The 230,686-nt window shown below is 52.0% G+C and carries 203 protein-coding genes, 4 tRNA genes and 1 other RNA gene (2 of these 208 cut by a window edge); 82 read left to right on the forward strand and 126 right to left on the reverse strand.

The genetic code is table 11. The features are described from left to right. The 26 genes from H6F94_RS09595 to H6F94_RS09720 all read right to left on the reverse strand — a co-directional run. Nucleotides 1-688: the 5' portion of a glycosyltransferase family 4 protein gene (locus tag H6F94_RS09595; RefSeq protein ID WP_313949257.1), read on the reverse strand. Its footprint begins 461 nt before the window's first position; only the first 688 of its 1,149 coding nucleotides appear in the window; the start codon lies at nt 686-688; its stop codon lies off the left edge, out of view. Nucleotides 689-717: 29 nt separating this feature from the next. Then, nucleotides 718-2,100, reverse strand: a complete 1,383-nt coding sequence (locus tag H6F94_RS09600; protein ID WP_190802019.1) for an O-antigen ligase family protein — start codon at nt 2,098-2,100, stop codon at nt 718-720. Nucleotides 2,101-2,115: 15 nt separating this feature from the next. After that, a complete protein-coding gene (locus H6F94_RS09605) occupies nt 2,116-2,934 on the reverse strand; it encodes a glycosyltransferase family 2 protein (RefSeq protein ID WP_190802020.1) in 819 nt (272 codons plus the stop codon). Further along, nucleotides 2,931-3,866, reverse strand: a complete 936-nt coding sequence (locus H6F94_RS09610) for a glycosyltransferase family 2 protein (protein ID WP_242041085.1) — start codon at nt 3,864-3,866, stop codon at nt 2,931-2,933. The genes H6F94_RS09605 and H6F94_RS09610 overlap by 4 nt, the downstream gene beginning before the upstream one ends. 125 nt (nt 3,867-3,991) lie before the next feature. Then, entirely contained in the window at nt 3,992-5,284 is a 1,293-nt protein-coding gene (locus tag H6F94_RS09615; RefSeq protein WP_190802021.1) for a hypothetical protein, read from the reverse strand. After that, on the reverse strand, nt 5,281-6,249 hold the full coding sequence (locus H6F94_RS09620) for a glycosyltransferase family 2 protein (protein WP_190802022.1): 969 nt from the start codon (nt 6,247-6,249) through the stop codon (nt 5,281-5,283). The genes H6F94_RS09615 and H6F94_RS09620 overlap by 4 nt, the downstream gene beginning before the upstream one ends. A 67-nt stretch (nt 6,250-6,316) precedes the next feature. Beyond that, a complete protein-coding gene (locus tag H6F94_RS09625; protein ID WP_190802023.1) occupies nt 6,317-7,471 on the reverse strand; it encodes a glycosyltransferase family 4 protein in 1,155 nt (384 codons plus the stop codon). Between the two features lie 42 nt (nt 7,472-7,513). Next, nucleotides 7,514-8,494, reverse strand: coding sequence for a GDP-mannose 4,6-dehydratase (locus H6F94_RS09630; protein WP_190802024.1), 981 nt, complete (start codon nt 8,492-8,494; stop codon nt 7,514-7,516). Nucleotides 8,495-9,133: 639 nt separating this feature from the next. After that, complete coding sequence (gmd, locus tag H6F94_RS09635) at nt 9,134-10,213, reverse strand: GDP-mannose 4,6-dehydratase (RefSeq protein ID WP_190802025.1); 1,080 nt, start codon at nt 10,211-10,213, stop codon at nt 9,134-9,136. Nucleotides 10,214-10,242: 29 nt separating this feature from the next. Then, the gene (locus H6F94_RS09640) at nt 10,243-11,547 is read right to left on the reverse strand and encodes a glycosyltransferase (protein ID WP_190802026.1); all 1,305 of its coding nucleotides are present in this window, start codon (nt 11,545-11,547) and stop codon (nt 10,243-10,245) included. A 53-nt stretch (nt 11,548-11,600) separates the two neighbouring features. Continuing rightward, nucleotides 11,601-12,587: a glycosyltransferase family 2 protein gene (locus tag H6F94_RS09645; RefSeq protein ID WP_190802027.1), complete on the reverse strand. Its 987-nt coding sequence runs from the start codon at nt 12,585-12,587 to the stop codon at nt 11,601-11,603. 56 nt (nt 12,588-12,643) lie between these two features. Further along, the gene (locus H6F94_RS09650; protein ID WP_190802028.1) at nt 12,644-13,918 is read right to left on the reverse strand and encodes a glycosyltransferase family 4 protein; all 1,275 of its coding nucleotides are present in this window, start codon (nt 13,916-13,918) and stop codon (nt 12,644-12,646) included. 83 nt (nt 13,919-14,001) lie between these two features. After that, nucleotides 14,002-15,243, reverse strand: a complete 1,242-nt coding sequence (locus H6F94_RS09655; RefSeq protein WP_190802029.1) for a glycosyltransferase — start codon at nt 15,241-15,243, stop codon at nt 14,002-14,004. Nucleotides 15,244-15,265: 22 nt separating this feature from the next. Then, nucleotides 15,266-16,435, reverse strand: a complete 1,170-nt coding sequence (locus H6F94_RS09660; protein WP_190802030.1) for a glycosyltransferase family 4 protein — start codon at nt 16,433-16,435, stop codon at nt 15,266-15,268. Nucleotides 16,436-16,521: 86 nt separating this feature from the next. Continuing rightward, nucleotides 16,522-17,700 carry a glycosyltransferase family 4 protein gene (locus H6F94_RS09665; protein WP_190802031.1) on the reverse strand — a complete coding sequence of 393 codons (1,179 nt, stop codon included), beginning with the start codon at nt 17,698-17,700 and terminating at the stop codon, nt 16,522-16,524. A gap of 2 nt (nt 17,701-17,702) precedes the next feature. Then, a complete protein-coding gene (locus tag H6F94_RS32235) occupies nt 17,703-18,461 on the reverse strand; it encodes an acyltransferase (RefSeq protein ID WP_190802032.1) in 759 nt (252 codons plus the stop codon). Between the two features lie 44 nt (nt 18,462-18,505). After that, complete coding sequence (locus tag H6F94_RS09675) at nt 18,506-19,432, reverse strand: glycosyltransferase family 2 protein (RefSeq protein ID WP_190802033.1); 927 nt, start codon at nt 19,430-19,432, stop codon at nt 18,506-18,508. A gap of 58 nt (nt 19,433-19,490) precedes the next feature. Continuing rightward, nucleotides 19,491-20,771 (reverse strand): polysaccharide pyruvyl transferase family protein, encoded by a 1,281-nt coding sequence (locus tag H6F94_RS09680; protein WP_190802034.1) that lies wholly within the window; start codon nt 20,769-20,771, stop codon nt 19,491-19,493. Between the two features lie 76 nt (nt 20,772-20,847). Next, nucleotides 20,848-22,131 carry an ABC transporter ATP-binding protein gene (locus H6F94_RS09685; RefSeq protein ID WP_199320319.1) on the reverse strand — a complete coding sequence of 428 codons (1,284 nt, stop codon included), beginning with the start codon at nt 22,129-22,131 and terminating at the stop codon, nt 20,848-20,850. Beyond that, nucleotides 22,131-23,003, reverse strand: a complete 873-nt coding sequence (locus H6F94_RS09690; RefSeq protein WP_242041086.1) for an ABC transporter permease — start codon at nt 23,001-23,003, stop codon at nt 22,131-22,133. Before H6F94_RS09690 ends, H6F94_RS09685 begins: the two co-directional genes overlap by 1 nt. 278 nt (nt 23,004-23,281) lie before the next feature. Beyond that, on the reverse strand, nt 23,282-25,132 hold the full coding sequence (gene hepA, locus H6F94_RS09695; protein WP_190802035.1) for a heterocyst formation ABC transporter subunit HepA: 1,851 nt from the start codon (nt 25,130-25,132) through the stop codon (nt 23,282-23,284). A gap of 25 nt (nt 25,133-25,157) precedes the next feature. Beyond that, a complete protein-coding gene (hepC, locus tag H6F94_RS09700) occupies nt 25,158-26,084 on the reverse strand; it encodes a heterocyst development glycosyltransferase HepC (protein ID WP_190802036.1) in 927 nt (308 codons plus the stop codon). 55 nt (nt 26,085-26,139) lie between these two features. Continuing rightward, complete coding sequence (locus tag H6F94_RS09705) at nt 26,140-28,341, reverse strand: GumC family protein (RefSeq protein ID WP_190802037.1); 2,202 nt, start codon at nt 28,339-28,341, stop codon at nt 26,140-26,142. Nucleotides 28,342-28,374: 33 nt separating this feature from the next. Continuing rightward, nucleotides 28,375-29,475, reverse strand: a complete 1,101-nt coding sequence (locus tag H6F94_RS09710; RefSeq protein ID WP_190802038.1) for a glycosyltransferase — start codon at nt 29,473-29,475, stop codon at nt 28,375-28,377. A 1,126-nt stretch (nt 29,476-30,601) separates the two neighbouring features. Continuing rightward, nucleotides 30,602-31,465, reverse strand: coding sequence for a hypothetical protein (locus H6F94_RS09715; protein WP_190802039.1), 864 nt, complete (start codon nt 31,463-31,465; stop codon nt 30,602-30,604). Between the two features lie 56 nt (nt 31,466-31,521). Continuing rightward, complete coding sequence (locus H6F94_RS09720; protein ID WP_190802040.1) at nt 31,522-32,112, reverse strand: phycobiliprotein lyase; 591 nt, start codon at nt 32,110-32,112, stop codon at nt 31,522-31,524. Between the two features lie 269 nt (nt 32,113-32,381). On the opposite strand from H6F94_RS09720, the gene H6F94_RS09725 reads away from it, so the two are divergent. From H6F94_RS09725 to H6F94_RS09745, 5 genes are all read left to right on the forward strand, one after another. Beyond that, entirely contained in the window at nt 32,382-32,768 is a 387-nt protein-coding gene (locus tag H6F94_RS09725) for a hypothetical protein (protein WP_190802041.1), read from the forward strand. Nucleotides 32,769-32,930: 162 nt separating this feature from the next. Then, complete coding sequence (locus H6F94_RS09730; RefSeq protein ID WP_190802042.1) at nt 32,931-33,239, forward strand: hypothetical protein; 309 nt, start codon at nt 32,931-32,933, stop codon at nt 33,237-33,239. Between the two features lie 96 nt (nt 33,240-33,335). Continuing rightward, nucleotides 33,336-34,172 carry a Tab2 family RNA-binding protein gene (locus tag H6F94_RS09735; protein ID WP_190802043.1) on the forward strand — a complete coding sequence of 279 codons (837 nt, stop codon included), beginning with the start codon at nt 33,336-33,338 and terminating at the stop codon, nt 34,170-34,172. 79 nt (nt 34,173-34,251) lie between these two features. Next, nucleotides 34,252-35,511, forward strand: a complete 1,260-nt coding sequence (locus tag H6F94_RS09740) for an urease accessory protein UreH domain-containing protein (protein WP_190802044.1) — start codon at nt 34,252-34,254, stop codon at nt 35,509-35,511. Further along, nucleotides 35,480-36,154 carry a hypothetical protein gene (locus H6F94_RS09745; protein WP_190802045.1) on the forward strand — a complete coding sequence of 225 codons (675 nt, stop codon included), beginning with the start codon at nt 35,480-35,482 and terminating at the stop codon, nt 36,152-36,154. The genes H6F94_RS09740 and H6F94_RS09745 overlap by 32 nt, the downstream gene beginning before the upstream one ends. On the opposite strand, the gene H6F94_RS09750 is transcribed toward H6F94_RS09745, so the two are convergent. Then, the gene (locus H6F94_RS09750) at nt 36,105-36,803 is read right to left on the reverse strand and encodes a sirohydrochlorin chelatase (protein WP_190802046.1); all 699 of its coding nucleotides are present in this window, start codon (nt 36,801-36,803) and stop codon (nt 36,105-36,107) included. The two genes, H6F94_RS09745 and H6F94_RS09750, sit on opposite strands and share 50 nt — an antisense overlap. Nucleotides 36,804-37,246: 443 nt before the next feature. On the opposite strand from H6F94_RS09750, the gene rpaA reads away from it, so the two are divergent. Then, on the forward strand, nt 37,247-37,972 hold the full coding sequence (gene rpaA, locus H6F94_RS09755) for a two component system response regulator RpaA (RefSeq protein ID WP_190802422.1): 726 nt from the start codon (nt 37,247-37,249) through the stop codon (nt 37,970-37,972). Nucleotides 37,973-38,071: 99 nt separating this feature from the next. Next, nucleotides 38,072-39,094, forward strand: coding sequence for an adenosine deaminase (locus H6F94_RS09760; RefSeq protein ID WP_190802047.1), 1,023 nt, complete (start codon nt 38,072-38,074; stop codon nt 39,092-39,094). 425 nt (nt 39,095-39,519) lie between these two features. Here H6F94_RS09760 and H6F94_RS09765 read toward each other — a convergent pair whose 3' ends face one another. Next, nucleotides 39,520-39,843 carry a DUF1825 family protein gene (locus H6F94_RS09765; protein ID WP_190802048.1) on the reverse strand — a complete coding sequence of 108 codons (324 nt, stop codon included), beginning with the start codon at nt 39,841-39,843 and terminating at the stop codon, nt 39,520-39,522. A gap of 39 nt (nt 39,844-39,882) precedes the next feature. On the opposite strand from H6F94_RS09765, the gene H6F94_RS09770 reads away from it, so the two are divergent. Both H6F94_RS09770 and sppA read left to right on the forward strand, forming a co-directional pair. Continuing rightward, on the forward strand, nt 39,883-41,211 hold the full coding sequence (locus H6F94_RS09770; protein ID WP_190802049.1) for an FGGY-family carbohydrate kinase: 1,329 nt from the start codon (nt 39,883-39,885) through the stop codon (nt 41,209-41,211). Nucleotides 41,212-41,245: 34 nt separating this feature from the next. After that, nucleotides 41,246-42,253, forward strand: coding sequence for a signal peptide peptidase SppA (sppA, locus tag H6F94_RS09775; protein ID WP_242041087.1), 1,008 nt, complete (start codon nt 41,246-41,248; stop codon nt 42,251-42,253). Nucleotides 42,254-42,402: 149 nt separating this feature from the next. On the opposite strand, the gene ndhD1 is transcribed toward sppA, so the two are convergent. The 12 genes from ndhD1 to H6F94_RS09835 form a co-directional block, all read right to left on the reverse strand. Then, complete coding sequence (gene ndhD1 / locus H6F94_RS09780; RefSeq protein ID WP_190802050.1) at nt 42,403-44,028, reverse strand: photosynthetic/respiratory NAD(P)H-quinone oxidoreductase subunit D1; 1,626 nt, start codon at nt 44,026-44,028, stop codon at nt 42,403-42,405. Nucleotides 44,029-44,042: 14 nt separating this feature from the next. Beyond that, nucleotides 44,043-46,097, reverse strand: coding sequence for an NAD(P)H-quinone oxidoreductase subunit 5 (locus H6F94_RS09785; RefSeq protein ID WP_190802051.1), 2,055 nt, complete (start codon nt 46,095-46,097; stop codon nt 44,043-44,045). A gap of 321 nt (nt 46,098-46,418) precedes the next feature. Beyond that, complete coding sequence (locus H6F94_RS09790; RefSeq protein WP_190802052.1) at nt 46,419-46,766, reverse strand: thioredoxin family protein; 348 nt, start codon at nt 46,764-46,766, stop codon at nt 46,419-46,421. Between the two features lie 45 nt (nt 46,767-46,811). Then, nucleotides 46,812-47,525, reverse strand: coding sequence for an NnrU family protein (locus tag H6F94_RS09795; RefSeq protein ID WP_190802053.1), 714 nt, complete (start codon nt 47,523-47,525; stop codon nt 46,812-46,814). A gap of 54 nt (nt 47,526-47,579) precedes the next feature. Then, a complete protein-coding gene (locus H6F94_RS09800) occupies nt 47,580-49,469 on the reverse strand; it encodes a serine/threonine-protein kinase (RefSeq protein ID WP_313949258.1) in 1,890 nt (629 codons plus the stop codon). 83 nt (nt 49,470-49,552) lie between these two features. After that, nucleotides 49,553-50,209, reverse strand: coding sequence for a V4R domain-containing protein (locus tag H6F94_RS09805; protein WP_190802054.1), 657 nt, complete (start codon nt 50,207-50,209; stop codon nt 49,553-49,555). A gap of 11 nt (nt 50,210-50,220) precedes the next feature. Further along, on the reverse strand, nt 50,221-50,688 hold the full coding sequence (locus tag H6F94_RS09810) for a bilin-binding protein (protein WP_190802055.1): 468 nt from the start codon (nt 50,686-50,688) through the stop codon (nt 50,221-50,223). Between the two features lie 14 nt (nt 50,689-50,702). After that, the gene (locus H6F94_RS09815) at nt 50,703-51,188 is read right to left on the reverse strand and encodes a bilin-binding protein (protein WP_190802056.1); all 486 of its coding nucleotides are present in this window, start codon (nt 51,186-51,188) and stop codon (nt 50,703-50,705) included. Between the two features lie 8 nt (nt 51,189-51,196). Then, on the reverse strand, nt 51,197-51,547 hold the full coding sequence (locus H6F94_RS09820) for a hypothetical protein (RefSeq protein ID WP_190802057.1): 351 nt from the start codon (nt 51,545-51,547) through the stop codon (nt 51,197-51,199). Further along, on the reverse strand, nt 51,544-52,242 hold the full coding sequence (locus H6F94_RS09825; protein ID WP_396426425.1) for a V4R domain-containing protein: 699 nt from the start codon (nt 52,240-52,242) through the stop codon (nt 51,544-51,546). The genes H6F94_RS09820 and H6F94_RS09825 overlap by 4 nt, the downstream gene beginning before the upstream one ends. Before the next feature lie 267 nt (nt 52,243-52,509). Next, a complete protein-coding gene (locus H6F94_RS09830) occupies nt 52,510-52,992 on the reverse strand; it encodes a 2Fe-2S iron-sulfur cluster-binding protein (protein ID WP_190802058.1) in 483 nt (160 codons plus the stop codon). A 102-nt stretch (nt 52,993-53,094) separates the two neighbouring features. Then, a complete protein-coding gene (locus H6F94_RS09835) occupies nt 53,095-54,075 on the reverse strand; it encodes a roadblock/LC7 domain-containing protein (RefSeq protein ID WP_190802059.1) in 981 nt (326 codons plus the stop codon). A gap of 346 nt (nt 54,076-54,421) precedes the next feature. Between H6F94_RS09835 and H6F94_RS09840 the strand changes: the two genes are divergently transcribed. The 11 genes from H6F94_RS09840 (at nt 54,422) to H6F94_RS09890 (ending at nt 65,295) form a co-directional block, all read left to right on the forward strand. Then, entirely contained in the window at nt 54,422-55,456 is a 1,035-nt protein-coding gene (locus H6F94_RS09840) for a LysR family transcriptional regulator (protein ID WP_190802060.1), read from the forward strand. A 103-nt stretch (nt 55,457-55,559) separates the two neighbouring features. Next, nucleotides 55,560-56,291 (forward strand): phosphoribosylaminoimidazolesuccinocarboxamide synthase, encoded by a 732-nt coding sequence (gene purC / locus H6F94_RS09845; RefSeq protein ID WP_190802061.1) that lies wholly within the window; start codon nt 55,560-55,562, stop codon nt 56,289-56,291. A 249-nt stretch (nt 56,292-56,540) separates the two neighbouring features. Then, nucleotides 56,541-58,934, forward strand: coding sequence for a BamA/TamA family outer membrane protein (locus H6F94_RS09850; protein WP_190802062.1), 2,394 nt, complete (start codon nt 56,541-56,543; stop codon nt 58,932-58,934). 1 nt (nt 58,935) lies between these two features. Further along, nucleotides 58,936-59,880, forward strand: a complete 945-nt coding sequence (lpxC, locus tag H6F94_RS09855; protein ID WP_190802063.1) for a UDP-3-O-acyl-N-acetylglucosamine deacetylase — start codon at nt 58,936-58,938, stop codon at nt 59,878-59,880. Then, entirely contained in the window at nt 59,864-60,388 is a 525-nt protein-coding gene (gene fabZ / locus H6F94_RS09860) for a 3-hydroxyacyl-ACP dehydratase FabZ (protein WP_190802064.1), read from the forward strand. Before lpxC ends, fabZ begins: the two co-directional genes overlap by 17 nt. A 15-nt stretch (nt 60,389-60,403) precedes the next feature. Beyond that, complete coding sequence (lpxA, locus tag H6F94_RS09865; protein ID WP_190802065.1) at nt 60,404-61,282, forward strand: acyl-ACP--UDP-N-acetylglucosamine O-acyltransferase; 879 nt, start codon at nt 60,404-60,406, stop codon at nt 61,280-61,282. 16 nt (nt 61,283-61,298) lie between these two features. Continuing rightward, a complete protein-coding gene (gene lpxB, locus H6F94_RS09870; RefSeq protein WP_190802066.1) occupies nt 61,299-62,471 on the forward strand; it encodes a lipid-A-disaccharide synthase in 1,173 nt (390 codons plus the stop codon). 346 nt (nt 62,472-62,817) lie between these two features. Further along, nucleotides 62,818-63,789: a sigma-70 family RNA polymerase sigma factor gene (locus H6F94_RS09875; RefSeq protein WP_190802067.1), complete on the forward strand. Its 972-nt coding sequence runs from the start codon at nt 62,818-62,820 to the stop codon at nt 63,787-63,789. 138 nt (nt 63,790-63,927) lie between these two features. Beyond that, nucleotides 63,928-64,329 carry a response regulator gene (locus tag H6F94_RS09880; protein ID WP_190802068.1) on the forward strand — a complete coding sequence of 134 codons (402 nt, stop codon included), beginning with the start codon at nt 63,928-63,930 and terminating at the stop codon, nt 64,327-64,329. Nucleotides 64,330-64,568: 239 nt separating this feature from the next. Next, nucleotides 64,569-64,766 (forward strand): DUF8624 family small hydrophobic protein, encoded by a 198-nt coding sequence (locus H6F94_RS09885; protein ID WP_190802069.1) that lies wholly within the window; start codon nt 64,569-64,571, stop codon nt 64,764-64,766. 1 nt (nt 64,767) lies between these two features. Then, on the forward strand, nt 64,768-65,295 hold the full coding sequence (locus tag H6F94_RS09890) for a GNAT family N-acetyltransferase (protein ID WP_190802070.1): 528 nt from the start codon (nt 64,768-64,770) through the stop codon (nt 65,293-65,295). A gap of 9 nt (nt 65,296-65,304) precedes the next feature. Here the strand turns inward: H6F94_RS09890 and H6F94_RS09895 are convergent, their stop codons facing one another. After that, nucleotides 65,305-65,892, reverse strand: a complete 588-nt coding sequence (locus H6F94_RS09895) for a DUF3177 family protein (protein WP_190802071.1) — start codon at nt 65,890-65,892, stop codon at nt 65,305-65,307. Between the two features lie 114 nt (nt 65,893-66,006). On the opposite strand from H6F94_RS09895, the gene trmFO reads away from it, so the two are divergent. The 3 genes from trmFO (at nt 66,007) to H6F94_RS09910 (ending at nt 69,181) form a co-directional block, all read left to right on the forward strand. Next, nucleotides 66,007-67,353 (forward strand): FADH(2)-oxidizing methylenetetrahydrofolate--tRNA-(uracil(54)-C(5))-methyltransferase TrmFO, encoded by a 1,347-nt coding sequence (gene trmFO / locus H6F94_RS09900; protein ID WP_190802072.1) that lies wholly within the window; start codon nt 66,007-66,009, stop codon nt 67,351-67,353. Between the two features lie 111 nt (nt 67,354-67,464). Beyond that, entirely contained in the window at nt 67,465-68,565 is a 1,101-nt protein-coding gene (locus H6F94_RS09905; protein WP_190802073.1) for an NAD(P)/FAD-dependent oxidoreductase, read from the forward strand. A 202-nt stretch (nt 68,566-68,767) separates the two neighbouring features. Further along, nucleotides 68,768-69,181 (forward strand): hypothetical protein, encoded by a 414-nt coding sequence (locus H6F94_RS09910; RefSeq protein WP_190802074.1) that lies wholly within the window; start codon nt 68,768-68,770, stop codon nt 69,179-69,181. A gap of 170 nt (nt 69,182-69,351) precedes the next feature. Here H6F94_RS09910 and H6F94_RS09915 read toward each other — a convergent pair whose 3' ends face one another. Together H6F94_RS09915 and H6F94_RS09920 are read right to left on the reverse strand one after the other, a co-directional pair. After that, nucleotides 69,352-70,101 (reverse strand): hypothetical protein, encoded by a 750-nt coding sequence (locus H6F94_RS09915; protein ID WP_190802075.1) that lies wholly within the window; start codon nt 70,099-70,101, stop codon nt 69,352-69,354. Nucleotides 70,102-70,156: 55 nt separating this feature from the next. Beyond that, a complete protein-coding gene (locus H6F94_RS09920) occupies nt 70,157-72,244 on the reverse strand; it encodes a prolyl oligopeptidase family serine peptidase (RefSeq protein WP_190802076.1) in 2,088 nt (695 codons plus the stop codon). 153 nt (nt 72,245-72,397) lie between these two features. On the opposite strand from H6F94_RS09920, the gene H6F94_RS09925 reads away from it, so the two are divergent. Then, on the forward strand, nt 72,398-73,192 hold the full coding sequence (locus H6F94_RS09925; protein ID WP_190802077.1) for a YebC/PmpR family DNA-binding transcriptional regulator: 795 nt from the start codon (nt 72,398-72,400) through the stop codon (nt 73,190-73,192). A gap of 152 nt (nt 73,193-73,344) precedes the next feature. Next, a tRNA-Glu gene (locus H6F94_RS09930) sits at nt 73,345-73,417 on the forward strand. Nucleotides 73,418-73,543: 126 nt separating this feature from the next. Here H6F94_RS09930 and H6F94_RS09935 read toward each other — a convergent pair. Beyond that, nucleotides 73,544-74,137 carry a hypothetical protein gene (locus H6F94_RS09935; RefSeq protein WP_190802078.1) on the reverse strand — a complete coding sequence of 198 codons (594 nt, stop codon included), beginning with the start codon at nt 74,135-74,137 and terminating at the stop codon, nt 73,544-73,546. 612 nt (nt 74,138-74,749) lie between these two features. Between H6F94_RS09935 and H6F94_RS09940 the strand changes: the two genes are divergently transcribed. Both H6F94_RS09940 and H6F94_RS09945 read left to right on the forward strand, forming a co-directional pair. Then, nucleotides 74,750-74,822: transfer RNA gene (locus H6F94_RS09940), tRNA-Glu, on the forward strand. A 410-nt stretch (nt 74,823-75,232) separates the two neighbouring features. Further along, entirely contained in the window at nt 75,233-75,667 is a 435-nt protein-coding gene (locus H6F94_RS09945; RefSeq protein WP_190802079.1) for a response regulator, read from the forward strand. Between the two features lie 65 nt (nt 75,668-75,732). Here the strand turns inward: H6F94_RS09945 and H6F94_RS09950 are convergent, their stop codons facing one another. The 8 genes from H6F94_RS09950 to H6F94_RS09985 form a co-directional block, all read right to left on the reverse strand. Then, a complete protein-coding gene (locus H6F94_RS09950) occupies nt 75,733-76,062 on the reverse strand; it encodes a histidine kinase dimerization/phospho-acceptor domain-containing protein (protein WP_190802080.1) in 330 nt (109 codons plus the stop codon). Nucleotides 76,063-76,493: 431 nt separating this feature from the next. Next, nucleotides 76,494-77,699, reverse strand: coding sequence for a glycosyltransferase family 4 protein (locus H6F94_RS09955; protein WP_190802081.1), 1,206 nt, complete (start codon nt 77,697-77,699; stop codon nt 76,494-76,496). Nucleotides 77,700-77,711: 12 nt separating this feature from the next. Next, on the reverse strand, nt 77,712-79,298 hold the full coding sequence (locus H6F94_RS09960) for an MFS transporter (protein ID WP_190802082.1): 1,587 nt from the start codon (nt 79,296-79,298) through the stop codon (nt 77,712-77,714). 32 nt (nt 79,299-79,330) lie between these two features. Then, a complete protein-coding gene (gene recO / locus H6F94_RS09965; RefSeq protein ID WP_190802083.1) occupies nt 79,331-80,131 on the reverse strand; it encodes a DNA repair protein RecO in 801 nt (266 codons plus the stop codon). After that, on the reverse strand, nt 80,128-80,853 hold the full coding sequence (gene deoC / locus H6F94_RS09970; protein WP_190802084.1) for a deoxyribose-phosphate aldolase: 726 nt from the start codon (nt 80,851-80,853) through the stop codon (nt 80,128-80,130). Before deoC ends, recO begins: the two co-directional genes overlap by 4 nt. 143 nt (nt 80,854-80,996) lie before the next feature. After that, nucleotides 80,997-81,221: a hypothetical protein gene (locus tag H6F94_RS09975; protein WP_190802085.1), complete on the reverse strand. Its 225-nt coding sequence runs from the start codon at nt 81,219-81,221 to the stop codon at nt 80,997-80,999. Between the two features lie 176 nt (nt 81,222-81,397). After that, a complete protein-coding gene (locus H6F94_RS09980; RefSeq protein WP_190802086.1) occupies nt 81,398-81,694 on the reverse strand; it encodes a TIGR03792 family protein in 297 nt (98 codons plus the stop codon). Nucleotides 81,695-81,811: 117 nt separating this feature from the next. Continuing rightward, on the reverse strand, nt 81,812-82,798 hold the full coding sequence (locus H6F94_RS09985) for an energy transducer TonB (RefSeq protein WP_190802087.1): 987 nt from the start codon (nt 82,796-82,798) through the stop codon (nt 81,812-81,814). A 170-nt stretch (nt 82,799-82,968) separates the two neighbouring features. Here H6F94_RS09985 and H6F94_RS09990 point away from each other — a divergent pair, with 170 nt between their 5' ends. The 4 genes from H6F94_RS09990 to H6F94_RS10005 all read left to right on the forward strand — a co-directional run bounded on the left by H6F94_RS09990 (nt 82,969) and on the right by H6F94_RS10005 (nt 87,208). Beyond that, nucleotides 82,969-83,373: a hypothetical protein gene (locus H6F94_RS09990; RefSeq protein WP_190802088.1), complete on the forward strand. Its 405-nt coding sequence runs from the start codon at nt 82,969-82,971 to the stop codon at nt 83,371-83,373. 82 nt (nt 83,374-83,455) lie between these two features. Beyond that, nucleotides 83,456-85,393 (forward strand): coiled-coil domain-containing protein, encoded by a 1,938-nt coding sequence (locus tag H6F94_RS09995; protein WP_190802089.1) that lies wholly within the window; start codon nt 83,456-83,458, stop codon nt 85,391-85,393. Nucleotides 85,394-85,727: 334 nt separating this feature from the next. Further along, nucleotides 85,728-86,015, forward strand: a complete 288-nt coding sequence (gene rbp / locus H6F94_RS10000; RefSeq protein WP_190802090.1) for an RNA-binding regulator — start codon at nt 85,728-85,730, stop codon at nt 86,013-86,015. A 122-nt stretch (nt 86,016-86,137) separates the two neighbouring features. After that, nucleotides 86,138-87,208 carry an AI-2E family transporter gene (locus tag H6F94_RS10005; protein ID WP_190802091.1) on the forward strand — a complete coding sequence of 357 codons (1,071 nt, stop codon included), beginning with the start codon at nt 86,138-86,140 and terminating at the stop codon, nt 87,206-87,208. Nucleotides 87,209-87,283: 75 nt separating this feature from the next. Here the strand turns inward: H6F94_RS10005 and H6F94_RS10010 are convergent, their stop codons facing one another. Both H6F94_RS10010 and H6F94_RS10015 read right to left on the reverse strand, forming a co-directional pair. Next, a complete protein-coding gene (locus H6F94_RS10010) occupies nt 87,284-88,012 on the reverse strand; it encodes a cytochrome c biogenesis protein CcdA (RefSeq protein WP_190802092.1) in 729 nt (242 codons plus the stop codon). Nucleotides 88,013-88,098: 86 nt separating this feature from the next. Next, on the reverse strand, nt 88,099-89,430 hold the full coding sequence (locus H6F94_RS10015) for an FtsW/RodA/SpoVE family cell cycle protein (RefSeq protein ID WP_199320323.1): 1,332 nt from the start codon (nt 89,428-89,430) through the stop codon (nt 88,099-88,101). Nucleotides 89,431-89,666: 236 nt separating this feature from the next. Here H6F94_RS10015 and H6F94_RS10020 point away from each other — a divergent pair, with 236 nt between their 5' ends. After that, a complete protein-coding gene (locus H6F94_RS10020) occupies nt 89,667-90,026 on the forward strand; it encodes an STAS domain-containing protein (RefSeq protein ID WP_190802093.1) in 360 nt (119 codons plus the stop codon). Nucleotides 90,027-90,052: 26 nt separating this feature from the next. Here H6F94_RS10020 and H6F94_RS10025 read toward each other — a convergent pair whose 3' ends face one another. The 4 genes from H6F94_RS10025 to H6F94_RS10040 form a co-directional block, all read right to left on the reverse strand. Next, on the reverse strand, nt 90,053-91,048 hold the full coding sequence (locus tag H6F94_RS10025; protein WP_190802094.1) for an SPFH domain-containing protein: 996 nt from the start codon (nt 91,046-91,048) through the stop codon (nt 90,053-90,055). 118 nt (nt 91,049-91,166) lie between these two features. Next, nucleotides 91,167-91,586, reverse strand: a complete 420-nt coding sequence (locus H6F94_RS10030) for an NfeD family protein (protein ID WP_190802095.1) — start codon at nt 91,584-91,586, stop codon at nt 91,167-91,169. A gap of 119 nt (nt 91,587-91,705) precedes the next feature. Next, nucleotides 91,706-92,377 carry a phosphatase PAP2 family protein gene (locus H6F94_RS10035; RefSeq protein WP_190802096.1) on the reverse strand — a complete coding sequence of 224 codons (672 nt, stop codon included), beginning with the start codon at nt 92,375-92,377 and terminating at the stop codon, nt 91,706-91,708. Between the two features lie 75 nt (nt 92,378-92,452). Next, entirely contained in the window at nt 92,453-92,734 is a 282-nt protein-coding gene (locus H6F94_RS10040) for a hypothetical protein (protein WP_199320324.1), read from the reverse strand. Nucleotides 92,735-92,853: 119 nt separating this feature from the next. Here H6F94_RS10040 and rlmD point away from each other — a divergent pair, with 119 nt between their 5' ends. Then, complete coding sequence (gene rlmD / locus H6F94_RS10045; protein ID WP_190802098.1) at nt 92,854-94,266, forward strand: 23S rRNA (uracil(1939)-C(5))-methyltransferase RlmD; 1,413 nt, start codon at nt 92,854-92,856, stop codon at nt 94,264-94,266. 177 nt (nt 94,267-94,443) lie between these two features. Here rlmD and H6F94_RS10050 read toward each other — a convergent pair whose 3' ends face one another. The 5 genes from H6F94_RS10050 to H6F94_RS10070 all read right to left on the reverse strand — a co-directional run bounded on the left by H6F94_RS10050 (nt 94,444) and on the right by H6F94_RS10070 (nt 99,007). Further along, nucleotides 94,444-95,457 (reverse strand): type I glyceraldehyde-3-phosphate dehydrogenase, encoded by a 1,014-nt coding sequence (locus H6F94_RS10050; protein WP_190802099.1) that lies wholly within the window; start codon nt 95,455-95,457, stop codon nt 94,444-94,446. 67 nt (nt 95,458-95,524) lie between these two features. After that, nucleotides 95,525-96,307: an urease accessory protein UreD gene (locus H6F94_RS10055; RefSeq protein WP_190802100.1), complete on the reverse strand. Its 783-nt coding sequence runs from the start codon at nt 96,305-96,307 to the stop codon at nt 95,525-95,527. Further along, nucleotides 96,307-96,777: an HmpF-related protein gene (locus H6F94_RS10060; RefSeq protein WP_190802101.1), complete on the reverse strand. Its 471-nt coding sequence runs from the start codon at nt 96,775-96,777 to the stop codon at nt 96,307-96,309. The genes H6F94_RS10055 and H6F94_RS10060 overlap by 1 nt, the downstream gene beginning before the upstream one ends. 51 nt (nt 96,778-96,828) lie before the next feature. After that, entirely contained in the window at nt 96,829-98,739 is a 1,911-nt protein-coding gene (locus H6F94_RS10065; RefSeq protein ID WP_190802102.1) for a DUF1565 domain-containing protein, read from the reverse strand. A 194-nt stretch (nt 98,740-98,933) separates the two neighbouring features. Continuing rightward, nucleotides 98,934-99,007: transfer RNA gene (locus H6F94_RS10070), tRNA-Arg, on the reverse strand. A gap of 41 nt (nt 99,008-99,048) precedes the next feature. Between H6F94_RS10070 and moaC the strand changes: the two genes are divergently transcribed. The 4 genes from moaC to H6F94_RS10090 all read left to right on the forward strand — a co-directional run bounded on the left by moaC (nt 99,049) and on the right by H6F94_RS10090 (nt 102,677). Continuing rightward, nucleotides 99,049-99,591, forward strand: coding sequence for a cyclic pyranopterin monophosphate synthase MoaC (gene moaC, locus H6F94_RS10075; protein WP_190802103.1), 543 nt, complete (start codon nt 99,049-99,051; stop codon nt 99,589-99,591). 110 nt (nt 99,592-99,701) lie between these two features. Then, a complete protein-coding gene (locus H6F94_RS10080) occupies nt 99,702-100,478 on the forward strand; it encodes a ferritin-like domain-containing protein (protein WP_190802104.1) in 777 nt (258 codons plus the stop codon). Between the two features lie 15 nt (nt 100,479-100,493). Next, entirely contained in the window at nt 100,494-101,858 is a 1,365-nt protein-coding gene (locus tag H6F94_RS10085) for a recombinase family protein (protein WP_313949259.1), read from the forward strand. A 21-nt stretch (nt 101,859-101,879) separates the two neighbouring features. Continuing rightward, complete coding sequence (locus H6F94_RS10090) at nt 101,880-102,677, forward strand: YdcF family protein (protein WP_190802105.1); 798 nt, start codon at nt 101,880-101,882, stop codon at nt 102,675-102,677. Between the two features lie 38 nt (nt 102,678-102,715). Here H6F94_RS10090 and H6F94_RS10095 read toward each other — a convergent pair whose 3' ends face one another. Next, nucleotides 102,716-103,771 (reverse strand): CHAD domain-containing protein, encoded by a 1,056-nt coding sequence (locus tag H6F94_RS10095; protein ID WP_190802106.1) that lies wholly within the window; start codon nt 103,769-103,771, stop codon nt 102,716-102,718. Between the two features lie 330 nt (nt 103,772-104,101). Here H6F94_RS10095 and H6F94_RS10100 point away from each other — a divergent pair, with 330 nt between their 5' ends. From H6F94_RS10100 to H6F94_RS10115, 4 genes are all read left to right on the forward strand, one after another. Further along, nucleotides 104,102-107,356: a glycerophosphodiester phosphodiesterase family protein gene (locus tag H6F94_RS10100; RefSeq protein ID WP_190802107.1), complete on the forward strand. Its 3,255-nt coding sequence runs from the start codon at nt 104,102-104,104 to the stop codon at nt 107,354-107,356. Between the two features lie 163 nt (nt 107,357-107,519). Continuing rightward, nucleotides 107,520-108,017, forward strand: a complete 498-nt coding sequence (locus H6F94_RS10105) for a GNAT family N-acetyltransferase (RefSeq protein WP_190802108.1) — start codon at nt 107,520-107,522, stop codon at nt 108,015-108,017. Between the two features lie 107 nt (nt 108,018-108,124). Next, entirely contained in the window at nt 108,125-109,054 is a 930-nt protein-coding gene (locus tag H6F94_RS10110) for a hypothetical protein (protein ID WP_190802109.1), read from the forward strand. A 134-nt stretch (nt 109,055-109,188) separates the two neighbouring features. After that, on the forward strand, nt 109,189-110,640 hold the full coding sequence (locus H6F94_RS10115) for an ATP-binding protein (RefSeq protein ID WP_190802110.1): 1,452 nt from the start codon (nt 109,189-109,191) through the stop codon (nt 110,638-110,640). Nucleotides 110,641-110,785: 145 nt separating this feature from the next. On the opposite strand, the gene H6F94_RS10120 is transcribed toward H6F94_RS10115, so the two are convergent. Continuing rightward, nucleotides 110,786-112,081 (reverse strand): S41 family peptidase, encoded by a 1,296-nt coding sequence (locus H6F94_RS10120; RefSeq protein ID WP_190802111.1) that lies wholly within the window; start codon nt 112,079-112,081, stop codon nt 110,786-110,788. Between the two features lie 400 nt (nt 112,082-112,481). Here H6F94_RS10120 and H6F94_RS10125 point away from each other — a divergent pair, with 400 nt between their 5' ends. Together H6F94_RS10125 and H6F94_RS10130 are read left to right on the forward strand one after the other, a co-directional pair. Then, on the forward strand, nt 112,482-113,948 hold the full coding sequence (locus H6F94_RS10125; RefSeq protein ID WP_190802112.1) for an efflux RND transporter periplasmic adaptor subunit: 1,467 nt from the start codon (nt 112,482-112,484) through the stop codon (nt 113,946-113,948). Then, nucleotides 113,948-117,256 carry an efflux RND transporter permease subunit gene (locus H6F94_RS10130; protein ID WP_190802113.1) on the forward strand — a complete coding sequence of 1,103 codons (3,309 nt, stop codon included), beginning with the start codon at nt 113,948-113,950 and terminating at the stop codon, nt 117,254-117,256. The genes H6F94_RS10125 and H6F94_RS10130 overlap by 1 nt, the downstream gene beginning before the upstream one ends. Before the next feature lie 112 nt (nt 117,257-117,368). Here H6F94_RS10130 and H6F94_RS10135 read toward each other — a convergent pair whose 3' ends face one another. From H6F94_RS10135 to H6F94_RS32905, 5 genes are all read right to left on the reverse strand, one after another. Beyond that, entirely contained in the window at nt 117,369-117,800 is a 432-nt protein-coding gene (locus H6F94_RS10135) for a response regulator (protein ID WP_199320325.1), read from the reverse strand. Between the two features lie 571 nt (nt 117,801-118,371). Beyond that, on the reverse strand, nt 118,372-119,523 hold the full coding sequence (locus H6F94_RS10140) for a PAS domain-containing protein (protein ID WP_199320326.1): 1,152 nt from the start codon (nt 119,521-119,523) through the stop codon (nt 118,372-118,374). Between the two features lie 779 nt (nt 119,524-120,302). After that, nucleotides 120,303-120,938: a YfgM family protein gene (locus tag H6F94_RS10145; protein ID WP_190802115.1), complete on the reverse strand. Its 636-nt coding sequence runs from the start codon at nt 120,936-120,938 to the stop codon at nt 120,303-120,305. 236 nt (nt 120,939-121,174) lie between these two features. Continuing rightward, nucleotides 121,175-122,983 (reverse strand): biosynthetic-type acetolactate synthase large subunit, encoded by a 1,809-nt coding sequence (ilvB, locus tag H6F94_RS10150; RefSeq protein ID WP_190802116.1) that lies wholly within the window; start codon nt 122,981-122,983, stop codon nt 121,175-121,177. 211 nt (nt 122,984-123,194) lie between these two features. Then, nucleotides 123,195-123,326, reverse strand: coding sequence for a hypothetical protein (locus H6F94_RS32905; protein WP_277878036.1), 132 nt, complete (start codon nt 123,324-123,326; stop codon nt 123,195-123,197). Nucleotides 123,327-123,485: 159 nt separating this feature from the next. Here H6F94_RS32905 and H6F94_RS10160 point away from each other — a divergent pair, with 159 nt between their 5' ends. Next, entirely contained in the window at nt 123,486-124,199 is a 714-nt protein-coding gene (locus tag H6F94_RS10160) for a DUF1995 family protein (protein ID WP_190802117.1), read from the forward strand. On the opposite strand, the gene H6F94_RS10165 is transcribed toward H6F94_RS10160, so the two are convergent. Beyond that, nucleotides 124,155-126,518, reverse strand: a complete 2,364-nt coding sequence (locus H6F94_RS10165; protein ID WP_190802118.1) for a PAS domain S-box protein — start codon at nt 126,516-126,518, stop codon at nt 124,155-124,157. The genes H6F94_RS10160 and H6F94_RS10165 overlap by 45 nt on opposite strands. A gap of 553 nt (nt 126,519-127,071) precedes the next feature. Here H6F94_RS10165 and H6F94_RS10170 point away from each other — a divergent pair. Next, the gene (locus tag H6F94_RS10170; RefSeq protein ID WP_190802119.1) at nt 127,072-129,603 is read left to right on the forward strand and encodes a sensor histidine kinase; all 2,532 of its coding nucleotides are present in this window, start codon (nt 127,072-127,074) and stop codon (nt 129,601-129,603) included. Between the two features lie 234 nt (nt 129,604-129,837). Here the strand turns inward: H6F94_RS10170 and H6F94_RS10175 are convergent, their stop codons facing one another. The 6 genes from H6F94_RS10175 to H6F94_RS10200 form a co-directional block, all read right to left on the reverse strand. Further along, on the reverse strand, nt 129,838-130,641 hold the full coding sequence (locus H6F94_RS10175; protein ID WP_242041089.1) for a dienelactone hydrolase family protein: 804 nt from the start codon (nt 130,639-130,641) through the stop codon (nt 129,838-129,840). 149 nt (nt 130,642-130,790) lie between these two features. Next, entirely contained in the window at nt 130,791-131,852 is a 1,062-nt protein-coding gene (locus H6F94_RS10180; RefSeq protein WP_190802121.1) for an NADH:flavin oxidoreductase/NADH oxidase, read from the reverse strand. Between the two features lie 41 nt (nt 131,853-131,893). Then, on the reverse strand, nt 131,894-132,661 hold the full coding sequence (locus H6F94_RS10185) for an SDR family oxidoreductase (RefSeq protein WP_190802122.1): 768 nt from the start codon (nt 132,659-132,661) through the stop codon (nt 131,894-131,896). Nucleotides 132,662-132,777: 116 nt separating this feature from the next. After that, complete coding sequence (locus H6F94_RS10190) at nt 132,778-133,437, reverse strand: Uma2 family endonuclease (RefSeq protein ID WP_190802123.1); 660 nt, start codon at nt 133,435-133,437, stop codon at nt 132,778-132,780. A gap of 165 nt (nt 133,438-133,602) precedes the next feature. Continuing rightward, nucleotides 133,603-133,797 carry a DUF2949 domain-containing protein gene (locus H6F94_RS10195; protein WP_190802124.1) on the reverse strand — a complete coding sequence of 65 codons (195 nt, stop codon included), beginning with the start codon at nt 133,795-133,797 and terminating at the stop codon, nt 133,603-133,605. A gap of 440 nt (nt 133,798-134,237) precedes the next feature. Continuing rightward, on the reverse strand, nt 134,238-134,801 hold the full coding sequence (locus tag H6F94_RS10200) for a calcium-binding protein (protein WP_190802125.1): 564 nt from the start codon (nt 134,799-134,801) through the stop codon (nt 134,238-134,240). A 228-nt stretch (nt 134,802-135,029) separates the two neighbouring features. Between H6F94_RS10200 and H6F94_RS10205 the strand changes: the two genes are divergently transcribed. From H6F94_RS10205 to H6F94_RS10225, 5 genes are all read left to right on the forward strand, one after another. Next, nucleotides 135,030-135,527, forward strand: a complete 498-nt coding sequence (locus tag H6F94_RS10205; RefSeq protein ID WP_190802126.1) for a TIGR00725 family protein — start codon at nt 135,030-135,032, stop codon at nt 135,525-135,527. Between the two features lie 128 nt (nt 135,528-135,655). Beyond that, nucleotides 135,656-135,970, forward strand: coding sequence for a 2Fe-2S iron-sulfur cluster-binding protein (locus H6F94_RS10210; RefSeq protein ID WP_190802127.1), 315 nt, complete (start codon nt 135,656-135,658; stop codon nt 135,968-135,970). Nucleotides 135,971-136,004: 34 nt separating this feature from the next. Further along, nucleotides 136,005-136,204: non-coding RNA, 6S RNA (ssrS, locus tag H6F94_RS10215), on the forward strand. A 61-nt stretch (nt 136,205-136,265) separates the two neighbouring features. Beyond that, complete coding sequence (locus H6F94_RS10220; RefSeq protein WP_190802128.1) at nt 136,266-136,625, forward strand: ArsR/SmtB family transcription factor; 360 nt, start codon at nt 136,266-136,268, stop codon at nt 136,623-136,625. Between the two features lie 396 nt (nt 136,626-137,021). Continuing rightward, the gene (locus tag H6F94_RS10225) at nt 137,022-138,089 is read left to right on the forward strand and encodes a hypothetical protein (protein ID WP_190802129.1); all 1,068 of its coding nucleotides are present in this window, start codon (nt 137,022-137,024) and stop codon (nt 138,087-138,089) included. A gap of 7 nt (nt 138,090-138,096) precedes the next feature. On the opposite strand, the gene H6F94_RS10230 is transcribed toward H6F94_RS10225, so the two are convergent. From H6F94_RS10230 to H6F94_RS10240, 3 genes are all read right to left on the reverse strand, one after another. Continuing rightward, on the reverse strand, nt 138,097-138,366 hold the full coding sequence (locus tag H6F94_RS10230; RefSeq protein WP_190802130.1) for a hypothetical protein: 270 nt from the start codon (nt 138,364-138,366) through the stop codon (nt 138,097-138,099). 269 nt (nt 138,367-138,635) lie between these two features. Continuing rightward, on the reverse strand, nt 138,636-139,370 hold the full coding sequence (locus H6F94_RS10235; protein WP_199320327.1) for a DUF6816 family protein: 735 nt from the start codon (nt 139,368-139,370) through the stop codon (nt 138,636-138,638). After that, on the reverse strand, nt 139,370-139,777 hold the full coding sequence (locus tag H6F94_RS10240) for a ChuX/HutX family heme-like substrate-binding protein (protein WP_190802131.1): 408 nt from the start codon (nt 139,775-139,777) through the stop codon (nt 139,370-139,372). The genes H6F94_RS10235 and H6F94_RS10240 overlap by 1 nt, the downstream gene beginning before the upstream one ends. 166 nt (nt 139,778-139,943) lie before the next feature. Here H6F94_RS10240 and H6F94_RS10245 point away from each other — a divergent pair. Further along, nucleotides 139,944-140,016, forward strand: a tRNA-Arg gene (locus H6F94_RS10245). A gap of 213 nt (nt 140,017-140,229) precedes the next feature. Here the strand turns inward: H6F94_RS10245 and H6F94_RS10250 are convergent. Beyond that, complete coding sequence (locus H6F94_RS10250; RefSeq protein WP_190802132.1) at nt 140,230-140,547, reverse strand: hypothetical protein; 318 nt, start codon at nt 140,545-140,547, stop codon at nt 140,230-140,232. Nucleotides 140,548-140,725: 178 nt separating this feature from the next. Here H6F94_RS10250 and H6F94_RS10255 point away from each other — a divergent pair, with 178 nt between their 5' ends. Further along, nucleotides 140,726-141,247, forward strand: a complete 522-nt coding sequence (locus tag H6F94_RS10255) for an ureidoglycolate lyase (protein ID WP_190802133.1) — start codon at nt 140,726-140,728, stop codon at nt 141,245-141,247. A 24-nt stretch (nt 141,248-141,271) separates the two neighbouring features. On the opposite strand, the gene H6F94_RS10260 is transcribed toward H6F94_RS10255, so the two are convergent. Next, nucleotides 141,272-141,931, reverse strand: coding sequence for an SDR family oxidoreductase (locus tag H6F94_RS10260; RefSeq protein ID WP_190802134.1), 660 nt, complete (start codon nt 141,929-141,931; stop codon nt 141,272-141,274). Between the two features lie 39 nt (nt 141,932-141,970). Here H6F94_RS10260 and H6F94_RS10265 point away from each other — a divergent pair, with 39 nt between their 5' ends. The 4 genes from H6F94_RS10265 (at nt 141,971) to cobO (ending at nt 144,529) form a co-directional block, all read left to right on the forward strand. Further along, nucleotides 141,971-142,633: a cytochrome b/b6 domain-containing protein gene (locus H6F94_RS10265; RefSeq protein WP_190802135.1), complete on the forward strand. Its 663-nt coding sequence runs from the start codon at nt 141,971-141,973 to the stop codon at nt 142,631-142,633. Beyond that, nucleotides 142,626-143,327 (forward strand): molybdopterin-dependent oxidoreductase, encoded by a 702-nt coding sequence (locus tag H6F94_RS10270; protein ID WP_190802136.1) that lies wholly within the window; start codon nt 142,626-142,628, stop codon nt 143,325-143,327. The genes H6F94_RS10265 and H6F94_RS10270 overlap by 8 nt, the downstream gene beginning before the upstream one ends. A 243-nt stretch (nt 143,328-143,570) precedes the next feature. Continuing rightward, nucleotides 143,571-143,771, forward strand: coding sequence for a hypothetical protein (locus H6F94_RS10275; protein WP_190802137.1), 201 nt, complete (start codon nt 143,571-143,573; stop codon nt 143,769-143,771). 134 nt (nt 143,772-143,905) lie between these two features. After that, nucleotides 143,906-144,529 (forward strand): cob(I)yrinic acid a,c-diamide adenosyltransferase, encoded by a 624-nt coding sequence (gene cobO, locus H6F94_RS10280; protein WP_190802138.1) that lies wholly within the window; start codon nt 143,906-143,908, stop codon nt 144,527-144,529. 64 nt (nt 144,530-144,593) lie between these two features. On the opposite strand, the gene H6F94_RS10285 is transcribed toward cobO, so the two are convergent. From H6F94_RS10285 to H6F94_RS10295, 3 genes are all read right to left on the reverse strand, one after another. After that, nucleotides 144,594-144,839 carry a hypothetical protein gene (locus H6F94_RS10285; protein ID WP_190802139.1) on the reverse strand — a complete coding sequence of 82 codons (246 nt, stop codon included), beginning with the start codon at nt 144,837-144,839 and terminating at the stop codon, nt 144,594-144,596. 405 nt (nt 144,840-145,244) lie between these two features. Continuing rightward, complete coding sequence (locus H6F94_RS10290) at nt 145,245-145,859, reverse strand: hypothetical protein (RefSeq protein ID WP_199320328.1); 615 nt, start codon at nt 145,857-145,859, stop codon at nt 145,245-145,247. A 38-nt stretch (nt 145,860-145,897) separates the two neighbouring features. Further along, entirely contained in the window at nt 145,898-146,125 is a 228-nt protein-coding gene (locus tag H6F94_RS10295) for a DNA-directed RNA polymerase subunit omega (RefSeq protein ID WP_190802140.1), read from the reverse strand. Nucleotides 146,126-146,356: 231 nt separating this feature from the next. On the opposite strand from H6F94_RS10295, the gene H6F94_RS10300 reads away from it, so the two are divergent. From H6F94_RS10300 to H6F94_RS10315, 4 genes are all read left to right on the forward strand, one after another. Continuing rightward, a complete protein-coding gene (locus H6F94_RS10300) occupies nt 146,357-147,055 on the forward strand; it encodes a GDSL-type esterase/lipase family protein (RefSeq protein ID WP_190802141.1) in 699 nt (232 codons plus the stop codon). 262 nt (nt 147,056-147,317) lie between these two features. Next, complete coding sequence (locus H6F94_RS10305; RefSeq protein ID WP_190802142.1) at nt 147,318-148,103, forward strand: DUF2232 domain-containing protein; 786 nt, start codon at nt 147,318-147,320, stop codon at nt 148,101-148,103. A gap of 52 nt (nt 148,104-148,155) precedes the next feature. Beyond that, entirely contained in the window at nt 148,156-149,265 is a 1,110-nt protein-coding gene (cobT, locus tag H6F94_RS10310) for a nicotinate mononucleotide-dependent phosphoribosyltransferase CobT (RefSeq protein WP_190802143.1), read from the forward strand. A gap of 158 nt (nt 149,266-149,423) precedes the next feature. Continuing rightward, the gene (locus H6F94_RS10315; RefSeq protein WP_190802144.1) at nt 149,424-152,555 is read left to right on the forward strand and encodes an MFS transporter; all 3,132 of its coding nucleotides are present in this window, start codon (nt 149,424-149,426) and stop codon (nt 152,553-152,555) included. 106 nt (nt 152,556-152,661) lie between these two features. Here the strand turns inward: H6F94_RS10315 and H6F94_RS10320 are convergent, their stop codons facing one another. From H6F94_RS10320 to H6F94_RS10345, 6 genes are all read right to left on the reverse strand, one after another. Beyond that, nucleotides 152,662-153,264 carry a PEP-CTERM sorting domain-containing protein gene (locus H6F94_RS10320; protein ID WP_190802145.1) on the reverse strand — a complete coding sequence of 201 codons (603 nt, stop codon included), beginning with the start codon at nt 153,262-153,264 and terminating at the stop codon, nt 152,662-152,664. Nucleotides 153,265-153,524: 260 nt separating this feature from the next. Beyond that, nucleotides 153,525-155,699: an ATP-binding protein gene (locus H6F94_RS10325; protein WP_190802146.1), complete on the reverse strand. Its 2,175-nt coding sequence runs from the start codon at nt 155,697-155,699 to the stop codon at nt 153,525-153,527. A 303-nt stretch (nt 155,700-156,002) separates the two neighbouring features. Then, nucleotides 156,003-156,752 (reverse strand): lysozyme inhibitor LprI family protein, encoded by a 750-nt coding sequence (locus H6F94_RS33555; RefSeq protein WP_190802147.1) that lies wholly within the window; start codon nt 156,750-156,752, stop codon nt 156,003-156,005. 117 nt (nt 156,753-156,869) lie between these two features. Beyond that, nucleotides 156,870-157,283, reverse strand: a complete 414-nt coding sequence (locus H6F94_RS10335) for a lysozyme inhibitor LprI family protein (RefSeq protein ID WP_190802148.1) — start codon at nt 157,281-157,283, stop codon at nt 156,870-156,872. A 178-nt stretch (nt 157,284-157,461) separates the two neighbouring features. Next, the gene (locus H6F94_RS10340; protein WP_190802149.1) at nt 157,462-160,653 is read right to left on the reverse strand and encodes an ATP-binding protein; all 3,192 of its coding nucleotides are present in this window, start codon (nt 160,651-160,653) and stop codon (nt 157,462-157,464) included. A 752-nt stretch (nt 160,654-161,405) separates the two neighbouring features. Further along, entirely contained in the window at nt 161,406-162,137 is a 732-nt protein-coding gene (locus H6F94_RS10345) for a Uma2 family endonuclease (protein ID WP_190802150.1), read from the reverse strand. 146 nt (nt 162,138-162,283) lie between these two features. On the opposite strand from H6F94_RS10345, the gene ureC reads away from it, so the two are divergent. Continuing rightward, entirely contained in the window at nt 162,284-164,005 is a 1,722-nt protein-coding gene (ureC, locus tag H6F94_RS10350; RefSeq protein WP_190802431.1) for an urease subunit alpha, read from the forward strand. 158 nt (nt 164,006-164,163) lie between these two features. On the opposite strand, the gene H6F94_RS10355 is transcribed toward ureC, so the two are convergent. The 3 genes from H6F94_RS10355 to H6F94_RS10365 form a co-directional block, all read right to left on the reverse strand. Continuing rightward, on the reverse strand, nt 164,164-165,126 hold the full coding sequence (locus H6F94_RS10355; RefSeq protein WP_190802151.1) for a glycoside hydrolase family 19 protein: 963 nt from the start codon (nt 165,124-165,126) through the stop codon (nt 164,164-164,166). 900 nt (nt 165,127-166,026) lie between these two features. Continuing rightward, nucleotides 166,027-168,399, reverse strand: a complete 2,373-nt coding sequence (glgB, locus tag H6F94_RS10360; RefSeq protein ID WP_190802152.1) for a 1,4-alpha-glucan branching protein GlgB — start codon at nt 168,397-168,399, stop codon at nt 166,027-166,029. A gap of 137 nt (nt 168,400-168,536) precedes the next feature. Then, a complete protein-coding gene (locus tag H6F94_RS10365) occupies nt 168,537-169,040 on the reverse strand; it encodes a pentapeptide repeat-containing protein (RefSeq protein WP_190802153.1) in 504 nt (167 codons plus the stop codon). Nucleotides 169,041-169,611: 571 nt separating this feature from the next. Here H6F94_RS10365 and H6F94_RS10370 point away from each other — a divergent pair. Beyond that, nucleotides 169,612-169,782, forward strand: a complete 171-nt coding sequence (locus H6F94_RS10370; RefSeq protein ID WP_190802463.1) for a hypothetical protein — start codon at nt 169,612-169,614, stop codon at nt 169,780-169,782. Between the two features lie 26 nt (nt 169,783-169,808). On the opposite strand, the gene H6F94_RS10375 is transcribed toward H6F94_RS10370, so the two are convergent. The 3 genes from H6F94_RS10375 to H6F94_RS10385 form a co-directional block, all read right to left on the reverse strand. Further along, a complete protein-coding gene (locus H6F94_RS10375) occupies nt 169,809-170,714 on the reverse strand; it encodes a carbohydrate ABC transporter permease (RefSeq protein ID WP_242041124.1) in 906 nt (301 codons plus the stop codon). 14 nt (nt 170,715-170,728) lie between these two features. Continuing rightward, on the reverse strand, nt 170,729-172,765 hold the full coding sequence (gene nblS / locus H6F94_RS10380; protein WP_242041090.1) for a two-component system sensor histidine kinase NblS: 2,037 nt from the start codon (nt 172,763-172,765) through the stop codon (nt 170,729-170,731). A gap of 141 nt (nt 172,766-172,906) precedes the next feature. Beyond that, complete coding sequence (locus tag H6F94_RS10385; RefSeq protein ID WP_242041091.1) at nt 172,907-175,726, reverse strand: GAF domain-containing protein; 2,820 nt, start codon at nt 175,724-175,726, stop codon at nt 172,907-172,909. A 262-nt stretch (nt 175,727-175,988) separates the two neighbouring features. On the opposite strand from H6F94_RS10385, the gene H6F94_RS10390 reads away from it, so the two are divergent. Next, nucleotides 175,989-177,110 carry a quinone-dependent dihydroorotate dehydrogenase gene (locus H6F94_RS10390; protein WP_190802154.1) on the forward strand — a complete coding sequence of 374 codons (1,122 nt, stop codon included), beginning with the start codon at nt 175,989-175,991 and terminating at the stop codon, nt 177,108-177,110. A 69-nt stretch (nt 177,111-177,179) separates the two neighbouring features. Here the strand turns inward: H6F94_RS10390 and psbA are convergent, their stop codons facing one another. The 5 genes from psbA to H6F94_RS10415 form a co-directional block, all read right to left on the reverse strand. After that, nucleotides 177,180-178,262, reverse strand: coding sequence for a photosystem II reaction center subunit D1 (gene psbA / locus H6F94_RS10395; protein WP_190802155.1), 1,083 nt, complete (start codon nt 178,260-178,262; stop codon nt 177,180-177,182). Between the two features lie 404 nt (nt 178,263-178,666). Then, entirely contained in the window at nt 178,667-179,758 is a 1,092-nt protein-coding gene (locus tag H6F94_RS10400) for a hypothetical protein (protein ID WP_190802156.1), read from the reverse strand. Between the two features lie 114 nt (nt 179,759-179,872). Continuing rightward, the gene (locus H6F94_RS10405; protein WP_190802157.1) at nt 179,873-180,307 is read right to left on the reverse strand and encodes a hypothetical protein; all 435 of its coding nucleotides are present in this window, start codon (nt 180,305-180,307) and stop codon (nt 179,873-179,875) included. Further along, nucleotides 180,300-181,718, reverse strand: a complete 1,419-nt coding sequence (locus H6F94_RS10410) for a TldD/PmbA family protein (RefSeq protein ID WP_190802158.1) — start codon at nt 181,716-181,718, stop codon at nt 180,300-180,302. Before H6F94_RS10410 ends, H6F94_RS10405 begins: the two co-directional genes overlap by 8 nt. 131 nt (nt 181,719-181,849) lie before the next feature. Continuing rightward, on the reverse strand, nt 181,850-182,317 hold the full coding sequence (locus tag H6F94_RS10415) for a hypothetical protein (protein WP_242041092.1): 468 nt from the start codon (nt 182,315-182,317) through the stop codon (nt 181,850-181,852). Nucleotides 182,318-182,434: 117 nt separating this feature from the next. Here H6F94_RS10415 and aroA point away from each other — a divergent pair, with 117 nt between their 5' ends. Then, nucleotides 182,435-183,763: a 3-phosphoshikimate 1-carboxyvinyltransferase gene (gene aroA, locus H6F94_RS10420; protein WP_190802159.1), complete on the forward strand. Its 1,329-nt coding sequence runs from the start codon at nt 182,435-182,437 to the stop codon at nt 183,761-183,763. Between the two features lie 47 nt (nt 183,764-183,810). On the opposite strand, the gene H6F94_RS10425 is transcribed toward aroA, so the two are convergent. The 12 genes from H6F94_RS10425 to H6F94_RS10480 form a co-directional block, all read right to left on the reverse strand. Further along, on the reverse strand, nt 183,811-184,500 hold the full coding sequence (locus tag H6F94_RS10425) for a Crp/Fnr family transcriptional regulator (RefSeq protein WP_396426426.1): 690 nt from the start codon (nt 184,498-184,500) through the stop codon (nt 183,811-183,813). 592 nt (nt 184,501-185,092) lie between these two features. Further along, entirely contained in the window at nt 185,093-186,049 is a 957-nt protein-coding gene (locus H6F94_RS10430) for an alpha/beta fold hydrolase (RefSeq protein WP_313949260.1), read from the reverse strand. A 168-nt stretch (nt 186,050-186,217) separates the two neighbouring features. Continuing rightward, a complete protein-coding gene (locus tag H6F94_RS10435) occupies nt 186,218-186,739 on the reverse strand; it encodes a DUF2996 domain-containing protein (RefSeq protein ID WP_190802161.1) in 522 nt (173 codons plus the stop codon). A gap of 44 nt (nt 186,740-186,783) precedes the next feature. Further along, nucleotides 186,784-187,134, reverse strand: coding sequence for an NAD(P)H-quinone oxidoreductase subunit M (locus tag H6F94_RS10440; protein ID WP_190802162.1), 351 nt, complete (start codon nt 187,132-187,134; stop codon nt 186,784-186,786). 251 nt (nt 187,135-187,385) lie between these two features. Then, nucleotides 187,386-188,195, reverse strand: coding sequence for a phosphate ABC transporter ATP-binding protein PstB (gene pstB / locus H6F94_RS10445; RefSeq protein ID WP_190802163.1), 810 nt, complete (start codon nt 188,193-188,195; stop codon nt 187,386-187,388). A gap of 57 nt (nt 188,196-188,252) precedes the next feature. Beyond that, entirely contained in the window at nt 188,253-189,155 is a 903-nt protein-coding gene (pstA, locus tag H6F94_RS10450; RefSeq protein WP_190802164.1) for a phosphate ABC transporter permease PstA, read from the reverse strand. Nucleotides 189,156-189,161: 6 nt separating this feature from the next. After that, on the reverse strand, nt 189,162-190,103 hold the full coding sequence (gene pstC / locus H6F94_RS10455) for a phosphate ABC transporter permease subunit PstC (protein WP_190802165.1): 942 nt from the start codon (nt 190,101-190,103) through the stop codon (nt 189,162-189,164). Nucleotides 190,104-190,265: 162 nt separating this feature from the next. Next, nucleotides 190,266-191,357 carry a PstS family phosphate ABC transporter substrate-binding protein gene (locus H6F94_RS10460; protein WP_190802166.1) on the reverse strand — a complete coding sequence of 364 codons (1,092 nt, stop codon included), beginning with the start codon at nt 191,355-191,357 and terminating at the stop codon, nt 190,266-190,268. 214 nt (nt 191,358-191,571) lie between these two features. After that, on the reverse strand, nt 191,572-192,477 hold the full coding sequence (locus H6F94_RS10465; RefSeq protein WP_190802167.1) for a substrate-binding domain-containing protein: 906 nt from the start codon (nt 192,475-192,477) through the stop codon (nt 191,572-191,574). Between the two features lie 229 nt (nt 192,478-192,706). Further along, on the reverse strand, nt 192,707-193,354 hold the full coding sequence (locus H6F94_RS10470) for a hypothetical protein (RefSeq protein ID WP_190802168.1): 648 nt from the start codon (nt 193,352-193,354) through the stop codon (nt 192,707-192,709). A gap of 49 nt (nt 193,355-193,403) precedes the next feature. Beyond that, nucleotides 193,404-195,812 (reverse strand): HD family phosphohydrolase, encoded by a 2,409-nt coding sequence (locus tag H6F94_RS10475; protein ID WP_199320329.1) that lies wholly within the window; start codon nt 195,810-195,812, stop codon nt 193,404-193,406. Nucleotides 195,813-196,139: 327 nt separating this feature from the next. Then, complete coding sequence (locus H6F94_RS10480) at nt 196,140-196,943, reverse strand: HAD-IA family hydrolase (protein WP_190802170.1); 804 nt, start codon at nt 196,941-196,943, stop codon at nt 196,140-196,142. Nucleotides 196,944-196,991: 48 nt separating this feature from the next. Here H6F94_RS10480 and H6F94_RS10485 point away from each other — a divergent pair, with 48 nt between their 5' ends. After that, the gene (locus tag H6F94_RS10485) at nt 196,992-199,451 is read left to right on the forward strand and encodes a cation transporting ATPase C-terminal domain-containing protein (RefSeq protein WP_190802171.1); all 2,460 of its coding nucleotides are present in this window, start codon (nt 196,992-196,994) and stop codon (nt 199,449-199,451) included. 19 nt (nt 199,452-199,470) lie between these two features. Here the strand turns inward: H6F94_RS10485 and H6F94_RS10490 are convergent, their stop codons facing one another. Continuing rightward, nucleotides 199,471-200,109, reverse strand: a complete 639-nt coding sequence (locus tag H6F94_RS10490) for a DUF3318 domain-containing protein (protein WP_190802172.1) — start codon at nt 200,107-200,109, stop codon at nt 199,471-199,473. A gap of 359 nt (nt 200,110-200,468) precedes the next feature. Here H6F94_RS10490 and H6F94_RS10495 point away from each other — a divergent pair, with 359 nt between their 5' ends. Continuing rightward, nucleotides 200,469-201,035, forward strand: a complete 567-nt coding sequence (locus tag H6F94_RS10495) for an SRPBCC family protein (protein ID WP_190802173.1) — start codon at nt 200,469-200,471, stop codon at nt 201,033-201,035. A 115-nt stretch (nt 201,036-201,150) separates the two neighbouring features. Here H6F94_RS10495 and clpX read toward each other — a convergent pair whose 3' ends face one another. From clpX to tig, 3 genes are all read right to left on the reverse strand, one after another. Beyond that, entirely contained in the window at nt 201,151-202,497 is a 1,347-nt protein-coding gene (gene clpX / locus H6F94_RS10500) for an ATP-dependent protease ATP-binding subunit ClpX (RefSeq protein ID WP_190802174.1), read from the reverse strand. A 10-nt stretch (nt 202,498-202,507) separates the two neighbouring features. Then, nucleotides 202,508-203,221: an ATP-dependent Clp endopeptidase proteolytic subunit ClpP gene (gene clpP, locus H6F94_RS10505; RefSeq protein WP_242041093.1), complete on the reverse strand. Its 714-nt coding sequence runs from the start codon at nt 203,219-203,221 to the stop codon at nt 202,508-202,510. A 163-nt stretch (nt 203,222-203,384) separates the two neighbouring features. Next, complete coding sequence (gene tig / locus H6F94_RS10510; RefSeq protein ID WP_190802175.1) at nt 203,385-204,815, reverse strand: trigger factor; 1,431 nt, start codon at nt 204,813-204,815, stop codon at nt 203,385-203,387. A gap of 415 nt (nt 204,816-205,230) precedes the next feature. On the opposite strand from tig, the gene H6F94_RS10515 reads away from it, so the two are divergent. From H6F94_RS10515 to H6F94_RS10525, 3 genes are all read left to right on the forward strand, one after another. Beyond that, nucleotides 205,231-206,268, forward strand: coding sequence for an aspartate-semialdehyde dehydrogenase (locus H6F94_RS10515; protein WP_190802176.1), 1,038 nt, complete (start codon nt 205,231-205,233; stop codon nt 206,266-206,268). A 70-nt stretch (nt 206,269-206,338) separates the two neighbouring features. Continuing rightward, entirely contained in the window at nt 206,339-207,217 is an 879-nt protein-coding gene (dapA, locus tag H6F94_RS10520; RefSeq protein ID WP_190802177.1) for a 4-hydroxy-tetrahydrodipicolinate synthase, read from the forward strand. A gap of 169 nt (nt 207,218-207,386) precedes the next feature. Continuing rightward, complete coding sequence (locus H6F94_RS10525) at nt 207,387-209,210, forward strand: ribonuclease J (protein ID WP_396426427.1); 1,824 nt, start codon at nt 207,387-207,389, stop codon at nt 209,208-209,210. A 72-nt stretch (nt 209,211-209,282) separates the two neighbouring features. Here H6F94_RS10525 and H6F94_RS10530 read toward each other — a convergent pair whose 3' ends face one another. Next, nucleotides 209,283-209,966, reverse strand: coding sequence for a Crp/Fnr family transcriptional regulator (locus H6F94_RS10530; RefSeq protein WP_190802179.1), 684 nt, complete (start codon nt 209,964-209,966; stop codon nt 209,283-209,285). 87 nt (nt 209,967-210,053) lie between these two features. On the opposite strand from H6F94_RS10530, the gene H6F94_RS10535 reads away from it, so the two are divergent. Continuing rightward, nucleotides 210,054-210,839, forward strand: a complete 786-nt coding sequence (locus H6F94_RS10535) for an HAD family hydrolase (protein WP_199320330.1) — start codon at nt 210,054-210,056, stop codon at nt 210,837-210,839. Here the strand turns inward: H6F94_RS10535 and H6F94_RS10540 are convergent. Beyond that, nucleotides 210,836-212,497 carry an acetolactate synthase large subunit gene (locus H6F94_RS10540; protein ID WP_190802180.1) on the reverse strand — a complete coding sequence of 554 codons (1,662 nt, stop codon included), beginning with the start codon at nt 212,495-212,497 and terminating at the stop codon, nt 210,836-210,838. The genes H6F94_RS10535 and H6F94_RS10540 overlap by 4 nt on opposite strands. A gap of 209 nt (nt 212,498-212,706) precedes the next feature. On the opposite strand from H6F94_RS10540, the gene H6F94_RS10545 reads away from it, so the two are divergent. From H6F94_RS10545 to H6F94_RS10565, 5 genes are all read left to right on the forward strand, one after another. Beyond that, nucleotides 212,707-212,940: a hypothetical protein gene (locus tag H6F94_RS10545; protein WP_190802181.1), complete on the forward strand. Its 234-nt coding sequence runs from the start codon at nt 212,707-212,709 to the stop codon at nt 212,938-212,940. After that, nucleotides 212,941-213,219 (forward strand): hypothetical protein, encoded by a 279-nt coding sequence (locus H6F94_RS10550; protein WP_190802182.1) that lies wholly within the window; start codon nt 212,941-212,943, stop codon nt 213,217-213,219. It abuts the gene before it with no gap. A 310-nt stretch (nt 213,220-213,529) separates the two neighbouring features. After that, nucleotides 213,530-214,417 (forward strand): cell division protein FtsQ/DivIB, encoded by an 888-nt coding sequence (locus tag H6F94_RS10555; RefSeq protein ID WP_190802183.1) that lies wholly within the window; start codon nt 213,530-213,532, stop codon nt 214,415-214,417. 285 nt (nt 214,418-214,702) lie between these two features. Further along, nucleotides 214,703-215,920 (forward strand): cell division protein FtsZ, encoded by a 1,218-nt coding sequence (gene ftsZ, locus H6F94_RS10560; RefSeq protein ID WP_199320331.1) that lies wholly within the window; start codon nt 214,703-214,705, stop codon nt 215,918-215,920. A 243-nt stretch (nt 215,921-216,163) separates the two neighbouring features. After that, complete coding sequence (locus H6F94_RS10565) at nt 216,164-217,156, forward strand: ribose-phosphate pyrophosphokinase (RefSeq protein ID WP_313949261.1); 993 nt, start codon at nt 216,164-216,166, stop codon at nt 217,154-217,156. 69 nt (nt 217,157-217,225) lie between these two features. Here H6F94_RS10565 and H6F94_RS10570 read toward each other — a convergent pair whose 3' ends face one another. The 3 genes from H6F94_RS10570 to H6F94_RS10580 are packed head-to-tail and all read right to left on the reverse strand — an operon-like array spanning nt 217,226 to nt 219,081. Further along, nucleotides 217,226-217,654: an NUDIX hydrolase gene (locus H6F94_RS10570; RefSeq protein ID WP_190802186.1), complete on the reverse strand. Its 429-nt coding sequence runs from the start codon at nt 217,652-217,654 to the stop codon at nt 217,226-217,228. Between the two features lie 3 nt (nt 217,655-217,657). Further along, nucleotides 217,658-218,113, reverse strand: a complete 456-nt coding sequence (locus H6F94_RS10575) for a DUF3531 family protein (RefSeq protein ID WP_190802187.1) — start codon at nt 218,111-218,113, stop codon at nt 217,658-217,660. A 5-nt stretch (nt 218,114-218,118) separates the two neighbouring features. Then, the gene (locus tag H6F94_RS10580) at nt 218,119-219,081 is read right to left on the reverse strand and encodes a Sll0314/Alr1548 family TPR repeat-containing protein (RefSeq protein WP_190802188.1); all 963 of its coding nucleotides are present in this window, start codon (nt 219,079-219,081) and stop codon (nt 218,119-218,121) included. A gap of 244 nt (nt 219,082-219,325) precedes the next feature. On the opposite strand from H6F94_RS10580, the gene H6F94_RS10585 reads away from it, so the two are divergent. Together H6F94_RS10585 and H6F94_RS10590 are read left to right on the forward strand one after the other, a co-directional pair. Next, entirely contained in the window at nt 219,326-219,982 is a 657-nt protein-coding gene (locus H6F94_RS10585; protein WP_190802189.1) for an ABC transporter ATP-binding protein, read from the forward strand. Next, on the forward strand, nt 219,982-221,103 hold the full coding sequence (locus tag H6F94_RS10590; protein ID WP_190802190.1) for a tRNA (guanine-N1)-methyltransferase: 1,122 nt from the start codon (nt 219,982-219,984) through the stop codon (nt 221,101-221,103). Before H6F94_RS10585 ends, H6F94_RS10590 begins: the two co-directional genes overlap by 1 nt. On the opposite strand, the gene H6F94_RS10595 is transcribed toward H6F94_RS10590, so the two are convergent. From H6F94_RS10595 to H6F94_RS10605, 3 genes are all read right to left on the reverse strand, one after another. Next, complete coding sequence (locus H6F94_RS10595; protein ID WP_190802191.1) at nt 221,085-224,315, reverse strand: glycoside hydrolase family 15 protein; 3,231 nt, start codon at nt 224,313-224,315, stop codon at nt 221,085-221,087. The two genes, H6F94_RS10590 and H6F94_RS10595, sit on opposite strands and share 19 nt — an antisense overlap. 75 nt (nt 224,316-224,390) lie before the next feature. After that, nucleotides 224,391-225,935 (reverse strand): mercuric reductase, encoded by a 1,545-nt coding sequence (locus tag H6F94_RS10600; RefSeq protein ID WP_190802192.1) that lies wholly within the window; start codon nt 225,933-225,935, stop codon nt 224,391-224,393. A gap of 13 nt (nt 225,936-225,948) precedes the next feature. Further along, nucleotides 225,949-226,677: a TVP38/TMEM64 family protein gene (locus H6F94_RS10605; protein ID WP_190802193.1), complete on the reverse strand. Its 729-nt coding sequence runs from the start codon at nt 226,675-226,677 to the stop codon at nt 225,949-225,951. A 288-nt stretch (nt 226,678-226,965) separates the two neighbouring features. Between H6F94_RS10605 and H6F94_RS10610 the strand changes: the two genes are divergently transcribed. The 5 genes from H6F94_RS10610 to H6F94_RS10630 form a co-directional block, all read left to right on the forward strand. Then, nucleotides 226,966-227,499, forward strand: coding sequence for a phosphoribosyltransferase (locus tag H6F94_RS10610; RefSeq protein ID WP_190802194.1), 534 nt, complete (start codon nt 226,966-226,968; stop codon nt 227,497-227,499). A gap of 91 nt (nt 227,500-227,590) precedes the next feature. Continuing rightward, nucleotides 227,591-227,974 (forward strand): cyclic di-GMP-binding domain-containing protein, MshE-related, encoded by a 384-nt coding sequence (locus H6F94_RS32240; RefSeq protein ID WP_242041094.1) that lies wholly within the window; start codon nt 227,591-227,593, stop codon nt 227,972-227,974. 108 nt (nt 227,975-228,082) lie between these two features. Next, a complete protein-coding gene (locus tag H6F94_RS10620) occupies nt 228,083-228,406 on the forward strand; it encodes a phasin family protein (RefSeq protein WP_190802195.1) in 324 nt (107 codons plus the stop codon). Nucleotides 228,407-228,456: 50 nt separating this feature from the next. Then, a complete protein-coding gene (locus tag H6F94_RS10625; RefSeq protein WP_190802196.1) occupies nt 228,457-229,017 on the forward strand; it encodes an FKBP-type peptidyl-prolyl cis-trans isomerase in 561 nt (186 codons plus the stop codon). A 192-nt stretch (nt 229,018-229,209) separates the two neighbouring features. Next, nucleotides 229,210-230,686: the start of a DNA polymerase III subunit alpha gene (locus tag H6F94_RS10630; protein WP_190802197.1), read on the forward strand. Its footprint extends 2,075 nt past the window's final position; 1,477 of the gene's 3,552 nt are visible here — the first part of the coding sequence; the start codon lies at nt 229,210-229,212; its stop codon lies off the right edge, out of view.

The following is a 230,686-nucleotide window of genomic DNA, read 5'->3' on the forward strand; positions in this document are numbered from 1 at the left end:
CCGGATGCTCGCGCCGGACTTGAGCCATAGCTGCGATCAGGTTCTCCAAGCCCATGCGCTTCGCTAACCGGCGTACAGCTAGCAAGATGGGGCGATCTTGAGGCCAACCCAATTGCGTCCGGGCCACGCTGCGGGGCAACGTGGGGTCAAAGCGCTCAACGGCCACGCCGGGGGGTACAACGTGAATGCGCTCCAAGGGCACACCATACTCTCGGTTCAGGATGTTGCGGAACGCCTCAGACAGCACAATGAACTGGGTCATGCGTCGATAGGCTGTTTGCTCCAGCTGCCGCTTAAACCAGGTGGAAAGGGTTTTACCCCCTTCTACCCGACCTTCAAGCGCCCAGGGTCCCTGAAAATGCATTACCAAAGGCCGCCTACCTAAGCGGTCGAGAACTGGAAAGGTGTACAGCGCAAAGTGCGAGACCACCAGAGGGTAATTTTCTTCTGCCAAAGCTTTCCCCACCGCTTGACGAACCCCTCGCCACCGTTGCAGCAGAGAAGCTTCGCGAGGCGCAAAGGCTTGCACCTGTCCGCCTGAGGTTTGGGCGACCGCAGGTGAACCCGCAACTAAGCCACGCATCTGCACCCCTGCCGCTGGCAGGTATTGCATGCAGTCGTAATAAACCCGATTGAGCCCCCCGGCCTGCTCCGGGAACCAGCCCATACCAAGTTGTAATGTTTTCACAGCAAATGCTCCTCAACCAGGTTGCAGTTTCACGAAAGGGAACGAGGCAAAACCGAGGGCGAGTAAAGCCGACCGTCTGATAGTATTCGCGCTGAATCCATAGCAACACCTCGCTGTTTTTTTTGCCATTGGTAGTATTTACCAGCCGATAAACTCATGGCCAGGAAAGCCCAGGAAGTCATTCCCGCCACACCAATAAATGTATTACTGAAGATCAACTGGATAACCCCAGTGATGGCAATACTACGAGCAGCATCTGCAAACAGATCTACACTTCTGGGTAGGTAGCTCAAAGAACGAATAAGTAGCCAGACGAGACCGATGAGATAAGGAAGCCCTCCTAACCAGCCAAGGGAGAACAACACATCGAGAACGCCACTATCCAGAATGCCTAACTCACCCAGTTCCCCTCCTGAAGCCAGCTTCGTTGCCAAACCTGTTTTGCCCAAACCGGCTCCCATTGGGTTTACCAATGCGTTCGAGAGGAAGTCTGCATAAAGGGTTGAGCGAGCATTAAAGCTAGAGTCACTCTGAACATTGGAAAGGCTATTAACTCGGGAATTGATTGTGCTAGAGAATGGGCCCATACTAGCTAGCGGTACAACCAAGATTCCCAGCAACAGTAGCGTCAAGATGAGGCGGAACTGGAAGCGTACCTTCATAAACGTGGCAAAGGTGAGCAAGCTGAGCATCCAACCAGCCCAACTTGCTCTGACCATCGATAGCAGGAACGATAGATAGCCAGGTCCGGCTGCTGCCAAAACTAGCGTGCCCTTAGCACTAAATAGGAGCAGTAGCCCTGTTGCCATAACCCCAGCAAAGGGACCTGGGGAATTCATAGTACTAAATACTCGAATTTGCAGCGGGGCAGGGGAGCCAATTGAGCCCATTTTGGAACTGGTCATCCAGTAGGTATCCCAGGGAGGCGCAATCATAAATTGCACAACACCATAGGCCCCTAAGATGAGAACGCTCCAGAGAAAAGTATTAAGCATTACTTTTCGATAGGGCAGATAAGAGCGCCAGTTAACAAACAGGTGAACGCCAAAAACAATGGGGAACAGCCAGTTAAACAAAGCAAAGGTTGCTGAGGGAAGTGACCCAGTCACTGCGCCTACCAAAAAGCTATAAACAACCCCCAGTAAGCACAGGCCAAAAGGCACCATATCTGACAATGTTACGGTTGGGGGTAGCCGCCGCAGGCTCAGGCAGGCCAGCCCCGTTACTAGGTGGGGAGCCAGGATAATCGGGCTGGTGGTTTGATAGCCTACTTTGTAGTCAACTAGACGACGCAGCTCAGGCGCAAGAAACCATAGCCACCAGGTGTAGCTGATGTAGGAAAGTGGATGCTTTTGGTAAAGGTAAAAACCAACAAAAAAGAGCAGTAGAGCACACAAAACACTGACAATCATAAAAATACCGGCAACTCATTTGCCGGATAGGGGTTTTTGATTCTTCCAATGAAGCTCATAGACCTTCATTTCCTGAAGAAATTCGTAGTAGCTCCAAAAACCTGCTACTGCAAAGCCTGCCGCCCCTTTGCGATAGAGACCCTGCACAATATACTTCTGCAAAAAGCGGGCTGGTGGCCGTAGAAGCAAGCGGGCCCAGCTGAACTTTCTGCCCGCAAGATACGCCTTTTGTGCCTCTAGATCTGTGTATTTGTTGAAGCGCCTGACATGGTCTTCAATGCTGCGAAAGCCATGATGCCAAAGGGTGCCAGGTAGCTTGCCCACAGTGGCATTACCAACGTCTGGTTCTTCATGCACCAAAACTTCTTTGATACTGAAGACTTCTTTGTTGTAGAGCCGGATGAGGTAACCGCCTTTGGGGAGCCAGGTTCCTAGAAAATCGCCGATTCTGTACACAGAAAAAGCATCGACTCCAGGGACAGGTTGCTTTTTCCAATTTCTGAGCGAAGCGGCTAGCTCCTCACTCACAACTTCGTCGGAGTCAATAAAAAAGATCCAGGCATGGGTAGCTTTCTGCGCCCCAAAGTTACGCTGCCTCGCGTAACCTGGCCAGGGATTGACATAGACGGTGCAGCCCAAAGTCTCTGCTGTCTGAACGGTAGTATCCTGGCTGCCGCCATCGATCACTACAATTTCATCAGCGAAGCCTTGGCAGGAGCGAATTGCTTGAGCAATTCGCTCTTCTTCGTCCTGGGCAATAATCACCACTGAAATGCAAGGACTGGCAGTCGCAGCAGTCGGGGCTAGACCTGAACGGGTTTCAGAGCGAGTCATTGAAAGCTCCTTAGAGCGAGCAGTGCCGAGAATTTGCCGCGCTGTACCGTAAAGCAGCGCAACCAGGCCAGCGCCCCAAAGGGAACAGTAAACCGCATCGCCTGGAGAATCCCGGGTGATTTGCGCGTACCAATGAGCAATGACCAGGATAAGTACAGGGCCCGTCGGCTGGCCGGTAGATAATCCAACAGCACGAGCGCCTCGTTGAAGCTGGAATCGTAAACAGCAGGCAGAGCACTGTCGAAGTGGCCCACCCGGTCATCGCCCCAACGCGAGCCCTCGTAGTGGTCTACCGCTACAGCTGGGTCGTAGATCAGTTTGTAGCCCGCTCGTTTGACAGCCAAGCTAAAGGCAAGGTCGTTATTAACTTGGGCACCTGTGCCGCGTAGACGCTCATCAAAACGCAAGCCTGCGATGGCCGTACGTCGGTAGCTCATATTGGCTCCTTTGAGGATGTCCACCTCACGAGCGGAGCCAGTGCCTAAATGGTGGTTTCCAATCACACGGCCAAACCACTGCACTTGGCCTACGGTCTCGCGGGTGCCGCTTTCGATCCGATCTTCGTGGCGAATCCAATCTCGTCCGCCCACACCACCAACCTGGCTGTCGGCTAAAAAGTGGGCTTCTATGCGAGACAGCCAGTCAGTTCGAGGAGCAGCATCATCATCGGTGATAGCGATAATTTCGCCCTGGGCAGCGTCCAAGCCAGCATTGAGCGCAGCAACCTGTCCAGGGACAGTAACCTTAACAGTACGCAGGTTCAATGACTGAGGGTCATAATCTTGGAGAAAGGCCCAAGTCTCGGCATCCGTGTCCCGAGCGATAACCAGAACCTCATCAGCAGGCCGGTTTTGCTGCTGCAGCATGCTTAGACAACGGGCCAGATCCTGCGGACGACGGTATGTAGGAACGAGAACGGTGATAGTCAGCATAGGCGTAAGTCTGTGCCGGGTAGCAAAGGTGAGTTCCGCTCCCTGTTCAACTGTTCTCCAACCTGAGAGCTAATCAGGACATTCCTTACGGCGATTTCAGCTAAGCAGATGTGCAAACCCAGACACTAAGCGGGCGTTAGCTTGACTACTAGGGGATAATCAGGCACATTGAGTCTGAGCTGTTGAGGCATTCTATATTGTTGCCCTGGATTAGTTGTATCAATATCTGAATAGATCACTACGTCTTTGATTTTTTGATTCAGAGTTAGCGTAATCGGTTCGCTCCGAACCGTAAAAGCTCTGTTTCTGATACGGTCAAAACTGGGAGCTTCCAGCCACAGAAGCAGATAGAAAGTACCGTCTCGCTTCTGTAAAAGGGTATGATGAATCTTCCTAAGGTTGCCTCTCAAGGTGTAGTCTAAATTATCCAGAGAGAATTGAGGCCCTGGGTCTTTTAAGAGGGAGATTAACTTCTTCAAATTTGTAAAGGCAGGTTTTGGTGAACCATCATTATGCAAAATTCCAAAATTGGCCTCTCGATCTCTGGGTCTAACGCGTTGATCAATAAATTCGTAGGAAAAGGTTCTAACAACACCAGCGTTGAAGCACTCTAAAAAAAGTCTGGGTATATATTTCCCTTGAACATTTTCAGGAATGGGCCGATCAGAACCAGCTCCGCCGGTATGGTAACCGGTTTCAGTCGCGATAATCGGCTTGCCTACCGTCGGTTTTGAGCGATTTGCAATCTCATTCTTAATATTGCCGTTGCCTGGATGGTGAGGATAACTATAGGGATGCATGTTGCCATGAGTTACCCAGGGTCGAAGATCACCAATCCGGGTACTAGAGTCCCCTTTAATAAAAGAAGGACCTAAGATAGGTAGGCGGCTGGTTGCTCGATTCTGGCTAAACTCAGCCTTGAGTTGTTGCATGTAATCCCGCAACGCTGGCACCCATTGCTTAGGGTCTCGGTTGCGGGCATCATACTCGTTGGGCCCTTCAACCGCCTCCATAGCATCGCCTAGTCGCTGCGCGAGTTCTACGGCTTGCTTAGGCGTCACCCAACCGATTCCTGCAATTAGCGTGCTACGGATGTTAACAGAGGCAAGTTCCTTGAGCCGATTGTAATATCTCTCACGGTTTAGGACCATGCCATCGCGGATATGCCGGATGCCTAGCTCTTGCAGCTGTGGCTTAATAATCGTCTCGTATCCCCGACCATAGGGAGTCTGATCATAAGTTAAGTGGACATTGACGCCAATAGAGTCAACAAAGGCATCTGCACTGCGAGCCCGCTCCGACTGGTTCTGTACTTTGGGCAGAAATAGACTAGCGCAGATCAGCAAGCTGGCTAGCAAGAAACCTGCTGTCAATTGAGCCAGCCGTAGATTACGACGCCTACCCCCGAAGACTCTCATTGCGGTATCCCTGTGATTTGACGCGTCAGGGCTTGGGATGTCAGGCTTAATGCCATCGCAGCACAGGAACGCAGGCTGAAATCGCCTCTCATTGCTCGCCATAAATAAAAACGTGCCCGTTCAATCTCTCCAGTTCGCAATAAGGCGATGCCTAGAGTTGTGTTGGCATGAGCCCATTTTTTCTGGAAATAGGGCCTAAACTCTCTTAAGCGGGTATCCTCCATAAACCGTTCGTAGCAGAAGATGCCAGAGTTCGCCTTGCGGATCTTGGCTTGGGCATTGCGACTGCCACTAGTCATCGTTTCAGACTGTGGGTGAATGCGATAGAGGGTTAGCCGTTCGGGGCAGTAATAAGCACCACGGCCTGAACGACAGGCTAAGTAGGTTAGATAGTAGTCCCAATAAACGCCTACCTCCCGCAGTTCTAGCAAATTAATCATTTCACGGCGAATGACAGCCGAGGAAGCTGGTGATACAGCCTGATGCACTAGCCCTAGGTCATAAAAGGGTTGATAGATGCCTTCTTTGAGCTGGTTCCGATACCACCGTTTGCTGTTTTGCTCAGTCTCTTGCTGATCAACATTGCCGTTCGCGTCAATAATATAGTGATCGCAAAAAGCCAGAGCCAATTCTGGCTGCTGGACAAGAGGAAGCACTAGCTTCTCTAAGAAATTCTCATTCCATAAATCGTCATCATTTAAGCAGGCGATATACTCGCCTTGTGCCTGCTCAAAAGCATGAGCGACATTCAAAGCCACCCCGAGATTCTTTGAGTTGCGCCGCAAGCGAATGCGAGGATCATTCAAATCCTCAATCAAAGCCTGAGGACTTTCAGGGCTACAGTCATCAGAGACGATGACTTCAAAATTTTGATATGTCTGCCGAAGGACGCTCTTGAGCGCTTCTTTTAAATAAGCCAGACGATTGTAGGTTGGGATGATGACACTAATTAAAGGCTGCTGCAATTTAGTACCTTAAGGTATTGTCTCAGTGCTTTACAGACTGTGCTCTACCTGGATGAGAAAATCCTGGTTAGGTAGTGCTCAGCAGTACTTTTTCAATTCCATCTACAGTCCCACTAAGGCTGAAATTGCGTAAGACATGATCACGGCTTCTCTCGCCTAGTTGAGGATCTGTGTTTTTCCAATCTATAGTTCGACTCAAAATTCTAAACAGGTCTTCTTCATCCCCAGGTAGAGAAAGAAAATGCTGAAATTCACTGGTCAAAATTTCAGGAATTCCTCCAACTTTACTAGCTACAACAGGTGTGCCACAAGCCATTGATTCAATAATCGTTCTCCCGAAGGGTTCCGACCAGAGGCTAGGCAAAACTGTAACGTCACTGACCCGATAAAGAGAACTTGGATTTTGAACGTGACCAAGGAAAGTTACTTTTCGATCTATTCCTAACTCGATCGACAGCCGTTTTAATTCGCCTTCATATTCTCCGTCCTGGAGTAAAGGTTTTCCAGCGATCAGCAAATGCTTGTCGCTCTGGCCTTCTTTCAGAAGCAATGAGAATGCTCTCATTAGAGTTTCAATTCCCTTGACTCTATCGAGTCTTCCCACATATAAAATGACCTTGGTATTTCTCAAGATACCAAGGTCATCTCTGCGAGCAGTCAGATTATCTGAGGGCTTGAAAGCTTCTAGATTAATTCCATTATGAACAATCTCAATTCTCTCCCTTTCAATACCGACATTACTCCAGTCGAGTTTTGTTTGATTAGAGACAGCAATAAATTTTTTTACTTTCGTAAGCGCAATAGCTTGTTTAGCGCCTTTCAAGCCAGCTTGGCGTAACGGATAAATTTTCTCTTCAGGTGGTGGCAAGCGAAGATGGACAACAAACGGAATATTTTTATATGAGGCGGCAGTGGAGCCGAAGAACACCTCATTGTAACCGTTGCTGTAAATGACACTATTCTGACTAGTTGGAACCTTAGATATGTCGGACAGAAAATTTAGAACAGATGAGGCGAGTGATTTGCGATTAAATCTATAGCCATGAATCCTAATAACCTGATCACAAAAGCTATAGTAGTCTTTAAGCAAGTCTCCCTCGTTGACGTAAAGCAGACTAATACGGTGCCCCCGCTTAGACAAGCTGTGACAAACATCGAACAGACTTAACTCAGACCCACCACGGGTTGAAGACAGTTCGTTTCCTGTAACAATGATGTGCATGAATTATTTAACCTACCTGATTTCTGCAATCTCTATAGACTGTTACAGCCTGTCGCCTGAGAGAAGCCTAAGATCATTCTCAACCATCTCTTTAATGATGTCTTCTAACTTTCTCTCGCTTTTCCAGTTTAGTTCTTCTCGAATCTTATAGCTATTTCCGCATAGTGGCACTGTTTCACCCTCACGATAAAATCGCTGATCAAGTTCGACAAAGTCACGAAAATCAAGTCCTACACACCTAAAAGCACAGTCAACGAACTCTTGTACTGAATGATTAGTACCAGAAGCAATTACATAATCTTCGGGCGCTGAGCGTTGTAACATCAACCACATTGCATCAACGTAGTCTGGGGCATAACCCCAATCGCGCAGAGCTTCTAGATTGCCCAAATAAAGTTTGTTTTCAAGCCCAAGTTTGATTTTAGCTGCAGTAGAAGTTACTTTGCGTGTCACAAACTTGAAGTCTCGTCGAGGCGACTCATGATTGTAAAGAATTCCTGTACAGGCAAAGATTCCATATTGATTACGATAATTACGTACAAGATGATAACTCGCCAGCTTGGAAATGCCATAGACTGAGCGAGGATTAAAAGGAGTTAGTTCATTTTGAGGAGCGCTTAAAACTCGCCCGAACATTTCGCTAGAACCAGCAAAAAAGAAACGGCACTCGGGAATTATTTCCTTAATGGAAGCTAGCAGATAGTGTGTACCATTAAAGTTACTCGTTAAAATTGAGGATTCATCGTCGAATGAGTAACTCACAAAGCTAGAAGCAGCTAGATGGTAGCATTCATCTGGCTGTACCTCACGAATTACTTTGTATAAGGATAAGTGGTTATCCAAAGAAGCAGTGTGCAGAACTACTCGATCTTTAATGGTTTCAAGGTTGAATAGTTGACGGGATGGATCCTCAACAGCCTGCCGCCTGACAACGCCATGCACTTCATAGCCTTTAGTAAGCAACAGCTCTGCCAAATAAGAGCCATCCTGCCCAGAGATACCAGTAATCAGTGCTTTCTTCATGTGTTTTTAGGAACTTCTGGACTTACCTATGTTACTAGACATTATGTAACAATCTCAGCTAGGTTCCAAGATTATCAGCGGTAGCTGGTTTAGAAACCAAAGGTCCCGTAGGTTCTATCCATTATGCTTGTGTCATACTCACCTGATCTGGCTATACCAGTAGACAGATAGCTCAAATGGCAGCAGAGGATGTAGAGCCAATTACTTACCAATTTGACCTTGAGCTGCTACTAAAGGATATTCTAGTAACTCTTGGACGACAATATCGAGTTTGGAGGCATCATCAACCGTGGGTAAATATTTCCTAGGTTGCCACCACCATTTAGAATAATAGGGCAAGGTTTCAAATTGTCGATTGCTGCTTCCGAGAAGCTGTGTCTCCCTCCAGCATAGCTAATTCTAGCCTTGAAGGTATCCGTTAGGAACAATACTGCTCCGAGCCAGATCAAGTGATCTCCGATATTGTGATGACCAGGATAGTCAAGCAAAACACACTGATCAAACCTCTCTAGTTGTCTTAGAAATTCATGCAAAACCTCTTTGAGTTTTCTCGTTGTTGAAATTTTCGCGGAGTTAGTTTTTATGCCCATCAGTTTCATACCTTGCGATATTAGCTCTTATGGGATGTTCTAGCTCTACTTATTCCTGAACACGGTTGCTAGAGGCAGTCTGACGAATGAAGGCTACATCACAGCCTCCGTTTCCATTTGAGCCCTCTAAACCTCCTAAAGCCTGAAGATCAGCGTTGACCATGATCTCGACTAACTCTTTGAAGGTTACTGACGGCTGCCAGCCTAGTTTCGTTCTGGCCTTGCTAGCATCACCTAACAGCAGTTCAACTTCTGCTGGTCTAAAGTAGCGCGGATCAATCTCAACATACTTCTGCCAATCCAGGTTAGCTATCCCAAAAGCAACATCGAGAAACTCCCGAATTGAATGGGTTTCGCCTGTGGCAATCACATAGTCATCGGGTTCCTCTTGCTGCAGCATTAACCACATAGCTTGGACGTAGTCTTTGGCATAGCCCCAGTCTCGTTTGGCATCCAAGTTGCCCAAGTAGAGCTTTTTCTGTTGCCCAGCAACAATGCGTGCCAAGGCGCGAGTAATCTTACGAGTTACAAAGGTCTCACCACGACGCGGACCTTCGTGGTTGAACAAAATGCCATTGCAGGCGAACAAGCTATAGGACTCGCGGTAATTGACGGTTTGCCAGTGTGCGTAAACTTTAGCGCAGGCATAGGGACTGCGGGGGTAGAAAGGTGTTGTCTCCTTTTGAGGAACAGCTTGTACCAGACCAAACATTTCTGAGGAACCAGCTTGATAAAAACGCACCTCACTGCCGGTCCGTTGTTGATAATCTCGGACTGCTTCAAGTAACCGCAGAGTGCCCATACCAGTCGCGTCTACTGTATACTCCGGCGTATCAAAGCTGACGCGTACGTGGGACTGAGCGCCAAGATTATAGATTTCAATAGGCTGAACCTCTTCTATAATGCGTCGCAGTGTAGTACCGTCAGTTAAATCGCCATAGTGTAGAAATAGACGAGCATCTGAGGTATGAGGATCTTGGTAGATTCGGTCAATGCGATCAGTATTGAATGTAGAGGTCCGTCGAATAACACCATGAACTTGGTAACCTTTCTCCAGCAGTAGTTCTGCTAAATAAGAACCATCTTGGCCTGTAATGCCGGTAATCAGTGCTCGCTTAGGTTGAGTCATGGTTCCTAATAATTGAGTGAACGAATGGCTTAAAGGATTCTTGAAGATGGACTCGGGTCTAACACTTTAGAAACGCTGTTCTGAGTGGTCATGCCCACCGTTTCGGCTAGTAGTTGCTCATAAGTTTCTGCTAACTGATTATTAAGTTTGTGAATATCATAGTACTGTTCTACGTATTCTCGTCCAGACTTACCCATGCTCGCCCAAGCATCTGCATTGGCAATTAGTAGCTCTAGCTTATCAACCAAAGCATCCACGTCCCGTTCGGGAACCAAGAAGCCGGAATGTCCATGTTTAACCAATTCAGGGATACCGCTATGCTCAGTGCTGAGAACTGGTAGACCAAGAGCCATTGCCTCCATCAAAACAACAGGAATACCTTCTTGATCACCATCTCCACTTGTTACACTTGGTGCAAGCAAAATATCAGAGCCAGTGAGAATCTCGATAATTTCTGGCTGTTGTTTCCAACCAGGCAATTTGACAATGTGACTGACATCTAGTTTCTGGCTCAATTGCTCTAAATCTTGTCGCAGGTCGCCGTCGCCCACAACAGTGTACTCAACAGAGTGTCCTCTTTTAGCAAGCTGAGCAACAGCACGAATACCATACTCAACACCTTTTTTCTCGACGAGCCGAGCAATTGTGACTAAACGTAGACAACCGTCGTCATGCATCTGTCGAGGTTTAAAGCTGAACCTACTGCAATCGATCCCCATATGATGTACGCCGATTTTCTTTTCGTTGCAGCCTAGCTCCACTAGCCGACGTCTCCAGTGTTCGCTAATAGGCAGGAAAAAGTCTCCTTTATCGAATAGTTGATCATAAATATGGTTGCCGAATTTACGGAGGTTACCGCTGATGTCTACTCCGTGGAACGTTGTTACTAACTTACCTTGGATAGCTCCAATGTCCCTTAGCAGCATAGCTTTGACACCACATAAACCAAAGTGACACTGAATGATGTCGTACGATGGTCGTCTCTTAAAAAATGGCAATGATGCGTATAACAGTTTTAAAGATGCAGCTTTTTTTCCATATTTGAAGACATTCAGTGCTTTTGATGCAACCACCGGATCTAGAAAATAGTTAGAAAGCAGAAGTTTAAGACTGTATAAAATTCGTAGAGCGCCGTTGTCCGGAACATCAGGTAAGTAATAAGTTCGCTCCAGCAATCTATATTTCTCTACGTCAGGGTGCATTTTAACTGTATTGCCTGCTGCATCCGCGTAAATATCAACTTCATGTCCCCGATCAATAAGTCCTGTGATTTGACTCAGGACAAAAGTTTGTGATAGCGAGGGAAATTCCCCGACAAAGAACGCGATTTTCATGGGAGCGTTTTGCCTCGTCACTGATGTTTATATTCATCTCATCCACTCAACTATCAGGAAGGAACAAGGGATGCGACTCTGCGGATCAGTCCCCGTAATCCAGGCCAAGATGTTAGCAGAATATCTAATTGAGCACCTAGATAATCCCGCCGTAGGCTACGCACTAGAGGATACTGCTTTAGTAATTGATGGGCGGTTTTAGAATCATCAGAGTTAATGCAACGCAACGCTGCAACTAGGGCGAGATACGCTAAGAATTGCTCTAGCAAAGTCCGGTACTCAGCGGGGCAATCTTTTCGCAGAGGCTCTGGGTCACTTAGCATAGGCCAAGGGGGCAAAATCTTGCGGCTGCTGTGGGCCGAAATCTCTGAGGCTTCTGTGTGCCACCAGAACAGCGGAGCAGGATCGCGGTAAATCTTGTAATTAAGGATGATCTGCACCCATAGATATACATCTTCACCGTAGTTGCAGCGATCCTTGGCATAGAAGCCTCCAAAGCGTTCAAGAACCTCGCGGCGACACACCACTGCTCCTGGATGAAAGAAGTCAATGGCTCGTTTCATCAGGCGGGCGTCCATTCGGGTTGGTAATCTCCAAGGCCCTCGTGTGATGCCAAAGCGTTGAGCCTCTAGCTCCCAGCTAGTACGCTCAGCTCCTAGATAACGACCTAAGACAGTTAGAGCACAATCCGGATGGTCTTGCAGATGCTGGATCGACCTTTCCAGAAGTTCTGGTGCCCATTCATCATCCGCATCTAAAAATGAAAGCAAAGGAGCAGTGCTTTCTGCAATCCCTCGATTACGCGCTGCTCCAGGACCAGCATTGGCTTGGTAGATTAATTTTACTCGGGGATCTGTATAGGAACTGACGATGCTTGGCCCTTGATCAGTAGAACCATCATCAACAACAATGATCTCGAAGTTTTTATAGGTTTGAGCCAAAATGGAGTTCAAGCCCCGAGCAATATATTTACCTTTGTTGTACAGAGGTATCACGATAGAAACAGCAGGGCTATTCTGCTCGTTTGGAGATGAGTCCATAGTTTGCTCTCTAATCAAGGTGGAGTTTTGTTGTTTGCACTGCAATAGTTAGAGTCCTAAAGCAGTTTTCCTATTGCTTGCTCTATGTGGCACTTGACCATTTCCCAAGAATACTCAGCTTTCACAAGCTGGTAGGCAGAACTAGCTAGCAGTTTTCCTAGCTCTGGATTTGACCAAATCTTACAAATTTCAGAGGCAAGTTCTTCAGGGCTATCGCTAATAAGTAAGTGTTCTCCATTCTGTGCATTTAAACCCTCTGCCCCTTTTGAGGTGCTGACAACCACACGACCTGCAGCAAAAGCTTCTAGGATCTTTAGGCGGGTACCTCCACCCTGCAATAAAGGGACGACTACGATACTTGATGCTGCCAGATAAGGCAGCATATCTGGAACTTTACCCGTGACTATAATGTCTGAATCCTGTTGCGCAGCTTCTAACATAACTGGGGTTGGATTTACACCTACTAACAGGAGCCTGCTCTCTGGATACGTTTTTTTGACGAGAGGAAAAACTTTCTCGAGCAGTAATTGTGCCCCCATTGCGTTAGGTTTGTACTGAAAAGAAGCAGGAAAAATGAGCGTCAAGGGTTGTGGCTTCAGACCATCTGGAAGATTAAATTTGCCCAATTGCAAGCTCTCGTAAGCTTCCAAGTTAATTCCGTTAGGAACAACATGAACCGTTTTAGTTAAGCCAGCAAGTTCACGAAGGAGAGTTGCATCTTGAGCACTACAAGCCCATACTTGGTCAACTTGTCGAGCAAAATCACGTTCTATGGACTCAAGCTTGGCAAGCTGCTTTTTCTGTTTCAGTCTTACCTGCGAATCTTGATTTGCTTCTGCTCTGATTGATTCGTGGAGCATGGCAGTTTCTGCGTTATGAGCATCAAGAATAATTTGGCATTTATGCCGCTTAATTACTGGGAGATAAGCGTAAAGCCACAGCTCTTCAAACACGACAAGGTGAGGCTGAAATTCTGCCAGTATCTTATCCAGCTCTTGAGCAACACTTTCTATGTAGAAGTAGTGTTTAATATCTGTATAGGGATGGTCACGAGTGATCAGCCACTGTAGTTGCCTAAGCCGACGCCCTAACTTCTCACGAAAGGAGAGTAGACTATGGTTGACATAGTGTCTGCTTAAGAAAGAAACACCAGGAGGAGATTCTGCTGGAGAGTTTGCCTCCTCTACATTAGTAGAGATAAAAACAATGCCTACAGGACCAAACTTCATCATGGCATTAATGTTTTGCCAATCCCGAAGTGGAGCACCGCCTACAGGCGGATACTGGAAGCTTCTAGTGATAAAGAGTGTGCGCATTTCTCTTGTGGTCATAGCTACCAGCCTCTTGTTTTTAGCCCTTTTGTTATGAGGCGTATGTTTCTTCTGGGCGTTGCGAATTCTACCAATCGAGCTGTCTATTGACTCATCGACTGCATTTGCATTGGAACTGAAGCGGAGCCGTTAAGGGCATCTTCGTAACATTTCAAATGTTTGTCAAAAATGACTGATATCGATAGCTTTTGCCGTAGCCTTGCGACTGCTGGAGCTTCACCTTCTTGGCAAGAAGACAAACAATGCTTGATGGCTTGAGCTAAAGCTTCCGACGTATAAGGTTCGAAGGTTTTGATAGCCCCAGGCTCCAACCTGTTGTATTCCTCAACTTGAGGAAGGTTAGAAGCCAGGATTGGACGGGCAATAGAGATCCAGGTAGCCAGGGAGCCTGAGGCTGAAGTGGTTGCAAAGGGACAAATCGCCAAGTCGGTTGCAATCAGATAACGTTCTAGATCTGCCTCAGACAAGTATCCAGTGACTCGGAGTCGATGGCCTAATCCTTGAGCTTCTGCATGAGTAATTAATTCCTCGACCAGTTTCTCAGAATTGGGGCTAGGACCTCCTGCAAAAATGACTTGGACATCCTCTGGTAGTTGTGGAAGAGCCTCAATCAACAGTCGATGTCCCTTTCTACTATAGATAAATCCTTGGACTGCAACTGTTTTGCAACTCTCCAGTCCCAGAGCTTTTCGAGCCTCCGCCGGTGTAATTTGAATGGCTCGATTTTCAACAAAGTGAGGTACTATCTTTAATTTGGAATCATAGATCAGATTGTCAAGCCGTTGTGCCTCTTGTTCTGTACAAACAAACATCAGCTTCACCCGGCTAAATAGCAGAAGAAAGGCCAAAGTTTCAGGCAGATGTTTACGGCCTTGTCGAATAACACTTCTAAAACTCAACGTTTCAGGTGAGGAATAGTTTAGGTTGGATGCTATTTCCGTGTCTACTTGTGAAACTTTAGGCCGTCGATAAAGACAAATGAGTTTAGCTGCTAGTGCGTAATCGACAAAAACGTCATGAAGGGTAACAGTTAAGGGACGTGAGCAATGGCGAATAAAATTCCATAGATTAACGACTTGCGACCATCTATGGCCCCAAGTTCGATTGTTATACTGAATATGTATGATGTCCGCGTCTGAAAGCTGTTGAGCAGCATTAGCTAACAACTTGTGGTTGTGTTTTAAATTCTCAGTTAGGGTGACTTCCACCTCGATAACCGTCAGTTCAGGCCGCCCATGTGCTTCAGCAGCTAGAAAACGTCCATAGCGACGCACCCCGCTTTCGTGGCTCTGCGGTACACCAATATGCAAGTAGCCAACTTTCATTACATTCACCAAGTAGTTTGGGTTAGTCGAGACTAGAGCTTACCTTCTGCCAGAGATCTAGTGTTTCTCGAATCATTCTTGCCTCGGAGAACTCTTGAGATCGTAATTTGGCTTTCCAGCCCATTTCCTGCATCTGTTCTAAATGGCTGAGTGCCCAACGCAGGTTTTCCATCAAATCACAGCTGTCAGCTACGCGGAACAGTAAACCATGAACTCCATGCTCAATCACTTCTGGAATGCCGCTAGCCTTCGAGGTTACGATTGGCAGGGCATATGCCATAGCCTCTGCTAGTGCAAAGGATTGACCACCTTCAAAGCGTGTTGGGAAGACAAAGAGATCGGCAGTTGTCAGCAAACGACCTATGTCAGAACGGTAGCCCAGAAAACAAACGTGTTCTGTGATTCCATATTCTTGGACTGAGTCAACCAACCTCTCTCGCAACTCACCCTCACCAACCCAGATAAACTTCAAATCTGGAAATTCTTTGACAACATGAGGAATTACTGGGATTAAATCTTGATACCCCTTCTGAAAATCGAGACGTCCAACTGTGAGAGCAATCTTGCTATCAGTGGCTATTCCTAGTTCTTGGCACATCTCCGCCCGTAGGGTTTGCCGATCCGTCTCTAGCTTTTCAGAGTCAAGAGATATTCTTGAGCCGTTATAAATTCGAGATACCGTATCTTCAGAGGCATCAAAAGATTTGCAGACTAGTTGCCGATTGTTCTCCGAGATAGCAAGCCACCGCTGATTTCGAGCTCTTGCCCAGGCGTAAGCTTTGAGCTTAACATTGCTAAATGATATTTGACGATGAACAAGACCGAAGCGAACGACGGTTGGTATTTTTAGAAAACCACAAGCTAGAATACTTCCTAGGCAATGCTCAGGATTAGGGAGAACGATTTGCACAACATTAGGCTTGAGTTTCTGGAGCAGAAAAACAGTCCGCACAAAGTACGGTAGGTATTTTCTGACTGTCGCTAGTTTACCAGCGGTGTATTCTGGAATTTCTAGCTGATGGTACTGCACACCGTTAGCAAGTAAATCCTTAACTAGAGACACAGTCCCCTCTGCTTTAGGAAATGCTACATGAACTTCTAGTCCCTCACGGACAGCAGCAGAAGTCATGGTCAAAGTGTATTCTTCCACACCACCGCGAGCTGTTGAGGGGATGATAAATAGTAGCCTCATAGGTTCAGCCTCATAAGCTAAAGAGTCCAACTTGCTGACGCCTATTGTGGAAACAGGGTTGTTCATCAGTTACAGGAGTAAGACCTCTAAGCTGATTGACGATAAGCTTCTAAGCAGCGTTTAGCCACGCTGTCCCAGGTAAACTTCTCAATGACTCGTTCTCGTGCCCTTTGGCCCATCTGTAGGGCAGCCTCAGGATTATTAACTAGCCAGTTAATCCGCTCTCTCAGTGCTGTTGGGTCGTTAGGTGGTACGACAAAGCCAGTGACTCCATCCTCTACAATCTCTGGCATACCGCCAACATCTGTACAAATCACAGGGGTTCCACAGGCCATGCTCTCTAGAAGAACTAAACCTAGTAATTCTGGGGCAACATGTTGGTTTGAGTTAACATCTACGTATACTGATGGCAATATTGTTACAAGCGCGCCTTGATAAGTCTCTACAATTTCACTGTCATTTGCGCTAGTGACAAACTTAACTTTCTTCCCTTTAGATAGTTCCTGTAGTAAAGCAAAGTATTGTTCATCATAAGCTCTGCCAACGATGTCCAACTGGACGTTCTCATCAATTGCCTCAATCAGGTAGTTGACGCCTTTGTGTGGGAGTAACCGTCCGACAAACAGTATTCTTTTATCTTTTTCTCGATATGTCTCTTCGGCAATGAATTTGTTGCTAACTCCTCCATAAATAACTTTGGATGTTTTTGTAGAAGGTAAGGATTTTGCAGAGAAATCAGAGACCAGAAGAAAACCATTGAGCAGCTTAGACAAAGGTATTGCATCCGAGATTTTGCTACCCCCACCCCCATGATCAGTCACGAAGACAGGCTTTCTTAACGCTGCACTAGTAGCAATAGCTAGATTTGTGACACTCTTTCTATACTGGTGGCAATGAACCAGATCAACATTGATTAGTTCTTGAAGAAACCCGTATGAGGTGGGATTAGTCACTGCTCCAGAAGCAGGATAAACTTCAAGCCTGAGCTTTCCTTGCTTGAGACTTTTTCGCGTTGGTCCAAAGCTAATTAGGACAGTGTCAACATAATTGGCCATCGCCTCTGCAAGGCTCGTAACATATCTTTCACCACCACCAATTTGAGAATAGTCGCTGAAGTAGGTAGAAGATATATGTGCAACAGAATGAAGAGAACGACTGCTGCTAACAGAGCCAAGCTTTTGAGAGATTTTTGCTAGTTGATACAGAGAGAAAACTGCACCCTTCAAAAATCGTTGACTAGACAATTGGTGACGCATCGTATTCATCTCTAGTTGATAGGGAGACTGATAGCCGTCTCAGGCTCATCGTGTGAGGTAACAGCCTCCCTGTATATTTTCTCTCTGGCCCAAGTTACTCCAGTTCTCAAAACACGAGCAGGTACACCTGCTACGATACTGTTTGGAGGAACGTCCTTCGTGACGACTGAGCCAGTACCAATCACACTATTCTCTCCAATGGTGACACCCTTTAAAACCTGCGCATTTCTTGCAATCCATACGTGGCTTCCGATATGCACGTCCTTAGGAAAATTGATCCGTTGATTAGAGCTCAGATCAATAATCGAATGAGAATCTCCACATCTAATATCAATCCCGTGAGCAAACATACAGTCATTACCAATAGTGACTTTTGAATATGGCTCAGAGACTCCGATAGTTGCTCCTCCGATAGTCGTTCCCTTACCAATGAACATCTGACAATCATGATCCTCTATCCACAGAGAACTAGTGCTCAGATGGCCGATATTACACCCTTCTCCGATAACTAGCTTGTTACGAGAGCCAGAGATAGTAATCCTTGTGTTGGAAATACGTGCCCCTTTTTCTATGACTACAGTGTTTTCATTACCTGTTATTTTGAAAGATACGTTCTTTAAGGTAAGAGAGAGAGCTTGCTGATCTACTAGGAGCAGGTTATTGCTACCACGTACGTTTCGACGACTTCCATTAAACAAGTAGTACCAAAACAGAGCTAACTCGTTCAAATGTGAAAACGCTCTACGATAGTTAGATGAGCAGATCTTCATAGCTACAACATCCTGGCCTTAGCCTGACTTTCAGACGACGAGCATTACTTAACTACCCCGAGCATGCCAGCAATATAGCCAACCTCCTGAAGAGCCATACACTTTAAGGCAAAACGCTCCGAGTTGTCAGCTGGAAGCGACATACGAGCCAATTTCTTAGGTGATTTCAGCAGATTTCGGGTCGCACGTACCCCCAGCTTCAACCGTATAGTATTTGAGAGAGACTCCCGCTGAGTTTTAGCAATTGCAGCAGAAATTCCCTCCCAATAGAGCCTACGAGACATCCATTCTTGAGTTAATCGTGAGGCTGGTATGTGATGATTGACAGCAATTTCAGGATGATAGTAGCAATGGTATCCTCGCTTCCTAATTTCTTCCTGAAGTAAGTTCTCCTCCATTGACAACAGCTTTTTGCCAGTTCTGCCAAGACCAGTCTGGAATTCACCGATAGCTTCTAGAAGATGCCTAGGGAAAGAGATGTTAGCTCCAGCAATCCATTGATTAGAGTTTAAAGTAATGGGTTTCTCAGAATAATCGACGATAGTGAAAAACTTTAATAGGCTGTCAGGCATCCAAGCTGGCCTCGGAGCCTCCCAGATAGGCGAGACCTTACCCCCCACACAGCCGGGCTGAGGCTTGACTGTGTCAAAAGCCTCGACAATTTTCTCCAACCATTGAGGGTAAGCAACTGCATCATCATCCAAGTAGGCAATGTACTCGCCCGAGGCGTTGCGCCATCCGGTATTCCTAGCTCGAGATAGCCCTTTTATTGGCTCATAGAGGTACCGTAAATTTGTAAGAGATTGGAATTCTTGAACCACAGCCTTCGTATTATCTGTTGAGCCATTGTCAACGACAATGATCTCGTACTTCTCCTGTGGCAGGGTTTGCTGCGATAGGCTATGAATCGCCTTACGCAAGTATTCAGCGCGATTGAGAGTGCAGATGACAGCAGAGATCCGTGAGGTCATTGTTGGAAATTAATAGCTCTACACAGACAACTTGAAGTAACGGGTCTCACGCGAGAGCCTATGAGCGACGGGATTCAATCAACTCATGAACTCGCTTATAAGCAGAGTGACCTAAGTTAATTTGTCGTTTTGCAGCTGCTAAAAGTTGAGGTCTAACTTCATCGGCAGTACACCATGCCCTATTGATGCTAGCTGTCAATTTCTGTTGCAGTTGCTCATCGTCCAGTAGAACCACTTCGCAACCAATCCCAAATTGATCTGCTAAGCCCAAGAATTTGTCCTTGTAATAAGCAGATTTAGCTAAACCAATAATAGGAATTCCCTGAGATAGTGAGAAAACTCCAGCGTGATAACTTCCTGTAACTACGACGCGGCACCGGCCAGCTTGCTGGATCACCTTAAGGGGAGTATTGAGGCTTTGCCCTCCGTCAGAGGCATTATCGTAGCCGGCTAAAAGCTTCTGAATAGTTTCGACATCAGAGTCAGGAGGGCGTAGCTCTATAGGCACTGGAAGCAGAGGAACGTTCTTCTGAATTGCAAACTCTTGCAACGCCAAACGAATAGCCTCGACAACCCCTGTGTTCACTCCTGAATATTCAGCAACTCTTAAATTAATCCCAATTCCGCCGCCTATTTCTTCGGATCGAGCCTCATAAGCCATCTCAATGGCATCGTCTCCTGTAACAACAACATGAGATTGTGGAACATTGAGTGAATTAAGAAGTTGAATTCCTGCCCGCTTCTCTCGAAGGGAAATTAGATCCACAGAGGAAAGCACTGCTTTGGCCTTGTGACGTAACTCCGGCTTCTGCAACGGACCTAAGCCATGTCCCAACATTACAGTTGGCTTACCCAAGCGCTTTGCCAATCCCAAAATGCTTAAGGTTATTCTAGTCTTCTGCTCAAAAGTGTCTGTGATATATCCTCCTCCAGCGGCAACAACCAAGTCAGCTTTTTCAACGGCTTCTAAGAACAATTCAAAATCTTTTAAGTCATCTTGGCTAGAGTTTTTCTTAAGCCTCTTCTGGATTAGAAGCTTAGTTACAGAGGGCCAGTTGCAACGAAACCACCACTCCAATTCTGATAAATGTACCCCAAGGAATTTAGGCGACCTCTTGTAGAGGCCCTTTGAAATCGGAGCAAGCCAGATTTTTTGACCTTTTGTTAAAACTGGGTTCGCCTGTGGACAAGATCGGGTGAGTAGTTCGGGTGAGATTGTCAACACTTCGATTAAGGCATTAGGCCATAAGCTCTTCAGCCTTGACACAGCAACTTGAAGCATTGCTAGATCCCCCATGTTTAGTAGAGGATAACCGCTCTGTTCAACAAAAATTCTCATCGAGATAATTCAACTCGGCAGTTTACGTCAGCTTGGCAGAACTGAGAGAAGATTAAATTCAGGTTTCAGGAAGAATTTATTCAGCAACTACTTTCCACTCTCGTGGCTGATAGAACAGCCCCCTACCTACACTCTCCTCACCTTCAACCGTAAATACAAAGGCTTCAACTTCGTCAAGAGCATATAGCCCGTTCTCTTTGAGAAATATATCTAGGGTATAGGCCCCTAGCTTTAAGCCGAGATAAGGCATCTGAACCTGAATTTCGTGATCTCCAGGCAAAAAATTCATCACTTGCTTATCGCCAAGGCTATTCATGAGCAGAACTGCTTCACCGCCTTCACCAAGTCCCTTAATTACAAGCGAAGCCCCGACATTCTCAAGCTTACGTCGGGCTTTGCAGCTGATACCGATATAGGCAGGCTCTCCACTGACTGGCGCTTCAACGATTTCACCTTGTCCGTTTCGGAAGACAACACCGGTGATATCTAAACCAGTACTCTCACTCTCAGGTTTCTCAGCGAAGAATTTGGGGCCAACACCTTTCTCTACACCATCGAAGAAAAGGTCCTTCTCGTACTGGTTCACCACGGCTGGCGTTTCGCCAGCAGTTATCATTGCGCCTTTCTTCAAGTAGATGGCGGACTCACATACCGTTAGGATGGTATGAGCGTTGTGACTAACCAGGATAAAAGCAGTCTGTTTCTGTCTTAGCTCGTGGAGCTTGCGCAGACACTTAGCCCGGAACCGGCTGTCACCGACTGCCAAAACTTCGTCAATTAGCAGAATATCGGGCTCGGTATGGATAGCGCAGGAGAAGCCGAGACGAGCAGCCATCCCAGAGCTATAACTTTGCACAGGTGCATCGATAGCATGACCAATCTCAGCAAACTCCACAACTGCATCAAATCTTTCGTTGATTTCGCGGTTAGCTAAGCCCAAGATTGACATGTTGGCGTAGATATTCTCCCGCCCTGTTAGAACAGGGTTAAACCCGGCCCCCAGAGCAATTAGAGGTGCTAATCGACCATTCACCTCTACTAGTCCTACATCCGGTCGGATCAAACCACTGAGGACGCGCAGAAGCGTTGATTTACCTGCACCGTTTGAACCAACCAGTCCTAGAGTTTCACCTCGACGAAGTTGAAAACTGACATTACTCAGCGACCAAAACTCTCCTTTACGCAGGGTATCGCTCTTTCTACGTCCGCCTACTAACTCAGTAAGCATGTCTTTGGTTCCGTAGAACAAGGACTTACTTAAATCTCGACAGAACTTTTTGGAGATGTTCTGCACCGAGAGAACGACTTCCTGGTCTTGAGTCTTGGTAACCGTTTCTGTAGCAATCATTCCGCTAGACATTAGGAACTAATCCGTTCAATGACAAAGGGCATCGATAGACGGTAGACAAGCCATGCCAGCAACAAGCCGAAGAAGGCAAGAGCACTCGAAATCCAGAATCCTTGGGGATTAGAGATTATTCCAGTAGTTGCTAACTCGCGAGTCGTAATCAGTAGGGGCGTCACAGGATTGTATTTCACAACCTCAGCAAACGTCCCAGTAAAAGGTTTAGCGTAAAGCACTGGAGTTGCAAACATCCAGACCGTCGAAGCTAGGGTGATCCCTTTGTTGAAATCCTGGTACAAACCACCCATTGGAGCGATCAACAAGCCTACAGCAGTCCCCAGCATAACCATATGGATTAAACCCACTGGAGCCAGCAAGGCTGACCAACCAACAGGAATCCGAAACACCAGAAAGATCAGGACGATCAGGATCAACTTGATCGAGAAGTTAAACAACACCTCACCCAGCTTCGCTAAGATGATCGCTTCTCTCGGAAAGTTAATCTTAGCCATCATGCCCTTTGAGGAGGCAACAGCCATTGATGGCCCCTGTAGCGCCTCGACAAAGGTCTGCCATAGCGTCATACTGAAGGCCACGTAAGCTGGATAGGGCAAATCTGTTGTGCCCAAATTCACGACTTTGGCACTGCTTGCCGCTGTAAAAATCGCTGCGGTCAAAACGGCTGGTAGTACTGCCCAGGCTACGCCTAGAATTGACTGTCGGTACTGAGCACTGATGTTACGTACCATCAAACGCCAAGCTAGTTCGCGGCTCGCTAGCAAGTCGCGTCCCATTTGCCTAAACAATCCGATGGGATCCTTCAACTGATTATCTGGCGTGTAGCGGACTCTGGGAGTCACTCGATTAGGACGATGAACTGGTTTCAACCCTGCATCCTCACAGAATGGCTGTCAAGAATCAACTAAAGGCTCAATTAGTATCGGTTTAGTAAAACTCGAACGAAGATAATTGCTTTAACTTTCTACTTCCCAATTCACAAAATTCTACATCTGAACCGGAAATAACTCGAAAACAGCATCGAAATGCAATTCCCAGCCGTTTGAATAAATTTTTTGTAAATTTAGGAAGCTGACAGAATAAAGCTTGTGCACTCAACGATCAATGAATCTCTAGGGTTTTTAGGAAGAAGCAATAGATTTTCGATTCAGCCTACAGGACCAATTCCATACTGCATCTGGTGATACTTCCAGAGCTCGCCACGCTTCGCTAATAACTCCTGATAACCTCCCTGCTCAACAATGCGGCCCTGCTCCATGACCACTACCCTATTAGCCTGAGAGATCGTGGATAAGCGATGGGCAATGGCAAGCACCGTACGACCAACAGAGAGCTTCTCTATCGATTCCTGAATTAGCCGCTCTGAAACAGAATCCAGTGCACTGGTTGCTTCGTCCAAAATCAGAATTTCAGGATTCCGTAGTAGGGCACGAGCTATCGCAATGCGTTGGCGTTGCCCCCCTGATAGCCGGACCCCTCTGTCTCCCAGTTGTGTATCAAGGCCTTCTGACATCTCCTGGATAAACTCCAGAGCATTGGCCTGACGAGCCGCTTCCCAGATTGCAGCCTCATCCGCCCCTTCAATGCCGTAAGCAATATTGTTGCGAACTGACGTATTGAAGATAAAGGTATCTTGGCTAACAACTGCCAATTTACGGCGCATCGTGTTGATTTTGAAGTCACGCAGATCCACCCCGTCAATCAGAACCATGCCTAGAGCGGGATCGTAGAAGCGAGGAATTAGATCGGCCAAAGTTGTTTTACCCGCTCCTGAGGCACCAATCAGAGCTGTCATCTCCCCCCGATTGATAGTTAGTGTCACATTTTGAAGGACAAGCTGTTCTGGGCTGTAGCCAAAGTCCACTGACACTAATTCAATCGCTCGCCTCAAACCAGAAAAGGCAATATGTCCGTCAATCAGATAGGGTTTATCATCAGTTCTCAGTAGTTCCCTGACATTTGCTAGAGCCCCTTGAAAATTGCTGATTTGTGCTCGCGCACCATTCATCTGCCGCATGATTGGCATGATGCGAAACAGGACAAACAGAAAGGTCAGCAGCGAAGCTGTTCCTAGTTGTCCCTTTGGAATTAGAATTGTGAATGCCAAAACCAGCATGCCAATCAAAATGCTGGTTGCCGCTCCCTCAGAGAGGGGTTCTACTAGAGCATTAACAGAAACTGATTTTTCAACAGACTTAACAATATCTAGACTGGCATCATGAAACCGTTTACGCTCAAATTCATGGGTAGCAAAAGCCTGTACTGTGCGAATACCACTTACAAACTCCATTACTACACCAATAAACCGATTGCTAGCTCGGGTTCGTTCAAAACTGGCCTCGCGCACCTGCCCCAATAGGGTTGAAATGCCCGCAGTTAGTAGACTGAACAGTATGAGCGACAAAACTGTTAGCTGCCAGGAGAGTAGAGCCATCGACACTACATAGGCCAACAAAATCGAGCCTTTGTTGATGTAGAAAGAAACCACACCGAACGCTTGCTGAAGCTGATAGACCTCAGAGGTGATGCTGTTAATTAGCTCAGAGGAGCGCTTTTTAGCAAAAAAGCTCAGATTTAGAGACTGCAATTGCTCAAAGATTTGCTTTCGGATTCGGTCCGATAGATTAATCTGAGCTAGCTCACTGTAGACTCTACTCCAGTAGGTGAAGGCTGAGCGTAGCCAAGTGGTTAGTAGAATCAGCGCAGAAACACGATAGAGCCTTTCTGCAATAGGCGCATCAACTCCCAAAATCCAGATATCAACCCAATTAATTCCTGTTTGGATAGGCTGAGCTTCAGGGTTAGTTAGATTTTGCAAAAAAGACAAAATAAAGCCAACCCCAAAGCCCTCAAATGCCGCAGCCAAAAAGGAAAACACCAGCGCCAGAATCGCAATCCGAGGAAAGTGCCTAAATTCTCGTAGAATAAAGCCGTTTTTCTGCCAGAAGTCAGTGGCTATCAGCAGATTGCGAACGGGTAGAGGCAGCTTGAGGTGCATGGATGTATTGGATCCTCGTGATGGGCTAGTAAGCGCCAAAGCCTGAGAGAACTTTAGGAATCGTCAGCAGCAGAATTTTTAAGTCTCGCCACAATGACCAGTTGTAGAGATATTCCAAATCACAGCGGTTGACAGCGTCCAAATCTAGAAGGGTGGAACGGGCTCCCACTTGCCAGGCGCCAGTCATACCTGGTGTTGCGTTCAGCCGTTGTCTTCCTGGCAAGCTGATGCGAACTGCATCGTATAGAGCCCAAGGCCGAGGCCCTACTAAGCTCATTTCGCCACGCAATACATTGAACAGTTGAGGGAGTTCATCCAGGCTATATTTGCGCAACCATCGGCCCAGGGGTGTGATGCGGGGATCATCCTCCCGCTTGTGTAGACCGGTCTGACCGCCCATCACTTGATGGTGCAACCGATCTGCCCCAACAACCATCGTGCGAAACTTGAGAACTTGAAACAGCCGTCCCCGCTCTCCTACACGCCACTGTCGGAACAGAATTGGTCCTGGTGTCTGGCTGTAAATCAGCAGTGCCAAAGTCAGCATGAGTGGACTGAGCAGCAGCAACAGCACGGCCGCTCCAGTCCGATCCACCAACCGCTTGAGCTGCCAACCCAGAGGGCTGCTCTGGCTGGGTAACCCTACAGCAGGTGGCACTTGCAAAAACACTGTCTTCTGGGCTTGGGCACAGGCATCAGCCCATAGCTTTAGCTTGGCTTCCTCTAAATCTGGGTCCAACCGAACTAGCCGGACCGGTGAATGTTTTAGACACTCGACCAGCAAAACCTCACTTTCTAAAGCGGGCATATAGGGCTGTCGCAACTTCTCGGAGCGCCTTACCAACAGCTGCCCTTGTCGCCAAATGAGGATACAGCCCGGTGAACTGTAGTTTTTCGGTCTGGAGCTAAGAGGAGCATACTCACGCAGAGTTGGACTGGTGGAGATTGTCATGCGTATTCACCTGAATCAGTTGGCAGTGGTAGAGCCCTGATCAGGAACGCGGAATCTATCCGGCGACCGCTGTCGACTCGCGGTTCGTTCTTCCGTATGACGAGTAGCTGTTCGTGGAGTTGGTCGCGCCATTGGCAACCACACCAATCACGTTCAACTTATTCAGCATGGCGGTGGCTTCAGCAACCTCACTGCGGGTCACTCGGCCAATTCGCCCGACCATCACGACACCGCTACAGAAGGAGGCGGCCAGAATGGCATCAACCATGCCCAGCACCGGTGGTGCATCCAGCAACACCAGGTCATAGTTCTGCTCAAACATTGCCATCAATTCCGCCATCCGTCGTGAACTCAACAGCTTGGCTGGATCTGTCGGTGTTGGTCCAGAAGTCAGGATGTCAATGTAGGAGCCTGAAGGGTGAATTCCTCCCTGGCTGGGCATGGCTGTATCGCTTGCTAAGAGCGTTGATAGCCCCTGATGGTTGGGTAGATTCAGCAGCTTGTGCAGGCTGGGGCGACGCAGGTCAGCGTCGATGAGCAAGACCCTCTGATGCAAGCGCGCAGCACTGACAGCCAATCCTAAAGCCAGAGTTGACTTGCCTTCTCCAGCCAGAGCTGAAGTAATGACCAGGGAGTTGAAGGGAAAGGCTGAACTTAGCAGCTGAATGTTCTTGTAAATCAGGTCCAGCGATTCGCGGAAAGGCGGCCAGTAAACAACCTGAGTGGTTGAGGGGGCAAGGGCCTCCTGTCTACGGAACGGCAGATTAATGCCTGGTTCGCTGATCTCTTGGCCCACCAGTGCAGGAGTTATACCCAGCAGGGGCAGGGAGACTTGCTTCTTGAGGTCGTCCGAGCTATGGACTGCATCATCCATCAGCTCTCGTCCAAAGGCAGCTAGACCACCCAGCATCAGCCCAGCGATTGCCCCTAGCATCAGAGTCTGCCCTGTAGTTGATGCTGCTGATGCACCCAAACGCGGGCTCTCAACCACTTGCCAATCGAAACCGCCGCGGGCAATCTCTAAGCCCAGTTCCTGCTTGGCCTTAAGCAGTTGCTGTAAGGTCCCCCGGTTGAGGTCTACTTCCGGTTGTAGACGGTCATACTCTGCAAGTAAGCCAGGAAAACGGTTGAGTTCTGTCCGGAGTTGTTGTTGCACCTGCGCTAAGCTCTGATCTCGCGCCCGCATTGCAATCAGTGCTGTTTGCGTATCAATCAGTTGACTGGTCAGCCCCTGGTCACCACTGCCGTATTGCCCCTCGGTGAGCAGGCGATCGCCTACATCAGGCACTTGGCTGGAATCACTCTCGCCCAAGACCCGCGCTGCTTCAGCTTGTAAGAGTGCCAGTTGGCTTTTACGCTGGTCTAACAGCTTTTGCACTGGGGGCCAGCTATCTGCGAAACGTAACCGTTCTTGGGCCAGTGCGAGTTCGGTCTTTTGAATTTCATTGAGCAACGCCTGATAGCGAGGCGATTGGCTCAAGCGTGAAGCGAGGAGAGCGTCCTGGGGTGAACGGGAGAGCTGCTCTTGAAGGGTTTTATAACGAGCTTGAGACTCCTGATACTGAACACTAATCACTCGGCGCTCTTGCTCAATCGCGTTGAGAGCAGTGGCAATAGCAGCGGACTGTTGACCTGGGTCAATCAGGTTCTGGTTTTTACGGAATTTCTCAAGGTTGCTCTCAGCTTTAATCACACTTCTGCGTACTGTAGGCAGCTGATCGTTAATGAAGCTCAGACCTCTTTCTAAGCGCTGTTTTTGCTGCTCCTGATTGTAGTCCTTATAAACTTTCTGCATTGCTTGCAGAACTTTTTGGGCTTTAACAGGATCGCTATCGGTGTAGGTTGCCTGAAAAATATTAGTACTGGTTTTACCCTCTGACACCTGGTTCAGGAGCAAAGCGCTCTTGATTTCGGCAATACTAATCGTTGGGTATTCTGGTCGCAGTAGGTCCACCGCTCGTTGGATGAGCTGGGAGCTTCGCATGAGATTGAGTTGGGTTGCGTAGTCAATCTGAACTGTTGTGTCAGCAAATTGGCTCTCTGCACCTCCTCCCTCTTTCTTACCTTGGTAGTTAGGCTCAACCAGAAGCTGCATGTAGCTTTTATAGGAGGGTTCAGCGGTAAGAGCAATGAAAACGGCAATAGCGAGGACACTAAAGAATCCACCAATCAACCAAAATTTACGACGCAGTAGAACTGCAACGATCTGTCCATAGTCAATAGATGTTTCGGTACCCGCGTCCATGTTCATTGTCATCGCGCATCTCTCCAGGTTAAAATTTTCGCCACCTCAGATTCTTAACTGGTGCAGACCACAGGTTTCTTCAATGATTCTTTCAATCTTGCTGAAGAAAACATCCTCTGAGAACTGGTTAAGAGCATGATGACGAATTTGGTCGTAGTCCCATTGGATTTCGCTTGCATTTAGCAGAGCAACTTGCAAGGCATCAGGGGTTTGCCGATTGAAAAAGACGCCTGTCTTCCCAGGTATCTGGGTATCTAGAACACCGCCTGCCCCATATGCAATCACTGGTGTGCCGCTTACATTGGCTTCCACTGGGACCAATCCGTAGTCCTCTAGGGCGGCGACAATCACTGAGTGGGCACGCGCCAGCAAGTTCGCCCGTTCTGTATCACTGACGTGACCGAGAAAGCGAATGTTTCTCAATGCTTTAGCTTCTAGCCGTTCCCGCTCAGGCCCTTCGCCCATAATCACGAGCGGCCAGCCTAGCCAGTTAAAGGCTTCGACAATCACGTCGATGCGTTTGTAGCTGATCAAGCGGGCCGAAGCCAGATAAAAATCATCCTTCTCCTCTGAAAATACGAACCTCCTATCATTGATGGGATAGTGAACTAAGAGTGCTTTTTTATTGTATGTTTGGCGAATTCTTCTAACGACCGTGCTAGAGTTAGCCACATAGAGATCTGGCTCCTGGGAATAGGCCAAATCTGCTTTGCGCATCATTTGAAAAACCCTTTCAAGCAAAGGGTAGAAGTATCTGTAGTCTCCGTACTCGCGCAGATAGGTCTGCGTGTCCCAAAGAAAACGAGTAACGTTGTGGCAGAAACAAATATGTTTGGCCCCAGGTCTTTTGCGAACTGCTTTAGCAAAACTGGTGCTGCTGCTAACGATCAGATCATAGTCTTGCAAATCCAAAGATCGAAAGGCTGGGAAGTAGAAGGGAGCCATTAACCTAAAGTATTTGGCTGCGCCTGGAATATTCTGCAGGAAGGTTGTACGAACTAGACGTTCATTCAAGTCAATGGTCTGTTCTGGATCATACAAAGAGGTAAAGACATCTGCCTCGGGATAGCGCTTACAAAGCAGTTCGAAAACACGCTCTGCTCCACCTCGTTGGGTTAAGTAATCATGGACTAGCGCAATCTTCATAGTTCAACACAAGTGTACTAGGGCTACACGGACAGCCAATACAAGTTGAAGGCCAACAGTAATATCAGCTATCCAGATCTACCTAGTTCGCTCTAAGCGTCTGTCTAAGCAGATGGAAGGTATGCCTCAGCAATCCCCATCCAGCTCGGGATCGGGTAGCACAGGTTGTACCTAACTCTAGAGGTCCGGTTGGGAAGCTCCCCCGGTTTGCAATCGCTAGAGGAACAAGATTGAGTAACATCAATAGCTGCAGCGGCTACCCAGATCCACTCAGTTCGCTCTAGGCGTCTGTCTAAGCAGATGGGAAAATCTTTGGCAACTTCAACTGAACAGCGGCAACGGCTGCCTCTGAAAAATTAAGTTACGGTTGGCCTTGAATTTTATTCATTTCCGGGTAATATTTGATGGAGTTATGCTCTGAAAAGATAAAGTCAGAGTTACCATCGGCTAAAGCTAGACTCAGAGATAGTCGCTAGACCTAGGGAAAGCTGTTTGAGCATCATCAGGATATTCATCTAAGCGTCTGCGAGATTGCCTGGAAGAATGGTAGATAGCCCTAAACGGTTGACTGTGCGCCTTTTCAAGATTTGGAGAATCAGTTCAGAGGGAACTGATTAACCTATTGCGTCAACTTGGTAGATGGCTCGGCACGTCTCACCCTGACGTACTTTGCTTCCATGTATCGCATGGTACTTTACCCGTAGTTTTCCTGAGTCATTCTCAATCGCCTCCTACACAGTCTTCATAGAGCTGCGCGTTTTTCCGGATGGCCCCTTAGAAAATCTTCACAGATTTTTCCAATTTCTGTCAGTGATTTCGCATCCGGAATTGTACTTAGTTTTTTCTTCGTCTCCTTCCTAATCTTCATTAGACCTGCGCACATTTCCGGATGCATCTTTGGATAGCCTCTGGTGATTAATGCTTTATGAACTGTGGTTGCTACCCTGCTCTGATGTACTAGCAGTGCCCTGCTTACCATGCTTTCATGCGTCTATAAGAGCGGCTCTTATGCAAAACTATGTCTGAGTTACTTGACAAATTACTGCTGCTTTACCCCTTGTTAATCGTCTACCTCAGGGAGTGCCTTCAGTAACTGTTGAGGATGTCTGCTATTTAGGTAGAGCCTTTAGCGCTTGGCGCGACGCTTAAAAATTCTTTGGCAGAGACGCTTTATCCAGTTGGTTGGTTTAGAGCGCTGAGAACTGCTACGCGACCCGCCGGAAGGAGCACCCGTGTAATTAGGCCGAACTCTCGAAGCTGATCTAGCCACAGGAGCTGGTTCTACCGCCGGATCAACATCTACAGCTGCAATTGGAATTGGGGATAAGGTCACTGGCAGTGGCTCCGGTGAGCTGTCCCAGGGATCGGGAAGCACTTCTGGTTCTCCCAAAGCGGTTGGCTTGGGTAACACTGACGCTGGTGTAGTCGGATCTGATATGGCCGGACTTGATGCCACTGGTTCTAATCCAGCTAGATCCGGCTCAAGCGGCTCCAAGCCAGTTGCCTCACCACCAGAGGAAAGCAATGGGGCAGAAGTGGAGGTTATTGGGGCTAGAGTAAGCCTTTGAGTTCGAAAGCCATGGCTTCCAAAGGTCAAAAGCAGCAAGGTCCTAGCACCTTGCTGTCGAGCCTGAGCGCTCAGCGCTTGCACTGCCTGCCTAGAAGCGGGTTGGCCGAGGCAGTAGACCGAGAGCGCGACCGACTCTAGCCAAAAGCTACTTGGACTGCTCCGACGGACTTTTAGACCTCGACGGCTCAGGCTACTGCTCAAGATCTGACTGGCAGTAATTTCTCTGCGATCAGGTTGGTCTCGGTACTGAGGCTGACTCTCAAAGCGGCGAGTTTGGTGCTGAGGTCGTTGAGGGCGGCTGTAACCAGGACGGCTCCACCGACTCGAGGATGACTGTTTCACCAGACGGTGATGGATTTGCTGAGCTAGGGCTTGTACCTGCTCGAGGACGTGCTCAATAGCATCCAAGTCGGACTTCACGGGGTTCGATTCCTGCCTGAGACGAATAATCTACGTTTCCAGGCTATTATCCTCGCTTAAGCCGCCTGCTTACGCTCCACCCCAAAGCCTACTAGTTGAACAAGGGAGGGCAGCTGCCCCTCAGGCGGACGTTCATAAGTAATAATCGTGCGCAAGCGCAGATCAGGACGCACAAAACGCATTTGGTCTACTGATATCGAGCGGCTATAGGCCGTTGTCATCTCCAAGGCTTGGCGCTCTGGTCGATAGTAAAACTGGCCAATAATTGCACCTGTTTCGCTGTATCCTTTGTCCCGCAAGTATTCACCCCGGATTTCCTGACCTGGAATTGGGTCAGTAGCTGGCAAAAAAAGCGCTCGTAATTGCATAGATACCTCTTCTCCTTTCTCCGAACGCGTTTCGAAAGAAATGGCAAAGCCAGGGGCGTCATCAAACTTGTGTAGTGCTGAGCCTTGTGCAGCACTGGCTGATGGATCTGATGTGTGAGCTGTTGCCTGCAGAATTTGCTGTTTTTGCTCAAGAGCTAGGGGATCAGCGCGGAACTCAGTGTAGGAGCGCTCAACCTCACCTGTAGTCAGGTAGTGATAAGTACGCTCCGTAGTCCAAACACCGGAGCAGGCAACAAAAAACTCCTCAAAGCTCAGCATTTCCCGTCAAAGTGATGGTCAACGCAATTTTAACTCTCTCGTTCACTTTAATCTTTGGTAACCACAGAGCTTTTTTTAGAGGCTCTGCAACTTCAAAATTGGAATTAAACAAGTTCTTTGGCAAATCCACCCTCCTTAAGGGCAGCTGTTTTATGAGTGAAAATGATAATTTTCACAACCCACCGTTATCAAAAGTTAAATGATTCAGAAATGCACCATATTTTGAGGCAGGATTCACTAGGATAAAAAGCAAGGTTGAGTGGCTCTTAATGGATATTCTCAAGAAGCAAGTAGCAGCCCTGAGTAGCAAAATCGATGCGCTTCAGGCTGTCATTGATCGTCTGCCAGAGCGAATTGCAGAGGCAGTGCAAATCCAGCTCGAAGCTCAGTCCCCGGATGAGCCAGAAATTACAGATTCCCTGGAGAGTCAGGTGCTAGCTTTCCGTGCTCGGCAGCAGGCAGGCCCGATGCAAGCGGCCCTGGAGCATAAGGATGTGTTGGTAGATGACAGCCCGTCAGGGCGCTACAGCACGGGCGGCGAACGGGAATTGGCACCCGAGATTCAGTTGCAGCGCCTCACCGCTCAGCTTACCGCTGCCTACAATCGCATTGCTGCGCTTGAGGAACAGCTACTCTCCCATCGAATCCCCCAGTGAATTCCTTAATTGGGGGAATTCTTAGCGGGTATCTCTAAGGGCTGCATTATTTGAGGGTTGTTTGAAGGATTGTCACTAGCCTCAAAGCACCCGGACGTGCGAGGCGGAGCTGGAATAGTTAGCTAACCTCAGCTCTCACGACTCAGTCGCAGGACGATCCGTATGTTCAACCCTAAGTATGCTGTCGCCATTATCGTGCTGCCAGCCCTGAACAAGCTGCGCATTCATTTTGCTCGAATTCCCGATGTGGCGGCGCTACAGGCATTGCTCAAGCTCAACAGTGATCCGGCTGTTTCTCGTATTGAGCAGAGTGATGATGTCACCGTCAACCTTTCGTTCAACTTGACCTACGATGCCTCAGGTTGCGCGCCCATTTTCGCGGGTTGGCTGCTGCGTCAAGGTTTTGAGTCGGTGCTCGTGCGGGATCCTCGCAGTTCAGAACCCGAGCGCCTGTTCACCCGTAAAGCTTGAGAGTTAAGGCTCAGGGTCAGCACTGCCCTCGGGCTCTGAAACTTCGCTGCACACATCCTAGAATTGAGCGGTTCAGTCTCAGTTGGGAAGGGTGTGGTGAGCTTCTGGAGCGTTGACTTTTATCGCCGTCCCTGCCGTGATCCTAGGGGTCAACCTCAATGGGAACTCCTAATTTGGAGTGAATCATTGCGCTATGTGGCCTGGTGCAGTCAGTCAGAGGCAACAGCTGCTTGGCTGACACAGCAGTTAACCCAGGCCCTTGCAGAGTCGTCGAATCAGAAGCCTGAGTACTTAGGTGCATTTAGACCACAAACCTTAAACCTACTAGAAGCAGCGGCTCGCTCTCTGGACTTGCCAGTTCGGCCAGACCGGCGCAGTTCGGATCTGAAAGCCTGGCTCCAGGAGCGTGCTCGCACGGTGTATCCCCATATGGAGGGATATACTCAAGAGCCTTACGCTCCGCTAGAGCTACAAAAACCACCGCCTGAGCCCTTGCCCGAGAAGCTTTGGGGGGAGAGCTGGCAGTTCGCAGCCTTGAGCACTGCTGCGATTGAAGCTTTTCGGGAGAGACCGATTCCGTTTTTAAGTTTGCCTAACCCGCTGACTCTAAATCCTGCTGCGCAGATCCCGGGTGTCGTGATTTACGCAGGCCGGCAGTCCTTAAACCTGGCTCGCTGGCTTGCTGAAGCCTCTCCAGTCTCGCTGCAATACAAAACGGGTGAGCCGGATGGGCTGCTTCTAGAAGCCGGGTTAGTCGAGCGCTGGGTGCTGGCAACTTTTGAAGATTCAGAAGTGAGCACAGCAGGACAGCGATTTGAGGAGCGCAAGGCCTCTACGCAGGGACTGCATTTCCTCAGCATTCTGCCCGATGACTCAGGCATGACCTGCACCGGCTTTTGGCTGCTCCAAGCTGAGCTACCAGGTCAAGCCTAAAGGAGTCTCCACTAAGAGGAGAGTTCTGCTAGGATAGGACACTGGTTGTCTGGCAGAACTTCGCAGTGAGCAGAACACCGTGCTAGACCTGTTGCTGGTCACCGCCCTAGGCTTTTTGGGAAGCTTTGGACATTGTGCAGGCATGTGCGGTCCCCTAGCCGTAGCCTTTTCTCTGTCTCAAGATCAGCAGAACAGGCTAAACCAGACACCCAACCTTAGACCGAGCTGGCAACAGCAGCTCTACTTTCATGGTCTCCTCAACTTGGGGCGAATCCTAAGCTATGTCCTGATCGGTGCCGCAATTGGGGCGCTCAGTTCGGTATTGGTAGCCGGAGGCCAGGGTGCGGGTATTGATAGCAGCGTACGTCGGGCCATTGCAATTCTGACTGGAGGGATGCTGATCTGGTTTGGGCTGGGGCAGGTAGCACCTACGCTAATTCCTCGGCTTCCTCTGCTGCATCGATTAACCTACGGCGGCCTGCATACTCGGCTGAGTTCGCTCATGGCTAAGCTTTCTAGTCAACAATCCTGGTGGACGCCAGCATTGCTGGGTGTTGCCTGGGGATTGATGCCCTGTGGCTTTTTATACGCAGCTCAGATTAAGGCAGCTGAAACCAGTAGTATCTGGGCGGGCGGAGCAACCCTATTCGCGTTTGGGTTGGGGACGCTGCCGGTCATGTTAGGGGTCGGGGTTTCCAGTGCTCTTGTCAGTGCCAATCGGCGTAGCCAGTTATTTCGTCTGGGTGGCTGGGTCACGATCAGCATTGGTGTTTTAACCCTACTGCGCACAGGCGATCCCATGACCGACTACACCGGCCATGCTGCCCTGTTGTGCCTGTTAGCAGCACTGGTTGCCCGTCCTATTAGCAAGCTCTGGCCGCAGCCTCTACGGTATCGCCGGGCTTTAGGGGTGGGCGGGTTTGTGCTGGCGTTGGCTCACAGCGCTCACATGATAGATCACGTTCTGGGTTGGAATTTCAGAGCTCTATCTTTTATGCTGCCCTGGCATCGCTTGGGCATGGGGGCCGGTTTTTTGGCTCTGCTCCTGCTCATACCAGCGGCCTTGACTAGTTTTGACAGCTGGATGAAACGCCTCGGAGTGCAATGGCGACAAATCCATTTGTTGAGTTTGCCAGCACTAATTTTGGCTGTCCTGCATACCGGTTTGCTCGGCTCACACTATTTGGGCAGCTTCGAGGCAACCATTGCTACCCAAGTCCGCTTAGTGGTGCTGATCGGCGTCACTCTTTTAGCTTTACTGGTCCGCTGTTCCTGGTTTTGGTCACTCTTCTCTCTGGGCAAACTTTATGCGGCACCTTCGCCTCCCTCGATCAAGTAATCCTGTCTGGATCCAAAGGCTGATTGGCGCTTCGCTGCTCGTCTTGTTGGCAACCCCAAGCCAGGCTCACGAAGTCAAAACCTCTATAGACGTTGGTGGCACCCTGCACGTTGAGCCGAATGACAACCCTCAAGCGGGCAAGTCTACGCTGGCCTGGGTGGCGCTAACTCGATCGGGCGGTCAAATTCTGCCGTTGGCACAGTGCGATTGCAAGCTGAAGGTTTACGCTAAGTCTCAATCTGAGGGCAAACCCTTGCTGGAACCTAGCCTGCGCGCTGTGACCGTTGGTCAGTATCAGGGCATTCCAGGGGCAGACATTATATTTCCAGAGGCAGGAGCTTATGAGCTGGAGATTAGCGGTACCCCAGCAGCTGGAGCCTCGTTTGCTCCCTTTGAGCTGGACTTTGCAGTAACGGTCAGGGCTGGAGCAGCTACAGTACCCAGTTCTCAAGCTGGAGCCACGGCCCAAGCAGTTGAACCGGCGGCCACAGCAGCGCGAGAGACTAGGGCCAACTCTACTCTGCCAATTTGGATGGGTTTGGCAGTTGTATTGGGGCTAGGGATACTGGGCTTTGGTTTCAGTCGGGTTAGATCTAAACAACCAACTCCCGACTCGCCAGATTCCGAATCAGGGTCGCAGTAGGGTATAGGGGCTCAGTCATGACTACATCAGTAGGCAGCTGTGACTGAATTGTGTCGGTGATTGTGCCTGGGAACAGAAAATAAGTCAGCACACCCAAATGCTGTGATTGCGCTGATTGAGATAGATGTGCGAGAACGCTGCCGAAGAGCGGTGGCACAGACCAGTAGGCAGGAGTTGCACCCAACTGTTGAGCCAGAATCTCAACGGGCTGGTTAGCACTTGGCCGTCGGCTACCGTGAGAGAGCAAAATCCAACGGTCAACCGCTCGCGTTGCCGTCGCCTGCTGCATAGCTTGCTGAACCAGTGGCAGCATCTCGGGGCTACTGCCCAGATGGGGTGAGATTGAGAACTGCATCTCTGGTAACAGTTGTTGAGCTTCGGCTACCGCAGCTGGAATATCCTCCTGCACATGTACCCCAGGCAGCAGAAACAGCGGCAGAATTCGCACTTGCCGCAGCTCTAAAGTCAGTGCTCGTTGACCAAATATCACTAATTGCTCAGCAAGAGAGAGCGGCTGACATTCCAGCGCGCCGCCGCCACAAAAGGCAAAATCTGCCCTATGCCGTTCAATCAAAGTGTCTAGAGCTGCCTGTGGACGGGGATCAGGGCTTCCGTGAATCACTAGGAAGCAGGCAAACTCAGAAGCCATAGAAAAGTCATTAGAAAGAGACAGCTTGCCTTGCCCATTTTGCGACAAATTAGTGGGTCAGCTGAGGGTCAGTTGGTGTGAGACTGACCAGCGAGCAAGCAGTTCAAAGGGACCAGCCTGACCAAGGCAGTTAGGGTTGCCTGGGTAGAACTGGGGCTGTAGAGTCTGAAGGACTGAGTATTTACTACCCCCAATCTTTTGCCTCAATCTCCGCTGACCTGAGGTATTTGCCAAATGAGTCTTATATATTCCAGGCACGGTTTTAATAGCGAGGCGCTTCAGCAGCACCGTGACACCTGGGCTTTTAGGTCAGAGGCTTGAGGGAAGAGCAACGCTCCAACCGACACTGCGTGAACGAGTCGGTATAATCTTACTTAGAAACACCTGCAGTTTTCATACGTTTCTTTGCTTTACTGGTACCCACTTCTTAAACAAACTTGATGATGCCTCGGATCCTCGTCATTGATGACGACCCTTCGATTCTGGAACTAGTGGCTGTCAACCTGGAGATGGCCGGCTATGACGTTTCTCAGGCGGATGATGGCATCAAAGGACAAGCGCTTGCGCTGCAACTGGTGCCAGACTTGATCATCCTGGACCTGATGCTGCCTCGGGTTGATGGTTTTACAGTTTGTCAACGGTTACGTCGGGATGAGCGCACTGCTGATATCCCCGTGGTGATGCTGACGGCTCTGTCACAAACTCAGGACAAAGTCGAAGGCTTTAATGCAGGTGCCGATGACTACCTCACCAAACCCTTTGAGGTTGAGGAAATGTTGGCTCGGGTCCGGGCTCTGCTACGGCGCACCGACCGCATTCCGCAGGCAGCCAAGCATAGTGAGATTCTTAACTACGGGCCTCTAACTCTGGTGCCCGAACGCTTCGAGGCGGTTTGGTTTGATAAAACAGTCAAGCTGACCCATCTAGAGTTTGAGCTACTGCACTGTCTACTGCAACGCCACGGCCAGACAGTCTCACCCAGCGAAATCCTGAAGGAAGTTTGGGGCTACGATCCGGACGACGACATTGAAACCATTCGGGTCCATATCCGGCATTTGCGCACCAAACTGGAGCCGGATCCCCGCCACCCCCGCTACATCAAAACAGTCTATGGGGCTGGCTACTGTCTAGAACTGCCCAGTGTCTCAGCTGAGGTTGCTGCTCAGTAGGCATTCAGTAGCTGTTGAATAGAGAATTCTTAAGCAGGGTTCTAGCAGCAATTCGTTACATTAGAGGGAACCGGCGAACATGCACTCCGGGAGGTTCCCTTGACACTTTATGCCGATCTTCACCGCCACTTAGGGGGGTCTGTAGTTCCCCGGATTTTGTGGCGCTACTTCCACCGCAGCGGACATACCCTAGCCCAGCGGTTCCCGGAGTATGAGAGTTTTGAGGAGTTTTACACTCGGCCTCGCAACACTTTGGATGAGTATCTAGAGCTCCACACGGTTGTTGAGCAGGTGCAAACGGCTGAGGCCCTCCCCTATTTCATCTACCGGCTGATTCGGGGAGCTTACATTTTCGAGAACTTGGCCTATCTGGAATTACGCTACACGCCCTACTTGCGCACCGATGAGCGCCTGAGCCAGCACGAGCGTATTGATCAGATGGCACAAATTGTGGATATCGTTGGTGCGGCCAGCAGTCAGCACGAGTATCCGATTGTGACCAGTCAGATCCTCTGCATGCATTCCCGGCTGCCCTACGAAGTCAACCGAGCAATTGTTGATTTAGCTGCGGCAAAACGCGAGTATGTCTGCGCCGTTGATCTAGCGGGTGGTGATGCTCACTATGCAGAGCGGTTGGATGAGTTCGTGCAGCTATACCGCTACGCTCGTGAACTAGGCATCAAGACCACTGGGCATCTATACGAAACACCAGATGGCTGCTATCCTGAGCTACTGCCTTATCTGATGCGTATCGGTCATGGCATTCAGATTCCGCTACGTCATCCAGAACTGCTGCCTCAGGTTGCCCGAGCTGGCCAGTGCTTAGAGATTTGTCCGACCACCTACGTCAAAACAGGCACCCTCTCAAACCTTCAGGAACTCAAGAGCGTGTTCGATCGCTGCTTTGAAGCAGGGGTTGATATTGCCATTTGTACCGATAATGCCGGTCTGCACAATGTCCGGCTGCAATTTGAGTATGAAAATCTGCTGACCCTAGACGTGATTGGCTTCGAGGAGTTGAAGACCTGTCAGGATGCGGCTTTCCGCCATGCCTTTGCCTGGCCCCACACCCAAAGACCAGAGCGGCTGCTAACTGGCTTGCTGGATGTTGCTGCTCAGTAACTTAGCTAAGCTGTCTGATTTGCAGCAATATCGCACAGAGTAACGAAAAGTATAGAGCCCATAGGATCTCACCTACAGGTTCTTGGAAGTTGACCAGCAGTTGTAGTCATTTTGGGTTTCTTCAAACATGACAGCCCTCTACCTTCCTAGATCTAGCTCCAGATCTAGGAAGGTAGAGGGGTACACTTTAGCAGGTGGCAAGCCGCTGAGCTAAGTTTTGCAGCACAGCCTTACTTGTTGACTTCTTTTGCCAACTAGCAGTGGAGCGTCAGCAACTCAGACTAGTCAAATCAGAAGTTTTAATCGCGCAAAGCGGCTCTCTTCCAGGATTTTCTGACTTTTTTCATAAGTCCAAAGATCATGCTGTTCAATCTTCAGAGTGAGGCTCTACCTATCAAACCTTAGGGTCAAACCTCAGATCGGAGCTAAGCCTGAGCCTCAAGCTCAGACCTCATACGCTCTAACGTTGTGTGCATTTGGTCAAACATCTGCTGAGGCGTAATGCCAAAGCTGTTGAGCTGAGTTTGCAGCTGGTTGACCGTCATCTGAGCCATGAAATCATCGGAAAGCTCAAACCGCTTCATAAAGATGCGGTAGCGCTCCATCATGGTTTCCATTTGCTCGATGTAGAGCTTCTTGCCCTCACGGTCAAACTTGCCGTAGCTACCGCCAAGCTGCATCAACGACTGGTAGTCTTGAAACAACTGCTTGGCTTCCTGCTGAACGATTTCAGAATCAAAGAATCCCATCGTTTTGGCGGTATACGTTGATTTTCCTTGGGTTCTTTCATGCTAACCCAGTCCAATGCCTTCGTAGGGATTGACCTCGGAACTTCAGGCCTCAGAGGGGTGGTGCTCAACACGACCGGTGCTGTTGTGGCGCAAGCCCAACAGACCTGGACGAGCGACCAAAATCGTCCCGAAATTTGGAAGTCAGGCCTTGATCAAATCTTGCATGAGCTGAAGGTCTCATCTCAGGACTATGCAATTCGCGCCCTCTCGGTGTGCAGCACCTCTGGGAGCATCATCCCGGTTGACCAGAGTGGCCAAGCTTTGGGACCGGCTTTGTTGTATTGCGACCCAGCAGGCCGAGAGCAGGCTCAGCGCTTGGGCATTCCCACAAGTTGGGGCCTGGCCAAGTGGCTTTGGTGGCAAGAAACTTATCCCGACCTGTATCCTCAGAGCTTTCTAGCTCATCCCAGCGATTTCTTGCTGGTGCATTTGGGTGCAGAATCCGGTTTCACTGACCACAACTGTGCGCTTAAAAGTGGTTTTGACCCTGCCCAATATGACTGGTCAGCGACAGCTGCACACAATGCTGACATGGCTAAGTTCCCCAAAGTGATTGCTCCAGGGACAGTAATTGGACAACAGGGCAACCTGCTGCTAGTCGCAGGCACAACCGATGGTTGTGCTGGACAGCTGGCTACGGGAGCCGTTGCCCCAGGGCAGGTCTGCACTTCTCTAGGAACTACTTTGATTTTCAAAGGGGTCAGTCTTAACCAGATCAGCACTGCAGATGGCACTGTCTATTCACACTTACACCCAGACAGAAATAGCTGGCTACCCGGAGCGGCCTCATCCTGTGGGGGTGTTGTACTAGGACATTTTTTCCCTGACCAGAATTTTGCCCTTCTGGACGAGCAAGCTCAGATTCCCAGCGGCCAAGTCTGTTATCCGCTGGCTGAACCAGGAGAGCGATTTCCGATCTTGGACCCTGAATTCGCTGGCTTTCTGCCCAAACCACTGTCCTACGCCGCCCTGCTGGAAGGAGTCGCCTTCGTTGAACGGCTGGGGTTGGAGCGTTTAGCGGAGCTGGGGGTGCAGCAAACCGGACCCGTGTACACGACGGGAGGGGGTTGCCGGAGTCCTCGCTGGTTGAAGATTCGAGCCAGCGTCCTCAACCGTAGCCTGGTCCTACCCGCACGGCCCGAACCTGCCATGGGGGCAGCCGTGTTAGCTGCAGCGGGTTACTGGAAATGCTCTGTACAGAAGGCAACCGAGCGCTTGATTCAGCCCGGCCTCGAGGTCAAGCCGGAAAGCGATTGGGTAGCATGGTATGCCAAAGCTTACCAGAAGTTCAAACAGGCAGTTGGCCTTCCTGAGGTTGCAAGCTGAAGGTGAGATATTGAATGGAACCGCACCGAAATCAATGTTCAAAACCATGCAGTTGAATCGGCTTATTGCCCTAGCCTTACTCTTTGTCTGCTTCATCGCGGCAGCCTTGGGCATTCAACGCCGCCAGGCTCAAGAAGCCGCCATTGATTTGTCGGCCTTGCAGAATACCAATCGCGATCGGCTAGAGCTGCTGGAGCTAGAAGGACAGATTAGCGGTGGCAGCTTTGGCCCCAATAGCGCTTTAGGAATTCGGGACCGAGCCTTGAAACTGCTTGATGAGGAGCGGGTCAAAGGCGTCTTGCTAACGGTTAATTCGCCCGGTGGCACAGTAGCGGTTAGTCAGGAGCTGTATCATGCCCTGCTCAAGCTGCGGGAGAAAAAGCCAGTTGTGGTCAGCATGTTAGACACAGCAGCAAGCGGCGGCTACTACATAGCGAGTGCAGCTAATAAAATCTATGCCAATGCTGGCACGCTAACTGGCAGTATTGGCGTGATCCTCAGCAGCTACAACGTACAGGAATTGCTCAATCGGGTTGGCGTTCAGCCACAAACATTTAAAACTGGCCCCTACAAAGATATTCTCTCGCCCAATCGTTCGGTATCAGAAGCAGAGCGGACTCTCTTGCAGAATTTGCTTAGCGATACCTATGGGCAATTTGTGCGGGATGTTGCTCAGGCACGCAACTTACCAGAGGATAAGGTCCGGGCTCTGGCCGACGGGCGGATCTATACTGGCACTCAAGCTAAAGCTAACGGTCTGGTTGATGAAATCGGCACGCTTGACGACGCCACTGAAGCTCTACGAACATTGGCTAAGAACAAAGACTTGCCGCTTGTGAAGAGCCGACCCGGTTTTCAAGATCTCTTTGGCGGTCTGCTAAGTCAGAGTTCTAGCAATCTAGGTCTTGGGCCTTCAAAGGTGCTAGAGCAACTATTCGGGTTGTTCTTGAAGGGTCAGGGGTTGGTTTCCCAACCAGAGTTGCCCCTTTGGCAAAGTAATTTTCCGCAACCTCTTCTACTGCCAGCGCCCCTGTCGGAGTAGCCCTAGAGTACCCACTGTGTACTGCTAATTGTATTGACGCGATCAATTTGATGTTGTAAGCAGGCGTTGTGAAGACGTCAAAAGCCCCTTCCTATTCAGGAAGGGGCTTTTGTTAGCCGGATGAATTCAACCAAGCGACCGGCTTAGTCTCACTCCAGACTGCTAATTTGGGGAGCCGTTAATTTGTTAGTAGCGTAAGAGCTGCTGTAAGCTCCTCTTAAAGCAGGGGGTAGCTGTGCCGTTAGAGGGGCTGCTTCACGCAGTTGAGCGACCAATTTTTGAGTGGTTGCGTCGTAGACCTGGGTGATCATCTTGGGATAGAAGCCAATGCCAATAATGGGAATCAGCAGGCAGGCAATGATGAATACTTCACGGGGTTCTGCATCTACCAAGACCTCGTGTTCTACCAATGCCTTGTTCTCAGGCCCGTAGAAGATCTCTCGCAGCATGGCCAGCAGGTAGATCGGCGTCAGAATCACACCCACCGCAGCCAGTAGGATGATCACCAACTTGAAGGGGTTACTGTAGGCGTCACTGGTGGCAAAGCCTACAAAGACCATGACCTCGGCAACGAAGCCACTCATGCCCGGTAATGCTAGCGAAGCCATTGAGCAGGCGGTGAACATCGCGAAGACCTTAGGCATCTTCTTCGCAACACCACCCATCTCACTCAGGATCAGGGTATGCGTGCGGTCATAGGTAGCGCCCACTAGGAAGAACAGCGACGCCCCGATCAGCCCGTGAGAGATCATTTGCAGCATGGCACCGCTGGTCCCCAGATCGCTAAACGAGCCCATGCCAATCAGCACGAAGCCCATGTGCGAAATCGAGGAGTAGGCGATCTTTCGCTTCAAATTCCGCTGCGCCCAGGAAGTTAACGCCGCATAGATGATGTTCACTACCCCCAAAATCACCAGAACCGGAGCGAAATAAACATGAGCTTCTGGCAACATGCCAACGTTCATGCGCAGCAAGGCATAGCCACCCATCTTCAGCAGAATGCCTGCCAGTAGCATGTGCACTGGCGCCGTGGCTTCACCGTGAGCATCCGGCAGCCAGGTGTGTAGGGGAAAGATTGGCAGCTTTACAGCGTAGGCAATCAGAAAACCAGCATAGGCCAGCAACTGGAAGGTCATCGGGTAGTCTTTGCCCGCCAGTGTGGTCATATCAAAGCTGACGGTATCGCCATAAAAGGCCATAGCCAGAGCAGCGACCAGGATGAACAGCGAGCCGCCTGCGGTGTACAGGATGAACTTGGTTGCTGCGTAGAGGCGCTTCTTCCCTCCCCAAATTGACAGGAGAAGATACACCGGAATCAGCTCCAGTTCCCACATCAGGAAGAACAGGAGCATATCCTGCACGGCAAAGACGCCAATCTGGCCGCCGTACATTGCCAACATCAGAAAGTAGAACAGACGCGGCTTCAACGTAACCGGCCAGGATGCCAGGATCGCCAAGGTGGTGATGAAACCGGTCAGCAAGATCAACGGCATTGATAGGCCATCAGCGCCCACCGACCACTTCAAGCCCAGTTGAGGCACCCAGGAGTAACTCTCCCACAGTTGCAAACCTGGCTCTGAGAAGTCGTATTCCGTGTAGAAGGCATAGACCAGCAGGGCAAAGTCGATCAGACCAACCACTAGCGCATACCAGCGAATGGTTCGCCCATCCCCCTTATCTGGAACTAGAGGAATGAAAAGAGAGGCGACCACAGGCAACAAAATTGATGTGGTCAGCCAGGGAAAGTTTGAAAATTCAGGCAGGTTGAGATCCATACAAAACGTTGTTCCTAACCGGAAATTCCAGAGGCAATCACTAAACCCAACACCGCCACAAAAATGACTAAGGCATAGAACTGAGCACGGCCATTTTCGAAGTATTTAAGGGCTTCACCTGTTACCAGAGTCACGAACCCAGCCAGGTTCACAACGCCATCCACAATTTTCTGGTCCACTTCCAAGACTCCGCGCGCCGTGCGTCGCGAACCCTGAACGAACAGAAAATCGTAAACCTCATCGAAGTACCACTTGTGCTTCGAGAGCTGGTAGAGCGGCTCAATCGATTTGGCAATCTTGGCCGGGTCGATCTTGCCCTGTAGGTACATCAGAGTTGCCAGGGAGATCCCCAACAGAGAGATGCCTACCGAGCTGCCTGCTAGAACTGCAAACTCACTGAGCGATTCCCCATGTTCGGCTAGTTCCTCGCCAGGAGCATGAATAAACGCCTCGAAGTAGTTGCCAAAGGGAGTTCCCAGCAAACCGATGGCAATTGAGGGAACTGCCAGAATCGCCAGGGGCAAGGTCATTGTCCAGGGAGATTCATGAGGTTCACTGGCATGATGACCGTCGTGCGCATCATGCGCATCGTGCTCTAGCTCTTTGGGATCCATAGCACCCGGTCCAAAGGCAGGCGCCAAGACGCTAGAGTTCTGCAACTTGACATCGTGCACCAGGTTTGGCTCTGTCCCTCTGAACGGCCCCTCAAAGGTCATGAAGTACATGCGGAACATGTAGAACGCCGTGATCCCAGCAGTCAGATAAGCAATGCCCCAAAGAACAGGGTTAGCAGCAAAGGCTGCGCCCAAAACGGCATCCTTAGACCAGAAACCTGCAAATGGTGGGATACCAGAGATCGCCAGCGTACCGATCAAAAAGGTGGTTGCCGTAACCGGCATGTATTTGCGGAGGCCACCCATCACGCGCATGTCTTGGGCGACATCTGGATCGTGGCCAACTACCGACTCCATACCATGAATCACAGAGCCAGAGCCCAAAAACAGCATGGCTTTGAAGTAAGCATGGGTCATCAGGTGGAAGAGGCCGGCACCATAGGCACCTACACCCATCGCCATCACCATGTAACCCAGCTGCGAAACCGTGGAGTAAGCCAGTCCTTTCTTGATGTCGTTTTGGGTAATTGCAATGCTGGCGCCTAAAAAGGCAGTGGCTGCTCCCGTCCAAGCGATGACGTCCATTGCCCCTGGTACCACTTCAAACACAGGGAACATGCGGGCAATTAGAAACACGCCCGCAGCTACCATCGTGGCCGCGTGGATCAGCGCCGAGATCGGCGTCGGGCCTGCCATAGCGTCAGGCAACCACACATGTAGAGGGAATTGCGCTGACTTAGCAGCTGGACCCATAAACACCAGAATGGCAAACAGGGTAGCCAGTCCTAAGCTCAATGAGCCTGACTCAACCGCAGCCCGTAGCCCTTCACCCATCCCCTCAAATTCGAAGCTGCCAGTCGTCCAGTAAAGGCTCAGTAAGCCCAGCAGCAAACCAAAGTCGCCGACTCGGTTCACCACAAACGCCTTTTGGCAAGCATCCGCTGCTTCTGGACGGTCAAACCAGAAACCGATGAGCAGGTAGGAACACATGCCCACCAGTTCCCAGAAGATATAGACCTGAACCAGATTGGGACTAATCACCAGCCCCAGCATCGAAGAACTAAATAGGCTTAAGTAGGCATAAAAGCGGACATAGCTCGGGTCGTGAGCCATGTAGCCATCGGTGTAAAGCATCACCAGAAAAGCCACCGTGGTCACGATCACCAGCATTAAGCTGCTGAGATGGTCGATGATGAAACCCATCCGCAGGTGGAAATCTCCAGCCGATGCCCATTCGAATGTCCATTCGTAGGGGGGATGCCCAGAAAACTGGCTGTACAAGATGGCAAAGGACAGCCCCATGGCTGCCCCGATTGAGCTAATCGCTAACGTTGCGTTGGCTTGTCGCAGGCCATTGGTCACGCGGTTAAACGAGATCAGCCCAAGCCCAATTACAAAGGCACTCGCCAAGGGCAGGACCGGGACAAGCCAGGCGTACTGGTATATCAATTCCATTGCTCGCGCCTACAAACTTTCACTTGCACAATTTAGAAACTAAGCAGAAGGGGTTAGGGAGGAGATAGTAGCTACGCCACAATACCTAGGCAAAGCCCTCATCATTCTAAACTCAGTCTAGTAGTGCTCCTAGGAACCCTTTCTTCTTTCTTCCGGAAGAATACCTATCTGTACCGGAGACCACATTCATGATGAAAACGACAGCAAATTCATTGCTGTACGCTCATCCTGGCTGAGTTTGATGGGCACAATCCCCTGGGACTGGACTGAACTCAGGTCATCTAATCTGAACTCAAGCCAGCCAAACTTAGAGATTTGACATCAATAGATTTTAATTGGAACTGGCTTGGCTGCCACCAATTCCTCCAACGCAATCCGCAGATCTTCGCGGTCACTAAATCCCGACAGACGATGAACTAGCTTGCCTTCTGCAAATAGCATCAGCGCTGGAATCGTCTTCAGGCGGTATTCATTAGCCAGCCGGAAATTTTCATCAGCGTTGATACGAACCAGCTTGAGCTGATCCCCCCACTCGCTCTCAAATCGAGTCAATAGCGGATTGCTCATCCGACATAGACCACACCAGGGCGCCCAGAAGTAAACAAGGACCGGCAGGTCGGCTGCTAAAACTTCCTGTACAAACGTTTCATCGCTGACCGGCAGAAACATACCGCTCTATGCTAAACCCGCTTTAAATCCGTCTTTGGGATCATGCTACCAGTGAACTCCGGTTGCTGCACGGATTAGTAGCGGATGTAACCAATAAAGTCCTATGACAAAAATGAGAACGCCTAGATAAGCAGGCTTGAGAAACTCCTGCCACTGCAAAACTTGGTCTCCTCGCAACACTGCAGCCATCGGTACAACAGAAGTTCTGGCCTTCACTGCCATAAACGCTTCGCCATAACGCAGCTGTAAGCGACGATCCCCATGCCAAACCCCAAATAGATGGTGTGCAATCAACCCTACTGAGGTCAGCACCATGAAGGAAGACCCCACCCAGAGTGTATGAGCTAGGCACCAGATAACCTGTCCGACCATCTGAGGATGGCGGCTCACACGAATGATCCCAGTCTCATATAGGTGGACTTGCGGCTTCTCGATCGCGGCGATCTCCAAAAGATTAAAGGTCGCCGGATACAGAAACAGAAACGATATTGCTGACAGCGCCAGCACCAGCGCGTGCACACCAGGCACGCCCTGCACCTGCCAAAGTTGCAGGCCATCGTAGCGATGATTAAAGAAGTAGATCAGCAGCACCAATGCCAGACTTATACTCACTAAGGCAAACAGCACTCGGTATAACCTGGGCCCGGTGTGCTTCTCAACCCGTAGACGCAGCGCCGCTAGACCACTGTGCACCATCGCAAACGCTAGCAGCAGCCCTGCCATCACCAGGTGAGACCGCAGATCAGGGAAGTCGAGCATGAGAGTAACCAACGCACCGGCGAAAACCAGATCCAGCGTAGAGGATACCTAGGCTCAAAAAAGCAGCTCTAGCTCCAGTCGCGAGAGATCCAGGTAATACAGCCTACCCTGAGTGCCAGCCCAAGTCGCAACTAGCAGATGATGGGGTCCATGAGCAATGACTGCTGTAGGTTGTCCTGCTAGGGTCAGGTTGCCAACAATTTGTCCTACAGGGTCTAGCAAGGTCAGTGTCTGACGAGCTCCAGCAGCAATGTAACCCCAGGGTGTGCTCTGGAGCAAAGTGGGTAGGTAGCCTAAAAATAGACGGCGAACCTGAAATGCTTTTAAGTCAATCAGCAACAGAGTTTTGGGCTCTCGGGGACTCGCAGCTAGAAGATGGTACGGAACACGACCGGTCACAGCTTGAGTGATAGGCATGGGTAGGTCAAACTTCTCCATGCAATTACCCCGTCGGGAAAGCACTTGGATTTGCGACTGTTCCCCACCACAGACTATTGCTAAGTGGTGCCGATCCAGAACATTCAAGGAGGGCAAGTAGGTTGATTCTGGCAAACTCAACTGGCGAATCAGGCGACCGCTCAGGGGGGAAAGTAAGGTGAGCACCTGGCGCGAAGCGACTGCCAACCAGCGTCCATCTGGGTCAAGGGCGCCAACCAGGTCCTGCTGCTTTTCGATCAAAGGACGACAAGCAGCCCATGGCTGTACTTGATACACGCCTTCCTGGGTGGTGGCATAGCAGCCCTGGGAGCTCAAGTGGAGCGAGCGAACCTCAGCGTGAAGGTCCACCACCGGAATTCGTTCTAGACTGGATTCAGTTTTTGATGAATCCGGCTGCTCTGTAAGCTGAGAGCAACTGAATGCTGGTTCAAACTCAAATAAAGAAGTTAGAGATCGCCAGCCGACCTGAGTTTTAGCAGCCCAGCAGAGCAGCGGTGTATCGCTTGCTGGAGCTATCACTTGCAGGGCAGTCAACGGCAGGCGCAAGGGCTGCTGCTGCCATTGCTCAGCTCGACTAGACGTTAGGTCCAAAGGGGCCAACAATTGACGCGGCACCAAAGGTACGCCTGTCTCCAATTGAGGTAGGGCAGCTTGTTTAAGCCTGACAGTACACTCTCGCAATGCCACCAGCATTTGCTCTGCTGACTTGAAGCGACGAGCTGGTAGCTTTTGCAGAGCCGTGTGCAGAACTTCTCGCAACGGCTCATCCAAGCTCAGGGGCAGTTCCACTGGCTGGTTGAGATGCGCACTCATCAACTCAGCTGGCATCCCCGAAAAAGGTCGTCGTCCCAGTAGCATTTCGTAGAGCATAATCCCGACTGCATACAAATCGGAGCAGACGGAAAACTCGCCATAAAAACGCTCAGGAGCCATGTAGGCGGGAGAGCCCGTGTTGCCTTGACTGCTATCTTCAACCGTTCTGCTCCGGCCGACTCCCGACCGAGTTGCTGCCTCTAGTTCTTGTCCTAAACGAGCAATACCAAAATCCGAGATTCGAGCGGTCCAGCTAGTCGGACTCAGATTGAGCAGAATATTCTCAGGCTTAATATCACAGTGAATAATCCCCTGTTGGTGGGCCTGTTTCAAACCAACCAACACCTCACAGGTCAAGTTCAGAACAACGGGCAAAGAGAGCCGAACATCTTCTTGCACCAACGCCCGCAGTGTACCGCCTTCGCAGTAGTCCATCACTAGATAGCGGCCTGTTCGGGTGTGCTCCAGCGCCTCGCAAGCCACGATATTGGGATGGCGGAGTGACAACAGGAAGCGTAGTTCCCGCAAGAACTTATTGGTTGGAAAGCGGATTTGATCCAATTCCTTCAGCGCCACCAGACGTCCGCTCACACGATGCCGCGCTACATACACCCGACCAAATTGGCCCCGCCCAACCAAGCAGAGGATGCGGTAGCGAGAGGCCGGAAGCTGCATGTCAGAACGCTGGGCCACGGGAAATTAGCAGAGAGCGCTAGGGTAGATGATGAAGCATCAGAGGAGCTCAGCGTCCAATTCCAGCCTTGAAGATTGAGAAGTTATGGACAAAGCCGCGCCATGATACTAGCGTGGTCTAGCCCTTCTCCCAAGAACGCTTCTACTGGAGCTAGCCTTTCTTTGAGGCCCACTACAAAGTGGTTAGTGGGAGCGCCGATCGACTCACAACTCGTCTGTACACAGTGCAAGCTGCGACCTGTGAGCTGTGAGAAGAAGGAACTCAAAATACCTGCTTCCAGCGCACAGGACATTCGGGTACTGTTCTGCATCTGCTCAGCGAAGGGCGAGCCCGTAGTCGTCAGAACCAAGAAACCTCGCTGCTCGTAGCTGCGTTCGAAGTCCAGCTTGCCCCAGCCATGGGCCACCCAGCATTCCCGCAGACATTGCAAGAACAGAGCCATCTCCATTTCGTTGAGGCTCACGCCATAGTAGTCACTCACTTCCTCAGAAAAACGAGCGAAGAAGTTTTTGCCCCACCAGCGCCCACAATTAAAGAGCACTAGACGAGAAGCCTGCCCTGTTTCCCGCTCCAAGCCCACGTAAATCGAGCGGACCAGAGTTTCAGGTAGGGCTAGCAGCCGGTCTCCTCGGCGATTTTCGAGAATGCCCAGCTCCAAATCGCCTCGAATATAGCTAGCAGGAGCGAAATAGTTGCCCGGAGCCCGGTTGTCCTTTAGTAAATCAGCGACGGAAATCATAGTAGAAAACCTCAACAGGGTTGGGCAACAACAGCAGCTTGGGCAATCGCAATATAGGGACGGAGCAGCTCCCATTGGGGAACTGAGAGTTCCTGTTTCAAACCCTGGTTGAGCAAACGGTAAAGAGCTTCATTGATAGCTTGCAACTCAAAAGCTCGATTAATCTCTTCCAACCAGTGCAGCAGACGTTCCCTGAGAAAGGTTTCATCATTGAGCAGCATGGCCATCGCACAATACCGCAATGACACCAGTAAGTTTTTAATCCCTCGCTCCAAATCTTCAACCTCGGCGCTAGGCAGGCTTACCTGAATCTGATCCGCAACCTGCTGCACCATATCCAGCTCACGATCGCGCAAACGCTTGTAGGCTTCAATTCGCTCAGGCAAAGAGCCGACATAGCCCGCGAGGGACTTTAGTTCCTCAAGCTTGAGGTACCGCCCCTCAGCTTGATCAAAAATCACTTCCAGTTCTGAGTTCATACTTCTAACGACCTTTAGCTAGGGCTACCCAGCATCTCATGGGCAATCGATATGTATTGATTAGCTAGACGAGCTGAGTCCGCTGGCAGGGTTTCAGTAATCACTTCTTGCAGCAAACCATAGGCTAGGTTGCAGGTATCTTGCTTCTCCAAGGCCCGCATGATCGTCTGGAGCCAGAACAACAGATTCTCTCTTAGATACTCTTCGTCATTGCGCAGCAAAGCCACAGCGCTATAACGTAACACCTCGGTCATGTCCTGGATGCACTTCTCCCCGGCACCCGCACCGAAGCGAGCATCAAGTTTAGGATCCTGCCGCAAGTAGCGAGCCATGACGCGCTCGACAATCAGAGACTCCTGCTCTTGGAGCAACTGATGAGTTTGCATCCGCAAGGCAAAAGAGGACAGATAAGCTTCTAGAGACACTAACTCATCGGCATTGAGATAGCGACCATCTGCCCCTTGAATCGTGGTCTTAAATTCCTTAGTAAATACAGACATAAGTGCTCCTAAAAGCCGTCAGAGAAATCATCAAGTGTGAAGTCTTCTGCCGACCGGGCCACCGGCAGGTTGGGGGTAGCAGGAATCACCAGAGGCAGTTGAGCAGAAGGTCCTCCCTGCCAGGGAATTGCCTCAAAAAACTGACCGACTTTTAGGCGCAGGCTGAGAGGAAGGCCAGAGGTATTGGCCTCTTGAACCAATACCTGCACGGCTGGAGGTCGATCCTCCCAATTAACGCCCTGCAGGAATACGCCAACTTTCTGGCTTAACCAGGCTGTACTGTTCTGAGGTTTAGAAGAGTCAGAGGCCATGGAGACTTGACGGTGAAACCCGTTTTGAGACAAGGTTGCTGTGCTCATGAGAGCCGCTCTCCATCTCTGAGACGCTTCTCGACGTCACGGGCTGTCGCTCCCTCGTTTTGCCAAAAAGAAACTGCGTCAATCCGGTCCTGACGTCCAAGTAGAAACTTGCAATAGGTTTCACCCATTGAATAGCACTGAATCTCAATGCAGCTCAGTTGCTTACGAACTAAAGCAGTGAAGAAGCCAGAGAACAGACCCGCATAGAGATGGCATACAGGTTTGCCAACGTCCCCCAATGTTCGGGCTACGGCTGAGTCGAATAGGCTAATAAACATGAAGCCTTGCTTACGGTCGCTGACATCAACTTCCCAACGCCCCCAACCTTGGGATGTGAACGGCCACCACCAGGTTTCTAATAAAAACAATAGGTTTGTTTGCCGCATTGGTCGGTTGAATTCTCGTTCGAACCAAGATTCAAAAAACTCAGCGTCACTACGGCCCCACTCGCAGCCCATCGTGTACATGATGGCGGCAGAGGCATCTCCTACTTCTTCTTCAAGGCCCTCTAACAAACCGATAATAAAATCTTCACTGGTCAGTAAATTACGGCTACCGTTCCAGTCGGTGATTCGACCAGCTTCAGGGCTGAACTGGAAGAAGTCTTTGAAACTGTAATGGTTGTGTTTTTTGGGCTTGATGCCGTTAGGACGGTTGGTGGAGCCGCCGTCTAGGCTAGTGATAATTGCAGTCACGGGTTTCCTCTTGTATTACTCACTGGATACTTCGCCAACCGTTAGGTGCAGCAGAGGCAGATGACTGAGAAGCAAAGGCGGGGGCCAAGGTCGAAGGCTGAGCGAGCATCTGAATCGGTAGACGACTGCTGACTCCAGTTGCTGAGCTTCAATTTCCTGGATTTAATTTGCCACAGCAATCTATTTTCTTAACTATCCCTATAGGAACGCAAATCTAAAGGCTCCTTAAAAAATCTTAGACATTGGCTTTGGTCAACTAGCCGCTAGTTAAGCCTGATGGGTATGCTGCCAGTGCTCACCAACTCGAAAGTCGGTATTTGCGAGCTGGCTCATCATCGAACGTGTAATGAGCTTGCCAGCTTCCACTAGCACCTGACCTGTAATCGGGTGCAGTAGATCCTGGTCTGTCCGCCGACCAATCAGGGCTTCGATATCCTGTAAGGAGTTAACATACATGCCTGGCGGCAACTCCAGGATTACACCATTGCCAACCACCCGAGATTGGCAGGCCAGTCGAGAATTTTGTTTACAACTAGTAATGACCTCCAGAGTGCGCTGCTCACGACGAGACATTGGTGAGAGGGCGTCCATACCATTTCTGACGTAAACGTGGCAGGTTGCACAGAGGCCACGCCCCCCACATTCTTTAAGAACATCAAGGTCTTCAGAAATCAGGACCGAGAGTAGATTGCCATTCGTTGCAACTTCAGTTTCTTGAGCAATGGGCTCAAGCCTCACCAATTTAGACATGGACGGGTTCCTCTAATATGACGAAGGGTCAAACAAGAAAGCCTTAGGTTCCAATCTCGAATATTCGTATATAAGCCAGCGTTCCCACTTTGAACCGGGCGATCAATCCCGCTCTTGCCCCAATTTGTCGAGTAGGATCTGCTTCTGCTGCTCGTTTAGTCCGTCTTGCTCTAGCATCTGGGGAAAGTCGCGTAACACTTGGGCACAACGGCGAATGAAGGATTTCACCCATTGCCGCACCTGTTGGTGATGAGCAGGCAAAAATCGAGAGGCGTCTCCAGTAAAGGTCATACGGCCTGTGCGGTCGATGTTAAATTGCGTCAGCCAGTCTGAGTCCGGACGGCTGCTCTTCCAGTAGTTCACGATCACCGCTGTGCCCAAATAACGAGTGGTGAATTTGCTCAGATGGTTTAGAGCGGCAACAACATCCTCCAAGCTTACGGGCGGTTGATTAGCAGCAGGCACAGTTTTCTCAGGTTCCGGCACTGCCACTGGCGCAGACCAGGTTTGAGGAACGGTTCGGAGCCGGGATGGCGCTGGCCTAGCGGCTGGATTGGATGTTGGCTTGGGGGATGCCGTTGGGGCTGGCATGGCTATTGAGCTGCCATTTCGCTCCTCTAGCAGAATGGGCAGTGGCTCATCTAGAGCAGGTTCCGAAACCACTGGGGCTGAGCCCACAACGGGAACTTGATAGCTACGATTGGATTGGACTAAGCTGCCCGCCAAAAGTTTGAAAGTAGCAATGGCATTTTGGATATCTTCCTGAAAAGTTTTGCGTAGCAGACTAACTACCTGAAGGTAGCTGGGACGAGTCAGGCTATTGTCAGCTAAGACCAGGAGTACAATGCCGCGTGAGAGCTTGTAGATAAAAACTTGGTGGTTGGCGAATTGAAACTCAAAGGACTCAAATCCTTCTGGAGTTGTCTCCACCACTTGAAGAATGCCCTGAGCCAGCGCTTCCCGTTGGCGTGAGTTGAGAGCTTGATCCAAACCGTAGAAATAGGGGCGAGCATGGCCATCCATGAGGGCAACCCCTGCGATTCCTGGTAAATTCAGAAAATCCTGGACAACCTCCCGTTTCATCTCAAGCTATCTCACAACTAGCTGACAGCAATAAATTCTTAGGCCAAGGGGTCTTAAGCTGATAGGTTTTTGATAGGAGAGTCTCACCGCAGGGTGTGGATTCAACTACTCACCCAGTGCAAAGCCATCGAAACCCGCGCTAACCATAGACCAGCCGCACAGCAGGACCCTGTCAGGAGGCAGAATTGATACAAAAGTTAGCGACCTTTCTGTCATTTTTCTGGCCTCCTAAGAACCTTCGGTTACTCTGTGGTGCCCCCCTTGTGGCCTTTGCTGCAAACCCTTATCAAACGGGTGCTGACGTTTTCGACCGACTACCTGCTATCTTTCTGCCAGGTTGAGCTGTATGACCGACCTTCCTTTTACTTTGGACCAGCTTCGCATTCTCAAGGCCATTGCCAGTGAGGGAAGCTTTAAGCGTGCGGCAGACAGTCTGTATGTCTCCCAACCCGCCGTGAGCCTCCAGGTGCAGAACCTTGAGCGACAGTTGGACGTGCCGCTGTTCGACCGGGGTGGGCGAAGGGCACAACTGACGGAGGCTGGACATCTGCTGCTGAGCTACGGTGACCGCATTTTGAGCCTTTGTCAGGAGACTTGCAGAGCGATTGAGGATCTGCAGAACCTGCAAGGCGGCACACTGATCGTAGGGGCTAGTCAGACTACGGGCACCTATTTGATGCCTCGGCTGATTGGCCAATTTCGACAGAAGTATCCGGAAGTAGGTGTCCAACTCCACGTTCATTCTACCCGGAGGACCTCCTGGAGCGTAGCTAACGGCCAAGTGGACTTGGCGATCATTGGTGGCGAGGTTCCTCCTGAACTACACGACTCTTTAGAGATTGTTCCCTATGCGGAAGATGAGTTTGCGCTAATTGTGCCAACCTCTTACACCTTTACTCAAGGTGAGGTTATTTCCCGGGAGGACCTGTACCGGCTGCAGTTTATTGTGCTGGACTCTCAGTCGACGATTCGCAAAGTCATTGACCAAATCCTTACCCGTAATGGCATTGATACGCGCCGTCTCAGAGTAGAGATGGAACTCAATTCGATCGAGGCAATTAAGAACGCGGTCCAGTCGGGTCTGGGCGCTGCTTTTGTCTCTGTGACGGCAATTGAAAAAGAACTGCAGCTCGGAGCCCTTCAACAGATTCACCTCGATGACATCGTTATCCGGCGAACGCTCTCACTGATCACTAACCCCAATCGCTACCGTTCTAAGGCGGCAGAAGTATTTTCGCGAGAGATCTTGCCTCAGTTTGCGGGCTTAATCAGTCATCTGGAGACGGTGGCTCCATCCCTGAACGGCAGTCGGGACCATAACAGTAACCTTGGGACTATACCGAATGGTCAATCTGGCAATTTGGAGGTTCAACCTACTTAGTCAGCACACCCACCTCCTGAATTCCAAACAGTCCTGCTCAGTCCGGATCTCCTTGCAAGGTAAGATTTAGAGACTCAAACCGGTGTAGGGGAAGTCTGTCCAGGTGGACAAATTGTACGAAGGCAAAGCCAAGATTCTCTATACCACGGACAATCCGGGAGTTTTGCTATCTCACTTTAAGGACGATGCAACGGCCTTCAATGCGCGAAAGCGGGGCACGATTGTCGGTAAAGGCCAGATTAACTGCTCGGTATCAGCTCATCTATTCAGGCTTCTAGAAGGTGCAGGAGTCGCGACTCACTTTATTGACCAAACTGCACCAGATGAAATGCAAGTCAAAACTGCGCGGATTTTGCCTTTGGAAGTGGTAGTGCGCAATATCGCCGCAGGCAGTCTGACCCAAAGGACCGGTTTACAATCTGGCACTGTTCTGAAACATCCGCTCGTAGAATTCTTCTATAAAAATGACGAGCTAGGTGATCCGCTGGTTACTACAGACCATATTGAGCTGTTGGAGTTAGCGACGCCCAGCCAAATTCAGCAGCTCCGCGAGCTGTCTCTGCGAGTCAATTCGCTGCTACAGCGTTTTTTTGAGCAATGTGGCATTACGCTGGTGGATTTCAAATTGGAGTTTGGCATTGATCAAACTCCAGGTTCTAGTGGTGGAATTCTACTTGCGGATGAAATCAGCCCAGATACCTGTCGGCTTTGGGATAGCAACAGCTCTGACCCCCAAGCTCGGGTTCTGGATAAGGACCGCTTTCGTTTGGACCTTGGTGGTATTGAGGGAGCCTATCAAACGGTCATGGAGCGAATTTTGGCCCAGCCTGTTTAGATTCAGATTCTTCAGCCCAAGTCCAATGGCGGAGAGGGCCTGCCCCGTCAACAAGAGTCCAAAGGGGTGAACTAGAGCCGGCTATGCCCTCGTAAACCGACTCGTTAGTGAAGTCAGGGACTCGTTGAACACCAATCTTGGTGTAAGGCAATCATAATTGATGGCCTTTTATTTAAGCGGTGATTCTGTAAACTACAATGTGACCCGATCTGGGTTGCGTTTGATATGTGGTGTGTGGATGAGTAGTGTATGCGCGTATCTTCTGTCCTGCTGGCAACCCTGGCAGCTTCGACGTCCTTAGCGCCGATTTTATTGTGGCCGCAGACTGTTCGGGCTCAGAATATCTCAGCGCCAACTCTTGCGCAGCAACCATCTAGTTCTAGTGCTGCCCATCGCCTCCTATCGGGTCAGGCTTTAAGTCCAACATCTAGCTCGACGCAGATTGCTCAGGTTCCATCAGCTCCGGCAGGAGATTCTCAGGCCCAACCTGCGCCGACGCCTGCTCCACCTTCACCTGCCCCCACTGCCACTCCATCTGCAACACCGGCTGCAACCCCGGACGCAGCAACGCAAGAGGCTGCACCAAACCAGAGTGCACCTACCCCTAATCAAGACCAAACTGCTCCAGTGGAGCAAGCGCCTGCGTCTAATCAAGACCAGGCTGCCCCAGTAGATCAAACGCCGCCTGCGCCTGGACAAGACCAAGCTGCTCCTGAGCAGGGTTCACCCAGCGAGCAAGGCTCGCCCAGCCCAATACCAGGCCAGCCTGCGCCCAGCCCTGGTCCACCAGCTGCGCAGCAAGAGGAAGAGCCTCAAGTTTTGGTCGCTGAGGTTGTGGTTGTTGGAGCAACAGGTGCCCTGGAGGATGAGGTTTACCGGGTAATTCGAACCCAAGCTGGCAGAACTGCCACGCGTAGCCAGTTGCAGCAGGACATTAATTCGGTCTTTGCTACGGGCTACTTTGCTAACGTACAAGCGGTTCCCGAGGATACCCCGTTGGGGGTACGGGTAAGCTTTGTGGTCACCCCAAACCCTGTGCTGCAGGCAGTTCAGATTCAGGTACCAGGGCAAGAGGCCCGGGTGTTGCCCGAGCCTGTTGTCGACAACATCTTCCGACCTCAGTACGGCTCAACTCTGAACTTTCAGCAGCTCCAGCAGGGCGTGCGGGACCTGGAGCGCTGGTATCAGGACAACGGCTACGCTCTGGCTCAGGTTGTCAATGTGCAGTCTAGCCCTGAAGGGGTTGTGACGCTAACCGTAGCCGAGGGGCAAATCGAAGACATTCAAGTCCGTTTCCTCAACGACGAAGGTCAGGGAACTAACGCCGATGGACAGCCTGTAGGCGGGCGCACACGGAACTTTATTGTTACGCGTGAACTGAGCTTGAGGCCGGGAGATATTTTCAACGGCAATACAATTCGCACTGATCTACAGCGGGTATTTAACTTAGGGCTGTTTGACGACGTGCAGCTGTCGCTCAACCCTGGTCAGGATCCGCGCCGAGTCATTGTAACTATCAATGTCAACGAGCGTCGCTCCGGCACCCTAGCGGCAGGGGCTGGTTTAAGTTCGGCTAGTGGTCTGTTTGGAACGGTCAGCTACACCGAACAAAATTTTGGCGGTAATAACCAGAAGCTGTCTGCTGAAGTGCAGGCAGGCCAAAATAACTTGCTGCTGTTCGACCTTAGCTTCACCGACCCCTGGATTGCAGGGGATCCGTTCCGAACTTCCTACACGCTCAATCTGTTCAATCGCCGCTCCTTCAGCTTTGCTTTCTCTGAAGGTGAGGAGGACGTTAATCTACCACCTGACTTGAGCGACGATGAGGATGACGGCGACACACCTCGGGTGAACCGGTTGGGCGGAGGCATTAGCTTTAGCCGACCGCTAAACGGTAATCCTTTAGATCCTCGCCCTGAGTGGAGCGCTTCCCTAGGCCTCAACTATCAACGAGTCAGCATCCGGAACGCAGATAACGATGTCGTGCCCCGGGACGAGGCAGGCAACTTGCTTAGCGTCAGTGACAACGGCAGAGACGACCTGACGATTTTGCAGTTGGCGGCAGTACAGGATTTACGCAACGACGTGACTCGCCCAACGCGAGGCTCGCTACTGCGCTTCTCCACCGAGCAATCTATCCCCGTCGGGTCAGGTAGTATTTTCCTAAACCGGTTGCGGGCTAGCTACAGTTATTACCTGCCGATTCGCTTTATTAATTTCGCTACGGGCTGCCGTGAGCCGAACGCCACACCAGCCCAATGTCCTCAGGCATTGGCCTTCAATTTGCAGGCTGGCACGGTTTTGGGCGACTTGCCTCCCTATGAATCGTTTACGCTGGGCGGTAGCGCATCTATTCGGGGCTTCCGAGATGGACAGGTGACTACCAGCCGGAGTTTTGCCCTTGCCTCAGCTGAATATCGCTTCCCCATCTTTAACATTGTTGGTGGAGTGTTGTTCGCAGATTACGGTACCTCTCTCGGCAGTCAAACCAGAATCGGCGATGTTCGTGAGAAACCGGGCGACGGTTTTGGCTACGGCTTCGGTTTGCGCATTCAGTCGCCTTTAGGATCGATTCGGGTGGACTATGGCTTTGCTAATAATGGCGAGAGCCGCTTCCACTTCGGCATTGGGGAGAAGTTCTAACATGCACCCAGTTGCCTCTGCCCAACACACATTAGCAAGCAGCTTTGAGCTCAGCGGCATTGGCCTGCACAGTGGTGCTGAGGCGCGAGTGCGGGTGGGGCCAGCAGCACCTGGTGCAGGGCGATTTTTTGTGCGGCTAGACCAGCCTGAAGCTTCGGTCATTCCGGCCCAAGTTGATTCGGTTCACCAAACAGTTTTATCGACCGAGCTACGTTTAGGTGAGGCCAGTGTGCGCACAGTTGAGCATCTGTTAGCCGCTCTGGCTGGTCTAGGCGTCGATAATGCTCGGATCGAGCTGGATGGGCCAGAGTTACCGATTTTGGATGGGTCAGCCTTACCTTGGGCAGAAGCGATTGCCGCAGTGGGTTTAGCCACTCAGGACCAACCACGTCCAGCCTACGTGTTGACAGAGCCAATTTGGTGTCACTCAGGAGATGCTTTTGTAGCAGCGCTACCGGCTCCCCAGTTGCGTTTCAGCTATGGCATTGAGTTTGAACTACCGGCCATTGGACAGCAGTGGTGGACTTGGACACCTGATTCACAGTCCTTTCTACAAGAAGTCGCTCCCGCTCGTACCTTTGCCTTAGAACACCAGGTTGAAGCGTTGCGGGGAGCAGGCTTGATCAAGGGTGGGAGTCTAGAGAACGCCTTGGTGTGTGGAACTCAAGGCTGGCTGAACCCACCGCTGCGTTTTCCGAATGAACCAGTACGTCATAAGCTTTTAGACTTAGTAGGGGACTTCAGCCTGCTCGGTATCCGCCACGCTCTGGGGTTACAGGCTCACATCCTGGCCTACAAAGCAAGCCATGACCTACACACTCGCCTTGTCCGGCTCCTTGCGGAGCGCTGGCAGGCGGCGACACGAGGGTCGGCAGCCCCTGAGGCAGAGATGGCCGAAGTCCTTAATCCTGCCATTTCCTGGAGCTCCCATGCCCATTCTGACTGACGAGCCTCACGTTCCCCAATCTGCTGGGGGTGCGGGCGAAGCGCAAGTGACACCAACAGCCACGCGCTCAAACAACCCTGTTTTGACGATCGAGGACATCCAAAAACTCCTGCCCCATCGCTTTCCGTTCTTGCTGGTCGATCGGGTAATCGAATACGTTCCTGCTAAGCGGGCGGTGGGCATTAAGAATGTGACTGCTACAGAGCCCCATTTTCAGGGCCATTTTCCTGGAAGACCAATTATGCCAGGCGTGCTGATCGTTGAGGCCATGGCTCAAGTCTGTGGCATTGTGCTGATGCAGCTGCCAGAGGCGCAAAATCGTCTCTCGTTGTTTGCAGGTATCGACAAAGTGCGCTTTCGTCGCCAGGTGGTGCCCGGTGACCAACTGATCATTACAGCGGAACTGCTTTGTGTGAAGCAGCGTCGCTTTGGCAAGATGTTCGCCCGCGCTGAAGTGGATGGACAACTCGCCTCTGAAGGTGAGCTGATGTTTTCCTTAGTTGATTAAGGTTAAGTGAGGGGTATGGATCACGGGACGCTCGCCACAACGGATACGCACTCATTCCCAAATGGTAAAAGCGCGCTTGCTCAGGAGCCAAGCAACCGCGTTCCCTCGGCTCCCCTGATCCATCCCACTGCTGTGGTGCATCCGGCCGCCCAGATTCACTCAACAGTGAAGATTGGCCCTTATGCCGTGATTGGGGAGCGAGTGAGTATTGGAGCCCACACGCAGATTGGCCCGCATGTCATCATCGACGGTTGGACCGAGATCGGGGAGCGCAATCAGATTTTTGCAGGCGCTGCGATCGGGATGGAACCCCAGGATCTCAAGTACAACGGTGCTGAGAGCCTAGTTTCGATTGGCAATGACAATCGCATCCGTGAGTACGTCACAATCAACCGCGCCACTCATGTAGGAGAAGCGACTCGGCTAGGCAATGGCAATCTCCTGATGGCCTATGTGCACATTGCCCACAATTGCCTGTTAGAGGACCAAATTATCATTACTAACAGCGTCTCCTTGGCTGGCCATGTCCAGATTGAGGCGCAGGCTAGGATTGGTGGCCTTTTAGGAATTCACCAGTTCGTGCGCATTGGACGGCTGGCGATGGTGGGCGGCATGAGCCGGATCGATCGGGATGTCCCTCCCTACACGCTGGTGGAGGGCAACCCCTCGCGGGTGCGATCGTTGAACCGGGTGGGATTGGAGCGCTCTGGTGTCGATTCAACCAGCCTGAAAAAGGCGTTTCGCACCCTCTATCGCTCTGGGTTAAACCTGGTCGAAGCGCTCGATCAGTTAGAAGCCTGGATCGATGACCCTCAAGTTCAGCATCTGACTCAATTTTTGCGAGCGTCTCAGCAAACAGGCCGACGAGGACCGATCCCAGGTCGCCGTGCCTAACGGTATGGTTTAGGACATGGCACGTATTCTCATCAGTACGGGTGAGGTTTCGGGCGATTTGCACGGAGCCGCACTAATTTATGCATTGCAGCGGCTGGCACCGGAGTTTGGCTTGGATGTGGAGATCCAAGCAGTAGGTGGCAACCGCATGGCAGCGACGGGGGTGAAGTTCCTCGGCAACACTGGCGGTATCGGCTCAGTGGGCTTGCTGGAAGCCCTGCCCTTTATCGTGCCAGCCTTGCGTCTACAGTTCAGGGTGCGAGAGCAGTTGCGGCGCACTCCACCGGACGTGGTGGTGTTGATTGACTACGTGGGCTTCAATTTCAGCCTGGGGCAGTTTGCTAAACAGCACCTGCATTCCCGCATTGTCTATTACATTGCTCCTCAGTCCTGGGTCTGGGCTGGCACTGCTAAAACTGAACAGATCGCCAAGCTGTGCGATCGTATCCTGGCAATTTTTGCAGATGAGGCCCGTCACTACACTGCCTATGGTGCGCAAGCTCGCTGGGTCGGTCACCCGTTGATCGATCTGCTGCGTGATGTGCCTGGACGTACAGCGGCCCGCGCTCAATTGGGCATCCCTCCTCACGAGAAGGCTGTGGTTTTGCTGCCAGCCTCCCGCCATCAAGAAATTCGAGCTTTGATGCCCGTGATGTTTGCCGCAGCGCGCCGAGTTCAGGCGCGAATGCCAGATGTCCGCTTCTGGGTGCCTTTATCCCTGAGCCAATTTCGGCCTCAAATTGAACAAGCTATTGCTAAACACCGGTTGCGGGCCAGTGTGATCAATGGTCAGGCACATGTAGCTATTGCCGCTGCGGATCTAGTCATTGCCAAATCTGGGACTGTCAATCTGGAAACTGCATTACTGAACGTGCCGCAGGTAGTGATGTATCGGGTTAACCCTGTGACTGCCTGGATCGCACGGCGCCTGCTGGGCTTTAAGATTCCGTTTATGTCACCACCAAATTTGGTGCAGATGCAGCCTATTGTGCCTGAGTTTTTGCAGGAACAAGCGACTCCTGAAAAAATTTCCCGAGCAGCACTCGATTTATTAATCGATCCCGAACTTCGACAGCAGATGCAAGATGGCTATGCTCAAGTAAGAGCTGCTTTGCTTCCTAATCATTTGGGACAAGAGAAGGTTCTGGATCGGGTTGCGCGGGAAATTTTAAGTTTACTAACTCAGTAATTGCTTGTGAGATTAGCTGCGGCGTGCAGTGATTTTAACTACACCTTAATGTACTTTTTTTAGTTCCTTCAACACTGTTAACAGGAATACAAATTTTTTTAGCCGCTAAGGGCTACTCTGTCTCTATTCACTGGTCGGGCGGACATCCGCACATCTTTGTCATCGTTACCTGACAGTTTGCCTGCTAGGCAGAGATAGGCTGAGTAATGGCAAACTTACCTATTGATTTTTGAGGAACTTTGTTAGAGTTGGAGGCAAGTTTTTTTGCCTTTGAATTGCTCAGGTGGTTTAACCCCTGAGCTAACCTTTGTTCTTTGAATAGAAGAAACCAGTCGGGCCCCTCAACATGAACTCCGAATTCAATGCCTCCGCTGAGATCGAACGCGATTCAGAGGACCTTGAGGATTCTCTGCTTCGAATCAATTTTTCTGAAACTTTGCTAAATGATGGGCACCAGCGAAAGACCTTCTCCCGCAGTAGCAGTTCTGATGATTCTGTGGGAGTTTTCTTACGGGAAATGTCACGCTATCCGCTCCTAACGCAAGAACAGGAAATTGAGTTGGCGCGTGAGATTGTAAAGGGGGGCGTTCGAGCTGAACGAGCTAAGCGTCGCTTAGTCCGCTCGAACCTCAGGTTAGTGGTCTCGATTGCTAAAAAATACTTAAACCGTGGTGTGCCTTTTCTTGATCTAATTCAAGAAGGCTCAATCGGGTTAATGCGGGCTGCAGAGAAATTCGACTATGAGCGGGGCTATAAATTCTCGACCTACGCGTACTGGTGGATTCGTCAGGGCATCACCCGCGCCATCGCCTCTCAGTCGCGAACGGTGCGATTGCCTGTGCATATGGTCGAAAAGCTTAACCAAGTGAAGAAAACCCGCCGAGTGTTGGCGCAGGAACTCAGCCGTAAGCCGACCAAGGCCGAAGTTGCAGCGGCTCTGGAGCTAGACGAAGACAAGCTAGACCAGATTCTCGATGCCGGTCGTCACACGCTATCGCTGCACATCCGAGTAGGTCGAGAAGAAGATACCGAACTGTTGCAGCTGATTGAGGATGCTGACAATGTCGCACCGGCAGAACGGATGGATCAGCGCCTACTCTCTGACCAAGTTGACACCGTGCTTGACTACCTAACCGAGCGGGAGCGAGAGGTCATTAAGCTTCGTTACGGCCTCGCCGATGGTCATAACTACACTCTGGCTGAGATTGGCGACCTCTATCACCTCTCCCGTGAGCGAGTACGACAGATCCAGGCTAAAGCGATGCGTAAACTACGCCATCCTCGCCGTCAGGCACTGCTACGCGATTGGATGAACTAGTCCAGGTCATGGGTTCACATTGACTCAGCGTTTGCTCTTAAATGCCTGAGAGAGCGAGCGGTCAGACCCCAGGCAGATGGCTAAGGGGCAGGGTTTGCTTAGGCTGGAAGCTAAGAAGTATCTGAAGTTAGACCTTCCATGCCTTCGTCCCGTCCTTCCGCTCTCCGTGTCCTGGTGGTGGATGACCATGAGCTAATCCGCCTGGGCTTAACCCTAGCTCTTAATAATCAAGAAGACCTGGAGCTAGTGGGTACTGCCAGCAATGGCGCTGAAGCCCTGACGCTGGTAGAAGACCACCATCCAGATGTCGTGGTTTTGGACTTGCAGATGCCGGTCATGGACGGCTTAAGTGCGGCTCAGCAGATCAAGGCCCGACATCCCAACACGCAAATCATTGCCTATTCCTCGCTTGAGGATCCTCAAGCAGAAGTCATGGCTCAAGCCGCCAAGGTTGATGTTTTCTGCGAAAAAGGCACTGGTACTGGCAATCTGATCAATTTGATCCGTCAGCTTGGCAACCAGCAACCCAAGCAAGTTTAGGGGGCAAATCTAGCGGCAAGTGAGCTTAAAGGGTTCAGCTCCATAACTGTGCAGGAGCTGTATAAACCTGTCTCCCGGCCTAGTTGCTAGCCAGTTTCCCCACAGATGTAATGCTGTATCTTTGGGGGTAGGTCTTCTGTGCTGTTCTTGCGTCAGGCTTTATAGGCTATGTCCTTACGGTTCGGTGAACCTAGCGCGCTAGGCTAGAGGCATCACCCTTACTTAGAAGTTGCATAGCCGTGGCCTTTATCCGTCAATATGTGATGCCGCTGTTAGTGGTCCTGACCTTTGTCTTTGCCCTAGTGGTGGTTAGTGCTCGGATCTTCCTGCCCAGTGATTTGGCAGCCCCAGCTCCAGTTACGGAAGTAGCGCCCAGCCCACCCCAGGCTGTTTTGCCTCCTGCCCTCGACCAGTTGGTCTCTGGACCAACTTCCTGAATTGCTTCCGGGTTACCGCTTACGGCTGGGGACGGGCCTTGACCGCGCCCTCTTGCTGAAGTTTCTGCAACGCAGCTATCAGGAGTTGCTACAGCAGCGGGGTATCTCTGAATTTAATTTGGGCCACCTGGCTAAGACTGTAGACACTCACTTTGCCAAAGACACTCCCCTTTGGCTTGTAGAGCAGCTAGAGCCGCAGCGTGCAATCGGTTGCCTGTGGCTGGGCACTGGTATTGACCAAGTCTATGGCGACCGCGTTGCCTACGTTTTTCTGATCTACGTCGAACCTGAACACCGCCGTCAGGGCATTGCTACAGCCCTGATCAAGACTGGGGAGGCCTGGGCGCAAACCCAAGCCTACCGGCAAGTGTCGCTGCAAGTGTTTGCTGATAATCCTGCGGCGTTGAGCCTCTATGAGCGGCTGGGCTATCAGCCTCTCTCCCTGATGCTGCAAAAACCCTTGCGGCAAGAACCCTTAAAGGGAGAGGCTGACCAAGTTCAGGATTTGGGGCAGGATTTAGGGATCTAGGCAGAGGGCTTAAGGGTTTAGAGCCTGACGACCACGACGGCCAAGCTTGACAGTGGTGAAGTAAACCAGGCAGGCCACATAAAACACTAGACCAACGATGCCCCAGAAACCTAAAGTGCCAGGATCAGTACCAGCATGGAAAATCCCTTTGAACGCTAGGGGCGGCTCAAACCAGACACGGCAGCGGTCAGAAACGGGAGAACCAAAGGCGCAATCGAGAAATAGCAAACCCAACAGAGTGCCGAGGACGCAGTAGCCTGTGAGTGCCCAGCGCCAAGCGCTGACTGCAAACTTCAGAGCGCCCATTTCCTCGTTTAGCTCATCGTTAATGTCCTGCCAGTACCAAAGAGAAATCGGAATCAGCACTCGAGCAGCCAGTCCGGTTAGAAAGCTGATCGGGAAACCAGCAATCGTCAGGTACACGGTAATCGCCAGCAGACTGGAGACACGCCAGTAGATCGTGAGCAGCTTGATAATTGCCGTTGAGTTTTGAATCAATGCCCAAACTAATAACACCAACGGCAAAATGACGGTGAACAGCACTGCCAATCGGTAATCAGTCCACACGAGCGGACGAAACCAGAAGTCATTATTCATCAGATTAAGTGGCCTCCCCTATGCGCCCTTGTTGTGCCAGTCTGTTGCCCCGTCGCTTGCGCTACTGTGGACAATGCAACAGAGCAGCCCGCCAGTATGACGCAAGTGGTGACTATGAGCAACCCAAATTATCCCATTCAAGTTATTGGCGGTGGACTGGCTGGTACTGAAGCAGCATGGCAGATTGCGCAGGCAGGGGTTCCCGTGGTTCTGCACGAGATGCGGCCCACCCGGCTGAGCCCAGCTCACCACAGCGAACATCTGGCGGAACTCGTTTGCAGCAATTCATTTGGTGCCAAAGCCACTGATCGGGCTACTGGGCTCTTGCATGAGGAACTGCGGCGCTTGGGTTCGGTGGTGATTGCCAAAGCGGACGAGCACGAAGTCCCAGCAGGTGGTGCCTTGGCGGTAGATCGGGCCTTATTTAGCCGTGACTTAACCGAAACCCTCGAACGACATCCGCTGATTGAACTGCGGCGAGACGAACTGCCAGAAATTCCTCGCGATGGCATTACGGTCTTGGCAACGGGACCGCTCACTAGCCCAGCCCTAGCGGCGGACTTGCAACGCCTAACGGGGATGGAGTACCTGAGCTTCTTCGATGCGGCTAGTCCGATTGTGACCGGGGAGTCATTAAACCAGGAGATTGTGTTTCTGGCCTCGCGTTACGACAAAGGGGAAGCGGCTTACCTGAACTGCCCCATGAATCGGGAACAGTATCTGCAGTTCTGGAAGGAACTGACCCAAGCCGAGCAAGCCGAATTAAAAGACTTTGAGCGGGAAGAGGCAAAATTTTTCGAGGGCTGCCTCCCGATTGAGGAAATGGCTCGCCGAGGCGAAGACACCATGCGCTACGGCCCGCTCAAACCGGTGGGTCTAACCGATGAGCGGACCGGTCAGCGCCCCTACGCCGTGGTGCAATTGCGCCAGGAAGATCGGGCTGGACAGCTTTGGAATATGGTTGGTTTTCAAACCAATTTGCGTTGGGGTGAGCAGCAGCGGGTCTTCCGGCTGATTCCAGGCCTGGCAGATGCCGAGTTTGTGCGTATGGGCGTGATGCACCGCAATACCTTTATTAATTCGCCCCAGCTACTCAAGCCCAGCCTGCAATTTCATCAACAGCCGACGTTGTTAGCAGCAGGCCAACTGATTGGCACTGAGGGCTACACGGCGGCGGCGGCAGGGGGCTGGCTGGCTGGCACGAACGCGGTCAGAGTGCTGCGGGGTCTAGAACTGCTCACGTTGCCTGAAGTCACCATGATGGGTGCGTTATTTGCATTTATTAGCTCGGCTTCTCCCAAGCACTTTCAGCCAATGCCCCCCAATTTTGCCATCCTGCCGGAAATTCAACCCAAGATCCGCAACAAGCGTGATCGCTACGGGGCCTATCGGGATAGGGCATTAGCGGCATTAGCAACAGTGCTAACAGCGGCAGATCTGGAGCCTTCGCTTTCGAGCTAAAGCTTCAGCCATCAAGCTAGACAGCTTAGACCAGACAAGCCAGCCAATTTTTCAAAAGCACTAGCAAAAGCACTAGGTAATTCCTGACGAGGCCAACCGCAAAGACTAACGATGAGCCAAATTGTGATTGTCGGCTGTGGTGTCGTAGGCGCAATGATCGCTTATGAACTCAGCCGAATTTCGGGATTAGCGATTACAGTGGTAGACCGTCAACCGCCAGCACAGGCTGCTACAGGCGCAGCTCTAGGGGTGTTGATGGGTGTGATCAGCCAGAAGATAAAAGGTCGTGCCTGGCAGATGCGCTTAGATAGCATTCAGCGCTACAACACGCTTATTCCAGAATTGCAAAAGTTGACCAGTCGAGAAGTTCCCTTTAACCAACAGGGAATTCTGCTGCTTTGCGATGCTGATGAAAACCTAGACCAGTGGAAAACCCTCGCAAATGTTAGAGCTGCTCAGGACTTGCAGCTAGAAATTTTAGATCTAGAGCAAGTACGAGCTAGCTACCCACAAATTTGCACGGACCCATTCTCTGCTGCCATTTATTCCCCCCAAGACCGACAAGTCGAACCCACTGCTCTGACCCTCGCTCTCGTTGACGCAGCTAGTCGTAATGGGGTTGCTTTTGAATTTGGTGTTGAAGCAGAGGTTATTCCTGCTTCAAATTCAGATGGCAACAATCTGCACTCAGTTTCTCAAGTTCAAACCAATTTTGGCACCTTAGATTGTGACTGGCTGATTATTGCTGCTGGACTAGGCTCCACGCCTCTAACTACTGCCCTCGCTCAGCCGCTTGAGATTAAGCCTGTCTTAGGACAAGCCTTAGAGGTTCAACTAGAACAACCCCTGGGATTAGTGCAACCTGTCATTACGGCACACGATGTTCATGTTGTACCTGTAGGCCAGAGCAATTACTGGATAGGAGCTACGGTTGAATTTCTAGGGGATGCGCCTGAGCCGATCGCTGATGCAACTAGGCTGCAAGCGGTGATGCGACAAGCTGTAGCGTTTTGTCCAGGGCTAGTTAAGGCTGAGATCTTGCGGAGTTGGTCAGGTTTACGTCCTCGCCCCGAAGGTCGACCAGCCCCCGTGATTGGTAGCTTACCGGGCTACTCTAATGTGCTTTTAGCAACTGGGCATTATCGCAATGGTGTCTTGCTTGCTCCGGCAACAGCTCAAGCGATTTGCAGCACGATTGTTCAAGATTATTAATATCTTCAATCATTACCGAACGGAGCAACCTATATTAAGAAACATTGCCTAGCGCATAAGAGACACTCTCTTGTCCGCTAGCTCGGCTTAGTTCTAAAGACAGAGCATCATAAATTTTATATAGGACTAAAGGCAGTAGCTATTAGGCAACAAGAAAGCTTAGTCTAAGTCATCTTAAATTTGCTGTTTGGAGATTCCGCACATGAATGATAAGACAGTTGACGCTAAAGATACAAGCCGCAATCAAGGCGATGCCAGCACAGGCCAGTACGATCGAGGTATTGTTCCTGCTGAAGTCGCAGCACGCCAAGAAAGAGAAGGGGCTTCGTTTAAGCAGACTCCTAGTTTGAAGAGCGAGGAAAATGCAAGAACGAATGATCAGACCGAGGATGACAGCATTGATACAACAGACGGCTATACCGTAGACCAAGAGGGCCTGCTCAACAACTACGCTATTGAGCCGGAGATGTACGTTAACGAGCCAGGAGACCTGAGAGAGGAAGAGGCAGAACTGGCTAAAGAACGGGTCGGGGAATTAGAAGACGCGAATGAAGGTAGTGAGGGAGAACTCACTGCCAAGCGTGACCTGCGCGGCAAAGGCCCAGGCTTGGTATAGCTTCAGTAGTCTTGAGGACTACCTTAAGCTCAGCTCAGGGATATTGTCTTCAACATTGCATAAGGTAACGTGAGACATCCCTAAAAGAAGCAGCGCTCTCATGAGAGCGCTGCTTTTGATGTAGCTATTTAATTGAGCTATATAAACTGGCAGAGAAACTACGCGGCCATTTAGCTCCAGCGCAGATGAACACGAGCCCATTCAATAAATTGATTCGCTTTGGTTGCAGTGGATAGATTTAGCATGGGAACGTTGTAAGGCCGAGGTCCCACGCTGCCAGTGTTGAGCGTGACTGACTGTGCTGGTCTCTCCCCGTAGGTCGTGAACAGTTGTTTGGCTTCGTCACAGCTCAAGCGTAGACGGCCAAGATTGGCGCCATTGGTAGATTGGTAGAGCCAGTCAACCCCACGGCCCTGGGGCAGTGGCGCAGCACCACCGGCAGTCAAACCGCCACCAGTACACAGAAACTGAGTAACGGCAACCATTCTGGCAGCATGGTCCTCATAACGTCGCAATGACGAACCACTGCCCGCAGGCGTGATGATATTTGAGGTGGAAGCACTGAGTTGAGCGGTTGAGAAGCCATTGCTCAGTGTGAAAGGCGCGTAGACGACACTGACTGCTGGAGGGCTAGCTGCAGGGCTACTCGTAGGGCTAGGCCTAGGAGTAGCCTGAGCCAATTGTCGGGCAGCAGGATTCGCTGTTAATCGCCACTGAGCAGCATCTGCCATAGAAGCAATCGCTGATTGCGAGCTGCACATTGAGCCTAGGACAGCTAGCATCGCCAACCCTCTGGCACATTTCTTCCAACCGGAAATCACTGCCTGCTCCTGGAACTTAGGGGAGCTTTTGGACTTGCCTTTATCCAGTTGGTCTTGGTTGAGCTTGCCTCGGTTGAGCTGCACCATGGTCACATTCATCCTCCTCATCAACCCAACACCTTAAATCAGACTTTCAGTGTCATTGCGTCTTAGCTTATACAGGCTGAGGCACATTGACATTCATATCTAGAGTCCGCACCAAAAAAGCCCAACGATCAGCGCTTTCTTCAATCACTTTAGCGGTGGGCTTCCCTGCTCCATGTCCAGCCTTCGTTTCAATGCGAATGAGAACAGGTGCAGACCCAGCATGGGCAGCTTGCAGAGCAGCAGCAAACTTAAAGCTATGAGCTGGAACTACGCGGTCATCATGATCGGCTGTAGTAATCAAGGTGGCAGGATAAGCAGTGCCCGATTTGAGATTGTGCAAGGGCGAGTAGGTGTAGAGTGCTTTGAATTCTTCAGGATTTTCCGACGAGCCGTAGTCAGACATCCAAGCCCAGCCAATCGTGAATTTCTGGAAACGCAGCATGTCCAGCACCCCAACTGCGGGTAGGGCCGCACCGAATAAATCGGGGCGTTGAGTCATGCAAGCACCCACCAACAAGCCACCGTTGCTACCGCCGCCAATGGCCAATTTGCGCGGTGAGGTGTACTGGTTATCAATCAACCATTCAGCCGCGGCAATGAAATCGTCAAAAACATTTTGCTTGTTGAGCTTAGTTCCTGACTGGTGCCAAGCTTCACCGTACTCGCCCCCACCCCGTAGATTAGACACAGCATAAACACCGCCCAGTTCCATCCACACCAAATTGCTAACTGAAAAGCTGGGGGTCAGCGATATATTGAAGCCGCCATAGCCATAGAGATACGTTGGGTTGCTGCCGTCCAGCTTGAGCCCTTTTTTGTAGGTGATAAACATTGGCACTTGAGTGCCATCTTTGCTTTGGTAAAAGACCTGCTTGGTTTCAAAATCCTCTGGATTGAAATCTACTTGCGGTTGGCGAAAAACTGTGCTTTGGTCCTTGAGCAAATCGTAGCGATAGATTGTGGTCGGTGTGGTAAAGCCGGTGAAACTGTAAAAGGTTTCAGTATCGTGTCGCTTACCACCAAAACCGCCCGCAGAGCCAACTCCAGGCAGTTCAACTTCGCGAACAAGAGAGCCATCCAGGTCAAAGATTTTGATCTGAGTATGGGCATCCTTCAGGTAGGACGCTATAAATTGGTTGTTGAGCAAGCCAATGCCGCCCAAAGTCTCTGCTGCTTCGGGAATGATTTCACGCCAATGGCTACGGTCGGGGTTGGTAATATCAATGGCAATTACCCGGCCCTTTGGCGCATCGAGATCGGTACGCAACCAAAAAACTGAGCCCTCATTGTCAATCAAGCCATAGCTAGCTTCAAACTGATTGATCAATTCCACAACCGGCGCATTGGCCTGTGACAAATCCTTGTAAAACAACAAATTCTTACGTTCAGTTCCCATCCAGACTGAAACAATCAGATAGCGACCGTCCTCAGTCACATCACCACCGAAGCCCCATTCTTTTTGGTCCGGACGTTCGTAGACCAACACATCTTCAGCCTGAGACGTACCGAGCTGGTGATAGAACAGCTTCTGGAAATAGTTGACGGCTTCTAATTGGGTTTTTGCATCAGGTTCGTCATAGCGGCTGTAGAAAAAACCCTGGCCATCATGAGTCCAGGAGGCTCCTGAAAATTTGACCCATTTGAGATGGTCGTTTGAATCTTGGGCTGTTTCTACTTCACGGACCTTCCACTCTTGCCAATCTGAACCCGAAGAGGAAAGACCATAGGCCAAGAATTTGCCATCTTCGCTAATTGCCAAGCCGGAAAGGGCAACCGTGCCATCTTCAGACAAGGTATTAGGATCTAGCAAAACTGTTGGTTCAGCCTCAAGGGCTGTCAGGGTATAGAGCACACTCTGGTTTTGCAGGCCGTCATTCTTAAAATAGAAATAACGCTCTCCCTGCTTAAAGGGAATGCCGTATTTTTCGTAATCCCAAAGCTGAGTTAGGCGCTGCTTAATTGCCTCCCGAGCTGGAATTTGTTCTAGGTAAGCAAAGGTAATTTCGTTCTCGGCTTCTACCCAGGCTTTGGTTTCCTCGGAGTCTGGATCTTCTAACCAGCGATAGGGATCTGTAACCAAAGTGCCATGGTAGTCATCAACCTGCTCGACCGTATGAGGCTGGGGGTAGACCAGAGAGGCTTTGGCGTCGTTCATAGCTTGCAGAAGGTTTAAGGTCAGCAGTTCTAAGGCTATCGCCTTCTTCAACCTAGGCCCAACCAAGCAAGCTCCAACCTGACAGCTCAGAATCTGCTCAGGTAAAATGACCTGACAAGCTTGAGGGATTTCCCACCTTTTAATTTTGCGATCATGGCCGGACATAGTAAGTGGGCGAATATTAAGCGCCAGAAGGCGCGGGTCGATGCCGTTAAGGGCAAAGTCTTTACCAAAATCTCGCGCGAGATCATCGTTGCAGCTCGCAGTGGCGGTGGGGATCCTGCGGCCAATTTTCAACTGCGCACTGCCATCGACAAGGCTAAAGCAGCAGGCATTCCCAACGACAACATCGACCGGGCGGTTGCTAAGGGCAGTGGCACCTTCAACAGTGGCGATAGCCTAGAGTCCATTCGTTATGAGGGCTACGGTCCTGGTGGCATTGCAGTCTTGATCGAAGCCCTCACTGACAACCGCAATCGCACTGCTGCCGATCTACGTTCTGCCTTCAGCAAAAATGGCGGCAACCTGGGCGAAACGGGCTGCGTCGGCTGGATGTTTGAGAAGAAAGGCGTCGCCGTTGTTTATGCCCCGCGCGATGCCAAAGGTCGCAGTACAGAGCTGGATGAAGAAGCTCTGCTAGAGATTGCCCTAGAAGGTGGAGCTGAATCCTATGAGCTGTTTGAAGACGATGAGGCCGATGAGACGGGGGCAGAGGTATTCACTGATGTCAGCAATTTAGAGGCGCTCACGCAGGCTCTGCAAACTCAGGGTTACCGCGTGACCAGTGAGGAGCGCTGGATTCCTAACAATCAGGTGAGTGTGGCTGAACCCGATCAAGCACGCGCCCTTCTGAAGCTGATGGATGCTCTAGAGGACTTGGACGACATCCAAACTGTCACGGCGAATTTCGAGATGTCGGATGATTTGATGGCGGTTAGCATGCTCTGAACCTGCCTCAGCAGACTCCTCCAGGACCCGCTCGGACAATGTTAGAACACAATCCAAAACAGCCTATGCCAAAACAATCTAGGCCAAAACAACCCAGGAACATCTTGACAAAGCAGTTCCATATCCCTTAGCCTAGCCAAGGTGATGGATACGCCCCCATCGTCTAGAGGCCTAGGACACCTCCCTTTCACGGAGGCGACGGGGATTCGAATTCCCCTGGGGGTATCTTCAAAATTTGAACTCTTGCGGAAGCCGTGTACACTGAGCCCGCAAGTCTTCTTTCAACCTCTACCTGGGTTGATCTAAGCTTACCTGCGGCCTACAAAGTTGGCCAGGAAACCGAGCAACGGCTCAGACGAAATTGCGCTTCCAGACTATGTTACGAAACGAGGCCATCAAGTTGATGCGTTCGGTCTGCCCCAAGACGCCAGAATCACACAGCCCGGATAAAAGCTTTTTCAAGGCGACATTGGTCGAACAGTAGTCAATAAAGTTGCAGGCTACGAAAAGAGCTTCTGCTGCCGTCTCTCGCTTAGGAAGCAACAACTGATTAATCTGGGACTGCCAGCCTTCCAAGGTGTTTTCTACGCGGACTGAATAACCCCGATACTCAAACTCAATCTGCTCGGCCTGGTGCGTTTGTTCTTGAGTCGCAGTTTGTTGGGCATCAACTGCCTGAGCCAGAAGCGTTGCTGGCTCTTTGAGCAGTACTATACGAGCCACTACTGTCGGCTTACGTTCTCTAGCCCAGTCTTGGGAAAGAGCGGCCAGCCTTCTGCGATTTTCGGCTAACTCTTTACGCAGCAGTTTCGATACCTGGCTATTTTCCGCTAGCCTCTCCCGTAGTGCTTCTGTTTTCCTGCAACCCTGCTGAAGGCGTTCATGCTTTTCATGCCACTCTTGCGAAACAGCCAACCACTGAGTTTGGATGGGATTGCAGGCCACAAAAGCTCTCTGATTATGGGCTGTCCCTCATTGTAGCGCTCAAAAAGCTTTTACTAGCTCATCATGCGCATCTGCGTTGGGTTTGATGAAGCCTGAAGCAATTTGGCGTGGCAATCAATAACAAGGAAAGATTCGTTTCTAGACAAAGATTAAAGCACTAAGTCCATTTTTATCAAACTCGAAAAAGCGTTTCTAAATGGGCCAGAAATAAGGATATTCGCTGAGTAATTTTAGATTCACCCTCGCTATTTTGCGAAACTTATGATATTCGAAGCGATGCCTTTTGTGAACCAGGAAGGAACTGAATTTTCTCTCAGATTTTTCAGCAGTGATCTACTTTGTAGTGAATAAAGAAATTCTGGCAGCAAAGCTTAGGACGAGAGGAAATTCTGGCTGGGAATGACTGTGTGTGACTTCTTCGCGTCTTGCCACTTCTCCTTGGATTTAGAGACAGTCTAGAGAATGTGGAGGGTCAGCCAGAATCATGGTCGAGGAGGAGAGGGGAGGCAAGCAGTGGGGATTTGAGTGGTGTTTTCAATTTTCTGGCAATTTCCTGGGCTGCTTTTGAGACAAAAGAGACCTAAATCTGGCAAGATATTAGAACGAGGACAGGCCCCCATCGTCTAGAGGCCTAGGACACCTCCCTTTCACGGAGGCGACGGGGATTCGAATTCCCCTGGGGGTATGCAAAAGAGAGGGCGCAGGTCGTACGACCTGCGCCCTTTCTCATTGGGTAGCCAGATGTTCTTCGGCTGCACTCCTTCTCAGGTACTCAGGCAGGCTAGGTTCTCGGTAGTGCTGCTGCCAGATAACCCCACTATGGATGAGGTTTGGGTACCAGGGCTCAACTAGGCTTGGTGCTTGTTTAGGGCTCTTGGACGGACTGCTGAGACAAGACTTTACTCTGGCACCGGGAGTTGCCCAGCTGTTGTTTGAGGCAATGTCTTTACTCTCTGCTACAGGATAGAAGCTAGCGTAGCTGACTTATGGCTTACTGGAGAAACAGGGCAGGACGAAATACTATTCATTGCAGACCTTAGGCAGACCTTACTATCACAGCTTTGATTTATAGGCTATTAGCACTGGACTACAGTAATGAGTTTTGAGAGAAAAACTGTCCTAGTCGTGGAAGACAGATCAGATTTTTCTGGTCTAATTCAGTATGCTTTCCAGGAGATTGACTTAGAAGTCTCTCTGCAGATAGTTCATGACGGTAAGGAGGCAGTGTATTACCTTCGCGGTCAGCAACCCTATGAGAGTAGGCAGGAATACCCTCTGCCAGCGATGATCTTAACGAACAAAGACATGCCTGGCATGACAGGGCTTCAGTTAGTAGCTTGGGTAAAGAAGCAGCCTACCCTAAGTCATATCCCTGTGGTTATGATGACGGCGGCTAGTGAACCAGAGGAGAGGCGCAAAGCTAAAGATTTAGGCATTAGCTTCTACTTCGTTAAACCGGCTGACTTCGATGATCTGGTCAATACCGTAAGAATGCTGACTTCGGAACTCATCCCAGGAGACCAGCAGTAGTTTAGCCTCTGGTCGCCCCTGGGAGAGAACCGTAGAATCGTTGTGAGGTAAGCGCATTAGGCTAGCTACGGCTGCTCTCTAGAACGCAACTCCTCAACTAATTCCTCGATCGCCAGTGCCTGCAATTTGGCACTGCGCTCGATATTTTCTGCTGCCCGAATTGTGCTCCGCTCATCTAAGCGGCGGCTCCGTAGCAGCTGTGCCCAACCTAACATTACGGTTAGTGGCGTCCTGAGTTTGTGGGAAAGCTCAGCTAGAAATTCGGCCTGGTTATGAGCTTCCTGCTGCACTTCACAGTTAGTCTGTTCTTCTGGATTAGCTGGACTAGTAGATGTCTTAGAGCTGGCATCAACATCTGGTGGAGTATTTTCGTTGAGCGGACGCAGCGGTTTCATGGCACAGGTTTCTCACAAATTGCTGAAGCTAAAAAAGTATTGATATAGAGACTTTCAGGAAATCATAGAAAACCAATTTTTTCCCCTCCCCTAGGCATACCTAACAAAGCACCTAAAGTTAGAGCTATTGACTGAGCTTGATCAATAGTCTCGCAAAGCAACCTCGGCTGGGCGAGAGCAGTAGGTAGCGTTGCATTACAAGTCCAATAGTAAGTTCAACGCAGTGATAATAGACAGGAGAAGCTGTCAACGCAATAAGACGCAATAGAGAAGATGGCAGCGCAAGCTTCTCCTACCCTAAGATTGAAGCCCCTACTTGCCTCTCTCCTAACCCTTATGCCTGGAGAGGCAGACTGACCCAAGGACAAGAGCCAAACCAAGTTCTGGCTTTTGGACTCTTTTAGACTAGGTTCAAGCCTGCACGGACGGCACTACAGTGCTTGCAAGCCCAGCCGGTGGTGCTGCTGCAGCACCGCATCATAGAGCTTCTCCAGTTGACTGATGTTGCGGCTGAGGGTGTAGCGCTCTAGTACACGATCTCGGGCTTTTTGACCCAGCAAACTGCTCAGCTCTGGTTGATCTCGGAACAGCGGTAGCAGGGTAGCCAACTGGCTGGTGACTTGGTTGGCCTGCAGGACGACCCCAGCGCCATTGGCTAGTACCTCCCCATCTGCCCCAACATCAGTGGCAAGACAGGCAGTGCCACAGGCCATTGCTTCTAAAAGCGATAGCGAGAGACCTTCGACCAGCGACGGCAGAATAAAGGCATCTGCTCCTCGCAAAATCTCAATGCGCCGTTGTTCGTCGGCAATAAAGCCTAACCAGAGAACACCTTGTTCTGGCCCGTAGAAGGGCTTCAGAGTCGCCACTAGCGGGCCATCCCCCACCATTGCCAACTTGCAGCCATGACCTAGCTTGGCCTGCTTCCAGGCCTTTAGCAGCGCCTCTACATTCTTCTCAGCGGCAATGCGTCCCTGATAGACAAACAAGCGTTCTGCCTTAAGTTCCTCTTTAATCGATGAGGGACCGGGGGAGTAGCGCTCAGCATCGACGCCGTTGGGAATAACTGCAAGGCGGCGCCGGGCAACTCCCAACCTCACCAGCAGCAAGCGCTGCACATCCGAGAAAACAATCGTGCGGTCGTAGTTTGCCAAGAATGGTGCGTACAGCTGGTACATCAGCTGTTGCGTGCCCGAGGCTAAGTTGCGCCGTTTGGCATCAAAAGCTGGGTGAAAGGTCGCCACCAATGGCAACCCCAGCTCTTCACAGAGCTCAGGCAACAAAAAATCTAGCGGCGATAGAGTCAGTGAGGCATGGATTAGATCAGGCTTGAGTTGCCGCAGCAACTGAGCCAAAACCTTACTCGCCCGCAGGGAAGGAATGGTGTAAACCTGAGAGCGATACAAAAAAGGCAGCGGAAATTCTGGGCAGTCCGGCCAATCGCCATGCTCATCGTCGGGTGCTGCCCCCAAACCAAAGGGGCGTAGTAACGGTTCGCCCTCCCGGGCCGCTTGATCCGGGGCAAAGTGTAGAAAGCTAACTCGGTAGCCCCGGTCCAGTAATGCGTTGGTTACTTCCCGGCTATAGGTGACGTTGCCGCAGAAGGGCGATTTCTTTCCAAGCCAGGCAATATGCATTCAAAAACGGCACTAATCCGTCACGAAAGTTCCTGTCCCGGAAATATACCAGGTCAAGATACCACTCGTGACGACAATCGCCCCTAAGCCCAGAATCACCAAGCGCAGACCAAAGAAGGTTTCAGCAACCCCAGCCAGGGCCAGAGGCAGCGACAGAGCAATGTTAATTGCATTATTCTGCAGGCCAAACACCTTGCCACGCATAGCTTCAGGCGTTTCTTCCTGGATCAGCGTCTGCATAGGAACACCCACGATTGCCGCACACAAGCCCAGCATTGCAATTAAGCCAAGGGCTGGCCACAGACGTTGGGTCATCAAGGCTAGGCCTCCCAAGGCTGTTGCCATGCCCAGCGAACCGTAAAGGCTGAGCTGACGCCGGGTGAAGCGTTGACCGAACTGTCCTACAAGAGCAGCACCAATCGCCATACCAACGCCGCCTGCTGCCAGGAGGAAACCAAACTGGGAAGATTTGATGTTGGGCATGACCTCCGCCATACGCACCGAGATCACAGCGAGAGCAGCGAAAATCGAGAACAAAATCACCAACTGAATCAGAGCAGCCCGCACTCCGCTCTGTGCTCTCAAATAACTCAGACCTTCACGAATATCAGCCCAGATGTGGGGAGTTGAGGATTGAGAATCAGAATTTTCAGAATTTGCGGATTCATCACCAGGGATGTGTTCTGGAGCATACCCCGCAGCCTGCTCAATCAGAGCCTGTTCCGGTGTCACAGCCGGGCGCCTAGCCCGTCCCTCCCGTACTTGCATCAAGAGCAAGAGCAGACCGGCCAGGATATAGCTGCCACCAACAACTATTTCTTTACCGGCTCCCCAGCCACCAAAGAGGGCATCTGCTAGAGCTAGCACCGGCTCACCCACTGCGAAACCAATGATCACCGAAGCCATCATCGTCGTGGTGTAAAGCGAGTTGGCCGACAGCAGATGACGACGCTCGACAATTAAGGGGATCACTGCCTGCTCGGCAGGGGAAAAAAACTGCGTTAAGGTCGACACGAAAAATGTGATCGCCAACAGCCCCCAGAAACCCATTGGTAAGCCCCACAGTGGGCTCCAATCCTTACAGAGCCAAAGAAGGGGCGGGACAGCCAGGACCAGGACTCCGCGCAAAACATTTGAGGCTACCAGGACTGGCTTCTTGGGCCAGCGATCCACAAATACCCCGGCAATAGAGCCAAATAGAATCGCTGGGATCGTGAAGGAAATCATTACCGAGGACACCCAGCCACTAATAGTTTGCCCCGCCGTCTGAAACCGGGTAGAGACTAGGGCAATCATTAGAACCAGGTAGACCTTGTCTGCCAGCTGTGAGAAGACCTGACCGCTCCACAGGGCTAAAAAATCGCGGTTCTTTAGAACAGGTGTAAAGCCCGTCGCCGACACCTCAGGCTCTTGCGATGGGCTGGCTTGTAGCTCAGCTTCAGCCTCAGCACCAGGCTCCTCCTCATCAAGGACCTCTAGCGCCTGCTCATTCAGGGGACGGGCACCTCCGTGGCGAGGCCATGAAAACTCTGAGGGCGGCTCAGCCGTCGCTCTTAGCGCTTCCAGATGGTCGAGGGCGGAGTCAGACAATCGGGTCATGGCGTGGCACAGCAGAAAACGACAGACCAACCTCAGGCGCTTAGAGGAAAACAGCTCTCAATCAGAGCCGCCGAACGGATGGGTTGATCTAGGTGGTATTGGGCGTAGCGACGCAGCAACCGCTCTAACATAGCCCAAGAGGCGGGTTGCCTTTCTCTAGCTAGAGGAACCTCTAGCCCCTGATCGCAAGCTAGATGATCCCCAGCTAAGTGCTGAAAGGCAGCTAGCTCAGCAGCTCCCAGGTAGGTTTCTACCGCAACTTCCGACAAACGGGCAGGGCTGACAATACCACCCGCGCCCAAACTGAAGCCAACTCGCCAGTCTGGCTCACTGAAATTTGGCAACAGAGCTTGCTGAGAGACTGCACAAGCGTGCACTTGAGGCGCAAGACCCGCTAGGGCCAGGAGGTGAAAACTACCTTGGACCAGGTTAGCCAAAACAGCCTGGGAGTCTGATACCTCTAACCGGCTCAAGTGAGCCGTGAGCAGCATGAACAGTTCTTCTTGGGGCTGATCGGTCAAGGCTTGCAACAGTGCTAGCTCTGCCAAGTATTGAGCAGCAGTCAGCTTACCCAAGTCTTGACTGAGCCCCGTATAGGACTCTAAAGTCTCAGCCTGACTAATTTTGTCTAGAGTGCGGCCTCGGCTTAACAGTAGGTCATTAACAATGAACAAGCCCGAGCGCCCACCAAGTTTGGAGCCGTGCTTACGGGCGCCCGGAGCTACAACCCGAATTAGCCCCACTTCACGGGTCAGAACCGTCAACAGGCGATCAGCTTCGCCCAGTGCCATGCCTCGAAGGTTAATGCCAACGGCTCGATAGGTACGACTCATGAGGGCTCTTCTGAAAGGGCGCGTGCAGAGGCGCTGCGGCTAAGGGCTTCCCTCTGGTTCAATAACTCCAGGCTACGGGAGGTGCCTAAGCGAGTTGCCCCTGCGCCAATTAAGGCTAATGCCTGCTCAGCGGTCTTAATGCCACCTGAGGCTTTGATCCCGATCCGTCCTCGGGTAACCTCTCGTAGCAGTCTGACATCTTCGACTGTAGCGCCCCCGGCCCAGCCCGTATTGGTTTTGAGGAAAGCGACGCCAGCATCCAGACAGATTTCCGCAGCCACCCGTTTTTCTTCAGGCTCTAACAGGTTGGTTTCCAGAATCGCCTTGACTGTCTGGCCGGTCGCTTCACAAATTGACGCTAGCTCTCGGTGTACGGCATCAGTCTGGCCTTGTTTCAGCCAGCTTAGGTTGATCACGACATCCAGTTCAGTAGCCCCGTTTTCAACTGCTTCCTGGGCCTCATAAAGCTTGACTGCCGAAGTGCTGGCACCACTAGGGAAACCAATGACAGTGCACACTTTTGGCCGCTTTTGATTGAGCAATTCAGCACAAAGCCGCACGTAGCTAGGAAACACACAAACCGCTGCAAACCGGTAACGATCGGCCTGTTCACACCAAGCCCGCACCTGATCTGGTGTGGCAGTTGCACTCAGCAGTGTGTGGTCGATAAAAGGAGCCAGATCGACGTCTGGGTTAGTGCCTGATTCGAAGGTCGGTGGCACGAGCAATCCCCACTCTCACTAGCAAAAGGTCGGCTTCTCCCTTTTTACCAGAACTGACCAAGGGTTTCCCGTCCTCTATAAGGGAGAAACTAAGACCTGGCGCCTTAACTTATAGATCTTTAGAGCAAGGCAGATAGAAAAGCTTATGAGAGTTTGCGCAACTCGCGACAGCTAGCTGCGATTGGACGAGCTTCACCGTCGATCTGCACAATCACGCCACCAAAGCGCACGAGTTCCAGCACCGTTGCCATTTTGCCCACGAGATGACGCCCAAACTTGCGGTCAGGTTCGCCAGGCGGTGGAGGGCTAGGGTCGATGAACTGTACACGGTCGCCAACCGCGATAGTCATCCGAAACCGAGTGGGCATTGGTTTGGCCTATTGGTGTCTCTTAGGTCTGTCTTGGTGGGTTATCGAGGGCACGCCTGATACAGGCCCTTACAGGGGCAAGTATGCATCAACTAACGGGAAATAACGGGCAGAAAAAATACACTTTCAAGGTCATTCAAGACTCAATGAAGGACATAGCTCCAGGGAAGGTGGCTCTAATGAGCAAACTTGCGAATTTGATACTCCCGGCTCTCTGCAATTGGAATTAGCAAATCTCCCATGCGTCGGTCTAGAGCGTCGAGTTCGCTCTGAGGAATTGTCTTCCACTGTTCTCGGGTCTCCCAACGAGTGACGGCGACTACATCTGTGGATTGATTCGGGTCAATCCAGATCTCTTTGCCCAGAAACCCAGGGAACTTTTGCAGGCCTGCCGTCCACACTTCTGCATCCCGTTGAATAAATGCTTCCCGCTGTTCGGGACGCATCCTGAACCTTAACCACTCAATGACCATGCCCAACGACCATACAAATCAGAACTACAACGAATGACAACTTCTTCAGAATGTACAGCCTGGGGCAGTTAAACCTTGCCTTTAGCCTAATTGCTTGGTCGCCTGGTAGCGTCTACCTCAAGAGCCACCCCCGGGCTCAAAGCGCACCGCTAGCATCACTCGGCAGTCCCGCGCGATCCCACCACTCAAGGCAGGACTGAACTGCCAAGTTGCGATGGTGCTTCGGGCAGCCTCATCGAGTTCGGCATAGCCACTGCTTTGAAGCACGCTGACGTTGACCACGCGACCGGTTTGATCAAGCTCTACCATCAATTCAGTGCGTCCTCTCTGACCCAAGCGCAAAGCCTCGGCGGGGTAGGGTGGCAGAGGCTGATTCGGCTGAACGGTAGGGGGCACCTCAGGCACATCCCGCAGTTCTGGAGACACAAACTCCAAGGTGCCGGTCAGGGATTGGTTAGGGTCGGAGGCCACCGGCTCCGTCGTAGCTCCTGCCTCCGGTAGCGGTTGAGCTTCGGGGTTCTGAGCTGGATCAGGCTGAGTGGGAAGCGGTTCAGCCGCAACCGGCAAATCAGCAGGTGATTCGCTGGTTGACGCAGCAGGCGGGGCCGGAGCTGAAGCAGCAGGGCTGGAGGGAGCTCCACTCACTTCTGCGGCAGTTGCAGCAGGCCTACCTGCTTGGGATGCAACGGGACTAGACAGGGCTGGCTGAGGCTGCGTTGTCACTTGAGGTTGGGTCAGGGGGTCAGGAGGGCGAGTGGGAGTTGTGGCCCCTTGCAGGGGCTCTGAGCCAGAGGCCGCTGAGTTAAGCGGAGCAGAGCTAGCTCCCGAACTGTCAGCGGTGCCTGTACTGCCTGTGTCGGGCGAATCTGAGCCTGAGCTGGCACTAGCCCCTGAGTTGGCCTCAGCACTAGCCCCCGTACTGCTGAACGCTGCTGTTGGTCCCACATCAACCAGCTCTATAGCTATCGGTTCTGAGGGGGCTGGCTGAGCAACTGAAACTAAGGTTTGAGGGAAGCTCAAAGCCAGAGTTGCATGGGCTGCTAAGGAACCGGTTAGTACCAGTCCCCATAGTTCCGGCGGATCAGTGTGCCGTCTGAGAGTCATGTCCAACACAAATCTGTGAACAGGTAATGCACCAGTTGAGCATTGCTACTTTTGTGGTACTCCGTTGTGAATGACTTGGCATCCGTTTAAATTTCTAAATTAACTTTGTTGATCTTTAAGCAGCTTGCAGTGGTTAACGATGACAGCGCACCCTAACAGGCAGGATTCCCGTGCGCAAAGCTAAAGGCAGGGGAATACTGAACGACATGCAGGTTCATGACGGAATTTCTCAAGCTGTGGCAGAAGAGTTTCCTGGCACAGCGCCAGTGCTGAGTTTTTTTAACCGGCACTACGAATGTCACGTGCGGCAGACTATCAATGGCCTGCCCCAAGTTGCAGTCTGCCTAGAAAGTCAAGAACTGCCTTTACTGCTTATACAGCTCCTAAAGCGCCAAGGCTTGCCTCGCCTGCCGCTCGAGGTCGAAGTTTTAATGCAGCCCAGCGATTACGGTGGCTGGCAGCTCTTGGTTTCTACGGCACGACGTTATAACCTGCTTTATCAGGTGGATGTACCAGGAGATCTCCTGGTACTAGAGGCACCAGAGCCGCAAATGTTGCTGACCTATCTGAACTAGAGCCAATCTAGGGGACGTACAAACCCAGGCTTAGGCCAGCCGGATGCAAAGCAACGGCACGGGCTGCTCTAACATGACATCTATGCCGAATGGACCTGCCCAGCCCCATCGCCGCCCTAAAGCCGTACCCGGAGCAGTGCCCGCCGATGGGCGTCGCTCACCTGAAGACCGGCGAGCTAAGACACCGCTTCTATCTGGTCAAGAAGCAGGACGTGCCCCATCCAAGCCTCCAGCCCAAGGCCTGCTAAGACTACCGGCAATGCCACAGCTCTCCTGGTTTCAGTGGGGCTTGGTGGGCCTATTGGTCACCAGCACTATGGGAGTGGCTTCGGTGATCCTGCTCCTGCAAATGCCAGCCTTGCCAGACTGTCTAACCGCTCGCTGGCCCCTAGCATCCGGTGGCCAAAAGCTTTACTGTGCGGGTGCTCTAGCCCGCCAAGATACACTTGATGCCTTGAAGCAGGCGATTGCCTTGGCCGACAGCTTGCCCAAGGATCATCCACTGCGTAACGAAGCGGAGCGGTCGATCAACAACTGGTCCCGACAGGTGCTCAAGCTAGCCGATGACCTGTATCAGAGTGGCGAACTCGACCAGGCGATTGAAGCGACCACCATGATCCCTCGCAGCAGTCAAGCCTACGGGCAGGTAGGGGTTGCCGTGGCCCGTTGGCAGAGCGAATGGCGGCGAGCGGAAGGGATTTACCAGGAGGCACAATCATCGCTGCGCCAGCAGCAGTGGCGTGAGGCAGCTTTGTCAGCTAACCGATTGCTTGGCGTAGACAACGAGTATTGGCGAGTTACCCGATTTGATGCCCTGAGAGCCGAGATCGACTTAGAACGACAAGCTAGTGTGGCTCTTGATGCAGCTGAAGCCAAAGCGAGTTCTGGCAGATTGGACGACCTGCTAGCCGCAATTGAGCTCGCTCGCAAGGTGCCGATGGAGCGTTACGCTCGCAGTCGTGCTCAGTCACAAATTAGCCTTTGGACCCGAGCAATTTTGGATATTGCTCAGGCCCGTTTGGACAAGCGCGATCTCGATGGCGCTCTGGCAGCAGCTAGTAAGGTGCCAGCCGATAGCTCTTTACGCGAAGAAGCGGCAGATTTCATGGTGCTGGCTCGGGCCTACGAGCCCACTTGGTCCGACACGGCGGAAGGTTTGCGGGAAGCAATCGCTCAGGTTCGCAAAATGGCAACTGACCGACCGCTGTTTTATAAGGCCCAGGACTTGGCAACCCGTTGGCAGGACGAAATTGCTGATCTAGAGATTTTGGACAAGGCTCGGGAAACGGCCCGTCCGGGCACCGTTACTGCGCTGCAAAGCGCCATTGCCCAAGCCGGAAACCTCTCTGCTGCCCGTCCCCGCTGGGAGCAAGCCCAGAACTTGATGCGCGGCTGGCAGCAACGTATTGAGAAGATTGAGGACAGCCCCTACCTAGACCAGGCAAGGACGATTGCCCGACAGGGAACTGTAGAAGCGTATTATGCGGCGATGAGCACAGCGGCTCAGATTCCACCAGGACGAGCCCTGTATGACGAAGCGCAAAAGCAGATTGAGGCTTGGCGAGACCAGATCGAAACCATTCAGGATCAGCCCTTCCTGGACCGAGCTGAACAATACGCGGACCAAGGCAATCTGCGGGAGGCGATTGCTGAGGCATCTCGCATTAGCTCTGATCGCTCCCTGCACCGTCAAGCTCGTCGACGGGTGCGAGTTTGGCAAGCAGAACTCGATGGTTTCGCTGACCTGCAACAGGCCATTGAGGTCTCAGCCCCAGGCACTGCGGATGCCCTCAGCCAAGCCATCCAACTGGCTAGCCCCTTGACTAACAGTGGTACTTACGGGTCACAGGCCAAGTCCCAAATTGATGTCTGGAGTGCTCGGTTACTAGCCATTGCCCGCTCCCAAGCTAACTATGATCTTCCATTGGCCGTAGCGACTGCTCAGAAGATCCCTGCCAACAGTGATGTTTATACTGAGGCCCAAGACCAGCTGCGTCGCTGGCAACAGGGAAGCCAATAACCCTGAAACGCCAGTCTCACGGGTCGTGGGTTAGCCTAGGCCCGAGATGCTGGTGCTACTTGTTAGCACGTCAGTACTTGTCTCAAGTTTTACCAGCTAACTCCTAGCTAACTCACTCACTAGCACTCACTCTTAGTATTAGGTTTGCGCTTGCTGAAACAGATGGTAGTCTATGGTTGTTATGGCTGTGGGACTGTTTTTGGGACATAAGCCGGGATAGATTTTTTCAAATTCGTCCTGACTTTGCTACTGTTCTTAGACATTCACTGTCCCCCCGTAATGCTCTCCCTAGGGAGAGTTGATCCGTTCGGAGAGCGTTCGGAGCCCAAGTTAGATGACGATTTACGTTGGCAACTTATCCTTCAGTGCAACAGAGCAAGACCTTCGAGAAGTTTTTGCGGAGTATGGCACAGTTAGCCGAGTTAGTTTGCCCACTGACCGGGAAACAAACCGAGTCCGTGGCTTCGCCTTTGTAGACATGTCTACCGAAGCAGAGGAGGATGCAGCAATCGCAGACCTAGATGGAGCCGAGTGGATGGGACGACAGATTCGGGTTAATAAAGCTAAGCCACGGGAAGGCGGAGGCCGCGATAGCGGTCAGATTCCTAACCGGCGTAGCTAAAAGACTCAAGCCAGCCATTAATCGTTATTCCAACGGGCATGCCAACGGACAGCGATTGCAGGGTCGATCTAGCCTAGTTCCTAGCCTAATTTCTTGGGGCAACACGAGATAAGGACCATCAGATGCGACGGCTTGACCAACTTCAGCGTCTGGTGCTTCTTGGTCTGTTGGGGCCGGTTTTGGCACTCAACGCCTGGTTGCTGCTGCAAGTTTTTCACTACTTCCAAACAACCCTGACCATTCTAGTAGCAGCAGGGCTGTTAGCCTTTCTGTTGCACTATCCTCTGCATATCTTCCGGCGCTTAGGACTACGGCAGGGGGAGGCAGTAGCGGTCGTCTTTCTAGTTGCGCTGCTAGGTTTGGTGTTGCTCTGGCTCACGCTAGTTCCTATCGTTGCCGACCAAACCGTTCAGTTTCTTGAACGCCTACCTGCCCTAATCCAGTCGGGAGAGCAGCAGATTAGCGGCTTAGATGCCTGGGCAAACCGCTCGCGATTGCCTGTAGATTTAGGTCGGCTCAATACGCTGATTAGCAATCGACTAGAAAGCCAGCTACAACTCTTAGCAGCAGGAGTTTTGGGATTTGCCTTGGGTACGATTAGCAGCGTGCTCAACGCCGTGTTGGTAATTGTTCTGACTTTTTACATGCTGCTAACGGGGAACCAGCTTTGGCACGGCTTACTGAGCTTTCTACCCCCCCGCATCAAGACTGTAGTGCAGGAAGAACTGCATCGCAATTTCCAGCAGTTCTTTATCAGTCAGATCTTGCTGGGGCTGTTTATGCTGGGCAGCTTGGCTCCGATCTTCCTAGTTCTTGAAGTTCCCTTTGGTCTGTTGTTCGCTCTGCTAATTGGCTCATCTGAGCTGATTCCATTCATTGGTGCAACGATTGGCATTAGCCTAGTTACGCTGTTGGTGGCCCTACAGGATCTATGGCTAGCGTTGCGGGTTGTGTTGGTTGCAGTTGCTCTACAGCAGATTAAAGACAATTTAATAGCCCCTCGCTTGCTAGGCAGCTTTACTGGCCTCAATCCGGTGTGGATCTTTGTAGCGCTGCTGGTAGGGGCTCAAGTTGGGGGGCTACTGGGGGTGATTTTGGCAGTTCCAGTCGCGGGCACGCTGCGCGGTCTTTGGGAAGCCCTATTAAAGCCATTAGCTCAGCCACCGGAGCCCCCCATCCTGCCCAAGGGCTAAGCCAAAGAGGGGTAAGCCAAAGATTTAGGCCAGGTTCCGAAGCCAAACGCTGACCAGCCTAAACACTGACCAGAGCTAAGCCAGCCGCGACAGGATTGACAAAGTTCCAAAACTGATCAAGACAAGGCCACTGGCCCAAGTTAGCCAACCTGACCAGCGGCGAACCTCCAAAAACTTTTTGATCGCAGCAGTAAAAGTTCCAGCTACAACCAGAGGAGACACGTAACCGACGGCATAAGCTAACAGCAGTCCTGCACCCACCACGGGGTTACCGGTACTGGATACCCAAGCCAGCAGCGTGATCAGAACTGGCGTGCTACATGGAGAAGCAACGGTACCAAAGGTTAAGCCTACTAAGTAGGAGCGCAGGCCCCGGGGTAACTTTTCAGAGATCTCAATCTCTTGTCCCAGCGAGGGCAACCGCAGTGGCAGGACCTCCAGCAGGTTTAATCCCATCAAAATCGCGACTGTCCCTACCAGAAAGCCCCAGCCTGCACCCACCTGACCGTAGATGCCGCCTAACCAGGCCACAGCAAGACCCAGGGCAGTTAGGGTTGTCGCTAGCCCTAGAGCAAACCACAACGATTGCAGTGCCGCTTGCCAACGATTTGGCGTCTCGTAGCCACCGATATAACTCACTGCAATTGGCAGCATGGAAAGCATGCAGGGAGTCAAGCTCGTTAGAAGACCTGCGCCAAAGACAATGCCCAGCGAGAGCAGACTGAGGTGGGTGAGTTGATCAGCCACCAAACGATCGGAGAACTCGCTTAGCCGGTAGAGCCAGAGGTCTAGCGTGTCCAACATAAATCCATTTGGAGGGGTAGCCCCTTCATCTTACTGGAGCGCTATGACTGGTTTCTGGATGGGGACACTAGCAGACATTGCAGATGTTAACGGAGCACCCGGCGTTGTGGGCGAGTTGGACCGCGGCGAGAGCGAGGGCGCAGCGGTTGGACCGACGGGCTAGGACGATCTGCTCGCTGGGGCAGTCCTACTAAATTCTCCGGCTGCTGTCCTAGGTTGATCACTTGAGCCCCACTAGACTCACGTGCTACGCGCACTAATAAGCCTGCGGAAAACAAACTAGAGAGCAGGGAGTTGCCACCGTAACTAAACATAGGTAGGGGCAAGCCTGTGGTGGGTAAGGCGCCAGTAGCAACCCCAATATTCAGCAATGACTGACCGACCAGCAGAACCCCGATGCCAATTGCCACTAACCGATGCACCGGATCCTTACACTTCAAGGCAACCCGTAGCGCCAGAGTGGCATAGGTTGCCAGGAGCAGGAGCAAGACTAGGCCCCCGATGAGACCAAACTCCTCGGCATAGACCGCAAAGATAAAGTCGGTGTACTGGATGGGCAAATAGAAATGCTTTTGCTGAGATAGACCAAAGCCGGTGCCCCAAAGACCACCGGAACCTACTGCCAGCAAACTTTGAATCAGCTGATAACCATCTCCCTGCGGATCAGCCCAGGGGTTCATAAAAGATAAGACACGACGTCGCTGGTATTCCCGAGCGCCAATGCTGATACAGGCCACGAGCACCCCTAAGGCAGCGGTTCCACCCAGGTAAGTCGCAGGCAGATCGGCAGCTAGGGCTACCAGCCACAGCAAAATTCCACACAAAGCGGTAGTACTGAGGTTGGGCTGCAACAAAATGCCCAGCAGCACGGCGGCAAAGGTGCCAATCCAAAGCAGGCGTCTTAACCAGCTCAGCCGCTCCCAACGGCCAAAGACTAGGGCACTCTGAAGTACCAAAAAGGGCTTGATCAGCTCGGAGGGTTGAATTGGCACGGGTCCCAGAGACAACCAGCGCGAGGCTCCATTGATCGACTGCCCTAACCCTGGAATGTTGGTCGCAACCAGTAGCCCTAGGCAGATGACAACGCAAAAGCCGCTGGCACGCAGAACATAGCGTAGCGGCAAATGCACGATCAGATTAAAGCCAGCCAGCCCCAGAACAGCCCACAGCAGTTGACGCTTGAGGTAGTAAAGCCCATCGCCCTCGGTTGCATAGGCTACAGGGTAGGAAGCCGAGAACAGCATTGCCAGTCCAAGGCACAACCATAGCAACGTTAGCCAGCGCAGCACTCGGGCTTCGGTGGCCCAGCGCTCTACAGAGCTGTCTGTAAAGAGGATTAGGCGGTGCAGGTTCACTCTAGGGATGGTGGCCTCGCTGAAACTGCCCGCTAGTATAGCGGACCTGTTTACCTGCTCCATAAAGGTCAAGCCTCTTTCGGCTACCTGGGCCGAGAAGCCACAGCGCTCAGTAGATCTGGACCTCAATAAATCTAGACCTGCGTTATTGCTGCTGATTAACTTAAATCTGATTAACTTAAATTAAGAAACAGGCCTAGAAGGCCAGCCCACAAGCTTACTAAGTAGCGTAGTAGGTAGCAGCTCGTAAGGGCAGGGAACATTAGGGGTAATTACAGAAAGCAACCGGTGCAGGCACCATGATTGATCTCCGCCGGATCGGTGATTTGAACTTTGCAGTCGTGACCTTGCCTACCAAGCTGGACACGACCAATGCAGTCGAGGTGCGCTCAATGCTGAGCAAGGTCATTGACTGGGGCCACTACCACCTATTTCTGGACAGTCGCTCGGTCACTTTCCTTGATAGCTCTGGCTTAGGGACACTGGTGGCAATTTTTAAGGTCTGCCGGCAGAAATACGGTAGCCTAACGCTCTTTGGCCTCAGCGGCAATCCAGCCCTGGCTTTACAGCTCAGCGGGCTGGATAGTTTATTACTAAACTTTGCGACTGAGGAAGAGGCGATCACAAACCTGCAAGTCAAGCTGTCGTGCTCACCCTAGAGCCCTTAGGGAATTAACACTTTTTCCTAGCTTGACCAACTGCCTGTATTGGATGAGCTGCTAATTTCTTCACTGCTTGTGCGGGGCACCTCGCCAATCATCGCCTTCATTCCTTCTAAGGTTGAGGGAATGCTGCGTGGGTCCATAAACATCACTTTGCTGCTGCCACTGGTGCCAATGGTTGCGCCCATATCGATATAGCTCTGGGCTAACAGGAATTTCAGAGCTTCTTGGGCTTCTGGGTCTGATTTCAAGCTCCGCATTAGTACCTGAATCGCTTCTGCTGTGCCTTGAGAGCGCAGAATTTTCTCTTGCCGCTCGGCCTGCGCTCTCAGAATACGAGCTTTTTGTTGGCCTTCTGCTTCCAGAATGGCAGCCTTCTGAGACGCTTCTGCCCCCAATAGCTGAGCATCTGCCTGCCCTCTGGCCTTGTTGATTGCGGCCTCTCGCTCGCCCTCTGAGGTCAAAATGGAGGCCCGCTTACGCCGCTCTGCAGTCATTTGCATTTCCATTGCCTCCTGCACAGCTCTGGCAGGCACAATGTCACGCAGTTCTACTCGGGTTACTTTCACACCCCAGGGATCCGTGGCCTCGTCCAGTTCGTGCAGCAACACCTCGTTGATCTGGGTTCTAGCTGTGAAAGTTTCATCCAATTCCAATTGGCCCAGCTCAGCTCGAATTTGGGTAAGCACCAAATTGGTCATGGCTTGACGCAGATTTTCAACTCGGTAAAAGGCTTTTTCCATGTCCACAATCCGCCAATAAACCACAGCATCAGCGGTGATTGAAACATTGTCTCGGGTAATACACTGTTGAGGTGGAATGTCGAGAACACGCTCCCGAATTGTATCTTTGTAGGCGATTGTATCGACAATTGGAATAACAAAATTCAGGCCCGGCGAGAGCTTGCGTTTGTATTTGCCATAAGTTGCAACTAGCGCCTCATCACCTTGATTAATAACTTTGACGGAACCAAAAAGCGTGATGCCAAGTGCACCTAATAAAACCAGCACTGCTTCCATATCACTTTTATGCTCTAAAGTTCTTTGAACGTTGCTTCAGTTGCAGTCTAGAAAAGATTGGACTGGCTTGCAAAAAACTCCTACGAAATTTCAAGAACTAGATTTCAGAATTGAAGTTTCACAACTCGACTAGTTGGCTGGGTAAAACAACTAAAGTAGTACCCCTGCGGGCAATGACATAAACCTTTTGGTCAGGGGCAATGGCTAACCCAGGATCGTCACAGCGGGCACTCCAAGAGCTTCCTTCGTAGCGAACCCGCCCGGCGCGACCCGCTGGAATTTCAGTCAGGGTGACTGCTTCAGTTGCATCTTTCAGGAGCGCAGATTCTTTAGGAATTAGCAGCCGAGACAACCAAACGAATAGAACTGAAAGTAATAGCCAGACTACAACTTGAACAGCAACATTCGCCATTACCAATGTGAGCAGTGCCACAAGCAAAGCGCTGAGCCCTGCAGCAAAGGCAATAAAGGCAGTGGGAATCGGAATCGCTAGCTCAACAAACAAAAGAACAACGCCAAGCGCTAACCAGGCTTGCATGATAATGAGGGTCGTAAAATTGAGGTGTTATTGGCTCTCAGCTTAACTCAGCGCAGAAGCCGAGAGCAACTGTTCTAGCCTGGCTTGCCTAAGCAGTGCCAGCCAGGCTTCAAATTAATTCAAAAAGCACCAATTTCAACCAAACCGTAAAGGCAAGCCGCCAACCAAATACCACCTGCAGCCCAGCCGCTCAACACATCCGTCGGCCAATGCACACCAAGATACATCCGGCTAAAGCCTACAGCAATGCTCAAAACGGCCCCCAGCGGAAATGTGAGCCACGGCGTAATGTTTAAAAAGCGAGTTCCATAAACCGCCAGCAACCCATAAAAGGAGATAGCACTCATGGAGTGACCACTGGGATAACTGTAATCAAGAGGGCGTTTGGGAGAGGCCCATAACTCCGGTCGTTTGCGCCGAAAAAACCCTTTGAAAATCCAGTTTAGTAGCCAGGAACCTGCCAAATTGATGCCTAAAACTAGGGCGGAAGCCGATTGGTGATAATAGATTAAGAGGCTGCCAACCAGTCCTAACAGAGGGCCTGCAACTTCCCGTTGCCCTAGTAGGGTCACTGCAAACATCCATCGATCCAAGATAGCCGTTGATCGAGCATTGATGGCTAGCAGCAAAGATTTTTCGAAGGCCAGCAACCATTCCCACAACCAATAGCGAGCCAGCAGCACGCTAAGGGCTAGAACTACAGCCCCGGCCACGAGGCCACCAATCAGGTAGGGAATAAAGGCAATCAGAGCTTGGGCCAACCAGTAGAGGCGGTCGCTAACCTCTGTCATTGCTCACGTCCAAATCCACTTTTTCCACCCTACTCAGGTTTCTGACTGAGATCGACCGCTTCCGGCTGCAAGATTCTAGTTTTGGGCCAGAAAGCTCACCTGGGGCACCAAAGGATCGCGAACCACCCCAATGCCTGCAAAGCCCCAGCGATTGAGTAGCGTCGGTAACTGAGATTGGGGCAAAGTCTCCACCGCAAAGCGGTCCCGCAGTTCTGGGGCATGGGCATTCAGGTAGCTGAGCGCATCAGCATATTCAGCAAACAGCAATAGATAACCCGAGTCGGCAGCCCCGTGAGGTCGGGCAATGAGGTAGTTACCATCTGTGCGAGACCGCAGCAAGTAGTGGGTCTGAATCATCACGGTCAGAAGAAAGTGCGTTTAGTGTAATGGACAAGGTAGTTGGTAGGTCCAAGTCTGCTCTATCCCTCCTTCAATCTAGAGTTAGACTAGATCTCTGGTGATTTTTTAACGAATTGATGCAGAACTCTGCGCTCCCAAACCTTTGGCAGCAGGGAGCCGTTATCCCTCTGACGATTACAGACCTTTCAGATAACGGGGATGGCGTCGGGCGCTTCGAGGGACGCGTGGTCTTCGTGCCCGATACAGTGCCAGGGGATGAATTGGAAGTGCGCCTGGTCCGAGTCAAGCCAGGTTATGCCCATGCCCAGCTCCTGCTGATCATGACGCCATCGCCGCATCGAGTACGGCCCAGTTGCATGGTGGCCGACAAGTGTGGGGGCTGTCAGTGGCAGCCAGTGAGCTATGACTATCAGCTTCAGGCCAAGCAAAATCAAGTCGTGCAGGCTTTAGAGCGCATCGGTGGCTTTGACTTGAGCAGCGCTGAGCTGAGTGGCTGCTTGTCGCCAATTCTGGCTGCGCCTGAGCCCTTACGCTACCGCAACAAAGTAACCTACCCGCTCGACGAGCGCCACGGCAAAGTGCGGGCGGGCTACTACCGTAAGGGCACTCATCGCTTGGTGAACCTCAATCATTGCCCGGTGCAGGACCTACGGCTGGATCCCTTGCTGGCTCAAGTCAAGCAGGATATTCAGCAACGGGGCTGGACGATCTACAACGAGAAGACGCATCGCGGTTTGGTTCGCCACTTGAGCCTACGCGTCGGCCGTAGAACAGGCGAAATGCTCTTGACTCTGGTCGTGCGTAACTGGGATCTGGAGGGGTTGGAGGATCAGGCGCATCTGTGGCTACGCCGCTATCCCGGCTTGGTAGGTGTGACGCTCAACCGCAACCCGGAGCGGACCAACGCTATTTTCGGTAGCGAGACCCGGACTATAGCGGGACGGGATTACTTGGAGGAGAGCTTTGCAGACCTGCGCTTCCAGATCCGACCTGACACATTTTTCCAGGTCTACACGGAGCAGGCAGAAGCGTTAATGCGGGTGATCCAAGACCACCTCAAGCTTGAGGGGAATGAGACCTTAGTGGATGCCTATTGCGGCATCGGCACTATGACCCTGCCTCTAGCACGGCAGGTCCGTCAGGCTATTGGCATTGAAGTACAACCTGAGGCGGTTGCTCAGGCTCAAACCAACGCCAAGCTAAATAACATCACTAACGTCAGTTTCCAGACCGGCACTGTAGAATCGCTGCTACCCCAGCTTGGCTTTGTCCCTGATGTGGTCTTGATCGACCCACCACGCAAAGGCTGCGATGCCTCAGTGCTAGCTCAACTGCGTTTATCACCAGCGAAACACTTGGTTTATGTCAGTTGCAATCCCGCGACCTTAGCCCGTGATTTGCAACAGCTTTGCCGTACCGACGAGGAGCTGAATGGGGGACACTACAAGCTGCGCAAAGTTCAACCTGCAGATTTCTTTCCCCAAACAGCTCATGTGGAGTCTGTGGCCTTTCTGGAGCGAGCGGTTTAAGACCAGAGAAAGCGATTCAGCCGGTGGTGGAAGGGACGCACAGGATTAGACCCCATCCAAGAGGGCTTTTTCAACTCAAGAAACCCCACAAATCCATCACTGGCTCACAAAAAACCGGAGTGACGCAGCACTCCGGTTCCAACAGTGATCACTCCGTTCTAGAAGTAGCAGGAGTTATTAAGCCACCCAGCTACGGCCTACGAGTTCGGCCAAGTCAACTACCCGCTGGGAATAGCCCCATTCGTTGTCATACCAGGCGATGACTTTGACCATGTTGCCACCCATGACCAGGGTCAAAGCAGCATCCACGATTGAGGACTCGTCAGTACCGCGATAGTCGATTGAGACCAACGGCAGTTCGCTGTAGGCCAAAATGCCCTTCATTGAGCCTTCAGCGGCCTGCTTGAGAACTTCGTTGACCTGTTGAGCAATCGTCGGCTTCTCAACTTCAACCACCAAATCAACCACGGATACGTTCGGGGTAGGTACCCGCATGGCGAAGCCATCAAGCTTACCCTTGAGTTCTGGCAGCACCAGAGCTACAGCCTTAGCAGCCCCCGTGGTGGTCGGCACAATGCTTAGGGCTGCCCCTCTCGCCCGACGCAGATCGCGGTGGCTAGCATCTAGCAACCGCTGGTCGCCGGTGTAGCTGTGGGTCGTCGTCATTGTGCCCTTGACGATCTTGAAGTTCTCGTGGATTACCTTGGCGACGGGAGCTAGGCAATTGGTAGTGCAGGAAGCGTTGGAGATGATGTTGTGTTTGGCATGGTCGTAATCGCCGTCATTGACGCCCATGACGAAAGTGCCATCGTCTCCTTTAGCTGGAGCTGTAATCAGCACCTTTTTGGCCCCCGCTTCTAGGTGCTTAGTCGCACCCTCACGGTTAGTGAAGACACCAGTGGCCTCGATGATCAAGTCGATGTCCCAGGCCTTCCAGGGCAGGTTCAAAGGATTGCGGTCAGAAACGGTCTTGATCATGTTGCCGTTGACCGTGATCGAGTTGTCATCCGCACTGATGTCGGCTTCAAACGGCCCCAGGATCGAGTCGTACCTCAGCAGGTGGGCATTGGTCCGTGCGTCGGAGGTGTCGTTGATTGCTACAACTTGAAGCGGGCTGTCAGTACGGCCCAGCCAGCACCTGAGGAAGTTACGTCCAATGCGCCCGAAGCCGTTGATTGCTACCTTAATCACTGCGGGTGGCCCCCATGTAATAAATACTTACTGCTGCCCAAAATCATATCGCAAAGCCTCGCTTCTCTTAGATCAATTTTTGACGAAGAGAAAGCGACGGGGATCGCACCGGGATCTCCAAGCTCTGAAACAGCTGCCAGATCTGCTGGGCGCTGGCTCCTATGCAGCGAACTAGGCGATCACCTGCGTCATTGTCCAGGCTCCAAGTCTGAAGTCCAGACGACTTAGGCAGATCCGGTAGCGCTTTGCTCCAGGGGCCAAAGCAGCAGAGGGTACCCCAAGCTTGGGCCTCTCCCAGCGAGGGCAGACTTTGCACAAGGCTTAGGTCTGGCCCTAGGCACTGAGTTTCCCACAAAATAGGGCAACCATCGCGATAAATCCGCAAGCGGCTTTCTAAGCCTTGAAATTGCCAGCATTCGCCCATTGCCACCCGTCCACTGGCCCAGACTTCGCTGTAAAACAGGCAGGCAGTCGGAGCGAGATCAATGTGCGTGGTCTGACAATAGTGGGCTCCCTGGCCTGGAATTAAGGGGTGAGGACAATAGGTCAGGCTGGCCCCATCTTCAAGCCGGATCTGTTGGTGCTGTTCGCTGCTACCGGGATGCAGACGAGTCGCTGACTGGGTGCGAAGCTCAAGCTGAGCCCCTGCTTCCAGAACTACGGAGAGTTGATGGACATCGCCGCCTAACAAACCACCGTTAGGATTACGTAGGTAGAGCGTAGGCCGGTGCGGTTCTAAGTACAGAGGTGCACTGAGCTGGAGCGGCGCTTGTGAATATTGATGGGTCACAACGGTGCGACCGGCGCGGTCACAGGCGACGAGCTCAGAGCGGCCAAGGTTCTTCAACACTAGCGGCTTCGGTTCAGGCGTTCCTGCTCCGTGCGGAGTTTGTTCCAGCTCGCTTCTAGCTCTTTTTCGCGGCGGCTGAGCGTGTCTTCTAGCAATTGCAATTGCTCGCGCCGGGCTTCAATCTCTAGCTGACGCCGGCTAAACTCCTGACTTTGCAGGGTGAGAGACTGACGCCAGCCCTCCACAACTTTGAACTCTTCTTCCAAACTGGCCGAATTGACGCCAGGAGCCATATGGCGTTGCAGCAGGTCCAAAACCCATTTGCCGGCATCCCGGACGTTCTGGACCTGCCGATTGCTGTTGACCTCAACCAACACCAGCATGTTCTCAGGGAAATTAACATCGCTGGCGGTAACAAATTCCTCTTCGATGAGGACGACCCACGTGTGCTCGTTGCGCTCAAACGCCAACAGGCGCAGCTCCGTTTTGCCTAGAAATCCCTTCTTTTGGACCTGTGCAAGGTGGAGCATGGTGAGCTGTCTCTAACGCCAAAATCCTGGTTAACCAGCTGATCTTAGCCCTCAACGACGGTTGGCGACAGGTCCCAGAACTGGGGTACTGCTCCCAAAGCCGGTTGCAATGTAGGGCGAGTTAATTGGCTGTAGCCGTCCGGTGCTAACTAATGCCTGGTATACAAAGGCTGCAACATCCGCACGGGTAGCAGGACGATTCGGATTGAGCCGATTTAGATCAGGGTAAGTTACGACCAGACGCCGTTCAGTAGCGGCAGTAGCACCATTAACAGCATAACTAGGAACTTCTGCTGCATCCTGAAAACGACTGAGCACATCAGGATTGGTAGGCGTTAAGCCCAAGCCACTGGTTAGAGCAACGAGCACCTGAACACGCGGGATGTTTTGCTCTGGTTGAAACTGGCCGCCATAACCAGACATGAAACCGCTGCGATAGGCTCCCTGAATAGCAGCATTAGCCCAGTAGTTGGCTGGTACATCACTAAAGGTGGTGCCGGGGCGTTGTGCAGTAGGCTGAAAGGCCTTTTGTAAGATCGTGGCAAACTGCGCTCGGGTAACGGGGGCATCGGGCCGGAAGCTGCCATCCGGAAAGCCGCCAATGATGGCACTCTGAGCCAGAGCCTGAATGTAGTCAGCCGCCCAACTGGCTGCCACATCACTAAATTGCCCTGGTGGCAAGCTAGAGACGATATTGACCTGCCCACTGGTTTTGTTGGCTGGAATCAGGTTGCCATAGGATGTCAGGGTTATGGTGCGAGTGGCGTTTTTGATCGCCAGTCCGGCATTGTTGGCGAATACATTGGCGCCTGGTTCTGCCGCAGTACCCAGATCCGGTTGCGCATCAGCAATCAACACCAGACCATCACGGCGGTTGTCGGCAACGATGTTACGGCGCAGAACGGGCCGAGCCGTGTTTTGCACGACAATGCCATCCTCGTTAAGACGCACCTGATTGTTAACTAGCTGAGGTGCAGAAGTCTGTCCGACGTTGATGCCAAAGCCGGTTTGTTGAAACAGGCTATCGCGCACGATTGGCTGAGAACTGCCTGCAATCGAGATCCCGTTGCCCCTATTGCCTTGGAAGATGTTCAGCGTCAGCGTCGGCGTTGCCCTACCGGCCACAAACACCCCTTCGCGCCCGTTGCCGGTGAAGGTGCTGGAGCTAACGGTAGCGTTGGCATCCTCGATCCACAAGCCAGTGCCGCGCTGGTCAGTGTTAGTCAGAGTGACTCCACTAATGCGGGTATTATTGGCCGCTTGAATCGTGACACTCTGCCGCGCAAAGGTAGGGCTGATAATTTGCCCACCCCCATTGATGACCACGGTGGCCCCTCGGCTTGCGTCATCACCCTGGATACTAATGCCCGGTTTCAGCACCAGGGGAAACTGTTCACCGCTCTGAGTGGTGTAGCGACCGGGAGCCAGCTGGATCGTGGTCCCAGGCTGAGCTTGGGACAAAGCATAGCTAATCGTGCGGAATGGCGCATTTTGGCTACCCGCCCCAGGACTGTCGGCCCCCGCAGCAGGGTTGACATAGATAACGGTCTGCGACTGAGGCGAGGTCGAACTGGAACCTGGAAGGGTTGGGGCTGGGCTAGGGCTCGGCGTTGGTCGAGGAGTCGGAGTAACTGCTGGTGCTGGGGTCAGGGTGGGGCTAGGAGCGGACGTCGCACCTGGCGTCGGGCTAGGTGTCGGGCTAGGAGTTGGTGCAGTCGTGGGGCTTGGTGTAGCTGCAGGACTGGGTGTAGCCACCGGAGTCAGGCTGGGAGTTGGCGTACCTCCTGGCGTTGAACTAGGGCTGGGAGTTGGGCTGGGGGTTGAGCCTGGAATTGGGCTTGGGTTGGGGGTTGGCGTTTGTGCCAGCACTGGCACAACTAAGCTGCTAACCAACATGCCCAGACTGACAGAGCCACTGAGCCAGCAGCAAAATATAGCTCGACGATCCCGAACTTGATGCATAGGTTTCCTTGGCAGTAGTTTGACAAGATCCTGACGGCATCGTCAGCGCTGATTCAGTCAGACTTTACCGGCTGACGGGTACCGAGCGCGATCAGGTTCCCATGTCACTCACCCAACCGGCCCTGATTTTCTGCTTATAAGTGTTTGGGACCCCCTTATGGGAGGTCCCAAACGACGCACTTTTGTCTTTTAGACGGGCTAGGAGGGATTCGAACCCCCGACACCGTGGTCCGTAGCCACGTGCTCTAGTCCACTGAGCTACAAGCCCTTACCAAGGCGAATATAACCATAACATACATCCAGCAAATTATGAACTCTTTTCCCCTCACGCATTTAGATAGCAGCGGTCAGGCCCAGATGGTCGATGTCTCAGCCAAGGCTCAGACCCTGCGTCAGGCGGTCGCCGCAGCCCAGGTGCGCATGCAGCAGAGCACCTTTGAGGCGATCGAGAACGGCAATGCTCCCAAAGGCGACGTTTTAGGGACAGCTAAGCTTGCAGGCATCATGGCAGCCAAGCAAACCGCTAACCTGATTCCCCTCTGTCATCCGCTGCCCCTGACCAAGGTGCGGGTTGAGCTGAGCCCAGACCCAGAGCTACCGGGTTACCAGATTCGAGCGGAGGTAAAGACCCGCGCTGAGACTGGGGTAGAGATGGAGGCCCTAACCGCCGCCTCAGTAGCGGCTCTCACGCTATACGACATGGCGAAAGCTCTAGAGAAATCGATCCAAATCGAGCACATTCGCTTGGTGAGCAAAAGCGGCGGCAAGTCAGGTGATTATTTGGCATCCGAGCCAGTAGAGGACCCGGCCCCGATGCAGAACCAGGAGCCACCTGCTCCATCAGCTCAATAGCAAGGTCAATCGCTTAGCCGAGACCTGAAAACTGTGTGATCTAAGCACTTCAGCCTTGAGAACAGGGCTAGGATCGAGGTTGGTTACGGTTCTTCACACCCTGCCCCTTTATGAACCTTTTTACCCACGTCCTGCATATCCTGGGCTCAGGTGCGGTTGCGTTTGTGTCTGCTCGCAGTCTGCGCGATCCGCTAACCCGACCCAATACCTTAGCAGGGCTGCAACTGGCAGAGTCTGGCTCTGTCCCCTTTCTAGAGGCGCTGAGTGCGCGAGCTGCTGCCGAGGGCGATACTTGGTTGGCCGAGAAGCTGGCAAAGCATGCTTCTGATGAGAACCGTCACGGTCAAATCTTTGCCCATGCCCTCAAGCAGCTCAACAAGCAGGTTATTGATTTCAAGAGCTTGGCCCAAGCTCAGGAAGGCAAGCCAAAGGAAGCCAAGCCGGATGATCGCAGGCGCAGTCCCTTCTTTGAGGCTTACTTTGAGGGTTACTCCCAAGAGACCTTCAAGCCGCAAAACATCGACTGGACAGTATTCATGGCTAGCACCTACATTCTGGAATTAGATGCTAGCCGTGACTTTGTGCGCATGGCCCACGCTCTGCCCGATGATCCGGTCAGCGTCAATATCCGCAAGGGCATGCTCAGCGTGGCTCAAGATGAGACTGGCCATGCCGCCTACCTGCGCGAAGCTCTAGAGCGACGCCTGTCTCCCGCTGCGGTTACAGCCGTGATCGACGAGTGGCGCACGCGCAAAGTCAACGCCATGCTAGCCATGGTCAGCAACCTGCTCCAGAAGGGTGGCAAGATGCCCGAACTCGCTCGCGATGGCGTTCCCATTGAGATGACCGCTGAGCCTGACGCGGCTTCAACCCCAGTCGCAGCCTAAACAAGGTCCGATTCTGTGCCTGCAATTGTTGTTGCCTATCTCTACAGTGAGCCTGGCTTGGAGCCAGCCCCCGAGCTGTTTTCTGAGAACCGGCCCTCCGAAAAATGGCCCCTTAAGAACTGGCCCCTTGAGGACTGGTCCATTGACCGGGTCTACCAGGATTTGGGAGGGCGACAACAATTGCAGGCACTTCTCACTGACGCCCAAGCGGGACAGTTTTCTCACTTGCTGCTGCCCCGATTGGCCGATTTGGGTGACACAGTCGAAGAGGTCTGCCAGCGGTTGCAACAGCTGGAGGCACAAGGCATTTGTCTAATCGCAACTCACCAGAGCTACCGTTCGGATGCAGGCACAAGCAACGTGGCGGCACAACTCGACTTGCTGCGAGAAATTGAAGCCAACCAGCAACAGCGCCGTTTGCGTTTAGGACATGCGCGGAAGCGGCTGCAAGCCCTGCCTCCGCCTGGAAAGGCCCCCTACGGCTACCGTCGCGGCAAAGAGCACTACATCATTGACCGCAGTGCCGCGGTAGTGGTGAAAGACTTTTTCGAGCAGTTTTTGCTCTACGGCTCTCTGCGTGGTGCTGTCCGCTATCTGGCCAAGAAGCATGGCAAACGTATTTCTGTAGCGACAGGACGGCGTTGGTTGACCAGTGCGGTTTATCGCGGCGACTTATCTCATCCAGCGCCAACCCCAGCAGGCAAGCCGCAGGTTCTACGGGATACCCACCCGGCCTTGCTATCGCGTCAAGACGCAGCTCAGGTTGACCGTTTGTTGCGGCGCAATGCCTCGTTACCTCGACGTACAGTGAGCGCGCCCCGGTCGTTAGCGGGGCTGGTGAGTTGTGCTGAATGTGCGCAACCATTAACCATTTCGCGGGTGACCACCCATGGCAAAAGCCGCGAGTATCTGTATTTGCGCAATCCCAAGTGTTCAAGAGCGCCTAAGTGTCCAGCGATAGCCTATCAGCAGGTGTTGGAACAAGTCATTGAGGCGATCTGCACCGATTTGCCGCGCACGGTTTCTGGACTGGATTTCTCACGACTGGGACAGGCGAGAGCCGGCATGATGGCGGTGATCGCGGATAAGGAGCGCATTCTGGAGCAGATTCCTAGCCTTGAGGCAACTGGGGTGCTGGATTCTGAAACCGCAACTTTACGCACCTACAACCTGCGCACAGAACTGGCAGACCTGCAAACTCAAATGGCACAACTGCCACCGATTAGTTTGAGTGCGATTGCGCAAACAGCTTCCTTGCCCCAGTTCTGGCAAGATTTATCAGAGACAGAACGACGGTTCTTCTTTCGGGAATTTATTCGTCAAATTGGCGTCCGGCAGTCTCCTGATGGTGTGACTGTAGAGCTGAAATTTGTCTTCTGACCGCCTTCGCCCAAGCACACCATGTTCCAATACCTATCTAAGCTCTTGCCCCCGTTTTTTTATCCGTTGGGGCTGAGCTGTTTGTTGCTGCTGATTGGGGTGTTTACTTTTTGGCGGCGCGACTGGGGACGACGGCTGAGTTTTGCCTGTGTGCTGACGGCCCTCCTGCTGCTGTTGCTGAGCAGTAACAAAGCGCTGTCGGACAGTGCCGTGCGTTCGCTGGAGTGGCGCTATCGAGCGGATCAGACCACGCTGCCTAAAGCAGATGCGATCGTGGTTCTGGGAGGCGGCATCCAGGCCCAACTGCCACCTCGAACTTGGCCCGAGGTAGCGGAGGAAGGAGATCGAGTGATTTATGGGGCGAGGCTCTACCGGGCAGGCTTAGCGCCCTGGCTAGTCATGTCTGGCGGTCGGGTGGACTGGCTCGGCGTCGGTGGTCCGCCTGAGTCGGGCGATATGGCAGCGCTAGCTGAGGCGATGGGGGTTCCCCGCCGAGCCATTTTGGAGGAGCCAAGCTCCTTCAACACCTACGAGAACGCCCGCAATGTCAAGGCAATTCTGCAGGAGCGAGGCTTGCGGCGGGTGCTGCTGGTGACTAGCGCACTGCATATGCCCCGTTCGCTGGCTATCTTTGCCAAGCAGGGCATTGAGGCCATACCCGCGACAACCGATTATCTGGCGGTGGAGAGCCAAGCGCGTAAGAATGCTTGGGAGGCTGGGATTGACTGGCTACCCAATGCAGATGCGCTGCGCAACACCAGTCGCGCTCTGCGGGAATATGTGGGCCTTGGTGTGTACAAGCTGCGGGGCTGGCTTTAATCGCTAAGCATTAAGCATTGGACATTAAGCATTGGGCCTTAAGCGTTAGTAGTCACCGGTTCACTGAGAGCTTTACTGGCTTTGGCCTCAGACTCACTGCTGCCATCTCTGACCCCAGAATCTTCTGGCCCAGAATCTTTTGGTGCGGAAGAGGGCTGGGGCGTCGCCTCCAGGTTGGCATCGAGAATGAGCTGCCGCAGGTGCCGGCGGAAAGCAGGGTCTAAATGCTGTTGCCGCACTGTTTCCCAATCGGTCATGGCTTGGGACTGTCGCTGCTGAACGAGTTCTTGTAGGCCAGGCAGCTTAGTGCCACGTGGCAGTTCTTCGAGCAGCAGTTCCAAGAGCACCTGGGTATCTTGCACAACGCCCAAGTTGTCTTGAAGCTTGCGCACATCCTCAACCCAGTTGGTGAATGCTTCACCATAAAAGGGAGTGAAGAACTCTGCTTCATAACGCACGTGCTTAAGCGTTTTGCGCAGCTCGTGTAGGGTTGGCGCAGAGCTACCCAAGGCTTCTTCCACAGGTAACAACCAACCAGGATGCAGAAGCAAGGTTGAGAGCAGAGGACTCAGCAGGTCGGGCACCAAAGGCAGCAAAGGGCTCTCAGCGAGTGCTTTCAAGCGGGGCTCAGCCAACCAGACACTATACGCTTCTTTGAGTTTCTGGTAGCGGGGCTGGCTCAGGACAAATTGCACCCCTGATAAAGTCTTGCGTCGCTGTTTAGTTAGAGCATCTAAAACCCGGTCCAAGCTCTGTTGCTCCCCAGACTCGAGATGAGGACGATACTCCGTTTTCAGCGTAGCTGTTTGTACATCTAAATCACGCAGTTCACCTAGCACTCGCGCCAGGTCGCGCACCCGATCTGCACCGGCAGCTTTCGGCAATTCCACAGCGACTGCAAACACCTGGAGCGCTGTTCGCAAACGACGACTGCTCACCCGCATCTGGTGCAGGGCTTCTGGATCTTTATCAGCTAAAACCTTCTTTTCGGGCTTGATCAAACGACGATACTGTTCGCCAATCACAACACGAGCATACTCACCCAGGGTCGGCCCTGAGCTGGCATTGGTTGACAAGTCAACCTTAGCTTTCAACTTTTCTTTACTCAAAATGGAGGTCCAACGCAGCAGCAAACTCTAAATTTAACCCTACCTTAATTTCGAGACAACTATATTGCGATAGATGCCGGTTTTGTTGTCCAACTTTCAAACCGAAGCCGTGTCAGCTACCCCAGCATTTCTGGGGCTAGTCCAAGCATAGCCAGACTATCGAGGCTAGTTTGAACTAACTTTTCAATGTCTCAAAAACTTCCCATATTTAGACATCTGAGTCTCTAATTCAAGCTTTTTCCAATTAATTTAACTAAGACGTTTCTTAAAGAGATGATAGCAATCTCTTAGCATTGCTGTGGGAACCTAGCGAGGGTGCAAAAACGAGTCCTAGAAATTGGGGAAAGCTTAATGGCTAATGTGATCGACGGGCAGACAAACGCTGCTGCTTACGTTGCTAATGTACCCGGCAACGGTGGTTATCAAGTGACTCCTTTGCTCACCGTGGGCGATGAGTTTCCGCTGCTCACTGGCGAAGGTTTAGACGACTTGAGCGTGGTTGAAGGTAAAACCTTTGCTTTTACTGGAGTACCAGATGGCATTGGCCTGTTTACCACGGAAGAGGCTTATTATGTCTTCGTCAATCATGAACTAAGTCCTTCTGCAACTTCTGATATTTCCAGTACCGTTCCTGGACAAATTAAGGGAGCGCAAGTCTCACTGCTGAAGTTCGATAAGGATTGGAACGTTATCGGCGGCAAGAGCCTGATCGAACAGGCAGTAGACAGCACTGGCACCTATGTTCTAGACACCACAACTGGCACCTATGTCAACGCCGCAACCGGCGCAAGCTTTAGCTTTAATCGCTTCTGTTCGGGCTATCTAGCTGAATATGGTTTCGAAGATGGCCCCATTTACTTCGCCCCGGAGGAATTTACCCCTAACGGTCGGGCTTGGGCTGTTTCTACCGATGGCACCGCTCAGGCGATTGATGGCTTAGGCCGCTATGCCAAAGAAAACATCCTCGCAGCTTCTCAATATCGAGCTGAAAACTCCGAGAAAACAGTTCTGATCAGCACCGAGGACTTCGCCGACGGTGAAGTCTACATGTTTGTTGGCGAGCAAACCGCAGAAGATCCCAATGGCTTTAAGCGGGGCGATCTGTATGTGCTGAAAGTTGAAGGTCACAGCAACGAAACCCTAAGCGAAGGCGTCAGAACTGGCGCAACCTGGACCCAGGTTGACAGCAATGTCGTCCTCAATCCAGACGGTAAGGTTTTGAGCGATTGGGTGAACACCGAGAGCCGCTCGACCAATTTCCGCCGCCCTGAAGATATTCACGAAGATCCCAATAATGCGGGGACCTTTTATTTCGTTACTACTGGGGCTGAGCAACGCCTAGATGGCTCAGCAACCGAGAATGCTAACGAAGCCGAAAACCCTTACGGCAAACTCTATCGCTTCAGCTTAAATGCTGACGATCCCACTGGAGCCATCAATGATTTTGAACTATTGCTGTCTGGTGGTCCTGGTAAAGGCGTCAGCTACGACAACATTGTGGTTGACAGCAATGGCAATGTCTTAATTCAAGAAGACGCAGCTGCTTTTGGTGATGACGTCATGGCGGCTGAGGGCCGCGACGCGCAGATTTGGTCATTCAACCCTGAATCCGGCGAGATTGTGCCACTGTTTGAAGCCATTGAAGGCGCAGCCGGTCCAAAGTTTAACGATCCGGAGCCTGGTAATTGGGAGACCTCGGGCATTATCGAGGTGCCTACTGACAGCCAAGGTCGCAGCGCCTATTTATTCGATGTCCAGGCCCATAGTATTCGTGATCCACAATATCTGGGCGGCAACTATGTTCAGGGTGGCCAGTTGCTGCTGGCAGTGCCGGTCGCTAACGACCCCACGATTGGCGGCGACAACGGTCGTGATCAGCTCAGCGGCAGCCGCCGGAGCGACACGATTTGGGGCGATAAAAGCCTCTATGGTCCTGGTGGCAATGATCGCATCAACGCCAATTCCGGCAATGATCTAGTGTTTGCAGGCGGCGGCAATGACTCTGTTAAAGGCGGTCGTGGCGACGACATCATTTACGGCGGCGCTGGCGACGATTCCATCGACGGCAATAGCGGCAACGACAAGATCTACGGCAATGACGGCAACGATTACCTGAAGGGCTCCGAAGGCAATGATGAGATCTTCGGAGAAGCAGGCAATGACAACATCGAAGGCGGCAGCGGCAACGACAAGCTATACGCGCAAGATGGCGACACCTTAACCGGCGGTGCTGGCAGTGACCAGTTCTGGATCGTTGACAGCGAAGTTCCCACCGCAGGCAGCCGGATCACTGATTTCCAGGCGGGCAAGGACATCCTCGGCTTGGGAGCTGGGCTAGCCTATGCCAATCTCAAAATCAATCAACTGGGCGACGATACCCTGATCAGCCTTAAAGATGGCAACAAAGCTCTGGCCATTCTTGAGGGCGTCGATGCTGGTAGCCTATCGATCACCAATTTCGTGAGCACCGCTGCTCGGCCTTTGGTCATCGGGCACCGGGGCGCTAGTGGTTTACGGCCTGAGCACACACTGGCTGCTTATGAGCTAGCAATTGAACAAGGCGCTGATTTCATCGAGCCTGACGTGGTTTCCACCAAAGATGGCATCCTGATTGCCCGCCACGAAAACGAGATCTCGGGCACCACCGATGTAGCTGATCGGCCTGAGTTTGCCAGCCGCCGCGCCACCAAAATTATTGACGGCAGCGAGGTGACCGGCTGGTTCACTGAAGACTTCACGCTGGCGGAGATCAAAACCCTGCGGGCCAACGAGCGGCTACCCTTCCGCGACCAGTCCTTCAATGGCCAGTTTGAGGTGCCGACCCTCCAAGAAGTGATCGATCTGGCCAAGAGCAAGAGCGCTGAACTTGGTCGCACAGTTGGCATCTATCCAGAAACCAAGCACCCCACCTATTTCGATTCGATTGGGCTGTCTCTGGAAGAACCTTTGGTAGCAGTGCTGGATGCCAATGGCTATACCAGCGCTGATTCGCCAGTGTTCATCCAGTCGTTTGAAGTGAGCAATCTACAACAGCTCAATGAGCTCACCAAGGTGCCGCTAGTCCAGCTCTTCGATGCAGCAGATGTGCAGCCCTACGACTTTGTTGCCACTGGTGACACGCGCACCTACGGCGATTTATTGGCTCCAACTGGTCTGGCAGAAATTGCCACCTATGCCGATGGCATTGGCCCTTGGAAGCGGTTGATTATTCCTGCTGAATCCGTAGATTTCGACGGTAATGGGCAGCCGGATGACCTCAACGGTGACGGCCAAATCAGTGATGCTGATCGGTTGCTGCAAGCACCAACGACCCTGATCGAAGATGCCCATGCCGCCGGTCTATTGGTGCATGCCTACACCTTCCGCAACGAGGACTTTTACCTGGCTCCGGATTACAACGGCGACCCAGCACTGGAGTATCAGCAGTTCTTTAGCCTTGGCCTGGACGGGCTGTTCAGCGACTTCCCTGGCACTGCAGCTCAAGTCGCCAATCAGCTCTATCCCTTCACCCAAGCCGATCCGCTCAATGGCGTTGGTCTACTCGCACCGAGCCCTGAAACTAGCGTGTAGAACTTAGCGCTCTCATAACGCGCTTAATCCGGCTCACAACACATACATCTCATAGGCACCTCTACTACGGAGGTGCTTTTTTTGTTCGTGAGATGCTTATAAGAAGACACCGTCACTAAGCAGCAGACAAACGACAAACTTGTAGTATCTAGGGCCACTAAAGATGCACTTACGACCAGCTCAGTCAGAGGATCTGGATTTTATTGTCGCGCAGGAAGCCCGGAACGAGGTTGCAGAGTTTATCCTGCCTTGGAGCTTAGCCGAACACCAAATCAACCTACAGCAGCTAGACAAACAGTACAAAATCTTTGAGAGCAACCAGGGCGAAAAGCAAGGCTACGCAATCTTAGCGGGCTTCCAGTTACCTCATCAATGCATTGAGTTAACTCGCATTGTGATTGCTCAGCCGGGTCGAGGCTATGGCAAAACTGCTCTGCGGCTATTGATGCAAGAAGTCTTTGTGCAGCATCAAGCCCATCGCCTTTGGCTGGATGTTTTTGAGCATAACCAGCGAGCTAGACAGGTCTATGAGTCGATTGGCTTTCAAACGGAAGGCAAGCTACGCGAAGCTGTGAAGCGAGGGGAGAAATACTATCCTTTAGTGATTATGTCCATTCTAAAGTATGAGTATTTTGAGCGCTTAAGCCATAAGTTAGTCTAAGTTAGTGATTCTGGCCCAGTTAGCCCGAACTATCAGTCAGCCGGAACTATCAGTTAGCCTAAGCCAATATTCTGAACTAAAAGCACCATTCGTAAAAGCAGCCACCTATGGGGTTACGGTATCCTCCCAAGCGCTCCTGGTTTGCCCTTAGACAAGGGATGCGGTCTGTGTTGCTGTTTGCCGTGGTGTCTCTATTGTTGACCTGGAGCTGCTCAGCAGGTTCGAGTAGCTTAGCCTACAGCGACAGTGCCTGGACTCTTGTTCAGGGTCAAGAGAAAGCGCACCTATTCACCTCTGGTGATTTGCTAGGGCTAAGCAATCCCAGAGTTTATACAGCTCCAGGCAATCAGGAAGAGATCTTTCTCACCGAGGTTTTACCCGACGGGACCTATGTACCTGGATTTACTTGGAACTCGGAGATCTTAGGCGCTAAGCCCAAGGTTTGGCAGGTCAATCTTCAGAGCTTTGCAACTGAATCGATTTCTTTTGAAGACTTTCAGACGCTAGCGTCCCAGGCTCAAGCAGACGCCTCAGAGCCAACCTCTCTCGACCAGTTTCCGACTTTGCAACTGGCAGGCAAAGACAAACTTGTATTTACTTTTGACTCAGAATCAAGAAATCAATCCGGTTACCAAATTGCGCCTGATGCCCCTCTGACCGAAGAGCTGCGCAGTCCGGAGCTGAGAGTTTACGCCAATCAGGCCCGCCGCTATGTCATTGCTCTTTCGCTCTCAGAGCTGAGTATTGTCAGACAGCGACAATATGATTCGCGCTTCCCGTCTTCTCCCCTTAGCGGGTTTAAAGGCTGGCGCACAGAGCCTTATTATTCAGGCACTATGCATCTTGAAGTCTTTGATGCTGCAGTTCCCCAGCAGGCGCTCATTCACCTGAGCAAGCAGTTTAAAAATTGGGGCTTATTGCCAAACTTGCTGGAGTTCATTGAGGTCGCGACTTTACCCAATGGCGGTCCCTGTCTTGTTCTTAACAACTCACTGTTTGTTACTCAGGTTAAAACCTCCGGCCTATTGATCCCCTAGTGGGTCCATATCAACAGCTTTGAGTTTCTGGAGCGACCTCATAAACTTAAAGCTAGGTAGAGAAGTGGGTCAGGTCCAGTGATCAAATAGGCCATCCCAATTAAGAGCAGTTAGCATCCTTGTAAGGTGGAACGATGATCGACATCCTGCGTCAGTTTCCGCTATTTGCGAAATTGTCCGACAGCAAGTTGCAATGGTGGGCAGAACACGGCGAAGAGAGCTGGCTAGAGCCAGGAGCAATCCTATTTAAGGAAGGCGACCCAGCCGAGACTATGTTCTTCTTCGTGCTGCTGGAAGGGGAATTACAACTCACCAAGCAGATCGGCGGCAGCGAGGTCATGATCACCTATCAGCCAGGTGAGTTTACAGGTGAGATCCCCATCCTGACTGGCAAGCCCTGTGGCTCTACAGTTCGAGCGGTTCATCCTTCTCGGGTCTTGCAAATTAGTGCAGAGTCATTTAAGAGCCTGATGCTTAATTGCTCGCCCATGCGGGACATTATTTTGCCCACGATGATGCAGCGCCTCCAGGACAAGGAAGCAATGCTGTGGCAGCGAGAGAAGATGGCCGCGCTAGGCAAACTTTCAGCGGGACTGGCCCATGAGCTCAACAATCCGGCAGCAGCAGGCCGTCGAGCCGCAGAGCAATTGTACGAAACAGTTCAAAGCTTGCAATCCCTAGCCCTCAATCTCAGCGCTCAAGCCGGGGCATCGGTCCCCCTCGATTTCTTCACCGAGTTGCAACAAGAGGCGTTGCAGCGGGCCAACACTTCTTTGCGTTTGGATCCGTTGGCGCAAAGCGACCAAGAGGAAGAGTGCAGTGACTGGCTCAGTTCCAGTGGCATCCAGAACGGTTGGCGACTGGCCCCCACTTTGGTCAGAGCGGGGCTGAATACCACCTGGCTCGACAGCTTGGCTGCCCGCATTGCTGCTCAGTCCAGTAACCCAGCACCCACGCTCCACTGCGTCTTGGCCTGGCTAGAGGCAACCCTATCTACAGTGTCACTGCTTCAAGAAATTGAGCAGAGCACCAGCCGCATCTCTAATCTGGTCAGCGCCGTCAAGTCTTACTCCTACATGGACCAGGCTTCGGTTCAGGAGATCGATGTGCATGACGGTCTGGAAAGCACAATGATCGTGCTGGGCCATCGGCTCAAGCAGGGCATCACCGTCATCCGTGAGTATGACCAGAGCTTGCCCCGCTTTGTTGCTTATGGCGACGAGCTCAATCAGGTCTGGACCAATCTGATTGACAATGCCATCGACGCGATGCAGGGACGCGGACAGCTCCGCATCCGCACAGCCCACGAGAACCATTGCGTTCTCGTCGAAATTGCAGATGATGGCCCTGGCGTGCCAGCCGAAATTCAGTCGCGCATCTTCGAGCCGTTCTTCACCACGAAGGGAGTTGGTGAGGGCAGTGGTTTGGGGCTGGACATCAGCTACCGCATCGTAGTGTCGAGACATCGGGGCGACATTAGAGTTGTTTCTTGCCCAGGTGACACCCGATTTCAGGTGCGTCTGCCTCTGATTGTGCAGCCTGAGCTGAACCGAGAGCCCATGCTCGTGTCTGTGCCCAGTGTTTAGAGTCGCTTAACGGCAATTCAGGTTCGCAATCACCTTGATCCCCTAAGGGTGATTGCGAACGCATGATCTAACGCATTGATCTGCTGATTTGCTTGTGCCTGATCTACTAACTCACTTCGCAGTTTTAGTTTTCAAGGCGCTAGAGCTATCGGGGCCGCTGAAGCGTTTCTAGGGCAACCTGGATAGCCCGCTCTTTTTGTGGATCTGCTCCCTGTGCGTAAGCCAGAGGTAGGGGCACCTCGACATCAGGAGTGACTCCGACCCCCTCCAAACGCTGGTCATCGTCAACGTAAACATCGGCAACAGCAACGTAAAGCACACTGCCATCTGACATTAGAAACGGACGACCGGCCACCACAGCACCCGCCGTTTTAGAACCTACGACAGGTCCGATTTTGTATTGCTGAAAGCTGTAGGCCAGAACCTCTTTGGCACTTCTGCTGCCTTCATTGACCAACATCACCACTGGCTTATTCCACTGCGTTCTATTGGTGTAGCGCTTGCGATCGCGTGGAATATTGGTCACGCTAGGTCCCCGCGCTGTATAGATATTAAGAACCGAGAGGGGTGCCCCACCCCATCCTTCGCGCAGGTCCAAAATCAATGCGTCCGCGTCTTTGAGATCACCATAAAATAAGTCCTCCTCTAATTGTTGCTGGTACTGGTCGCTGGCGTAGGACCAAATGTGAACATAGCCCAATTTCTTACCCGCTCGCTCAATCACTTGGGTACTGGCTTTCTGTGCATCCAAAAACATCGTGGTTGCGTCAAGCAGCTTGGGCGTAACGGCAATTTCTCGCTGCGAATTGAGATCAGGTGAACGCTGAATTAGAAGTTTGACTTTTTGACCGGCTTTACCAGCAAAAGATTGAATGGGTTCGAATGGGCGTCCTTCAGCATTCAAAATTTGATCGCCCAGGCGCAGCCCTGCCTCAGCCGCAGGACTGCCCTCCCAGACCCCACTGACAAAGGTTTTGCCATCAATATCTCGGGTAAAAATGCCAATGCCACTGTACTCAAGCTTGTCATTGGGAAAGAAGGGCTTGAGCTGCTGCTGCAACTCAGAACTCCTGGGTCGAAAGATGCCCAAAATCTGATAGTACGCAGGCTGATCGGAGGTGTAGAAATAGGTGTGGGAAGTCTTGAGTTCCGCCAACATTTGGTTGATTACAGCTGCTGTTGCTGGCTTAGAGCGGGCTTGTCTAACCTGAGGCTCGTACTTTCGTCTGATCGCTCTCCAATCAACCCCCTTCAAGTTAGGGTCGTAAAAGGAATCATTGACTGTTTGCCAGACCTGCTCAAAAACTTTTAAATCCGGTTCTGAAGCCCGTGAAAGCATGGGGGAAAAGCCGTAGCCCAGCAGGATTGAAAGACCTACCAAGGCAGTGATCAATAGCGTTGTTGCTAGGCTGGCATTGCGAGCGAGTCTCAATCTTTTCATGCCATCTTCCTTGGGCCAAACTGAATGCTGTCCTATGATTGGCGCACTGTGCGTACTACTGTAAGCCGTGGGTGTAAGTCTTGAGCGAGGTGTTAAACTTCGGCATCGTCACTAGCGCCAATTGCTCCTAAAACCTTCACCGGAGGCAATTCTGGTCACAGCGGGAAGCTGAAAGAGCAGGGCTGAGTTCTATTAACCGCACATTAAGGTAAATCTGCTACCTGCTATTAATTAGAGACTGGCAGGTTCCAAGGCCTTGCGACCTGTCCTCGCTCAATTTCTGCCACCCCAATCTGAACCTGTCTCAACTGACAGACGTCTAATAGGGGTGTGAGGTGTAGTTTTGTAAACAACCGAAGCCCGCCCGCCAACGCCCTTGGTGCCGAGGAAAGACCCTGCCATGCCACAGCCTGTTGTTCGATTGGCCGAAAGAGCCCCGAGCAGAACGTCCAAGCACTTCAAGCTGCCGCTTGTCGCCAGCCGTCTATTTCCCCTATTCATCGTTAGCCTGCTGTTGCCGCTGACTGGCTGCGGTCTGTTGCCCAAGCAAGAAGCCGAAGCGCAGGCTCAGCCACAGGGAGCCGAGCAAGGTGGTCCAACTCCTGTCGATGCTGCTATTGCGCGCACCGGTTCTCTAGGGAATCAGCTAGAGTACACCGGCACCACTCAGCCTGCCCGGGAGGTCTCTCTACGCGCTCAAGTTGAGGGACGCCTGATCAACCTCAACGTCGATGTGGGAGACCGGGTGCGACAGGGGCAAACCTTAGCTCAATTAGACGATGACCTGCTCCAGACTGCTGTGCTGGAAGCGCAGGCCGAATTGGCGGCGCAGCAGTCAGAGGTTGCCAGAGCCCAAACTGAGGTGAGCAATGCTCGGACTCAGCTGGAACAAGCGCGTCTCGAATTGCAACAGGCCCGTGCCGATGCCAGTCGCCTGCAACAGTTACTCCGAGAAGGAGCAATCGCAGAGCAAGAAGCAGAATCAGCCCTGACCGAAGCACGAACGGCTGAGCAAGCGGTGCGAGCTGCCGAATCTCAGATCCGCACCCAGCAAGCAGCAGTAGCCGCGACCCAGCGCCGAGTCACTGCTCAGCGGGCTGTAGTGGCGCAGTCACAGGAACGGCGTTCCTATACTCTGCTCACGTCCCCCTTGAATGGCTCGGTTTTGGAGCGGGTGACCGAGCCGGGGAATCTGGCCCAACCGGGCAGTGAAGTTTTAAGGCTCGGTGACTTCAGCCAGGTCAAGGTCATCGTTCAAGTTTCAGAACTGGAACTGAGAGCGATCCGGGTAGGACAACCCGTGCAAGTTCGCCTGGATGCGATGGGCGACCGGCGCTTGACAGGACGAGTCAGCCGCATTTCTCCGGCAGCTGACCCGACTGCCCGCCTGATTCCGGTTGAAGTGACAATGGCGAATCCCGGTAATCGCATTGGCAGTGGTTTACTAGCGCGCGTTAGTTTTACCCAGCAAACCGCTCAACGAGTTGTCGTGCCCCAAACTGCTCTGGTACAAAACGAGCAGCGAGGCGGACAGGATAACGCTAATCGCAATACTCAAAACGGCTCACAGAATAACTCGCAAAATAATTCACAAAATAACAACCAGGGCAATTCACAAAACAGCTCACAAAACAACGCTGATAACAATCAGTCCACGCTGTTTGTAGTCACAGGCGAGGGTGAGCAAGCCAAAGTCGCAGCCAGAACCGTCAAACTAGGCGAACGCAACGACGCTCAAGTCGAGATTCTATCGGGTTTGAAGCCTGGGGAACGTTTTGTTGCCCGCAGTGGCAGACCCCTTAAAGATGGGCAGCCGGTGCGTCTGAGCATTCTGTCAGAGACTAGCCAGCGGGAGAGCCAACTGTAATGCAACACGCCAAACCTACGGGATTTAGCTTTAGCGGCATTGCCATTCGCCAACACATTGGCACCCTCATGCTCACCCTGGCAGTGCTCGTGCTGGGCTTCTTTTTTGTGACTCGGTTACCAGTTGATTTATTACCTTCAATTACCTATCCCCGGATTGGTGTGCGCCTAGATGCACCAGGTGTATCACCCGAGGTGGCTGTAGACGAAGTAACTCGACCGCTGGAAGAGGCTTTCTCGGCAACTGAAGGCGTTGTTCAAATCTTTTCGCGAACCCGTGAGGGACAGGTCAGTTTGGACCTGTTTTTTGAAACGGGTGGCAACATCGACCAAGCCCTCAATGATGCGACCGCTGCCTTTAACCGAGCACGAGGAAACCTACCCGACACGATTGAAGAACCCCGCATCTTCAAATTTGACCCTTCGCAGTTGCCAGTCTATGAGTTCGCGCTCACCTCTGAGACACTGCAGGGCGTGGACTTACGCGTATTCGCCGATGAGGAATTATCGCGGGAGCTGAGTGTGGTGCCGGGGGTGGCAGCAGTAGACGTGGCCGGGGGTGTGCAAGAAGAAGTCCGGGTCATCGTCGATCTCAACCGGCTGCAAGCCTTAGGCGTTGGCTTAACCGATGTTCTAGATGCCCTAACCGAGCGCAACCAGGATATCTCTGGCGGTCGCATCTTGGGTGAAACCACAGAGCCACTGACCCGAACTGTGGGTCGATTCCGAGACGCTCGCGAAATCCGTGACCTCTCGTTTGAAGTCGGCAATAGCTCTTCTCAGAATTCAGGTTCATCGGGTTCATCCAGTTCATCAGGCGAACAGAGCGACAACTCAAGCCAACCTCAGACTGCTCAGCCCGGTCAACGCGTTTATCTGCGGGATTTCGCCGAAGTCAATGACGGCACGGAGGAGCAACGCATCTTCGCCTCCCTCAATGGTCAACCGGCAGTCAAGGTCAGTGTCCAGAAGCAGCCTGATGCCAACACCATCTCTGTCGTGGATGGCGTTAAGCAGCGCCTTGAGTCTCTGCGGCAGTCAGGCTTGATTCCGGAAGACATGGTGCTGACGGCAACTAGCGACGAGTCTCGCTTTATCCGCAACTCGATCTCGAACGTGACCAGTTCAGGTCTGGTGGGCATGGGGCTGGCTGCTCTAGCGGTGCTGCTGTTTTTGGGCTCGCTGCGCCAAACCTTGATCATCGTGTTCGCAATTCCGCTCGCGACGCTGGCCGCAATTATTTTGATGGGCTTGTTCGGCCTATCGATTAACGTATTCAGCTTGGGCGGTTTGGCCTTAGGTGTGGGCATTGTCGTGGACAACTCGATCGTGATGCTGGAGAGCATCGCCGAAGGCGCAGGCATGACCCCGGGACGGGATACCAAAAGTAATCTCGACCCCAAGCAATTGCTAGACCAGGCGGAGCAGAGCGGTCGGGAGGTAGAGTCAGCTCTAGTGGCCTCCACGGCGACCAACCTAGTGGCAGTTCTGCCCTTCTTGCTGATCGGCGGCTTTATCTCGCTGCTGTTCAATGAGTTGATTCTCACGATCAGCTTTGCCGTTGCCGCTTCGATTTTGATCGCGGTGACCGTGGTTCCGATGCTGACCTCGCGTTTGCTGGCCGTACGCTGGTCGAGCGGTGTCAGTCGCTTTTGGCTGCTGCAACAATTCAACCGCCGCTTTGAGGATTCCACGCGCGGTTATGGCTCGCTGCTCAATCGCGTTCTGCGGATGCGCTGGCTGATCACGGGCCTCACGGTGGCCATTTTGGGCGGAGGCAGTTGGTGGTTAGGTGGCCAGATTTCCCAAGAAATCCTGCCCCGGATCAACACAGGGCAAGCCGAGCTGAGGGCGCAATTCCCTCCCGGTACCCCCTTGAGCACCAGCCGCAAAGTCATGGCTGCCGTGGATGAGATTTTCCAAAAGCAGCCAGAAACCGACTATGCCTTCACCGTGGTTGGGGGTGCGCTATTTGGCAGTAACACCAGCGAGAATCCGCTGCGGGCTTCCAGCACGGTTACGCTCAAGCCCAATACGGATGTCGAAGCTTATGTGCAACGGGTGAATCAGGAGCTTAACCAGCTCAATCTGGCCGGGATCCGGCTGCGGCTGAACCCTGGTCAGGTGCGGGGTCTGGTCCTGACCAACTCGCCAACCCAAGGCTCAGAAGTCGATGTGATTCTCCAGGGCAATGACGAACAGCAGCTGCGTCGGGCGGGTCGTCAAGTGCTCAGTGCGCTGGATGAGGGTGCAGCCTTGGCTAGTTTCCGACCCGATGCCGACGACCGCCAGCCAGAAATTCAGATCCGTCCCGACTGGGAACGGGTTGCAGCAGTTGGACTGACCGCCCAGGAGATTGGCGAGACGATTCAGACCGCGATTGAAGGCTCAGTTCCCACTCAATTGCAGCGCAATAATCGGCTGGTCGATGTGCGGGTAGAGCTCAACCAGGAAGCCGTGCAACGGGCTTCACAGTTGGAGCGCCTGCCTCTGTTTGTCGAAAACAACCGGCCTATTCGCCTTAGTGATGTTGCCCGGATCGAAGAAGGCCAGGCCCCCGGCGAGGTGCAGCGCATCAACCAACGGCAGGTATTTCTGATTGCAGGCAACCTCGCTGAGGGAGCCAGCTTGGGAGAAGCTCTGGCTCAAGTCGATACGGTTATCAAAAACGTAGAGTTGCCTGAAGGTGTCACCCTATTGCCCAGTTCTGCGGCTGAGGCCAATCGCCAGCTTCAGAGTTCACTGCTGCTTCTAGGCGGCTTGGCTAGCTTCCTGGTGTTTGTAGTGATGGCGGTTCAGTACAACTCGCTGGTGGACCCGCTGATCATCATGTTCACCATTCCCTTGGCGCTGGCAGGGGGCATTTTCGGTCTCTACGTCACCAAAACGGCTGTTGGTGCAACGGTTATTGTCGGTGCCGTGTTGCTGGTGGGTATTGTGGTGAACAACGCGATCATCATGGTGGAGTTGGCCAACCAGTTGCGGGAGCGGGAGGGACTAGACCGTCGCACTGCCATTCTCAGGGCAGCTCCTCAACGGTTAAGGCCAGTGCTGATGACTACGATCACCACAGTGTTAGGCATGTTTCCCTTAGCCCTGGGCATTGGGCAGGGTGCAGAATTTCTACAACCGTTGGGGGTAGTGGTGTTCTCGGGTCTGTCGCTGGCAACGCTGTTGACCCTGTTCATCATTCCCTGCTTCTACGTCATCTTCCATGACTTCTTTGGTGGCTTCGGTCGCAAGCGTTTGGCAACCATTCCTGTGGCTCCTGTTGAACGCCCCTCCGACCCAATCTCTCGCAGAAAATAAGTAAGCTCGTAAAATTAGGCTCGTAAGCCCTCAATGCCCTAAACTGCTTCGACAGTTTAGGGCATTAGAGTTTGGGGCATTATTCATATCCGACAAACCTCAGGCCTATGGGCTACCGACGTTCAGTTAAGCTCAAAACGGCTGCTACCAACTGGTCTGGTGTGATTGGCTTACTCAAGCACATCTGAAACCCGGCTGCTAGGACAAGCTTATGGCTTACAGCCCCTGCATAACCCACCACGGCAAGCGCCGGGGTCTGACTGCCTTGCTCTAGCAAATTCGAGCGGAGTTTTCTTATGAGGGTGTAGACATCGGCATCGGGCAGCTCAATGCTACTGATTAAAAGATCTGGCTTGAAGGATCTTAAGGCAGTTAAGGCATCGCGGGCTAGCCCTACAGCTGTCACCTCTGCCCCATCGCACTCCAGAATCACAGTCATTAATTCTGCCGAATCAGGTTCATCCTCAATAACGAGTACCCTTAATCCTTCAAGGCCCATCTCTGCCTGATGTAAAATGGCCTCAGTCTTATTTGGTTTCAGCATTATTTATGGTAAATTGTTTATTATTAATTAATAAATTGATTTAGCTGGCTGCCAGCCCAGCCAAATCTGCTAGTTAGCTTCAAGAGTTACTGTGCAAAACGATGGCTATATTACAGTTACTCCTATTAGATCTAAACCCGAGATAAACTTAGCAACGGCCTAGATTCAACAGGAGTAACTGTCAAGCTGATTCTTTGATTTTAAGTTCTTAGTATCCACATTAGACCCCCGTAATAGACTATTGTAATTCTCAGCTGGGCAGCATCGTTCTATCGCCTGGCAGGTTGAATATTAAGGCCAACTGTGCTGAAGAACACAACGACTTTGTATGAACTATCTATATCCACTAAAACTTTTAGAATTTTTCGAACTCGCATGGGCAGCCTCAGGCTCGCACAGACTCCTTCGCTGAACTAAACGTCGCATCAACACTAGAGCAATCCCTCCAGAATTGTTAAGGCCAACTGTGCTGGTTGACACAGTGGTCTTCTACAACTTCAACATTGCAGTGATGAGCCTACTCAGTCGGGGGCTAAACGGTTGGCAAAACTAGGCTAATTTAGGTTCAGCCCTAACTAGCCAGAATCATATGGCGCTTGGGACAGAACGATAGTTTTCCTTGCCTCTGCAACTTGCTCAACAAACGGGTGATCGTCACCCGGCTCGTGCAACAAGCATTAGCCAGATCTTCATGAGTCAGACGAACACCCAGCCGAGTTCCCTCAGCCGTCGGTTCCCCAACCTCCCGTTTAAGCAACTGTAGAAGTTGATGCAGGCGGTCATTAACACGTAGCTCACCGGAAATCGCTAACAGAGCTTCGGTATGTTGCAGCCGTTGGTTAAAGCTCTGTAGCAGGGCTTGCGCAAGTTTGGGCGAGGCCGCAACTTCTACCAGCGGAATCGAGACCAGTTGCACTTGCTCTGAGAGCGCAGTCGCCTGAAAAACTGGCAGAGCAGTCAAGTCAGGTCCAAAGGGCATGGACGATCCTACTAGGCCAATCAACACTTCTTCGCCACGGGCTGAGACCGTCGTCAGCTTGACCAGACCCTGACGAATTTGCCATACGCTCTGCGGTACCAACGGAATCACTTCGCCCCGAACATAGCTCTGCACCATCCGATCTGAGTCGGCATTGTTAGGTTCAGCCAGAGCTGAGTTTGACCCCTTGCGCTCTGCCAACGCATGAAACCAGCACAGAATTACAGGGTCGCCTACTTGGTTATGGGAGCTAACTAGGCTCAAAGCCGCATCGAAGACTTGCCCATGATGCGGCTGCAAGCGCATGGTCCATTCCTGGCGCCGCCCAGACAGACTCAAAGCCGAGCGTTCTATGGCCTGCCGAAATTGCAGCAATTCTGTGTTGAAGGACTGACGTGCATCTTTTGCAACAAACAGACTCAAGGGCTTGCCCACTAAGAACTGGGTTTGAGCATTGAGTAGAATCGCAGCCGCTCGGTTTGCCTCTTGGATCGTGCCTTGCAAATCGATCACCACATAGCCATCCGGCGCAAACTCGAACAGATTGCGATAACGTTGGCGTTCGGTTTCTAGGCTATGCAAAGCCTCGGCCAATTTTTCGTTCTGCCGACACAATTCCTCAGCCGCAACCTGTAGCTCTTCTGAAGCTCTGCCAATTTCCAGAAAGGTTTGAGGTGGCAACATTGGATGAGGCTTGGCAACTTTTTCAGCTTGCTCATAAAGAGTAGCTAAGCGCCAATGCATTGCCCTCATCTTGGTCGAAAACAGATCTGCACTAACACTCATTGTTTGTTCTGGACCCTTGGACCTATTGTTCGCACCCTGCTCAATTGACCCAGCCATCTGTACGCCTTGGCACATAAGCAATCTCGGAATCAGAGGGCTTCTTAGTAATAATCACAAAACTTTTTGAGTTTGGCAAACAGCTACTCAAAACATTTTAGGTTAGCTCAATTTCTTCAATATAAAAGGCCTGAAAGTTTTTATAACCTTTGCCTGTTCAGCCTTCTGTACTGCTAGCAACATACTAGATTTTAGGGCTTTTTTAGGCCGACATCTACCCAAAGATAGATTTTGAGAAAAAAGTGCGATTTTGTTGCCCCAGATTCGCCTCCACTGCCCAAATTCCTGGACTTCTAAACGTCCCAGACCCCTAAATTCTCGGGCTCAAGGTTCAGTCAATACCAACCACAAAGCCAAGTTAATTACATTCGATGTGATAGCTACAGATAAGCACTAATTTAGACTTCTCTATCCTGCTGTAATCTACCCTGCTATAGTCTGTCGTTTTAGCTCTCCCCCCAGAGGGAAGCCAATAGGGAAACATTCTGTTTCAGCTTTCCCTTGAGAACAGCTCTCTTGCTTATTAGAAAGCCTTTTGCATATTGGAGCACCTATTAAATTCACTCCAGATCAATCCATATTAATATTAGATCTTATCTAATCTTCTCATATATTTCCAATTCACCTTTTTACCTTGCACTCACTTAAAATCACTGTCAATCTAACTGGCAATTTAACTGTCAATCCATCGGATAAAAACGTTGAGTTTCCGGAGAATACTGCCAAGCGATGTTCTCCGGATCTCTAGTTTTGGACCACTCCGAGAAATTGGGTCTACGTTTTTTGCTACTAATGCTACTTGGGCTTACTTCTAAGCGTCGTGCTAACTCGGCTTGGATTAGGGATGCGATAGGCTCACCTGAGCCCGTAGACCCTGAGACCGGAGTAGCCAAGGTTCGAGCAGTTGCAAAACGATAGATAATTTCGCCCTGCTCAGTGACATCAAAGTGAGCGGCAAAATCACAGGCTTGGCGCTTTAGATACCGTTGAGCAATGTCCCCAGATAAATTGGCCTGCATCGCCAAATCCAGAGCAGTAATCTGTCCTTGATTTTGCTGAACCAATTGATAAAAGGCCGCATTGAGCAACGCCTGTCGGTTCTTCTCCAACCCTTGGTAGTAGCCCCAACCGCGCCACGCTAATAACCCTGCGACTAGAGCCGCACTGCTGCCAATCAAAGTCGGAATCAGTGGTACAACCGCTTGGGTTACCGATTGGATGACGCCAACAACGAACAGAAGGGCGAAAAGGCGAGTCAGCCATTCGCCGAGCCGGGGCTCCGGTTCAGATTTCTGGGCAGATTTGTGGTTAGGCATACCTTTGCTTGCTTGATACAGCCTCCTCACTCAGGCTCTCTCCATTAGGTCTCGTTATCGGGCCTCGCATCAGGGACCAAACGGACCTGTCCAGCTTTGTTGTGAGGGAGCGGGAGAGGGTTAGGTTTCTGAGTCTATCAAGCCTCTAACCAGTTAGCCCCCCGCGTTGGTCCTTAAAGAGCCAACCCGAGGGGCTATGCAATCCCAATTGCAATCAAGCTCTCAGGCAGAGCCGCCTACAGCTTGGTGCCGCACTCTGGGCAGAAGTGGTTGGTTGTGACATTTTTTGTGCCGCAACTGGCGCAATAGATCAGTTCTGTCGCCCGCTCTAGTTTTTTCAACTCTGGCAAACCGAGCATTTGTGAATTGTTCTTGCCAGGAGCCACCATGGGGTAGCAGTTTTGGTTTCTCACCACCCGGAAGTCAGCCAGCATCGGGCCATTATGGGCCAGGATTTCGGCCACTGCATCCTTCAGTTCATCGCGGTAACGCACGACGATTCCTTTGATGCCATAGGCTTCTCCCAACTTGATCAAGTCAGGCATCCCCACTTCCATGTTGGACTGTGAGTAGCGCTCTTGGTAGAAGGTTTCCTGCCACTGGCGGACCATGCCCTGCCAGCCGTTGTTAATGACAGCTGTCTTCACGTGGATACCGTACTGCACTAGCGTTCCCAGCTCTTGCAGGTTCATCTGAAAGCTAGCGTCGCCGCTGATGCAAACGACCTGCTCATCTGGCAGAGCCACCTTCGCCCCCATAGCTGAGGGCAGGCCGAAGCCCATCGTGCCCAAGCCGGCACTCGAGATCCAATGACGCGGCCCGTTCTTAAGAAACTGAGCCGACCACATCTGGTGCTGACCCACATCAGTGGTGTAGTAGGCCTCAGGAGCCTGCCGGGCAAACTCGACAATGACCTCTTGAGGCGAGAGGGCGCCTTCGGGTTGGGGCACAACTAGGGGATAGTCCTGCTTCCAACGCTCAATTCGCTCTAACCAGGCACTGGTCTTGCCATCAGCTTCAATACCTTGAGATTGCAGATGGCGCAGCAATTCTGCGAGCACTTGCTTGACGTCGCCCACAATTGGCACCTGCGGTCCCCGATTCTTGCCCACCTCAGCCGGGTCAATATCGATATGGATCACCTTGGCGTGGGGGGCGAACTCATTGAGTTTGCCGGTCACCCGGTCGTCAAAGCGAGCCCCAACCGCAACGAGTAGATCACACTCTTGCACGGCAAAGTTGGCATAGGCGGTACCATGCATGCCCAACATGCCCACCGCTAAGGAATGGTTCTCGTCAAAGCAGCCTTTACCCATCAAGGTCGTAGTAACGGGCATCTGAAGACGCTCAGCAAGCTGCTTGACCTCGGCATGCGCACCTGCCATCACCGCACCGCCACCCGCATATAGCAGAGGTCGATGGCTCTCTTGCAGCAACTTCAGCGCTTGTGAGACCTGACGAGGATTGCCTTTAACTGTGGGACGATAGCCTGGGATGTTGATTTGACCCGGTTCCACGGGCTCATAATCAAATTCTTCGACCCCCACATCCTTAGGGATGTCGACTAAGACCGGACCCGGTCGCCCTGTGGCAGCAATGTGGAAAGCTTCGGCGATGATTCGGGCCATATCGCGAGGATCGCGCACCACATAAGAGTGCTTCACGATAGGCAGTGTGATGCCGTAGATGTCAGTTTCCTGAAAAGCGTCAGTGCCAATGGCATTACGCGGCACCTGACCTGTAATCACCACGATCGGAATTGAGTCCATCTGAGCCGTGGCAATGCCAGTCACCAAGTTGGTCGCCCCTGGACCAGAGGTAGCCACACAGACACCAACCTGCCCAGTGGCACGCGCATAGCCATCAGCGGCATGGGCCGCACCTTGTTCATGCCGCACTAGAAGGTGCTGCAAATCGCCCCGTGCTTCCGCTCGGTAAATTTCGTCGTAAATCGGCAGAATCGCGCCGCCGGGGTAGCCAAATACGTGTTTGACTCCATGTCGTTTGAGACTGTCTACCAGAGCGAAAGCGCCAGTTGCTCGCACAGAAACCTCTCAGGATTCAATTCAGAAAAGCCTTCGAATAGCTCTTAATCATATCCCCGACCCTGATCCCTGTCGAGAACTGGTATCTCAGGCTACTAACAACTAAACGGCCAGGATGCACAAGTGCCGCTTAGGCCAGGAAAAAGTAACAAAACTTTATTGAGCCAGGGCAATTCGACGACTTGATTAGCTGACGATTGGACAATTGATGTTAGTGAACAGCTGCTCCAGCCACTGCACGAGTCTTCTTGCAGAAAAGGATGGCAATGCCGCTCAGCAACAGCGCAATCGCAATGAAATAGAAGCAGTCATTGTAGGCCATCACATAAGCCTCGCGGCGCACCGTATTGCTAAGAGCTGCTGAGCTGTACTGAGATCGGCTCCCCGGCTGACAAAAGCCTGGGTGAGCTGCTCTAAGCGCTGCTGGGTTTCGAAACTAGAGCGCTTTACACCACCCAATGCCCAGCATAATAAAAGGAGCTTTACCCAGCGCTGCCTACCCATGACTGCCCTGCCCAACTCTCTAGATGAAGCGGTTGACCACGCCGTTGAGGCGACCCGTGCTGCTCTCGCTGCGGGCTACAGCCGACTTCAGATTGAGCTGCGCTTCCCTGAGCTGAATTCGATGCCTCTAGCGCGCAACTTCACCCGCGCCTTCAGTGACCTGACTCGCGAGGATGGGTCGCCTGGTCTAAAGGTGCTATTCGCTGATGCGGGTGCAGCGGCCCTAGCCCGACGCGATTGGGAAGGCGAAGGGTTTGAGATGCGCGGGATTAATGAAGGCCGAACCAAGATCGAGCCAGAGGATCGGGCGGTGCTAGTGGTTGCACCTACCTCTGTGGAGCTGAACACAGCAGAAAAACACGCAGTTGAGGCGGGTGAACGGCCCTTTGTGCTGTTTAATCCACAGCTAGAGGACATCGGTAGGATTGGCATTGGCTATGCAGGCCGCCAAGTTCGCGAGCGCTTTCTCAACACTTTCGAGCCCTGCTACTTTGTGCAACCTCTAGATGAGGATGTAGCCCTGCTGCGCTGTTATCCTGCCCCCTGGCAGGTGTGGCAACGTCAAGGCGAGGAGTTTCAACTGGTTGCAGAACAGCCCCTCAAACCCAACACCGACGATCTGAATCGCATTTTTCAGGCAGAAACTGGTGGCAGACGCAGTGAAGGCCTATTGGCGAGTATGAGCCGCTTCCTCAGAGCCTTGAGCCAATAAAGGCAACAGGGGCGGCTCAAGCAGAGGCAACCAGGCCGAGAAGGTACTGCCCACCCCGGGGGCCGAAGCTACCGACACGGTACCACCATGCAGCTCGGCTAGACGCCGAGTTAGCGCTAGCCCCAGACCTGTACCCTCGTAATGCCGGTCGATGGCTCCATTCACCTGTTGAAAACTCTGGAACAGCAGATGTTGCTTGTCTGGAGGAACGCCAATGCCGGTGTCGCTGACGGACAACACAAGAAAACGCTCCTCGCCACTGGGCTCAGCCACAATTTCTGAACTCAAGTTAGGTCTAGGTAGAGCCTGAGCAATGGACTCTGGGCAGGTGGACCAACCAGCACGCAAGACAATACGGCCGCCTTCAGGGGTGAACTTCACCGCGTTGGACAAGTAATTCAGCAAGATTTGCACCACTCGTTGCCGGTCTATTACCACCTGCTCCCTGCTCTCTGGCAGTTCTAAGTGGAGGTGCTGGCCCTTCTCAACAACCCGCACCTCGATCATCTGAATGACATCGTGGCAGAGGCTTTCTAAGTCCACGACTTCCAAGTTCAAGGCCATCTTGCCAGCTTCAATCTTGGCCAGATCTAAGAGGTCGTTAATCAAATCAAGCAGATGCTCACCGCTGAGGTGAACCAGAGACAGGTATTCCTGCTGCTTCAGACTTAGGGGACCGAAGATTTGCTGGAGCAATACACTGGAGAAACCCAAAATCGAGGTTAGGGGCGTGCGCAGCTCGTGGGACATGGTCGTCAGAAACTCTGACTTCAGCTGCGATACTTCTGCCAGTTGCTCATTCTGCTGTTGCAGTTGCTCCGTGAGGGCTTGCAGCCGTTCTTCATTCTGCTTGCGCTCTGTGATGTCCATGGCAATGCAACCAATCGCTCGAATTCCATTTGCTGCATCACGTAAGGGAAATTTGAGCTTCAAATAAGTGCGCAGTCCCTCAGGTGTGGCAATCTCTGCCTCAAAGGACATGGCTTTCCCCTGAGCTGCAACGGTCTGGTTCTCATGTAAAAAGACAGCAATCTGCTCAGGGCCAAAGACATCCTGCAGCACCTGCCCGACTGGAGCGGCGTAGTGGGAGCCAAACAAGCGTCGCCATTCGGCATTGGATAGCAACATTTGGCCCTCTAAGTCATCCAGGTGAACAAAAGCTGGAACGTGATCCAAAATCGCCTGCATTTGCGCTTGTGAGGCAATCAACTCAGCTGTTTGTCGTTCGACCTGTTGTGCTAGCTGAGCATTGGCCTGCAACAGCTCTTGTTCGGACCGCTTGCGCCAGCTAATATCCTCGATTTGGCCGAGCAGATAGAGGGGTTCGCCCTGCTCAGAACGCACCAGAGAAACCGTGAGGTTGGCCCAGAGAAGACTGCCATCTTTGCGACAGTAACGCTTTTCTAGCTGGTAACTGTTGAGCTCACCGTTGAGCAATTGCTGTACCAGAGTCAAGTCTGAACTCAGATCCTCAGGATGGCTAATGCTTTGGAAATCTCGGCTCAGCAGTTCTGTTTCTGTGTAGCCTAACAAGTTGCAAGACGACTGATTCACTTGCAGAAACTGGCCTTGCGGTGAGGCAACGGCAATCCCCAGGGCTGACTGCTCCACAATCTGGCGCAGGGCTTCCGAATCGCGTAGTTTCTGATGGAGCTGCACTTGCTGGATCGCCATCGCTAACTGTTTTGCCAGACTCAGCAGAAAGGCCTGTGGTCCAGGGGTCCAAGGCCAATTGGGTGTAACCAGGCCTAATACTCCCACCAGGGTTTGATCAAGGAGTAACGGGGCATGTAGCGTTCGAAAGCTTAGGGGGTTGAAGCGTTGACCAGCCTCACATCGGACAGGGAACTGCTGATCGCCCAGCACCTGACTGGCCAGCACCTGATTGGCCAGCACTGTCACAACCTGCCCCCGGCGTAACTGCTCAACTAGTAGAGGCACATCCCAGCTAGACTCCTTTGACGATCGGCTTAGTTTATCGGCCTTGCCAGCCGCTGCGTGGGGTTGAAAGTGGGAGCCATCCTCGCTCAGTAGATCAACCCAAACCCAATGGGCTCCAAGGCTCTCTTGCACAATATGGATGGCCTGCCGCAACAACATATCTAGGTCAGTAATGCCCTGCAGAGCTTGAGCCAAACGGTTTAAGGCTCTTTCTCGCTGAAGCTGCTGACACAAGTGATAGACCGTAGCTAGCCAAGCGAGCAGGAGGAGCCACAAGAGCAATTCAGGCCAGAGCCTACCGACTGTAGTCCAGGAGGACAAAACCACGGTCAAGAACAAGCTAGTTGTTGCTACTGTTGCTGCAAGCACAAGGCTCACAAATAAAGAGAAGGTGAGTGGCCAGAGGCTGACCAAGAGCTTAGATTGGAGCATGAAGAGGCTTGGATATCACGGGAACAGACAGATAAGGCTCCAACTTAGGTATCCCCAGCTCAGTGCTTAGCACTCGATGCCAAGTTCAAAGCCAAGTTCAAAGCCAAGTTCAAAGACTACTGGTGCATTGATTCGTCACGATAGTAGATTTGCAAAATCAATAGTCTGAGCAATAGTCTGAGAGGCCGCCACGCTAACCCTTACACCAGCACTTATGCCAACACCTGAAAGCAAACAAAGGCGTGAGCCTTCTAGCCTGAATCGAGAGATTCTAGGTTTCAGAAGCTGGAATTCAGTCATTAAGCTCAAGGCCACTCCTGAATCTGAAAAACGCACGGAAGCATCGCTAAGGTCGTGGCATAGAATTGCACGTATCTGTACCCACCTTTGACCAAAAGCTAAGGGCCGCCACAGACAAGTGTTATTTCAAATTCTCTTGCGTTCCCTTGCCAACCACCCGTTTAGAGTACCGTTACGCACTGCACTTGTGGTGCCCTTCGTGCTTCAAGTTGTTGCTGCGGTAGGGCTAACTGGCTATTTTTCCCTGCGAAATGGACAGAAGGCAGTTAACCAGGTTGCTATGCAGCTCAGAAATGAGGTCACAGCGCATATTCAGCAACAAATCTCTAATTACATCCAAACGCCTCAACTGGTGGCTCAAATGAATGCGAATGCCATTCATTTCGAGGAGATCAGTCTACAGGATGCCAGCAATTTAGAGCGCCGTTGTTGGCAGCAAATGGCCTTATTTCAGTCTCTACGCCCTATCGCTTTTAGTAATGTCCAAGGGGGTATTCATGCAGTTGATCGGCTCAATGACGGCACACTGGTTATCCGCGTCATTGATGCATCTACTGGCGGCAAGTATCACACCTATAGGACTGATGACCGAGGTAATCGGGCTAGCTTACTAGAGGTTAATCAAACCTTTGATCCTCGCACCCGTCCCTGGTATCGCGCGGCAGCAAGAGCTAGCAAACCAACTTGGAGTGAAGTTTATCCGTATTTTTCCACAGATGCTCTAGCAATCAGCGCCGTGCAACCTTTATATGAAACTAAGACAAAGAAACTGCTTGGCGTTACCAACGCAACGTTATCACTCTCCCAAATTAGCCAGTTTTTGCATACTTTAAAAATTGGTCGTTCTGGACAAACATTTATTGTAGAGCGCTCTGGAAATTTAGTAGCCAGTTCAACAACCGAAAAACTCTTTACATTGAGTTCAGGAAAAGCAAAGAAACAAAGACTGGCAGCAACCCGTAGCCGGGATCGCATCACTCGTCTCACCGCCCAGTATTTGCAAGAACATTTTAGTGATCTGCGCAGAGTTAAGCACAGCCAGCAGCTTGATTTTGAAATCGGCGGCGAACGGCAACTTCTACAGGTGACACCATTTGCAGATGCTTATGGGCTGGATTGGCTCATTGTGGTGATTGTGCCAGAAGCCGACTTCATGGAGCACATTGAGGCTAATACGCGGATCGCGATTTTGCTGTGCTTGGGCGCATTACTCGTGGCTACAGCAATTGGGATGGCCACATCCAACTGGATTGCCCAACCTATTCTACGTCTGAGCTTGGCGTCTAAATCTTTGGCAGAGAAGGCTTTAACAGCAAATTTAGCGAGTGGGCAGCTAGGTCAAAGTGTTGAAGCCAACAATATTATAGAACTTGAGGTTTTGGCTCAGGCTCACAGTCAAATGTCAACCCAACTGCAAGGATCTTTTGCAGCACTAGAAAAGGCCAATGAGGAACTAGAACTACGTGTCGAACAGCGAACTTCTGAGCTAGAGAAACGAACGTTTCAGTTACAACAAGCATTTGACTTTGAGGCGATGCTGAAGCGAATCACTGACAAAGTTCGTGACAGCCTGGATGAAGGTCAGATTTTGCAATCTGCTGTGCAGGAATTAGGGCTTATCCTAAAAGTGGATTCCTGTGACACTGGCAAGTATAACTTTGAGCAAAGCACTTCCACAATTTGCTACGAATACATTACGCCGGGGATGCCCTCGGCTCAGGGCTACGTCTTATTAATGACGAATCTTCCTGAGATCCATCATCAATTGCTAGAAGGTCAACCGGTCCAGTTTTGTAAATTACAATCTCAGGCGCGTTGGGGCCAAAAGACTTTGCTGGCCTGTCCAATTTTCGATGATCAAGGAGTATTGGGAGATCTCTGGTTAAGCCGCTCCAAAGATGCCATTTTTGAGGACTTGGAAATTCGGCTCGTACAGCAAGTCGCTAATCAGTGTGCTATTGCCATTCGTCAAGCGCGACTTTATCAATCTGCTCAAGCACAGGTAGAGGAATTGAGAGAGCTTCACCAGCTTAAAGACGACTTTTTAAGCACTGTATCCCATGAGCTACGCACCCCCATTTCTAATATGAAGCTGGCAATTCATATGCTGAAGTTAGGCCCTGAACCGGTGCGATTTCAGAAATATCTAGACATTCTACAAGCTGAGTGTAATAAAGAAGCTGCATTAATCAATGACTTGCTAGATTTGCAGAAATTGGAAGCAGAGCGTTACTCCATATTCGCGGGAACTATCGTTTTACAGGATTGGATACCCGCGTTGGTTGAGCCGTTTCTATCTCGGGCTCAGAGCCAACAACAAACGCTTCAAGTTGATCTATCGCCTGAGCTACCGCCAATCGTCTCAGACTGCAATAGTTTGAGTCGCCTTCTAGCAGAGCTGCTCAATAATGCTTGCAAATATACGGCTCCGGGCGGTGGCATTCGGTTACAAGTTCACTCGGCCTCGGCCTCAATTGATGCAGATTCAAACACCACGCCTCTTACTATCTTTGCCGTCAGTAATGAAGCTGAGATTTCTGACGCTGAGTTACCGCGTATTTTCGAGAAGTTTTATCGTGTTCCTCAGGGAGACCCGTGGCGACAAGGAGGCACAGGCTTAGGACTGGCATTGGTGCAGAAGCTAGTTGAACAGCTCGGAGGCACTCTTCATGTCAAAAGTCAGGCTGGTTGGACGACATTTACAGTCGCGCTAGCAAACCTGGCAGAATAGAGTGTGAATAGCAAGACCGCGAAGCGATTCGAGAATGGCGCGAGGATGCTAGCGTTTTGACCCAAGCAATGATTCACCTCAATTACTAGCGCAAGTCCCAATTGCTAAAAGGGTAAGCTTGCTAAAAGGGTGAGCAACTTCAGCTCACCCTTGCATCATTCCAATGTTAAGCGCTCAGTTCTCCAAACCAGTTCTCTAGAGATATCTAGATATCAGTTAAGCCCTAAGTGGTTTCTAGGCAGCTCCGTATTGTTTGAACCAAGCTTGCAGACGCCGCCAACCATCTTGAGCCGGTCCACGCCGGTAACTGGGGCGATAGTCAGCATGGAAGCCGTGGGGGGTATCAGGATAGACAATAATCTGTGAGGGATTATTAGTAGTGCGCAAGGCAGAGCGCATTTGCTCCACAGTGTTTAGCGGAATGCCTTCGTCGCTGCCGCCATAGAGACCTAGGACTGGAGCCTTGATTGAGGCAGCGAGATCTACTGGATACTGTGTCTGTAGCTCGTTGGCTTGACCGACCAAGCGTCCATACCAAGCGACTCCCGCCTTCAGCTTGGGGTTATGAGCTGCGTATAGCCAGACAACGCGTCCGCCCCAGCAAAAACCTGTGATGCCTAGCTTATCAGCATTGCCCTTGCCAGAGGCGGCAGCCCAAGCCACCGTCGCATCCAAATCTGACATCACCTGGGCATCTGGCACTTTGGAGACGACCTTGGCAACAATCTCCTGAGCATTGCTCAAGCGCGACACATCACCCTGACGGGCAAATAACTCTGGTGCCACTGCAAGATAACCGAGTTTGGCAAAGCGGCGGCAAACATCCTTGATGTGCTCATGCACGCCGAAGATTTCCTGCACTACCAACACGACCGGAAATGGTCCTCCGGTTGCAGGCATGGCTCGGTAGGCTGGCACTTCGCCATCGCTGACCGGAATTCTGACTTCACCGGCCACTAAGTCCCGCTCATCCGTTCTAACGGTCTGGCTGGAAATGGGTTGAACAGCCAGGGCAAAGCCTGTCGCCAGCCCCGCCATAATAAAGGCTCTGCGCCTGAAGGCAGGCTGCAACAATGGGTTCCTGTCTTTTTCCTGCATCTCGCTAGGGCAATCAGCGCCCAAATAACCAACTTTGCAATCCTACTGACTGCGGTCGGGTTTTGGCAGTGGTTCGGTTTTGGCCTTGTTCAAGGCTTGGCCCGTTCGTACTGCGACGGCCAGGACCCCGCTTGCTTTAGTTCTAGGGAAGCCCGCAACGGCCAGTAGGGATCGCGCAGCAACTCACGGGCGAGCATCACCAAGTCGGCCTGCCCAGTGCGAATAATGTGGTCAGCCTGCTGAGGCGAGGTAATCATGCCCACAGCAGCAGTCAAAATTCCTGTAGCTTTGAGCCGCTCCGCAAACGGAGTTTGGTAACCAGGACCAGCCGGGATTGAGGCTTTCGGGACCAGGCCACCGGAGGAGCAATCGATCAAATCAACACCGAGGGGTTGGAGCTGGCTGGCCAATTCGACGGATTGCTCAAGATCCCAGCCTCCCTCTACCCAATCTGTAACCGAGAAACGGACGAAGAGTGGGTAGCGCTCCGGCCAATGCTGCCGAACAGCTTGGACCACTTCTCGGAGCATGCGAGTGCGATTGGCAAAAGAGCCCCCGTACTCGTCCTGGCGCTGATTACTCAAGGGAGACAGAAATTCGTGGAGCAAATAGCCGTGGGCGGCATGGATTTCGATCACCTTAAAACCTGCGGCTAAAGACCGACGCGCCGCCTCAGCAAAGGCTTGAATCACTGCCTGAATTCCGGCTGCATCCAAGGCTTCAGGCACTGGATCACCTTCCGCAAAGGCCAAGGCAGAGGGGGCCACAAGCGGACGCCAGCCGCCCTCGCTTTCCGGTACAGCTCCTCGCCCCTGCCAAGGGCGGTATGTACTAGCCTTGCGACCAGCATGAGCCAATTGAATACCAGCGACAGCCCCGTATTCATGGATAAAGGTAACGGTCTGAGCCAACGCCTCAATGTGCTCATCTTGCCAAATGCCCAAATCCTGAGGGCTGATCCGACCGTGGGCCTGCACCGCAGCCGCCTCAGTAATCACTAAGCCAGCTCCACCGACAGCGCGGCTACCCAGATGCACCAAATGCCAGTTATTGGCATATCCATCCACGCTGGAATATTGACACATTGGCGAAACGGCAATGCGGTTTCGTAAGTTGACCTCACGAATTTGCAAAGGCTCAAACAGGTGCATGAAATCTTTAACTCCAAGGCAAAGAGATTAGAGGCTAAAAATCAGAAACCAAAACCAGTAAATCCGCCATCAACGGCAACACACTGCCCTGTAATAAATGCGGCTCCAGGCATGCACAAAAAGGCGACCAAGCTCGCAACTTCCTCGGGTTCACCAACTCGCCCCAAGGGAGTTCGCGCTAGCACTGAAGATAGAAACTCTGGATTCTTCAAGACAGTCTCGGCTAGCGGGGTTCGGATATACCAAGGAGCAACCGCGTTCACTCGAATTTGATCGGCTGCCCACTCAACCGATAAGTAACGAGTCAATTGGGTCAGGGCAGCTTTGGTCATCGCATAAGGAGCCCCTGTCCGTACAGCGGTTAATCCAGCAACTGAACCAATATTGACGATGCTGCCATTGCCACTACTTTTGAGAAAGGGATGGGCCAATCGACAGAATTCAAATGCAGAAACCAAATTGGTCTGCAATAGAAACTCGTATTCACTCTCGCTATATTCCAATGTTTTTTTACGGATATTAGTTCCTGCATTGTTGATCAAGATGTCCAGGGTTGAAAACGCCTCACTGACCTGGGCAAAAATTCTCTGACGATCTTCTGGTTGGGTAATGTCTGCAGAAACGCCCTGCGCTTGCCAGCCCTGCTGTTGCCAGGTGGTCAGGCATTGCTGAATGTTTTCTGCATTGCGCGCCACAATCATGACTTCTGCACCCAGGGCTAAAAGTTCTTCAGCTATCGCCAGACCAATGCCTTTCGTCGCTCCTGTAATCAGTGCCTTCTTGCCAGCCAATGTCCACCGCGCAGCCATTGCTTAGTCCCTCTATATCCAGTGTGTCCCGATTCAATGTTCCAGACTTAAGTGTGCCAGGCTTCCCATCACCGAAGCCCGATCAATAAATTCAAGCCTGAAATCAAATTTTCAGGCTAGAGGAACGTCCGCACTCGCATGCGAAACAGGCGCAATGTTTCTTTCTGTCCCAGGGTTTTGCTCTGCTCAATCAGCTCAAGAATTTCTGCAATAGGTAGAAAGGGAAAGGCAAGGCTCTGATTGCAGAGATCATACTCAGAACCCACCAGTTGATAAACCTGCAAACTCTGTTTTTCGTACCGCCAAAATTCAGGCACACGCAAAGCACTATAGATCTCAAACTTACCTAAAGCACGCCGTGTGTAATTGATTTCAATGGCTAAATCTGGTGGGGATACTGTTGCTAGATCAATAGCTTTATTGGCTCTATTTTTGATGCTGACTCTTCTTCCCAGATAGAAACAGGCATCGGGCTCAATCGCCAAGTTCAATTCCCGGTGCTTAAGTAAGGGCGAACCTAAGGCACTAACTTCTAACTGCGATTCATCCCCTAACACTTCAATGAATTTTTCGAGTAACCCTCTTGGCTCCTCGTGCTCCTCGTAGGGCACCATGAGTTCCAACATCTCTTGCTGATAGGCAATGCGGCTATCCCGGCTCTCCCCCATCTCACGCATCAGGGTCTCAAAGGTTTGCCAGCTCACTCCCTTCAAGATCACCCTCGACTCAGCCGAGTTTCGGTATTGCGTAGAAATGTCCACCGGCTGCCTATCCATCACTCAGTTCCTCAACTAGCTGGCTTAGACCCCATTATCTCTAGCTATGGTTTCGACCCATTGAGCTGTATCAAAGGTTTTTTACAAGTTTTTTTATTCACTGTTCCAAGTCGCGTTCCACTAGCCATAGCCAGTGAGATTAGCGCAAGCAAAGCATTAGTACCTCTAACTGTGCTCCAACCAGTCAAAAATCTGGTCAAGCTGCTCTATCGAGACCAAACCGTACTGCCAAAGAATCATTGGTAGAGGCCCGGAGTTCTGCGCCTGAAGACGTAGGGCCATATTGACATCTGGGGATGAAATCGCCAGATCTTCTTGCAAGAAGCTAACTAGACTGGTTGCGCTACGGTTTGAGCCCATATCTCCTCCAAGCCTTGATGAATGCAGTTTGAGCCAGCTGGTGGCACCCCAGACTGTTTTAGGTAAAACAATCTTACATTCAACAGTACCACAAGTTTGTTCGAATACAAATATTCCGCAACGAATCAGTCGCGTCCCGTTCCTCTAGGCGCTTGAGGACTCCCGTCAGCAGCATGAGTAAGCGGCACGAGTGACCGGTACCGGGAAGTGGCAGGGGATTCAGTGGCACGTTGGTTGCAGCCGACCCAGTATTCTCAGCTCAATTTTCTAGCCTTAAGCCTGAATGATGTTTGAGAAGCTAGTATGCAGTCAATAATTAGCCAGTAACAAGCCCAGTAACAAGGCCCTAGAAATCTAGAGCCTTGTGCAGTAGCTGTTCAAGGTTTATGTAACTCTAAGACCGTTGATTTCATTGTGCGTAAGCAAAAGCAACTTGAACTTTAGACAAAGATAAAATCGCGATTGAAGCTTACGTTAGTTGAGTCTTGAACCACACCAATCAAGTCATTACCGCAGTAAATAGCTGTATCTTGATTGCCATTGCCGAACCAATCGCCGTAACCAAAGGAGTAGCTATCAGAACTTCCCCAAGCTTGAATGTAATCCGAGGTGTAATCCCAGTCCGTAATTAGAGCGTAGGAATAATCATTGCCCCCGCTTAAACCACCGAGGTAACACACGCCTGTAGAATCGCCCAATACGAAGGTGTCAGAGCCCTCGCCACCGGTCAGTGTGTCCATTTCCCAGTTATAATCGTAGGAGTAGCCTCGAATAACATCGTTACCACTGCCACCATCCAAGCTATCATTGCCCAGATCGCCATTCAGGCTATCGTTGCCAGACCAACCATATAAGGTATCGTTGTCAGCGCCACCATATAGAGTGTCGTTACCTGCATCTCCCCAAATCGTATCGTTACCTCCATTAGCATAAGCGACCAAATCTTCAGAGCTCAGCCAGTTGTAGGAATCGCTGCCTTCGGTACCATAATAAAACTGAGTCATTTGCCTGCTCCTTTATTGTTTAAAGTTCGGGTCGCTTGTGCGATGACTTAAACATAAAGGAAGGCATTAAGAGAAGCACTAATACTTTATGCCAAACCCTTTGCAATATCCGGCTTGCTTAACTGTCAGATTGCGCTAGCTGGATTGCCGAAAACTGCACTTAAGGGGCAACAATAAGCCTCACAAGTAGCTAGCAGCACAACAATAGTAAAAGGCAGGCCTTCCGTTATGAGTGCTCTCAACCCTCCTCTGCGCGTTGCAGTCATTGGTGCAGGCAACTGTAGCCCGGAGTTGGCTACAGTTGCCTACGAAGTTGGTCAAAGAATTGCCCAACAGGGTTGGCATTTGGTTTGCGGCGGACGGGGTGGCGTGATGGCTGCCGCTTGCGAAGGAGCTCAGCAAGCAGGGGGTTATACGCTTGGCATTTTGCCAGACAACGACCCCAGGTCAGGCAACCCCTATCTGAGCACAGCCATTGCTACTGGTTTGGGCGAAGGGCGCAATCTTCTGGTAGTCATGAATGCCGATGGTGTTCTAGCAATTGGCGGCGCGGCGGGCACCCTGAGTGAAATTGCCTACACCCTCTACTACCGCAAACCGTTGGTACTATTGCATAGTTGGCACTTGCAGCCTCCTGATGCCCCGCTTGATCCTATGCCCAGCGTTGTTCAGAGCCCACAAGCAGCAATTGAACGCCTCGCTAAACTCTTAAGTTCTGTCTCTTAGGATCCTATCTGGCTAACCCCAAAGGTGAAGAGATTCCAAAAAGCTTGCGGTAGCGAAGGCAGGCACCATTAGGGTTAAGGGTGCTCCAGTTAATCAATCATCTTGCACCTGCACAGGACGGAGGCAGCATGGCCGAGTACCAGGTTCACCTAATCAACGAAGACGAAGGCCTCGACGAAATTATTGAGGTTGATGAAGACGAGTACATCCTGGATGCGGCTGCCGCTGCTGGCATCACCCTCCCCTTCAGTTGCCGAGCTGGCACCTGCTCCACCTGTACAGCTCGCGTTCTAGAAGGCGAGGTCGATGACTCCGACGGCAACCCCGCTATGTTCTTCAACAGCGACCAGCGAGCTGCTGGTTACCGCTTGATCTGCATCGGCTACGCTCGCGGCGACTGCAAGATTCTCACCCATCAAGAATCAACTGTGATGCGCCGGTAGCACGCCAAGCTCAAGCGGGTTACAATAGGTTCAGCTCCTTCTGAGGCGTTGGTGACTGCCAATAACGTTTTATGATCTATGCTCGACAAAACGGGAGCTAAGAGCCTATGGCGGCAGTAGACCGGGCTTGCCTTGTGCAAGATTTCCCGGAAACTTTAAGCCAGTTCGGACGTGGCACCCACCTGGTTTAGGCCAGGTCAAAAACTGAGGTAAGACGGCGCTCCCGGAAGGATGCTATTTTTTGTTAAAAGTTCCCCTGAACCATCAGGGGAATTTTTTATGGAACTCTGTCCCTATGCCCAAATCCTCTTCTCGTGTGCGGTTCCCCGCTTCCTATTTGGGGCAACTCACTCAATTGCTGCAATTGCTGAGCGACGAAACTCGCTTGAGCCTAGTGTTGTGGTTGGCACAGGGAGAATCTAGCGTCAGTGAGCTTTGTGCTGAGCTCAAACTGCCTCAAAGCACCGTCAGCCATCATCTAGGTTTATTGCGTTTGGCTGGTTTAGTGCAGAGCCGTCGGCAGGGACGGCAGGTCTACTATCACATCAACCAAGTGCTATGGCGACGCATGGCCTCCAGTTTTTTCGATCACTTACCTGAAGGTGAAGTTCGCCGTTTGACACTTGACCGTTTTGTGATTCAGGAGTTGCCCTAGCCGTTGCGAGGCAAGAGCACGTATTAGGGTTAAAACTCAAATTTTCTGCATGCTTCTAGCAGTAGATCTCAAGCGGCAAAATTCATCGTTAATGCGAAGAATGTTTAAGGCTTAAAATGTGGGCCGCCTCAGCCAAAGATGGAACAGAATAGGTGTCATTTCTCTACCAAAAGTTCTTCCGAAACCCGAAAAAATCAATAAAAATTTGGATACTAAAGTTGCATTTTGCAATTACATTCTGCTGAGGACTTTTTTTACCTTTTCAACTCAGTTTCAAGGTTTGTATCAGAAAATCTGTATCAGAAGACTCGACAAGCTAACCAGAGTGAACCTATAGACCGCACCGGGACTGAAGCGCTAACCTAGTCAGGCCAGTTCCCACCCTCCCAACGGTTCATGCAAACCCTTCCTACGCTTGATGCTGCTGACCTTCAGGCTTTGCCAGCTGCCGATCTTGATTTCAAGCTGCCAGACCCCGAAGACCCGCAAATCTCTGAGGCCGACTTCCAGCAGCAACTCGACACAGCCTGGAAAGTTTGTGACCGCTTCGACTTGCAAACCGATATCTGGCGAGGACGGATTCTGCGAGCTGTCCGGGACCGTGAAAAAGCCCAGGGCAATCAGCGCGGTGCTGGCTTTCTCAACTGGCTCAAAGATCACGAGATCACCAAAAGCCAAGCCTATAACTTGATTGAACTGGCCAACAGCGCCGACACACTGCTGGATGAGGGCCATCTAAGCGCGGACGACATTCACCATTTCAGCAAACGTGCCTTTGTCGCCACCGCCCAAGCGGCTCCAGAAGTTCAGCAGTTAGTCAGTGATGCGGCCAGCCGAGGCCAGCGCATCACCCGTACCCAGGTCCGGCAGCTTGCCGATGAGTGGACGGCTATGACCTCAGATGTTCTGCCAGAAGAAGTGCGCACCAAAGCTGCCAACAGCGAAATCCCTACCCGTTACCTGGCGAACACTGCCCGTGAACTGGAAAAACTCCCTGTGCAACAGCGGGAAGCCTTGCAGGCAGAAATTGCTCACAGTCCAGAAATCGATACGCTCAAGCAGGTGGCATCAGAAGCCCGTTATCTAGCTCGCTATCTCGAAGCGGCGGGTCAGGTGCAAGCGCTCACCCAGGCTCCAAACCTGGATTTAGAACGGGCGCTCGAAGAAGCTATGCGCTTGGGCCACCTGAATTTAGCTGCCGACTTGGTCAACCAAGCAGCTCAGCTGGAGCAGACCCTCTCCCGCCTCTATACAACCTGGAAGCGGGTTGGCAGCCTCACAGAGAAGCTTTACCTTGAAAGCGGTGCCAGCACGCCAAATCTACGCAACCTCATCCGTACCCTAGAGCCTCTAGCCAGCCAATGCCTGAACCTCACGCTTGCAGAAACTGTCGTGAGTCTCCAAATCGAAGAAAGGACCCCTCTAGCAGAGGAGCCCCTTGGCGAGCCACCAACCGACTTTTAGAAGCAACCTAGCTATCTTGCATTAGGGAGAGGGCGTGGTTTAGCCGGCGCCTAGCGGCGCTGGTACTTTCTAGATACACGGCGGCAATTCGGTCCATTGGCCACACCGCTGAGCACTGCTCATAAGATTGCAAGCGCTCATCGAACCATTGGGCCTGAATCACAACAAAGTCTGTCTCTACACAGGTCAAGAGCGCAGACTCATAACCCATGTCTGAGGAGTCATAAATGCCAACAACTCGTTGCTCTTCACAGAGTTGCTTAAGGTAATCCACCATCAACATGTTTGCAGTCCGCCTTGAGAAGTGTTGAAGTTTGGCCGAGCTGCTGAATGCCAAGCTCTAAACCTATTGTCAAACTATCAAGCGGTTGAGAAGAGCTACGCCTGTAGAACTACCGATTTTAGTAGCAGGTTTTTTAAGGCGGCAATGAAATTGAGTAAATACGCCTTGACATAGACTTTATTAAGCGCTGTACGCTTTACTGTGTAAGACTTTCAGCCCAACCCAAAGTTGAAATTTTCTTCAGCCGACCTGAGCAAATTCACTCACAGCAATTCTGCTGATTTTGAGTCGCTTTCAAAGCACAAGTGGTAGCGATATAACGCAACCGGTCGATTGGCGGCTTTGAAGTAATCTGGGTCCTGCGGAGACAGGTAAACTGCGGTTATCTGATCAGCATTGAGCAGAGGTTCACCATTTGGTTCAATTTGTTGAATGTAGTCAGTTGTCGTTTCTACACGGTTGAACCGCACTGAACCGGCCCCCCGAAAGACCTGTTCAAATACCTCGCTGGTAATGTAACGCTCAGGAGACGGGGTTTCAGTTGCCCGCTGCGTGACGATAGAGACTAGCTGACGGTTGCCTCGCAGCAAAGTGACTTGACGGTTAGGGTCAGCAGGATCAGCCTTGACGTTTTGGACAGCGTTGCCCAGGTAAGCCTTAGCGAGATTGCGACCATTGAAGGTTCGGTCGGCAACGATACGACCGGGCTTGCCGTTAAAACGAGCCTGAAAATGGACCGGTTGGTTCAGCAAGGAACGATTGCCCTCAAAACCAGGCGTGGTAATCTCTGGAGCTAGAGGGGCCACGAGATCAACTAACTTCGTGCTCACCTGCCAAGTCCCCTGGAACCAGTCTGGATAAATTAGATCCCCCTGGGCTCTCTGAGTGCGTGGGCTGCCCCAATCTGGAAACTGTGCCATGCGCTCAGCCAGAGGTCCTGCTTGCATTGGCACACATAGCAGAACCCAGAGCAGCAAGCTCCAGCACCAGAGGCTCATCACACAGCTACAGAGGGTGCGGGTTGCCAAGTCTCACCATGTTTCTGGCGTAGTGCTTCCCAAGCTTCCACTTGACCGGGTTCGTACTCGCCCGGTTTGCCCCACTGTAGAAAGATGCTCAAGCCAGCTTCACCCGCTTTATCTAACAGGCGAATGGCATAGGTCGTGAAATTGCCCCGCTTGGCTTCGCCAGTTTCAAACTTCACCTGAGTCACGTCGTCCATGTTGAGGTGAAACTCAAACACCTCACTATGCATATTGGCGTAACGACCTTTAGGCAGCTCTGCATAAAACAGCTTTTGGATCTTCCCTCGGGCCTCCAAAACAGCTGTGCCATTGGTGACGATCAAACGCACAGTTCCTAGCGCATCACATTCTTCCAGAAACTCGCGAAGGGTTGCGCTCATAACTCCACGAAATCAGCATTTCTACAGTTTTTCATAGTGACATACTTTCCAACTCAGACTGTAGACGCTGCACGGCTCAAGGCTGAGGCAAACGTCGGCCGCCGCTAGTCAACCCCTGCTAGACCAACCTCTGCTAGACTAGGGCCAGCCTAACGCAGGCTCCTTTGTCCTCGTGGCTCAGTGGATAGAGCAGCCGCCTCCTAAGCGGCAGGTCGCGCGTTCAAATCGCGCCGGGGACGCTTTTTTGACTCAACAACATACAACCCAATACTCATTCAAGCCCAGCGCAGGAGCGCTGGGCTTGAATGTTTTCCAGCCAGGCTATTTTTCAGTCAGACTTTGACTTGCTTCTTCCGGATGTAGTCACCCTAGTCAGAAGGAAGGAATGGTAGATGCACCCTGATTTCACCCCCAGCCCCTTTCGAGGGATTGGGGGCGTTTCATTTGGAGGCTTAGCAGCTACTAGTGACCCAGCCAAAGACAATGGAGCGCTTCTCCTGATCTGGACCGTAGTGGATTTGGTAAGCGACTTCGGTCTGTCCCTGAGGTTTAGAACGCTCCAGATGCTTACGCACCCACTCGACTGGCCAGGGTGAGGGCAGCCAGTGCAGTGTCTCCACCCCAAACTTTGGAATCACAGCAACTTGAGCGGTGAGCGTTGCAAAGGTCGACAGAGGAGCATCGGGTGGCAATTCCACCGCTCGCCCTGAATTGGAAAGAATACGTAGACAGCTGATGAGTTCGGCAACCGTTAGGCTATGTTTACCCAATCTGAACTCCTCCCTGGGTGAATGTGGGAGCTCCCAGGAATGGCAATTGGGTGGATGGTGTCAGTCAATGGTCAGGGCGGGAAGGGGGGTCAGACCACTGGGGTCAAGTGGCATCATGTGATCACTCGCTCAACTCAGCCAGCTCAACTCAAAATCCAACTCAGATCAACAGGTTGCTATGTCTACTCCTGTTCAAGGAAGCCGCCTTCTGACGCCACAGTTACTGACGCCAGAGCGATTTGCGCCCTATGGTGATGTCATTCTGCCTGCCGAGGACGGCGATGTTTATAAGCCAGGCAAAGACGCAGACCTCGATCTCTCTCAGGGCAGGCCTCGGTTCTACATCATGACGCTACACAGCCGAGGTCTGAGCTTTGACCGGATCACCCGCCATCGTCAAACGACCCAATGCCTGGGCAGCCTGGAAGGGAAAGTCTGGTATTTGGCTGTAGCCGAGCCTAAAGATCTCGAAGACCCGGAAGCAGTACCCGACCTTGAAACACTACAGGCCTTTTATATTCCAGGCGACCGGGCTCTCAAGCTGCACCGAGGCACCTGGCATGCAGGCCCTTACTTCAAGGAGGAAAGCGTGAGCTTCTATAACCTTGAGCTGGCAGATACCAACGCGACAGACCACCAGACCTGTGTCCTGTCCTCACGCTTTGGCCTCAGTTTTGAGATGGCCGCCTTTGCTGGCTAACTATGCGCTTAGTTAGAGCGCAGGCTAGGCAACCGCAGCAAACAGGTTTGTGTACTCCTGGCGAGGAGCATCAGCCCGAGCTACCACCTCCACTATCTTGTTGCGAGCGGACTCCTGCAACAGAGCCTCCACACAGACCTGGGCCACCGTATCTCGAGGAATTGAGCCTTCAAATAGTGTGTCGGCCCCCTGCATCACAACCGGATCCGGGGCTGCATCGTTGCGCAGACCGCCAGGACGCACAATTGTGTAGGTGAGGCCGCTCGCTTTGAGATATTCTTCGGCTTTGCCCTTCCAGTGCAAAATTAGCCAGAACAGATTGAGTGGGTGAAAGAAACGGGACACACAAAGCGATGACACCAACACGAATTGACTAATTCCCGCTTGCTTAGCGCAGTCCACCAAATTTTTATTGCCCTCATAATCCACCTTGTAGGGACCTGTCGGATCTAGGCTGGGGCTTGCTCCTGTCGCGCAGAGTAATACCGTGCAGTCAGTGAGGGCAGCCCTCACAGTGGCAGGATCCAGTACGTCGCCTTGCACCAATTCCACCCCCTCGGGCAGGATGCCTTTTGCTTTTTCGACATCGCGTACTAAAGCTCGAGTGGCAATCCCCCGCTTGTGCAGTTCTTGCACGATGCGGCGACCCGTTTGGCCCGTTGCGCCAGCAACCAATGCTTTCATGAGCCTACATTCCTTAATTTTTTGTCATATTGTACGGATATGACCCACGATCCCTCTCTCCCCTCAGTACGACCTCCCACTCGTCCTGCTTTGCGATTGCACAAATCTCTAGCAGTACGGCTGTTTCATGGGCTGAATTTGTTCTCAGTCCTAGTAATGGTCGGCAGTGGTTTGGAGATTTACAACGCCAATCCGGTGTTTGGTGGGCGAAAGGGTTTACCGATGCCCGATTTCTTTGCCATTGGCGGTTGGCTAGCTGGAGGTCGGCACTGGCACTTCTTCGGCATGTGGGTCTTCGCTCTCAACTTGCTTTGGTATGGCATCTACTTGCTAGCCACTGTCCCAATCAGCCGACGCCGCTACTTGGGAAGCCGGGACCTGCGAGCCCTATGGTCAGGTCAGAATCCCAAGCGCAGCGAATATGCTAAACACCGCTTAGTGTTCACCCTGATGGTGCCCGTGTTGCTGCTGGCACTCTATACCGGCTTGGGGATGTACAAGCCCGTTCAGTTTGACTGGATCGTGGCTAGCATCGGCGGTGATTGGCAGGCATTGCGCATTGCCCATTTCCTACCTGTCGTGTTGCTCCTCGGGCTCACAGCCTTACACCTGGTTCAGGTGATTCGAGTGGGTGGCTGGGAGTTGGCGCAGTCGATTTTTGTGGATGCTTACCGAGTACGACCGGGACAAAGCGATGAGTAAGTTCTCACGTCGAGATCTCTTACGATTGCTGCCAGTAGGAGGCATTGGAGCCTTGCTCTCAGGCTGCGGGGCAGGCGGTTTAGAGGAAGTTATTCACGAAGTCTGGGAACCGTTCAACCAGCGCAGCGAGCAACTGCTTTTCAATCCACAAAAGCTAGCACCGGAATTTCCAGAGAGCGCCATTCAGCCGCAGGAGTTATTGGTTAATACCTTCCGCGGCACGCCTCTTATCGATCCGGCCCGCTACCAACTTTCGGTGGCTGGCGCAGTGGCCCAGCCACTGGTCTTGACTCTGGCCGACCTCAAGGCCCTACAGGCTAAGACAATGACAATTCGGCATGTCTGTGTCGAGGGTTGGGCTGCAATCGTGCAGTGGACGGGCGTGCCCTTAAGAGAAATTGCCCGATTGGCTCAACCCCAGCCGGGGGTCCGCTACGTTTATTTTGAGTCAGCAGATGGGTACTACGAGAGCTGGGATCTGCCCTCTGCCCTACATGCCCAGACCCTACTGGCCTACGGCAAGAATGGCAGCGACCTACCTGTTGATAATGGCGCCCCACTCCGCCTAGCCTCGCCGATCAAGCTTGGTTACAAGCAAAGCAAATGGGTTGTTGGCATACGCTTTCTGCGAGACCTACCCGTTACGCAGGGTTATTGGGAGGATCGGGGTTACGAATGGTACGCCGGTCTCTGAGCCAGAGTTTCTGAGCCCAAGTCGGGGCTGCTATTGGGGCTCAAAGTGAGCAGATCTCGCTGATGATTGGCTAGGCAGTTACCGAGCTGTGCTCTGTCAAGCCGCTATAAAGTTGCGGTAAAGAAATAGTGACCTGTAGTAGCAAGCACATCAAAGTTCTCAACTTACGGTTTACAACTGTGGTTGCCTGCTGGTTACTGTCTGTGAGATCAAACCTAGTTTTACAGGTGTGTGAGACAAAACGTGCCATACCAGACAAGTTTCAAGTCAAATCCTGAGAGCATTGAGCTGAGCTCATCTAGCCAATCTCTCAGCACTTACCAGTTAGCAATTCTGTCAGCCCTCTACGAGCCCAAAGACCTGCCGAAGGTGCGTCTCTTGGCCCATGAGTGGGGCTACTCCCAAGAGAAACTGTGCAGCATCTGGCAGAAGCTCCACGCCTAGCTTCAACTAAGATCTGCCTCACCTTAGACTTCTTCAAGTTCGCTCAGCCACGGTGACTATTCGCAAGTTGCCTATCTGCAAGTTTGCCCTCCACAAATTTGTAAGATAGCGGACAGTCTATCGTGGCCGTTCTGATGAGTACATTCCCAACCGAAGCTGGTGGCGACGAGCAGTACCGTGCTCGGATGCAACGCCGCAAGGCAGTTCAAGAAGAGCGTTTAGCCGAGCGGACGCGCGAGAAAGGTTTGATCATTGTTAATACAGGCGACGGCAAAGGCAAGACAACAGCGGCCTTAGGTGTTGTGCTGCGCTCGCTGGGTACCGGCTACCGGGTCGCCATTGTGCAATTTATTAAAGGCGCCTGGGACCCAGGGGAAAAGCGAGCGCTGGAGCACTGGGGTAAGCAGGTTGCTTTTCATGCCCTCGGCGAGGGCTTCACTTGGGAAACCCAGGACCGACAGAGGGACATTGAGAAAACCCAAGCAGCTTGGCAAGTTGCGATGGACTACATTCTGAACCCTGATTATCAGGTCGTGCTGCTCGATGAAGTCAACATCGCCCTCAAGCTAGGCTATCTGGAACTTGAAACTGTACTCGCTGGTCTTAGCCAGAAACCAGAGATGACTCATGTGATTTTGACTGGGAGGGGCGCGCCTGAGGGTCTGATCGAGCAAGCTGACCTCGTCACCGAGATGAAGCTGATCAAGCACCCCTTCCGCAGCCAAGGCATTAAGGCTCAACCTGGTATTGAGTTTTGACAGAAGCCCTTGAATGATTGAAATGATTGACTTGAATGGCTGCGAGCGACTGAAGTTAAGCCAACTACGCGGCTTGTGCCTCGCTCATCGCTTCAGCATCGCAATGGCAGTTATAGGGAGCGTGCTCGGTGTAGATGCCCCGGGCCTGCTCTAAGTGCATCCCCAAATTTTCCATCAGGAAGGTGTGAGTGCTGAAAGACATGGGGTTCTGCAAGGCTGTCACCATTGTGGTGCTCTCTCGCAGTGACGCCTCCCGCCCCCAGTGAGCGTTCAGAGCTTGTTCTGCACGGTGACGACAGTATGGTTGCATGATTGCCCCCTTCGAGTTGGTTGTTTTCATCACGATAGGTATTTAGACTTATCGCCTCTGATTGTGTTGTAGCAATTGCTACTGCGTTGTTATGACGCTTAACCGCTCCTTGCTCTGGTGTTAGACCAAGAGATTCTTGGCAGCAGTTTTCTCAGCTACCTCGTTGCAATCCGGAACAAGATCAGTCCAAACCAGGGGTTGAGAATTCAAGTTGTTTCGGCTGTTATGCAATGAAGGGATACTTACCATATTGAGCCAGAGCGGAATGATAATTTATGTATCTCTTGGTAGAAATGCTGGGAGTAAGTTTGGCTACTCATTGAGCGGCAATTCCTCAAAAAAACTGAGCCTGAGATTGTTGCAATCTCAGGCCACATAGCGCTTTAAATCTAAGCTCTAGGTCGGTTAGGGCCCCAGAAGTAAACGGGCGTCTCCCGGTCTAGGTTGGGGCGGACGATTCGGTTGGGAGCTAGAGCTTGAGCCATTTGCTGGGCCGGTAGTCCCACCTGTAGACGGGCCAGTAGAGGCAGCGCCAGCAGGGGAAATTGTACGCCCATCAGCTTGAGTAAAAATCTCAGTGAGGGTTTGGACCAGTTGGTTACGCTGAGCACGAGAGAGGCGACGAATAGCCGCACGATCCCCCTCCAGAGGATTACGTGTTAGGGTATCCGCGCCCGGATAGATATCCTCGTTAATCACCTCGTTACTGCCTAGATAGTCAGCTAAGGTCAGCTTCCAATCCAGACGGTAGTAGAGCGAGCGGCTCTTGCTGAGCTGGTGGTAGCGAATCAGCCGTTGAAGAAGCGTACTCCCTGCATCCCGTTGGGCTCCCGCAACACGGCTGTACTGGTCTTCACGCGGCAGCTGCGGAAGGGCCTGATAGGCTAAAGTAGCGGCCTCCTGAGCATTTAGGCGCTGTGCAGAGGCCGGTAGTTGAGCTAACACAACTAGGCTAATGACCAATACATAGACCGGCAGCAGAGCAGGCAGCCGGTCTATGGAGCGCAATGGGTTAATCACGAGAGGCAACACCACAAGGCAGTACCGCAGCCCAACCGCTATTCGCCAATAATCTCTGGTTGCGTCAACTCATCGGACATCTCAATGATCGCCCGCATCACTGGCTTCATCAGCGAATCATCCATGTCATCAAATTCTTCAAATCGGCGACGCTTCGCCCGATTAGCAACCTGAACTGTAATGCGGTAGCGATTGGAAGCCGCTCCAATTAAATCCTCGGCTCGACGCATGAGCTGAGCTGTGTCAATCGTGGTGCGCTTAGCCATAGTGCTTGTCAGGGCAGCTTGCCGAAAGGAAAAATCACGTTCCTGCCAAAGCAGGACTCCCTTGAGTGTATCAGCGACTCAAGGGGCGCTGCCAAGGCTGACCTTAGAATGCGCCTTCAGAGCAGCTGTTTTGGTACGGGTGTTCTCTAGCTTTGGATCACGGATTTTCTAAGTACCCCTATTGCATTAAGCTCTGCGAATAATTGTGTATCTCTGTGTTGTGAGGTTTTCATGCAAACTGCGCCCCGGACTGCCATTCCGACTTTTGCGGCCCACTCAGAAAGACAGGTGGTACCACGTAAGTTTGTGGTGCTGGGAGACAGTCTAGTTTACGGCTTCGGGGATCCCGAAGGGGGCGGTTGGGTGGAGCGCCTAAGGCGGAATTGGTCTTTGAAGCAAGGAGATGGTCCGGTTCTGTACAATCTGGGCGTGCGCGGCAACACGGTACGGGGAGTGGCTGAGCGCCTGGAAACGGAGTTTCGAAATCGCGGCGAACTGCGCAACCGCTGTCCCGATGCCATTTTGCTTTCGGTTGGTGTTAACGACTCTGCTCGTCTAGGCAGTGCTCAAGGTCGAAATTTCACACCACTGCTTCAATTTGAGCAAGAGCTAACAGAGTTACTACAACGAGCGACTGCTTTAGGACCGGTGCTGTTCGTCGGTATGGTGCCCGTAAACGAGAGCCGTATGCCATTTCTCGAAGCTTTTTACTTCAACCTTGAGGACCAGGAGCGATACCGACTCGCAACTCGTCGAGTTTGTGAGCGCTGGGGCGTTGCCTATCTGGACATATTTGAGCGCTGGCTAGCTCGGGGGCAGGACTGGTATGAGCCCCTGCTGCTGGAAGATGGCCTTCATCCCAATACGGCTGGACACCAAGCCTTATACCGGGAAATTCTAAACTGGGAGGCGCTGCAAGCCCAGCTCTAGCGATTGCTTAGGATTGCTTAGGTAATTTCTAAAAAATTGGCTTGCCCCTGGCCCGTCTAGCCCGAGAGGTGGAAGTCTTAAGTGTCAGTGTCAAGACAGAGCTAAGTTTTCCCCTATTGCTCCAGCCCTATTGCTCCAAGGTAAAGGCTTCTACCCCTGCACCCATCAGACCACTCACCTGAATAGCACTCACCTAAATGGGGGTGGTTCGAGGTGCTCTTGCCCATAATGGAGACTGCGCTGCACGCTTAGCTTCCTCTTCATGCCTGACTCTTCAGACCCCCATAGTCTTGACGACCTGCCTACCCTTCCTGCAACCGCAGAGGAAATGGCGGACCTTGATGCCGCCTTCGACTTTGACTCGCAGCCCAAGGAAGAAACTACTGCTCAGCCGGACCAGCGCAACTCAACTCAACTCACGCCACCGCCTCTAGTGCTGGTTGAGACGGCTTTTCTAGCCAGCACCTCGGGGATGCTCTGGCTGGTCAATTATTACTTCCCAATGGGGCCTCTGCTGCGCACTTTCTTTCCAGTACCCATTGCCTTGGCTTTTTTGCGTTGGGGCAGTCGGGCCTCGGTGATGACCACTGTCGTGACCGGGCTACTTCTCTCGGTACTGATGGGTCCAGATCGCAGCATTCGCTTTGTGATTCCCTACGGCCTACTAGGGGTACTACTGGGTCTGTTATGGAAGCGGCGGGCTAGTTGGTGGCTATCGATGGGGCTGGGCTCTGTAGTGGCAGCCTTTGGACTGTTCTTCAACATTGCGCTGCTTTCGGTGTTGTTGGGCGAGGATCTGTGGCTGTACCTAACCACACAGATTTCTGGGCTGGTCGATTGGTTATTCTTCAGGCTGGGGATCCTGGCGCAACCCTCCCTGCAAGCGATCCAGGTTGTTGCAGCGCTGATGGTTGTGATTAACGCGGTGCTCTACTTGTTTCTGGTGCATTTGGTGTCCTGGCTGATGCTAGAGCGCTTGGGCAACCCAATTCCTGACCCGCCGGATTGGCTGCGCTACTTACTGGCCTACGAGGAAGATACGCCTTAAGAAAACCAGCCTTAAGACAAACAGCCTTGAGGTAAACATCCTTGAGACAAATGTGATTCGCACTTATGCTCAGGTCGAACGGGCAGAAACTTGGCTGGCGCGCTACCGGGGCCAACAGCCAACCTTCGTCTGCGTATTAGGCTTTACGGCAACTGGCTTGATTCCGGGAATTTCAGCTGCCGGAGCTACCCCAGAGGCGCGCCGCTTCACTGCGGTGGCCGATGCTGAGTTTTTAGTCGATGGTCCTTCTGCCCAACCCCGTTACCCGTTGCCCCCCTTAGACGCCGGGGCTTCCCCTGTGTTGATCAGCCGCGCCGTAGTCACGGGTCAGGCTATCCCTGTCCTATTGTTTAATGCCGGATTGCCCGTATCGCCAGCAGTCGCCAGTATTGAACTCGATGGTCGTCCTGCCCAGTGCCTGAGCACTGGCCAAGCATTGCCGCTAGAACAGGTGCAAGCCTTATTTGAGCAGGGTCTGCACTGGGGCAATCAACTGGCTGATCGCGGCTACCTGATTATTGGAGAGTGCGTTGTGGGCGGCACTACAACAGCACTTGCAGTACTGACTGGACTGGGAATAGAAGCTCGCAATCGCGTTAACAGTTCTCACCCCACCTGCAACCACGAGCAAAAGTGGAGCCTGGTGCAACAGGGGCTAGCCCAATTGCGTGCCTCAGATCCCTCAGCTTTAGAAGCCTTAGATCCCTTGGCATTGGTTGCCGCTGTGGGCGATCCGATGCAGGTTGTAGTTGCAGGTATGACCTTAAGCGCTAGCCGCCACACAGGGGTTCTGTTAGCTGGCGGCACGCAAATGTTGGCTGTCTATGCCTTAGCCCGAGCTCTGGCTCAGCAGCAAAGCCTTGCTTGGCAGCCAGAACAAGTCGTTATAGGAACCACTCGCTGGGTTGCGGAAGACCCAACTGGTGACACGATAGGTTTAGCCAAGGCTGTGAATGATGTGCCCCTGCTCGCAACCTGCCTCAGTTTTGCTAACTCCCAATATCCACAATTGCGAGCTTATGAGCAGGGATTCGTTAAAGAGGGCGTAGGAGCAGGCGGTTTGGCGATTGCCTCATCGCTATACCAAGGCTGGGATCAGCATTACCTGCAAGACACAATCGAAGAGTTATTGAAGACTTGCCGAAAGATAGAGGTCGAGTAGGAAATAGTTCTTACTCAAGACATAAGCCTATTGGTTGGATTACCCATACTATTGGCGGAAGCTGGAGACGCAGAAAAACTCTTGAGAGTCGGTGAATAACCGCTCTGTTTTTCAGCGGCTATATCAATGATTTGAGTCTTTGGCGAGGGAAACACACCATGTTTGGGAGTTTAGAGATCACCTGGAAGCTAGCCAGTTTACAGTACTGGCTAGCGCAGGTTCCGGTAGATAATGGCGTTGTCAGGCCTGAGGATGCAGCATTAGTTTACTCGGGACCTCAGTTTTTTATTGCCTTAATTGCAGGCATAGTTTTAGCCTTTGCCTTGCAATTATTGCTGACCAATCTCTCAGTTGCTTTAGGAATCTCGGCATTAGGAAACCTGTCTCACTCTGACTCCTCTGATCATGATCATGACAGTTCTGGGAGTCTAGGTGGCACTATTAAAAAAGTCGGTTTGGCTGTTGGTCTTTGGACTTTAGTAACAGTCACACTTGCACTGTTTGTAGCCTGTCTATTAGCTGTCAAATTAAGCTTGATCGCCAGTGAAACCTTGGGAGCCATTGTTGGCTTGGTGATCTGGGCTGCCTATTTCATGCTGTTAATTGTGGTCAGTTCTTCCACTGTGGGCTCTTTAGTGGGCTCAGTGGTCAACACAGCCACCTCTACGTTTCAAGCTATTGTTGGCACTGCAGCTGCAGCCCTAGGTGGCAAAGCTGTTAATGACCAAGTGGTTTCTACAGCCGAGGCTGCTGCCGCTGCGGTGGGACGGCAATTGCGTACAGCTGTAGATCCGATCAGTATTCGCGAGAACTTGGAAGACTATCTGGCAACAGTACGTCGTCCAGAATTAGATATGCAATCGATTCGCGGCGACTTCGAAAGATTGCTTAGCGATGCAGACTTAAAAGCACCTGGGGTGCGCGAACGGCTTGGCAACATTAACCGTCAAACCTTTGTCGATCTGGTGCGCAGTCGCACTGATTTGTCCAAGCGGGATGTTGATAAGATTGCTGACCAATTAGAAGTCGTTTGGAGGCAAGTTGTAGGCCAGCAACCCAAGGCTGACTCAACTGCTGAATTGTTGGAATATCTGCGCTCAGCCAATGCTCAGCAGCTCAAATCTGATGAACTGAGCCGCAGGCTCGATCAGGTAGTGGCAGAGCTACGCAACAACAATAACAATCCCAGCAATGCCAAGCCAGATGAGCAAAAATCGGCTGGTTTGATTGAGCGGGCGATGCAATTCGGCACCAGCAGCCTCATGGGGATTGTCATGGGCCGCACAGATCTTTCTGACTTTGATGTCGAAAAGATCCTGGGTCAATTGCAAGTGCTACGCGGCAAAGTTTCTGATCAAGTCGGCGATAAAATTCCTGGTCTTTCCAGTGGTGGCACGGTTGCTGCCGATGTTGAGAATTACCTGGTCAATTCCTACTCTTGGAAACTAAATCGCGAGAGCGTTGAAGTTGACTTTCCCGAAGTTCTCTACGATCCGGAAGCAGATCCAGGAGCAGTTCGTGCCCAAATTGAGCGCCTCAACCGCAGGCGCTTTGTGGAACTGCTCAACCAGCGCGGTGATATGACTCCAGAGAGAGTCGCCAGTTTAGCTGACCAGTTAGAGGGACTGCGCACTTCAGTCCTAACTCGGGTGCAGGCTCAGGAGCTGGAACAACAGGCTACCGATCTACGCACCCAGGTTGAGCAATACCTCAGCACTGCCAATCGGACCGACCTGCTCACGCAAACCAGTGTTCAGCCCAGCTTCCGCGCTATTTTGAGCGACCCCAATGCTGAGTATGAGCAATTCACTGATCGCTTGCGTCAGTTTGACCGCAATACCCTAACGGCGGTACTGACCCGACGCAATGACCTCAGCCTGGATGAAGTCAACCAGGTGGCAAACTACCTAGAGGACACTCGCAATCAGGTGCTGCGCGAAGCTGAAGAAATTCACTTCCGCTCCAAGTCTGAAGCTGAAGCGTTGCGGATTCGAGTTGAATCTTACCTTCGCAACACGGGCAAGGACGAGCTGAGCCCTGATGGTATTAAGCGCGATGTGCAAAAGCTCTTAGAAGACCCTCAAGCCGGAGCCAGCGCCCTGCGCAGAAGGCTGTCCCAGTTTGACCGCAGTACTCTGGTGCAGTTGTTGAGCCAGCGTCAGGATCTCAGCGAGCAACAGATCAACCAAACCATTGACCAAGTTGAGTCGGTGCGGGACAACATTCTGCACGGACCGCAGAAATTGGCTGGCAAGGCTCAAGATCAAGTCGACCAGGTGACCAGTACCCTTGCTGAATACCTGCGCAACACTGGTAAGGACGCGCTAAACCCCGAAGGTATCCAGCGCGATCTGCAAACGCTGCTGCACGATCCCAAGCAAGGTGCCTCGGCTTTGCGTTCCCGCCTGTCTCAAGTTGATCGTGACACCCTGGTGAAGCTGCTCAGTCAACGGCAAGACCTCAGCGAAGACCAGGTCAATCAGATCATTGACCAGGTGCAATCAACGATTCGCAGCCTCGTGCGCGCACCTCGTCGTTTGGCTTCACGGGCTCAAAACCGAGTCATGGAGTTCGAATCAGAGCTCGAAAACTATCTACGCAACACCAACAAAGAAGAACTCAATCCCGAAGGTATCAAGCGTGACCTGCAATTACTGCTGAGCAATCCACGCGCTGGGGCTTACAACCTCGGGGAACGCCTAGGTAGCGTTGATCGCTCCACGGTTGTGTCACTTTTGTCGCAACGTAGCGACATGAGCGAAGAAGAAGCGAACCGCATCTTCGATCAAATTGAGTCTGTACGGACTCAGTTTGTGGAACAGGTCCGTTCGATTCAATCCAGAATTCAATCGGCGATTGATAGCGTCTTCGAGCGGATTCGGACTTATCTGAACTCGCTGGAGCGCCCAGAGCTGAACTATGACGGGATCAGACGGGATCTGCGTACCCTGTTTGATGATCCGCAGGCTGGCTTTGATGCTCTCCGGTCTCGTCTCAGCCAGGTTGATCGCGGCACTTTGGTCGCTCTGCTTAGCTCTCGCGAGGATATTTCCGAAGCGGATGCTAACCGCTTGATGGATCAGATTGAAGGAGCACGCACCAGTGTTCTCCAACGAGCTGAGCGCTTACAGCTTGAGACGCAGCAGCGGCTAGCAGATGTAAAGCGGCAGGCCCAGAAGCAAGCCGAGGAAACTCGTAAGGCGGCGGCCAGTGCAGCCTGGTGGCTGTTTGGTACAGCACTGGTTTCTGCTATCGCCTCAGCCGGGGCTGGGATTTTAGCCGCACGCTAAAGCCTCGCTAATTTTGGTTCCAGAAGAAGCCCCTCTTAGGAGGGGCTTTTTTTAGCGTTATTTGTTCAGCCTTTTCTGAGTCAGCCTGCTTTAACGGAAGTGTGACTTAAGAAGCCGAACCTGTTGAGTTGTTGCGCTTACTGGCAGAGAGTTTGCGCATGGCTAATAGCCCGGCGGCTAGAGCCCCCAGGGCGACAGTACTACCAGGCTCAGGGACTGAAGTTGCAGCCCTTTGGGTAAAGGTATAGGTGCCAGTCAAGGCATTATCACTGAGGGCAGTCCCATTAAAAGTGCCAGGTTCTGCATTCTCGAAGGAACCAGAGGTCCTCAGCAAGTCCCCAGCAGGATTAATGCCAACAAAATCTGCTCCCAACAGAATGCCATAGCCAAAAATTGCAGCTGGCAATTCTTCGCTACTACTCAAATCATCTTCCTTAGTCCAAGATGCTGTTCCCAACCGAAAACCAAATGTGGTTAGCGGAATGAAAGAATAATCGAACTCAGGTGACGGCAAATTTGAGTCGTCAAAGCTGAAGAAGCCGGTGATTGGATCTCCCGATTTCAGACCAAATTCCTGAAAGTCTCTATCGACCGTTCCATTAATCGTGTATTCAACAATAGCGGCCTGAGCAACAGGAGCTAAGCTCAATGTGCCTAGGGTAAGAACGGCTGCCCCTGCAATCTTGAGCGTCTGTTTCGTAATGGACATAACTGTTGCCTTTACTCAAAGAGTGACTGGTCAGCAGCAAGAACGCCCTGAAGTCTTCTGCAGCAATTCACCTAGTATCTATAAAGCTTTGTCAGGAGGAAAACATTTTTCAGTGAATCTACATCAAGTCGGCTCATTTTATGAAGTAGTTATGAACTTCTGACGTTGCTGCCAGCGGAAGGAGCTGGAGAGCTAATCTTCACCTCTCGGAATTTCCCTTAAAATCCAGTTCTTTAACTCGTCTTACTAATAAGCTGGAATTATCTTTGACGAATAGGAATCTCAATTGAGAATTCTGTACCCTGACTTGAATCCGAGCAACATTTCAACTCGCCGCCATGCTTTTTGACAACAATCTGATAGCTAATCGATAATCCCAAGCCTGTCCCTTTGCCCACAGGTTTAGTCGTAAAAAATGGATCAAATAAGTGCGCTTTCAGAGATTCAGCAATGCCTGGCCCATTGTTCCAAATTCGAATCGCTACACGCTCGCTACTGAGCTGTCTAGTTTGAATTCGAATGGTTGGGGTTAGGTCGTGCTGCTGCCATTGCTCGTTACCCAAAGCTTCATCTAGAGCATCAATGGCATTGGTCAAGAGGTTCATAAGTACTTGATTCAACTGACCTGGATAGCACTCAATAGTCGGCAATTCGCTATACTCTTTGACCATTCGAATACCAGGGTGACCTGCCCTTTCTTTCAAGCGGTGTTGTAGCAGCAGCAATGTATTGTCAATGCCCTGATGAATATCCACCGGTTTGCTCTCCGCCTCGTCGAGCCGGGAGAAGTTGCGCAAAGACAGCACGATTTCCCGAATTCGGCTGGCTCCCACTTCCATTGAGGAGAGCAGCTTAGGCAAATCTTCGAGCAGGAACTCCAGATCCATTTCTTGAATCGCCTGTTGCAGCTCAGGTGAGGGATTGGGATAGTGCGTTTGATAAAGCTCGATCAGCTTTAGCAGAGTCTGCATATAGTCTCGGGCAGGGCTGAGATTACTGTAGATAAAGCTGACCGGATTATTAATCTCATGCGCAACCCCAGCTACCATTTGCCCCAAACTGGACATCTTTTCACTCTGAATCAGGTGAGTTTGAGTTTGCTGCAACTGCTGGAGGGTTTCGTGGAGGTAGGCGTTTTTGTCCTGCAATTCTAAAGTACGTTGTTCTACTTTTAGCTCCAAGGTACGCGAGTATTCCTCTAGCTGATGGTGAGACAGTTGCAGTTGCTCGGTCATTTGATTAAATGCTCTTGCCAGAACACCCAGCTCGTCTTGGCGCTCAATTTGCACTGTTTGATTCCAGTGGCCTCTAGAAAGGGCTGTTGCCGCAGCGCTCAGTCGCAGGATCGGCTTCACTATCCAACGCGAGGTTAGTAAGCCTGAGACTAAGGCAACGAGAAGAGCACCGAAACACAACAGAACGGTGTAGCGTGTATTTTCATCGATCCGCTCCATGAAATCGGCTTCGGGCACCACCACCACGATCAGCCAATCCAGCCCACGCCCGTCGGTAAACGGGGTCACTTGTAGGAGTTGTCGGGCCCCTTCTAGCTCAAAGGCAGACTGCTGACTCTTACGAATTTTCGCAAAGCTACCAAAATGTTCCAGCAAATGCAGTGAAGTTGCTCGAATCAAACTGTCTTTGCTCTCAGCCGCCTGAATGCGTTCGGTTCCTTGCTCTGTAAGCACAAAAGGTTGTTGCAAAGTCGAACTGGCGACCAGCAAACCCGAACGTTCCATGATGAAGGTTTGGCCGGAGCGACCGATTTCTAAACTTCGCAAGAAGTCACCGATCCGAGCTAGGTTGAGATCGGCGGACATCACACCCAATAGTTTGCCCTGTTCGTCGTAGAGCGGCTGATTAGCTGAGAGCGCTACCGCTGGTTCGTTCCCCAGGTAGGTATAAACTTCTCCCCAGATGGGCATACCGGCCTTCACAGCAGCGGTGTACCAGGGCCGAACCCGAGCATCATAGTTGGGGGTAACTTCAATCAGCCGGGTCCGTTGCCCCTCTGCATTTGTGATGTAGGCAAAGATAGATGTCCCAGTTGAGCGGTCCCGAACGTTGACCGCTAATTGCCCATCAGCGCGACGCTCAACCCCAATGAATTCGCCCTGCTGATTGCCAAAACCAATGAAACCGACCGTATCGAATGAGCGCATTTGACGCCAGAAGTAAGCCTCCATAAGCGGAAAGCTTTGCGCTTGAAGCAAGCCAGCTTGAACTGCATCAATGTTGCTTTGGTTGATTTGGTGGGGAGTGGCAATGTAAGCCTGAAGGCGTTGCTGAATTCGGGCGCTAGTCTCACTGCGCAGTTGGGTAGTGACTTCATTGACGGCCTGTTGCCCGTTACGCAGGGCCAGCCAACCAGTCAAACCGACAGCAGCACAAATCTGAATGACAAAAGGCACCACCAGTACCACCCGCAGAGGCACTTCTCTCGTCCCCTGTGCAGCTCTATGAAGTACAGGTTTTAGGAACATCACGGCAACGGTTCTACAGCACAAGCAGGCGTAGGGAAGCGCTGACAGCAGACCGTTGCCCCTCGAAATTCAGGTTTGCTTGAGTGCTGGAATGGGCCGAGACTTACGTAGGGGATGGTTACTGTCCTCACCTCTACATACGTAACTCTCTAGGAAAACCCGCATGCTTAAGGTTTCAGCGCTCCAAAAACAGCACCAACCTCAGTACAGGCTAGTTATGCTCTATACAGAGGTGACCTTCGCGACAACTCAGCTTTAGCTAGATGGGCTTCTAGTTGGAGATGGGCTTCTGCTAGGAGATGGGATTTCAAGTGGAGACGGGCTTCTGCTAGGAGATGGACTTCTCGTGGGAGGCAGGAGCCTAGATGGAGATGGGCTTCTGCTAGGAGATGGGGTCTCAAGCGGAGATGGGCTTCTGGTGGGAGATGGACTTCTCGTGGAGGATGGGAGCCTAGCCGGAGATGGGCTTCTGGTGGGAGATGGACTTCTCGTGGGAGGCAGGACTCTAGCCGGAAATGGGCTTCTGCTGGGAGGCAGGACCCTAGCCGGAGACGGGCTGCGACCCGGAACAATCAATTCCTCTTCTAAATCTGCAAGGCGCTGTTGATTCAAGCGCACCAGACAACCTGTGCGTCTGGCTGAGGCCATGGCCCGTTCAGAGAATCTGGTGCTGCTGAAGTCGCAGGCGACATTGCGAAAGCGTAACCAAGCCTGATGGGAGTTGACTAGTTTTTGACGGCGAGCGGCGGGCAGGGTTCGTTGCAACTCTCGGTAAAGCTGGTCCAGCCTGCGATTGCTTGCTTCGTAGTCCCGTACTGCGCAGCGGCGCACATCTGCAATCGTTTGCGGGCTAGCACAGCCCACGGATAATCTGGGCACAGCTGGAGTAGCTGGTGGGATAGCTGGTGGTGTAGCTCTCTGTCCCAACGCATTTGGCATCAACAGGGCGAGTGAGCCGACGCTCAGTAATGTCAAAACCCCCGCTTTTCCCCAGTTCCAGCGCATACTCACCTCAACCAAACGGCTTCAACCAAACAGCTGAAAAATTCGTCATTGAGTTTATGAGTCTACACAAACTTACTCACCAACAGGCCCAAGGCTGCCAGATCACCTGGAGCTAGCTCATCTGGGATTGTTGAGCCCTTGCTGTAGCTCTCGAGTGCGTTGCTGGGTTACTTGGGTGAAGCAACTGGTTAGAGCAACAGGTTCAAATGTGCCGCCTTCGAATTCACTGCTGCTGAAGGCACAGGTTGCATCTCGATATTGAACCCAAGCTCGCTGTGCAACCGTCAATTTCTGACGCCGGGAAGCTGGAAGGCTAGCCATCAAGCGCTGATAAACCTGATTCAGGTTGCGATCTGCTGCCTGGTACTCCTGGCTCGTGCACGTTCGCATCTCCAGAGTGCTTTGAGGAGCAGCACAGTTCGGCTGCGCCGACTGTTGTCCCATTTGTTGTCCCGTTTGTTGTCCCATTGCGCCGGATGCCAGCGTTAGAGTTGAAATTGTACCCAGTAAAAGCGCAGCCCCAAGTCTCATCTGCTTGTCCTTCAACACAGTTTGGTCCTTACATCTACATAACTGAGCTTAATACGAGAGCATTAAATCTACACTCACCCGATTAGTGGTTTTATGAACTAGGAATTACAGTCTTCGAGTTTTATTGCGAACATAACTACTACTTTCTTCACTGATTTTTCTTCACTAATACTTTTTCTCAATCTTCATCTAAACTGGCGTGCGCTCGACCTAAGGGTAGAACAACTGTGAAACAGGTCTGCCCCAACGCACTTTCAACCTGAATACAGCCTCCCAAATGGGTCGTTAATTTCTGCACTAATGCTAGACCCAACCCAGTTCCTCCCTGCTGCCATCGGTCATTACTGGAAACTCGATAGAACTTTTCAAAAATGTGCGGCAGCTCTGACGCTGGGATCTCTGCTTCATTACAAATCTGGAAAATAGCGGTAGGAATTGGAGCTGATGCGACTCGAACGGTGAAGGTTATTTGACCACTCGGGGATGTGTATTTGCAAGCGTTGTTCAAGAGTTCTGTCAAAATACGCTCTAATCCACGCTGGTCTGTCATTAAAGGTGGCAGGTCAGAAACAAGGTCAAGATGCAGACTTTGTTGACGCTGGTGAATCCGAGACTGGAAGGGCTCTAGGAGGCTAGGCAACCAATCGGTTAGGTTTAGAAGAGACCAATCAGGCGAAGCAACGCCAGCTTCTAGGCGCTGCAAATCTAGCAGGTCGTTGATCAGATCAGTTTCCCGAGCACACTCATTCTTCAGAATTTGCAGATAGCGCTCACGCTTTTCCTCAACTTTGGAGGTTTTCAGCATGTGAATAGCCATCTTCATATTGGATAGAGGAGAACGCAATTCGTGAGAAACAGTGCTCAGAAAGTCATCCTTGAGCTGGTGCAATTTTTCAAGTTCTTTGACTTGAGCTTGGGAGGATTGATAAAGATTTGCTTGACGAAGAGCAATTGCGCACTGATTCGCAACCTGCCGGACCAAGCGCATCTCCAAATCGTTAAAGGTTTCCTCTGACTGCTTATGCAACCACAAGTCACCTAGCACGCCCTTGTCATCAACAATTGGACAAGCAAGCAGAGCTTCATGAACTTGATGCAGTTCTGGAATAGACCCACAGAATTGAAAACACTGCCCTTGCAAAAGCTGATGATAGATCTCAGGAAAGTCCGTCATAGCAATTACCCGCTTTTGACCCTGAGGTAATTGAATTTGCACAGACTCATAGTGGACCGTTGAAGTCCCGTAATCAGCGCTGTAGAGCGCAGCATCACAGTAGCAAACAGATAGCAAAAGGGCTAATTCCTGCACAACTGTTTGCAAAATTTGGCGCTCATCAAGGCTGTCTCGCACCTTGTCTGTAATCCGTTTGAGTAGTGCTTCGAAATCGAGGGACTGCTGCAATTGAGCAGTTCGCTCTTGCACCTGGTGTTCAAGTCCTGCATTGAGTTCTTGCACCTGCCGGTAGAGTTGCTGTAGTTCTGCTTCTGAGTGCTTCTGTTCGGTGATATCGCGCAGAATCACGACATACTCCTGGAAGTCTGAATTGAAGCGGTTGGAGACCGCAACTTCGAAGATACGGAGCTGTGAGTCTTGGGTAAGAAACTGTTCACTCCGCCTTGGCCAGTGCTCTGGCCTATCCTGCAAACTGGTTAGCAGTTCATTCAAACGCTCTCCCAACAGGTGAGCGCGACTCAAGCCGAGTAGAGACTCAGTTGATGGGTTCAGCTGACGAATCACACCATCACCGTCCAAGACAAGAATGGCGTCAAGGGCAATCTCAAAGAGGTGCTCAGCCTGTTTGCGTGCGGTAAGCATTGCAAGCACCTGTGGCAAGCTGGTCCAGCAAGCAATAGCAACCGCTAAAAAGGCTGTGAGCAAAAGCAGCACAATCAGCAGATTTGCAGAAGGTTGAGCAGAGATCGGCACTAACCAGGCTCGCATTACCCAGCCCAAAGTAAGAGCGCTGCAAACCAATCCCAGCAAGATGATGATTTGAACGGCAATAGAATCGTTGGCCTTGCCAAATCGCTGCTTCTGATAACGCTGGACCCACCAGTTAGATTGAAAGGGCGCAAATTTCAGGCGTTGAATAGCCCAATCTATCGCTAAAATCGCCAGGGGCCATAGCAATCCAACCAGCAAGGTCCAGCGCCAGGTCGCTCCTGCTACCACCAGGACCACAGCCTCTAACAGGAGACACCCCAAAGACCAATGGGGCCAGCGTACTTCTGGCTGCTGGCGCGAGAGCCATAGGGCCAACTGGACGATCATGATTGTCACAAAGTAGCTGGTGCCAGTTGCCACCAACAAGCTAGGTACGTCTCCCCAAGCCAGACACAGGAAACTGATCAAAAAGGTAAAAGCCAGGGCAGGTTCTAGAACCCCCGTCCGTGAGACGACTGCGAAGACGGGCGCAAGCTCACCATCCAGAGCAAACTGGTACAAAAAGCGAGGGCAGACTGCAACTGCAGTGGCACAGGCTAGCAGGAGACCAGCAGTCACTAAGAGCGTCACGAAGGCTGAGGCAGATTGACCCCAGAATGGCTGGGCTACTGCAACCAAGATCAAGAATGGATTGTTGCCTAGTTCTGGCCTTGTTGCTAATTGCATCAACACCCAAGAGCCTCCCAGAAAAACAACTGGGATTAGGCAGGCAGTGAGCAAGAGAAACCTTAAGGCGGCAGTGGGCTTCCGGCTTTCTCCAACAAAGACAGCAGAGGTGTCGCTGCAATAGTAGGTGGGGAGCGCCAGGAAAACCCAGTTAGCCCAGGAGTTGAAGCTGAAGCTAGGCCAATGGCTTGGCAGCAAACCCGGACTATCAGGTGAGAGCGCTAACCAGCCAACCCCTTGAACACAGAAGAGCAGCAGCGAGGCAATCGCCGGGAGCACCAAACATAAATGCAAGACCGACAGAGCTTTGGTGCCACTTAGAGCCACTACAAAGGCAATGGCTGTGAAGCCAATTTTCAAGGGCAACTCGGGACAGGGGAGCCCTAGCGGCTCAAGGTTCTCCTTGAGAAGGGCCGCAAAGACGATGGCACTCACTGCTGGCGTTGCGGCCCAGGTTAAGAAGTAGCCAATCGCAACGTAGCGTCTTAGCCACGGGTAGGGTTTCAGCAGACGGGCTACATAAGCAGGATTACCTCCGACTAGCTCCGGCCACTGCGAACCCAGGTGTTGCACCTGCAAGTTGTAGAGGACGCCTGAGATGGCTCCGAACAGCCAAACCCAAAGTGCTTGAGATCCCAGCGCAGCCTGCATGATGGGCGCAAGGGCAATCCAAGCAACCAGATTGGTCAGACTAAAACCCCAGGTTTCAAGAGCAGTGAGGCTACGGGGGAGGCGCGTTGCGGAGTCCTGATTGAGCATTGCCTCGTTTGCCCTGCTTTACATTTAGGTCTATTCAGATCTTTTACCTGATGGTTCTGGAGGCAGAGCCGCATATGCTGGCTCTCCTCTTGAGACCCATAGAGAGAGACCAACAGAGAAAGCCCACAGAGCATCCGGCCTGTGCGGCTCGCCATGATTCTAGCCCTGGCATTTTCTCGTCTTCTTTAGCTCAGCAGTCAGCACAATAGGCTGTACTGACAACTTCCTCCGCCTCAGTTGCCGAAGATAATGGCTTAGGTTTGCCTTAGTCTCCCAGGTCAAGCCCTGGGAGCGAACGCCCTAGTTTCCCCTGAAATTTGCTAGGAGCCCTTATTGCTACTTCCTGACTCTTGCCTGAAATGAAGTCAGAGCTAAGCAAGTAGGAACCAGCAAGCCCACCTCCTTCCAAAATTGATCCCCTTCTTTCAGGGGTAGGAGAAGGGGCCGGGGGATGAGGGCCTCTAGCCTTCCACACTGCATTAGCATTTCAGGCCGTAACAGTCACCGTATAGCCTGCATAAGATGTTGCTTATGCGACATCTGTCACCACTTAAACAGAACTTATGGATCCGAGTTCTGTGACAGTCACCCTAAATCGTGCATCAAATGATCTAAATCGCGTGACAGTCACAGCATAAGTGGAGCTTATAACTTCGAGTTGTGTGACGGTTACCGCTTGTTAAGCCAGAGTCTTCGCAGGCGTAGAAGTTATGTCTGTAAATCTGTTTCGGAGATCCCAGTTTCAGGAATTGCTACAACTCTTCGGGATTCAAGCCAAGCTCTCTGAGCTTGGCTGCCATACGATCCTGGCGTTGCCGCTCTTGCTCTCGCAGTTGCCGCTCTTGCTCCACCAGCTCTGTTCCCCACAGGAGCAGCTCACCTGGCGCATTCCACCAGCGCAACCAATAGCCAGTTCGCTCGGCCTTAGTGCCCTCCCGAAGTCCTAAGAACAGGTCAATCCCTTCTAGCCAATAGCGGCCCTGGGTATCCGGTATTTGCAGTTGATACCGGCCTAACCCAAGCTGATAGACCTCTAACTGCCCGGTTCTCGGCTCGAAGATCACGTAGTTGGGCACCTGCAAAATCTGCTCGTAGAAGAACCACTTGCCAGGTGGGTAGGTGGGCTTGCTGGAATATTCGCCGCCCTCAGTTTCTGACAGAAACTCCATCACAACGGCAGGCTTATCCCCTTCTAGATTGGGCGTGTAGCTACGACGGGGAGAGGATGAACTTGTGAGCAGTACCGAAGGCACGTAAACCCAATCTGGCGCTTTGATAATCAACTTGCCGTCTACTGTGGCGCATAAGCCAAAGTTGGTAGCAACTAGCGTCGTCTCGCGCAGCAAACCAGCCAGTTCTAAACTTTCAGTCAAAGCTGAGGCTAGAACGGGTTGATCGAGATTGTCCACGGGCTCGTCATCTAAACGAAAATCATCCGGCAGTTTTTCCCAGGCAATCGTATGACCGCTCAGAGTGATGGACATAGTGCCCTTCTGCCTTGCGCTTTAGAATTCCCTGCTGTCCAGCCTAGCTGATCTAGAACTTGCGCTTCAGGCCCCAACAACAACACTTTTGCCCGGTCTGGGTGTGGTATATCAATGGCGTCTCCCTTAACCGCGAGTTTGCCTTCATGTCGCTGAATATCCCCCGCCGCCAGTACGTCAGCAACTACGGTCCCACGGTTGGCGACCGGGTGCGGCTGGCTGATACTGAGCTGATCATCGAAGTCGAGCAGGATTTCACCACCTACGGCGAGGAAGTCAAGTTCGGTGGCGGCAAGACTATCCGGGATGGCATGGGCCAGAGCCCCACGGCGACTAGAGAAGAAGGGGCGGTTCTGGATCTAGTGATTACCAACGCCCTGATCTTGGACTGGTGGGGCATCGTCAAAGCTGACATCGGCATCCGCGATGGCAAAATCGCAGGCATCGGTAAAGCAGGTAACCCAAATATTCAGGATGGCGTCACACCGGGCATGGTCGTGGGCGCCAGCACTGAAGTGTTAGCAGGCGAGAACCTGATTGTCACCGCAGGCGGCATCGATACCCACGTTCACTTTATTTGCCCGCAACTGATCGAATTTGCGATCTCTTCCGGTCTGACCACACTGTTGGGTGGCGGCACTGGACCTGCTACGGGAACCAACGCCACCACCTGCACACCTGGAGCCTGGAATATCAGCAAAATGCTCCAGGCTGCCGAAGCCTTTCCGATTAACTTAGGCTTTTACGGCAAAGGTAACAGCGCCCTGCCTGCGCCACTCATGGAACAGGTCGAAGCGGGCGCTTGCGGCCTCAAGCTCCACGAAGACTGGGGCACCACCCCCAGTGCCATCGATACTTGCCTCAATGTCTGCGACGAGTACGACATTCAGGCTTCAATCCACACCGACACACTGAACGAGTCAGGCTTTGTAGAAGACACAATTGCAGCAATTGACGGACGCACGATTCACACCTTCCACACCGAGGGCGCAGGCGGTGGTCACGCGCCAGACATTATCCGTATTGCCGCTGAGCCCAATGTGCTGCCCAGCTCGACTAACCCAACCCGGCCCTACACAGTTAACACGATCGACGAGCACCTAGACATGCTGATGGTTTGCCACCACCTCAGCAAAAATGTGCCCGAAGATATCGCCTTTGCCGAGTCGCGCATTCGGCCTCAGACCATTGCCGCCGAAGATATCCTGCACGATTTGGGTGTGTTCTCAATTCTCTCCTCCGACTCGCAGGCGATGGGGCGAATCGGTGAGGTGATCATCCGCACCTGGCAAACCGCCGACAAAATGAAGCGTCAGCGGGGTCCGCTTTCAGAAGACTCCGACCGCAACGACAACTCCCGCGCCAAACGCTACATTGCTAAGTACACCATTTGTCCGGCAATTGCTCACGGCATTTCCCATGTTGTGGGTTCGATTGAGGTTGGTAAGCTTGCTGACTTGTGCCTGTGGAAACCAGCATTCTTTGGAGTCAAGCCAGAAATGGTGCTCAAGAGTGGCTTTATCGCCTGGTCGCAAATGGGGGATCCCAACGCCAGCATTCCCACCCCTCAGCCGGTTTGGCCGCGTCCGATGTTTGGGGCCTATGGTGGGGCTCAAACCAGTACTAGTGTTTTATTTATGTCCAAGGCTGCTGTAGAGCTAGATATTCCTGAAAAACTGGGTTTGAGCAAGCCCGTTTACGCGGTTGAGCGCTGCCGATCTGTGAGTAAAGCCGATCTCAAACTGAATACAGCAACGCCTCGGATTGAGGTCGATCCTGAAACCTACACCGTGAAAGCTGATGGTGAAGTGCTTACCTGCGAACCTGCTGAAGTTTTGCCTCTAGCGCAGCGTTATTTCCTGTTCTGAGCTAGCCATCTAACTCAATAACTAAGCTAATAAAAACCCAAGGGGAGCCCGTATTGAGGCTCCCCTTAGATCATTCAAGCTTGGGTTGGTTCAAGTCTGAGTTCATTCAAGCTCGGTCCAGTGCCAGTTCCGGCTAACGATCAAGACCGAGCTATCAGTTAGATCCCCAACACTTTCTTGGCACGGGCTAGATGATGTTTGCGATCGGGCAGACCGTTTCTACCACCATTGATCTTCTTGGTAATAGTGAGAATGTCATCCCTGTCGGCCCAGATATTAAGGCTACCGCCACGTTCCTTGGCACAAATCACATCCCAATACCAACCAGCGGAGCGTACCGCGAATTCGGGAGCCGCCATCAGCGTTGGATACTGAGTGAAATCGACCTTAAAGAAGCTGCCAGCCTTCACGTAGTTGGCGCGTCCAGTCATCTGGATCAGACCACGACCCTTGAACCGAACACCATCGCCACGCTTAGTATTGCCCAGGTCTCTTCTGCCTTCATAAGCTCGACCACTGGCAATTTCTTCCATGTAGTTGAAGGAGCCAGATTCATGAGCAATCTGAGCAATAAAGTGAGCCTGCCGCAGTTTGGTCGTGATGCCAAACTCTTTCATCGTTTGGTTAATTGCAGGCGTGAGTAGGTTAACTCTGGACAAGCGAGCGGTCGGTACAATTGCCTTCAACTGGGCTGCGGTGATGAATTGAACCTTGGCAGCCGGAGCCGGAACTACAATGCCCCCTGCCGGGAACAGACCAGCATAGGGCGGTCTCCCTTGGGGACGGGCAGGCAGTGAGGAGAGTTTCCGAATTAGATCATCCACAGTGCCATCTACGACCTGATAGGCAGGCGGCAAGGTCAGGAGCAAGTCATCAAGCATGTCACTGGCTTTACGCCGCCAGTTGCGGAGATTGTCGGGAGGCAGGATCCCCTCGTAAGGGTTGCGATTCGCAGGCTTGGGAGGCAGCTTCTTCAAGCTTCTAATGAGCCCATCGAGAACCACATCAATCGAAGTAAATTCCTTAGGCTTCAGAGGCAACATCAGGTCATCAACGCGTTGAGCCCCCTGCTGTCTCCAGCTTTTAATTTGTGATGCACTGATCTGTGTTGTGGTTGCCATAAATTCCTCTATAAGTTAGTGACCCTGTAACCTAACCATTCCCAACCGGAGGCAGAGAGCTCATAGTCCCGAAGTTGAGCGACTTCTTTCAGAATCGAAGGGTTGACTTCAGGAAGAGCTTCCAACTGGGAAGAAGCCACTGTCTAGTCTTACCCTCACCGCCATCGAACCAACCCAAGTTAACAACACTGGGAGCAGTTAACCGAGAGCTGCACTCTACTCGCTTTCAACGACTTCTCCAAATATTCCCCAGAGGATGAATTGGGATCCGTGTAGAACTGCAACAAGATTTACAAAACGTTAAAGCACTGAGTCAATGCTGGTCATGAATAAGGCTGGTCATGAATAATGAGATCTAGCAATCTTGCATAATTGTATTGAGTCATGACATCCTTCTTCTCACCTGATTGGGTTAACTGATTGGGTTAACTAATTGGGTTAACTGAATTAGGATCGGTACTCGCTGCCCTGTGTGACGTTAACTGCTTTGTTTAACTGTCTTTATCCTAAAGGTTCCATTCAAAAGAAACATCTGAAAAACGTCTTGAGCCTATCAACCAAAGAGAGCAGACTCTCCTGACTTTCGTTGACACAGTAAGTATGATTGCTTAAGACTTTAGTTGATAGGCAACTGAGTCGTGACGGGGCAATCGCAGCCCTCAGTTTTGACCTCAGACAAAACAGTTGAGGAGTCTAGGCCACCAGAGAGCAAAACGGCTGCCTTCACTTGCACAGCAGGAAGTTGAGTGTAGAAAGGTTAGCTAAAGCCTGAGCAACCACAATCGGCGCAGATCTCAGATCAGACTTTTACAATCCCCAATAGCGATTGCAGAAGTTGAGCTGGAACCTGCGCCGATCTGTCATGGACTAGAGCTGTACTCAGAGCTTGACTTAACTTAACTAGTGCCCTGATTGCTCGCTTGCCTGAATGGCTGAAGCGCTTTGCTGCTCCCACAGCTGACGAGCTTTTAAAGCATCTTGCTCACTCAGTTTGAAGATGACGACCCCTAGTGGCGGCAGACAAACATCTAGTGAGTGATAGTGGCCGTGATAAGCAATGCTTTCACTGTGTTTGCCACCATAGTTACCAACGTTGCTGCCTCCGTAATCAGCCGCATCACTATTGAGCAACTCTTGATAAAAACCGGGCTCTGGCACGCCGACTCGATAGTGGTCATGGAGGACTGGTGTGAAATTGCACACGACTACCACAAACTCATCCGAGCCTTTAGCCCGACGGATAAAGGAGATTATGCTGTTGCGATTGTCGTTGCACTCAATCCACTGGAAGCCATCGTAGGAGAAGTCATCTGTGTACAGCGCTGGCTGCGCTTTGTACATGTGGTTGACATCTCGAAGGAACTTCTGCAAGCCCTTGTGGGCTGGGTATTGCAGCAACCACCATTCCAGATCGCCCCAGACATTCCACTCACGCCACTGGCCGAATTCCATACCCATGAACAGGGTCTTCTTGCCGGGGTGGGTGAACATGTAGCCATACAGGCAGCGCATATTGGCAAACTTTTGCCACTCATCGCCAGGCATTTTGCCAGGCATGTTGCTCTTACCATGCACCACTTCATCGTGGGAGAGCGCCAACATAAAGTTCTCGCTCATGGCATACATGATGCTGAAGGTCACATGGGTATGACCAAACTGGCGGAACCAGGGATCCATGCTGAAGTAGTCCAGCATGTCATGCATCCAGCCCATGTTCCACTTGAGGTTGAACCCCAAGCCGCCTACATAGGTGGGCCAGGTAACCATCGGCCAGGACGTTGATTCTTCAGCAATCGAGAGCGTGCCAGGGAAGTAGCCGAAAATTATTGAGTTAGTTTGGCGCAGGAAATCAGCTGCTTCTAAGTTCTCGCGCCCGCCGTATTGGTTGGGCAACCATTCGCCAGGTTTGCGCTGGTAGTCCAGGTAGAGCATGGAGGCGACAGCATCGACCCGAATGCCGTCGATGTGGTACTTGTCAAACCAGAACAGGGCATTGGCCGCTAAGTAGTTGCGCACCTCATGGCGACCGTAGTTGAACACCAGGGTGCCCCACTCTTTGTGTTCGCCCTTACGGGAGTCGGCGTGCTCGTAGAGGTGAGTCCCATCAAACAGCGCCAGACCATGACCATCTTTGGGAAAATGCCCCGGCACCCAGTCCACTAGAACCCCAATGCCGTTTTGGTGACACTGGTCCACAAAGTACATGAAGTCTTGGGGGGTGCCGTAACGCGAGGTGCTGGCATAGTGCCCAATCACCTGATAACCCCAGGAGCCATCGAAGGGATGCTCAGCGACCGGCAGCAATTCGATGTGGGTAAAGCCCAGACCCTTGACGTAGGGGATCAAACGGTGGGCTAGTTCCCGATAGCTCAGGAAGCGCGCTCCGGGTTTGAGATCGGCAGCATAGACAACTGGCGCTTTCTCGCCCCGTTCGTCTAGAGGCGGCAGGTTGGCATCACCGTGCATCCAGGAACCGATGTGTACCTCATACACAGAGATCGGTTGCGTGAGCGGATCGGTATGCCGCCGTTGCTCCATCCAGTCGCTATCCGACCATTGATAAGTGCTCAGGTCAGTGACGATAGAAGCCGTTTTGGGCCGGATTTCCTGCTGGAAGCCATAGGGGTCAGATTTCTCGTAAATGTGACCCGCCTGGTTTTTGATCTCGTACTTGTAGGGCTCGCCCACGCCAATCTCAGGCACGAACAAATCCCAGATGCCGGTTGGTCCTTTTCGCATCTGGTGCTTGCGCCCATCCCAATGGTTAAAGTTACCTAGAATGCTGACGTTACGAGCATTGGGGGCCCATACGGCAAAGTAAACCCCCGGCACGCCGTTCAGCAGGGTGAGATGGGCCCCTAACTTCTCATAAATACGGTGATGATTGCCTTCGCCGAACAGATGCAGGTCCAGGTCGGTCAGCAAGGGCGAACGGAAGGCATAGGGATCATAAATTACCCGTTCGTGTCCGCCTTCAAAGACGCGCAACTGATAGTTGAGCAGTTCCTCGGTGTCCAGAACGCACTCAAAAAAGTGTGGGTTATGCACCGGATGCATCGGATAATCTTTGCGCTGCCCGGGATCGACCACTGCCGCCGCCTGAGCTCCTGGCAAGTAGGCCCGAATGACCCACCGTCGAGAGCCATTTTGCTCAATGGCGTGAGGACCAAGCACCTCAAAGGGATCATGGTGCTGGTTCCAGACAATCCGGTCAATCTGCTCTGGAGAGATAGTTTGAGGCGCTGTGACCTCAAGAATGGAGAGCGAAGGCATAGGCAAAGCTCAGAATCTGAGGGACAGGGATAAGCAAGTAGCGAGCAACGGACCTATGGATAATACTAAAGAGGATTTACGAGTTGTAGATAATCCTCAAGACAATTAACCGCTCAGCTCCACGAGTTCAGACATACTTATACCCCCATAGCACTGGTGAGATCGGCTTTGCTGAGGTCAGCCTGCTCAAGGTCGAGGTTGCTTAAGTTTGAGCAACTGAGGTCAGCGTTGTAGAAATTAGTCTGCTCAAGAGTTGCCCCAGTGAGGTCAGCGCGGATCAGGCTGGTTCCCTCTAGGCGGGCTTTACTCAAGTTCGCCCCGCGCAGGTCAGCGCAGTAGAGATCGGCCCCGCTTAGATCAGCAGTGCTTAGATTTGCACCTTGGAGGTTACTGTTGCGCAGGTTCGCATTCTGCAAGTTGGCCCCACTCAGATCAGCCCCCCTCAAATCGGCTTTCCAGAGTGCCGTTCGCCGCAGATCAGCCTGCTTCAAGTCTGCCTGAGTAAAGTCTGCCTGCTTCAAATCTAGCCGCCGCAGATCCAGACCCGCCAAAGTACAGCCAGCAAAGCTGCGTTGCCCACGGCTGTAGGCACTTTTAACAGCGCGAGCATCTTTGAAAGTATCTGGTACAGGATCCGGCACGGAAACATCACCTCAAGGCTTCAAGTATGAGCCTACCGGACAGATGTCGCACTCTTGCGTTTTTACTGAGAATGATTGACAACCAGCTTCTTCACTCCTATTCTCATGTACCCAGGTAGATGATCACGAATTACCTCTAGTGCTCTAGACACGTCAAGCATTGTTTATCCCTGGTTCTGAGGTTCTTTATTACACCGCTAAGCTTTCCGCCAAGGAGGATAATCGCTCAAAATTTCTTGACTTCTATTCTCACGTGACTAGGACTGAGGGGTAACCTCTAGACAGCAACTAGGTGCGATTACCCCAGGACTGCTGCTCTTTGAGCTGTTCTTTGAGCAGTGGACTACGCATTATTCTGCTTAGCTGTGTGCTGCTTAGCTACTGCCGTGCCTTTGTGCTCTGTTGCGGTTCTGCTTATGCTGCTCTGCTGTGCTGCGATAGCTGTGTCTAGTCATGCTGCTGGATTTGGTTGTGTAGGTTGACCTGTGCTGCTTCAGTACCAAGGACTGATTACCTGATAACTTCCCCCTTTGACTGCATACCCTTTGACTGCATAGGAGAATGACTCTACATGGCGCGAGAGTTACCGATTGATGCTGACTATCAGCCGATGGAACGCTTCCCAAAACCACTGGACTTAGCCCAGGTTTGTGTCTATGAGCTGAGCATTTCGTCCGCAGGTCTCTTTCTATTCTTGCCCTTCTTTAACTTATTACATCCCAGCTGTAAGTATGTTCTGTAGTGGAAAGGGATGTTTTTGGACAAACTCTAAAGTGGTGTACCGCGCAGTTCTGCCAGCTTCAGGTTAATGATAGACAGCACAAAAATGCCCAGGAATAAAACTAGGCCAACTGTGCAGGCATAGCCCATTTCTAAGTCAGAAAAGGCTCGCTCATAGAGGTAGTAAACAATAGTCTTAGAACTATTCAGTGGGCCGCCTCGCGTCATCACGTAGACTTCTTCAAAGACTTTTAGCGCGGAAATCGAAGAAATTACGCCCACCAGTAGCAGATAAGGCTTCATCAATGGAACAGTAATGTCCCAATGTTGCTGAACGCCCTCGGAGCCATCGATACTGGCAGCTTCATAGAGATCCTGAGGAATGCCCTGGAGGCCCGCTAGGTAAATCACCATGTAGTAACCCAGCCCCTTCCAGATGGTTACCGCCATGACGCTAAATAGAGCGATATCTGGACTGGTAAGCCAGGGCACCGTCGGCAAGCTCAAAGACTGCAAGCCTTGATTCAGCAGCCCATTCTCAGAGTAAAGCCACTTCCAGGCAATACCTGCTACCACCATTGAGATCACCACCGGCACATAGTAGGCTGCCCGAAACCAACGCACCCCCCGCAACTTTTGGTTGACTAGAATCGCCAGAACTAGGGGCAACGCCACCAGCACCGGCACCACACAGACTAGGAACAGCACGGTATTCAACAGGGCCTTCCAAAATGCCTGGTCGTGCCACAGTCGAACAAAGTTCTCTAGCCCCACCCACTCAGGCGGCGTGATGATGTCGTAGCGGGTCAGACTCAGATAAAACGCCTGCAGCAAGGGCCAGAAAAACACTAGGGTCATCACTGCCAAGGCAGGTAGCACAAACAAGTAGGGCGTCAGCCGGGGCATCGCCCGGTGTGCGCCTTTGCCCATCGCGACCCAGACAGATTGCAGCATCACACACTATCGCTTCAAGCCAAGAACTCTGAAACCGGCTCTAATTCCGGCAGCACTAACTCCGGTAGAGCAACGGTTGATTGCTCTTGAAACACACTGAGGTCAAACCAGAACGTGGTGCCACTGCCAACTTCACTGCTGATGTGAATCTTGCTGTGGTGCTTCTCAATGATGTTGTGAACAATCGAAAGCCCTAGGCCCGTACCCTCTAGGGTATGAACCCGATTCTCAACTCGGAAAAATCGCTCGAAGATGCGGGTCTGATCTTCAGGCGCAATGCCAATCCCGGTGTCTGAGACTTCAATACGGACCACTCCTGGTCGCACATGTACTGGCCACGAGTGCTCCTCTGCCGATGCTTCAATCTCAGCTGGCAGAGCACCTTCCGCTTCTTTGAGGTTACAGACTGGCTGGTGGAAGCAGTAGGCGTGAATTTTGACCTTGCCACCAGCCGGTGTGAACTTCACCGCGTTGCCTACCAGATTGGCAAACACTTGCAGAAGCAGGTCGTAGTTGCCCCAAACCGGCGGCAGATCGGGTTCGATTTCCGAGATCAGCTCGATGCCCTTGTCGCGAGCATTGAGCTGATAGGTGCGCAGCGTTTGTTCAACCGGTTGCGCAATATAAACAGCATCCAGTTGATACTGCCGTCCTGATTCCAGACGCGATAGATCCAGAACATCATTGACCAACCGCGTCAGCCGATCTGTTTCCCGATTGGCAGTATCTAGAAACTCTAATCGCTCGACCTCGCTGAGCTCGGGGCCGTATTCCTGTAGCGTCTCAATGAACGACTTGATATTGAACAAGGGCGTGCGCAGTTCATGCGAGACATTGCTGATGAACTGGCTCTTGGCATCATTCAGCTCAACTTCCCGGCTGATGTCCTGCACCGTCATCGTGATGCCCTTAAGGCTCTCGCGCCTTTGGTCAAAGACTGTATTGAGCAGGACTCGTACCGTGCGATCAGAGCGGTCAGAGGCTTCCTGCAAGACCACACGGAACTCTCCGCCTTCTCGCTCACCATTAACCATTTGGGCAAGAGGGCGAGTTAGCTCAGCGCGTAGCTTGTCCGGTAGGGACTGCAAGACGTTGCCGCCCATGGGCGGATTGGTCTCCCAGTTGAAGATGCGCAGCGCAGCCGGGTTGATCAGCACAACCCGGAGTTCGGCATCCAGCAGGACAGCACCATCCGCAATTGTGGAAACCAGAGTTTCTAGCTTGGCCTTCTGAGCCGTCATCTCTTCGACGTTCTGCTCTTCGTAGCGCTCTAGCCGCTCGGCCATCTCATTGAAGCTGGAGATCAACTCACCCAACTCACCGCCAAAAGGCAAGTCTACTCGTTGCTTAAAGTTGCCAGCAGCAATGTTTTTGACCCCAGCGACCAGCTCCTTAATAGGCTGCGTGATCTGAAGCGCATTGAATACCGCGCCCAAAATCACCATCACCCAAATCGAGACAAACACAGCAATCGTCACGTCCCGAGTCAAGTTCGAAGAGGTGACGACCGTAGGGTTTGGGTTAATGCCTAGGGCTAAGATACCTAGCTCTTGCTTCTCGTGGTAAAGTCCCACGAATACATCAGTCACCTCGCCGTCTGGAGTTAGATGTTGACGTACTAGAGGATGATCTGAGGTTGGATGTTTGCCCTCCGGCAACTGAATCCGACGCCGAATCGTAAGTGAGTTCTTGACCTCCGACTCTGAGAAGGGAATGCCGTAGTAGATCTCACCATCTGGATCCGCATAGAGCATGTAGCGGATACTGGTTGTGCTGTTGTAAAACTTCTGGGATAAACGGGCAATCTCAGTGCGGTTATCCTCAGCAATTAAAGGGGCCACATTGGCCGCCATTAGCAGCCCTAAATCCTGACCGAAACGAGTATCGTTCAGGCGGGCATCGCTCTGAATATTATTGACCGCCCAAAAGGTCAAACCGCTCATCACCAGCGACACAGCGAGGGTCGCCGCTGCCATCAAGCGGGTTTGAAGCGTGAAGTCTGACCACCAACGCTTAAAGATCTCACCAAGTTGCCTGAGCAGTTCCAGCAAGGGCAAATACTGAAGTAGGTAGATTTACTTTTCTAGCAGTCTTTCACGCTGACTGGAGATTAGGCCAGTCGGGAAATATCCGCTCCCATCTGCATCATAAGTTGCATCGTGTGGCAACCGTCGGCTATTGGGGGATCGCTCTTACGGTGCTGCCAGAGGCAGTACCAGACGGCTCAGGATCCGTTCATCCTCCAACTTGGCAATCGTCAACTCGCCGCCAGCCTGTTGCATCAGCGCTTGGCAAATCGCCAAGTGCAGACCCGGAGGACGGTCTAGGGTCGAGGGCGCCAGCAAATCGCTAGAACGGCCATCCTCAAGGTCTTTAAGCAGTTGAGGCTCAATCTCACCATTATCGGTGATCGAGATTTCTAGCCAACGATCGTCGATTGGGCGGCACCAGATATCGATGCGGCCTCCCACTTTGGCACGGGTACAGGCTGCCAGCATTAGCTCGTAGCTGATCAGCTCGATCTTGTCGATATCACCTCCGAGGACGGCACTGGCATTGGCCTGGTTATGAACTTGTGACCAAAGCTGGCGCTGTTTGATTATCTCGTCTACTCGCTCCAGAGTTCGCTTCAACAAACCGGCTAGGGGAGCCGTCTCTTGGGCGGTACGCAGATGCCACTGTTCCTGCTTAATGATGCGGGTTAGCGGCATTACCGAGCCTTGGAGATAGCGCAGAGACTGCTGCAGACGCATCGCCCCCAATGCATCCTTCTGGTTGATCACATCGGCAATCTTGCGAATGCCCGAGTTGATTGAGCGGTAAATGTCTTCAATCCGGCGCTGCTTGTACCAGTTCAGGCGCTCTAGCTCTTGACACTGTTGGCGCGTTCGCTCTTGCAGCAGCAAATGGCGACGGCACCAGGCCAACTGATTCACCAGCATGGCAAAGGCGTTCAGGTAGCGCTCTGGCCACTTGCGCCCCTGCCGGTCGGCTACGATCAGTACACCAGAGGGTTCGTGGTCTCGGGCAGTACGCAGAGCCATCACCAAGATCTGACCGATCTCCCGACCACACATCCACTGGCGGGTTTCGGCAGGCAGGTCGTTGACGTTCAAGGGCAATAGACCATCGGTTTGCAGCGCCCACTGTAGCAGTGGGTCCGTGTGCACGGGCAATACCATCTCTGCGTTGAGCGAGAACTTGTCGCTGGTGCAGGCCGTGGCACTCAGGCGACCACCGCGTCGCCCTGGCGTCCAGGTGGCTAAGGCTGCCAAAGGCACCTGCAATACTTGAGCAATATGCTGGACGGCCATATTTTCCAGGCGATCGATCGTGGCAGCCTGCTGCATGGAGGTAATGCCCCACTGGATGCTGGCATGCATACGCTGCTGCTGATCTGCTTGCTTCTGCAATTGCCATTGGTGCAGGATCAGGCCTACCTGCTGGGCGACGGCCTGCACGATTGAGCGCTCCGAGCCATTCCAGGTTCGGCTGGCCTCGTGAGCGATTAACAACAGGCCTTCTAGTTGATGTCCGAGCGAAGTGCTGCTGACTAACAGCGAGTGCACTCCCAACTCTAGAAAGGCATTGCGCCAGGCTAGCAGTTTGAGATCATCTTCGAGATTCTCGATGGCGATCGGTTCGGTTGCCCGTTCCAACATCTGCCAGTCCACTTCGTTCAGTGTGGCCAACGGGCTGGTGACTGGCCGACGGTTATTGGGTTGGCTCTGGTAGCAGATTTCGAAGGTGCCAGAATCGCGGTCATGCAGCAGCACCAGGAAACGTTCTGCTTTCAGACGAGCACACAGCGCTTCTGCCGAGGTTTTTAGAGCCGCTTTCCAATCTGTATCGCTGTAGATCGAACGGGCCACCCCCGCCATTAGGGCCTGATCAGTGCGAATGCGCTGGACATTCTCTTCCATCTCTTCGAGTGGGGCCGTTAGCGCAATCAGTTGAGCCGCCCCTCGCACAAAGTTTTTCTCCTCCTCTTCCCACAGACGAGCTTCATTACCTTCGACGCTTAGAAAGCCTAGTAGCTCGTTCTGAAAGATAATCGGCGCCGCTAACAAGGAGCGAGCTTTGAGGTGCTGCATCAGACGGTTGGTGACGTCAGAGCGTAGCGAACTCTGAGCTTCGCTTACAGCAACCATCTGGTCCGCTACCAAAGATTGGTAGAAGGTATTGACCTCCTGCACCATGATGCCGTTGGAAGCAGAATAGAGGTCTGCCACAACGCCATAGACTGTCCCGGCCTTCTGTCGGTTGCCTACGCGTCGCCAAAAGTAGCGGCGTTCGCGCTCAAACCAGTAGACGTTGGTGCGTGAAGGGGCAACGAACAAATGAGTCTGCTCTACCACTTCTTCCAGGCGTTGAGCTAGGGTAGGCAGCGAGCGCAACTTGTGCAGCAGAGTCAGAAGGGGCTGATCGGGGCGCTTAACTTGTTGGCGCTGCCAATCCGTCTCAATCTGGTAGAGAGCAGCCCCTAAACTACTCAACACCATCGCTAGGCGGGCTTTTTCTTCTGAACGAGGCGAGACACCCCAAAGATGGGAACCCAGCAAGGCCACACCAAAGCAGCGGTCTCGATGGCGAATCGGGAATAAGAGCGCACCCTGGATGTTGAAGCGTTGAGCTGCTTTCTGCCAAATGCCTGCCCGGCTTTCCTCGCGGAGATCAGGAATTCCATAGGGGCGCTGCTGCACCACAATCTGCTCTAAGATATCGCCGGGTTTGAGCAGAATCTTTTGGCGCAAGAAAGACTGGTCAGGACTCGGCGAGGTGCCTCCTTTACCAAACAGGCGGTGATCAACCCGGTCGTAAAGGCCAATCCAAACCAGAGCATAGTCGAAATAAGCTTGGAGGTAGTCGAGCACTGCCGCTACCAAAATATCGGCACTCTCAGCTTCCCGGAGAGTCTGTAGTGTCTTCCCCAGAGCAACCAGTTGCTTTTCAGATGCACTCGATTCTTTGTGCTGGACCATGCCTGGGGAAAATAGAGATGGCTGAGCCATACCGCTAGGGACAGGTGTTAAAGACTACGGAGCGGTCTTTGTCCCTCATTAAAGCTGAAAGGTCAAAAGGCCCGCTATGGGCAAATCTGGGAGATTGAAACGTACGAACCGTAGACTGTCGCTGATGCACCTAGTTAAACGGGATTGACGCTCAGACTGTCGAGCCATTCCACCCTCATTTCACCATTAGGAGGGCCCTCATGACCGAAACCTTACTGGGTCAAGAGGCTGACTTAGTTAAACACAACTTAGGGAGTTGGCATTGAACTTAGATCTCTACCAAAGCGGCTTACGCCCTCTGTTATTTGACCTACTACGAACTGATCCAGAGCGAGCTTATCAGCATTTGATTACCTTCTGTGCCTGGGCTGGCAGTGAGCGAGGAAGCTGGATTCGTAAGGCAGCAAGACAAGTATTCAACCTTGAGGATACGCGTTTAGAGCAGCACCTATGGGGATTGTCTTTTGCTAACCCTGTAGGCTTAGCCGCAGGGTTTGACAAAGACGCCTTAGGAGTAGACTTCTGGCCGAGCTTAGGATTTGGCTTTGCGGAGGTGGGCACCCTGACTTATCACGCACAGGTCGGCAATGCTAAGCCTCGTCTGTTTCGTCTGCCACAAGATCAGGCTGCCCTCAATCGCATGGGCTTTAACAATTCGGGAGCCGCGGTGGCCGCAAAGCGACTCCAGGCAGTTCAACGCAAAATTCCTTTGGGCATTAATTTGGGCAAGTCTAAGGTGACCCCTCTGGCAGCAGCGGCAGCTGACTACCGGGCCAGTTTTGAACTGCTACGGGAGTTGGGGGATTACTTCGTTATTAATGTCAGCTCTCCCAACACGCCAGGATTGCGCACATTGCAGTCCCCCGAGGCTTTAGGCGAAATCTTAGAGGCTGTGCAAACAGCCAACTTGGGCCATAAGCCCCTGCTCGTCAAAATCGCACCGGATCTGGAGTTTGAAGCGATTGCAGAGGTGCTGAGTTTGTGTGAGCGTTACCAACTGGCAGGCATTATCGCAACCAATACCACGATCTCGCGTGACGGCCTCAACACGCAGGTTTTGCCAGAGACTGGTCAGCCAGTTGCGGCAGAATTAGGCGGTCTCAGTGGTGCACCTTTGCGGGCCCGATCTACTGAGGTCATCCACTTTATTTATCAGCAGACTAGCGGCAAACTGCCCATTATTGGCGTGGGCGGTCTTTTCACAGGCGAGGATGCCTGGGACAAGATTGTGGCCGGAGCGTCTCTGGTTCAGGTCTACACGGGTTGGTTTTACGAAGGTCCTTCAATGGTGCAGCGCATCCTGAAAACGCTGCTCCAGAAACTAGAAAGCCACGGTTTCCAAGAGCTTAGTGAAGCGGTAGGACTGGCTCACAAAAAAATGTAGGGGCGGCTTGCCCAGGCTTTTGAGCCTGTAACAAGCGTCGCCCCTACTGAGTTGTGCCGTTTGTAAGGTTTAGCTGTAGATTGCGGGTGCAGTCATTGGCACAGGGATCGCATCTCCTGAGGCTAAATCTAAGGGGAAGTTATGAGCATTACGCTCGTGCATCACTTCCATCCCCAGGTTCGCCCGGTTCAACACGTCTGCCCAGGTCGGCACCACCCGGCCCGTGCTGTCCAACACCGACTGGTTGAAGTTGAACCCGTTCAGGTTGAACGCCATCGTGCTGATGCCCAAGGCGGTGAACCAGATGCAAACAACTGGCCAGGCACCCAAGAAGAAGTGCAAGGAGCGAGAGTTGTTGAACGACGCGTATTGGAAGATCAACCGGCCGAAGTAGCCGTGCGCCGCAACGATGTTGTAGGTCTCTTCTTCCTGACCGAACTTGTATCCCGCATTCTGCGACTCGTTCTCCGTCGTCTCACGAATCAAGCTGGAGGTCACCAGCGAGCCGTGCATCGCACTGAACAGAGAGCCGCCGAACACACCTGCTACCCCCAGCATGTGGAAGGGGTGCATCAGGATGTTGTGCTCCGCTTGGAACACGAACATGAAGTTGAACGTGCCACTGATGCCCAGGGGCATGCCGTCAGAAAACGAACCTTGACCGATGGGATAAACCAAAAACACTGCCGCAGCAGAGGCCAGAGGTGCGGAGTAAGCCACACAAATCCAGGGACGCATGCCTAAGCGGTAGCTTAGTTCCCACTGACGGCCCATGTAGCAAGCTGCGCCGATCAGGAAGTGGAACACAATCAGCTGGTAAGGACCGCCGTTGTACAGCCACTCATCTAAAGAGGCAGCTTCCCAAACGGGGTAGAAGTGCAAGCCAATAGCATTGGAAGATGGAACCACAGCACCAGAAATGATGTTGTTGCCGTAGATGAGGCTACCGGCAACAGGCTCCCGAATGCCGTCGATATCAACGGGTGGAGCAGCGATAAAGGCGATAATGAAACAGGTGGTGGCAGCCAGTAAGCAAGGAATCATGATTACGCCGAACCAACCGACATAGATGCGGTTATCGGTACTCGTAATCCATGCGCAGAACTGATCCCACGCACTCGCATTACTGCGGCGGTCGAGGGTAGTGGTCATAGCTTCGTGTTCATTACGAAACAGTGTCTTGACGATAGCGGAAGCTATCTATAGTGAGTGAGAGGGCTCAGCAAATCTTTACTTCGGTACGTAGCAATCAGACTTTCACCGCCTAACTTTATAAAGACCTGTAACAGATAGAGGCGCTTAAGACTTTTTGCCTAAGGCTCTTTAAAATTCATCTAGGAGCCTGAACTTCTTTTAAGGGATAGTTGCTTAGGGGCTCTGCTTACACAGACCCTAGGAAGTTCTAGGACGTAGGTATTTTTACATGTTAGTGGTTATTAGTTAAGCAATTGGGTGTGCCAAGACCTGTTTTTTTACGAGGGAGGCATTTAGGAGGGAGCGATACACGTTCAGCTCTACAGTGCCAAGGCCTGACTCTGCAGCAGGCTGCTGAATTCTCAATGCCACTCCCGTACTACTGCCAGAATGATCTCGATCAAAATGAGCAAGATCACGACCAACTCCAAAGCCTGACCCTGAGCAGTATTCACCCGGTCTGTTAGCAGCCTGTACAGGTCTTCGATGATGTCGAGTTTGCGTGATATCGAAGTTTGCCAGTCTTGCAGATAAAAACGCCGTCCTGCAGCTGTATGAACTCGGGCTAAATACAAATCACCAATTAGCTTCAGTGAATTATCAACTCGTTCTGATAACAAAGCTGACTCAATACGCAACTCTGCTAAATTGTTAATCACACTTTGATAGGGCGTGCGTAAGGGTATAGGCAGGAGCGGACGACGCTTCACTAAGCCCTCATAATCATCAATAACCCGATCTAGACGAGCATCGATATAGCGGGCTTCCAGCAGCTCGATATTGAGCAATTCCAAAACGCTAATCGTATCACTGTAGTCTCGATCGTAGATCAGAGCAGCGTTCCAGTCCATAATTGCCAAATCATCTTCGTAATAGGAAACCTGCTCCTGTAAAGCCTCTTCTCGTTGCGTTGTACTCAAAGGTTGATCTTCAAAACGCAATACCTGAGCAATACTGGCTCGATATTGTTCCAATAACTCATGAGAAGACAAGCTAGGCTGTATGCGGTCGAGCACAAAGATGTAGTAGTCCTCAATCAGGGGCGCAAGATGAGGACGTGTAATTGCCGAGCTCAACTTCTCAATCAAGCTTTCTGCTTGAAGTTTGGCATGGGCCTCTAAATCCAAACTATGTAGATGCTGAGAGAGCACTGGCATTTTGCTCATGGGCGTCTCTTCTAGAGGCCAACGATAACCAATGCTCACCGCTCCGAAGTCAAACAAGGTAGCAGTAATCTGACCAGTACGAGTCTCTAAAGGCCCGATTTCACCTAAAATCAGCACCTGCGGTGGGTTGCTGTACTGCAAATAAGTGGGGGTTCGCTTCTTACGCGAGATTGGCTGCAAAGGTGTGGAAGCAATCAAAGCCTGCACGCCTTCTAGAGAGATTTCGTAGCCCAGGTCAAATGCAAAAAAAGCGACCACTTGGCCACTACAGGTGTGGGAATTGGTCATAGGGGAAAGAGGGAAGACGCCCTGAGCGTACCTGAAAGCGAGGTAGGTTTTTGCAGCTAGCTCGTTGGTACCCTACCACAGGTTCTCGGAGGCAGCTGCTCAACACAGCTTTGTTTAAAACCCTAAGACAGGCAATTGCTGCAACCATGCCTGCACAAACGGCCACAGCTTTAGCGCTCCCCACCCCAGAGCCACAGCTGAGACTAACAGCATTTGCCCAAAGAACCACAGGGCAGCTGCCTCGCTATGTCGGCTTTCAATGACAAAGGCTGGGGCTACTAGTACCAGCAGAACAATAGGGGCAACGACTCCCAAAACCAAGGGTAGCCCCTGAACTGCGATGAAGGTCAGCACCCCTCCTATAGCTGCCTGTGAGCTACTGCCCTGCCCACTGAGCCGTTGAAAGACCCAGAAGCCTAGATAGGCTAATCCAGCTAACAAGCCAAGCAGGATCGCACCGCAGCCTAGAAGCCATAGCACCGTCAGCAGTGTATAGAGTAACCACTGACGAGGGGTTGGTCTAGGCTTGCGCAGTTGCTCCTCATTCATCGAGGGCTTCGCCACCCACTACAACGTTGTTGATGCGCAGGCTAGGACCGCCGCAGCCCACTGGCAAGCCATTCTGGCCGCCCTTGCCACAGCCGCCTGACTCATCCCACCAGAAATCGTCACCAATGGCTTCAATGTCCGCTAGGGTTTGAAACACATTTCCAGAGAGGGTGACGTCCCGCACCGGCTCAGCTAATTTGCCACCCCGAATCATCCAGGCTTCACCGGCCGTGAAGGTGAACATTTCACCATTGGTCATACCACCCTGCCAATTTCGGGCGTAGACGCCCTCATCAATTCCAGACATCAGCTGGTCAACTGGAGTATCGCCACGCTCAATCCAGGTATTGGTCATACGCACGATCGGCGAAAAGTGGTAATCCAGACAGCGAGCGTTGCCAGTGGGCTCCTCACCCAATTTGCCAGCAGTCTCACGCGAATGCAGACGGCCCACCAGAACGCCATCCTCAATCAGCTGGGTGGTGGTGGCAGGGGTCCCTTCGTCGTCGTAGAAGTAGCTGCCTCGATGGCCTTCTGGCAGGGCCCCATCAAAAATCTGCAAATTCTCTGGACCGAAGCGTCGGCCTAGGCTCATCACCTCTAACAAATCTGGGTTTTCATAAGCCATATCGGCCTCGGACAAGTGACCGAAGGCTTCGTGCACGAATAGACCACTTAGAACCGGATCGATCACGACTGGATAAGTGCCGCCTTTGACCGAAGGCAGCGAGAGAGCAGTGACAGCCCGTTGAGCTGCAGTTTGCACGGTCTCCTCCAGCCCTTCGAGATCCTCGTAGGCCTTGCGGGAACCAACCGTTTCGCGCCCCGTTTGCACAACGTCTCCAGAGCGAGCGGTTGCGGCAAAGCGCATCTCTAGATCGGTCCAGGCTTGCTCAATGAGACTGCCTTCGGAGGTTGCAATTAGGACGCGCTGACTGCTGTCTCCGTAGCGAACGGTTGTAGTCGCAATCTGGTCAGAACCCGAGCGCAGCAGTTCGGCATAGTGCTGGCACAGGGCTTTTTTGCGTTCTAGTGGCACCTGACGGGGATCGGTACCGGTCAAGGTCAGGATGCGGGTGTCTTGAACTGGCACGACAGGAGCGAGCAGGGTTTCTTCTGCACCGACCAATCGGGCCGCACTGACCGCTTCTTCGATCCGCTCTGCCAAACTGGACAGTTGGTTGAAGCTAGCGAAGCCCCAGCCCCCCTTATAACAAGCCCGGACCTGACCACCGAGGGAAAGCCCCTCACTCAAAGTCTCGATTTGGCTGCCTCGCAGCAGGATGTCAGTGCCCTCTGCTTCCTCCAGGCGAATCAACAGAAAATCTACACGAGAGCGGTAGCGTGCAATCAGCTCAGTCAACTGGCTACGGAGATCTTGAGCCTGAAGATTAGTAAGCAGGGAGGACATGGGCACGAACAAGACAAGACCTTTTCATTCTACTGAGGCCCATTAGATGCAGTAGGGCCAGTAATTGCAGGGTGATGGGTCAGCGCTGAAACCTGTTGGTTTGCCATTGGGGCTTCGGTCAGTGTCTTCTATTAGTCTCGGATTGACACATCCAAAACATAGCGGCCCAGCTGCATCTGGTTAGTCCGTAGCTCGTACTCCAGATGCAGATATTCCAACACTGGGGTTGGGGCTGAAGTGGAACGCACAGACAGGCTGTAAGTGTAGTTGCGCAGGGCAATTTGGGTCTGGCCACTCAGCCAGTAACGACTAATCCCGCAAACGCCGCGCTCCCAGAAATGTCGATAGCTGAGCTTGCCATCGCCTTGCATGGTCATCACCACCCGGTAAGGAGAAATCTCCAGCCACAGCAGCCGAGGAGTAGTGGACTGGTTCAGGCTAGGCTCAGTCAGGAGCAGATGAAAACGATCGCTATCTCTCTGATACAGTGTTCCCGCAGCCTCTACTACTGACCAGACCGGCAGGTCCACCGAAAACAAGGCTAGGGAAACGGCCCTGTGGTAGTAGGTCAACATGGCGACAATTGCAGTTGAAAACAAAGGCAAATAAAGGAATCAAGGCCAAGAACGGCGATAAAATCAAGCTCCGCCACTTGCTCCCCCACTTGGCAATCGCTGCTTGCTCCGCTCTAAATTCCCCACCTCAGGGTTCCCAAGATGGTTACTCTCGACGCTACTTCCCATCAACACCTCTTAACAATTCAAGGTCATATTGCCGGTGGCCTGCAAGGCAAAATACAAATTCCCGGCGACAAGTCTGTTTCCCACCGAGCCTTGATGTTGGGGGCACTGGCAAGCGGCACTACCTCGATTCGAGGTTTGTTACTGGGAGAAGATCCCCGCAGTACTGCTGCCTGCTTTCGAGCGATGGGAGCGCAAATCTCAGAGCTGAACGAGACCGAAGTTACGGTCGTTGGCATCGGGGGCCAGCTTCAGGAACCTGCTGACGTCCTTAACGCTGGTAACTCCGGTACAACCTTGCGCTTAATGCTGGGCATTCTGGCAGCTCAACCCGGATTGTTTTTCACGGTGACTGGCGATGCTTCACTGCGCTCCCGGCCCATGAGCCGAGTGGTCAAGCCACTGTTGCAGATGGGAGCTGAGATCTGGGGGCGCGATAGTGGTGACCGAGCTCCCTTAGCAGTTCGAGGGCAGGCACTCCAACCGATCTACTACACGTTACCCGTAGCTTCAGCCCAGATTAAGTCTTGTTTGCTGCTGGCAAGCTTGTTTTGCCAAGGCGAAACTCAGATTACTGAGCCAATGGCTAGCCGGGATCACAGTGAGCGTATGCTTCGGGCTTTTGGGGCTCAGCTTAGCGTCGATCCTGGCACGCGCACGATCAGCTTGCAGGGTCCAGCACAGCTTACCGCCCAGCCTGTGACCGTACCCGGCGATATTAGCTCTGCTGCTTTTTGGTTGGTTGCCGCTTCTATAGTGCCTGGCTCCGAGATCCTGATCGAGAACGTCGGCGTTAATCCAACCCGCACCGGCATTCTAGATGCGCTCACACAGATGGGTGCTGACGTTACCCAGTTAAATGTGCGGGAGGTGGCTGGTGAGCCCGTTGCCGATCTGAGAGTGCGCTCCACAGCCCTCAAAGCTTGCACTCTAGAAGGCGAGATCATTCCCAAACTGATTGACGAAATTCCTATCCTGGCGGTAGCCGCAGCCTTTGCTCAAGGGCGAACGGTTATTCGAGATGCGGCAGAATTGCGCGTCAAAGAGAGTGACCGGATCGCAGTTATGGCTCGCGAGCTGAACCGCTTGGGCGCTCAAGTCACCGAATTACCAGATGGGTTGGAGATTCAAGGCGGCTGTCCGCTGACCGGCGCTGAGGTAGATAGCTACGACGATCATCGCGTTGCTATGAGTTTGGCAATTGCCGCTCTGCAGGCTAAGGGAATGACTCAGATTGCTCGGGCTCAGAGTGCCGCTGTCTCCTATCCCAACTTTGTGCCAACCCTGACTCGGCTACTGGGTTAGTCTGCTGGATTAGCTAGCGTGGCTAAATTTATCTAGCTCACTTTCAGCTAATGGTTGCGCTTCAAAACGTTAGACATGGGCAGGCATAACATGTTGTCTTCCTGCACCTGGATCAAGCCTTTCTGCTTAAGCTTGCCCATCAAGCGTGTCACCGTTACCCGAGTTGAGCCGATGGCGCTGCCAATCTGCGCGTGTGTGAGCGACCAAGGCAGGCAATAGCCATCGCCGCAGGGTTGTCCGTATTCTTCAATGAGTAGCGTTAGAAAACCCATCAAGCGGTCAATCGTGCGTCGCTGGCCCAAGGTGCTCAGCCACAACAGCTTGCGTTGGTGTTGATGGCGGAAAGCATCCAGAACTTCTCGCCGAAAATGCGGCCAATTGTCCAGGTCATTCCAGTACATCCAAAGCACCGCTGTCTGATCGACATGAGCGTAGCTCTGAAGGGTAAAGGGAGACTGCGCCACAATTTCAAAGGGTTGACCAGCACCCACAAACCCCAAAAATGCCTCCTCTGGTGCAACTCGCGGTAGGCGCGATTGAGCCCCAGACACACCTGCTGTGATTTGAGCTGTACCCGCTAATCGCACGGACCCCCGCTGGACTAAATAGACTAGACCAGGCCGGGTTGGGATCTTTTCATCCTTACTGAACGTGCGGCTGCGATAGTGCTCCTGAGCCCAGTCCAGGATTCGCTGCCAAGTTAGAAACGGTCTTTGCGATTCTGAAGGAGGCGACATTGAAAACATGTCAGGAGAGGCGAGAGGTGAAGACGGATGCTTGAGGTACTGAGATCAACTAAGCGTTAGAACGGGCAGAACGATCTACCCCAACCCTACTGGCAGCCAAGAAGGCTAATCTCTTCCATACTAGCTTCACAATACTCTTATAATGGCTAGCCTGGATTTGAAGGTTACAAAAAGCACAGAGGGGCTAATTTCGATTCACGTGTTCCCAAGGCTACAGCTTGCCGCTACCTGAGGGCTGAGGGGTCACGCCCCCTTTATTTCACTAATCTGTAACTCCGCTGATCAGTGGTTGCACTAGGAAAAGATAAATCTTTCCCAAAATTTGGGGATATTGCGCGAAATATGCCCTTATAGCTAGACAAGTAATGGCGACTTCGCTATATTTCTAATTGTGTGAGGAGCGAACCAAGAGGGGTGTCGAGACGAAACACGGCCAGTCGCCGACACCCTTCCTGACTTTTAGACAACCAAATACGACCAAGAACACTAAAGGCGCTAGAGGACAGGTTCTCCAAGCGCCTTTAGTGTTTCTAGTTCTTGATAGCAGGTGCCGACCAAGCAGACCCGAACAACGCAGCTATGCTTAGTTTAATAGCTTGCAGCTTGCAGCCAGCACCCGGGATTCAAGCCAAGTCAGCAGCTCCTGGTTAACTCGCTCTGGGCATTCATCATGGGCGCAATGGCCTGCATTCTCCAGCTCAACCAGCTGCAGAGCGGGATTGTAGCTCACAAACCGCTGAGCTAAAGCGGGCGGGATCATCCGATCCTGTTGTCCCCAAAGCAATAGGGCTGGAATCTGCAAGTCGCTCAGAATGGCTTTGATACTGGGACCAAACTGAGGACTAATCATGGCTTTAAGGATGGCGCAAAAGGCCCCCGCTGAGCCCTGATCCTGAGCGGGTGTGGTCAGGATTTCCAGCAACTCATCGGTGATCGCCTCGCGAGTGGCGTAGGCTAAACTCGCCCACGGGCGCACAATGCGGGGATGGCGAACTAAATAGAACAGAGGCTGGAGAAGCAGGGGCGAGGCGAAGAGTGCCTCAATCGTCCGCACTACAGGACGAGCCATGGAGGGAATTGCTTCCTCACGCATAGAGGTATCAGGCAAGCTGATCATTGCCACTCCTTGAACCATATCCGGATGAGCGGCGGCGGCGGCCAGGCAAGCTAGTGAGCCGATGGAGTTGCCTACTAGGACTGCTGGCTCTCGAATAAAGGTCTGCCAGAATTCATAAATCTGCTCTACCCAGAGCGAGGTTGTGTAGGGCGCAACTGGCTTCTCTGAAGCACCAAAGCCCAACAGATCTAGGGCATAAACAGTGTGATGCTGGGCTAGCGCCGGAATGTTCTGTCGCCAATGCCCAATAGAAGCGCCGAAACCATGCACCAGGATCAGCGGAACCTCGCTCTGGAGATTGCGTACAAAGGTGTAGCGGATCTGCCAGCCTCGCCATAGCCAATCCCGCTGGTTCCCGTAACGTTGCGCGGCAGAGGCCCAAGCAGTTTGGGTAGACAGTGTTGGCAAAGTCAGAGAAGACACACAACCAACCTCAAACGCAAAGTTTTGTAACCGACAATCTCATAATAGTGGCTTTCTCAGTCGCCTGTGGCTATTGCACAAAGGACTGACTAGCCAGCTGAAAGCAAGCAAGAAAGCGATAGCTTCCAGCTCAAAGGCATTGCTGCTTAAATTAGTCCCAGTCCCAGTTTAATTATTGGCAAACCACTTCTGGGCATTGAGCCGCTGCATGACTCCAAAGACGAGTAGGTCTAAGGGAGCCTTGCGCTCGTCGATCAAGAAGGGCTCAATTGTGCTGGGAGGTATCCCTTCATCAGAGCAAGAGAAACCTTTTTGAGCGTCGATATCAGGTTTGGTGAAATAGACCGTGAACTGACGTCGTCCGTCTAACCACTTGCCAGTGACCTGATTGTTCTCAAAGCTCAACTTCAGATCACTGATGCCATAACCTGCAAATGCCTTGGTTAGAGCTGGCAGAAGTTCCTGGGGGATGAATTTGTCAAAGGGTTTGTCCTCCGGGGCAGGTGGCTTTTCTTTGGGAACCCGAGCTGCTTTAGCTTTAGGCGCAGCCGCTTCAGCTTTGGGCTCAGCTGTCTCAGTTGGAGCAGTCGCTGCCGCGTCAGCAGGCGCTGCATCTTCAGTGGCAGCTTTGGCCTTAGCTTTAGGGGCGCGGGGAGGGTTAGCCTGAGGGGCGTTTTCTTCTTCGGGCATAGTAGCTGAGTTCTTAGAGGGCAACGGAGTTAAGCAAGCAGCAATTACAAGGACTTCACTTCACCCTCACGCAGAATCTGCGGACGGCCCATGCTGTAGTTGAGCACTCGGCTGTTGAGGTTGTAGCTGATTTCGCCTTGCTGAAGTAGGGAGCGGATGAACTGCTCTAGATAGGAGCCAATTCGACGCAGGTTATAGTCCGTCAAGTCTGAGCCGGCATAGCTTTCGACCAGCTCATCAAACTTACGATAGACCTTCTGCAGACTCTCGTTGTTCCAGTTGAATTCGTTGTCTGGATCAATGTCTAGAGTCAGAACATCGTCGCTGGGTTGCAGCTCGTTATTTTCGATCACTCCAGAGAAGATGTGAACGTGGCGGGTGGTGCACTTGATCATGGACAGTTCAACAGCGAAGGGGTGCATCTGCTCTCAGCTTACCCCCATTTCTCAGCCCTAACTTAGCGGTACCGGGCCAAGACTAAGCACCTCAGCAAGACTCAGAGTCTCATGACTGAAACCGGCGATGACTATCTCGCCGGTCGGCTAAGCAGCCTTATCTAGGTTGGTTCTGAGGTGGTTCCGAGGCGGTTCTGGAGCAGTTCTGGAGTGGGTTCTAATGGCAGACAGTTTGGTGTGTTGTCGCCGGATTAGCCGAAGCGGCCACTGACATACTCTTCTGTTTCGCGACAACTGGGCGAATTAAAGATGGCGGGTGTCTGGTTGAATTCGACCAGCTTGCCGCGACGATTGCCCTTTTCGTCGGTCTCCGTGTAGAAGAAGGCAGTCATGTCCGACACACGAGACGCCTGTTGCATGTTGTGAGTCACGATGATGATCGTGTACTGCGACTTGAGTTCCTGCATTAACTCTTCGATCCGCAGCGTGGAAATGGGATCTAGAGCCGAGCAGGGCTCGTCCATCAAGATGACATCGGGCTGCACTGCAATCGCTCGGGCGATGCACAGACGCTGCTGTTGGCCACCCGAGAGAGCGAGACCGCTTTCTTTGAGCTTGTCCTTCACCTCATCCCACAGAGCCGCCTGCTTGAGGGAACGCTCTATCAACTCGTCCATGTTGCCCTTGTAGCCGTTGATCCGGGGTCCAAAGGCGATGTTTTCGTAGATCGACTTAGGGAATGGATTAGGCTTCTGAAACACCATGCCAATCCGGCGTCGCACCTCTACAGGGTCAATAGAGGGCTCGTAAAGGTTTTGGCCGTGGTAACTGACTACACCCTCTACTCTGGCCCCCGGAATGAGATCATTGAGACGATTAAAGCAGCGCAGAAGGGTACTCTTACCACAACCCGAAGGTCCGATAAAGGCAGTAATTTGGTTGTAAGGAATCTCGATGTCTACGTTGTGAACGGCTAGGAAGTTCCCGTAGTAGATATCAACGTCACGGGCTTCGAGAATGGTAGCCCCCTGAGTAGTGGTGGCCTGACGAGTGGACTGCATAAGTGTTACCTAAGCCTATAAACAGTATAGTTCTGAACGATTTTGGACGCTGTCTTACTATTTAAAGGTTGAGAAGCGATTGCGAATGTAGATGGCAATGCCATTCAGTGCAAGCACTAACAGCAGCAACACAATAATGGCCGCCGCCGCCGCAAGTTTGAACTCTGCTTGAGGCCGACTAACCCAGTCATAAATTAAAATGGGCAGGGCCATAAAGCGGCTGAACAGGCTTGGATTGCTGGCCAAAAAACCAACAGCACCAACAACAATGAGAGGCGCTGTTTCTCCAATAGCTCGCGAAATCGAAATAATGACACCCGTTAAGATGCCAGGTACCGCATAGGGCAATACGTGGTTACTAATGGTTTGCCATTTGGTGGCGCCTAAACCGTAGGATGCCTGACGCAAGGACTGAGGTACGGCTCGAATCGCCTCGCGAGAGGCCACGATGATCAGTGGCAACGCTAGCAGAGATAAGGTTAGAGCACCAGATAACAAAACTGGCCCAAATTTCAATAGTTCATTAAAAACACCAAGGCCCAGTAGCCCATAAACAATTGAAGGAACACCCGCCAGGTTAGCAATGTTAACTTCAACAATATTGCTCCACCAGTTTTTAGGAGCATACTCTTCTAGATAGAGCGCAGCACCAACCCCAATTGGTACAGCAATCAGCAACATCAGAGCCCCTAACCAAATGCTACCAAATAGTGCAGGACGTAGACCTGCTCGTCTGGCAAAACGGGAAGGATTGCCCAAAAGGAATTCGGGTTGCAAGGCTCTAGGCAAACCGTCTTTAAGAACATCCCACAACAGGAGGGCGAGAACGACAAGCCCAATGCTGAGGCCAAGGAGACAAATCCAACCAAAAATCTTGCCAGCCCGCTCTCGCAGCTTGACATTAGGCTCAAAGCTGCCTGCTTGGAGTTGAGAAGAATCCTCTGGAAAAGAAACAGCCATGATGATTTAGTCGTAGACTTCCCGGTAACGCCTAGCAATCCAATAGCTAATAATGTTGAGAGCCAGGGTCATTAGGAACAACACAGCCCCCACAGCAAACAGAGTTTTATAGGCAGTGGTGCCACGGGGCGTGTCACCGGCCGCAACCTGAGCAATATAAGCGGTCATAGCAGCGACCGATTCCAAAGGATTCAGAGTTAGGCGAGGCTGTTGCCCCGCAGCAATCACAACAATCATGGTTTCGCCGACTGCTCTAGAAACCCCCAGAATGATCGACGCAATAATTCCAGACAGGGCGGCTGGCAGCACAATTTTGGTCGTTACTTCCATTTTTGTAGCCCCCAAACCATACGCCGCCTCGCGTAAGGAGCGAGGCACAGCCCGCAAGGAGTCCAAGCTAATCGAGCCAATCGTGGGGATGATCATGATTCCCATGACCAATCCAGCACTTAGAGCATTAAAAATAGCTAGGGGTAAGAAACTGCGCAGCAGAGGGGTTACAAACAGAAGCGCAAAGTATCCGAAAACAACCGTTGGAATCCCGGCCAATAACTCTAAGGCAGGACGCAGAATACTGGCCAGCTTAGAGGAGGCATATTCACTTAGATAAATTGCAGAGGCAAGCCCCAAGGGAACTGCGATCAGCATCGCAATCGCTGCAATTAAAACAGTGCCGTTAATGAGAGGCCAGATGCCAAAGTGCTGATCGGCAAACAGAGGAGTCCATCGAGTGTCCAGGAAGAATTGAGCAAACGAAACTTCTTGAAAAAACTCGAAGGTGACCTCAAAGAGAACCGCCACGATGCCAAAGGTCGTGAGGATCGAAACGAGACCACAGGCCAATAAAAGCAGTGCAATGAGTCGCTCTCGCAAGTTGCGGGAAGCGCTCTTCTGAAGCGATTGATTGAGGTTTGCTGCAGGAGAAGAAGTTGAATTAGAGGCTTGCATGGATATAGATAGCCTGTGAGCGTGCCGGTGACTAAGCCGAGGCAGAGGACAGGAATGAGTTACAGGCAAAGAGAATTAAAGCCAGCAGTTCTCTACTCGTCATGCAGCTTCTATCAGCTCATACCCTGGGTAACGAGCAGCGAGCTGCTGGCTTCAATTCGGCTACTGGGCGGCTTCGCGGCCTAGAACCTCAGTGATATCCTCACCCGGTTTAGCATCTTTGAAGGTAGAGCCCGTTTTGCTGGAGGCAACTCGTTCTTGAGCCTTGGAGTAGCCCTCATCTGGCAGTGCTACATAACCCACGTCCTTGACCAGAGCTTTAGAATTCGATAGATAGAAATCTACGAACGACTTTACCGCTGGCTTTTCGTCCAGGGATTTCTTGCTGACATAGATAAACAGCGGACGTGACAGGGGCGCGTAGCTGCCGTTCACGACGTTATCCAGCGGGACGGGGGCTTGGCATTCACCAGTATCAGGGTTCTTAACTTGCAGCAGCTTAAGCTTGTCCTGATTCTCTTCAAAGTAAGCAACGCCAAAATAGCCAAGGGCGCCCGGATCACCGGCAACCCCCTGCACGAGGACATTATCGTCTTCGCTAGGGGTATAGTCTGTGCGGCTAGCCTTGGCTTTGTCATTAATCGCTTCCGTGAAGTACTCAAAGGTACCGGAATCGGTGCCAGGGCCGTAAAGCTTTAGTGGTGTGCTGGGGAATTGAGGGTTGATTTGATTCCAATTGGTCACCTTACCGGTTGCAGTCGTGTCCCACATCTTTTTCAGTTCTTCAACTGAAAGACAGGTAGCGAACTGGTTTTGGGGGTTAACAACAATAGCAATCCCGTCTAGGGCGACAGGCAGTTCAACAAACTCAATTCCTGCTTGTGTGCAGGTTTCAATTTCTTCCGCTTTGATCGGACGCGACGCATTCGCGACATCAATTTCACCAGCACAGAACTTCTTCATCCCACCACCAGTACCACTGGAGGCAACACTCACTTGAGCGTTGGGGTTAGCCCCTTGAAATTCCTCAGCAATAGCTTGAGAAATGGGGAAAACGGTGCTTGAACCATCAACTGCTACAGTACCGGTGACTTGTTCACCGCCTGCACTGGCACCAGCAGCCGGAGAGGCAGAGGAACCTGCATCACTTCCTGGCTGAGAACTACCACCTTGGCAAGCGCTGACCCCTGCCAGCGAGAAAACCATCAAAGAGGCAAACAGGGTTCGACGATTTGGCTTGAAGCGAGAGAGCATCACAATACGTTGGTTATAGTCTAGTCAAACGCCTTGAATGTTACAACTTCAGCGTAAAGACCGGTTTAACAACAGATTAAGAGCGTTAATACCAGTCTTTATAGGTAGATGGCAAGCAGTTCTGTTACCAAATTTTAGACTATTTCAGGCTATCTATAAAACAGCTTTTTAATAAGGTCTATCGCCTGGTACAAGCGCTTCAATCTCAAATTGATTAAAGCTTTCTTCTGCTTAAATAATAATCGACAAAGGCCTTAACCTGTGACTTCGCGTACAACGACCTCTGATTCACGTAAATACGCAGTGTTCTGGCTAAAGGGTCCGTTGGCGCTTCTGGAGCTAGGGCTGGGCTAGCAGAGGTCTGGCAACCGTCCTCACTGTATGTAGGCACTATGCGCAGTCCAGCTACTTCCACCTGACTGGCATCAACATAAGCCAATGCCTCTGGCGTTGCTGCCACAGCTCGGACCAAGCTGTCGCCATTTTCCTGCGGCTGATAGTCTGAGCGGCTGCTTCCCTCTTTGCCATTGATGCTGCTTGTGAAGTGGCTAAAAGCTGTGGAGTCCGGCCCAGGCCCATAAAGCTTGAGCGGTAAGTTTGGGAATGACGGGTCGAGTTGCCGCCAGTTCTGCAGCTGGCCTTCGGCTGAAGGTCCCCAAACTCTCTGGAGTTGGCTGATCGTCAAACAGTTGAGCCAGGTGTTTTTGGCATTAACAACAACTACCAGCTTCTCAACCGCGATCGGCCAGGTGACTAGCTCAATGCCTGCTCGCCTACAGCTTTCGGTCTCCGGCACAGTCACAGGACGGGCTGCAGAAACTAAGTCGATGGCACCAGCACAGAGCTTTTTGAATCCGGATTCCGTACCACTCAAACCAATGTTGATCTGGGCTTGGGGGTGCTCAAGCTTGAATCCTTCAACGGTGGCCTGAAGCAAAGAACTTGCGGCCCCTGTACCATCAACCTCAATGGCTCCTTTAACAAGTTCAGGCGTTGCAGTCGAAGGTATTGGCGTCTGAGAATTACCTGTAGTGGGCGGTGTCGCTCGGACACAACTTGTAGAAAACAGGGCCAGCAGAGCTAGTCCAGATACCCACTTTTCACTTACATACCTGCTCAAACCATACCTGCTCAAACCGTTACGCCAGCCTCTGCTAACAGACTGTAAATTTTTTCGGGAGTTATTCTATCATAGAACAAAACTGTATATTTCAATACAGATTTTTAGCAGAATCTTATGAATAAAACTCTCCCACACCCCTATCCTAGACATTTTCTAAACTCCGAACCAGACTTAGCACTGCCAACCTGGCTGGATTCCCAGGCTGGTTTCTGGCCGGCCAACCAGCCTAAGCCCTTAGGACTTCGACACCAGCAGGTCCAAACGAACTGGCTACGGTGCAGCGGCCACTCTGATCACGCAACTCGATACCACTGGTTTGCTCAGGGGTCTGAATTCTAGAAGGGGCTTGTTTTTCCGGCAGCTGCGGTCGCTCCACACCGTTTTTGAGCACATCGAAGTAGAGCGCTCGATAGCCAGATAGCACATTACTATCGGCTCGGTCTGCGCTTAGGCGGCCTGTTGTGCTGCGATTGCTGTAGACACTCTCAATCTCGTAGCGGTCGCCTCGGAAGCTAAATGAAGAGACATCGGTGTACTCTTCTCCCCGCAGGAGCTGCCAGTGCCCATTGGCAAAGGCTAATTCGTAGTGACCAGTGTCGATCACCGTTGAGGGACGATCGATAACCGCGTCAATGCTGGCCCGATAGAGCCCAGTAGGGCTGGCTTGAACCTGATAGGCCAGATCGCGGTAGCGGCAGCTATTGCGACTGCAAAACCGTAACCGCTGCATCTGGTTCACGATGTCCTGCAAGCGGGCTGTGACTTCAACCTCTGACATCGGGGGGTTGGCTGAGGTTGCGGCTAAAGCGGGGTTGTTCCAGAGCAGGGTTAGCACCAGACACATCAACCCTACCCACCGGCTCACAGTGCTCATGATCGTTTCTGCTGCCTATTGACGCTCTCTTTATGCAACCACATCAGGCTTAGCTACGGGTGCCATGAGGCTTATGGACCGAGAGGGCAGCACTGGGATAGCGAATCCGCTGGTGGTTGTGTTGTTTCCAGACCCGTACGAATACGTCGGCGATCCGGGGCATTTCTTCCCTTTTGAGGCCAGAATCGACCAATTGCTGATCTTGCCAGCGAGCTTTAAGAATCTTGTTGACCATGCTTAGAGCTTCTTCATCGCTGGCTTCCTTCAGCGAACGCAGGGCAGCTTCACAGGAGTCAGCTAGCATGACAATTCCCGTCTCACGCGACTGAGGAATGGGTCCGTCATAGCGAAAGTCTGATTCTTGAACTGGGCCCAGCTGTGCTAGGTCTGGATCGGCGGCTAAGCGTTCGCGGGCTTGATGGTAGAAGTAAGCGATCAACATCGTGCCTTGATGCTCGGGAATAAAGGCACGAATAGCTGTAGGTAAACTGCAACGACGAGCCATCACTAGCCCTTCAGAAACGTGCTTTTTGATGATGCGGGCACTCTCGTAGGGGTCGTTAATCTCGTCGTGTTTGTTGGGCCCTCCCATCTGGTTCTCGATGAAGCCTAGAGGGTCGTGGATCTTGCCAATGTCATGGTAGAGCGTACCTGTTCGCACCAGCTCTACATTGCAACTGAGTTCTTGGGCTGCCGCCTCTGCCAGGGTCGCTACATAGAGAGTGTGTTGGAAGGTACCAGGCGCCTCGGTTGCCAAGCGCTTAAGCATGGACCGATTAGGATTAGCGAGCTCAGCAAGGCGGATTGGGGTTACCAGATCGAAAGCTTGTTCGAGGTAGGGGCTAACTCCCAGGGCCACAACACTCCAGAACAGACCCGAAAGCGCGTGGGCAGCAGGCGTTAACCAGCTGAAGCCACTCCCTTGGAGTAACAAACTCACAATTAGATAAGTGCTGCCCTGGGTTAGGCCAATGCCAATACCCAATCGAGCCAGCTCCTCTCTTGACCGCAGACGACCCGCGATCAGAACTGCAACTAGGCTGCCTGCCAATACGGGCATGAGGCCAACAGCCGATACCTCAATGCCCATCGGTAGGAGTGAGGTCAACAGCACCACCACGGTTGTTCCTAAGGCTGAGCCGTAGAAGCTAGCTGCCAACAGGCCTACGGCTGGCAGACAGGTATAGGCTGGACCCACACTCCAGGCAATCGTTGGTACACTCAAGCTCAGCAGTAGCACCAATAGATTGTCTCGCAGCCGCATTGCTGGGCGAATACGAATTTGCAGAGTCCAGAATAGGGCTACAGCACCACCGACTAGCATGCTCAGGCCAGCGAGGCCAGCCCAGTTGATTTGGCGCTGGGTCAGACTAAAGTGATCCAGGATCAGGAAGTCTTGATCGCTGATCGGCTCTGCTGCCCTTACGATTAGCTCGCCTTTACTCACCTCAACGTAGATTGGCTCCACTTTGCTGGCGGCTTGCTCCGCCTGCACCTGGCTGCGCTCTGAGTCCACGACCAATGTGGGCTGTAGAGCGCTCAGCACTAAACTGGCAGCTTGATTTTGAACGGGTCCCGGTGGCAGGCTATCGAGCTGAGCCAGTACCGCGTTGCGTTGCAGAGGTTCTGGTAGACCTGGGGGGATACCTGCTGCAAGTAACCGACGGTTTGCCTGCCAGACACCCTGCTGCACCTGTTGCCACTGGTCATCGCTCAGGTCAAACAAAACAGGGGTATAAGCAGAGCCAGGCAGTTGATCGAGAGCAGCCAGAGCGCGCTGATAACGACTGCGAGCCTGCTGAATCTGCTCAATGACCTGGTTCAAATTGGGGTTGCCGTTGCCTGCTACCGCTCGAAGCTGCAGACGGCTAAGTTCGCCAGCCACATGCAGTTGCAGCACAGAGGAACTAGCGCTTAGCTGTTGATTTAGTTGACCAAGCTGACGGAGTAGAGGATTAGTCAGCCGAGCATCAATAGAGGTATTGAGTTGTTGCTGCTGGCTCAAGCGGCGGCTCAATTCCAAAACAGCTAGCCATTCCCACTCAGGGGCCGAGCGCAAGTAACGCTGGCTGCTAGTCGACAGCAGGGTTGGCTCTAAATAGGGATAAGCGCCAAGCATTTCTCGCAGGCTATTCCCCTCTAGCAGCCGTTGACCTAAGTCAGTCGTAATAGCTCGGTTAGCCGTCTCATCCACCCGCAAAACCTTGACCGATTCAGTGCGTGCCGCTTCACGCCGGGCTTGGGTTGCACTTGAATCTAGAATCCGAGCACCTTGGGGTGCGTACCAAGTTTGAGGGGATGGGGTTCCACTCGTGAGTTTTGGCTCGTTGTAGAAGCGATGGCCAATGCCACCGGTCAGGCTGGTGACAGCCAAAATTGCTAGAGCAACCCGGCGAGAACGGCAAGGCCGTAGTTGAGCCAAGGCATTCTGGGGTCCACGCTCTTGTGAACGCGCCATAAAATGGCTAAACCACTGACTAAAAGACCGGGTCAGCGGCAGTCGAGTCCACATAGTTAGAGCAAGACCAGATCAGACTTCAGCATCATGTCCGATAGTGTGAGAGGCTTCTATCACTTATGCCTGATCAGTCGGCCCACCACCCTACGCCACCCTATGTTAGTGTTCCTGCTTAAGGTAATGGGGCTTTCCCTGGTCATCTCTGCCCTAATCAAATTTGGCGGCCCTTGGCTGTTAACCGAGACAGAACTAGTCAGCTTACCTCGGGCAGAAATCTCCGTTGCTCTTATCTTACTGCCCTCGTTCCTATTGGCAATTATGCTGGGATCACAACTTTGGCAAGCCAAGCAGTGAGGACACACTACGGACCTGTGTTAAAGCGGCTTGTTCTGGCAACGGCTGAGGTTCTTCTGGACGGTTGAGCCAAAATGCCTGTAGACCGGCAGCCGCAGCACCAAGATAATCCTGACTGTAACTATCACCAACATGCCAAACATCAGAAGCCGGTAAGCCGTGCTTATCGAGGGCAACTTTGAAGATTAGAGGATCTGGCTTTGCAGCTCCAACTTGAGTAGAAATAGTTATTGAGTTAATAAACTGCGCTAAATCTAGCGCCTTCAGAACTGAAAATAGCCGGGTATCAAAGTTAGAGACAATCGCTAAAGTGATGCCAGAGTCTCGCCAGTGAGCCAAAGCTGCCCGCGTATCGTCATAAACCTGCCAAGGCTCAGCAGTCTCAAAATGTTGGTAGAGAACTGGAAAAAACGCCTCGAAATCCGTGAACTGCGGCAAGTAGCCTGAGCGCTCAAATGCTTGTTGGGCTACGCGATACCACCACTGATACTCAGCCTGCTTCAGATGCTCAGAGTCTAGGTCAGGAAAGGCAGCAGCAGGGCTCTCCCGAAAACTCTGGTAAAACGCTTGATCCAAGGCAGCAGCGTTCACCTTAACACCAGCCACACGCTGGCACAGTTCGCCGTAGACCTCGCCAACGCTACCCTGCACGCCAAACAGGGTGCCTACTGCATCCAGGAAGATGGCTTGGGGTCGGGCCTGCTCTAGAGCCACTTGCTCTGAACCTGAAGGTGAAGATTTGGGGCACACATTAACAGGGGGTTGCGAACTGTGCATGGATAGTCATTCCTTGCTGTAGGATACAGGACTGTTCTGCCTCAGCCTATGTCCACCCGCGCTGACCCTCCCTGGCACGACCTAGATGCTGCTCAAGTCCTAGCCCTGCTCGAAACCCGGCCCGAAGGATTGAGCAAACGGGAAGTGCGGCAACGGTCACGTCAGCAGCAGGGTTCCCCGTTGAGTCCTTCTATGCCTGGCCAAGGTAGGTTGCTTCGACGCGGCCTAACCACCCTTAGCCTTGAGCTTCGGCGTCCCTCTATCGGGCTTCTGATAGCAGTCGCCGCTTTTGAATGGAGCAGCCAGCGTGACTCTATAGCGGGTCTCCTGCTGGGCTTCGCAGGGGTGCAAGTCCTACGCCGAACTCTTCTGGAGCTGTGGGGCCAAAGCCTAGTGATTTCTAGCAGAGCGAACTTAACACCACAAGCTCGGGTGCGACGCGAACAGCAGGTTCAGCTGTTACCGGCTAGTGAGTTGGTTAAGGGAGACATTATTCTGCTAGAAGCAGGAGACTACGTTGCCTCTCAAATCCGTCTGCTGGCAAGTACAGACCTAAAGATTTACGGTTCTGAACAGACTTTGTCCTCACCTCAGCAAAGCCCTCCCCTGCTCGATCGCCCTGTTTCAGCAGACCAAACTAATTTGGTAGCACCTGGTAGTGTCATTGCCAGCGGTCAGGGACTGGGGGTTGTGATCACTCCCTCTGAAGCTGCCCTGGCACCTGTCGCTCAGCCTCCGGAGTTACTGAAGCCGGTCAGGCAGATCCAGCGCTGGGCCAGCTGGGGAGTTATGCTCGCCATTGCCCTTCTACTATTCCGAGCTGTAGCTGTACCGGTTGGCAACACTGAAGCCGCCCTTGTCTTTCTGGCAGCGCTGGCAGCAGTGAGCTTGCCAGAAGAGTTAGTTAGCGCTGCTAAGCTGAGTTTGAGCCTAACGCTACGACGGCTCGCACGACGAGGTTTACGGTTACGCTCTTTGAGTGAATTGGCAGCCCTAAGCCAGGTCAATGTTTGTTGCAGCACTATCGCTCCTCTTGGTCAAGCCGAGTTGCGCCTGAGTGAGCTGTATGTGCCCGACCGAAGCCTAGGGCTAGACAGTATCCAGCCTGACGATCCTCAGGTGCATCAGTTGTTATTGGTTGGCACCTTAGTCAGCTCTGTGGACTCTAACCTGGAGTTAGGACAATCGATGGCTGCTCCGCTCCTGGTTGCAGCGCAACGGGTAGGTATCGTTCCGGCCCAACTACCAGAACAATTTCCTCAGATTGCAGCCACGCCTTCTAGTCCTTATGGTCTGAATGTCACTCTGCACCAAAACACTGAACCTAAAGCAGAGTTGAATAGCGACACCAGTTTTGCTTGTCTTCAAGGACCGCTCCAGCAAGTATTGCCGCTCTGTCAAGCTTATTGGCGGGCGGGTGAGGGAGTATCTCTGGGAGCAGATTTCCAAGCATCTATCGAGAAGACCGCTCAACGGATGAGCCGCTGGGGGCTCCGGGTGCTTGCCATCGCTACAGCCCCAAGTGCCACCAGCCTCAGTTCAGCCCTCTGGCCCGAAGGAGCCATTTTTCTGGGCTTAGCTGGCTTTGAAACCTTTAACCGAACCAGTCAACAGGAGCTCACCCGGGTTTATGCCCGATCAGAACTGAGGTTGCTATTTGTAGAATCAGCCTCAGTTTCTCAAACCGTGCTGGGCTTGCAAGCTGAGGGGGCACGCGTGGCCCTACTGGGCAGTCAGTTGGCTGACATTACAGCTATGCAGCAGGCCCATCTGAGCCTGGCTCTTAAATCAGGGGGTGCGGATGCCGTTCGCGTTCAGGCCGCAGCCGTCCTCTCGGATATTAGTGACTTAGTGAGGTTTCCCCGAGCCGTACAAATGGCTCAGTCCGCTCAGCGCCTTGTCGAGAGCATTGTCTTCAAGCTGCTTTCAGGCCAGTTGGGACTGTTGCTGTTAGTTGGTTTAACCAGCTTGACCCATCTGCCCTGGCCTTTCTCAACCAGCCAATTGTTCTTGCTAGCGCTGCTCAGCTTGGGGACAGTCGACCTAACGCTAGCCTTTGAGCTAGGCGAAATGCGACGGCAAAAGCAACTTGGCTCCCTCAAGCGATTCAGTTCTGACTTCATCCTGGGAGTTACAGTCATTGCTCTGAGCTTAGGCCTCGTGAGCTATGCCATCTTTCGCTTGAGCTATCAAGGCAAAATCATCCAACTCGACCATGCCCGCACCCTTACCGTCTGCACAATCCTGTGGTTTCAGTGGCTGGGGGCCGTGGCTAGTCGAGATGTTCGACGCTCTCTTTTGCAGGTTCGCACTTATCGAAATCCAGCTCTGGTTCTGAGCTTATTGCTAGCAGCTCTGATTAGTCCCCTTCTGGTCTACTTGCCCACCTGCCAAGTTGCCTTCGCATTTGAGCCTTTAAGGGTCAGTGACTGGCTAATCACTCTGCTGCTCGGCAGCACAGCTATCTGGATTCGGGAGATTTTTAAAGCGTTTGCATACAACGACTGAGGCTAACCGACTGTGCAAACTAGTTGACGCTCTCCCGCATCGATTTCATCCGAGCCTTAGCTTTGGCCGCGCTAAGCCGTAGTGATTGCAAGCGAGCTTCGTAGCGACGCTTCTGCCGGTCTTTGGTGCTCAGATCAAGCAGAGTTTTGAGCGCGCTACCCAAACTCTTATAGGCCGTGGGTACGGTGTAACCAAAGCGAACAGCCAGAGCAATGGCTTTTTCGTCTGCTTCGATTGCTTCATTCAAACGTTTATCACTGTTGTTGCGCTGGTAGAGACGATAGCCTGCAAATCCGGACAGCGCTAAGGCCAGCAGTAGTAGCAACCCGTCTTGTACCCAGAGTTCTCCGACGACACCACCTAAACCAATTGCCAGAGCCGCCATCTCCCAACCATCCTTGGGAATGGCGTCATTCTGAATACGGGCCACTTCGTGCCAGAACAGCAGATTGCGTTGATCGGTCGCTAGCCGCTCCCAGCGGCCGAAATCAATCATGATTGCGGCCTCATCCTTACCGATCTCTTCACAAGTGATCAGAGGCGGATTGACGGCGCTGGCAACTTCGATGCTGACCCAGCTTCGTAATTCCGGGGGCAGAAGGGTTTGCAGCCGTCGCAGCTCGGCAGCATTCCGGGAGGAGGTTGCGGAGGTTGCCATAGATGAAGTCTGGGAGAAGGTCATTGGGCCTGAGAAATTACAAGGTTAAGGGAACGACAGTCCTTACCTTTCTATTGTGGAGTATATCCCTGACTGGCTGAATTTCTCAGGCGAGCTTGCGTTCCGCCAAGTTCTGCTCACAATCTCGCCAGCCCTCGAAACTGAGGTCGCGCCCTGTTTCAAAGCAGTATAAATTCTTAAGATTTACCGAGCTTTTACGCGATAGGGGGCTACTTTCTCAGAATTTTCACTGAATCATACAGTCGAATGCAGGCTAAGGCGAGTACCTTAATTCTTGACGGAATGTTAACTCCAGTCAGTTAGCGACCGCAAACCTCTTGATCCGTTAAGGAGCATCTATGGCTTCAACAGCCCTCTCTCAGCCAACAGCGCCGGTTCTAGCTACTGCGGTAGCTCACCTCAGCTCCCAGGAGTGGCGCTCACTGCGCTCTGGTGAGGTGTTAGTGAGGACTGCTCCGCATGATGGTGGTGGCGGCCGGGTTTGTGCCCAGATGTGGCTACCGCTTGAACGGTCCCAGATTTGGACCCAAGTTACTGACTATCCCCGTTGGGTTGAATTCTTCCCAGATATTATTCGTAGCGAGGTTCGAAACCACGGCCTGCTAACCAAGCAGGTTTATCAGGTAGCCCGTAAAGCTTTCTTATTTCTGAGTGCTCAGGTTGAGATTCTGCTGCGGGTCAAAGAAACTCCAGCACAACGCATTGATTTCAGTTTGGAGCGAGGCGACTTTTCCGATTTCTCAGCCAGCCTGACCTTAGCTGATTGTGAAGAAGGAACACTGCTCAGCTACACCGTTGCTGCGACACCCACGATTCCTGTGCCTTCTATTCTCATTCAGCAGGGCATGACTGCCGAGCTGCCACTCAACATGCGCACTATGCGTCAAGCTCTCTGTCGTCACTAGTGTCTTCGCCCACAACACGCTGGACGTTAAAGCCTTCTAAAGCAGAAAAGGTCAGGAGTAGTTTAGGGAACTCCTGACCTTTAAAGTTTTGCTCTGAGTGAGCCTGGATGGCCGTTTATGCTGATTCAGGTCTAGCCAGAGAAGAGGGATGTACTAACAACTCGGCAGTTGAGCGCTTCTCAACCATCTCACGAGTGATAGTGCAACGGGTGACATCTTTGCGTGAGGGCAACTCGTACATCACATCCAGCATTAGCTCCTCTACAATGCCCCGCAGTGCCCTAGCGCCAGTCCTACGCCGGTGGGCTTCCTGAGCAATCGCACGAATTGCTTCAGGCCGGAACTCTAACTGCACGTTATCCATCCGCATCAGCTTTTGATACTGCTTGACCAAAGCATTACGAGGCTCAGTGAGAATTGCGGTTAGCGTCTCCTCATCCAGCGGTTCAACCACAGCTGTCACCGGGATCCGCCCAATGAATTCAGGAATCATCCCAAACTTCACCAGGTCGTCGGGTTCAATCTGCTTCAGGACGTCGGCGGCTCGCCGCTCGCGTGATTGCATGTCCGCTGCAGGTTCTAGCTCAAACCCTAGGAAATTGCGCTTACCAGTCCGTTGCTCGATGGTCTTCTCTAAGCCAACAAAGGCGCCACCGCAGATAAACAAGATATTGCTAGTGTCAATCTGGATGCAGTCCTGGTAGGGATGCTTACGGCCACCCTGAGGTGGCACGTTGGCGACGGTACCCTCCAGCATTTTGAGCAATGCTTGTTGCACGCCCTCACCTGATACATCACGCGTGATCGAGGGGTTCTCGCTTTTGCGGGCAATTTTGTCGATCTCGTCGATGTAGATGATGCCGCGCTGGGCTTCTTCAACATCAAGATCTGCAACTTGCAGTAGGCGTAACAGAATGTTTTCAACATCCTCGCCAACGTAACCAGCCTCAGTCAAAGTAGTGGCATCAGCTACTGCAAAGGGGACATCCAGCAGGTCGGCTAAAGTCTGTGCCAGCAGCGTTTTGCCACAGCCTGTGGGACCAATGAGCAGAATGTTGGATTTCTGGAGCTCAACGTTATCATCCGGGCCTTTGCCCTTACCCTGGATGAAACTTAAGCGCTTGTAATGGTTGTAGACAGCAACCGACAGCACTTTTTTCGCCTCGTCTTGCCCAATCACATGCTCGTCAAGGTAGCGCTTGATTTCACGAGGCTTGGGAATTTGAGACAATGAGAGGTTTGCTGAGCGAGCCCGGCGCTTCTCTGGCTGAGCAGCTTCCCGACGTGGAGCAGCTTGTGGAGCGGCTGCGGAGTCAAATAACTCCTCATCTAAAATCTCATTGCAGAGATCAACACATTCATCGCAAATGTAAACTCCAGGGCCAGCAATCAGCTTGCGCACCTGCTCCTGAGACTTGCCACAGAAAGAGCATTTCAGATGAGAGTCGTACGGCTTGGACATAGTAGGCGTCTCACTTCAGTGCGCTCGGCGTTGCACCACCCGGACCCGAAAGCGGCTGTCGGGAGATGACCTCATCAATGAGACCATAGTCCTTCGCCTCCGCTGGAGACATGAAAAAGTCTCGCTCAGTATCTCGCTCAATGCGCTCTAGGGGCTGCTTCGTATGGCGAGCTAGAAGCTCATTCAGCTTTTGCTTGTGGTAAAGAATTTCTTTCGCCTGGATTTCAATGTCCACTGCTTGACCTTGCGCACCGCCTAGAGGCTGGTGAATCATGATCCGAGCATTGGGCAGCGAGCGACGTTTGCCTGGCGCCCCACCAGTCAGTAGAAAAGCTCCCATGCTGGCAGCTAATCCCATGCAAACGGTGACCACATCGGGTCGAACGTGTTGCATCGTGTCATAAATCCCCATGCCTGCGGTGACCGAACCACCAGGCGAGTTGATGTAGAGGTAGATGTCAGCATCCGGATCCTCTGCTTCCAGGTAAAGCATCTGAGCCACGATGACATTAGCAACTGCATCATCCACGGGCGTTCCCAATAGAATGATGCGCTCTCGCAACAAGCGCGAGAAAATATCAAAGGCTCGGTCGCCGCCACTGGAAGGCTCAACAACCAGGGGAATGGCACTTTGGGGAGAAGGCTGAGCGGTCTCAGCAGTCACCGCTCCGGTAGCACCGTACTCAGAAGCCAGTTGCCAGGATGTCCACATCGAAGATCGCATCAAGTCAAGGAAACTCCCTCTAGACAGCCCAGACATAGTATTCCTCACTACTCGCCATTATGCCCCATCTCAAAAAGGACTGCTGGAACTTCACAGTCCCTAAATTACGTACCGGTGATGAGTTAGCCCTTGCATGGCATAAGGCACGCTCTTCACAAGTCACCTATGCTTCTGCAGCCTCTTCAGCTACTTCCTCAGCAGAAGTCTCAATAGGTTCGGAACCTTCTGCTTCTTCAGCTGTATCGCCAATTTCTGCAGCTGCGTCAACAACTGCGTCTGATGCTTCTTCTGGAGGCTTCGGTTCAACTAATTCCACAGTGGAGTTGGACTTTAACCAGTCAAGAATCTGCTCAGTCAGAAGCTCATCTTCCACTAGCTCTTTTAACTTATTGCGATCGATGTCACGGTCGCCGTACTGTTCAATCAACGTGCCGAGCCGTTCTTCAAGAGCTGCGGGTTCTACCTTCAGACCCTCCCGCTTCGAGATTTCTGCTAGAACCAGAGTTCGCTGAAGCCGCTCAATTGCTTCAGGCCGAGAGCGCTCCCGCAGCATGGGCAAGTTCTGCTGGGTGAAGAGTTGATTGATATCAACCCCCCGTTGCTGCAAATTCATCGCGCTCTGGTTGAGCAAGTAGTCAATCTCGCGACGTACCAAGGTTTCCGGTAGCTCAACCTCGACTTCCTTCAGTAGAGCCTCAAGGATCGCTCGTTCTTTATTGGCTTCGGTCTGCTGCTCAGCTTCGTCGCGATATTCCTGTTCTAAAGAAGCGCGTAGTTCCGCAAGAGTCTCGTGCTCACTGGCATCCTGGGCGAACTCATCATTGAGTTCCGGTAATTCACGCGTTTTGATGTCCTTAAGGGTAATTGTAAAAACTGCCGGTTTACCGGCAAGCTTTGCCTCTGGATAACCCTCCGGAAATTTCACGGGAACTTCGCGCGTCTCATTGATGGCCATACCGACCACCCCCTCAATGAAGCCCTCTACAAAGCGGCCTTCACTGAGTTCAATCTGGAAATCCTCAGCTTTGCCCCCTTCAATAGGTTCACCGTCTTCGGTTCGCCCCTCGAAGTCCACTAAGGCTACATCGCCCATAGCAGCTGGGCGGTCTTCGACAGGTACCAGTGTAGAGCGTTGCGTGCGGTATTCATCAAGCGTCTTGTCAACTCGGCTTGGGTCGTAATCGACGCGCTCAGCAGTGACAGACAAATTCTTGTAGGTGCCTAGCTTGACCTCAGGACGGACATCGACTGCTGCCGTGAAGGTCAGAGGGGCACCAGGTTTAAAGTTCTGGAGCAAATCCTCCATCTCGGACTTGAGCTGGAAGTTGCCGATCGCTTGGATCTCCTGCTCTTCGATAGCCTGACTAAGGCTGTCTTGAATCAGTTCCTCCAGGACAGCAGCGCTAATGCGACCACTGCCAACTCGCTGAATGATTACATGGCGGGGAGCCTTCCCTTTGCGAAAGCCAGGGATATTCATGGAGCGCATAAACTCCTGAACAACCCGTTCATAGACCTTCTGTGACCGCTCGCCTTCGACCTCAATTTCCAGTGCGACCTGGCTGGCTGGCAGCTTTTCCTGGGTAACTTTCATGGACTCCCTACTACTGTTGTCAATTCCCTACAGTTCTTGACGGTGCCAACTTCCATCAGCAAGTGCTCGCCAACCGCCCGTCTATCGCACAGCTAACTGCTCAATCTGTTCAACATCAATGCATTGACAGTGAACGCATTCAAACGCACAGGAAACAGACGGGTTCAGACCGTAGATAGCTATGGTAGCTGAAAGTCAGTGGGGCTGCGGCATGTTTGGCAGGAAACAGTAACTGGGAAACCAGGCAGGAGCAGAGGTTGCCAGAGGTGCTAGGATCGAGTTAGCCTAGCCAGCGATGCGGTTGCTGCAACTTCCTCCACTGCGCCACACTTCGTGGAGAGAAATCCTTACCGCACAAGTCTTGAGGGTATCTGACCAGTTTGTGTTGATTGTTGTACTCGTGTGAGGAGGTTCATTGAGTCAGGCTTATCGGGTAGCAATTCTGGGAGCGACGGGGGCAGTAGGCTCGGAGCTGCTAGAGCTACTGGCTGCTAGAGCATTTCCGCTTTCCGAGTTACGACTGTTGGCTTCGGCTCGGTCAGCTGGCAAGACAATTGATTTTCAGGGTGAGTCGCTGAAGGTTGAGGCGGTTACACCGGAAGCATTTAAGGGAATTGACCTAGTCCTAGCCTCAGCTGGGGGAGATACCTCAACCCAGTGGGCACCCGTTGCGATGGAAGCGGGGGCTGTTGTTGTCGATAACTCCAGCGCTTTCCGCATGGATCCTGAGGTGCCGTTAGTTGTGCCAGAGGTTAATCCAGACGCGGCTAGTCAACACAGTGGTATCATCGCTAATCCAAACTGCACTACCATCTTGATGGCTGTAGCCATATGGCCTTTACATCAAGTTAGGCGAATCCGCCGCATCGTAGCTGCAACCTATCAATCTGCAAGCGGCGCTGGTGCCCAGGCAATGGAGGAAGTGAAGCGTCAGGCTCAGGCCATTCTTGACGGAACGACCCCCGAGACTAAGTGTTTTCCCTATCCTCTGGCGTTCAATTTGTTTCCTCACAATACCCCGCTCAATGAGCAAGGCTATTGCACTGAGGAAATGAAGATGGTCAATGAGACTCGCAAGATCTTTGGCGATGCTGATCTTCGGATCACCGCAACTTGTGTACGGGTACCGGTATTGCGAGCGCATTCAGAGGCAATTAATCTAGAGTTTGAAGAGTATTTTCCAGCCGCTCAGGCTCGCTCAGTGTTGAGCCAGGCTCCGGGTGTAAAGCTAGTTGAAGATTGGCAGAAGAATCACTTTCCGATGCCTATTGAGGCCAGTGGTCAGGACGATGTTTTGGTTGGCCGGATCCGGCAGGACATCTCTAATCCACTGGGGTTAGAACTATGGCTCTGTGGCGACCAGATTCGCAAGGGAGCTGCATTGAACGCGGTACAAATCGCTGAACTCTTGGCGACTCGAGACCTGCTGCGGGTTCCTCTAGCCACACGATAGACTTAGTGCGATTTCGTGATTCAAAGCTAAAAATTTCAAATTCTTTTAGAAGCTAGCAGGTAAGGTGCGAGTGGCGGACTTTGGGCGGGTTCTAACGGCAATGGTCACCCCTTTTACCGAGGATGGTGAAGTCAATTACACTGTCGTACGTGAACTAGCAATCCATCTTGTGAACCACGGCACTGACACATTGGTGGTGTGTGGTACTACTGGAGAATCGCCAACTCTAACTTGGGACGAAGAATACAAACTCTTCCAAGTCATTCGGGAGGCGGTTTCTGGGAATGCTAAGGTGATGGCTGGAACGGGCTCTAACTCTACCCGCGAAGCAATCATCGCTACTGAAAAAGCAGCTAAACTAGAGTTAGATGGAACTTTACAAGTTGTTCCCTACTACAACAAGCCGCCCCAGGAAGGTCTCTACCAGCACTTCAAAGCTATCGCCCAAGCATCTGATTTGCCGATGATGCTCTACAACATTCCAGGGCGGACTGGCTGCAATCTTGAGCCTGAGACGGTGGCCCGCTTAGCTGAAGTGCCGGGCATTGTTGCAATCAAAGAAGCAAGTGGCAATTTGGATCAGGTCAGCCAAATTCGCAGACTGACACCTGCTACTTTCGATATTTACTCTGGGGATGACTCGCTCACCTTACCGATGATGGCAGTCGGAGCGAAAGGGGTGGTCAGTGTTGCTAGTCATCTAGTAGGTGACAAAATCCAGCAAATGGTTCAGGCCTTCAATCACCAACCCAAACAAGCAACGCAGCTTCACTTAGAATTACTACCTTTGTTTAAAGTCTTATTCATCACGACTAACCCCATTATGGTTAAGGCAGCTCTACACCTGCAGGGCTGGTCAGTGGGCAATGTTCGTCCGCCACTTTCGACAATATCTGGCCAGCACTCCGAGATTCTGCACTCAGTGCTGAGCGAACTGAGCCTTATTTAAGTCTCTAAATTGCGTAGCTTACCCAAGTCTTACTGCTCTTTATTCAAGCTTTTGCCGATAGATTTTCGGATCACGATGACCTAAGTACAAAAGTTTGTTTGTCAAGCTTGCTCACTCACCCAAATTGGTTCTTCAAATCACGAAATATATGTCAAATCAAAACTCTCAAATGCCTCTACGTATCATCCCTCTGGGTGGCCTTCACGAGATTGGTAAGAACACTTGCGTGTTCGAGATGAACGACGAGATCATGCTGGTGGATGCTGGTTTAGCCTTTCCATCAACGGAGATGCACGGCGTTAACATCGTGCTGCCTGATGTCACTTACTTGCGCCAAAATCGCCATCGCATCAAGGGCATGATCGTTACCCACGGTCACGAAGACCATATTGGTGGCATTCCCTTTCACCTGAAGCAGCTTGATATCCCTGTGATCTATGGCCCTCGCTTGGCTATGGCACTCCTGCAGGGCAAGTTAGACGAAGCGGGTGTCGCTGATCGTACCGAGCTACGAACGGTTGGGCCTCGAGATATTGTGCGCATTGGCAACAATTTCTTTGTTGAATTTATTCGCAACACTCACTCGATTGCTGACAGCTTTAGTTTGGCGATTAATACGCCTGCTGGTCTGGTAATTTTTACAGGCGACTTCAAGTTTGACCACACACCGGTTGATGGGGAAGCCTTTGATCTACACCGCCTGGCGGAGCACGGTGAGAAAGGTGTCCTCTGCTTGGTTAGCGACTCGACCAACTCTGAAATACCAGGGTTCACCCCCTCAGAGCGCTCGGTCTTCCCTAACTTAGATCGGGTCTTCTCGCAGGCTAGTGGTCGCTTAATCGTGACTACCTTTGCATCCTCTGTGCATCGGGTCAACATGATCCTGCAACTGGCCAAAAAGCATGGCCGTGTGGTTTCAGTCTTGGGGCGCTCGATGCTTAACGTCATCGCTCATGCCCGCAATCTCGGCTACATCAAGTGTGACGACGACTTATTCGTGCCGATGCACATGGTTCGTCAGATGCCAGATGAGAACATTCTGATCCTGACTACAGGCTCTCAGGGTGAGCCGATGGCAGCCTTGACCCGAATTGCTAACGGCGAGCATAGACAATTAGAAATTCGTGAAGGTGACACGGTTGTCTTCTCTGCTAACCCAATCCCTGGCAACACCATTGCTGTAGTCCAGACTATCGACAAGTTGATGGCCATGGGTGCCAAGGTCGTCTACGGACGAGATAAGGGCATCCACGTCTCCGGTCATGGCTGCCAGGAAGACCAGAAGTTGATGCTGGCCCTCACCCGACCCAAGTTCTTTGTGCCGGTTCACGGTGAGCACCGCATGCTGGTGAAGCACTCTGAGACAGCGCAGAGCATGGGAGTCCCCAAAGAGAACATTGTCATCATTCAGAACGGCGATGTGATCGAGCTGACCCCTGATGCTATCGGGGTTGGCGATAAGGTTCCTTCAGGTATTGAGCTTGTGGATGCCTCCCGCGGTGGCGTCGTCGGTGGTGAAGTCCTCAAGGAGCGTCAGCAGATTGCTGGCGATGGGGTGATCACCGTTGCAGTAGCAATCGGCCTCGATGGCAAATTCTTGGCCAAGCCCGAAATTCATCTCAGTGGTGTGGTTCTGCCCATCGAGCGTTCGCTGTTTCAAAAGCGGGTTCGCGAAACCTTGGACAAGGGTCTAGAGGCAAGGTGGCCAGAGTACGCTCGTTCGCTTGAGAAGGGTGAGGTAGACATTGACTGGGCCGGGCTAAAGCACCATCTAGAGCGGGATGTGCAGAGAATGGTGCGCGGCGAGATGCAGGGCCGACCCATGTTGGTCTTTATGCTACAAGCGCCTGAAACCGCTTCTGTCAAACGCTCTAGCAGCCCCGTTCCAGCTGCAAGCAACACTTCCTCAGCACCAGCAGCTCCCAAAACTGTGGCCGAAGAAGCATCGACCCCAGCTAAACGGCGGCGTAGCACCGCTAAAGTTGCTTCCTAGGCTTAGTGCTGACCACCGGCAGCTTATGAGCTGCTGGTGGTCAGGCTAGATACTTCGGTTTTAGCCCTAAACTTAGCTGTGACTGGCGAGCTGAGCTAACTGGCGAGGCTGCAACAACTTAAGAGTTTTGAGGGCTGGGTCAATTTGGATCCAGCCCTTACTTTGTAGCTTCTCCATCAACCGAGCGGCCTCGTCCACACTGATATCACTCACATCTGCTAAATCTCGTAGGGGAAGGTTAAACAGCTCCACTTCTTTCTGCTGGGCTGTACCGTAGCTCTCTGCCAAGGTGACTAGGAGGCTAGCCAGTTTGACAGCAGGCGACTCATAGCGCAGTTGGGCACGGTGATTAGCTTGCCGTAAGCGTTTTACCATCAACTGCAACATGCGGTAATGCAGATTGGGATCCTTGTGTAGCGCCTCAGTGAAGAATTGAGCAGGAACGCTGAGCAGATGAACAGGGGAGAAAGCCACAACATCTGTTGAACGGGGCAGCTCGTCCAGGACCGCCATTTCACCAAAAAAATCTCCTTTACCCAGAATGGCTAGGGTCAAAGGTTCCTTGCCCGCTAGGCGACGCACCTTTATCCAACCAGCAGCAATCAGGTAAACGGCATTGCCCCAAGCATCTTCCATTAGCACTGTGCGCTCTGCCGGATAGTCGCGCTCTACCGAGACTGACAGTAGCCAATCTATCGTTTCTGGACTGGCTGACTTAAAGAGCGGAAACAGCTCACTAAAACAGGTGGTCTGCATGGAGTCATCAAGGGTGGGGAGACACAGCAGGGGTGTTAGCCTCTGCTCATCCATATTGCCCTTTTTATACTGTCCTCAAAACCGTTTATGGTGGAAGCTCGGTTGCAAGGAAGTGCAAGGGGAGCCACTATCTTGGTCAAGGTGCGCTGTGGAGATGTGGAATTTAGTGGGGTGCAGGCAATTATCTTCGATAAAGATGGCACCCTCTGCGATGCAGCTGAGTATCTACGCAGCTTGGCCCAACGCCGCGCTAGACTTCTAGATGCTCAAATTCCTGGCGTGCAAGAGCCAGTGTTGATGGCTTTCGGGGTCGATGAGAGCAGCAACCTAAATCCCAATGGTTTGATGGCTATCGGTAGCCGCCGCGAAAACGAGGTGGCTGCTGCTGCCTATGTGGCTGAAACCGGTCGCGATTGGACAGAGGCCTTAAGGACCGCGCAACGAGCTTTTGCCGAAGCGGATCAATTCTTGCCCCGGCTCAAGCACGCTCCTCTATTTCCAGAAGTTCCACGCGTGCTACAGGCTCTAGCAGCGGCAGGTTTGAAGTTAGGCATTCTCTCATCAGACACGGGGGCAAATGTGCGGGCTTTTGTCGAGCATTTTGGCCTAACTCAGCTAGTCAGCTGTGCAATGGGCGTAGATGAAGGACATAGCAAGCCGGATCCGGACTTACTCCGTCAAGCTTGTGCTGAGCTGAAAGTTGAGCCCAGCGCAACTCTAATGGTGGGTGATAGCCCTGCCGATATGCAGATGGCGCAGCAGGCAGGGGCTCTTGGTTGCGTAGCTGTAACCTGTGGACTATCGCCTGCCCATCAGCTCAGACAGGCTAACGCCATCGTTCCTAACTTAAGTGCTCTAACAGTTATTCCTTAAACGTTGCCGCCCAAAGTGGCAACGCTCAGCTCTCCCAGCTTTTTAGTCAGCTTGGCGTTTTCGCGGTAGTCTACGGGACAATCAATAACCACCGGGACCTCTTGAGCCAGGGCCCGTTTGAGGGTGGGCACCAATTCAGCCGCTGAATTAATGCGGTAACCTTTGACCCCCATCGCCTCAGCCAGAGCAACAAAGTCTGGGTTGCCAAACTTGACAAAGGCCGAACGTCCGTATTGCACTTCCTGCTTCCACTCAATCAGGCCGTAACCACCATCGTTAAAAATCAGCACGACAAAAGCCGTGCCCACTCGTACAGCAGTTTCTAGCTCCTGCATATTCATCATGAAGCCGCCATCACCCGTAACTGCCACTACTTTGCGTTCTGGATAGACCAGTTTGGCGGCAATGGCACCGGGTAAGGCAATCCCCATAGCGGCGAAGCCATTTGAGATGAGGCAAGTATTTGGCTCAATGGCGTGGTAGTGGCGGGCAATCCACATTTTGTGCGCTCCAACATCAGAGATCAAAATGTCTTGAGAGCGCAAAACTTGGCGCAGGTCGTAAATAACTTTCTGCGGCTTCAGGGGGAAACTCGTGTCATTCGCTTCAGCAGTGTAGTCCTCCCATAGAAGAGGTCGCAAATTTAGAGCGGCAGGAGCAGCGTGCTCACTACGGTTTGCATAACTAATAATGCGCTCCAGAGAGGTTGCAATTGCTCCTACAACTTCAACCTCAGGCATGTAGTCGCGGTCAACTTCTGAGGGCGTCATCGAAACATGAATCACCTGAGAATTGTGCTCAGGGTTCCATTTTGTAGGGCCATACTCGATTAGGTCATAGCCCACTGCAATAATCAAATCGCTTTGATCGAATCCGAAGGCAATATAGTCCCGTGCCTGTAGCCCAACTGTCCATAGAGACAAAGGATGAGTATAAGGAATTGCGCCTTTACCCATAAAGGTATTGGTTACTGGAATATTTAGGGTTTCGGCAAAATGAATAAGCGCAGCAGTAGCCTTGGCTCGAATCACACCGTTGCCGGCCAAAATCATTGGGTTGCGGGCTTGAGAAATCAGTTTAGCCGCATGACGAATACAGACATCAGCAGCTTCTGCATCACAAAACGATTGGGGATTGAGGGGGATTTCATGACCTTCCCGCACAGGCAGATCAGCGATATCTTCTGGCAAGTCAATGTGAGTAGCCCCAGGTTTCTCTGACTCCGCCAGCTTGAATGCCTTGCGCACCACTTCGCCAACCGTGTCGCGTTGAGCGATCTGAGTATTCCATTTAGTAACCGGGCGAAACATCGACACCAGATCTAGATACTGGTGAGACTCTTTGTGCATCGTTTTCGTGCTGACTTGGCCGGTGATTGCGACCAGCGGAGCACTGTCTAAATTGGCGTCGGCAACACCAGTCATCAGGTTCGTAGCGCCAGGGCCCAGGGTAGACATGCAAACCCCGGCCTTGCCGGTGAGTCGACCATAGACATCTGCCATAAAAGCACCACCCTGCTCATGCCGTACAGGAATGAACTGAATAGTGGAACCGATCAAAGCATCAAGCACCGCCATATTTTCCTCGCCGGGCAGCCCAAAGATGTATTGGACTCCCTCTTTTTCCAGAGACCGGACTAGGAGTTCAGCCGCTTTCATACGGTTACAAACCTACGAATACACAGGTGCTCCTCAATATTGCCCTCCTCAGTCTTGTCCTATCGCACTTGTTTGAGCGCTGTGTCTTAGCTTGCTAACGCATCTACCCGAAGGGCCTTGGCAATTTGCTGAGATTGAGTTGAAAAATTCGGTAGTCTAAACTACGCTGATGATGCTCCAGGTTCCCCCAACTGCAACTTTTTCCCGCCATGACGTTCGCAGTTCTCCTCTGCTTTTTGGCCGCTGCTCTGGTTCTTATTGGTGCTGCGGCAACTTTTGTTCGAGCCTTACAGGGCTTTCATCAGACGGATCTCACTTCCAAGCCAGCTAGCCAAGAGCCTGCAGCAGGCCAAGTGCAATGGCAGACGCGAGAAGACATTATTCAGCAGCTAGAGCGGCAGTTTAATAACAGCCCTTCCTCTACGGATTTGCAAGGCCCCTAAATGCCGCGTCCTATTTTGAGAGAAGACGGCTGGCCAGGCCAAGCCTTTCAGGGTGATCAATTGAACTTGATCTTCCAGGGCTATAACCTAGCTCAAGCAACTGCCATTAGTGTTCGTCCGGCCAAGGGTATTGTTGCTGAGTTAGGAGAAGCGACCAGCGACAGTGAACGAACTGCAACCTTGAAAATTAGCTTTGATGCCTACCCAGGCGATAAACGGGTTTGGCTAGAGTCTCCAGAGGGTGAGAGCAATCAACTGCTACTCATTGTTCTCATGTAAGGTTCTCATGTAGGAGCAAGGGCCAGCGATCCCTGGTAGGTTTGGCTAGTCACAGCGAGTTTTTGCAGGCAAATTCTTGCAGAAGTCTGCATCAGCATTCGACCTCCCCTACTAGCTAGCTAGTAATCGTTACTAGTTGAGCTAGTGGGGGTTGTTTGTCTTGTTACATGGGGTAGGGACTGCGTGTATGCTTCTGAGCAAGTGGAATAGTTAACAGTGAGAGGGGGCCGAGCGTGGGGAGATTTTATTGGCGATGGTTACGAGGCTCTAATCTTAGCTCCATGTATCGAGCTCGGTACTAGGGGGAGTGATGGTCGTATACCTTTCAACCCCATCCCAGGAAGAGTTGCTGAGCCGTCGGCGGGAGCTACGTCGTCGTCGTCGTCGCCGTTTATTAGAGACGAGCTGGCGTACCTTGATGCTAGGTAGCCTGACCGGGGGACTAATTTGGGTGACGACCCTGCCCATCTGGATGCTCGATAGTCCTGAGCAGGTCGTGGTTGAAGGCAACGAGGTTCTTTCTGATCAAGCCATTCAATCGCTGCTGCCTTTGTCTTACCCCCAATCTCTAATCCGCCTTCAACCCCAGGACTTAGCGCAACACCTAGAGAGCGTGGCACCGATTCAGTCAGCAACTGTGGCTCGACGGCTGTTTCCACCGGGCTTAGCAGTTACTGTCGAGGAACGGCGTCCAGTGGCTGTCGCAACTCAGGGCAGCGAAACAGGCTTTCTTGATGACAGTGGGGCTTGGATGTCGATGATTACCTATCCTGCCCTTAAGGCGGTCGCTGCTCCACCCCTGCGAGTTATAGGACTTGACGATAGCTTACGGTCTAGCTGGCCTGAGTTATATCAACAGGTGCAGCAAAGCCCAGTGCCCATTACGGAGATCAATTGGCAGGACGAGAATAATCTGATTCTCAAAACCAGTCTGGCAACTATTCATTGCGGTCCTTACAATCCCGACCAGTTTCAAGCCCAGCTGACAGCTTTAGATCGCATGCGGGCTCTGCCGACTTATCTCAATGCCGCTGATATTACCTACATTGACCTGCGTAACCCGCGCGCCCCTGCGATTACTATGAACCGCTCTGTTGCGAATAAATCCACTGCAACCACCGGTGATCAAGCTGAGGTTGACCCGAGTGCAGAGGAAGCAGAAGCACCAGAACCAGCAACTAGTGCAACGGAGCGTTAGCGGCAACTGATAGGTCATCTTCTAATGCTGGCCGGTGGCGCCGGAAACGCTTAGAATTGGTTTTTCAAACTGATCAGCCTACAGTGATCAAAAATCGCGTCCAAGACCAAAATAATGGTCAGGGAAAGCGGCTCCGGCATTCAAAGACTTGTATACAATCTAACCGCGATGATAGGTAACGGGTCCAAACAAAGTTCAGAGCTAGCACCCAGGGATCCCGCCTCCCTGGCTGCGGAGGAGATGGTTGGTTATCCATCCTCAGACAGCTCACAAACATCCCTGGCTATGGAAAGTGACGCTTTTTCCCAAGCAGGTAATGTAGCTAGCAGCTCTGGCACCTATCTCAGCAATTCCCAGGAGCCTAAGTTGCAGCAGGGGGGAGCATCCAAGTTGGATAACATTATGCCCAGTAGCGTAGCCCGCATCAAAGTCATTGGGGTTGGTGGTGGCGGGGGCAACGCTGTAAATCGAATGATCGCCAGCGCAGTCATGGGGATTGACTTCTGGGCTATCAATACTGATGCCCAGGCCCTAGCGGGGTCAGAGGCGCCTCGCCGTTTGCAGTTAGGTCAGAAGCTAACCCGAGGCTTGGGAGCTGGTGGTAATCCGGCCATTGGTCAGAAAGCAGCTGAAGAGTCTAGGGATGAGATCGCTGCGGCTCTAGAAGGAGCTGATCTCGTATTTATCACGGCTGGCATGGGTGGCGGTACAGGAACCGGTGCAGCCCCCATTGTGGCCGAGGTCGCTAAAGAGATGGGAGCTCTGACCGTTGGTGTGGTCACCCGTCCCTTCACCTTCGAGGGGCGTCGCCGGACCAGCCAAGCAGAGGGTGGCATTGAAGCCTTACAAGGATCTGTCGATACCCTGATTATCATTCCCAACGACAAGTTGTTGTCGGTAATTTCAGAACAAACTCCCGTTCAAGAAGCCTTCCGAGTTGCAGATGACATCCTGCGGCAGGGTGTGCAAGGTATTTCTGACATCATCACGATCCCAGGCTTAGTTAACGTCGATTTTGCCGATGTGCGGGCGGTGATGGCTGATGCTGGGTCGGCTCTGATGGGAATTGGGATGGGTTCCGGTAAGTCACGGGCCCGCGAAGCGGCAATGACTGCGATTTCTTCTCCCCTCTTAGAGTCTTCAATTGAGGGAGCCAGCGGCGTTGTCTTTAACATCACGGGTGGTAGCGACTTGACCTTGCACGAGGTTAATGCCGCAGCAGAAACTATCTACGAGGTTGTAGACCCTAACGCCAACATTATTTTTGGTGCTGTGATTGACGAGAAACTGCAGGGGGAAGTGCGGATTACGGTCATTGCAACTGGCTTCGCGACTCAGATTGCAACCTCGACTCCTAGAGCAGTTGTCAGCTCCCCACCCACGACCAGTCGGCGACCGATTACGCCCCCTGTGACTAATCCTGATCCCCATAAACCAGCGCCTAGCAATAGTGGCGGCTTAGATATTCCTGAGTTTCTACAGAAGCGCCGTCCACCCCGCTAGAGACTTGAAGCAATGGCGAAGTCTTTAGCACTCCTGTAAGCGATCTGTTAGTGTAGATCGTAGGATTTTCCTATTGCTTTAAGTTAGCTGACAGGAATTTTAGAGAGTTTTAAAGTTACCGGATCCGGTTTGTCAAAGTCACATTTGTTGTTTGCAGGGTCGCCCTAGAAATTTGTCTATCTTCTGGGAAGACTCAAAAGCGAGAGTGTTACGATCACCATGAACATACCCCGGGAGACTACTGTGACCCGTTCCGCGACGCTGCCTCTTCAGCAGACACTAACGCCTTTTGCGGAAGATAATCGTCTCCGGCTTTTTGCTGGTTCAGCAAATATTCCTCTTGCGCAAGAGGTTGCCCGTTACCTAGGCATTGACTTAGGACCAATGGTGCGTAAACGCTTTGCGGACGGCGAACTCTATGTCCAAATTCAAGAATCAATTCGGGGCTGCGATGTTTACCTAATTCAGCCAACTTGCCGTCCAGTGAATGATCACTTGATGGAACTGTTGATTATGGTCGACGCTTGCCGTCGCGCTTCAGCTCGTCAGATCACCGCAGTCATTCCCTACTATGGCTATGCTCGCGCCGACCGTAAAACAGCTGGGCGTGAGTCGATTTCAGCGAAGCTGATGGCGAACCTCATTGTAGAGGCAGGGGCAAGTCGAGTTCTGGCCATGGATCTACACTCAGCGCAGATTCAGGGCTATTTTGACATTCCTCTCGATCATGTTTACGCGTCACCAGTGCTGCTGGATTACCTGATGCGGAAGCCGCTTGAGGACCTCGTTGTCGTCTCCCCTGATGTGGGCGGTGTCGCCAGGGCTAGGGCTTTCGCCAAGAAGTTGAACGATGCGCCTCTAGCGATTGTGGACAAACGCCGCCAAGCGCATAACGTGGCTGAAGTCATGAACGTGATCGGGGAAGTCGCAGGCAAGACTGCCGTTTTGGTCGATGACATGATCGACACGGCTGGCACCATCTGTGAAGCCGCGAAGATCCTACGGCAAGAGGGCGCACGCCAAGTTTATGCCTGTGCAACTCACGCTGTCTTCTCGCCGCCAGCAATCGACCGCCTCAAGAGTGGCTTGTTCGAAGAAGTGATCGTTACCAACACCATGCCCATTGCAGAGGGGTGCCTCTTCCCACAGTTGAGGGTACTCTCCACCGCCAACATTTTGGGTGAGACGATCTGGCGGATTCACGAGGATTGCTCAGTCAGCAGCATGTTCCGCTAAAGTCTTGCCTTACAACCCAGTCTTCAAACTGATTGATTGCCAGTAGGAAAAAGGGGAGCAACTTTTCCGCTACAGATAGGCAAGAATCCCGTCAGGGTACAGAATCAATTCCCCATTTTTGAAACGGTCCTTCTCAATCCAAAGGGCTGTTTTTTTATGCTCTCCTTCCGTAAACTCAAACCGCTCCTGTTGATAGAAGTGGCCATCGATAAATTCGCACTCGTAGAGCTGAATCAGTTCGTGGCCTGTTTGACCGTCGTAAGTGAAGATATTCTCTAAACAGCCCAGGTAGCGAATGTTCGTCAGTTCTGCATTCAACTCTTCTTGAAACTCGCGCCGCAGTGCTAAGTCGCTGGACTCACCAAATTCAATGCCGCCTCCTAATGAGCGGTAGAAGGTCTCTTGCTTGGTGGGATCGTAGCCTTCAGAGACGAATAAGCGGCTACCGTCACGGATAAAGCCCAGGGCCAACGCGCGGATTTGACCGGAGTGGTACATTGATCAACCTCGTTCATAGATGGAGTCAGGGCGGTTGCCATTGACTGGCAGCGGCCAGTCTTCCCGCTGACCGCCGATCTGCACCTCTTCGATCTCAACGTATTCACGGCTGAACTGTGCCAGAGCGTTGACCAGCACATCGAAGGCAAGGGAATCACTCGTGCCCAGGTCGAACCAGCAGCGGGCCAGGACGCCTTCATATTCGATATCGCCCATGTTGTGCATCAGCGCCATGAGCGGTCCTTCTAGGCTATCGCTGTCGTAGAGCAGGTTGCTGACATCTGGGTCCGCCTCGTGGCTTTGCAGGTTGCTGGCATTGAAGCCACCCAATTGCCCTAGCGAAAACCAGGCGTTCAAAACCTGTTCAACGTAGAGCTTTTCCCGCTCTGAGGGAACTGCTGCAAATTGCAACCAGATCCAGACATCGAACTGATCAATTTCACGAAATTCAACACGCATGGGCATTAACGAGGCAGGGTGGGAGACACTGGCGTTGCCCTAGCCGGAGTTGGAGCTACAGCCGGAGTCGGGGCTACAGCCGGGGTCTGCTGGTCTAGCTTCTCTTGCGCCCGACGAGCTTCTCGCTCAATACTCCGCGTCAGGCGGGCAGGCAGCTGACTGCGCAGGGCCAAGGCTCTTCGGAAAGAGACTAGACTATCTCTGTAGCGGTCACTTTCGACCAGGATCTGAGCCTTCAAGTAGTGTAACTCGGGATTCTCCGGAGCAACTTGAAGGGCGCGGTTCACAGCATCTAGCGCTTCGTTGAGGCGTTTCTCGTCCCGGTAGCCCACCGCCACACCACGCCACGATAAGTAAGCAGGCGCTGAACGCTGGAGTCGCCCTACAGCATCATTGATGTTGGCGAAGGGTAGGTTAGTGGCAATCATCAGGTCCATGAAGCCCTTGATCAGGTTCAGTTCTGGATCATTGCCGTTCACTTTTTCAGCTTTCTCGATCTCACTAAACATCTGCTGGAGCTTGGGCAGAGCTTGCGGTGTACCAACGACTAGACCTTGGCTGGTGATAATGTAGCCCGCCTCCATGAAGTAACCGACCCCCGTGTAGAGATGGCCGCGCAGAGGGTCGCGGGCCACCAGCCGTTGAGCAACTTCGCGAGTTTGAGTTGCAAAGCGAGAGAACTGGGGCAGTTCCCCGTTGATGTAAGCTAGGGCAGCTTTCATGCCGTAGATCATCGGCTCGTTGGGCTCGATCGCTAATGCTTGATCGAGGCGCCGACTGGCGATCTGATAATTACCCTGACGGAAAACTGTTTCAAATGCAGCTTGCGTATTGGGACCGATGGAACGGGCATCAGCTCCAGTTCGGAACGGATCGGCCGCCCAAGCAGCATTGCTCCAAAGCACAGTTGCAGCGGTCAAAGCGGTAGCCCAAGTGTAAGCTCGTCGAGATTGGCTAGCTCGTTTCATAGCGTCTGCTCCTCACAGCATGACTTGATGTATCAGGTATATCGGGTGGGGGTCTATCAAAGTCTGAGATTGCTCAAACATCGCCCTGTGTATCTAGAGGGCCTAAGCGCCGGTCTGCAAGAGATCAAAGTGCTTCGGGACTCAGCCTCTGAGCTGAGCCTGACTGAACTGTAGCCTATCGGAAATTAGACTAGATGAGAGGTTGCCCGTATCTGAAAGACGAGGCTTGAAATTTGAGAGTTCCATGCTCTACATCCAAAATTTGGTTTATCACCCGCCTGCTACACATACGGCAATTCTTAAAGGTATCAACCTAGAGTTGGCTCCTCAAGAACTGGGCTTGGTCATTGGCCCTTCTGGTTCCGGCAAAAGTACGCTTTTAGAGATTCTGTCAGGTTTAGCAGAGGCAACAAGCGGCGAATTGCGCTGGCGGCAGCAGGTTTTAACCCCGGACCATTTGCAACAGCTAGGCGGACTGGTCTTTCAATTTCCAGAACGTCATTTCTGCACGGGCACTTTACTGGAGGAGTTAAAGCTCGGGCACCCGGAACTGAGCAATGAGCGGGTCCAGGAGGCTCTCAACGAAGTGGGACTCGGCCATCTGGACTTGAAAACGGCCCCTCAAGCCCTCAGTGGCGGCCAGCAGCGCCGTCTGGCCTTGGCTGTCCAGTTGATTCGGCAACCCCATCTATTGCTGCTGGATGAACCCACAGCCGGTCTAGACTGGTCCGTCCGCCGTCAGGTCATCGCCCTGCTACAGCGACTCAAAGCACATTGGACGTTGCTCGTGGTAACGCACGATGCCTCCGATCTATTGGCTATCGCCGATCGCTGTTGGACGCTGCATCAAGGCGAGTTACGCACGGTTGATCCGCAAACCTTAGCAGCCAAAGCCCATTAATGCAGATTACGGAGGGCAAAGCGCAATTTGAAGTTGGCAACGCCTTCTACAATCCCCAGAGCCAAACTGCTCGGGACCTCGGTCTCCTATGCGCCACCTTACATCGCCAAGATACTGGCGCTCTGAGAGTGCTCGATGCAATGACTGGCTGTGGCGTCAGGGCCTTGCGCTATTGCCTAGAGGCTGGCGCGGGCTGGGTCTGGGCCAATGACGCAGATCCAGACATAGAGCCTTTGTTGCAGGCTAACCTGCAAGCTCTGCCCAGCAATCAAGTTCACGTCACTCACCAGGATGCCGTTCGCCTCTTTTTTGAGTGCCACGTAGCAGAGGATTATTACGACCTCGTCGATGTTGATGGCTTTGGCAATCCTGCTTCGTATTTAGGCGCTAGCCTATGGGCCGTTAAGCCAGGGGGCTTGCTTTATCTCACCAGCACTGATGGACGTACTCTGTCTGGTCGGCAAACCGACTACAGTCTGCAAAGCATGGGGGCCATTGCCCGCGTCCACCCCGCGGCGCGTGAGCAAGGGCTACGTCTGCTAATTGGTAACCTGCTGGTGGAGGCCGGACGGAGAGGCTTGAGTGTGCAGCCTGTCTTCTCATTCTTCGCGGGCGAAATTTATCGCGTAATGGTGCGCCTGGTAGCAGGAGCCCCTTTTCCCAGCAATCACTATGCCTTCATCGGCTACTGTCACCACTGCGGCCATTACGAAAAGGTGAGCTGGCGTGCCCTCAGTCGCGCTAAATGCCCTGAAGACCAACCTCTTACTTTGAGTGGTCCCTTGTGGTTAGGCCCCCTCCATGACTCTGTATTGGTGCAACGAATGGCTGAACTTGCTCGTCTCTGGCGATGGCCGCAGCGGGTCCAGCTTCTAGAAACTATGCAGGCTGAGGCAACTTTGCCGCCCTACTACTACACCCTGCGGGAACTAGGACATCGCAGCAAACGAGATGTCCCACCACGCACTGCATTGATCGCTGCCCTGCAACAGGCGGGCTACGCTGCCTGTGCGACCCACCTGGAACCGCAGGCCGTCAAAACAGAGGCCTCCTTTCGCATCTGCCAGCAGCTAGCCCAAGAGCTAAGCCCCCGTTCAAGCAATCAGGAGGACATTGCCTGATCGACCAGTTGCCCCTGGCCCAACCGACTGAGAAAGCGCAGAGCTTGCACGACGTAGCTAGCACAGTGGTAGGGGGAGCTGTCATAGAAGGAGCGCCAGGCCTCACCCTTGAACTCGTCATAGCGTTCGGCACGCTCTGGAAAGCGATCTAAGAAGGCCAAACGCACAGCATGACCGATCAGCACATCAAGAACAATGTATTCCTCAATTTGCAGATTACGATTGGCCTCCACCATGGTTGCCAATTGCATAAGCGTTTCTATATTGAGCTGGCGATATTCAGGCGCTTGAATTTTGTTGAGCAGATGCTCGACTCGCAGCGCGAAATTCTGCTCATCAGGGGTCATCTCAGCCAGAATTGGCTCACTATCCAGTCGGTTGCGTCGCTCTAGTTTGTCGCCAATAATCAAACCTTTACAGTGCTTGAAAAGCTGCCAAACTCGGGGATAGAAATTTTGGGGCACTCGATTGACAGTTCCCTGTAGTTGGCGCTTGCGCAACCAACTCCCGGACTGTTGCTCAACATCCTGGTTATCCGTTTCGATAATCCACTCGATAGTCTGTTCACCTTTGACTAGATGTAAGGATTCCTGTTGGAATAGCCCTCGATTGAGTTCTTCGTAGCCAGCCAAGGCTTGACGCAGATGCAACTTGACCTCGAAGGGACTGAGCTGCATTAGGCGCTCGTAGGCCTCATCTTGAGTAACATTGAGTTCACGAGCCAGCTCACTGACAATCAGCAGAATAAAGTAGCCCACGCGTAGAGTCAGTAGGCCATCGAATAACTGGGGTTCTGCTTTGATTAGTAAGCCTAAATAGATCAGAATTTCTTGACTCAGCACACGGTCTCGGATGTCCTCACCGCAGAATTCACGGATTCTCTCCATGACCTCAGCCTGTGGCATCGGCTGGGTGATCAGCGATGCCTTACTGTAAGATTTGCCCACAGTAATCTGCTTTTGGCGAACCAAAATATCAGTAACCGCATCCGAGAGACCAATATCAACTTTATTGAGTAATCCAGCTGCACGCCGCACAATTGCCCAAAGTTTCAGTTTCGCAGCTTTACTGTAGATTTCGTTCAACAGGTCGGCGACTGTAACAACCTGAGTAGGCTGACCAAATCCTGTATCGAATTGCATACCCTGCAAGCGGCACAGAGTATTCAGAAGTTCGATTTGCTCATAGAGATTTTCAGAGCGACGCAAACTGCTCAGGAGCAAATCAATATTAGTTTCGCATTCTAGGGAGAACTCTTGCGTGTAACTCAGCGGCCAGTTTTTCTCAGCATGGAAAATCAGGTAATTGCAAACCGTCGCTGCATCTTTAACTGGCGCTGCCTGAAACTCAAAATTGTGTAGAAAATCTATGCGCTCTGTGCCTGCAGTTAGCATCAATTGATGCATGGGGCCTAGTCTGACTCGCACGCCATTGCACAAGCCATCTTTCAATTCCTGCATCAAATTCAACAATGCCTCGCTACCGGCTTCTAGCATTGCTGTCGTAATCAAGATTGTGAGCGTGGGCCGTCCTAATTGATCCCAATGGCGCTCGATGTAGGCTAATTCACTTTTGAGTTGATCAACCAAAAAATGATGATCGAGGGTTAAATAAAACTCCTGCTGGTCTAGAAACGAGGGCAGAAACACCATGGTCTCGCCACGAATCCGGAAAACTCTAGAGGTCGCCAAACTACGGGAGCGGCGTAGAGAACGGCCCGTCAATCTGAGCCGGTCGTTACGCCCGATTTGGGTATAAACTATCCCTAAATCTCGAGCAGTCCGCACCTGCATGGGTTCGAGTTGTTTGGGTGTCTGCGTTGCAATACCGTGGGCCTCTAGACGGTCTTGAAGCGCTTCATCCTCCGCCAGCAAGGCGATCTGTACAGAAAGATCACGGTACTTACCAATGCGCAGGTGACGATTTAGAGGATCAATATCCCCAACTTCTAGTAAGCCTTCAGCCAGCAATTCACCCAATAAATACAGGCTTTGTGCCCAAACCAGAGGCACATTTTCGTTGGGCAAGCGAACTTGGCTGTTGGGGACGGCCCGCTCCGCCTCAACTCGATCAGCAGGCACATAGTAGAGCTCAGGCAATAGTGACCAGCCATCGCGCTGGACCAACAGCGGTTGCAGCCGATCCCGATAATCTTGCACCTGTTCGGGGTTGTGACGGAATAGACCATCCAGCACTAGATAGGTGAAAAAGAGCGGCCATTCACACTCGATATGCTCGAATTCGCGCAACTCAAACGGTTCATAATGCAGGCGTCGGGTGTCTTCTAAGACTGTCTGATGCCCATCTCGCAAAAAGCGCTTGCACCCGTAGCGCCCTTGCAGTTTTTCAACGATTTTGGTCCGGGTGCGTTCGACCAGTTGCACATCTTCAATTGCAAAGGCTGGATAGCTGATGATGCTCAACAAAGCCGCATCAACTTCTTTGGAATTAGACTCCCGAGGCAGTAGAGATTCTAGAGTGATGCGAGCTCGAGCAATCTCATCCGGCTGCACATGGATGACTGAAGACTGACTGCCTCGTGCCCCAAATAGATTCAAGCCATTAATTGCTTCTAAAGCTGCTTTAGCCATGCCCACTGAGCTGGCATTCAGCTCGGCGTGACCGTGGTTGATCTTATTGCCCCGCTCCCAAATTCCGTAGTCGGGAGTTCGATAGGCCCGACCGATGTAATAAACCAGGTTCTGAACAAAGTTCACTTCATCAATCGTGAAGACAATGGCCAGACCTGAAGCGGTCATCTGAGCCAGCATCAACAAAAAGAGCGAGGTCGCATCTAACTGCAAATGGCCCCACTCGTCATCGCCCACGACCGTATCGCCGGTTTGCGTGTCGTATTTCGCATGCATGGCGTCGAGCAGCGATTGCGTTTCTTTGAAACGCTCTACTTTGTGAGCCTGCTTCATCATGGCTACCAGCAGGCCGCGCATCAGCTTAACGACGCTGTGCTCTAGCTCAAAGGTTCGCCCCTGATCCTCATCCAGCTTGCGATAGGCCAGCCCTAGGCCCCAAGCAGCCAGAATGCTGTAGACATTATCTCGAACCCAAGCATCGGTGTAGTCACCATGGGCAGTAACCGCGGTGCTAGCAGGCAGCAGGCCGGTAATTGGATTCTGACGTGCAAGAATAATCGCCCTAACCTGACGGTAATACTCATCCAGGCGCACTCGCAGTTCAGACGATTTTCTGACCATGGATTATTCAGACTAGCCGTAGCTGACTAGTCTACCCTATGGACTCACCGGAATGGTCTCTAGGTTAAGGCAAGCTCAAGAGAGCCTTGCAATCAGCTTCAAGAAGCGCTGGGTACGTGGGGTCAGTAACGTTCGGCGGTAAGCATCCGCAGCCTTTTTAATCGCCTCGGCCTGCGTGGGGTAGGGGTGGATGACGCCAGCAATCGTATTTAAGCCCCGCTTACTAACCATCGCCAAGGTAATCTCGCTGATCAGCTCACCCGCATGGCGAGCCACGATGGTAGCCCCCACAATTTGGTCAGAGCCTTGCTTGTGTAGAACTTTTACAAACCCTGCTTCTTCGCTATCCGTAATCGCCCGATCAACGGTGTTAAAAGGAATTTTGATTGTGCTTACAGCAATACCTTGCTGCTGAGCTTCATGCTCATAAAGGCCAACATGAGCAATTTCTGGATCGGTGTAGGTGGCCCAGGGCATTACAAGACTACTGAGCTTAGATCGCCCTAATCCCAGCGGTGAAAACAGCGTGTTCTTGATGACAATGCGCGCTGCCGCATCGGCGGCATGAGTAAACTTCCAGTCCATGCAAATATCACCCGCTGCATAGATCCGAGGATTGGTAGTTTGCAAATAGTCATTGACCTGCACGCCTCGCTTTTGGTCGTACTTGACATTGACTGCTTCTAAATTGAGACTCTCTACATTAGGAGCACGGCCTGCCCCCACTAAAATTTCATCTACGACAATAGTTTGTTCTTGATCCTTGACCTTATATTTGATGAGCTTTTCACCATTGTTTTTGCTCACTTGAACAACTTGGCTGGAGAGCACTAACTGAATTCCTTCTCGAAAGAAAGCTTCTTGTACAATTCCAGCAGCCTCGGCATCTTCGCGATCTAGAATGTGTGAGCCCTGGTGAAATAGCACCACCTGGCAGCCCAAACGTCGAAAAGCTTGAGCCAACTCACAACCAATCGGCCCACCACCAATGACGGCTAAGCGCTGGGGACGTTCTGTGAGCGAAAATACAGTTTCATTATTGAGGTATCCCGCCTTAGATAGCCCTTCGATGGCAGGGTGAGCGGCCCGTGCTCCTGTTGCAATGACTGCTTTTTTAAAGCGGAGCGTTTCACCCGCCACTTCAACGGTATTAGCACCGGAGAAATGACCTTTACCCAGAAAAACATCAACCCCTAGCTTCTGAAACCGCTGAACTGAATCATGGGGGCTAATACTAGCCCGTAGCCGTCTCATTCGAGCCATTACCGTAGGGAAATCAACCTCAACTTCCGCTAGGGGGACACGAATACCAAACTGCTGCGCATCCCGGATCTCAGCGTAAACCCGAGAGGCGCGAATCACGGATTTGGAGGGTACACAGCCAACATTTAAACAGTCACCGCCCAAGAGGTGCTTTTCAATCAGAGCAACTTTAGCCCCGAGCCCAGCCGCACCTGCCGCAGTGACTAAACCCGCTGTGCCCGCACCAATCACCACCAAGTCATAGCGTTCTGCAGGCTTGGGATTGACCCAACCCGGTGGATGTAGATTAGCAACTAGCGTCTGATTGTGCACGTCCATAGGCGAGACGGTCACAGGTTGGACAGCAGAGCGAGACATGGGCATTTTTACCTCAAATGACAGTTTCCTCTAAAGCTTTGCGTGCGATGCGCGTGACATAGAGGGTTATTGCGACTGTAGCAACAAAGCCAATAATTCGTAGGACCCATTGAGCTGTCGTGGTTGTTTGCTGCACAGAGCCAACCATCGCCAGATTGCCTGCTAATGAGCCCAGGTAAACGTACATAATCGTCGCGGGAATCATGCCAACTGAACCTAGAAAATAGTCTCGTAACGAGACACCTGTGACCCCAAAAGCATAATTTAAAAGATTGAACGGAAACAGGGGTGAGAGACGAGTTAGCAATACGATTTTGAAGCCCTCTTTGCTGACTGCTGCATCAATCGCCTGGAATTTACTGTTGCCTTCGATCTTATGAAAAACCCAGCTACGAGCCAGATAGCGTCCCACTAAAAAGGCTACAGTAGCGCCCAATGTGGCTCCTAATAACGCATAGGCTGAACCGGCTACAACTCCAAATAAAACTCCAGATCCCAATGTGAGAATTGACCCAGGCAAGAACGCAACTGCAGCCACAATGTAGATTGCAATAAAGGCAATAATACCCAAAGGGCCCAAACTGTCTATCCATTGCAAGGCGTTGCGCAGCAGCTCTGAAGGATTGAATGATTGAACCTCACCAGCTCCAGCAGCCAGGGCCGGAGTACCGACCGAGACTAGGATGACTATCACTAAGACCCAAACTAGTCCTCGTTTTACGCTTGCCTTGACCTGATCCATAAGGGCGCCCATTGCTCCAGATACACGTTTTTCTATGCGTATTGCAGAACGTATTGCAGAACCTTAACCCTTCCAATCAGTTCTTGCAGAAATCTGGTTAGTTAGACGGATTTGGGTTCGAGGTCGGTAGCTTGTTCGAGATTTGAACACTTTGCCTCAACTTCTAACTCTAGGAAGCGTTATCCCGGATACTTCAAACCAACGGTAAATTTGTGATGGTGCATACCAACCTGCTGCTCCAAGATATCCAGAGCATCTGCTATCCAGAACATCTAAGGACCCATCCCTGTGAGTGAGACTGCTGTCAAACCCGAAATCTTCGTTACCTGGCCTGACTATTACCAGAAGATTGAGCAACTTGCGGTGCAAATCCATCTATCTGGCTGGCAGTTTAACCAAATTGTCTGTATTGCCAAGGGAGGGCTACGCATCGGTGACACTTTGGCACGGCTTTACGATCTTCCCTTGGCAATTTTGGCTGCAGCTTCTTATAGTGGTCCTGCCAACCAAGTTCGTGGCAATCTCACCTTCTCCCGTGACCTTGCCATGACCACAACCAATTTGGGCAGTGAAGTTCTCTTGATCGACGATCTCGTAGATTCTGGTATCACCCTGGCTCGCGCGGTAGATTGGCTGAAGCACTACTACGGGTTTTATGTCAAGGAGGTTCGCACAGCTGTCCTCTGGTACAAACAATGCTCAGTAATCCAACCAGATTTCTATGTAGACTATCTGGCTGACAATCCCTGGATCCACCAGCCCTTCGAGCTTTACGAGCAACTCACGCCTGCTCAACTGGCCGAGCGACAAAATCAAGGTTAGCAATCATACTTCTTAAGTTTGCTTCATACCGGTGAAGTTTGCGTGAAGGGTAGGCTATGCTGGGTCAAATTTGATCGCCCCCTCAGAAGCCATGCGTGACAAGTCCGATCGCTACCGGGTAGAAGTGCTGCCGCTCAGCCGGGGCATTAAGCGTATCGGTAGCTACCTTTTGGATGCAGGTCTCCTCACCCAAGCCCAAATTGAAGTTGTCCTCAATGATCAAAAGATCACAGGCATGCGATTTGGGGAAATCGTTGCCCAACGTGGCTGGGTTAAGGAACAGACCATTGAGTACCTGATGAAGAAGGTGGTCCTGCCCGAACGTCAGGCTCTCAAAACTAGCCAGCCTAGCGAACCGACCGAGCCCCTGCCCCGGCCTAGCTCCCGTCGTACCACAGAGACCCCCTCGATTAGCAAACCCCTAACCTCTAACCCTCTGACCGACAAAAACAATGACGTCAGCTGGGTGGGCTAAGCTTGGGCCTTCAAAGCCAATCCCTCAAGCTAACCTCCTCAAGCCAACCCTTAAAGATTGAATACGCCACAATAGAGAGGTGAGCCAGGTAAACGCGCACCAACAGCTATGAGTAATAACAATCTTTTGACACAGCTTTTAATGCTGGGGGTTGGCACAACCTCTTTGATGGCAGAGAAGTTGCGTGAGGTCACCGACCAGTGGGTTAAAGATGGGCGTTTGGATGCCGATCAAGCCCAGAGCTTCGTCAACGACCTCATGCAACAGGTCAAGTCCGAGCAGGGCAATTTTGAAACCCAGATGCAACGCCAGATGCGTAATATGATGCAGGATCTGGGTGTGCCCCGTCAGGCGGAGATGGACGAGCTGCGTGGACGCCTCGACCGCCTGGAGCGGCAGGTGCGACAGATAGAAGATCGCCTCTGGCGCTAACAGCTAGGGTACGATAGACAGGTTTTACTTCAGCTCGCGAGGAGCTAATCATGAAAGGAATACTGGCCAGCTTGGCTGTTGTTGCCCTAGCTGTTACTGTCCTTGTGACTGCTCAATTCTTAGAGAGTCGTAACCCTGTTCGTGCAGATGCACCCTTCAGCTCTGCGACAGCAGCTCCAACCGTCATAGCCCAAAGTGCCCCAAGCACACCCAGCCCATCACCCAGCGAGGCCCCAATGAGCCAACCCGCCCAGAACCAGCCCAACGCAGAGGTCGTGACTACTCCCTCTGGGCTTAAGTACATTGACGAAGTTGTAGGCACTGGTACTGTGCCTCGCACAGGCCAAACCATTGTTGTTCATTACACGGGCACCTTGGAAGATGGCACCAAGTTTGATAGCTCCGTGGACCGAGGTCAGCCTTTCCAGTTCCGGGTTGGCACCGGCATGGTGATCAAAGGTTGGGATGAAGGGCTTTCCACAATGCACGTAGGTGGCAAACGCAAGCTGATCATTCCTCCCGATTTGGGCTACGGCGCTCGGGGTGCCGGTGGCGTTATTCCGCCTAACGCGACCCTGATTTTTGACGTAGAACTGCTCGGCGTCCGCTAATTAGCGGTGTTGGTAGGAGTCTTTAAAGACTAGAAGCATCACAAACGGCACCAGTCGCGGGACTGCGTCCAGTGCCCGGTGCGGTGCCAAACGCAGTGCTAGCGAATACGGTGCCAAATGCTTCTTCCCTACTTGCACGACTCGCTGGAATAGCGCTTAATGGGGTGAACGATCCCTATATCTAGCGTCTTTATGTCCTTTGTCGGCCTACACATCCACAGTGACTACAGCCTGCTAGACGGAGCAAGCCAGCTACCGGACCTAGTGAGTCGAGCTGTAGAGCTAAAGATGCCCGCCGTGTCGCTGACAGACCACGGCGTGATGTATGGTGCGATCGAGCTGCTCAAAACCTGTCGCAATGCCAGCGCTCCCATTAAGCCGATCATCGGTAACGAGATGTACGTCATCAATGGCGACATTGAGAAACAGGAGCGCCGTCCTCGTTACCACCAAGTTGTCCTTGCCAAGAACACCCAGGGTTATAAAAACCTGGTAAAACTGACTACTGTTTCCCACCTCAAAGGAATGCAGGGCAAGGGTATTTTCTCCCGTCCTTGCATCAGCAAAGATTTGCTCGAGCAGTACCGGGAAGGGCTGATTGTCACCTCTGCTTGTTTGGGAGGCGAAGTCCCACAGGCAATTTTGCAGGGCAGACCTGAAATCGCACGTAAAGTGGCGCTGTGGTACAAGGAAGTTTTTAAGGATGATTATTATCTAGAAATTCAAGATCACGGTTCTCGCGAAGATCGCATTGTCAATGTCGAAGTTGTCAAAATCGCGCGAGAACTGGATATTAAAATCATTGCGACGAATGACTCACACTTTGTTTCTTGCAAGGACGTTGAGGCTCATGACGCGCTTCTATGTATTCAAACTGGCAAGTTGATTGCCGAAGATAAACGTCTACGCTACAGCGGCACTGAATATCTCAAAAGCGCCGAGGAAATGGCGCAACTGTTTCGCGATCACCTAACCGACGAGGTCATTCAAGAAGCCCTTGCCACCACCCTAGAAGTAGCGGAGAAAGTTGAGGAGTACAAGATTCTGGGCGAGCCTCGCCTCGCTGATTATCCAGTACCCAAAGGTCATACCGCTGAAACTTATCTAGAGGAAGTGACCTGGCAGGGGATGCTGGAGCGCTTGAATCTCACTGCCGCTACAGACGTGCCCCTTGAGTATCGAGAACGCCTCGATTACGAACTGGCAATGATGCAGCAGATGGGGTTCTCCACCTACTTTCTGGTGGTTTGGGACTACATCAAATATGCACGCGATAATGCGATTCCAGTCGGTCCGGGCCGGGGCAGTGCAGCCGGATCCTTAGTCGCTTACGCACTCAAAATCACCAACATCGACCCGGTTCACCACGGCTTGCTCTTTGAGCGGTTTCTCAATCCAGAACGCAAGTCAATGCCAGATATTGACACCGATTTCTGCATTGAGCGGCGGGATGACATGATCGAATATGTCACTCACAAATACGGTGAAGATCGCGTTGCGCAGATCATTACCTTCAACCGCCTCACCTCTAAGGCGGTGCTTAAGGATGTAGCGCGAGTGCTGGACATCCCCTATGGCGAATCAGATCGGATGGCCAAGCTAATTCCGGTTGCACGGGGCAAACCGGCCAAGCTGAAGGTGATGATCTCGGACGAGACGCCAGCCCCAG

It is taken from the genome of Leptolyngbya sp. FACHB-261, from assembly GCF_014696065.1.
Classification (GTDB): Bacteria; Cyanobacteriota; Cyanobacteriia; order FACHB-261; family FACHB-261; genus FACHB-261.

Bases quoted from the DNA above. Each gene is read 5' to 3' on its own strand.
- H6F94_RS09790 (WP_190802052.1), bottom strand. From the start codon at position 46,766: ATGTTTCTGCCGGTCAGCGATGAAACGTTTGTACAGGAAGTTTTAGCA.
- pstC (WP_190802165.1), bottom strand. From the start codon at position 190,103: ATGCAAGCCTCTAATTCAACTTCTTCTCCTGCAGCAAACCTCAATCAA.
- H6F94_RS09745 (WP_190802045.1), top strand. From the start codon at position 35,480: ATGCGGCACCTTCGCCTCCCTCGATCAAGTAATCCTGTCTGGATCCAA.
- sppA (WP_242041087.1), top strand. From the start codon at position 41,246: ATGTTCAAAACCATGCAGTTGAATCGGCTTATTGCCCTAGCCTTACTC.
- H6F94_RS32240 (WP_242041094.1), top strand. From the start codon at position 227,591: ATGCGTGACAAGTCCGATCGCTACCGGGTAGAAGTGCTGCCGCTCAGC.
- H6F94_RS10105 (WP_190802108.1), top strand. From the start codon at position 107,520: ATGCACTTACGACCAGCTCAGTCAGAGGATCTGGATTTTATTGTCGCG.
- cobO (WP_190802138.1), top strand. From the start codon at position 143,906: ATGAGTACATTCCCAACCGAAGCTGGTGGCGACGAGCAGTACCGTGCT.
- pstA (WP_190802164.1), bottom strand. From the start codon at position 189,155: ATGGCTGTTTCTTTTCCAGAGGATTCTTCTCAACTCCAAGCAGGCAGC.
- H6F94_RS09835 (WP_190802059.1), bottom strand. From the start codon at position 54,075: ATGAAACGGGAGGTTGTCCAGGATTTTCTGAATTTACCAGGAATCGCA.
- H6F94_RS09770 (WP_190802049.1), top strand. From the start codon at position 39,883: ATGCTAACCCAGTCCAATGCCTTCGTAGGGATTGACCTCGGAACTTCA.
- H6F94_RS09660 (WP_190802030.1), bottom strand. From the start codon at position 16,435: ATGAGGCTACTATTTATCATCCCCTCAACAGCTCGCGGTGGTGTGGAA.
- H6F94_RS09880 (WP_190802068.1), top strand. From the start codon at position 63,928: ATGCCTTCGTCCCGTCCTTCCGCTCTCCGTGTCCTGGTGGTGGATGAC.
- H6F94_RS10020 (WP_190802093.1), top strand. From the start codon at position 89,667: ATGATTGATCTCCGCCGGATCGGTGATTTGAACTTTGCAGTCGTGACC.
- clpP (WP_242041093.1), bottom strand. From the start codon at position 203,221: ATGCGATCTTCGATGTGGACATCCTGGCAACTGGCTTCTGAGTACGGT.
- clpX (WP_190802174.1), bottom strand. From the start codon at position 202,497: ATGTCCAAGCCGTACGACTCTCATCTGAAATGCTCTTTCTGTGGCAAG.
- H6F94_RS10600 (WP_190802192.1), bottom strand. From the start codon at position 225,935: ATGTCTCGCTCTGCTGTCCAACCTGTGACCGTCTCGCCTATGGACGTG.
- H6F94_RS10230 (WP_190802130.1), bottom strand. From the start codon at position 138,366: ATGGTGGATTACCTTAAGCAACTCTGTGAAGAGCAACGAGTTGTTGGC.
- H6F94_RS10385 (WP_242041091.1), bottom strand. From the start codon at position 175,726: ATGGCTCAGCCATCTCTATTTTCCCCAGGCATGGTCCAGCACAAAGAA.
- gmd (WP_190802025.1), bottom strand. From the start codon at position 10,213: ATGACTCAACCTAAGCGAGCACTGATTACCGGCATTACAGGCCAAGAT.
- H6F94_RS10320 (WP_190802145.1), bottom strand. From the start codon at position 153,264: ATGTCCATTACGAAACAGACGCTCAAGATTGCAGGGGCAGCCGTTCTT.
- H6F94_RS10140 (WP_199320326.1), bottom strand. From the start codon at position 119,523: ATGCATTGGCGCTTAGCTACTCTTTATGAGCAAGCTGAAAAAGTTGCC.
- H6F94_RS10260 (WP_190802134.1), bottom strand. From the start codon at position 141,931: ATGAAAGCATTGGTTGCTGGCGCAACGGGCCAAACGGGTCGCCGCATC.
- H6F94_RS10010 (WP_190802092.1), bottom strand. From the start codon at position 88,012: ATGTTGGACACGCTAGACCTCTGGCTCTACCGGCTAAGCGAGTTCTCC.
- H6F94_RS10205 (WP_190802126.1), top strand. From the start codon at position 135,030: ATGAGTGCTCTCAACCCTCCTCTGCGCGTTGCAGTCATTGGTGCAGGC.
- pstB (WP_190802163.1), bottom strand. From the start codon at position 188,195: ATGCAGTCCACTCGTCAGGCCACCACTACTCAGGGGGCTACCATTCTC.
- H6F94_RS10485 (WP_190802171.1), top strand. From the start codon at position 196,992: ATGTCCACCCGCGCTGACCCTCCCTGGCACGACCTAGATGCTGCTCAA.
- H6F94_RS10180 (WP_190802121.1), bottom strand. From the start codon at position 131,852: ATGCACCTGTTTGAGCCTTTGCAAATTCGTGAGGTCAACTTACGAAAC.
- H6F94_RS10605 (WP_190802193.1), bottom strand. From the start codon at position 226,677: ATGGATCAGGTCAAGGCAAGCGTAAAACGAGGACTAGTTTGGGTCTTA.
- H6F94_RS10580 (WP_190802188.1), bottom strand. From the start codon at position 219,081: ATGAAACGAGCTAGCCAATCTCGACGAGCTTACACTTGGGCTACCGCT.
- H6F94_RS10235 (WP_199320327.1), bottom strand. From the start codon at position 139,370: ATGAGCCTCTGGTGCTGGAGCTTGCTGCTCTGGGTTCTGCTATGTGTG.
- H6F94_RS09600 (WP_190802019.1), bottom strand. From the start codon at position 2,100: ATGATTGTCAGTGTTTTGTGTGCTCTACTGCTCTTTTTTGTTGGTTTT.
- ftsZ (WP_199320331.1), top strand. From the start codon at position 214,703: ATGGAAAGTGACGCTTTTTCCCAAGCAGGTAATGTAGCTAGCAGCTCT.
- H6F94_RS10175 (WP_242041089.1), bottom strand. From the start codon at position 130,641: ATGGCGGGGCTGGCGACAGGCTTTGCCCTGGCTGTTCAACCCATTTCC.
- H6F94_RS10440 (WP_190802162.1), bottom strand. From the start codon at position 187,134: ATGATCAAGTGCACCACCCGCCACGTTCACATCTTCTCTGGAGTGATC.
- H6F94_RS10090 (WP_190802105.1), top strand. From the start codon at position 101,880: ATGTTCCAATACCTATCTAAGCTCTTGCCCCCGTTTTTTTATCCGTTG.
- lpxB (WP_190802066.1), top strand. From the start codon at position 61,299: ATGGCACGTATTCTCATCAGTACGGGTGAGGTTTCGGGCGATTTGCAC.
- H6F94_RS10110 (WP_190802109.1), top strand. From the start codon at position 108,125: ATGGGGTTACGGTATCCTCCCAAGCGCTCCTGGTTTGCCCTTAGACAA.
- H6F94_RS09925 (WP_190802077.1), top strand. From the start codon at position 72,398: ATGGCCGGACATAGTAAGTGGGCGAATATTAAGCGCCAGAAGGCGCGG.
- H6F94_RS09815 (WP_190802056.1), bottom strand. From the start codon at position 51,188: ATGTCTGTATTTACTAAGGAATTTAAGACCACGATTCAAGGGGCAGAT.
- H6F94_RS09840 (WP_190802060.1), top strand. From the start codon at position 54,422: ATGACCGACCTTCCTTTTACTTTGGACCAGCTTCGCATTCTCAAGGCC.
- glgB (WP_190802152.1), bottom strand. From the start codon at position 168,399: ATGCCTTCGCTCTCCATTCTTGAGGTCACAGCGCCTCAAACTATCTCT.
- trmFO (WP_190802072.1), top strand. From the start codon at position 66,007: ATGAGCAACCCAAATTATCCCATTCAAGTTATTGGCGGTGGACTGGCT.
- H6F94_RS10270 (WP_190802136.1), top strand. From the start codon at position 142,626: ATGAGTAAGTTCTCACGTCGAGATCTCTTACGATTGCTGCCAGTAGGA.
- H6F94_RS10575 (WP_190802187.1), bottom strand. From the start codon at position 218,113: ATGCGTGTTGAATTTCGTGAAATTGATCAGTTCGATGTCTGGATCTGG.
- H6F94_RS10160 (WP_190802117.1), top strand. From the start codon at position 123,486: ATGACTGCCCTGCCCAACTCTCTAGATGAAGCGGTTGACCACGCCGTT.
- H6F94_RS10525 (WP_396426427.1), top strand. From the start codon at position 207,387: ATGCCTCTACGTATCATCCCTCTGGGTGGCCTTCACGAGATTGGTAAG.
- H6F94_RS09920 (WP_190802076.1), bottom strand. From the start codon at position 72,244: ATGAACGACGCCAAAGCCTCTCTGGTCTACCCCCAGCCTCATACGGTC.
- hepA (WP_190802035.1), bottom strand. From the start codon at position 25,132: ATGCACCTCAAGCTGCCTCTACCCGTTCGCAATCTGCTGATAGCCACT.
- H6F94_RS10340 (WP_190802149.1), bottom strand. From the start codon at position 160,653: ATGCTCAATCAGGACTCCGCAACGCGCCTCCCCCGTAGCCTCACTGCT.
- H6F94_RS10025 (WP_190802094.1), bottom strand. From the start codon at position 91,048: ATGGAAGCAGTGCTGGTTTTATTAGGTGCACTTGGCATCACGCTTTTT.
- H6F94_RS10035 (WP_190802096.1), bottom strand. From the start codon at position 92,377: ATGACAGAGGTTAGCGACCGCCTCTACTGGTTGGCCCAAGCTCTGATT.
- H6F94_RS10410 (WP_190802158.1), bottom strand. From the start codon at position 181,718: ATGTCCTCCCTGCTTACTAATCTTCAGGCTCAAGATCTCCGTAGCCAG.
- H6F94_RS10490 (WP_190802172.1), bottom strand. From the start codon at position 200,109: ATGGCAACCTCCGCAACCTCCTCCCGGAATGCTGCCGAGCTGCGACGG.
- H6F94_RS10225 (WP_190802129.1), top strand. From the start codon at position 137,022: ATGCAAACCCTTCCTACGCTTGATGCTGCTGACCTTCAGGCTTTGCCA.
- H6F94_RS09710 (WP_190802038.1), bottom strand. From the start codon at position 29,475: ATGAAGATTGCGCTAGTCCATGATTACTTAACCCAACGAGGTGGAGCA.
- H6F94_RS10285 (WP_190802139.1), bottom strand. From the start codon at position 144,839: ATGCAACCATACTGTCGTCACCGTGCAGAACAAGCTCTGAACGCTCAC.
- H6F94_RS10240 (WP_190802131.1), bottom strand. From the start codon at position 139,777: ATGAGCGCAACCCTTCGCGAGTTTCTGGAAGAATGTGATGCGCTAGGA.
- H6F94_RS09950 (WP_190802080.1), bottom strand. From the start codon at position 76,062: ATGAAACCGCTGCGTCCGCTCAACGAAAATACTCCACCAGATGTTGAT.
- H6F94_RS10400 (WP_190802156.1), bottom strand. From the start codon at position 179,758: ATGACCAATTCCCACACCTGTAGTGGCCAAGTGGTCGCTTTTTTTGCA.
- H6F94_RS09730 (WP_190802042.1), top strand. From the start codon at position 32,931: ATGTTCAACCCTAAGTATGCTGTCGCCATTATCGTGCTGCCAGCCCTG.
- H6F94_RS10210 (WP_190802127.1), top strand. From the start codon at position 135,656: ATGGCCGAGTACCAGGTTCACCTAATCAACGAAGACGAAGGCCTCGAC.
- H6F94_RS10185 (WP_190802122.1), bottom strand. From the start codon at position 132,661: ATGGCTGCGCGGTGGACATTGGCTGGCAAGAAGGCACTGATTACAGGA.
- H6F94_RS09805 (WP_190802054.1), bottom strand. From the start codon at position 50,209: ATGATTTCCGTCGCTGATTTACTAAAGGACAACCGGGCTCCGGGCAAC.
- H6F94_RS10425 (WP_396426426.1), bottom strand. From the start codon at position 184,500: ATGTCGCCTCCTTCAGAATCGCAAAGACCGTTTCTAACTTGGCAGCGA.
- H6F94_RS10495 (WP_190802173.1), top strand. From the start codon at position 200,469: ATGGCTTCAACAGCCCTCTCTCAGCCAACAGCGCCGGTTCTAGCTACT.
- H6F94_RS09985 (WP_190802087.1), bottom strand. From the start codon at position 82,798: ATGACTCTCAGACGGCACACTGATCCGCCGGAACTATGGGGACTGGTA.
- H6F94_RS09640 (WP_190802026.1), bottom strand. From the start codon at position 11,547: ATGAAAATCGCGTTCTTTGTCGGGGAATTTCCCTCGCTATCACAAACT.
- H6F94_RS10295 (WP_190802140.1), bottom strand. From the start codon at position 146,125: ATGGCTAAGCGCACCACGATTGACACAGCTCAGCTCATGCGTCGAGCC.
- H6F94_RS10540 (WP_190802180.1), bottom strand. From the start codon at position 212,497: ATGAAAGCGGCTGAACTCCTAGTCCGGTCTCTGGAAAAAGAGGGAGTC.
- H6F94_RS10470 (WP_190802168.1), bottom strand. From the start codon at position 193,354: ATGAGCACTGTGAGCCGGTGGGTAGGGTTGATGTGTCTGGTGCTAACC.
- H6F94_RS09975 (WP_190802085.1), bottom strand. From the start codon at position 81,221: ATGCCCACTCGGTTTCGGATGACTATCGCGGTTGGCGACCGTGTACAG.
- ureC (WP_190802431.1), top strand. From the start codon at position 162,284: ATGTCGCTGAATATCCCCCGCCGCCAGTACGTCAGCAACTACGGTCCC.
- H6F94_RS09720 (WP_190802040.1), bottom strand. From the start codon at position 32,112: ATGCTGAGCTTTGAGGAGTTTTTTGTTGCCTGCTCCGGTGTTTGGACT.
- H6F94_RS10460 (WP_190802166.1), bottom strand. From the start codon at position 191,357: ATGCTCTCTCGCTTCAAGCCAAATCGTCGAACCCTGTTTGCCTCTTTG.
- H6F94_RS10625 (WP_190802196.1), top strand. From the start codon at position 228,457: ATGAAAGGAATACTGGCCAGCTTGGCTGTTGTTGCCCTAGCTGTTACT.
- H6F94_RS09820 (WP_190802057.1), bottom strand. From the start codon at position 51,547: ATGAGCACAGCAACCTTGTCTCAAAACGGGTTTCACCGTCAAGTCTCC.
- H6F94_RS10190 (WP_190802123.1), bottom strand. From the start codon at position 133,437: ATGGATAGGCAGCCGGTGGACATTTCTACGCAATACCGAAACTCGGCT.
- lpxC (WP_190802063.1), top strand. From the start codon at position 58,936: ATGCACCCAGTTGCCTCTGCCCAACACACATTAGCAAGCAGCTTTGAG.
- H6F94_RS10030 (WP_190802095.1), bottom strand. From the start codon at position 91,586: ATGCAAGCCTGGTTAGCGCTTGGCGTTGTTCTTTTGTTTGTTGAGCTA.
- H6F94_RS09875 (WP_190802067.1), top strand. From the start codon at position 62,818: ATGAACTCCGAATTCAATGCCTCCGCTGAGATCGAACGCGATTCAGAG.
- H6F94_RS10120 (WP_190802111.1), bottom strand. From the start codon at position 112,081: ATGAAAAGATTGAGACTCGCTCGCAATGCCAGCCTAGCAACAACGCTA.
- moaC (WP_190802103.1), top strand. From the start codon at position 99,049: ATGAACTCTTTTCCCCTCACGCATTTAGATAGCAGCGGTCAGGCCCAG.
- H6F94_RS09905 (WP_190802073.1), top strand. From the start codon at position 67,465: ATGAGCCAAATTGTGATTGTCGGCTGTGGTGTCGTAGGCGCAATGATC.
- H6F94_RS09705 (WP_190802037.1), bottom strand. From the start codon at position 28,341: ATGACAATGAACATGGACGCGGGTACCGAAACATCTATTGACTATGGA.
- lpxA (WP_190802065.1), top strand. From the start codon at position 60,404: ATGGATCACGGGACGCTCGCCACAACGGATACGCACTCATTCCCAAAT.
- H6F94_RS09895 (WP_190802071.1), bottom strand. From the start codon at position 65,892: ATGAATAATGACTTCTGGTTTCGTCCGCTCGTGTGGACTGATTACCGA.
- H6F94_RS10195 (WP_190802124.1), bottom strand. From the start codon at position 133,797: ATGGGCTCAAACCGTAGCGCAACCAGTCTAGTTAGCTTCTTGCAAGAA.
- H6F94_RS10585 (WP_190802189.1), top strand. From the start codon at position 219,326: ATGCTCTACATCCAAAATTTGGTTTATCACCCGCCTGCTACACATACG.
- H6F94_RS09910 (WP_190802074.1), top strand. From the start codon at position 68,768: ATGAATGATAAGACAGTTGACGCTAAAGATACAAGCCGCAATCAAGGC.
- H6F94_RS09650 (WP_190802028.1), bottom strand. From the start codon at position 13,918: ATGACCACAAGAGAAATGCGCACACTCTTTATCACTAGAAGCTTCCAG.
- H6F94_RS09830 (WP_190802058.1), bottom strand. From the start codon at position 52,992: ATGTCTAAATTGGTGAGGCTTGAGCCCATTGCTCAAGAAACTGAAGTT.
- H6F94_RS10480 (WP_190802170.1), bottom strand. From the start codon at position 196,943: ATGCACAGTTCGCAACCCCCTGTTAATGTGTGCCCCAAATCTTCACCT.
- H6F94_RS10620 (WP_190802195.1), top strand. From the start codon at position 228,083: ATGAGTAATAACAATCTTTTGACACAGCTTTTAATGCTGGGGGTTGGC.
- aroA (WP_190802159.1), top strand. From the start codon at position 182,435: ATGGTTACTCTCGACGCTACTTCCCATCAACACCTCTTAACAATTCAA.
- H6F94_RS10080 (WP_190802104.1), top strand. From the start codon at position 99,702: ATGAACCTTTTTACCCACGTCCTGCATATCCTGGGCTCAGGTGCGGTT.
- ndhD1 (WP_190802050.1), bottom strand. From the start codon at position 44,028: ATGGATCTCAACCTGCCTGAATTTTCAAACTTTCCCTGGCTGACCACA.
- H6F94_RS09810 (WP_190802055.1), bottom strand. From the start codon at position 50,688: ATGAACTCAGAACTGGAAGTGATTTTTGATCAAGCTGAGGGGCGGTAC.
- H6F94_RS09665 (WP_190802031.1), bottom strand. From the start codon at position 17,700: ATGAATACGATGCGTCACCAATTGTCTAGTCAACGATTTTTGAAGGGT.
- H6F94_RS10145 (WP_190802115.1), bottom strand. From the start codon at position 120,938: ATGCCTAACCACAAATCTGCCCAGAAATCTGAACCGGAGCCCCGGCTC.
- fabZ (WP_190802064.1), top strand. From the start codon at position 59,864: ATGCCCATTCTGACTGACGAGCCTCACGTTCCCCAATCTGCTGGGGGT.
- H6F94_RS09685 (WP_199320319.1), bottom strand. From the start codon at position 22,131: ATGTCTAGCGGAATGATTGCTACAGAAACGGTTACCAAGACTCAAGAC.
- H6F94_RS10315 (WP_190802144.1), top strand. From the start codon at position 149,424: ATGTTTGGGAGTTTAGAGATCACCTGGAAGCTAGCCAGTTTACAGTAC.
- H6F94_RS10555 (WP_190802183.1), top strand. From the start codon at position 213,530: ATGGTCGTATACCTTTCAACCCCATCCCAGGAAGAGTTGCTGAGCCGT.
- H6F94_RS10345 (WP_190802150.1), bottom strand. From the start codon at position 162,137: ATGTCCATCACTCTGAGCGGTCATACGATTGCCTGGGAAAAACTGCCG.
- H6F94_RS32235 (WP_190802032.1), bottom strand. From the start codon at position 18,461: ATGAAGATCTGCTCATCTAACTATCGTAGAGCGTTTTCACATTTGAAC.
- H6F94_RS10435 (WP_190802161.1), bottom strand. From the start codon at position 186,739: ATGCCCGAAGAAGAAAACGCCCCTCAGGCTAACCCTCCCCGCGCCCCT.
- H6F94_RS10535 (WP_199320330.1), top strand. From the start codon at position 210,054: ATGGTGGAAGCTCGGTTGCAAGGAAGTGCAAGGGGAGCCACTATCTTG.
- H6F94_RS09980 (WP_190802086.1), bottom strand. From the start codon at position 81,694: ATGGTCATTGAGTGGTTAAGGTTCAGGATGCGTCCCGAACAGCGGGAA.
- H6F94_RS09795 (WP_190802053.1), bottom strand. From the start codon at position 47,525: ATGCTCGACTTCCCTGATCTGCGGTCTCACCTGGTGATGGCAGGGCTG.
- H6F94_RS09995 (WP_190802089.1), top strand. From the start codon at position 83,456: ATGCCGAATGGACCTGCCCAGCCCCATCGCCGCCCTAAAGCCGTACCC.
- H6F94_RS10590 (WP_190802190.1), top strand. From the start codon at position 219,982: ATGCAGATTACGGAGGGCAAAGCGCAATTTGAAGTTGGCAACGCCTTC.
- H6F94_RS10370 (WP_190802463.1), top strand. From the start codon at position 169,612: ATGGCGCGAGAGTTACCGATTGATGCTGACTATCAGCCGATGGAACGC.
- rlmD (WP_190802098.1), top strand. From the start codon at position 92,854: ATGCAGAACTCTGCGCTCCCAAACCTTTGGCAGCAGGGAGCCGTTATC.
- H6F94_RS10130 (WP_190802113.1), top strand. From the start codon at position 113,948: ATGCAACACGCCAAACCTACGGGATTTAGCTTTAGCGGCATTGCCATT.
- H6F94_RS10060 (WP_190802101.1), bottom strand. From the start codon at position 96,777: ATGCTCCACCTTGCACAGGTCCAAAAGAAGGGATTTCTAGGCAAAACG.
- H6F94_RS10595 (WP_190802191.1), bottom strand. From the start codon at position 224,315: ATGGTCAGAAAATCGTCTGAACTGCGAGTGCGCCTGGATGAGTATTAC.
- H6F94_RS09750 (WP_190802046.1), bottom strand. From the start codon at position 36,803: ATGGCTTCTGAGTTTGCCTGCTTCCTAGTGATTCACGGAAGCCCTGAT.
- H6F94_RS10570 (WP_190802186.1), bottom strand. From the start codon at position 217,654: ATGTACCACTCCGGTCAAATCCGCGCGTTGGCCCTGGGCTTTATCCGT.
- H6F94_RS09655 (WP_190802029.1), bottom strand. From the start codon at position 15,243: ATGAAAGTTGGCTACTTGCATATTGGTGTACCGCAGAGCCACGAAAGC.
- H6F94_RS09960 (WP_190802082.1), bottom strand. From the start codon at position 79,298: ATGACCCGATTGTCTGACTCCGCCCTCGACCATCTGGAAGCGCTAAGA.
- H6F94_RS10545 (WP_190802181.1), top strand. From the start codon at position 212,707: ATGACGTTCGCAGTTCTCCTCTGCTTTTTGGCCGCTGCTCTGGTTCTT.
- H6F94_RS10375 (WP_242041124.1), bottom strand. From the start codon at position 170,714: ATGCTGCAATCTGTCTGGGTCGCGATGGGCAAAGGCGCACACCGGGCG.
- tig (WP_190802175.1), bottom strand. From the start codon at position 204,815: ATGAAAGTTACCCAGGAAAAGCTGCCAGCCAGCCAGGTCGCACTGGAA.
- H6F94_RS10475 (WP_199320329.1), bottom strand. From the start codon at position 195,812: ATGGCGCGTTCACAAGAGCGTGGACCCCAGAATGCCTTGGCTCAACTA.
- H6F94_RS10255 (WP_190802133.1), top strand. From the start codon at position 140,726: ATGTCTACTCCTGTTCAAGGAAGCCGCCTTCTGACGCCACAGTTACTG.
- H6F94_RS10115 (WP_190802110.1), top strand. From the start codon at position 109,189: ATGATCGACATCCTGCGTCAGTTTCCGCTATTTGCGAAATTGTCCGAC.
- H6F94_RS09680 (WP_190802034.1), bottom strand. From the start codon at position 20,771: ATGAGAATTTTTGTTGAACAGAGCGGTTATCCTCTACTAAACATGGGG.
- H6F94_RS09765 (WP_190802048.1), bottom strand. From the start codon at position 39,843: ATGGGATTCTTTGATTCTGAAATCGTTCAGCAGGAAGCCAAGCAGTTG.
- H6F94_RS10300 (WP_190802141.1), top strand. From the start codon at position 146,357: ATGCAAACTGCGCCCCGGACTGCCATTCCGACTTTTGCGGCCCACTCA.
- H6F94_RS10550 (WP_190802182.1), top strand. From the start codon at position 212,941: ATGCCGCGTCCTATTTTGAGAGAAGACGGCTGGCCAGGCCAAGCCTTT.
- H6F94_RS10200 (WP_190802125.1), bottom strand. From the start codon at position 134,801: ATGACTCAGTTTTATTATGGTACCGAAGGCAGCGATTCCTACAACTGG.
- rbp (WP_190802090.1), top strand. From the start codon at position 85,728: ATGACGATTTACGTTGGCAACTTATCCTTCAGTGCAACAGAGCAAGAC.
- H6F94_RS10135 (WP_199320325.1), bottom strand. From the start codon at position 117,800: ATGCTGAAACCAAATAAGACTGAGGCCATTTTACATCAGGCAGAGATG.
- H6F94_RS10125 (WP_190802112.1), top strand. From the start codon at position 112,482: ATGCCACAGCCTGTTGTTCGATTGGCCGAAAGAGCCCCGAGCAGAACG.
- H6F94_RS09615 (WP_190802021.1), bottom strand. From the start codon at position 5,284: ATGAGAGTCTTCGGGGGTAGGCGTCGTAATCTACGGCTGGCTCAATTG.
- H6F94_RS09645 (WP_190802027.1), bottom strand. From the start codon at position 12,587: ATGGACTCATCTCCAAACGAGCAGAATAGCCCTGCTGTTTCTATCGTG.
- H6F94_RS10335 (WP_190802148.1), bottom strand. From the start codon at position 157,283: ATGAGACTTGGGGCTGCGCTTTTACTGGGTACAATTTCAACTCTAACG.
- H6F94_RS10265 (WP_190802135.1), top strand. From the start codon at position 141,971: ATGACCCACGATCCCTCTCTCCCCTCAGTACGACCTCCCACTCGTCCT.
- H6F94_RS33555 (WP_190802147.1), bottom strand. From the start codon at position 156,752: ATGCGCTGGAACTGGGGAAAAGCGGGGGTTTTGACATTACTGAGCGTC.
- H6F94_RS10530 (WP_190802179.1), bottom strand. From the start codon at position 209,966: ATGCAGACCACCTGTTTTAGTGAGCTGTTTCCGCTCTTTAAGTCAGCC.
- H6F94_RS10405 (WP_190802157.1), bottom strand. From the start codon at position 180,307: ATGAATGAGGAGCAACTGCGCAAGCCTAGACCAACCCCTCGTCAGTGG.
- H6F94_RS09630 (WP_190802024.1), bottom strand. From the start codon at position 8,494: ATGAAGAAAGCACTGATTACTGGTATCTCTGGGCAGGATGGCTCTTAT.
- recO (WP_190802083.1), bottom strand. From the start codon at position 80,131: ATGAGTCGTACCTATCGAGCCGTTGGCATTAACCTTCGAGGCATGGCA.
- H6F94_RS10040 (WP_199320324.1), bottom strand. From the start codon at position 92,734: ATGATTCAGACCCACTACTTGCTGCGGTCTCGCACAGATGGTAACTAC.
- H6F94_RS09850 (WP_190802062.1), top strand. From the start codon at position 56,541: ATGCGCGTATCTTCTGTCCTGCTGGCAACCCTGGCAGCTTCGACGTCC.
- H6F94_RS09610 (WP_242041085.1), bottom strand. From the start codon at position 3,866: ATGCTGACTATCACCGTTCTCGTTCCTACATACCGTCGTCCGCAGGAT.
- H6F94_RS09785 (WP_190802051.1), bottom strand. From the start codon at position 46,097: ATGGAATTGATATACCAGTACGCCTGGCTTGTCCCGGTCCTGCCCTTG.
- H6F94_RS10015 (WP_199320323.1), bottom strand. From the start codon at position 89,430: ATGGAGCAGGTAAACAGGTCCGCTATACTAGCGGGCAGTTTCAGCGAG.
- H6F94_RS09725 (WP_190802041.1), top strand. From the start codon at position 32,382: ATGGATATTCTCAAGAAGCAAGTAGCAGCCCTGAGTAGCAAAATCGAT.
- H6F94_RS09625 (WP_190802023.1), bottom strand. From the start codon at position 7,471: ATGCACATCATTGTTACAGGAAACGAACTGTCTTCAACCCGTGGTGGG.
- rpaA (WP_190802422.1), top strand. From the start codon at position 37,247: ATGCCTCGGATCCTCGTCATTGATGACGACCCTTCGATTCTGGAACTA.
- H6F94_RS09605 (WP_190802020.1), bottom strand. From the start codon at position 2,934: ATGACTCGCTCTGAAACCCGTTCAGGTCTAGCCCCGACTGCTGCGACT.
- H6F94_RS09945 (WP_190802079.1), top strand. From the start codon at position 75,233: ATGAGTTTTGAGAGAAAAACTGTCCTAGTCGTGGAAGACAGATCAGAT.
- H6F94_RS10305 (WP_190802142.1), top strand. From the start codon at position 147,318: ATGCCTGACTCTTCAGACCCCCATAGTCTTGACGACCTGCCTACCCTT.
- H6F94_RS09915 (WP_190802075.1), bottom strand. From the start codon at position 70,101: ATGAATGTGACCATGGTGCAGCTCAACCGAGGCAAGCTCAACCAAGAC.
- H6F94_RS10065 (WP_190802102.1), bottom strand. From the start codon at position 98,739: ATGCATCAAGTTCGGGATCGTCGAGCTATATTTTGCTGCTGGCTCAGT.
- H6F94_RS10355 (WP_190802151.1), bottom strand. From the start codon at position 165,126: ATGGCAACCACAACACAGATCAGTGCATCACAAATTAAAAGCTGGAGA.
- H6F94_RS10220 (WP_190802128.1), top strand. From the start codon at position 136,266: ATGCCCAAATCCTCTTCTCGTGTGCGGTTCCCCGCTTCCTATTTGGGG.
- H6F94_RS09955 (WP_190802081.1), bottom strand. From the start codon at position 77,699: ATGCATATTGCCTGGCTTGGAAAGAAATCGCCCTTCTGCGGCAACGTC.
- hepC (WP_190802036.1), bottom strand. From the start codon at position 26,084: ATGACAATCTCCACCAGTCCAACTCTGCGTGAGTATGCTCCTCTTAGC.
- H6F94_RS09675 (WP_190802033.1), bottom strand. From the start codon at position 19,432: ATGACCTCACGGATCTCTGCTGTCATCTGCACTCTCAATCGCGCTGAA.
- psbA (WP_190802155.1), bottom strand. From the start codon at position 178,262: ATGACCACTACCCTCGACCGCCGCAGTAATGCGAGTGCGTGGGATCAG.
- H6F94_RS10005 (WP_190802091.1), top strand. From the start codon at position 86,138: ATGCGACGGCTTGACCAACTTCAGCGTCTGGTGCTTCTTGGTCTGTTG.